This is a genomic window from Pelomonas sp. Root405, from assembly GCF_001425165.1.
In the GTDB taxonomy this organism is placed as follows: Bacteria; Pseudomonadota; Gammaproteobacteria; order Burkholderiales; family Burkholderiaceae_C; genus Pelomonas.
Genome location: NZ_LMDU01000013.1, coordinates 1 through 224,000, shown reverse-complemented (window position 1 = coordinate 224,000; position 224,000 = coordinate 1). Strand labels below are relative to the sequence as shown.

Genomic DNA, 224,000 nt, shown 5'->3' with positions numbered 1-224,000 from the left:
CCCAACGGCCTGCACCGCGACCGCATCCTGCCCGCCATCGAGCTTCTGAAGGCCCACCTCGAAGTCATCAACGTCGACGCCGGCACCGACTACCGTCGCCGCACGCTGGAGGATATGAACCTCTACCTGACGCCGCTGAACGAGACGACCGAAGCTGCGCTCACCAAGGCCTTTGAATCGCTCGCGGAGGCCCAGGACGAGGATCGCAAGCTCATGATCGAGCACCGCGCCATCCTCGCCCGCAGGCGTGCTGGCGGCGTGGTGTGGTTTGACTTCCAGACGCTGTGCGGCGGCCCTCGCTCGCAGAACGACTACCTGGAGCTGGCCAGCCAGTTCCACACCGTCATCCTGTCCGACGTGCCCGAGATGCCAGTGCGCCTGGCCAGCGAGGCGCGCCGCTTCACCTGGCTGGTGGACGTGCTCTATGACCGCCGCGTCAAGCTCATCATCTCGGCCGCGGTGCCAGCTGAGCAGCTCTATACCGAAGGGCCGCTGGCGCACGAGTTTCCGCGCACCGTATCGCGGCTGCAGGAAATGCGCTCGGCCGAATACCTGGCCCTGGCTCGCCGCGAGGTCGATACTTCGTTGACATGAGCTTGCCTGCGCTGATCTTGCTTGCCACCGCCGCGGCGTCGTCGCCCCAGCTTGCGACGCGGGCCGAGGTCGCCGCCCAGCGCGCGGCCATCGAGCAGCGCTTTGCCCGGGAAGAGGCCGAATGCCAGCAGCGCTTCAGCGTGGCGGCCTGCCTTGAAGCGTTAGACCAGCGCCGCCGCCAAGCGCTTGCACCGCTGACGCGGCACGAGCATGAGTTGGCTGCCCAGGAGCGCCGCCAGCGCGCTGCCGCCCAAACTCAGCGCGTGCGCGATCGTGAACTGGCCGCCGCCCAGGAGCAGGGCCAGCGCCACCAACGTTCCGTCGCGGCGCCGCCTCCTTCGGTGCCGGCAGAGCGAGCATCGCAGGCGCCTCGGGCCCGCAGCCCCGCCGAAGCAGAGAAGGCCAGGCGCCGGGCCGCCGACCAGGCAGAGGCGGAGGCCGCCAAGCGACGCGAACGCGCGCAGGAACGGGCGCAGCGCCAGCAGCAACGCATGGCCGAGCACGAGGCCAAGCAAAAGAACCGCAGCAAGCCCTTGGCAGCGCCGCTGCCGCTTCCGGGCGCGTCCGCAGCGTCCAAGCCGAATTGATCAGTCGAGGTTGTCGACCTTGACGATGGCAATCGACAGGTTGTCGCCGCCGCCGCGCGCGCGCTGACGCGCCTTGCTCACGAGCAGCTCGGCCGCTTCGCGCGGCGGTAGGCTGTGCAGCACGCTGCCCAGCTCCTGGGCGGTGAAGTAGTGCCAAAGGCCGTCGCTGCAGCACATCAGCGTGTCGCCCACCTCCAGGCCTTCAAAACGCTCCGACGTGGACGTGGGGTCCTGCACGGTGCCCAGGCAGGCCGTCAGCAAATTGCTCTGCGGATGCGAACTGGCCTCGGCCTCGGTCAGCTGGCCCTCGTCGACGAGGCGCTGCACGTAGGAATGGTCCATCGAGCGCTTCACGAGCCGCGCGCCGCGGAACCAGTAGATGCGCGAGTCCCCGGAGTGGATCCAGTGCACGCTGCGGTCGCTGGTGACAACGAACCCGGCAATCGTGCTGTGGGGCTCCTCCTCGGCGGAGATGGCTGTCAGCTTGATCATCAGATGGGCCTCTGACGTGATCTGGCTCAACAGTTCAGCGGGCAGTTCATCGCCCGGCGAGTAGCGTTCGAAGAGCTGGCGCGCGGTCAGGATCACCTGGTCGGCTGCCTTGCGCCCGCCGCTCTTGCCGCCCATGCCATCGGCCACGATGCCCATCATGCAACCGGCGACGCGGGGGTGTGCGATAACGGCCACCTGGTCTTGCTGATAGGCCCGGTCCCCGCGATGGGTGCCGGTAGCGGCGTTGAGTCGGAATCCGACGGCGGTGGGTGAGGGCATGCCGAAAACTATACTGGCCAGTGGGCTTTCGCCCTGATCGAACCGCCTTCGTAAACCCTTGGATGGATGAACAACTTCACTCGTTGCCGCGGCGGCTCATCGAGTTGCGCATGGAGCATGCCGACCTCGACGCGATGATTGATCGCTTGGCAGAGCAGTCGCCGCTGGACGAGCTGGCGCTGCAGCGGCTCAAGAAGCGCCGTCTGGCGCTGCGCGACATGATTGCGCGGCTGGAAGTGAACGCCGAGCCCGATGACAGAGCCTGATCTCGACGACTGGCTCGACGCCCTAGATCAGGCCACACCCGCTGCTCCGCCTGCCGCCGACGAGCTCGAACAGGCTGTCAACGCTGCCTTCGACATGGACGGCCCGCTGGCGCGGCTGGACCCGGGCTACAAGCCGCGTGAACAGCAGTTGCAGATGAGCCGTGCAGTCGCGCGTGCCCTCAGCTGCCGCCAGGCGCTGGTCGTCGAGGCCGGCACGGGCGTCGGCAAGACCTTTGCCTATCTCGTGCCGGCCCTGCTGGCAGGCAGCCGCGCCTTGATCAGCACAGCCACCAAGAGCCTGCAGGACCAGCTCTTCCTGCGCGACCTGCCGAGGCTGACAAAGGCGCTGAGCACGCCAGTGCGCCTGGCGCTGCTCAAAGGCCGCAGCAGCTACCTTTGCCTGCACCGCATGAAGGAGGCGCGCGTGTCTGGGGAGTTCCCCGACCGCCGCACGGCGCTGTCGCTGGCGCGCATTGAACGCTGGGCGCTGAGCACCGCGACGGGCGACTTCGCCGAGATCGACGGCCTGGACGAGCGTTCGCCCATCATCCCCATCGTCAGCAGCAGCCGTGAGAACTGCCTTGGCCAGGAGTGCCCTGACTGGAAGGCCTGCTACGTCGTCAAGGCCAGGCGCGAAGCGATGGAGGCTGACGTCGTCGTCGTCAACCATCATCTCTTCTTTGCCGATGTGACCCTGCGCGACACCGGCGTGGCCGAGCTGCTGCCCAGCGTCGAGATCGCGATCTTTGACGAAGCGCACCAGCTCGCCGAGGCGGGCGTGCAATTCCTCGGAACGCTGCTGGGCACGGCGGCGCTGATCGACTTCTCGCGCGATCTGCTCGCCCAGGGCCTGACCCATGCGCGCGGCGTCAACGACTGGCAGGGTCTGCAGGCGGGCATCGAGAAGTCAGCGCGGGAGCTGCGCCTGGCTGCGGCGGGGTCGCTGGCAACCGCCGGACGTGAACTCCGCGGCACGCTCAAGCTCGGCTGGCGAGAGCGTGCCAGTCAGCCGGCGTTCGGTGCGGCGCTTGCGGGCGTCGAACAGGCTTGTGTGCAAGCGCTCGAGGCTCTGACAGCCGTGCGCGAAGCCGCACCCGATTTCGCTCGCCTTTGCGAGCGCGCCCAGGAGCTGCGCGAGCTGGCCAGGCAGTTCGCCGCCGAACCCGACCCGGGCGATGTGCGCTGGATCGACATCAGCCCGCATGCGGCGCGTCTCGTCGAGTCGCCGTTGGACATTCGCGAGGCGATGCAACAGCAACTCGAAGCGGCGCCCAAGGCCTGGGTTTTCACATCGGCGACCCTTGGCGACGACGACGGCCTGACCTGGTTCACCGAGCCCGCCGGCCTGACGGGAGCTGAGGTCCTGCGCGTCGGCAGCCCCTTCGACTATCCCGCCCATGCGCGGCTCTATGTCCCGCGTGGCTTTCCCAAGCCGAGCGAGCCGAGCCACCCGGCCAGCGTCGCCTTGCTCGCCTCCCGGTTCGCGCGTGCCCTGGGCGGGCGCACCTTCGTTCTGACGACAACACTGCGCAATCTGCAGACCGTGTCCGATGCGCTGCGCGAGCGCTTCGAGGAGGCCGGCGACACCATCGCAGTGCTGCAGCAGGGGGCATTGCCCAAACGCGTGCTGCTACAGCGCTTCCTCGACAACCCCGCGGCGGTGCTGGTCGGCTCCGCAAGCTTTTGGGAAGGCATCGACGTGCCTGGCGACGCCTTGCAATGTGTGCTCATCGACAAGCTGCCCTTCCCGCCGCCCAACGACCCACTCGTGGAGGCGCGTGTGCAGCGCCTGGAGGCGCAAGGTCGTAATGCCTTCTCGGAGTACTTCGTGGCCGAGGCGGCCATCGCATTGAAGCAGGGCGCGGGCCGCCTGATCCGCACGGAGAGCGACCGAGGCCTGCTGGTGGTATGTGACCCACGCATGGCGGGCATGAACTACGGCCGTCGGCTGCGTGCGGCCCTGCCGCCGATGACGCCGGTGGCCAACGAGGCCGAGGCGCTGGCCTGGCTGGAAGAGCTCAGCGCCTCACGCGTCTGATCACCACAGCTGCCACCAAGGCTTGCGCCTGTCGGCGTTGCCCGACGCATAGATGCTGTTCGGGAAGTTCTTGTCCAGCACGCGGCGGGCGTCGTCACGCAACTGGGCCAGGCCGAGCTTGTCATAGCTCTCGCTCATGATGAACAGGCCCTCCTCGATGCCGGGCGCGTACTGGAACTCCGCCACCGCCGCCTGCGCACGGTTGGCCGCGGCAACATAGGCCTTGCGGTTGAAGTAGTAGCGCGCAACGTGGATTTCGTAGGCCGCCAGCGTGTTGGTGATGAAGTTGATCCGCGTCGTGCCCTCGGCCGCGTACTTCGACTCAGGGAACTGCTCGACAAGCTGGCGGAAGGCCAGCAGGGCCTCGCGCGAGGCCTGCTGGTCGCGCTCGGACACGTCCTGGTTGGCCAGGCGGCCGAACAGGCCCAGGTCCTCGTTGAAGTTGACGATGCCCTTCATGTAGAGGGCGTAGTCCATGGCCGGGCTGGATGGGTTGAGCTTGATGAAGCGGTCCAGCGTCGAAATCGCCTGCGCGCGCTCCGCCGTGCGGTAGTAGGCCCAGGCCAGGTCCAGCGTGGCCTGCTGGCCCATGGTGGTGCCGGCGGCGCGCCCTTCGATGCGCTCCAGCGCCTTGATCGCACGGTCGTAGCTGCCGGCGTTCAGGTCGTCCTTGGCCTCTGCATACAATTTGTCCAGCGCCGCCTGGGAGTTCGGGTCATCCTTGGCCGTGGAGCCGCAGCCGCTCATGCCCAGCGCGAACGCCATCAGGACAGTGCCAGCGACGATGCGGCCGGCCTTGAATTTCTCAACAAACATGTCTGAAGTCGACGGCGATGCTGCCGGCAGGTCACTAAGAAACAATGGACGCTGAGTATAGGGTGGGGGGTCAGGACGATTTCGAGCTGGAGGCCGAGGAGGGCGGCGACGCCGAACGGCGCCGTGCCGATGTCGATGCCGCGGGCCATGGCGAGCGGCTCGACCGCTGGCTGACCGGCATCGCGCCTGAGTTCTCGCGCAACCACCTGCAGTCGCTGATAGAGCGCGGCTGCGTGACGGTGGACGGCAAGCCGTTGGAGAAGGCCGCGCACAAGCTGCGCGCCGGCCAGCGCGTCGAGGTGGAACTGCAGCCGACTGACGAGAGCCGCGCCTTCCGCGCCGAGGCGATGGCATTGGATTTCGTCTACGAGGACGAGCACCTTGCCGTCGTCAACAAGCCGGCAGGCCTGGTGGTGCACCCGGCGGCGGGCAATTGGTCGGGTACTTTGATGAATGGCCTGCTGGCCCACCATGCCGCCGCCACGACGCTGCCGCGCGGCGGCATCGTGCACCGGCTGGACAAGGACACCAGCGGCGTCATGGTGGTTGGCAAGACCCTTGCCGCGGTCACGGCGCTGATGCGGCAGATCTCGGCGCGCGAGGTGCACCGCGAATACCTGGCTCTGGCCTGGGGTCGTGTCGAGGAACCCTTCGTCGTCGAGAAGGCGATGCGCCGCGACCCGATCTCGCGCGTGAAGATGGCCATCGCCCCGGCCAACCTCGGCAAGCCCGCGCGCACCGACTTCTTCCCACTGGGTGTGGGCGATGTGAACGGCCGGGCCGTCAGCGCTGTGCACTGTGTGTTGCACTCGGGCCGCACCCACCAGATCCGGGTGCACCTGACGCACAGCGGCCACCCGATGCTGGCGGACGTGCTCTACGGCGGCGCGCCGGCCCTCGGGCTGGTCCGCCAGGCCCTCCATGCGGCACGGCTGTCCTTGACCCATCCGATCACGGGCGAAAACCTGGTCGTGACTGCGCCCCTGCCTGCTGATCTTGCCGCCGCCTGGGCGCAGATCGGCGCCGCTGACCTTCCCGTTTGACGCGGCTATACAATGCACTCCGGTTGTCGTGGCAGCCAGCGCGCCCAGAAGTCGACAAGACGGGCGCGACCCGCGCGGTCAGCAGTCCATCCGCCCGCCGGTCAACCATCCCGATCGCGTCCCGCTGGAAGGCCTCCTGGCCCCACGGTGCCGCCCGGACCGACCCCGTCCGCTTTGCCTGAAGAACGCTGTGAGCGCCCAGGCCCGGACGGATTGCCAAGCTAGGCTTGATTGAGGGCGCAATTGCGTTCATGAACACCCAGGATGCCAAGCGCGTCCTCGAGACCGCGCTGATCTGTGCCTCGCAACCGCTGACGCTGCGCGAGTTGCGCAGCCTGTTCGCCGACGAGCTTGGCGCCGATTCCGTGCGCAGTCTTCTCGACGAATTGAGCCGCGACTGGGAGGGCAGGGGCGTCGAGCTGGTCGCACTGGCCTCGGGCTGGCGCTTCCAGAGCCGCCCAGAGCTGCGTGAATATCTCGACCGGCTGCATCCCGAGAAGCCGCCGCGCTACTCGCGTGCCGTGCTGGAGACGCTGGCCATCATTGCCTACCGCCAGCCGGTCACGCGTGGCGACATCGAAGACATTCGCGGCGTTGTCGTCGCCAGCCAGATCGTCAAGCAGTTGGAAGACCGCGGCTGGATCGAGGCCATTGGTCACCGCGAGACGCCAGGCCGCCCGGCGCTGTACGCGACGACCAAGTCTTTCCTCGACGACCTCGGTCTGGCCAGCCTGGAGCAATTGCCGGCCCTCGAAGTCGGCGGCGAACCGCCGGCCTTTGAAGCCCTGCAAGGCCGGCTGCTGGACGACGCCCCTGAAGGCGCACCCGGCGAGCTTGCTGCAGATGCGGCCGCCGACGACGCTACCGAAGTGCCCGTCCCGTCGCAAAGCCTGTTCGGCGATGACGGCACACCCGCACTACCCAATCCTGACCCCAACGATCCGCCCCCGCAACCTCAGTCCGAACCCGCATGAACGACGCTGCCGATCAAGACAAGCCCCTGCCTCCCGCCGCTGACACGGAAGCGCCCGCAGCGCCCAAGCGACGCCGCGCGCCGGCCAAGGCGGCCGAGCCCGCTGCCGCCGAGGCCGCACCCGCTGATGCCGAAGTGGCCGTGCCGGTGAAACGCGCGCGCCGCAAGCCTGCCGCTGAGTCGGTTGAGGTCGCTGCTGAGTCTGAAGTGACGACTGAGCCCGCCGTGGTGACCGAGGAGGCGCCAGCGCCTGCCCGCAAGCGCGCGCCGCGCAAGACGGCCGTTGCCGAGGCCGCGAGCGAGGAAGTTGCGAGCATCGCCGCACCGGCACCGGCACCGGCACCGATCTTCACGTTGGCCGATGAGGCGCCGGCGGTGGCGACTGCGGGCGAAGTTGATGAGCAGGGTGAGGGCGACGGTGGTGATGGCGAGGGTGAAGCCGGTGAAGATGGTGAGCGGGGTAGCCGCAGCCGCAACCGCCGCCGCAACCGCAAGGAGCGCGCCGAGCGCGAGTCGGCCGCGCCGATGCCGGCCGGTACGGCCAGCGAGCCGGCGGCTCCGACACTGGCGCCCGAACTCGTCGAAGCCGCGGGGGCGCGCTTTGCCGACGTGTTGTCGGGCAGCCTGGACGCAGAGTCTGAAGCGCCGGACGCTGAGCCGCCGGTGCTGGCCGCGGCACCTGCGGTCGATGAAGGGGCCGAAGAGGCCGAGGGCGAGTCCAAGCGCGTGCTGGCGGCGGACGCCGATGCGCCCAAGTTGCAGAAGGTGCTGGCCCAGGCCGGCATCGGCTCCCGCCGCGATATCGAGGAGTGGATCGCCGAAGGCAAGATCGAGGTGAACGGGGAAGTGGCCCACGTCGGCCAGCGCATTTCGTTCGGGGACCGCGTGCGCGTCAACGGCAAGGACGTGCGTGTGCGCATCTCGCCGCCCAACCCGCGCATCCTGGCTTATCACAAGCCCACCGGCGAGGTCTCGACCTTCAATGATCCGGAAGGGCGCCCGACGGTGTTCCGCTCACTGCCGCGCGTGCAAGGGCAGAAGTGGCAATCCGTCGGCCGCCTGGATATCAATACCGAAGGCCTGCTGCTGTTCACCAACTCCGGCGAGCTGGCCAACCAGCTGATGCATCCACGCTTCGGCGTCGAACGCGAGTACGCGGCCCGTGTGCTGGGCGCGTTGAGCGACGAACAGCGCGCCAAGTTGCTGGCGGGTGTCAGCGTCGAAGGCCAACTGGCTTCCTTCAAGAGCATCGAGGACGGTGGCGGCGAGGGTGCCAACCGCTGGTACCGCGTCGTCATCACCGAGGGTCGCAACCGCGAAGTGCGCAAGCTGTTCGAGGCCGTTGGCATGGTGGTCAGCCGGCTGATCCGCATCCGCTACGGCACGGTCGTGCTGCCGCGCGGCCTCAAGCGGGGTGTCTGGGTCGAATTGGGTGACGACGACGTGCGCGTCATCCGCCGTCTGGCCGGCCACACGTCGCATAGCGGCCAGGGCCAGGTGCAACAGCCGGCACAAGGGCAAGGCCAGGGGCAGGGCAAGCACCAGCCGCAACACCCGCAGGGCCAAGGCAACAAGAACGACCGCAACAAGCGCCGGTCCGACGAGCGCCACGCCGGCGGCGGTCCGCGCCCCAGCCGCCCGCCGGAGGCGCAGCAGGTGCGCCCACCGCGCGAAGAGCGTGCGCCTCGCCGCGACGATGACGGCGAGCGCGAGGACGACGACTTCATCCCGCATCACGTCAACCCGCTGGAGCAGACCTTCGACCGCCGGCACGCCACGAGCGGCAAGCGCGGCCTGCCGCAGGGCTTTGGTGCCGGTGGCAGCCAGCAGGGCAACAAGCAAGGCGGCGGCAACAAGGGCAACGGCCCGCGTGAACCGGATCCGCTGCAGACCTCGGTGGGCTATATCGGCGGCGACGCCTTTCTGCGCCGCGGTGGCGGCGGCGGCGGTGGTGGTCGTGGCGGCAAGGGCGGCGGCGGCGGGGGGCGCTCTGGCGGCGGCTTTGGTGGGCGTCGCTGAGCCTGGGTTAGGGGGCTAGGGTCATCCCTGCCCGCTACAATCGCAGGCTTTGTCCAACACGCCCCTTCAGGAGAACTCCATGGCAATCGAACGCACCCTGTCCATCATCAAGCCCGATGCCGTGGCGAAGAACGTCATCGGCCAGATCTACGCCCGCTTTGAAGGCGCCGGCCTGAAGGTCGTGGCCGCCAAGATGGTCCACCTGTCGCGCGGCGAGGCTGAGCAGTTCTACGCTGTCCACAAGGCCCGCCCGTTCTTCAACGACCTGGTGAACTTCATGATCTCCGGCCCGGTGATGATCCAGGCGTTGGAAGGCGAAGGCGCCATCCTGAAGAACCGTGACCTGATGGGCGCCACGGACCCGAAGAAGGCCGAGAAGGGCACCATTCGTGCCGACTTCGCCGACAGCATCGACGCCAACGCCGTGCATGGTTCGGACGCTGCGGAGACCGCTGCGGTCGAGATCGCGTTCTTCTTCCCCGGCATGAACGTCTACTCGCGTTAAACCCCCAACGGGGTCGGTGACCCCGGCCCAGGAAGCTCGTATGGACGCGGTCAACCTGCTCGGTTTTGATCTGCCAGGCCTGGCTGCCTACTGCGAGCAACTGGGCGAAAAGAAGTTCCGTGCGACCCAGCTGTTCCGCTGGATCCACCAAAAAGGCGCGTCGGACTTCGAACAGATGTCCGACCTGGCTAAGTCCCTGCGCGAAAAGCTCAAGGGCAATGCCCATATCGCGGCGCTGCCGGTCATTTCCGAGCATGTTTCGACGGACGGCACCATCAAGTGGCTGTTCGACGTCGGCAATGGCGACGCGGTCGAGGCCGTGTTCATCCCGGAAGACGACCGCGGCACACTCTGCATTTCCAGCCAGGCCGGTTGCGCCGTCGGCTGCCGCTTCTGCTCGACGGGCCACCAGGGTTTCAGCCGCAACCTCGGCGCGGCCGAGATCACGGCCCAGCTCTGGTTTGCCGAGCACAACCTGCGCAAACGCCTCAACACGACAGAGCGTGTCATCTCCAACGTCGTCATGATGGGCATGGGCGAGCCGCTGCAGAACTACGACCAGCTCGTGCCGGCGCTCAAGACCATGCTGGACGACCATGGCTATGGCCTGAGCCGCCGGCGCGTCACGGTGTCGACGTCGGGCGTCGTGCCGATGATCGACCGGCTCCGCGAGGACTGTCCGGTGGCGCTGGCCGTCAGCCTGCACGCGCCGACCGATCCGCTGCGCGACCAGCTCGTGCCGCTGAACAAGAAATACCCCATCGCCGAGTTGCTGGATGCGTGCAACCGCTACCTGGACAAGGCGCCGCGCGACTTCATCACCTTCGAGTACTGCATGCTGCAGGAGGTGAATGATTCGCCGGAGCAGGCCCACGAACTGGTGCGTCTGTTGAAGAACAAGGTCAACTGCAAGATCAACCTGATCCCGTTCAACCCGTTTCCGGCGTCTGGCCTGACCCGCAGCACCAATGCACGCGTGCAGGCCTTTGCCGAGGTGCTGATCCAGGCCGCTATCGTCACGACCGTGCGCAAGACGCGCGGCGACGATATCGACGCCGCCTGCGGCCAGTTGGCCGGCGAGGTGCAGGACCGCACCCGCGCACATATCCGCATGGTCAGGGCACCCGTCACCGTGGCCAAATCCAGCTGATGCCATCCATCGAGGATTTGATGAAGCGACTGCTGACCACCCTGACCACCCTGACGGCCTTTGCCGCTGCGGCCCTGTTCGCCGGCTGCGCCAGCACCGGGGGGACAGCGCCCACGGCTGACCGTGAGATCAGGACCGATTCCGACCAGACCGAGGTGGACCGCCGCGCCAGCATCCGGCTTGAGCTGGCCCAAGGCTATTTCTCGCGCGGTCAGTTCAACACGGCGCTGGACGAACTCAAGCTGGCGCTGCAGGCCAAGCCCGACATGCGCGAGGCGGTGAACCTGCGCGGCCTGATCTATGCGTCGATGGGCGAGAACCAGCTGGCCGAGGAAGCCTTCCGCCGCGCGCTGGTCGTCTACCCCAGCGACCCCGACACGCTGCACAACTACGGCTGGTTCATGTGCCAGCAGCAGCGTTGGCAGACGGCCGACTCGCTGTTCGACCAGGCCCTGAGCCAGTCCACCTACCGGGCGCCGGCGCGCACGCTGCTGGCCAAGGGCGTCTGCGAAGCGCGCGCCGGCCGGCTGCTGGTGGCCGAGAAGACGCTCGCTCGCGCCTTTGAGCTCGACCCTGCGAGCCCGGCCGTGGCGGTCAACCTGTCTGAAGTGCTGTTCCGCAATCGAGAGCTGGCGCGTGCCCTTTTCTACGTGAAGCGCGTCAACAGCCAGCCCGAGCAGGTCAACGCACAGAGCCTGTGGCTGCAGTTGCGCATCGAACGCAAGCTCGGCAATACCGGCGTGGTCGAGGACCTGGCGCTTCAGATGCGCCGCAAACACCCGCAGGCGCCGGAGACGCAGTCCATGGACGCCGGCCGCTACGACGAATAAGCCGTGACCGCGGCACACAACAAGAACGACCAGACGATGGAACCGATCTCCGAGGGGCGCGCCAGCGAGGCAGCGAGTGCCGGCGCTTTGCTCAGGAATGCACGGCAGCAGCGCGGCCTGCATATTGCCGCCCTGGCCGTCATGCTCAAGGTGCCCCAGGCCAAGTTGGAAGCGCTGGAGGCCGACCGCTTCGACCTCCTGCCCGACGCCACCTTCGCACGCGCACTGGCCACCGCGATGTGCCGTGCGCTCAAGGTCGACCCGGCACCCGTGCTGGCCCTGCTGCCGCGTACGAATGATCGTCAGTTCGACGTCCGTCCGGGCCTGAACCAGCCGTTCCGCGAACGCGGTGCCGGCCCCAGCGACGCGGGCTTGCTGGCGCTGGCCGTGCGGCCCGTTGTCTGGGGGCCTGCGCTGCTGTTGATCGCCGCTGCAGCGGTCTACTGGATTCCGGCCGGATGGCTGCCAGAGCGCGATGCCACCGCGCCGTCCGCCTCCGGCGTAGTCGCCGCGGCCAGCATGCCGGTCGTCGAATTCGTGCCGGCGCCCGCTGCCCCGGAGCCAGCGGCCTCGGCGCCTATCGTGGGTGCCGCATCCATCGCCGGACCGGTCGCGTCGGCGCCGCCTCAGGTGCGCGACGTCGTGGTGCCTGCTGCGCTGGCCACTGCATCTGCCCCGGCGGCAACGCCGGCTGCGGCCGGTGGCAGCGACCTGCGGATCACGGCCGTCGCCGATACCTGGATCGAAGTGGTCGACGCCCGCGGCCAGATGCTGCTGTCGCGGGTGTTGCCCGCCGGCGAGCAGCAGGCTTTCGGCGGTGCAGCGCCCTACAAGGTGCGCGTCGGCAACGTCAGCGGCACCCGCGTCGAATGGCGCGGTGCGGCGGTCGACCTGAGCGCCCAGAGCAGCAACAACATCGCCCGTCTGGAGTTGAAGTGATGAGCGAACTGATCATTCCCGAAGCCAAGCCGTCACCGCGCCGCAGCCGCCAAGCCCGCGTGGTCTGGGGCAATCGCGTCGTGACCGTCGGCGGCGACGCGCCGGTGCGCGTGCAGTCCATGACGAACACCGACACGGTGGACGCCATCGGCACGGCCATTCAGGTCAAGGAGCTGGCCATTGCCGGCTCTGAGATGGTGCGCATCACCGTCAACACCCCTGAGGCGGCCGAGCAGGTGCCCTACATCCGCGAGCAGCTCGACCGCATGGGCATCGACGTGCCGCTGGTGGGTGACTTCCACTACAACGGCCACCGGCTGCTGACCGAGTACCCGGCGATGGCGCAGGCGCTGTCCAAATACCGCATCAACCCCGGCAACGTCGGCAAGGGCGACAAGAAGGATCGCCAGTTCGCGATGATGGTGGAGGCCGCCGCGAAGTACGACAAGGTCGTGCGCATCGGCGTCAACTGGGGCAGCCTGGACCAGGAGCTGCTCGCGCAGTTCATGGACGAGAACGCCAAGCGCGCCCAGCCGTGGGATGCCAAGCCAGTCATGTACCAAGCGCTCGTCGAGTCCGCGCTGACGTCCGCCGCCTACGCCGCCGAACTTGGGTTGAACCCCGACAACATCATCATCAGCTGCAAGGTCAGCGGCGTGCAGGACCTGATTTCGGTCTACCGCGAACTGGCCCGTCGTTGCGACTACGCGCTGCACCTGGGCCTGACCGAAGCCGGCATGGGCACCAAGGGCACGGTGGCCTCCTCGGTCGCGCTTGGCATCCTGGCGCAGGAAGGGATCGGCGACACCATCCGCGTCAGCCTGACGCCCCAGCCGGGCGAATCGCGCACGCAGGAAGTCGTCGTCGCGCTGGAGATCCTGCAAGCCCTGGGTTTACGCCACTTCAACCCCAGCGTGACCGCCTGCCCCGGCTGCGGCCGCACGACCAGCACGACCTTCCAGGAGCTGGCCAAGCAGATCGACGACTTCCTGCGTCTGCAGATGCCGGTCTGGCGCAACAAGTACCCGGGCGTCGAGGAGATGAAGGTGGCCGTCATGGGCTGCATCGTCAACGGCCCGGGCGAGAGCAAGCATGCCGACATCGGCATCAGCCTGCCCGGCACCGGCGAGGCGCCGGCTGCCCCCGTCTTCATCGACGGTGTGAAGGCGCTGACGCTGCGTGGCGACAACATCGCCAACGAGTTCCACGCGCTGGTCGAGAACTACATCGAGAAGCGCTTCGGCGCGACCGCTACCGCATGAGCGAAAACAAGAAGGTCCAACCGCTCCAAGCGGTGAAGGGCATGAATGACATCCTGCCGCCGGAATCGGCGCGCTGGGAGCAGCTCGAAGCCACGATGCGCAGTGTGCTGCTGCGCTACGGTTACAGCAACGTGCGCGTGCCCATCGTCGAGCCGACGGCGCTTTTCGTGCGCGGCATCGGCGAGGTGACCGACATCGTCGAGAAGGAGATGTACGCCTTCGAGGACCGCGCCGACAAGCATGGCCAGGCCGAGCATCTGGCGCTGCGCCCCGAGGGCACGGCCGGCGTCGTGCGGGCCATGATCGAGCACAGCTATCTGCGCGACAGCCCGCGGCGCCTCTACTACGTCGGCCCGATGTTCCGCCGCGAGAAGCCGCAGAAGGGCCGCTACCGCCAGTTCCACCAGATGGGCATCGAGGCGCTGGGCTTTGCCGGCCCCGACGTGGACGCCGAGGTCATCCTGCTTGCCCGCACGCTGTGGCGTGAACTGGGCCTGAAGGAAGGCGAGGACGTCACGCTGGAGATCAACTGCCTCGGCCAGGCCGAGGAACGCCGCGCCCACCGCGAGGCGCTCATCGCCTACCTGGAGCAGCACCAGGCGGTGCTGGACGAGGAGGCCAGGCGCCGCATGCACAGCAACCCGCTGCGCGTGCTTGACACCAAGAACCCCGCGATGCAGGCCATGGCCGAAGGCGCGCCAAAACTGCTGGACTTCCTCGGCGAGGCGTCATTGGCGCATTTCAATGGCGTGCGTGCCCTGCTGGATGCGGTCGGCCTGGCCTATCGCATCAACCCCCGCCTGGTGCGCGGGCTCGACTACTACAACCTGACCGTCTTCGAGTGGGTGACGACCAAGCTCGGTGCCCAGGGCACGGTCTGCGCCGGCGGGCGCTATGACGGCCTGGTCGAGCAACTGGGCGGCAAGCCGACACCGGCGGTTGGTTTCGGCATGGGCCTGGAGCGGCTGCTTCTGCTGCTCGAGACGCTTCAGCTGAAAGCCCCCGTCGCCGCCCCCCACGTCTATGCCATCGTGCCGGACCCGGCCGAGCTGCCGCGCCTCCTGCCCACGCTGGAAGCACTGCGCGCGGCCGGTGTCGCCGTGCAGATGCATGCCGGTGGCGGGTCGTTCAAATCGCAGTTCAAGAAGGCCGACGCCTCGGGCGCCCGCTTCGCGCTGGTCTTCGGTGCCGATGAGCTGGCGCGTGGCGAAGTCGGCCTGAAGTCCCTGCGAGACAGCGCCGAGCAAGTCAGCCGGCCGCTTGCCGATGTGACCGCCTGGGCTGCTGAGCTCCTCCCCGCATAATCCCGGGCCTTCCGAGCCCTTTATCGCTCCGTCTTTCGCACAGTTTTCCCCATGGCAGCCCATCTCGACCTCGACGAACAAGAACAACTTGACCAACTCAAAGCGTTCTGGAAGCGCTGGGGCAACCTCATCACCTGGTTGATCACCGCAGCGCTGGCCGCCTTTGCCGCGTGGCAGGGCTGGAACTGGTACCAACGCGACCAGGCCGGCAAGGCCGCCGCGATGTACGAGGAGTTCGACAAGGCGCTGACTGCGCAGGATGCCGACAAGGCTGCCGGCGCCGCTGCCGACCTGAAAGCGCGCTTTGCGAGCACTGCCTATGCAACCCAGGCTGGGCTGCAGGTCGCCAAGCTGCAGTTGGACAAGGGCAAGACCGACGAGGCCAAGCAAAGCCTGACGTGGGTGGCAGAGCGGGGCGTCGAGGACGGCCCCTACCGCGACCTGGCCCGCCTGCGACTTGCTGGTCTGCAGCTGGATGCCAAGGCTTTTGATGAAGCCGCCAAGACGCTGGACGCTGTCAAGTCTGCTGAGTTCGCGGGCCTGGTTGCCGACCGCCGCGGCGATCTGTTGTTGCTGCAGGACAAGCGCGATGCCGCCAAGGCCGAGTACCAGAAGGCGCTGGCCGGCATGGACAAGACGCTGGACTATCGCCGCATCGTCGAAGCCAAGCTGGCGACCTTGGGCGTGCCCACCGCGGTCGAAACCGCAGGAGCCGCGCAATGAAGCGCGCCCTCCTGATCTCGCTGCTGGCTGCGTCGCTGGCGGGCTGTTCCACGCTCAGCTCGACGGTCGGTTCGGTCGGCTCGTCCGTCGGCTCGTTGTGGAACTCCTGGTTCGGCAGCGACAAGGCCAAGCCGGCCGCGCTGGAGACGTTGTCTGGCCCCGCGACCGGCCGCGTCGCCTGGAGCGCCAAGGGCGACGACATCAATTTCGCGCTCAGCATCGCGACACCGGGTGACCGGTTCGTCGTTGCCAGCAGCGACGGCACGGTGCGTGCACTGGCCGCCGCCGATGGACGTGAGCTTTGGCGCACCCAGGCCGGTGGCAAGCTGCTTGCCGGCATCGGCAGCGACGGCCGCTTCTCGGCGGTGGTCAACCGCGACAACGAACTCGTCGTGCTGGACGCCGGCCGCGTGGCCTGGAAGAAGGCGCTGCCGACGCCCGTCGTTGCGGCGCCGCTGGTGGCCGGCGAGCGCGTCTTCGCGTTGACGCTGGATCGCCAGGTGCTGGCCTTTGACGCGCTGGACGGCCGCAAGATCTGGGAATTGCGCCGCCCGGGTGAGCCCCTCACGCTGGCCAAGGCCGGCGTGCTGCTGGCCTACAAGGACACTCTCGTCGTCGGACAGGGACCGCGCCTGGCTGGCGTCGACCCGCTCAAGGGCAGCCTGCGCTGGGAGGCCAGCGTGGCCACACCGCGCGGCACCAACGAGGTCGAGCGCCTCGCCGACCTCGTCGGCCCCGCTGTGCGCCAGGGTGAGGTGATATGTGCACGTGCCTTCCAGAGTTCGGTTGGCTGCGTGAACGCCGAGCGTGGCAGCGCGCTGTGGAATCGCGTCGTCGGCGGCACGAATGGCATTGGCGCGGACGACCAGATCGTCGTCGCGGGCGATGCCTCGGATCGTCTGTCGGCCTGGCGCCTGGCCAATGGCGACCTGGCCTGGTCGGCCGACCAATTCCAGCATCGCAAGCTCTCCGAGCCGGTGGTGCTTGGCAAGCAGATCCTGATCGGCGACTACGAAGGCCAAGTCCATCTGCTGGACCGGGATTCCGGCAAGACGCGTTCGCGCCTGGCCACCGACGGCTCCAAGGTCGTCGCCATTGCAGTGCTGGGTGACACTGCGTTGGTCGCGACCAAGCGCGGCGGTCTGTTCGCGATCAAGGGCGAATGAAACCAGTCATCGCTTTGGTCGGCCGCCCCAACGTGGGCAAGTCGACGTTGTTCAACCGGCTCACCAAGTCGCGTGATGCCATCGTGGCTGACTTCGCCGGCCTGACGCGCGACCGCCACTACGGCGACGGCCGCCTGGGCGACCGTGAGTTCATCGTCGTGGACACCGGCGGCTTCGAGCCCGACTCGACCACAGGCATCGTCAAGGAGATGGCCAAGCAGACCAAGCAGGCCGTGGCCGAGGCTGACGCGGTCATCTTCGTCGTCGATATTCGCCTGGGGCTTTCGGCCCACGACAGCGACATCGCGCGCTATCTGCGCAGCGTCAACAAGCGCGTGCACCTGGCCGTCAACAAGGCCGAAGGCATGAGTGACTCGCCGCTGTTGGCCGAGTTCCATGAACTTGGCATGGGCGAGCCGCACCCCATCTCGTCGGCACACGGTCAGGGCATTCGCAGCCTGCTGGATGCGGTGCTGGAGCCGTTCGAGGACGCGACGGAAGAATTCGGCGCCGGTCCGCAACAGGACGGCGTCATCCGCCTGGCCGTTGCCGGCCGCCCCAACGTCGGCAAGAGCACGCTGATCAACACCTGGTTGGGCGAGGAGCGGCTGGTCGCCTTCGACATGCCGGGCACGACGCGCGACGCCATCACGGTGGACTTCGAGCGCAACGGCCAGAAGTTCAAGCTCATCGACACTGCCGGCCTGCGCCGCAAAGGCAAGGTGTTCGAAGCCATCGAGAAGTTCTCGGTGGTCAAGACGCTGCAGGCCATCGCCGACGCCCACGTCGTGCTTCTGCTGCTGGACGCAACGCAGGGCGTGACTGACCAAGACGCCCACATTGCCGGCTACATCCTCGACAGCGGCCGCGCCGTCGTGCTGGCCCTCAACAAGTGGGACGCCGTCGACAGCTACCAGCGCGAGACGCTGCAACGCCAGATCGAGCAGCGCCTGACCTTCTTGAAGTTCGCGCCGATGCACAACATCTCGGCGCTCAAGCGCCAGGGGCTGTCCGCGGTGTGGAACTCGCTGGCCGATGCCTATGCCTCGGCCTACCGCAAGATGACCACGCCGGTGCTGACCCGGTTGGTTGCCGAGGCGGTGGAGCATCAGCAGCCCAAGCGCTCGGGCGTGTCGCGGCCCAAGCTGCGCTATGCCCACCAGGGCGGCCAGAACCCGCCTATCGTCGTCATCCACGGCAACGCACTGGACGGTGTCACGGAGGTCTACAAGCGATACCTTGAAGGTCGCATCCGCGCTCACTACAAGCTGGTTGGCACGCCGCTGAAGATCGAGCTGCGTTCCTCCAAGAATCCCTTCGACGAAAAGACCTAGGCTGACCGGGTGCGGCAAAACCCTGTGTTAAGGTCCAACCCGTAGTCCACACCCCCCGATAACTCGGAGCATACCGATGAGCAACAAAGGCCAACTTTTGCAGGATCCCTTTTTGAACCTGCTCCGCAAAGAGCACGTGCCGGTTTCGATTTACCTCGTCAATGGCATCAAGCTCCAGGGCCATATCGAATCCTTTGACCAATACGTCGTCCTGCTGCGCAACACCGTGACGCAGATGGTCTACAAGCACGCGATCTCGACCGTCGTGCCGGGCCGCGCGGTCAACTTCCACGCTGGCGACGCTCCCGCGGACGCCTGATCCCCACACCCTTGTCTTCGACCCCTTTCCACGACGCGACGCCGCCCACTGAGGCGGCGCGCGCCATTCTTGTGGGTGTCGATTTCGGTCGCCACCGCTCCGCCCAGGGCTTCGACGAGAGCCTCGACGAATTGGCGCTGCTGGCCGAATCAGCCGGCGACACGCCAGTGGCCAAGGTCATCGCGCGCCGTCAGGCGCCCGATGCGGCGCTGTTCGTGGGCTCAGGCAAGGCCGACGAGATCAAGTTGCTCGTGCAGGCTCACCAGGCCCACACAGTGCTGTTCGACCAGGCCATCTCGCCGGCGCAGCAGCGCAACCTCGAACGCGTGCTTGGTGTGCCGGTTGCGGACCGCACCGCCCTCATCCTCGAGATCTTTGCCGCCCGCGCGCAAAGTCACGAGGGCAAGTTGCAGGTTGAGCTGGCACGGCTGCAATACCTAGCGACGCGCCTGGTGCGCCGCTGGAGCCACCTGGAGCGCCAGAGCGGCGGCATCGGCATGCGCGGCGGCCCCGGCGAGGCACAGATCGAGCTGGACCGTCGCATGATCGACGACCGCATCAAGACGACGAAGGAGCGCCTCAAGCGCGTGCAGCGTCAACGCGGCACGCAGCGCAAGGCCCGCTCGCGCAACGGCGTCTTCAGGGTCTCCCTGGTTGGCTACACCAACGCGGGCAAGAGCACGCTTTTCAACGCCCTCGTGAAGGCTCGCACCTATGCGGCCGACCAGCTCTTTGCGACGCTGGACACGACGACGCGCTCCCTCTACCTGGAGCAGGCCGCCGCCAGCGTCTCGCTATCCGACACGGTCGGCTTCATCCGCGACCTGCCGCACAAGCTCGTCGAAGCCTTCCGCGCGACTCTGCAGGAGGCGGCCGACGCCGATCTGCTGCTGCATGTCGTCGACGCCGCGAGCCCGGTGCTTGACGAGCAGATCGCCGAAGTGGAGCGCGTGCTGGCCGAGATTGGCGCGGCCGATGTGCCGCAGATCCTGGTCTACAACAAGCAGGATCTGCTGCCCGAAGACCAGCGGCCGCGCGAAACCGTGGACGCCGTTTTGCGCAGCGCCGGCGGCACCCAGCCCACGCCGCGGGTCTTCGTCAGCGCACTGGACGGCAGCGGCCTGGCCGAGCTGCGCCAGTTGATTGCCACGGCCATGCAAGCCCAGCCCTTGATTCCCGACGAGCGGGACCCACGTTTCGACGCTGACCCGTCGCATTCTTCGGACGCCGACGAGCCCTCTTCCTCAGACCCAACCCAGGCATGAGCAGCACTTCTCACACACCGCCCCGCAGCCCTTGGGCGCAGCGTCTGATGACGCCGATCGCGCGAGCCGCGGGCCGGCTGTTGAACAACGGCCGCAACGACGGCCCGCCCGATCTCGACGAGCTCTGGCGCGACTTCAACCGCAAGCTCTCCGGCATGTTTGGCGGGAAGTCCGGCGGACCGTCCGGCCCCAGCGGCACGGGGGGCGGCGCGCCCGACATGAAGGGCGCTGGCATCGGCGCCGGCCTCATCGCCGGCGTCGTGGTGCTGGGCTGGTTGGCCAGCGGCTTCTTCATCGTGCAGGAAGGTCAGCAGGGCGTCATCACGTCCTTTGGCAAGTACAGCAAGACTGTTGAGGCCGGCTTCCAGTGGCGCCTGCCCTATCCCTTCCAGGCGCATGAGATCCAGCCGGTCTCGCAGCTGCGCCAGGTCGAGGTCGGCCGCACGTCGGTCGTCGCCGCCACGGGCCTGCGCGACTCGTCCATGCTCACGCAGGACGAGAACATCGTCGACATCCGCTTCACCGTGCAGTTCACCATCCGTGACCTGCGGGACTTCCTGTTCGAGAACCGTGACCCCGAGCAGGCTGTGCTGTTGGCGGCCGAGTCGGCGGTGCGCGAGATCGTCGGCAAGAACACGATGGACTCGGTGCTCTATGAGCAGCGCGACGCCATCGCGACCGATCTCGTGAAGTCCATTCAGGCCCAGCTCGACCGCCTCAAGGCCGGCATCCAGATCAAGAACGTCAACGTGCAGACGGTGCAGCCGCCCGAGCAGGTGCAGGCCGCGTTCGAGGACGCATTCAAGGCCAACGCCAACCGTGAGCAGCTGAAGAATGAAGCGCAGGCCTATGCCAACGACGTGATCCCGCGTGCGCGCGGCGAATCCGACAAGCTGCGCGAGCAGGCCGAGGGCTACAAGGCCCGTGTCGTTGCGACTGCCGAGGGTGATGCGCAGCGCTTCAAGAGCGTGCTGACCGAGTACCAGAAGGCTCCGCAGGTTACGCGCGACCGGCTCTACATCGATGCGATGCAGCAGGTCTACAGCAATGTCAGCAAGGTCATGGTGGACGGCAAGAGCGGCTCCAACATGCTCTATCTGCCTTTGGACAAGTTGCTGCAGCAAGGCAGTGGCAGCGTGACCGTGTCCGCGCCGCAGCCGAGCACGGCGTCCGAGCCGACGTCGTTGCCGAATGCCAATGACCTGCGCAGCCGTGACAACCAGCGCAGCCGCGACGGCCGCTGATCGAGGACCATCGAATGAACCGTATTGCCGCCATCGTTGCCGGCGCCATCGTCGCCCTGATGCTTGCGTCGTCGATGCTCTTCATCGTCGACCAACGCCAGTTCGCCGTCGTTTACGCGCTTGGTGAAATCAAGGAAGTCATCACCGAGCCGGGCCTGAAGTTCAAGGCGCCGCCGCCGATCCAGAACGTCGTCATGCTGGATCGCCGCGTGCAGACCCTGGACAGCCCCGAGTCGCGCCCCATCTTCACGGCCGAGAAGAAGAGCCTGGTCATCGACTGGCTGATCAAGTGGCGCATCACCGAGCCGCGCCAGTTCATCCGCAACAACGGGGCCGACATCCGCAACGTCGAAAACCGCCTGGCTCCCATCGTGCAGGCCGCCTTCAACGAGGAGGTGACCAAGCGCACCGTCATCGGCGTGCTGTCCGCCGAGCGCGAGAAGATCATGAACGACGTGCGCAAGCGTCTTGGCGACGAAGCCAAGCAGTTCGGCATCGAGGTCGTCGACGTGCGCATCAAGCGGGTGGACTTCGCCTCCGGCATTACGGACGCGGTTTACCGGCGCATGCAGTCCGAACGCCAGCGAGTGGCTGCCGAAGCCCGCTCGACGGGCGCTGCCGAGGGCGAGAAGATCAAGGCGGACGCTGATCGTCAGCGGGAAGTCATCGTCGCCGAGGCCTTCCGCGATGCGCAAAAGATCAAGGGCGAGGGCGATGCCAAGGCGTCGGCCCTGTACGCGGAGGCCTTCGGACGTGATCCGCAGTTCGCTCAGTTCTACCGTTCGCTCGAGGCCTATCGCGCCAGCTTCCGCAACAAGAGCGACGTCATGGTTGTCGACCCGGGCAGTGACTTCTTCAAGGCCATGCGCGGTTCCGGCTCCGGCCCGGCGGCACCTGCGCGGAAGTGAGCGACCTGCTGACGGCTCTCGCGCTGGTGATGGTCATCGAAGGCCTGATGCCACTGATCAGCCCGGGGCGCTGGCGCGAAGTCTTCAGCCGCATCCTCGCCATGAGCGATGGCCAGATCCGTTTCGTCGGTCTGGCCAGCATTCTGATGGGCCTGTTCGGGCTGCTCTGGTTGCGTTGATCTGAAGGCTGGGCCCCGAGAGGGGCCGGTAGAATGCCTTTTTTAACCGCCTGCCCTCGACCATGTCCTCTGCTTGGCTGCTGCCCGAGCACATCGCCGATGTCCTGCCTTCGCAGGCGCGCCGCATCGAAGAGCTGCGTAGAGAGCTGCTCGACATGGCCCGCAGCTACGGCTGCGAATTGGTCATTCCGCCGTTGCTGGAGCATCTGGATTCTCTGCTGTCCGGCACGGGCAGCGGCTCCGACATCAAGCTTTTCAAGCTGGTCGACCAGCTCTCCGGGCGCTCGCTTGGCCTGCGCGCCGACACGACGCCGCAGGTCGCCCGCATCGATGCCCATCTGCTGAACCGTCAGGGCGTGACCCGCCTTTGCTACTGCGGGCCGGTGGCACACACGCGGCCCGACGGCCTGAACACCAGTCGCGAGCCGCTTCAGTTCGGTGTCGAGATCTATGGCCATGCTGGCCTGGAGGCCGACCTTGAGGTGCATGAGCTGGCACTCGACGCGCTGCGCCGTGGTGGCCTGCGCGACGTGATGCTGGACCTCGGCGATGCGCGCCTCCTGCAAGGCGTGCTCGACGGCGTCAAGCTGACACCCGAGGCACTTGAAGCGCTGACCGCTGCGTTGGCAGCCAAGGACCTGGCCGCGCTGTCGCTGCTGAGTGCCGACATGCCGCCAGTCGCCCGTGACGCGCTGCTGGCTCTGCCCAGCCTGTTCGGTGGTCGGGAAGTGCTGAGCGAGGCCGCACGACGCCTGCCCGACCGTCCGCTGGTCAAGGCCGCGCTTGCTGATTTGAACTGGCTGGCCGGTCATCTCTCCGACGTCCATCCCGAGGTGGTACTGGGCTTCGATCTGGCCGACCTGCAGGGGTATGCGTACTACACCGGTATCCGCTTTGCCGCCTATGCGTCGGGCTGCTCAGACGCCGTGCTGCGTGGCGGGCGTTATGACGAGGTCGGCGCTGCCTTTGGCCGCCGTCGGCCGGCAGTGGGCTTCAGTCTCGATTTGAAGACGCTGGTGACGCTCGTGCCCGCGACCCCGTTGCGCGCCGCGGTGCGCGCGCCCTGGGGAGAAGATGCCTCGCTACGCCAGGCCGTGCGGGCCCTGCGGGAGCAGGGCGAGACGGTGGTCTGCGTACTGCCTGGCCATGAACACGAGGCTGACGAATTCGACTGTGACCGCGAGTTGGTTCGCGAGCACGCTGACTGGGTCGTCCGAGCGCTTTAAGCGCGGCGGCCCTTCCCAATCCCAAGCAATAAGCAGGCAAACAAGATGCAGAGCCAAACCGCGCGCGGACGCAATGTGGTCGTCGTCGGCACCCAGTGGGGTGACGAGGGCAAGGGCAAGGTCGTCGACTGGATGACGGACCATGCGCAGGGTGTCGTGCGCTTCCAGGGTGGCCACAACGCCGGCCACACGCTCGTCATCAAAGGTGTAAAGACCGCGCTGCAGCTTATCCCTAGCGGCATCATGCGTGACGGCGTGGCCTGCTATATCGGCAACGGCGTGGTGCTCGACCCGACCCATTTGCTGACGGAGATCGAACGTCTTGAGGCCGCCGGTGTCGAGGTGCGTTCGCGCCTTTTCATCAGCGAGTCCTGCCCGCTGATCCTGCCCTTCCATGTCGCCGTCGACAAGGCGCGTGAGCAGCTGCGCGAGACCAGTGGCAGCGGCAAGATTGGCACGACCGGCAAGGGCATCGGACCGGCCTATGAGGACAAGGTGGCCCGTCGTGCGTTGCGGGCGCAGGACCTGAAGCACCCCGAGCGTTTCGCCAAGAAGCTGCGTGAACTGCTGGAGCTGCACAACTTCGCGCTGGGCGGCTATCTGAAGGGCGAAGTGCTGGCCTTCGAGCCCATCTTCGAGCAAGCCATGAAGATGGCCGAGGCCATCAAGCCCATGTTGGCCGATGTGGGCTACTTGATCCACAAGGCCCACCAGGCCGGCGCCAACATCCTGTTCGAAGGCGCTCAAGGCACGCTGCTGGACATCGACCACGGCACCTATCCCTTCGTCACGTCCAGCAACTGCGTGGCGGGCAACGCTGCCGCCGGCGCAGGGGTCGGCCCACAGATGCTGCACTACATGCTGGGCATCACCAAGGCTTACACGACGCGCGTCGGCTCGGGCCCCTTCCCGACCGAGCTGGACTGGGAAGTTCCGGGTACCGTCGGCTACCACCTGTCGACCGTTGGCCAGGAGCGCGGCACCGTGACCGGCCGTGCGCGCCGCTGTGGCTGGCTGGATGCGGCCGCGCTGAAGCGGTCGATGATCATCAACGGCATCAGCGGCTTGTGCCTTACCAAGCTCGACGTGCTCGACGGTCTGGCCGAGATCAAGATGTGCGTGGGCTATGAGCTGGACGGCCGCAAGCTGGACATCCTGCCGCTGGACGCCGACGAGATCGAAGCGTGCACGCCGGTGTTCGAAACCTTTCCTGGCTGGAGCGAGATCACCTTCGGCATCACGTCCTGGGATGCGCTGCCGGCCAACGCCCGCAGCTATCTCAAGCGGGTCGAGGAAGTCATCGGCACGCCTATCCACATGGTCTCCACCGGCCCTGACCGCGAGCACACCATCGTGCTGCGTCACCCGTATTCGGCCTGACACTTCAACACCTGATTCGACGGAGACAACACCCATCATGCTGACCGATGACGGCAAACACCTCTACGTGTCCTGGGACGAGTACCACCTGCTGACCGAGCGCCTTGCGCTCAAGGTGCATGCGTCGGGCTGGCAGTTCGACCAGATCCTCTGCCTGGCCCGCGGCGGCATGCGCCCGGGCGACGTGCTGTCGCGGGTCTTCGACAAGCCGCTGGGCATCATGTCCACCAGTTCCTATCGAGCCGAGGCCGGCACCATCCAGGGTCGCCTCGACATGGCGAAGTACATCACCATGCCCAAGGGCGAACTGGCCGGCCGCGTGTTGCTGGTCGACGATCTGGCCGATTCGGGAGTCACGCTCAAGGCCGTGGTGGAGCGACTGCGCGGCATGCCGGCCATCAGCGAACTGCGCTCGGCCGTGATCTGGACCAAGAAGGTTTCGGCCTACACGCCGGACTACTACGTCGAGATGCTGGAAACGTCTCCGTGGATCCATCAGCCGTTCGAGGAGTACGACGGCATGGGGCCGGAGGCCTTGGCGAAGAAGTTCGTCGTTTGATCGCGAAGATGGGCGCCAGACAGGATTTGTTGATGCGCCCGTCGGATGCGGCGCCCGACACCGCAGGCGCCCAGCGCCTCGCGGGCGTTTGCTCCCGCCAAAGCAAAAAGGCCGGCGCTTTCGCGTCGGCCTTTTTGCTTTGGATCTGGTGCCCAGGAGAGGACTCGAACCTCCACGGAGTTACCCGCTAGTACCTGAAACTAGTGCGTCTACCAATTCCGCCACCTGGGCAAGGTGCTCAAGACTTCAGATCGAAGGCTTAAGCCGTTTCAGGAAAGCAAGGACTATATCATCAAAAACTTGAAGAATCCCAATCCGTCGCCTACCGGCGAGGGCGCCGGCCTGCTTGGCGAGGTCGAAGGCACGTTGCAAGGTCATCGCGACGGCCACGGTTTCCTGATCCCGGATGACGGGACCACCGACGTCTACCTGTCGTCTCAGGAAACCCATGCCGTCATGCACGGCGACCGTCTGCGCGTGCGCATCGTGCGCCTCGACAAGCGTGGCCGCCCGGAGGGCAAGGTGCTTGAGATTCTCGAGCGCAAGAAGCGTCCGCTGATTGGCCGCCTGCTGCTGGAATCGGGCATCTGGCTCGTTGCGCCCGAAGACCGGCGCATGGGCCAGGACATCCTCATTCCCAAGAACGGCATCGCCAATGCAACTGCCGGTCAGGTTGTCGCGGTCGAGCTGACAGAACCGCCGTCTCTGTACTCGCAGCCGGTCGGCCGCGTCGTCGAAGTGCTGGGGGAAATCGACGACCCGGGCATGGAGATCGAGATTGCCGTGCGCAAGTACGATGTGCCGCATCGCTTCAGCCCCGACACCTTGGCCCAGAGTGCCAAGCTGCCCGAGAAACTGCGCGCCGCCGATCTGAAGAACCGCGTCGATCTGCGCGACGTTGCCCTCGTCACCATCGACGGCGAGGACGCACGCGACTTCGACGATGCGGTCTACTGCGAGCCCTTCAAGCAGGGCCGCGGCAAGAAGGCCTTTGAAGGCTGGCGCCTGCTTGTGGCCATCGCCGACGTGTCGCATTACGTGAAGCCCGGCGAGCCGCTAGACGCCGATGCCTATGAGCGTGCCACGTCGGTCTATTTCCCGCGCCGTGTCATCCCGATGCTGCCGGAAAAGCTCTCCAACGGGCTGTGCTCCCTGAACCCGTACGAAGACCGGCTCAGCATGGTCTGCGACATGCTGGTGTCCAGCGACGGCACCGTCAGCGCCTACCAGTTCTATCCGGCGGTGATCAGCTCGCACGCGCGCTTCACCTACACGGAAGTCGCCGCCATCCTGGCCAACACGCACGGCCCCGAGGCCGCCAAGCGCCGGGAGCTGGTGCCGCATCTCTTGCACCTGCACGAGGTCTATCGGGCGCTGCTGGCTGAGCGCGGCCGACGCGGCGCAATCGATTTCGAGACGACCGAAACCCAGATCGTCTGCGACGACAACGGTCGCATCGAGAAGATCATTCCGCGCACGCGCAACGACGCACACCGGCTGATCGAGGAGGCCATGCTGGCTGCCAACACCTGCTCGGCGGATTTCATCCAGTCTTCCAAGCATCACTCGCTCTATCGCGTCCACGAGGGGCCGACGCCCGAGAAACGCACCACGCTGCAGAACTATCTGCGCTCGCTCGGCATCGGCATGGGCATCTCCGACGATCCGACCCCGCGCGAGTTCCAGCAGATCGCCCAGGCAACCAAGGACCGGCCCGACGCCCAGCAGATCCACACCATGCTGCTGCGCTCCATGCAGCAGGCCATCTACACGGGCATCAACTCGGGCCACTTCGGCCTGGCGTATCCGGCGTACACGCACTTCACGAGCCCGATCCGGCGCTACCCCGACCTGCTGGTCCACCGCGTCATCAAGTGCCTGCTTGCCAGCAAGCGCTACACGCTGGACGCCAGCAAGATGAATGTCCCGCAGGCGCCCAAGCGCCCCGGGCGCGCGGCACCGCCCAACCCGGCTGAGGCCCGCAACGAGGCCGAACGCTGGGAGGTCGTCGGCGCCCATTGCAGCGCCAACGAACGCCGTGCCGACGAGGCCAGTCGCGACGTCGAAGCCTGGCTCAAGTGCCGTTACATGCGCGACCGCCTCGGCGAGGAGTTCGCCGGCACCGTCAGTGCAGTCACGTCGTTCGGCCTTTTCGTGCAGCTTGATGCGCTCTACGTTGAAGGCCTTGTGCACATCACGGAGCTCGGTGGCGAGTACTACCGCTTCGACGATGTGCGGCAGGAGCTGCGCGGCGAGCGCACGGGCATCCGATATGCGACCGGCGCACGCGTGCAAGTGCAGGTCAGCCGCGTGGATCTCGATGGCCGCCGCATCGACTTCCGGCTCGTGCGCGACACGGACGAGCTCCGAGCGCCTGGCCGCGGCGGTGCGTCCAAGGCCTCTGGCAAAGCCTCAGGAAAGCCGTCGGGCAGGGCGCCGGCCAAAAAACGCGCGCCCAAGACCGCCGTCGAGACGCTCGACGAAGTTCGCCAGACCGACCGCGATGTGAAGCAGAGCCGCAAGGCCATCGTGGCGTCGCTGCATCCGGTCAAGGCCGCGCAGCAGGCTGCGAAGCGGGCCGCCAGCAAGGCGGCCAAGAAGGCGCCTACAAAGTCCGCCCCGCGCAAGCGCCGCTAGGTCACACGTCAGCGCTGGGCGGCCAGGCGTTCGATGAGATCGCCGGCGCGCAGCACGTCGTTCGACTCGCCTGCGCGGCCATGCGCGTCAACGCCAGCGCATGCGACTGCGTGTGCGTCCGACGCGGGTTGCTGCGCCCAGAGGCCGCCCAGCCAGCCGGCCAGGACATCGCCGCTGCCTGCGGTCGCCAGCGCGGGCCCGCCGCTGGCGCAGATGGCCGACCGATTGCCGGGCGATGCGATGACGCTGCCCGAGCCTTTCAGCACGACGCTGCAGTGAAGGCGTGCCGCCAGCTCGTGCGCGGCGCCCAGGCGGTCCGCTTGAACGTCGGCCGTGGCGCGACCCAACAAACGCGCCGCTTCCAGGGGATGTGGCGTCAGCAGCGTCATGCCTGGCTGCCGTGAGCGCACGAGCGCTTGCAGCGATTGATCCGCGGCAATCGCGTTCAAGGCGTCGGCGTCAATGACGACGCGCGGCAGTTGGAGCAAGGACCACAAGTCCGCTGCAATAGAAGAGCCGGCGCCGCAGCCAATGACGCCAACAGCCTGAGGCACATCGTCCGAGGTTCCGCGCATCAGCTCGGGTCGGCCCGGGTCGGCCTGATCACCCGCCGGCTGGCCGAGCAGCTCCAGATAGACGCGCCCGGCACCGCAAGCCAACGCAGCACGCGCGGCCAACTGGGCCGCGCCTTGCATGCCCGGCGAACCACCAACCACCAGTACCTGCCCGTGGCTTCCCTTGTGACTGGTCTCGCTTCGGTGGGGCCGTGGCGCGCGGCCCAGCAGCTCCGCCGTAGACGCCTCGTCCGGCAAAACGCCGAGGTCATCGAACCAAATCCGGCCGCAATGCGCACGGCCCTCTCCCGTGAAGAGGCCGGGCTTGAGTGTCAGCAGGGTCAAGGTGTGGTCGGCGCGGACCGCTCTTTCCCCTGCGGCCTGGCCGGTGTCGCCAAGTAGGCCGCTGGGAAGGTCGACGGCGAGGATGGGCGCCGCGCAGGCTTGCATCGCTGCCAGCGTTGCCAGCATGCCTGCCGGCGGCGCGCGATTCAAGCCAAGGCCCAGCAGGGCGTCGATGACCAGGGATGGGCGCGTCGGCGCGTCATGGCCGACGTGCACAGCCGCGCCGTGCTGCGCAAGTCGCCGAGCGGCCACCTGGCCGTCGCCGCCGTTGTTGCCCGGCCCGCAGACCACCCAGATCGGGCCATCGCCGTGCCGCAGCGACAGCGCCAGCGCCAGCTTGGCGATGGCCAGTCCGGCGCGTTCCATCAGGTCCGGCGACTTGAGAAGTGCGCGAGCTTCGATGCGCCGGCTGGCGGCGACATCGAACAGCGGCAGCGTGGAGGTCGTGGGCAGCAGCGGTCGCATGCCCGCGAGCTTAGGTCAGTCGCTGGGGGCCGAGGGCGCTGATGTCGAGTGCTGGCGTCGCGCCGGCAATCTGCTGAGCCAGCACGCTGGCAGCGCCGCAGGCCAGGCCCCAGCCGTTGCCTCCAGGTGAAAGACTCAGCCAGAGGCCGGCGCGGTCGCTGGTGCCCAGGACCGGCAGGCCATCGGCCGCCACGGCGCGCCGGCTCTGGCCATGTTGCACTTGGCTGTGCAGCACCGACCCCGGGAACCAGTGCTGCAGGCCGCGGTGCAGCGCTTCGAAGTCGGTCGCCACCTTCGCGCGGACGCGGCTCACCGCCAGCCCGCCGGTCACGCGAACGCGTTGGCCGGTGCGGGTGATGGTCAGCCCGAGCGCGGGGTCGACCCAGGCTGCCTTTGGCCCGAGGTCAGGGTGCGCTTCCAGCAGGCGCAGGGGCGCGGTCACCGAAGTTTCATGCTGGGCGGCCAGTGGCAGGCGTTGGCCGAGCAAGGCGCTTGCATCCAGGCCATTGCACAACACCACGGCATCGAAGCGCTCGTCCATCGGCCCGACGGGTTGGGGCAGGGTGTCACCGGCTTCTCGTTCGGCCCCCTGCGCGCGTGTCGGCGCTTCGAGTGGCGGCGTGTGCTCGTGCCGGAGCATCAGGCCGGCGCCGTCCGCGCTGACGGCGCGTACCGTCGTGTGGAAGCGAAAGCTGGCACCGAGGCGCTGCGCTTTCAGGCGCAGTTGCTGGGTGAATAGGCGGGCGTTGCCCGCCCCGCCATGGGCGAGGGCGAGAGTGCCGGACAGCGGGGCGTCGGCATTGAGCCCCGGCTCGAGGCGGCGCGCCGCCTCGGCGTCCAGCAACTCGATCTGCAGGCCCTGCGCCTTCCAACTGTCTATCCTGGCCTCGGCTGCAGCGAGGCGGCGCGCGTCAGTTAACGCAATGAGCAGGCCTTCGGTCGATTCATCGTCCAGGCCCAGCTGATGTCGCAGCTCGGCGGTGCGCGACAGGCCCAGCTGGCTCAAGGCCACCAGTGTCGACGCAGATTCACCGCCGCGGCGGCCGGCGCGCCAGCGGCGCCAGCGCCAGGCCCAGGGCGTTGGCATCACTGCATGTACGAGGGCAGGGTAGGGCGAGAGCAGGGCGCTGCCGGCAAAGCTCGCTTGTTCGGCGACGCTGCCGCCGCGCTCAAAAACCTGAACCTGGCAGCCTAGGACTGCGAGTTCGTATGCTGTTGCCACGCCAGCCAGTCCAGCGCCGACAACCGCGACACGGCGGCTCAAGCGCGCACCTGGCGGCGACTTCCGGCAAGCGAGCTGGCGGCCACGAAGAAGCGGCGTTGGCTGATAAGAGGCATGCTTGTGTATACTCTGCGGGTTTTGCCGGGGGCGGTCGCTATTTCAGCGTCGCGATATCGGCAAAACGGTTGTGAAGGTGTGCGTTGAACAGCGTTCATGCCACCCGTCGCAACAAATCGCAAACCGGTCACACAAAGGTGTTGTGGTTTGCGGCCTTTGGAAGGTCAGCTGAAACAGCTGTTTCCAGGTGCTGCAACGCAATTCGGGCCGGATTTTAGACACAACCTTCGGAGTAAGACCCATGTCTGTCACGATGCGCGAGATGCTGGAAGCCGGCGTCCATTTCGGCCACCAAACCCGCTTCTGGAATCCCAAGATGGCCCCGTATATCTACGGCCATCGCAACAAGATCCACATCATCAACCTCGAGAAGACGCTGCCCGCGTTCAACGACGCGATGAAGTTTGTGCGTTCGCTCGCCGCCAAGCGCGGCACGATCCTGATGATCGGCACCAAGCGCCAAGCCCGTGAGTTCATCGCCTCTGAAGCCCAGCGCGCTGGCATGCCCTACGTCGACTCGCGTTGGCTGGGCGGCATGATGACCAACTTCAAGACGGTCAAGACCTCGCTGAAGAACCTCAAGGACATGCAGGCCCAGATCGATGCCGGCACCCAGCCCGCGATCAAGAAGGAAGCCCTGCTGTTCCAGCGCGACATCGCCAAGCTCGAGAAGAACATCGGCGGCATTCAGGACATGACCGCGCTGCCCGATGCCATCTTCGTCATCGACGTCGGCTATCACAAGATTGCTGTTGCCGAAGCCAAGAAGCTCGGCATTCCCGTCATCGGCGTGGTTGACACCAACCACTCGCCCATCGGCATCGACTACGTCATCCCCGGCAACGACGACTCCGCCAAGGCTGTCGCCCTGTATGCCCGCGCTGTCGCTGACGCCGTGCTCGAAGGCAAGGCCAACGCCACGAACGAAGTGGTGGCTGCGGTTGCCCCGGCCGGCGACGAGTTCGTCGAGGTTTCCGAAGAGGCGTAAGCCCCTACCGCCCTGCATTTGAAAGGGGCCGCGAGGCCCCTTTTGCCAACCGAAATCTGGAGAAGAGAAATGGCTGCTATCACCGCAAGCATGGTGGGCGAACTGCGTGCCCGCACCGACGCCCCGATGATGGAGTGCAAGAAGGCGCTGACCGAGGCCGATGGCGACCTGGGTCGTGCGGAAGAAATCCTGCGCGTCAAGCTGGGCAACAAGGCCGGCAAGGCCGCCTCGCGCATCACTGCTGAAGGCATCGTGGCCTCGGCTGTGGTCGGCGGCAACGGCGCGCTGATCGAAGTCAATTGCGAAACCGACTTCGTGTCGAAGAACGACGCCTTCCTGGCCTTCGTGAACGCGCTGGCCGGCCTGGTCGCTGAGCAGAACCCGGCTGACGTGGCCGCGCTGTCGGCGCTGCCGCTGTCGCAAGAAGGCTTCGGCCCGACCGTGGAAGACGTGCGCAAGGGCCTGATCGGCAAGATCGGCGAGAACATGGCTATCCGCCGCTTCCAGCGCTACAGCGGCGCCAAGCTGGCTTCCTATCTGCATGGCACGCGCATTGGTGTGATGGTCGAGTTCGAGGGCGACGACGTTGCCGCCAAGGACGTCGCCATGCACGTGGCCGCGATGAAGCCGGCTGCGCTGTCCAGCGCCGAGGTCTCGGCCGATCTGGTCGAGAAGGAGCGTCGCATCGCCACCGAGAAGGCGGCCGAATCCGGCAAGCCGGCCGACATCGTCGCCAAGATGGTCGAAGGCTCGGTGCAGAAGTTCCTGAAGGAAGTCAGCCTGCTCGACCAGGTCTTCGTGAAGGCCGCCGACGGCAAGCAGACCGTGGCCGCCTACCTGAAGTCCGCCAACACCACCGTCAAGGGCTTCACGCTCTACGTCGTCGGCGAAGGCATCGAGAAGAAGGTCGACGACTTCGCCGCCGAGGTGGCGGCACAAGTCGCTGCGGCCAAGGGCCAGTAAAGCTTCTTAGCTGACCGCCAGGGCGCCCGGATTACACCGAGGCGCCCTTTAAACTTCTGGGCCAGCCAGCGCCCCCCACTGATCGAGGACACCATGCCCGCGTACAAACGCATCCTGCTCAAACTTTCCGGCGAAGCCCTGATGGGCGACGACGCCTACGGCATCAACCGCGCGACCATCGTCCGCATGGTGCAGGAAGTCCGCGAAGTGACGCAGATGGGCGTTGAGGTGGCCGTCGTCATCGGTGGCGGCAACATCTTCCGCGGCGTGGCCGGCGGTTCGGTGGGCATGGACCGCGCCACCGCCGACTACATGGGCATGCTGGCAACGGTCATGAACTCGCTGGCCTTGGCGGACACCATGCGTCAGGAGGGCATGACAGCCCGTGTCATGTCGGCCATCGCCATTGAGCAGGTCGTCGAGCCCTATGTGCGGCCCAAAGCGCTGCAGTATCTCGAAGAGGGCAAGGTCGTCGTCTTCGCTGCCGGCACTGGCAACCCCTTCTTCACGACCGACACCGCCGCTGCACTGCGCGGCGCCGAGATCGGCGCCGAGATCGTATTGAAGGCGACCAAGGTCGACGGCGTCTACTCGGCCGATCCCAAGAAGGACCCCGACGCCACGCGCTATTCGCGCATCAGCTTCGACGAGGTGATCTCGCGCAACCTTCAGGTCATGGACGGCGCTGCCTTTGCACTGTGCCGCGACCAGAAGCTGCCGATCAAGGTCTTCAGCATCTTCAAGCCGGGCGCGCTCAGGCGCGTCGTGCAAGGGGAAGATGAGGGCACGCTGGTCCACGTCTAATTCAGTCTCAGTCAATTGGGGACGGCGCTGCTCGCTGACGCTCGGGCGGCCTGTCCCGCAAGGAAAAACGATGAGCATTGCCGACATCAAGAAGAACGCCGAAGCCAAGATGGCCAAGTCCATCGAAGCGCTGAAGGGCGAGTTGCACAAGATCCGCACCGGCCGCGCCCACCCCGGCATCCTGGACCAGGTCAGCGTTGACTACTACGGCTCCATGGTGCCGATCTCGCAAGTGGCCAATGTCACGCTGCTGGACGCCCGCACCATCTCTGTCCAGCCCTGGGAAAAAGGCATGGGCGCCAAGATCGAGAAGGCCATCCGCGAGAGCGACCTCGGTCTGAACCCCGCTTCGCAGGGCGACCTCATTCGCGTGCCGATGCCGCCCCTGACCGAAGAGCGCCGCAAGGACCTGACCAAGGTCGTGCGCAATGCCGGTGAAGACACCAAGGTTGCTGTGCGCAACCTGCGCCGCGATGCCAACGAGCAAGCCAAGAAGCTGCTCAAGGACAAGGAAATCAGCGAGGACGATGAGCGCCGCAGCCTGGACGAAGTCCAGAAGCTCACCGACCGCGTGATTGCGGAGATCGACAAGCTGATCTCGGCCAAGGAAGCCGAGATCCTCGCGGTTTGAGCGCTCTGGGTTTGCACTCGTCTGCCAGCGTGGCGCAGGACCGTCCCGCGCCACCGCGCCATGTCGCCATCGTCATGGATGGCAACGGCCGCTGGGCCAAGAAGCGCTTCCTGCCGCGCTTCTTCGGCCACAAGGCTGGCGTGGACAGTCTCGTCAAGATCGTCCAGGCCTGCATCGACCGGGACATCGAGTACGTCACGGTCTTTGCCTTCTCCAGCGAGAACTGGAAGCGTCCGAGCGACGAGGTATCCGGCCTGATGGGGCTGGTGCTGGCTGCCGTGTCGCGCTACCTCGCCAAGATGGGCGCGATGGGGGTTCGCATCCGCATCGTCGGCGACCGCGACGCGGTGTCCGACAAGCTGCGCAACGCCTGGAACGAGGCAGAGACCAGCACGCTGCACAACACACGGCTGACGCTGAACGTCGCCTTCAACTACGGCGGCCGCTGGGACATCGTGCAGGCCTGCAAGGCAGCGATCAAGGCCGGCGTGAAGCCCGACGAGCTGACAGAGGCCAAGCTGTCGGAGTTCATGGCGATGAGCTATGCGCCCGACCCCGACCTCTTCATCCGCACGGGTGGCGAGGTGCGCATCAGCAACTTCCTGCTTTGGCAGGCGGCCTATACCGAGTTCGTTTTCTCAGACTGCCTCTGGCCCGAGTTCGGCGAGCGTGAACTGGACGCGGCCATTGCGGCCTTCCACGAGCGGGACCGCCGCTTTGGTGGCGTCAAGGAAGCGTCCGCCGCCTGAGGCCACCATGCTCAAGACCCGCGTCATCACTGCCGTCGTGCTGCTGGCCATCCTGCTGCCGGTGCTCTTCCAGGCCTCGCCCTGGCCCTTCGCCTGGGTCAGCGTCGTCATGATGGGCGCGGCGGGCTGGGAATGGGCGCGGCTCAACGGCCTGCCCGGCAGCGGCGCCATCGCTGCTGGCGTGGCGCTTGCGATGGCGTGCGTGTGGACGTTGCTGGTCGGTGGTCTGAACGCGCCACCGGCTTGGGTGTGGTCCTTGGCGAGCCTGCTCTGGGTGCTGGGCGGTGCCTACGCGCTTCGCGCCGGGCCCGCCGGCTGGCCGCGCATCGCGCGCGGTGCGCGGCTGGCCCTGGGCGCCGTGCTGCTCTGGGGCGCCTGGCTGGCCATCGTGCAGGCCAAGGTGCTCGGCATCAATTTCATCCTGTCGGTGTTCTGCCTGGTCTGGATGGCCGACATCGCCGCCTATTTCGGCGGGCGCACCTTCGGCAAGCGCAAGCTCGCACCAGCCATCAGCCCGGGCAAGAGCTGGGAGGGCGTCTGGAGCGGCATGGCGGGCGTCATCCTGCTGGGCTTCATCTGGGTGCATGTCATCGACGTGAAGATGGCCGTGGACTCGTCCAGCCTCTTCACGTTGCTGGTTCAGCGCCACGGCTGGTTGTCGCTGCTGGCCCTGGTCTTTCTCGGCGCGATGAGCGTCGTCGGCGATCTGTTTGAATCCCTCGTCAAGCGTGCCAGCGGCGCCAAGGACAGCAGCAACCTGCTGCCCGGCCACGGTGGTGTGCTGGACCGCATCGACGCGCTGCTGCCCGTCTTCCCGTTGGCGCTCGCGCTGATCAGCCACTGATATGACTCGCCAACGCGTTTGCGTCCTCGGCTCGACCGGCTCCATCGGTGTCAACACTTTGGACGTCATCGCGCGTCACCCCGAGCGCTACGAGGTCGTCGCGTTGAGCGCGATGAGCCGTGTCGACGATTTGCTGGCCCAGTGCCTGACGTGGGCACCGCGCTTCGCCGTCATGCCCGAGCGCGAGGTCGCCGCACGTCTGCGTGAACGGCTGCGCGAGGTGGGCAGCCGCACCGAGGTGCTGGACGGCGCACAGGCGCTGTCAGACATCGCCGGCCACCCCGAGGTCGACACCGTCATGGCGGCCATCGTCGGCGCCGCCGGTCTCGCGCCGGCCATCGCCGCGGCACGGTCCGGCAAGCGCCTGCTGCTGGCCAACAAGGAAGCCATCGTCGTCGGTGGTGCCCTCTTCATGCAGGCGGTTGAGCAGGGCGGCGCAACGCTGCTGCCCATCGACAGCGAGCACTCGGCCATCTTTCAATGCCTGCCCGAGGACCGCAGCGCCTGGCTTGATCGAATCGACCACATCGTGCTGACGGCGTCGGGCGGCCCCTTCCGCAGCCGCGATCCCAAGACGCTGGCCGACGTGACGCCTGACCAGGCTTGCGCGCATCCCAATTGGGTCATGGGCCGCAAGATCTCGGTGGACTCGGCAACGATGATGAACAAGGCCCTCGAAGTCATCGAGGCGCGCTGGTTGTTCAACCTTGCACCGGACCAGATCAAGGTGCTGATCCACCCGCAGAGCATCATCCATTCGATGGTGGTCTGCCGAGACCAGTCGGTGCTGGCCCAACTCGGCACGCCCGACATGCGCGTGCCCATCGCCTACGGCCTGTCCTTTCCGGAACGCATCACTTCGGGTGCCAGCCGCCTGGACCTGTTGTCGACGCCCGACTTGACCTTCGAGGAAGCAGACGCGGTGCGCTTCCCCGGCCTGCATCTGTCCTGGGCCGCGCTCAAGGGCGCCGAGGGCAGCACCACGGTGCTGAACGCGGCCAACGAAGTGGCGGTCGATGCCTTCCTGAATGGCCGGCTGCGCTTTGACCGCATCCATGCGATCAACTCGCAATGCCTTGCCGATGTGCAGCCGGATGACTGCGGCAGCATCGAAGCGTTGCTGGCCCTCGACGCCCGCACGCGACAGCATGCGCAGCGGCTGCTATGACCACCGTCATCGCCTTTCTCGTCGCGCTGGCGCTGTTGATCGCCGTCCATGAGTGGGGCCACTACCGCGTGGCACGAGCTTGTGGCGTCAAGGTGCTGCGCTTCTCCATCGGCTTCGGTCACGTCATCTGGCGGCGTGTCGGCCGCAATGGCACCGAGTTCACCCTCAGCGCCTTGCCGCTTGGCGGCTATGTGCGCATGCTGGACGAGCGGGATGGATTGGTGGCGCCGCATGAGCGCGAGCAGGCCTACAACCAGCGTCCACTGCGCCAGCGCGCGGCCATCGTTGCGGCGGGCCCGGCGGCCAACTGGGTGCTGGCGGTGCTGCTGTTCGCGGCCGTGGCTTGGCTGGGCAGCGAGGTTCCCAAGGCCGTGCTGGGTACGCCACCGGCCGGCTCGCTGGCCGAACGCGCGGGCCTGCGGGCGGGTGACTGGGTGCGGGCCGTGTCATCCGATGGTCAGCAATGGCAGGACGTCGAATCCCTGCCCGACTTGCAGTCGGCCGTCATGCGCGCCCAGGCCCTGGGTGAGACCCTGCACCTGTCGACCAGCGACGCCCAGGGCCGCTCGGCCCGCAGTCTGCGCCTGCCAACAGAAAGCCTCGCCGGCCGCGCGCCCAATGCGCAGTTGTTCAACGAGATCGGCCTGTCGCCGATGGCTGAGCCGCTGATTCGCGAAGTCGTCGCTGGCGGTGCCGGAGCCGCCGCGGGCCTGGTAGCAGGTGACCGCGTGCTGTCCATCGACGGCCGTATCGTGCCCGACGCCAGCTTCCTGCGCGATGCGATTCGCCGCGCCCATGACGCCGGGCAGCCGCGCGCCATGGCCTGGCGGGTCGAGCGCGCCGGCCAGGTTGTCGAGCTGAACGCGACGCCCCGCCTTGTCGAAGAAGAGGGCCGGCGCATCGCTCGCCTGCAGATCGGTGTCGGCTCGCCGCCCGAGCGCGTCTTCGTCAGCCGAGGCTTCGTCGATGGCCTGTGGCGCGGCGTCGAGCAGAGCTGGGACATGGCCGTCACGACCGTTCGCCTCATCGGCAAGATCCTCACCGGTGAAGCGTCGCCGAAGAACCTCAGTGGCCCGCTGACCATCGCCGACTACGCCGGCCAGTCGGCCCAGGCGGGGCTGACGCCCTATCTCGATTTCCTCGCCAAGATCTCGCTGAGCCTGGCGGTGCTGAACCTGCTGCCGCTGCCGATGCTGGATGGCGGGCACCTCATGTATCATCTTTTCGAGGGTCTGAGCGGCCGCCCCGTCTCTGAATGGTGGCAACGGCAACTGCAGCGCGCCGGTGCGCTGATCCTGATGCTGATGATGGCCTTGGCCCTTTCCAACGACGTCTCCCGCTTTGCGGGTTGGCACTGACACTCCCCCGGTCTCCATGTCCTTTCCTTTCAGTTCGGGAGCGCCACGTCGCCCCTTCCGCCTCGGCTTGCTGGCTCTGGCTGTCACGGGGATGTTCCAGTCGGGCCTGGCCTGGGCGGTCGATCCCTTCGTGCTCCGGGATATCCGCGTCGAAGGCCTGCAACGGACCGACCCGGGCACCGTGTTCGCCTCGCTGCCATTCCGGATCGGTGACACCTACAACGATGAAAAGGGCGCCGCAGCACTGCGCGCCCTGTTCGCGACCGGCCTGTTCAAGGACGTGCGCATCAGCATCGAGGGCAATGCCGTCGTCGTCATCATCGACGAGCGCCCCATCATCGCCAACGTCAACTTCGTCGGCCTCAAGGAGTTCGACACCGAGGCGCTCTCCAAGTCGCTCAAGGATGTCGGCATCGGCGAGGGCAAGCCCTTCGACAAGGCCCTGGCCGACCGCGCTGAGCAGGAGCTCAAGCGCCAGTACCTGACCCGCAGCCTTTATGGCGCGGAAGTGACGACGACCATCACGCCCATCGAGCGCAACCGCGTCAACGTCAGCTTCAACGTGACCGAGGGTGAGCCGGCCAAGATCGCCGAGATCCGCATCCTCGGCAGCAAGGTTTTCTCCGAAAGCACGCTGCTGGGCCTGCTGGAGCAGACGACGACCGGCTGGCTCACCTGGTACACCAAGACCGACCGCTACTCGCGCGCCAAGCTGAACGCGGACCTGGAAACGATCCGCAGTCACTACCTGAACCGCGGCTATCTGGAATTCGCCGTCACCTCCACGCAGGTGACGATCTCGCCGGACAAGCAGAGCATCAGCGTCGCTATCACGGTCAGCGAAGGCCAGCCCTACACGGTCACCGGCGTCAAGCTCGAAGGTGACTACCTGGGCCGCGAGGAAGACTTCAAGCACCTCGTCTACCTCAAGCCGGGCCAGGCCTACCAGGGCGAGGCCGTCGCGACAACGACGCGGGCCTTCAGCGACCTGTTCGGCACCTACGGCTATGCGTTTGCACGCGTGGAAAGCCGCCCCGACATCAACCGCGAAACCGGACAGGTCGTCGTCACCTTCGTCGCCGAGCCGCAGCGCCGCGTCTATGTGCGCAAGGTGATCATCTCGGGCAATTCGCGCACGCGTGACGAAGTCATCCGTCGCGAGTTCCGCCAGTTCGAGGCGGCTTGGTACGACGGCCAAAAGATCAAGGCTTCGCGCGATCGCGTCGAGCGCCTGGGTTACTTCAAGGACAAGGAAGTCAACATCGACACCCAGGAGGTGCCGGGCGCCCAGGACCAGGTCGATGTCATCCTCACCGTGGTCGAGCGCCCCACCGGCGCCATCACCGTCGGCGCCGGCTATTCCAGCCAGACCAAGCTGTCCTTCACCGGCTCCATTCGCCAGGACAACGTGTTCGGCTCGGGCAACTATCTTGGCATCGACGTGGCGACGGCCAGCACCGGCCGCCAGTTCCAGGTCAGCACGGTGGACCCGTATTTCACCGTCGACGGCGTATCGCGCGCCATCGACGTGTTCTACCGCACCACGCGCCCGATCAACACGCTGGGCGAGGAGTACGAGTACGTCACCAAGGGCGGCGCGATCCGCTTCGGCGTGCCCTTCTCCGAGGTCGACACGGTCTTTTTCGGGCTTGGCTACGAACAGACCAACCTCACGACGTCGCGGGGCCTGCCCAACAGCTATTTCCTGTTCCGCAACCAGTTCGGCGAGCGCAGCAACTCCGTGCCACTGACGATCGGCTGGCAGCGCGACAGCCGCGACAGTGTCATCTCGCCGATGAAGGGGCGTTACCAGCGCGTCAACGTCGAGTTCAGCCCGGTCGGTGATGCGCAGTACGCGCGCCTGAACCTGCAGTACCAGCATTACTTCGAGATCACGAACAAGATCACGCTGGGCATCAACAGCGAACTCGGCTGGGGTGTCGGCTTGGGTGGCAGGCCTTATCCGATCTTCAAGAACTTCTACGGCGGTGGTCTCGGCTCGGTGCGCGTCTTCGAAGCCGGCTCGCTGGGCCCGGTCGATGTGACCGGTTCCTACAGCGGCGGCAGCAAGCGCTTCAACACCAATGCCGAGCTCTATCTGCCCGTGCCGGGCAGCGGCAACGACAAAAGCTTCCGCATCTTCGGCTTCATGGACGCCGGCAATGTCTGGGGCACGGGCCTCGCCGAGAAGGTCAGTTTCGACACCGTGCGCGTGTCGGCCGGTATCGGCCTGTCGTGGATCTCGCCCATGGGCCCGCTGCGCCTGAGCTATGGCAAACCTATCCGCAAGCAACGCACGGATAGAATCGAGAAATTCCAATTCCAGATCGGGACTGCATTCTGATGATGAGCAAGCTCTTGCAATCGGCGGCTCTGGCCGCTTCGATGATCGTGGCCGCCTCGGCCGTGCAAGCCCAGGAACTGAAGATCGGCTACGTCAACAGCGAGCGCGTGCTGCGCGAGGCCAACTTGGCCAAGACTGCACAAGCCAAGCTGGAAGCCGAATTCGGCAAGCGCGAGAAGGATCTGCGCGATCTGGAAACCAAGCTGCGTGGCGCTGCCGAAAAGCTGGAAAAGGATGCGCCCACGCTGTCCGAGAATGAGCGCGCCCGCCGCCAGCGCGACGTTGTCGAACAGGAGCGCGACCTGCAGCGCAAGCGCCGCGAATGGCAGGAAGACCTGACTCAGCGCAAGAACGAAGAGCTCTCCGCCGTGGTCGAGAAAGCCAACCGCGTGATCAAGCAGATCTTCGAGGCCGAGAAGTACGACCTCATCCTGCAGGACGCGATCCACTTCAGCGCCCGCGTGGACGTCACCAAGAAGGTGATCGACGCGCTGAACGCGCAGAAGTAAGTCGCGCACCCCATGAGCTCGACACCCGTCGCGCTCACCGAGCTGATCGCCGCCTTGGGCGGCGATTTGCTTGGTGGGTCCGATGTGCGCATCGGCCGCATCGCGCCGCTCGATGAGGCCGATGCGCAGAGCATCAGCTTCCTGGCCAACCCGCGCTATCAGGCGCAGCTTGCAACGACTGCGGCCGGCTGCGTCATCGTGGCGCCGGCGCTGGCCGAAGCGGCTGCCAAACGTGGCAGCTCGGGGGGCGCGGCCATCGTTACGCCTGATCCCTATCTGTACTTCGCGCGGCTGACGCAGTGGTGGGCCGCCCGCAAGCGGCCGGCCGCGGCTGCCGGTGTGCATCCCAGCGCCATCGTGTCGCCGGATGCCAGACTGGGGCGGGGCGTGGAAGTCGGTCCGCTCGCCGTGATTGAGGCGGGTGTCGTCATTGGTGACAACGCGCGCATCGGCGCCCACTGCATCGTCGAACGCGGCGCTGCCGTCGGCGAAAGCACCCGGCTCTCGCCACGCGTCGTGCTCGGCTTCGATTGCCGCATCGGCGCGCGCGGCATCGTGCACAGCGGTGTCGTCATCGGCGCCGATGGCTTCGGATTCGCGCCGAGCCAGAGCGGCTACGTGAAGATCGAACAGCTCGGGGCCGTGCGCATTGGCGACGACGTCGAGATCGGCGCCAACACCTGCATCGACCGTGGTGCGCTGGCCGATACGGTCATCGAGGATGGCGTCAAGCTCGACAACCTGATCCAGATTGCCCACAACGTGCATATCGGCCGCAACACGGCCATGGCCGGCTGCGCAGCGGTGGCGGGTTCGACCCGCATCGGCGCCAACTGCACCATCGGGGGCGCGGCCAACATCATCGGCCACCTGACGCTGGTGGACGGCGTGCACATCTCGGCGGCCACGACCATCACGCGCAGCATCAATGAGCCGGGCGTCTACAGCGGCCCCCATCCCTTCGAAGAAAATTCGAGCTGGCAGAAGAACGCGGCCACCCTGCGCCAGCTCCACACCCTGCGCGACCGCGTGCGCGCGCTCGAGAAGAAATAAATGAACGACGACAAGACCTCGATGACGATGGACATCCACGAAATCCTCAAGCGCCTGCCGCACCGCTATCCCATCCTGCTGGTGGACCGAGTCGTCGAGCTGATCAAGGGCGAGCGCATCCGGGCGATCAAGAACGTCTCGATCAACGAGCCTTTCTTCCTTGGTCATTTCCCGCACCGCCCGGTGATGCCCGGCGTGCTCGTGCTCGAAGCCATGGCACAGGCCGCGACGCTGCTGTCGCTGGCCAGCATGGACATGGTGCTGGACGAGAATTCGGTGGTCTATTTCGCCGGCATCGACAACGCCCGCTTCAAGCGGCCCATCGAGCCCGGAGACCAGCTCATCCTTGATGTCACGCTGGACCGCGCCAAGGCCGGTGTCTACAAGTTCACCGGCCGCGCACTGGTCGGCGAGCAACTCGCCGCCGAAGCGCAGCTGATGTGCACGATGCGCCGCATCGAGGCATGACCCACCCCCGTAGCGCCTTCGGCGCTCCCCCTCAAGGGGGCGCACCCAGTGGCCTGGCAAAGCCAGTTCCACGGGTGCCGCTGAAGGATTCGAGCGCGCGCCCTGCGCGCGCGTCTCTGGAGCTGGCATGGCTTTGATTCATCCCACAGCTTTGATTGATCCCGCCGCCGAGCTGGACTCGTCGGTCGAGGTCGGTGCCTACTCGCTGATCGGCCCGCACGTGAAGATTGGCGCCGGCACCAAAGTTGGCCCGCATGTGGTCATCGAGGGCCACACCACGATTGGCCGCGACAACCACTTCTTCCAATTCAGCTCCATCGGCGCGCCCAACCAGGACAAGAAGTACGCCGGCGAGCCGACGACGCTGGTCATCGGCGACCGCAACACGGTTCGCGAGTTCTGCACGCTGAACATCGGCACGGTGCAGGACCGCGGCGAGACGACGGTCGGCAACGACAACTGGATCATGGCCTACTGCCATGTGGCCCACGACGTCGTCATTGGCAACGAATGCGTACTGGCCAATAACGCCACGCTTGCAGGCCATGTGCAGGTCGGCGACTGGGTCACCATCGGCGGCCTGACCGGCGTCCTGCAGCGCATGCGCATCGGCGATCACGCCATGATCGGCTTCCAGGCCCATGTGGCCCAGGACGTGCCGCCCTTCATGACGGTGGACGGCAACCCGCTCGCTGCACGCGCCGTCAATGTGGTCGGCCTGAAACGTCGCGATTTCAGCAGTGAACGCATCGGCATCATTCGCCAGATCTACAAGCTGCTTTACCGCAGCGGCCACACGCTGGATGAAGCCAAGGTGGGCATCGCGGCGCTGCGCGGCACGGAAGGCGGCGCAGCGGATGGCGACATCGATCTGATGCTGAACTTCCTTGCCGCCTCCAAGCGCGGCATCGTTCGGTAAGCCGATGCAGACCGCGCCCCGCCTGGGCATGGTGGCCGGCGAGGCCAGCGGCGACCTGCTGGCGAGCCTCCTGCTGCAAGGGTTGCGTGCGCGTTGGCCGGGGCTGAGCAGCCAGGGTATTGGCGGCCCGAAGATGATCGCCCAGGGCTTCGAGACCTGGTGGCCGCACAGCAAGCTGTCCATCTTCGGCTACGTCGATGCGCTGCTGAACATCCGCGAGCTGCTGTCCATTCGCAAGCAGCTCGGCACCCGCCTCATCTCGAACCGGCCGGATGTCTTCATCGGCGTCGACGCGCCCGACTTCAATTTCGGGCTGGAAACGCGGCTGCGCGAAGCCGGCATCAAGACCGTTCACTTCGTCTGCCCGTCCATCTGGGCCTGGCGGCCCGAGCGGGTCGTCAAGATCAAGGCGGCGGCCGACCATGTGCTTTGCCTTTTCCCCTTCGAGCCTGAGATCCTGCACAAGGCCGGCATCGGTGCGACCTATGTCGGCCACCCGCTGGCTGACACCATCCCGCTGGAGCCGCCGCGTGGGGCCTCGCGCGATGCGCTGGGTCTCTCCGAATCAGACACCGTGATCGCGCTGCTGCCCGGCAGCCGCAAGAGCGAAATCAACTACATCGCGCCGGCGTTGATCGCCGCGGCCAGGCTGCTGGCCAGGCCCGGCCGCAGGTTCGTGATGCCCGTGGTGCCCGGCCTGAGCGGCCTCGTCGAGCCGATGTTGAAGGACATGGGCGGCGCCGACATCAAGCTCGTCGACGGCCAGTCCCATGCGGTGCTGGCGGCCTGCGACCTGACGTTGGTGGCCAGTGGCACCGCCACGCTGGAGGCGGCGCTGTTCAAGCGCCCCATGGTCATCGCCTATCGAATGAATGCGTTGAACTGGTGGCGCATGAAGGGCCGGGGCCTGCTGCCGTGGGTGGGCCTGCCCAATATCCTGGCGCGCGAGTTCCTCGTGCCCGAGCTGATCCAGCAGGCCTGCACGCCTGAGAACCTCGCCCGCGAGGCCGAGTCCCTGCTGGCCGATGCGCCGCGCCGCGCGGTCCTGCACGAACGCTTTGTCCAACTCCACGAGCTGCTGCGCCAAGACACCGCGCAGCGCGCCAGCGATGCCATCGAGACGCTCCTCCAAGCCTGAGCAGGTCACGCTCGACTGGACGCCGCCCGGCCTCATCGCCGGCGTGGACGAGGCTGGCCGTGGCCCGCTGGCAGGGCCTGTGTTCGCGGCCGCTGTCATCCTCGACGACCTGCAGCCCATCAAGGGCCTGGCCGACTCCAAGATGCTGACACCGGCCAAGCGCGCGCGTCTCTATGACGAGATCCGCGCCAAGGCGCTGTGCTGCTGCATCGCGCATGCCACGCACGAGGAGATCGACAGCATCAACATCCTGCAGGCCACCATGCTGGCCATGCAGCGTGCGGTCACCGGGCTGCGGCTCAAGCCGGCCTTCGTGCGCATCGACGGCAACCGGCTGCCGGTGCTGTCCGTCCCCGCCGAGGCCATCGTGAAGGGCGATGCGACCGTGCAGGCCATCTCGGCGGCCAGCATCCTGGCAAAGGTCGCCCGCGACCTGTTCTGCGAGCAGATGCATGACAGCCATCCGCAGTACGGATTTGCCGCGCACAAGGGCTATTCGACGCCCGAGCACCTGGCCGCATTGAAGCAACATGGCGCCAGCCCCTGGCACCGCCGCAGCTTCGCGCCAGTGCGCGAGGTCTGCGTGGACGTGACGAAGAACCCGCTGGCATGAAGCTCGACCCCGTCACGTCGCGCGACAACCCGGCCCTCGTCCGACTGCGCAAGCTCTCCGCCGACGCGAACGGCTACCGCAAGACGGGCAGCGTCTGGGTCGAAGGCGACCACCTGCTGCGCGCGGCCCTGCACCGCGGCTGGCAGCCGGCCCTGGTCGTGTTGACCGACGCGGCACTGCAGGACGCAACTTTGGCGGCGCTGGCCCAGTCCGCACCCCGGGCGCTGGTCGTGCCGACGGCGCTGTTCAAGGGCCTGAGCGGCCTGGAGTCGCCCGCCCAGATCGGCGCGGAGCTGACGCTGCCCGACGCGCCGGCCATCGATGCCCACGTCGCCAGCGTCGTGCTGGACCGTCTGCAGGACGCCGGCAACGTCGGCGCCATCCTGCGAAGTGCCGCTGCCTTCGGTGTGCAGCAGGTCCTGGCGATCAAAGGCACGGCGGCGTTGTGGTCTCCCAAGGTGCTGCGCGCCGGGCAGGGCGCCCATTTCGGCCTGCGCCTGGTCGAAGGCTTGGTGGCCGAGGACTTGGCCGCGCTGGCCGTCCCCCTCGTAGCCACCAGCTCTCACACCAATCAACTGGTCAATGGCGTTGCGCTGCCCTCGCCATGCGCCTGGGTCATGGGCCACGAAGGCCGGGGCGTGTCAGCTGAATTGATGGCCCGCTGCGCCTTGACCGTCGGCATCCCGCAGCCGGGCGGGGAGGAATCGCTCAACGTCGCAGCGGCTGCCGCCATCTGCCTTTACGAAAGTCATCGGCAGCGCTGCTGACCCTCGTCGCTGGCACGCGGGACATCTCGCGCTTGCAATTGAGAATTATTCTCAATAACATGACTGCATGCCTGTTGATGTCCCACCGCTCCACGCGCTGACGCCGCCTAACCTCCTGCCTGGTCCTGCCAATGCGGCAGGCGCGGTCCCTCGTATCGACAGCGGCGCGCTGCTCGGACGCCGGGGTGAGGTCTTGATCGTTCATCACCAGCAGGTCTACCGCCTGCGCGTCACCGCGCAGGGCAAGCTCATCCTGACGAAGTAGTCCGTCGTCACCCCCGCGCTAGCCAGCCATCGCCCGCCCGCGCCTCCACCGGAGACCCCGCATGGCCGAAAGCTGTTGCGCCGCGCATGCCGCGATGCCCCCCACCACCGGCTCACGCCGTCGCCGCATTTGGGAGCTTGGCAGCCACGCGCATTGCCCCGTCATCGGCGTGTGCATGCCGCTGGAGCGGGTGCGCCAACTGGCCAAGCGGCTGCTGGTGCTGCAAGGCAATGAGGACGACTACACCCTGCATTGCAGCCTCGTGACGGCGGCCGCGCGTCGCAATGCGGTGGCGGAGGCGGTGCAGAAGGATCTGGAGCAGCGTTTCTCGCTCGACGTGCGCAGTGCAGCGCAGGCCAAATGCCGCGAGTCATTGACAGCCTGGTGGCGCGCCCGCGCGGCACAGGGCGAGGCCATCGCCGGGGCGCTGTGGGCGACGTTGACGCATGCGCGTTGCGACGAGTGGCTGGAGATGCGCGTGCTGGGCCAGGTCCACATGCTTCAGCACCAGGTCGGCGCCGCACAGCGCGTGGACCTGAGCCGCTACCGCGAGCTGGCCGACGAGCATCAGGCGTTGGCACGCGAATACGCCGCGGTCCAGCGGCGCGTGACCACCTGGAGCCTGGAGCACGCTCGCGAGCAGCAGGCCTGGGAGCGGGACAAGCTGCAGTTGCGCGCCGCGCAGATCAGCCTGCAGACCCAGCTGGCGCAGGCCCAGGAACAGCTGGCGCGCTGGCAGGCCGCGCGTCCCGACCTGCCCGAGCGCGAGGCGCTGCGCGAGCGACTGGCCGAGCAGATCGAGCGCAACCAGACGCTGCAGCGCGAGGTCAACCGGCTTGCCGCGCGGTTGCCTGTGGTGCCGGATGTGTTCGAGGCGCCCGAGCCCGCGCCTGAGATCGACGTGCTCGTCAGCATGCCGGTCAAGCTGGAGCGACGGGTCGTGCTGTGCGTCGGCGGTCGCGGCGGCAGCGTGCCGCAGTACCGCCAAGCGGTGGAAGGCTGCGGCGCGCAGTTCCTGCACCATGACGGCGGCAGCGAGCACAAGCCGGCCCAGCTCGAACCTCAACTGGCGGCGGCCGATCTCGTCATCTGCCAGACCGGCTGTATCAGCCATGACGCCTACTGGCGCGTGAAGGACCACTGCAAGCGGCACCAGAAGCGCTGCGTCTTTGTCGAGACCCCCAGCCGCAGCGCGTTTGAGCGCGCGCTAGCCCAGGCCGCCGCCGACGAAAGCGCCGAAACAACTCTCTGAGGAGAAGCCCCCAGCGGGACGGCACAGCGGGCGGTGCAAACTGCAGGCATCCGATTTGGAGAGACCGCCATGGCCCCCGTCGCCTCGCCCCACCAGCTCGCCCGCCGCGCCATCGCCCTCGTGCTGGCCGGCGGCCGCGGCTCACGCCTGAAGCAGCTGACCGATTCGCGCGCGAAGCCCGCCGTCTACTTCGGCGGCAAGTTCCGGATCATCGATTTCGCACTGTCCAACTGCGTCAACAGCGGTATCCGCCGCATTGGCGTCGTCACGCAGTACAAGAGCCATTCGCTGTTGCGCCACATCCAGCGCGGCTGGAGCTTCCTGCGCGCCGAGCTCAATGAAACCGTCGACCTGATGCCGGCCCAGCAGCGCACCGACGACGAGAGCTGGTACCGCGGCACGGCCGATGCGGTGTTCCAGAACCTCGACATCGTGCAGAGCACCGGCGCCGACTACATCGTCGTGCTGGCCGGCGACCACATCTACAAGATGGACTACTCCAGCATGCTGGCCGACCATGTGGCCACCGGCGCGGGCTGTACCGTCGGTTGCATCGAGGTGCCCAAGGGCGAGGCCAGTGCCTTCGGCGTGATGGCGGTTGATGGTCAGCGGCACATCACGTCATTCCTGGAGAAGCCCGCCGACCCACCCAGCATGCCCGGCCGCGACGACGTCTGCCTGGCCAGCATGGGCATCTACATCTTCAACGCCGACTATCTCTACCGTCTGCTGGCGGAAGACCTCGCCGACCCCAGCTCCAGCCACGACTTCGGCAAAGACGTCATTCCCAAGGTCGTGTCCGAAGATCGCGCCGTCGCTCACCCTTTCGGCATGAGCTGCATCACGAATCCCAACGGCGCCACGCCCTACTGGCGCGATGTCGGCACGCTCGACGCCTTCTGGTCCGCCAACCTCGACCTCGCGTCGATCAGCCCCGAGCTCGACATCTACGACACCGACTGGCCGATCTGGACCTACCAGCGCCAGCTGCCCCCGGCCAAGTTCATCCCCGACCATAACGGCATGCACGGCATGACGGTCAACACCATCGTCAGCGCCGGCTGCATCGTGTCGGGCTCGCATGTCGTTCAGTCGGTGCTGTTCAACAACGTGCGCATCCGCTCCTTCTGCAACATCCACCAGAGCGTGCTGCTGCCCGGCGTCAGCGTGGGGCGGCACTGCCGGCTGACCAAGGTCATCATCGACCGGGGCTGCGAGATCCCTGACGGCCTCGTCGTCGGGGAAGACGCGGCTGCGGACGCAGCGCGTTTCGAGCGTACGGAGAACGGCGTCGTGCTCGTCACCAAGCAGATGCTGGCCAAGCTGTGACGCGTGTACTGCAGGTCAGCGCGGAACTCTTTCCGCTGCTGAAGACCGGCGGCCTCGCCGACGTGGCTGGTGCCTTGCCCGCTGCGCTTGCCAACGTCGGTGCGGAGCCGCGCTTGCTGGTGCCGGGCTTTCCGTCCGTCCGCGAAGCTTTGAGCCAGGAATGCGCCGTCGCCCCCGTCGCACTGCCGTGGAGCGAGGGCAGGGCGGCGCTGCTGCGTGGCCGGCTGCCGGGTTTCGACATGCCGGTCTATGTTCTGGATGCGCCCGGCCTCTTCGACCGCCCCGGCAACCCGTATGCGGACGCGGGCGGCATCGCCTATGCCGACAACCATCGCCGTTTCGCGCTGCTCGGCCTGGCTGCTGCCCGCTTGGCCGAGGGCGTGGACCCGGCGTGGCGGCCCGAGATCGTGCATGCCCATGACTGGCACGCGGGCCTTGCCTGCGCGCACGTTGCAGCCAGCCGCTCGCGCCGGCGTACCGAGGCGCGCACGGTATTCACGGTCCATAACCTCGCCTACCAGGGTCTGTTCCCTGCCGACCACTTCTACGACCTCGGCCTGCCGCCCGCGCACTACGCCGTCGAGGGCCTGGAGTTCTATGGCCAGGTCAGCTTCATGAAGGCCGGCCTGCACTTCGCCGACGCCATCACGACGGTGAGCCCGAGCTATGCGCGCGAGATCCAGACGCCTGACCAGGGCTGTGGCCTGGATGGCCTGCTGCGCCGCCGCGCGAGCGCGCTGCACGGCATCCTGAACGGGGTGGACTACGGCGTCTGGTCGCCCGCCCATGACGACGCCATCGCCGCGCGCTACGACGCCGGTGACGCCTCGGGCAAGACCCGTTGCAAGGCCGCGTTGCAAAGCGAATGCGGCCTGGCGGTGGATCCCGCGGTCCCGCTCTTCGGCATCGTCAGCCGACTGACCGAGCAGAAGGGCCTGCCGCTGGTTCTGGAGGCGCTGGACGACCTGATCGGCTCAGGCGGCCAGTTGGTCATCCTGGGCAGCGGCGATGCGCGTCTCGAAGCGGCCTTCGGCGATGCTGCGGCCAGGCACCCGAGCCAAATCGCCCGCCGCATCGGCATGGACGAAGGGCTGGCTCACCGCATCTATGCCGGCAGCGACATCATATTGGTGCCCAGCCGCTTCGAGCCCTGCGGCCTGACCCAGCTCTACGGCCTCAGCTACGGTGCGCTGCCTCTCGTGCACCGCGTCGGTGGCCTGGGCGACACCATCGTCGACACGACGCTGGAAGACCTTGCCGCCGGCACTGCCACCGGCTTTGTCTTCAACGACTTCACGGCCGATGCCTACCGGCGCGCGTTGCACCGCGCATTTGCGCTTTGGAGCCGGCAGACGTACTGGGCGGGCGTGCAGGATGTGGCGATGCGGCAGCGCTTCGGGTGGGACGCTGCGGCCGAGCGCTACATGGGTGTGTACCGTGAGCTGATACCTGCACGTGGGGTCTGAGTCATCATGGAACCCGTGAGCCCATCCATTCCCGACCGCATCCAGGACCTCCTCGACGAGCGCGTCACCACTTATGCGCAGGCCGCGCAACGCCACTTCAAGACCAACGACCTGGTGGTCGTGCTGGACTTCCGCGATGAGCCTGTTGAACTGCAGGCGGTGGCACGTGAGGACCTGGCAGCAGCCGAAGAGTTGTCACTGGATCTCCGGTTGAAGCTGTCCAAGCCGGCCTCGGAGCTCAGCGAAGTGCATGGGGCACCGGCGCAGTCGTTCTGGTTCATCGTGATCTTCGATGACGACCGATGCAGAGTGCGGGGCTGTGAACGCGTCGATGCTGGCGTCTTGACGTCAAAGGGCGAGCGCGATAACCCGGCGTAGCACCCCGGTGCGCTTGGCGGTGAGAACGAACGCCAGCGCAGATGCCGGCTTCAGTACATCAAACGGTCCGGCCGGATGTCCCGCAGGATGGTCGTGGCGATCTCTTCGATGGACTTGTGCGTGGACGACAGCCAGGCGATGCCCTCGCGCTTCATCATGGCCTCGGCCTCGTTGACTTCGTAGCGGCAGTTGAGCAGGTCGGCATATTTGCTGCCCGGGCGGCGCTCGTTGCGGATGGAGGAGAGGCGCTCGGGATCGATGGTCAGCCCGAAGCACTTGCGCCGGTGCGGCATCAACGAAGGCGGCAGCTTGCGGCGCTCGAAGTCCTCGGGGATCAGCGGGTAGTTGGCCGCCTTGATGCCGTGCTGCATGGCCAGATAAAGCGACGTCGGCGTCTTGCCGGAGCGCGAGACGCCGACAAGGATGACGTCGGCGACGTCCAGGTTCTTGCTACTCTGGCCGTCGTCATGGGCCAGCGAGAAGTTGATCGCTTCGATGCGGTCGTGGTACTCCTGGCTTTCGGCCACGTCTGAGAAGCGCCCCACCCGGTGGTTGCTCTTGATGCCGAACTCGTCTTCCAGCGGCTCGATGAAGGTGCCGAACATGTCCATCACCCGGCCCTGGCAGTGCTCGCGCACGATCTTGAGCACGTCGCGGTCCACAAGCGTCGCGAAAACGATGGGCCGATGCGCTTCGCGCTCGGCGACTTCGTTGATCTCGGTGACGACAGCATGGGCCTTGTCGGCCGAGTCGACAAAGGGCCGGCGCACGTGCCGCGCCTTGATGGCGAACTGGGCGAGGATGGAATTGCCGAAGGTTTCGGCGGTGATGCCGGTGCCGTCAGAGACGAAATAAACGGTTCTGGCGGTCATGACGGTGGCTCGCGAAGTGTGGTCGCGGCCATGATAGCCAGCGCTCAGGCTTCGCCCTTGAGCCTGGCAATCAGCTCGCGCATGACGGCGCTTTCCGCGGGCGGCAGCAGGCCGGCCCGCAGCAGCGACTCACGCTCAAGCTCGCGCAGCCGCCATTCGAGTTCGCCGACGACGGTCATCAGCTCGACCTGCAGCGTTGGGTCGCGCTGGTCGGCAAGCTCGGCGACAAGGGCATCAGGGTCGTGGGCATCCAGCCCGGTGCTGGAAAACGCCGTCTGGATGCGCAGCAGCCGTTGCAGGCCGGCTTCGAGCACCGCGCGCAAGGCCGGTTTGGCGGCAGCCAGGCGCTCGTCGATCCAGGGGCGCGATTGCTGAAACCGCTCCAGCGCCGAGGCGATGCCGATGACGCGCGGGATCGCCGACTCCAGCGGCATAGGGTCGGGAACCGCAATAGGCGCCGGACCGGCCGCCGCAGCCGTGGCGATGGCCTCGGTCAGTTCGCGGCTGAATTCACCTGGGATGAGGCGTGTGGCCACGCTGGCTCGCGTCATCGGGGTCATGCTCGTTTCGATCAAGGCCATCAGCCATTCGGCAGCGGCAAGGATCTGCCCCGTCATGGGCAGGGCAGCACCCTGAACACCACGTGGATAGCCAAAGCCATCCAGGCGCTCGTGGTGGTGCAGCACGGCGTTCGCGATGTCTCGGCCGGCCCCCCTCATGCCGCGCAGCACGCGCTCGCCCACCACCGGATGAGAAGCGACATGGCGCCATTCCCGCGGCCCCAGCGGCGTACCGGGGCGCATGTACTGCGGGTCGATGTAGAGCTCGCCCACATCGTGCAGCAGCCCTGCCAGCGCCAGCATGCGGTGCTGCTCGGTCTCGCCGGGAAGCATGCGCCGAGCCAGTGCCAGTGCGAGCATGGCCACGCCGGCCGTGTGCTTGAGGCGGTCGCCCTGGTGCTCGGCATAGACCGTCAGGAGCGACTGCACAGGCACGCTGAGTTTCAGCGTGGCCAGCGTGATCGGTGCGCTGGGGTAGAGGTCGTGGGCACAGATTGCCTTGAGCAGTGGATGCTGTTCGAGCAGCGCTTCGCCCAATGGCCCGAAGCTTTCCGGCATGACGCCCTCGGTGACCTGGATGCAGTCCTCGAGCGGCTTCTGCAATTTGTGCATCAGCAGCCGGTCGCGCACCTTGGCATTGATCAAGGCGCCCTTGGCGAGCAGCTTGATGCCGTTCTGGCTGACGATGTCTTCACTGGCTTCGACGGCTCGCGACTCCGACACATGGATCACATGGTCGAGGTAATGGGGGTTGACTTCTTCGGGGCTGTCGTCGTCGCGGGTCACGCGGGCATTGTGCATAGCTAGAGGACTACGGGCTTGACTTCAATCAGTCGCCTGACAACGTTTTCACGCCACCCGGAAAGAGGGGACACGAGGCCGGTCAGGGACTTATTGCACACCGCCGCGCCGTTACTGCATGAAACCCAACGCCTAGAATCGGCCGCAATTCCTCGCGATCAGCCCATGCGCTTCTCCTTCCTCCTAGAAGAATCCAGAAATGGACGGAGCAGCGCCTGCCTTGAGCTTTTCAGCTCGGTCCTGGGCCAGGACGACGCGACGACACCGGTTTTTCAACCTCCCGGAGTTTTCCCATGTCCACCCTGTTCGAGGCGACCGCCCTGGTCGTACCGTTTGAGAACCTGAGGATGACCGACGTCGAGTCTGTTGGCGGCAAGAACGCCAGCCTCGGCGAAATGATCTCGCAGCTCGCCGCAAGCGGCGTGCGCGTCCCCGGAGGGTTCGCCACCACGGCGCATGCCTTCCGGCAGTTCCTGAGACACGAGGGGCTGGACGCGCGCATCGCGGCGCGGCTGTCCACGCTGAACACCGACGACGTCCGTGCCCTGGCCGAGGCCGGTGCCGAGATCCGCGGCTGGATCGAGAAGCAACCCTTCCCGGCCGACTTGGAAGCTGCAGTGCGTTCCTCGTTTGACCAGCTGACGTCCGACAACCCCGGCGTGTCATTCGCGGTGCGGTCTTCCGCGACCGCCGAGGATCTGCCCGACGCATCTTTTGCCGGCCAACAGGAAACCTTCCTAAACGTCGTCGGCATCGACGACGTGCTGCACAAGATGCGTGAAGTGTTCGCCTCGCTCTATAACGACCGCGCCATCAGCTATCGCGTGCACAAGGGCTTTGCGCACGGCGATGTGGCGTTGTCCGCCGGCGTGCAGCGCATGGTGCGCAGCGACCTCGGTTCGGCCGGCGTCATGTTCACCATCGATACCGAAAGTGGCTTCCAGGACGTCGTCTTCATCACGTCCAGCTACGGCCTGGGCGAGACGGTGGTGCAGGGCGCCGTGAACCCGGACGAGTTCTATGTCCACAAGCCCGCGCTGAAGGCCGGCAAGCTGGCCATCATCCGCCGCAACCTGGGTTCCAAGCTGCTGCGCATGGAGTTCGCGACGCCCGAAGAAAAGGCGGCAAGCGGCAAGCTGGTGCGGACCGTCGACACGGTGCCCGAGCAGCGCAACCGCTACTCGCTGAATGACACCGAGGTGACCGAGCTGGCCCAGTACGCGCTGATCATCGAGCAGCACTACGGCCGTGCGATGGACATCGAATGGGGCCGCGATGGCGTGGACGGCAAGATCTACATCCTGCAGGCCCGCCCGGAGACGGTGAAGAGCCAGTCGGCCGGCCAGGTCGAGCTGGCCTACAAGCTCAAGGCTCACAGCGCCGTGCTGGCCGAAGGTCGTGCCATTGGCCAGAAGATCGGCACCGGGCCGGTTCGCCTGGTGGACAGCGTGGCCGAGATGGAGCGCGTGCAGCCCGGGGATGTACTCGTCACTGACATGACCGACCCGAACTGGGAGCCGGTCATGAAGCGCGCCAGCGCCATCGTCACCAACCGCGGTGGCCGCACCTGCCACGCGGCCATCATTGCGCGCGAACTGGGCATCCCGGCGGTGGTTGGCTGCGGCGACGCGACCGACAAGCTCAAGGACGGCCAGTTGGTCACAGTCGCCTGCTCGGAGGGCGACACCGGCTACATCTACGACGGCCTGCTGGAGACCGAGATCAGCGAGGTGCACCGCGGCGAGCTGCCGTACTGCCCCATCAAGATCATGATGAACGTCGGCAACCCGCAGCTGGCCTTCAACTTCGCGCAGATGCCCTCAGGAGGCGTGGGCCTGGCCCGGCTCGAGTTCATCATCAACAACAACATCGGCGTCCACCCCAAGGCCATCCTGGACTATCCGAACATCGATGCCGACCTGAAGAAGGCCGTCGAGTCCGTCGCCCGCGGTCACGCGTCGCCGCGTGCCTTCTACGTCGACAAGCTGGCCGAAGGCATCGCGACGATTGCCGCCGCGTTCTTCCCGCGCCCGGTCATCGTGCGCTTGTCGGACTTCAAGTCCAACGAGTACCGCAAGCTCATCGGCGGCAGCCGTTACGAGCCGGACGAAGAGAACCCCATGCTGGGCTTCCGCGGTGCGTCGCGCTACATCAGCGGCGAGTTCCAGGACGCGTTCGCGATGGAGTGCGAGGCGCTCAAGCGCGTGCGCAAGGACATGGGGCTCACGAACATTGAGATCATGGTGCCCTTCGTCCGTACGGTGAAGCAGGCCTCGCGCGTGGTCGAGATGCTGGCCGAGCGCGGCCTCAAGCGCGGCACGGACGGCCTGCGCATCATCATGATGTGCGAGGTGCCCAGCAACGCCATCCTGGCCGAGCAGTTCCTGGAGCATTTCGACGGCATGTCCATCGGCTCCAACGACCTGACACAGCTCACGTTAGGCCTGGACCGCGACTCCGGCCTGGAGCAACTGGCCGGCGACTTCGACGAGCGTGACCCGGCGGTGAAAGCCATGATCTCGCGCGCCATCCGCGCCTGCCGAGCGACCGGCAAGTACATCGGCATTTGTGGGCAGGGGCCAAGCGATCATCCGGACTTCGCCGACTGGCTGGCGGAGGAGGGCATCGTGTCGATCTCGCTGAACCCCGACACGGTCATCGAGACCTGGCAGCGCCTGGCGGCCAAGTAATCAGGCTTCGTTCCTGATCAGCCCGGGTTCTCCGCAAGGGGACCCGGGCTTTTTATTGCCATGATCGCGGCCATGTTTTCAGGCCCCGCTCGCCAACTCCATCGCCGCTACGCCCTCTTTGCGTTGAGCTTCATCGCCCTCGTCATCGGCCTGGGCCTGGCCGAGCAGCGCGGCCTGCCGAAAGCCTGGATTGGCTACACCTTCCTCGGCGCAACGGTGCTCGTCTACGCCGTCATCGGCATCCTGTGCCGCACGACCGACCCGGCGGAGTACTTCGTCGCCGGGCGCCGCGTGCCGCCGCTCTACAACGGCATGGCCGCGGGTGCCGACTGGATGAGCGCCGCGACCTTCATCGGCCTGACCGGCACCCTCTACGCCAGCGGCTATGCCGGCCTGGCTTACGTGCTGGGCTGGACCGGGGGCTTCGTGCTGGTCGCCCTGTGCATCGCGCCCTATCTGCGCCGCTTCGGCCAGTTCACGCTGGCCGATTTCCTGGCGGAGCGCTTCGACAGCCGCACGCTGCGCTTGGTCGGCGCCGCAGCGGCCATCCTGGTGTCGTTCGTCTATCTGGTCGCCCAGATCTATGGCGTCGGGCTCATCACCACACGGCTGACCGGCCTGGGTTTCGAGGTTGGCGTCTTCGTCGGCCTGGGCGGCGTGCTGGTCTGCTCCTTCCTCGGCGGCATGCGTGCCGTCACCTGGACGCAGGTGGCGCAGTACCTGATCATGATCCTGGCCTATTTGGTGCCGGTCATCTGGCTCAGCGTCAAGCAGACGGGCTGGCCGCTGCCCCAACTGGTCTACGGCCAGCAACTGCACCAGCTCGCCGAGCGCGAGAGCGAGCTGATCCGCGACCCGGCCGAGCTGCAGGTGCGTGCCATCCATCAGCAGCGCGCCGAAGCAGCCGTGATGCGTCTGGCCGACGTGCCCAAGGCACTGGCCGAGGAACAGGCGAAGGCGGCGGCCAGCGTCGCCGCATTGAAGGCCGCGGATGCGCCGCTGGCGCAGATCCAGGCCGCCGAAAAGCAGCGGGCGGCCCTGCCCCGCACGCCGGCTGAGGCCGAGGAGCGTTGGCGGCGTGATCAGGCCAGCGAGATCCGCCTGGCCCAGCCGCTGTCCGGCCTCGTGCCGCACACGCAACCGTTTGCAGGCAACCCCGACGGCACGCCGGCCGAGCGCGAACAGGCCAGCGAGGCGCGTCGCAACTTCATCGCGTTGGCCCTGTGCCTGATGGTGGGCACGGCCGGCCTACCGCACCTGCTGACGCGCTACTACACGACCCCTTCGGTCTCGGCAGCGCGCGAGTCGGTGGCTTGGTCGCTGGTCTTCATTTGCCTGCTCTACCTGACCGCGCCGGCCCTCGCCGTCATGGTCAAGACCGAAGTCTTCAATGGCCTCGTCGGCACGAGCTTTGACCAACTGCCCGCCTGGATACGCCAGTGGCAGCGCGTTGACCCGACCCTGCTGTCGGCCGTCGACCTGAACGGCGATGGTCGGCTCCAACTGGGCGAACTGCGCCTGCACCCGGATCTCGTCATGCTGGTCATGCCTGAGCTGGGCGGCCTGCCATATGTGATCTCGGGCATGGTTGCGGCTGGCGGGCTGGCAGCGGCGCTGTCCACGGCAGATGGCCTTCTGCTGGCCATTTCCAGCGCGCTGTCGCATGACCTCTACTACAAGGCCATCAATCCCGAGGCCTCGCGCACCCGGCGGGTCACATTGTCCAAGGCGCTGCTGCTGGCTGCGGCGCTGGCGGCGGCGGCGGTGGCCTCCAGCCGCCCGGCGGACATCCTGGCCGTGGTCACGGCCGCCTTCTCCATCGCGGGCTCGACTTTCTTCCCTGCGCTGGTCGCAGGCGTGTTCTGGCGCCGGGCGAACCGGGCCGGTGCGCTGGCCGGCATGCTCACGGGTCTGGGCGTCTGCGTCATCTATCTCGTCGTGGCTCACCCGGGGCTCAGGGCGCTGGTTGGCCTGCCCGGCCCGGTGACGCTGTTCTGGGGAATTCAGCCGGCGTCGGCCGGCCTGTTCGGCGTACCGGCCGGAGCCCTGGCCTTGGTGCTGGTAAGCCTGATCACCGCGCCGCCCGCTGCTCGGCAGCGCGAATTTGTCGACGCGCTGCGCAGCCCACAGCGGCCCTGAGGACAGAGCCCGGTTGGTGGATCGGCCATCTCCGGCTAGAATCGCTGGTTCCCCCTTGCCGAGTCACGAGTAGACGCTGTGATTCGGCTTCCACAGCCCGGCAGTTCATTTCGACAGCGCTGGGCTGGAATCCACAAGGAGTATTCATGCGTCACTATGAAATCGTTCTGCTGATCCATCCGGATCAAAGCGAACAGGTTCCGGCCATGCTGGAGCGCTACAAGGGCCTGATCACCGCTGGTGGCGGTGTCGTGCACCGGGTCGAGGACTGGGGCCGTCGTCAGATGGCGTACCTGATCCAGAAGCTCGCCAAGGCCCACTACCTGTGCCTGAACATCGAGTGCAGCAAGGAAGTCCTCGCTGAACTCGAGACCGGCTTCCGCTTCAACGATGCCGTGCTGCGCCACCTCACCGTGGTTCAGGACAAGGCCATCTCGACCCCCTCGGTCATGATGAAGGCCGTCGAGCGCGAAGAAGCCCGCAAGGCGCCGCAACAGCAAGAAGCGGCCTGAGCCCACGCTCATCGCTAAAGAACCAGGTTTTTCGAGCAGCTTGCCTCTAGCGTGAACCAGCTTCACCTGCAGGCACAGATCCAGCAACTCGGACAAGTTCGCTACACACCCGCCGGGCTGATGGCCCTGGACGCAAGCCTGAAGGCCGAGTCCGAAGTCATCGAAGCCGGCAAGCCGCGCAAGGTCTCCCTGGAGATCAAGGCGGTCGCGGTGGGCGAGTTGGCCAAGCAGTTGCAGGCGCTGGGAGTCGGTGGCATCGCGGTGTTCCGCGGTTTCCTGACCCACCAGCGCAATGGCCGGGGCTTCATCGCCCACGTCACCGTGATCGAACCGGCTGCTCCACAAGAACCCGGAAATCATTGAATCCGGATAGATTTAACAGAGGTCCTCTATGCCCCCGCCACGTGGTAAAGGTCGCTTCTCCAAAGACAAGAAGCCCAAGCGCAACCAACAATCGTTGCTGTTCCGTCGCAAGCGTTTCTGCCGCTTCACCGTCGCCGGTGTCGAGCAGATCGACTACAAGGACATCGACACGCTGCGCGATTTCGTGTCTGAGAACGGCAAGATCACGCCCGCTCGCCTGACCGGCACGCGCGCTTTCTTCCAGCGTCAGCTGACGGTTGCCATCAAGCGTGCGCGCTTCCTGGCCTTCCTGCCGTACAGCGACCAGCACAAGGTCTAAGGAGCTGACGACATGCAAGTGATCCTGCTCGAAAAAGTGGCCAACCTTGGCAACCTCGGCGATGTCGTCAAGGTCAAGGACGGTTATGCCCGCAACTTCCTGATCCCAACCAAGCAGGCGCGCCGCGCCACCGAAGTCGCGATCAAGGAATTCGAAGCCAAGCGCGCCGAACTCGAAAAGGCTGCCGCCGCCAAGCTGGCCGAAGCCCAGAAGCTGGGCGAAGCGCTCGCCGGCAAGACCGTTCGCATCGCCCAGAAGGCCGGTGTGGACGGCCGCCTGTTCGGTTCCGTGACGAACGCCGACATCGCCGACGCGCTGACCAAGATGGGCTCGCCCATCGCCAAGTCGCAAGTGCGCCTGCCCAACGGCCCGCTGAAGACCGTCGGTGAGTTCCCGGTGAGCGTCGCTGCCCACACGGACGTGGTCGTCGAGATCAGCGTTCAGGTGGTTGCAGAAGCCGAGTAAAAGCGGCTTGCGCTGCGGCCTGGAAGGCCGCAACATCCAAAGAAGGCCGATGCCCCACGGGGTTTCGGCCTTCTGTCTTTCTGGACCAGGTTTTCCCGCCCGGTCCACCGCTTACTCCCAGTCCGTTCACAGCTTTATCCACAGGCATGTCCGCGATCTTTCCTGCTTCATCTTCCACCGCCCCCTATGACGATGAAGTCGCGCGTCTGCGTGTGCCGCCGCACTCGGTGGAGGCCGAGCAGAGCGTGCTTGGCGGCCTGCTGATCGACAACTCGGCCTGGGACAAGGCCGCCGACCTGCTGACCGACAGCGACTTCTATCGCTTCGAGCACAAGCATGTTTACGCGGCCGTCGGCAAGCTCATCAACGCGGGCAAGCCGGCTGACGTGGTCACCGTCTTTGACGAACTGACTTCCGTGGGCCGCGCCGAGGAATGCGGCGGGCTGGCCTACTTGAATGCGCTGGCGCAGAGCGTTCCCAGCGCCGCCAATCTGCGCCGTTATGCCGAGATCGTCCGAGAGCGGGCCATCCTGCGCAAGCTCGTGGCCACCAGCGACGAGATCGCCACCGCTGCGATGAATCCGCAGGGTCGCGCCGTCACGCAGATCCTCGACGAGGCCGAGGGCAAGATCTTCCGCATCGGCGAGGAGGGTTCGCGCAGCCGCCAGGGGTTCCAGAGCATGGATAACCTCGTCGTGGCGCTGATCGATCGCGTCAACGAGCTGGCCGAGAGCGGCGCCCAGGACGTGACCGGCGTGCGCACCGGCTTCTACGATCTTGATAGGCAGACCGCCGGCCTGCAGGGCGGCGACCTCATCGTGCTGGCGGCGCGCCCGTCGATGGGCAAGACAGCGTTCGCGGTCAACATCGCCGAGAACGTGGCCATCAATGAAGGCCTGCCAGTCGTCATCTACTCGATGGAAATGGGCGCTGCCCAGCTGGCCCTGCGCATGGTGGGCTCCATCGGCCGCATCGACCAAAGCCATCTGCGCACCGGTCAGCTCAAGGACGACGAGTGGGGGCGTCTATCGGAAGCCGTCGACAAGCTCGGCAAGGCCAGCATCTTCATCGACGAGAGCCCCGGCCTCTCGCCCAGCGAGGTGCGCGCCCGCGCGCGTCGGCAGGCGCGCATCTGCGGCCAGCTCGGCCTCATCGTCATCGACTACCTGCAGCTAATGAGTGGCAACGGTGGCGGCAGCGAGGAAAACCGTGCGACCGTGCTCGGCGAGATCTCGCGCGGCCTGAAGGCGCTGGCCAAGGAGCTGAAGTGCCCCGTCATCGCGCTGTCGCAGCTGAACCGCTCGGTCGAGCAGCGGCCGGACAAGCGGCCCATGATGTCCGATCTGCGCGAGTCCGGCGCCATCGAGCAGGACGCGGACATCATCATGTTCATCTACCGTGACGAGTACTACACCAAGGACGAGTGCAAGGAGCCTGGGGTGGCAGAGATCATCATCGCGAAACAGCGGAATGGCCCGGTGGGCACGGTGAAGCTGATGTTCCAGCGCATGCACACAAAGTTCGAGAACCTCGCGCCCGGCTATGTCGGCGTGGAGCGGGACGAGTACTGAGCCAGTCGCGGGATCAAGCGCCAGGGCGACTCAACTGCTGCGCCGCTGTTGGGACAGCAACTCGTCAAGCTGCATGAAGTTGATGGGCTTCATCAGATGGTGATCAAAAGCGTTCAGCTCAACGCTCTTCAACGCGCCGGTGACCGCGACAACGACGATCTGATGGCCGAAGCGCTGCCGCAATTCGGCGGCCAAGGCGTGCCCGTCGACCTGAGGCATGAAGACGTCGATCAGCGCGAAGTGAGGGGAGAGGGTCTCCGCCACCTTGAGTGCGTCCCGGGCACAGGTGGCATAGCGCACCTGCCGGCCCTCCAGCTGCAGGCTGAACGCCAGTGACTCTGCCGAGTCCGGGTCGTCGTCGACAACCAGGACCCTGAGCTTTTGCGGGTCGGCGGTCTCATCCAACGGGGAAGGGGCATGCTGGCTCATGGATGAGACTGTCGGCCCAAGCATTGCGGCCTGGCCTGGGGACAATCACCTAGCGGCTCGCCGCTAGCCGCTGGCGAACCCGACAAAGGGGACAGCGGCGAACTGAGTCGCCGGCTGCAAGGTGGTCGGCTTCGGCAGGCGGTCAGGTGCCGGTATCGGATTCGGCGGCGGCACTTCCTTGCGACACGCCGTAAGAACCGCCAGCGTGATGACGATGCCCGACGTCACCTGCAACAGGCGTTGCTGCGGCTTCATCGTCTGCTCCGTTCAGTTGAATGACCGGCGGGCCTCAAATGCCCCAGGGTGCGCCGTAGTGGTCATAGACACCGCGACCGTATTCGTCAGAGTAATCCGGCCGTTCGTCCTTGGCGTATCGGGGGCCGCTCTTAAGCTGTTCCATGTCAAGGTTGACGACATAACCGTCTTTCTCAGTGTCATAGGTCAGCATGCTCCAGGGCAGCGCAAACCTGTCGGTCCCCATGCCGAGAAAGCCGCCGAACTCGAGCGCCGCGTAGCGCACATGGCCCGTGCGTTTGTCGATGACCAGATCGTCGATGGCTCCGAGCTTCTCGCCCGCGAGGTTGTAGACATCAGTGCCTTCGACACGGGAAGAAGAGATGGTGGTGTGCAAGCTCATGGAAGCCTCCGCAGTGATGGCTCCACTTTCGGCGACGCCGTTTGATCAAGCGGTCAGCGCTTGGCACGTCCTGTCGTAGGCGGTGGCCGACGACCTGAAGGCCGGTGTGATACAGCTTGGCGCAAAAGCCGTTCAGCGGCCGGTCAAATACTGTATATATTTACAGCATGTCGACCTCGCCCACTCGTATCGCCGCGGCACAACCCGCACTCGTGCCGCTTGAATCCATCAAGGGCCGCGGCACCGCAACTGCCATGCCGCATCGGTTCGAGCAGAGGGAGCGTGAGCAGTTCGACGACGGCTGGGGGGCGCTGGACCAGGACGCCGCGCAAGAGCATCTTCCGCCCGAGACGCAGGTCATCGAAGAGCACGCCAAGAGCATCGTCACGCGCAACCAGTCCCCAGACATCAACTTCGACTACTCGATCAACCCGTATCGCGGCTGCGAGCACGGCTGCATCTACTGTTTCGCGCGGCCCACGCACAGTTATCTGAACCTGTCGCCTGGGCTGGACTTCGAGACGCGCATCGTCGCGAAGGCCAATGCGGCCGAGCGCCTGCGCGAGACGCTGGCGAGTGCCCGGTATGAACCGCGTTCGCTGGTGCTGGGTACGGCGACCGATGCTTACCAGCCCGTCGAGCGCAAGCTCGGCATCACGCGCCGCATCGTCGAGGTGCTGGCGGAATGCGCCCATCCCTTCTCGGTCGTCACCAAGTCCGCTGGCATCGAGCGCGAGCTCGATTTGATTGCGCCGATGGCGGCCCAGGGCCTGGTGTCTGTCTATCTGTCGGTGACGACACTGGACAACGAACTGGCGCGCATCCTTGAGCCACGTGCGGCGGCGCCGGCGCGGCGGCTGCGCACGATCAAGGCGTTGGCCGAAGCCGGCGTGCCGGTGGGTGTGAGTGTCTCGCCCATCATTCCCTTCATCAACGAACCCGAACTGGAGCGCATCCTGGAAGCCGCCGCAGCGGCCGGCGCCAGCAGCGCCTTTAGCATTCCCGTGCGCCTGCCCTGGGAGGTGAACCCGCTGTTCCAGGACTGGTTGCAACGCCACTTCCCCGACCGCGCCGAGCGCGTGATGGCGCGCATCCGCGACATGCGGGGCGGCAAGGACAACGACGCGCGTTTCGGCACGCGCTTCACGGGCGAGGGCGTCTGGGCCGAGCTGCTGCAGGCGCGGTTCCAGCGCGCGGTCAACAAGCTCGGCTTGCGCAACAAGCGGCGGCCGGTGGAACTGGGCCTGTTCCGCAGGCCGCCCAAGGCGACCACACAAGGCAGCCTCTTTTAGTGGCTGGCCGCGTTAAGCCGGGGGATGGGTTTGAGAGCTGCCGCTCAGCCGGCGACAGCGGCTTCGGGCGCGCGCAGCGCCACGCCGCCGGCAGCGCGTGGCTTGCCGGGACTGCTGCCCATGGGCTTCACATATCGGCTGTGCAAGGCGTCGATCTGATCGGCCAGCGTCTCGGCGCTGTCGATCTTGTCGGCATGGCGCTTCAGCACCAGGCCAGCCATGTCGATGAGCTTGGCATTGCGCGTGACCTCCCCCTGCTGGATCAACAGCTCGACGGCGACCTTGGCGCTGCCGCGCAGCGAATGCCGCATTGCCGTCTCGGCGACGTTGAAGATCTGTTGGTGACAGTCGCGAAACTGGTCCGCCGAGGCTAGATGAGTTTCCGACATCGCCACGAGGATCTCGGTGCTCGCCTTGGTGGCGCAATGGCGCACACCCAAGCTGCGCAGGATGGGCATCATTTCTTCGAGCTCGACCTCTTGGCTGCAAAGCCGTAGCCACAGCGCCGTCAGCAGCGAGGCGGCCTCAAGGTCGAAATTGCCGCTGTCCGCGTGCTGGGTGAATTCGCGCGCAACGACCAGGGCCTGACCGACGCGGCGCTCCAGCAAAAAGGCCAAGCCGCGGAAGACGAGGTCGAAGCGCTGCAGGCGGATGGAGCCCGGCGCGCGTTCCATCGCAGCGGTCAGTGAGTCGTGGGCGTACTTGAAGCCCTTGGTGTCCTTGGCGTCGAAGCGCATCAACCCGATCAACACCAGGCTGAGCATGTCGAAAAGCTTGGAGCGCAGGCCCTGCGACATGGCGCGTTCAAGCATCTTCAGCGCCTCCGCGCGCTGGCCGGCGTAGAAGCCGAGCGACCCGCAGCGCTGCAGACGCAGCAGGCAGCCGGGGGTGAGCGTCGCGGCGGTCTGGTAGGTCTTGAGCGCCTGCGCGAGGTCGCCCTGTTCCATCTGCACATGGCCCATCAGGTCATGCGAGTCGGCGTAGTCGGGCAGGTCTCCGGTCAGGTTCTCCAGCGTGCGGCGGGCCGCCTGCAGGTTGCCGGTGGCGACTTCGGTGCGTGCCACACCAAGACGTGCCCACGGCACTGTCTTGGCCGCGATGATGGCCTCGTACAGGACCCTGGCGTCGGCGAAGCGCTTCAGGCGCAGCAGCAACTCTGCACCGATGCGGGCGGCGTAAAGCCAGTACTTGTCCTTGGCCTCAAAACGGGCAAGGCAGAGATTGGCTGCAGTCTCGAAATCCTGGTTCTCGATGGCCTCGAAGATCTCTTTCAGGATGCGCTTGCGCTGCCGCGCGCTGGCCAGCCGCTCGGCCAGGTTGGCGCTGGTGTAGGGCTTGATCAGGTAGGCGTCCAGCGCGGCCTCGGCGGCCTCGGCGACCTTGGCGTAGGTCGCTTCGCTGGTCACCATGACGAAGACGGTCGAGTAGGGCAGCAGGCCTTCGCGGCGCAGCTCGTCCAGCAGGTCCTGGCCCGAGGTGTCGCTGGCGTCGAAGTGGTAGTCGCACAGCACGATGTCGAAGGTCTGGTGCTCCAGCATCACGCGGGCATCTTTGACGCGCGGCGTCTGCCGCACCGTGCCGACGCCGAGGTCGCGCAACTGGGCGGACATCAGGCTGCGTGAATTGGCATTGCCGTCGATGATCAGCGCCGATGCCGCCTGGATGGTGTTGTCCATCAGGAACATGCCGACTCCTTCCGCGGCGCGAAGCCGTGGACTGTGAGCGCAAGGGACGGCGAATGGATCACTTATGAGTCATCGGTGTGACAGTCGGCGAACTTTAGGGTTGATGTGCGCGCGCGGGTGAGCTGGTAAATACCGCAATACGACAAGCGGCGTGACTTACGACGCAGGCCGGGCTGGCGCGGATCGGCGGAGAACCGGCGCAAAAAAGCCGCGAGACCCGGTCGGGTGTCGCGGCTCGGCGGGTAAGCCAGGGCTTACTTGAACAGGTCCTTGACCCGATCGGTCCAACTCTTGGCGTTGGGCGAGTGACGCTCGCCGCCGTCCTTGAGGCTCTTGTCGAGCTCCTTGAGCAGCTTCTTCTGATGCTCGGTCAGCTTGACCGGCGTCTCCACGGCGATGTGGCAGTAGAGGTCGCCGGGATAGCTGGAACGCACGCCCTTGATGCCCTTGCCGCGCAGGCGGAAAGTCTTGCCGTGCTGGGTGCCTTCCGGGAGCTCAATCTCGGCCTTGCCCCCCAGCGTCGGCACCTCGATGCCGCCGCCAAGTGCCGCCGTGATCATTGACACCGGCATCGTGCAGTGCAGGTCGTCGCCATCGCGCTCGAAGATGTCGTGCTGCTTGATGCGGATCTCGATGTAGAGATCACCGCTCGGGCCACCGTTCACGCCAGGCTCGCCATTGCCCGCGGAGCGGATGCGCATGCCCTCGTTGATGCCGGCCGGAATCTTCACTTCCAGCGTCTTGGTCTTCTTGACCTTGCCCTGGCCGCTGCAGGCCGTGCAGGGGTCGGGAATGATCTTGCCGCTGCCATGGCAATGTGGGCACGTCTGCTGGATGCTGAAGAAGCCCTGGCGCATGTGCACCGTGCCCGAGCCCCCACATGACCCGCAGGTCTTGGCGCTGGTTCCCGGCTTGGCGCCGGTGCCGCCGCAGGTCTCGCAGCCTTCCCAGCTCGGGATGCGGATCTGCGTCTCCTTGCCCCGAGCGGCCTCTTCCAGCGTGATCTCCATCGCGTAGCTGAGGTCGCTGCCCCGGTAGACCTGCTGGCCGCCCGCGCCGCGGCGCTGGCCGCCCTGGCCGCCGAAGATGTCGCCGAAGATGTCGCCGAAAGCCTCGGCAAAGCCGCCGAAGCCTTCCGCACCGGGGCCGCCGCGCCCGCCGCCCATGTTGGGGTCGACACCGGCATGGCCGTACTGGTCGTAGGCCGCGCGCTTTTGCGCATCGGACAGCATCTCGTAGGCCTCCTTGGCCTCCTTGAAGCTTTCCTCAGCCTTCTTCGCCCCGTCGCCCTGGTTGCGGTCGGGGTGGTGCTTCATGGCCAGCTTGCGGTAGGCCTTCTTGATGTCCTCGTCGCTCGCGTTCTTGGCGACGCCGAGGATTTCGTAGTAATCGCGCTTGGAAGCCATGTTTGCCGCTTCTCGTTTCAAGGGAAAAAGCCCGAGGGCGCTGAATGAGCGCTCCCGGGCTGTGAAGTCATCGAAGGATTACTTGCTGTCCTTGACTTCCTTGAACTCCGCATCCACGACGTTGTCGTCGGCGGGGCGCTTCGCTTCGGCTTGCGCCGACGCCTGGGGCTGCTCAGCCGCACCGCCCGCACCGGCCGCAGCCGCTGCAGCCGCCTGGGCGCCTTGCTGGTCGGCATAGACCTTCTCGCCCAGCTTTTGGCTGGCCGTCATCAGCGCCTCGGTCTTGGCTTCGATGTCGGCCTGGTCGTCGCCCTTGATGGCTTCTTCGAGCGCCTTGGCAGCGGCCTCGATGGCATCCTTCTCGGCGGCTTCGAGTTTGTCGCCATGCTCGGCAAGCGACTTGCGCACGCTGTGCACCATGCCGTCGGCCTGGTTGCGGGCCTGCACCAGCTCGACCTTCTTCTTGTCCTCGGCCGCGTTGGCTTCGGCGTCCTTCACCATCTTCTCGATCTCGGCTTCGGAGAGGCCCGAGTTCGCCTTGATGGTGATCTTGTTCTCCTTGCCGGTGCCCTTGTCCTTGGCGCCGACGTGCAGGATGCCGTTGGCGTCGATGTCGAAGCTGACCTCGATCTGCGGCGTGCCACGCGGTGCCGGGGGGATGCCTTCAAGGTTGAACTCGCCCAGCGACTTGTTGGCCTGGGCCAGCTCGCGCTCGCCCTGGTAGACCTTGATCGTCACGGCCGGCTGGTTGTCGTCGGCGGTTGAGAAGGTCTGGCTGAACTTGGTGGGGATGGTCGTGTTCTTCTTGATCATCTTCGTCATCACGCCGCCCAGGGTCTCGATGCCCAGGCTCAGCGGGGTGACGTCCAGCAGCAGCACGTCCTTGCGCTCGCCGCCCAGGACCTGGCCCTGGATGGCGGCACCGACGGCCACGGCCTCGTCGGGGTTGACGTCACGGCGCGGTTCCTTGCCGAAGAACTCCTTGACCTTGTCCTGCACCTTGGGCATGCGGGTCATGCCGCCGACCAGGATCACGTCGTCGATGTCGCTCAACGCGACGCCAGCGTCCTTCACCGCCACGCGGCAGGGGGCGATGGTGCGCTCGATCAGCTCGTCCACCAGCGACTCCAGCTTGGCGCGGGTCAGCTTGACGTTCAGGTGCTTCGGGCCGGTCGCGTCAGCCGTGATGTAGGGCAGGTTGACGTCCGTCTGCGACGAGTTGGACAGCTCGATCTTGGCCTTCTCGGCGGCTTCCTTCAGGCGCTGCAGGGCCAGCACGTCCTTGGTCAGGTCGACGCCCTGGTCCTTCTTGAACTCGGCAATGATGTAGTCGATGATGCGCTGGTCGAAGTCCTCGCCGCCCAGGAAGGTGTCGCCGTTGGTCGACAGCACTTCGAACTGCATCTCGCCGTCCACGTCGGCGATCTCGATGATGGAGACGTCGAACGTGCCGCCGCCCAGGTCATACACGGCGATCTTGCGGTCGCCCTTGCCGTGCTTGTCCAGGCCGAAGGCGAGGGCCGCGGCAGTGGGCTCGTTGATGATGCGCTTGACGTCCAGGCCCGCGATGCGCCCGGCGTCCTTGGTGGCCTGGCGCTGGGCGTCGTTGAAGTAGGCCGGCACCGTGATGACGGCCTCGGTCACTTCCTCGCCGAGGTAGTCCTCGGCGGTCTTCTTCATCTTGCGCAGGATCTCGGCCGAGACCTGCTGCGGCGCCAGCTTCTTGCCGCGCACTTCCACCCAGGCATCGCCGTTGTCGGCCGCGGTGATGGCATAGGGCATCAGGTCGATGTCCTTCTGCACTTCCTTCTCGGTGAACTTGCGGCCGATCAGGCGCTTGACCGCGTAGATCGTGTTCTTCGGGTTGGTGACCGACTGGCGCTTGGCAGAGGCGCCGACGAGGATCTCGCCGTCTTCCTGGTAGGCGATGATGGACGGCGTGGTGCGCGCGCCTTCGGCGTTCTCGATCACGCGGGTGGTGTTGCCTTCCATGACCGACACGCACGAATTCGTGGTACCCAGGTCAATGCCGATGATCTTTCCCATTTGGAACTCCTGAAGATTTGTTGATGTGTTCGAGTTGTGGATAAGTCGCGCCGTTTCAAGAGAACGGCGGCTAGTGCATTACTTCGGCGCGGCCACCGTCACGAGAGCCGGCCGCAGTACGCGGTCGGCGATCAGGAAGCCCTTTTGCAGCACCGTGACGACCGTATTGGCGTCCTGCTGAGGCGCCGGCACTACCGAGATGGCCTGGTGCTGGTGGGGGTCGAACTTGGCGCCCTGGCCGGGGTTGATCTCGACGACTTTGTTGCGTTCCAGCGCGCTGGACAATTGGCGGCGGGTGGCGTGCACGCCTTCGAGCACGGTGTCGACCGTGGCGCTGGGCGTGGCGATGGCCGCCTCCATGCTGTCCATCACGGGCAGCATGGCTTCGGCAAAGCTTTCGATGGCGAACTTGCGCGCCTTGGCAACGTCTTCATCGCCACGGCGGCGGGCGTTTTCAGCCTCGGCCTTGGCGCGCAGATAGGCGTCGCTCATCTCCGCCAATCGCTGCTTCAGGCCTTCGAGCTCAGCGGTCAGGGTTTCGGGGTTCAGGTCAGCGGCCGTGGGCTCGGTGGCGCCGGCCGCGTCTTCGGGCAGGGAATGTTCGGTCGTCATGGCATGAATGGGCAGGATCGCGTCGACGTTGGGCGCGATGTCCCGGTTTCAAGAGGGGAGATTCAAAAAGGAATGATCCGGGTCAACCCGGATCGCCAGGGTCTTCCACGTCGTCCAGGGAGGCCGACCAGCGGTCCCAGTCGGCCAGGCGCCGCCTATCCTGCTTGGTCGGCCGGCCCTGCTCGATGCTGGCGGCGGGCTCCGGCGCCAGCCGGCGCGCCTCGGCGGCGGCCTCACGCGCCGTGATGCTCGCTGCCGTCTCCGCATATAGCGTTTGCGCCTGGGGCGCCGGGCCGCGCTGGTTGGACAGACCCTTGACCTCCACCTCGCGGGCAAGCGTGCCGATGCGGATGGTGAGCAGGTCGCCGACCTTGACGTCCCGCGCCGGCTTGACCGGCTGGCCGCCCACGCGCACACGGCCGAGATTGATCTCGTCGACTGCCAGGGCACGGGTCTTGTAGAAGCGCGCTGCCCAGAGCCATTTGTCCAGCCGCATGCTGGTCGGCGCCTCGGTCACAGTTGCGCTCCGGCAGCCTCGGCTCGCTGGCGTTGCAGGGTCAAGGCGTCCGCGTGCAGCACCTCGGTCGGCCAGCCTTGCAGATGGCGTTCGGCCAAGCCGGCGAGCGCGCGCATGCCGGCCTGGTGGTCGTTCAAGCAAGGGATGTAGGCGAAGCGATGGCCGCCGGCAGCCAGGAAAGCGGCGCGGGCTTCCTGGTCAATCTCCTCCAGGGTTTCGAGGCAGTCGGCCGAAAACCCGGGGCAGATGAGGTCGACCGACTTGAGACCGCCCTGGGCCAGCTTGATCAACGTGGGCTCGGTATAGGGCTGCAGCCACTTGGCCTTGCCGAAGCGGCTCTGGAAGGTCACCAACCATTCGCCGTCCTTCAGCGCCAGCGCTTGGGCGAGCAGGCGACCGGTCTTCAGGCATTCGCAGTGATAGGGGTCGCCCAGGTGCAGCGTGCGCTCGGGCATGCCGTGGAAGCTCATGACCAGCTTGTCGGCGCGGCCGTCGCGCTGCCAGTGGTCTCGCACGCTCTGCGCCAACGCCGCGATGTAGGCGGGGTCGTCGTGGTAGCGGTTGATGAAGCGCAGCTCGGGCAGATGCCGGGTCTTGAGCGCCCAGCGCGCCACGTCGTCGATGACGCTGGCCGTCGTTGCGCCCGAATATTGCGGGTAGGCCGGCAGCACCAACACGCGCCGCACACCTTCGCGCTTGAGCGCGTCCAGCGTCTGGCCAATGGCGGGCTGGCCATAGCGCATGGCGTAGGCGACGCGCACGCGCAGGCCACGCTCACCCAGCAGGCCTTGCAGCAGCTTGGCCTGCTTCTCGGTCCAGACCTTCAGTGGCGAGCCTTCCGGCGTCCATACCGTCGCGTACTTGGCCGCCGACTTGGCCGGCCGCAGGCGCAGGATGATGCCGTGCAGGATGGCCAGCCAGATCAGCCGGGGGATCTCGACGACGCGGGGGTCGGCAAGGAACTGGGCCAGGTAGCGCCGCAGCGCTGGCGCCGTCGGCGCGTCGGGCGTGCCGAGGTTGCAGAAGAGCACGGCCATGTCGGGGCCAGCAGGAGGGGCGCCGTGGCGATGCGGCGGTTCGGGAAGGAAGGGCATGAGAAAGGTCAGCGTCTCGAGCGCGGGCCGCCGAAGGGCTGGGGCTCCGTGTCGGCGAAGTGCAGTACTTCGAAGCGCACGATGGGCGACTGGTCGTCGGTGGGAAGGCCGCCCAGGCCGATGATGCCGCTGCCATGCAGCGTGCAACTGCCGCGCTTGAGACTCAGCATTTCGCCGGAGACGCCGAAGCGCACATAGGTGCCGTTGTAAGAAAGGTCGGTCAGTTCGAAGCTGCTGCCCTGCCAGTCGATGCGTGCGTGCGAACGGGACACGCGTGCGTCGGTGATGCAATAGGTGGCCTGCACGCTGCGCCCGAGCACGATGGGCATGGCGCCGATGTCGAAGACACGGTCCAGGTCTTGCCAGACCAGGCGCATGCCGTCAGGTTCGACCGAGCGCATGGGCTCGCCGAACTGCGTGGCGGTGGCGTCAGCGCTGACTAGCGGCGCGGCATCCAGGCGGTAGACGTGCACCGGCTCGACACGACCGCGCACAGAGATCCGGTCCAGGCTGCGGAAGCGGCCCTTGGAGGCGTGATGCAGGCCGCCCAGCACCTCGGCCGTGACGAGGATCTCGCCATCGCCGGCATGGTCGATGAGACGAGCGGCGACATTGACCGCGTCGCCGAAGCAGTCGCCGTTGAGCTCGACGACCTCGCCGCGTGCCAGCGCCACCTGCAGGCGCATTGCGAGAAGTGCCGGGTTGTTCTGGCGGCGGGCGCGCTGCACCGTGCGCTCCAGCAGCTCCTGCATGCGCTGTGCCGCGCGCACGCCGTCGCGCGGCGTGTCGAAGGCCGCCATCAGGCCGTCACCCAGCGTCTTGATGAGCTGGCCGCCACTTTCCAGCACGGCTTCGCTGATTTGGTTGATGGTCTGCGTGACCATGCCGCTTGCCTCAGCATTACCCAGGGATTCGTACAGCCCGGTGCTGCCGCGCAAGTCGGCAAAGAGGACGGTGCGCTCTCGGATCGCGGTCATGGGGTCAGTTTATCGGCGTAAGAAAGGCCGGACATGCCGGCCTTTGTTGCGAATACAGCGATCAGAGGTTGTCGAGGTAGGTCCGCAATTTGTCGGACCGGCTCGGGTGCTTGAGCTTGCGGATCGCCTTGGCCTCGATCTGGCGGATGCGCTCGCGAGTCACGTCGAACTGCTTGCCGACTTCTTCCAGCGTGTGGTCGCTCTGCATCTCGATGCCGAAGCGCATGCGCAGCACCTTGGCCTCGCGCGGCGTCAGCGAGTCGAGGATGTCCTTCACCACGTCGCGCAGGCCGGCCTGCATCGCTGCCTCAATGGGCGCCGTGTTGTTGGTGTCCTCGATGAAGTCGCCCAGGTGGCTGTCGTCGTCGTCGCCGATCGGCGTCTCCATGGAGATCGGCTCCTTGGCGATCTTCATGATCTTGCGGATCTTGTCTTCCGGGATCTCCATCTTCTCGGCCAGCGTCGGCGCGTCCGGCTCGAAGCCGAACTCCTGCAAGTGCTGGCGCGAGATGCGGTTCATCTTGTTGATCGTCTCGATCATGTGAACCGGGATACGGATGGTGCGGGCCTGGTCGGCAATGCTCCTCGTGATGGCCTGGCGGATCCACCACGTTGCATACGTCGAGAACTTGTAGCCGCGGCGGTATTCGAACTTGTCCACCGCCTTCATCAGGCCGATGTTGCCTTCCTGGATCAGGTCCAGGAACTGCAGGCCGCGGTTGGTGTACTTCTTGGCGATCGAGATCACGAGGCGCAGGTTGGCCTCGATCATTTCCTTCTTCGCATCACGAGAGGCCTTCTCGCCCTCGTTCATCTTCTTGTTGATGTCCTTCAGGTCGTCCAGCGGCACGACAGCCTTGGCCTGGATGTCCGTCAACTTCTGCTGCAGTTCCTGCACGGGCGGCAGGTTTCGGGCCAGGATGACGCTGTACGGCTTGCCGGCGGCAACTTCCTTCTCGGCCCACTTCAGGTTCAGCGCGTTGGGCGGGAAGGTCTTGATGAAGTGCTCTTGCGGCATGCCGCACTTGTCCACCACGATCTTGCGCAGTTCACGCTCGTAGCGGCGCACGTCGTCGACCTGGCTGCGCAGGATGTCGCACAGCTTTTCGATCGTCTTGACCGTGAAGCGGATGGTCATCAGTTCGGCGCTGATGGCCTGCTGGGCTTTGTTGTACGGGACCGACTTGTAGCCGTCCTTCTCGAAGGCCTTGCGCATCTTGTCGAAGGCGGCGGACATGGTGTCCAGCTTCACCAGTGCGGCGTTCTTCAACTCTTCGAGCTTCTTGGTGAGCGCCTTGGAGCCGCCGTTGCCGTCGTCGTCGTCTTCCTCGTCGAACTCGTCGAAGTCTTCTTCAGCAACATAGTCGTCGGCCTCGTCGGCGGCGACAAAACCGTCCACCACCTCAGAGATCTGCATCTCGCCGGCGCGAATCTTGGTCGCGAACTCCAGGATGTGGGCGATGGTCGTCGGCGAGGCCGAAATCGCCAGCATCATGGCCTGCAGGCCGCCCTCGATGCGCTTGGCGATTTCGATTTCGCCTTCACGCGTCAGCAGCTCGACCGTGCCCATCTCGCGCATGTACATCCGCACCGGGTCGGTCGTGCGGCCGAACTCGGAGTCCACCGTCGACAGCGCGGCTTCAGCGGCTTCTTCGGCTTCTTCCTCGGTCGAGGTGGCCGTCGTGTTGCCCTGGATCAGCAGCGTGGCGGCGTCAGGCGCCTGCTCGTAGACCGCGATGCCCATGTCGTTGAGCATGGAGATGATGGCCTCGAGAATTTCCTCGCTGACCAGCTTCTCGGGCAGGTGGTCGTTGATTTCCTGGTGCGTCAGGAAACCACGCGTCTTGCCCATCTTGATGAGGGTCTTCAGCTCGGAGCGGCGCTTGACGGCTTCTTCTTCCGTCAGCGCGGTCTCTTCCAGGCCAAACTCGCGCATCAGCGCGCGCTCCTTGGCGCGGCTGACCTTCATGCGCAGCGGCTTGGCCTTGGGCGTGTCTTCCGCGACAACCGCCGTCGTCTCTTCAGCTTCAGGCTCGCCTTCAAGCTCGGCGTCGACGTCGGACAGGTCCACGTCTTCATCGACTTCCTTCTTGCTGCCGGCCTTCTTGGTCTCGGTCTCCGCCTTGGGCTTGCGGCCGCGCTTGGGCTTGTCGTCCTCGCCCGCCGCTGCCTTTGCAGCCGGTTTGGCGGCAGCCTTGGCAGCGGTCTTGGCCGGCGCGTCGGCAGCCGCCTTCACGGCAGTCTTCTTCTTGAGCTCGTCGGCGGGGGCGGGGCTGGCCTTGGGCGCGGTCTTCTTGGCGGTCATGCAGGTCCTTCGGGGGTTTGCGCGGTCAATCAGAAATGCAGCAGCCACCGCGGCCAACCCAGGCTCGGACTCAAAACCGGCGGGGCATGGGGGCGGTGGCTTTCGTCACCGGGTATCACTCCAACATCGAGCGAGGGACCCTGGCGTGGCGCGAACAAGCTGGCGTGATCGTTTGGTATGCAGAGCTGGCGGATATTTTGGCCATCAAAACTCTTAGCGAGTTGCCCAGTGTCGCTGGGTGGCCGGGTCCGGCATTTCTCTGCCGTCACTCTTGTTGACGCGCGCGGAAAACGCGAGATTATGGGTCAAGCGCGGCTGAATTGCAAAACTGTGACAGGTAAACCCTGATCAGGCCGCCTGCGGACCGCCTTTGAACTCATCCGCTCGGGCGCGCAACTCCCGATAGCGCTGGCGGTCCGCCTCACTGAGTGCGGGCTGCGCCAGCAGATTGGCGATTTCGGTGTCGATCTGGTCGCGCCGCAGCTTGGCCAGGGCCGCAGTCAACTCCTTGGCGGGGTGGGCGTCGCCGCCCAGTTCGTGCACCGGGTGCAGAACCTGGGCGGCGCGGGCGACCAGGCCGGATTCAATCAGCCCCGCCTCGATGGCCGCCCAGGGTGCGGCACCATGATGGGTCAGCTGACGCTCCAGCCATTGGATGAGTTCCCCGTACAGGCCGGGCAGGTCGTGCAACAGGGCCCGGTCTTCATCGGCGAGCGTCTCCCAAAGCTCGCTGTGCTGCAGGAGCAGCCGGGTGGCGTGGTCAACGGCGGTCGCCGGCGCGGTCCGCGGACCTGCCGGGCGGGGTTCCGCATCACGGTCGCGGCGCGATTTCCAGTCGCCTTTTGGCTTCCATTCAGCCTTGGGCTGCCAACGCGGCTTTTCGGCCCGAGTCGCCGGCTCAGCTGGGGATGGGGGCGGTGCTGCCGCGCCCAACCACAGCGCCTGCAATTCGGCCTCGGGCATCTGCCCCTGGCGTGCGAGTTCGCCCAGCAGTTGCCGCCGCAACAGGCTGTCCGGCAGCAGGCTCCACAGCGGCCTGGCCTGGGCCAGCATGCGGGCGCGGCCTTCGGGCGTGCCGAGGTCGCAGCCGTCGGCCGCCACGGTGATGAGCTGGCGCGACAGCGGCACGGCCCCTTCGATGCAGCGCTCGAAGGCCTCCGCACCCAGCTCGCGCACATAGGAGTCGGGGTCGTGCTCGGTCGGCAGGAAGAGAAACTTGACCGTGCGCGTCTCGGTCGCATGGGGCAGGGCGGCCTCCAGCGCGCGCACCGCGGCGCGGCGGCCGGCGGCGTCGCCGTCGAAGCTGAAGACGACGGACTCGGTGTGGCGGAAGAGCTTGTGCACATGCTCCGCCGTGCAGGCCGTGCCCAGCGTCGCGACCGCGTTGGCGATGCCGTGTTGCGCCAGGGCGACCACGTCCATATAGCCCTCGACGACCAAGGCGTGGCCGCGCTGACGCATCGCCTGGCGGCCTTCGAACAGGCCGTATAGCTCCCGACCCTTGCTGAACACCGGCGTTTCGGGCGAGTTCAGATACTTGGGCTCGCCCTTGTCCAGCACCCGCCCGCCGAAGCCGATCACCTCGCCCTGCACATTGCGGATCGGGAACATGATCCGGTCCCGGAAGCGGTCGTACCGTTTCGCGTCCTCACCGGGCTCGACCTCCGGGCTGATAACCAATCCGGATTCGACGAGCTGCGGGTCGTCGTAGGACGGGAAACCGCTGGCCAGGGAGCGCCAGCCCTCGGGTGAATAGCCCAGACCGAAGCGGGCAGCGATCTGGCCGGTCAAGCCGCGGCCTTTCAGGTAGCTGACCGCACGCGGCGCCTTGCGCAACTGCGCCTTGTAGAAGTCTGCCGCGCGGGCCAGCACGTCGGTCAGGCTCTGCTGCCTGGCCTTGTCGGCCTTGGCCCGTTCGCGTTGCTCGGGACTGCGTTCGTCTTGCGGCACCTGCATGCCGACCTGCTGCGCGAGATCTTCGACCGCCTCGACGAACGTGGCCGCGGTGTGTTCCATCAGGAAGCCGATGGCGTTGCCATGCGCGCCGCAGCCGAAGCAGTGGTAGGTCTGACGGCTCGGGCTGACGATGAAGCTGGGTGACTTTTCGCCGTGGAAAGGGCAGAGGCCCTTGTGGTTGATGCCGGCCTTTTTCAGCTCGACATGCCGCCCCACCACCTCGACGACGTCGACGCGGGCAAGCAAATCCTGGATGAAGCCGGGCGGTATCACCCCGGCAGTTTACGGATTGACCTGCGAGGGGATCTTCAAATGACCCACCCAGTCGCTGCGGGCAAAGGATTCCATCCATCCGCCAAGGGCCGTCGGGTGCATGGCCGCCGCGATGCCGTTGCCTTGCCCGAGGCGGCAGCCCAGGCGCAGCAGCTCGCGGGCGTGGGCACGGCTTTCAACACCCTTGGCGAGCACGCCGCATCCGATGTTGCGGGCCAGGCCGATGACGCTCTCGACCAGCGACAAGTCCTGCGCATCGCCCAGCATGCCTTGCACATAGCTGCGGTCGAGCTTCAAGGTGTCGACGGACAGGCGTTTCAGCGAGGCCAGCCGCGAGTAGCCGGCACCGAAGTCGTCCAGCGCAATGCCGATCCCCAGGCCCAGGCAGCGCTGGATCAGGGCCTGCGTTGCAGCGGTTTCGGTTAGGGCGTCGGCCTCCAGCACATCCAGGTGCAGCAGCGCGGCCGCTTCCGGCGGCTGGCGCTGGATGAGTTCCTGCAGGCGCTGCGGAAAGTCGTGGCGGCTGAGTTGGCGGGCGCCGACATTGACGCTGACTTGCAGCCCCTTGCCGCCGTTGACACCGGCGCGCGCCCAGGCTGCCGTCTGCGCCAGCGCCTGCTCGATCACCCAGTCGCCAATCTGGACTGCCAGGCCCGTGGTCTCGATCAGCGGCAGGAAATGCGCCGGGGCCAGCAGGCCGCGATCTGGATGCTGCCAACGCAGCAAGGCCTCGACACCCATGACTTGACCCGTGCGCAGGTCGATTTGCGGTTGGTAATGCAGCAGCAGCTCATTGCTGTCGAGCGCGCGCTGCAGACGGGCCAGCGCGATCAGGCCGGCTTCGTCCCGCTGGTCCAGCGTCGGGTCGTGGAACTGGATGCGACCGCGCCCGGCGTGCTTGGCGCGATAGAGGGCGTGTCCGGCGTGGCGCAGCAGCGTTTCGGGGTCGGCGTCGTCATGCGGGTAAAGGGTGGCGCCCATGCTGGCACCAATCTCCAACGCCATGCCGTTGCCAACCCGGCTCTCGCGCACGGCGACCGGCGTTGACAGCACGGCCAGCAGGCGCTCGGCGCCGCGCTGGGCCTCCTCGGGAGACTGCACGCGCATCAGCACGGCAAACTCGTCGCCGTGCAGGCGCGCGAGTTGGTCGGCCGTGTCCGGCGCTGCCCCACGCGACCCGCGCAGCGTCGCCTGCAGCCGGCCGCTGAGCTGCAGCAGCACCGCGTCGGCGACGAGCTGGCCGTGCTCGGCATTGACGGGACCGAAGTCGTCAAGGTCGATGACGCCGACGACCAGCTTGAACCCATCGCGGTTGGCCGCCACCAGGGCCAGCTGCAGCAAGCGCATGAACTCGTCGCGGTTGGGCAGGCCGGTGGCGAGGTCATAGCGCAGGCGCCGGCGCAGCAGGTCTTGCTGGCGCAGGCTTTCGCCCAGGTCGATCAGGCTGAGCACCCGCCAGCGCGCGCTGACGCCGTCGGGCTCGGGCACGGGGCTGAGCTTGGCGGCGAAGACATGGCTGCCACCATCGTCCAGCTCGGCCTGCAGCTGGCCGCTCCAGCTTCGGCCGGCGCCCAGCTCAGCCTGGAGGGCGCTGAGCCCATGGCCGCTGCGCTGCAGGTTGGCCGCACTCAGCGGCGTGGCCAGCCGGCCGACAAGGGCCTCGCGCGGCGCATGCAGGATGTCGCAATAGGCCGGGTTGACCTCGACGATGCGCCACTGCATGTCGACGATGGCCAGGCCCTCGCTGGCCTGCTGGAACAGCGTGGCGGACATGCGCTCGCGTTCCTCGGCGGTGTGGCGCCAGCTGACATCGGCCAAGGTCGCGATCAGCCCGCGCGCGCGTCCCTGGCGGTCACGCAGCGGTATGTGGGCCTGGAGCTCGTGCCAGCGCCAGTCACCACCGTCAGCCGCCAGGCGCAACGACAGACCAAGGTGATTGCGGTGCCGGTCTGCAAGCAGCTCGCGCAGCGCACGGCGCACGGGCTCGCGGTCGCGGGGATGCGCCAGGTGCAGCCAGTCCAGCGGCGCGCTGCCGCTCGTGCTGCCATCGACGGGCGTCGTTAGCGCCAGCCAGCGCGCCGATGCGTGGCGCCGGCCCTCGGGCAGCCGCCATTCGGCCAAAGCCAGGCCCTGGGCGTCGAGTGCGCTGCGCCAGCCGTCGCGGTCGCGCAGTTGCTGCTGGCTGAGCGCGACGATGAACAGCGGCCCGAAGGCCAGCGCCGCACCGATCGCATAGGCCGTCGGCGTGGGCGGCGCGCACACGGCCCACAGAACCAGCAAACCGATGCCGAGGCTGGCATTGGCCCGCGGTGACGCCTGCAGCGCGTGCAGGCAGAGCAGCAGATGCGGCAGCAACAGCAGTGCGTTGACGTCGGGCAGCCAGGTCAGCCCCGCCTGCGCGGCGACAGCGGCCACGGCGAGGCCACGGGCCAACCACCGATTACCGCGGCGTGGTCTTTGGGAGCTGGCCTGGAGCGCGGTGCCAGCGCTCACCAGGCCGAGCGCGCAGGCTGCCGCAAGCTCCAGCGCACCTGTAACGGCCCCGGGCAGCGACACGCCAGCGGCCAGCAGCGCACCGAGCGTCAGCAGGCCGCTCAGCAACGGCGCCCCGACACCGGCGAGCAATCCGAACAGGCCGACCTCGCGCCAGCCGGTCAGCCGCCCGGTGAGCCCAAGACGACGCAGCAACGTGCGGTTGAGCACCGTCGCCAGCAGCGGCAATGCCAGCACGGCAAGCACCGGTGCGGAGGTCAGCAAGTCCAGCGCTGCGGCCGAGTCGGGGGTCGGCGTCAAGAAGAGCGGGAGGCTGGCGCCAAGCAGCCAACCGGCCATGAATAGCGGCAGCGCCCAGGCGCTGAGTCGCCACAGCAGCAGCAGGCTCAGGGCGGCCAGCAGCAGCGGGATCAGCAAATCCTGCGCCGGCACCGCGCCCGCCGGTTGCGGCAGGCGCAATATCGGCGGCAGCATGTCAGTGGCCAGAGCCCAGGCGCCGATCAGGCCGCCCCCCAGGCCGGACAATGCCGCCAGCCCGACGCGCCGCAGCGAGCGCCAGCCGCGGGGGGCATGGATACGGCGGGGGCCCGGCGGCAACGTCGTGGAAGGCGGCGCCTGGACGCTCAGATCCGCGCCCTGCTCGTAGGCGCCGGAATCAGGCGTGCCGGAATGCAAAACCATGGATCAGGCCGATACCTGCGTCGACCTCAGCACGGCTTGGCGCGCGCGGGCAGGGTGGAAAGGGCGGAGCGACATGGGCGGAATCTCGTCTTTGCAATGAAGCAACGCACCCCGCAGAAACCCGCGGGCTTTGGCTTCGAACAATGTGACGAAAGGCATGGCGCAGTTTAGGCGTGGTGCCCGCCGCAAAAGAAAGGGGCCATCCCGAAGATGGCCCCTGCTTGGGTGGTGCGCCTCGGCGCCGACTGTGCGAGAGGCTACTTATTCGTGACGAATGCGACCCGGGAAAAGAGAGTGGCTCGACAGCTTTAGACCGCGAAATCCGTCAGCTTGGCGCCGCCTGCAATGGCCGCTTTCAACCATTTCGGCTGCAGGCCGCGACCACTCCAGGTTTCGCCGGTAGCCTGGTTGCGATATTTGGCGGCAACCTTCGAGACCTTGACCGGCTTGGGCGTGCGCATGCTGAGATCAGCAACCGTCAGGCCATATTCGCTCATCAAGGATTTGACCTTAGATACCGCTTCGCCGCGTTCACGCTCCTTGGTTTGGCTGATTTGCTCATCAAGCGCCGCGCGTTGAGCCAGAAGTTCCTTGAGATTGGACATGCTGCTATTCCTCTTGCGATTTGACCGGTGAGACGCTCGATGGAAAGCATCGAGGCCTCGGAGGTGCTGGGCGCGGGGCCCGGCGATTATCTCCGCGGCTGAATTAAATCGCGAGCCAGGGAATCAGGCAAGAGTTTTCGTTGGGATTGGACTACGGGTTTCCATTCGCTGCCGCCAAATACGCACGGCTTGGAATCGACGCTGCCGCATTCGCTCATGTCGGCCTGGTCGTTACTTGACGCGCAACCACTGAGACGGTGCTGTTCAATATGGTGCGAGATCAGGCAATGGCAGCACCGCCGTTAAGGTGCCCCGTCAGTTCAGGCTGATGGCGGCACATAGCCGGCCACTGCTTCGGCACCCGTGCCGAAGAAGAATTGCTCAGCTTGGCGCATCAGGTATTGGCGGGCGCGCAAATCGGCGAGGTTCAGGCGGTTTTCATTGACCAGCATGGTCTGGTGCTTCATCCAGGCCGCCCAGGCTTCCTTGCTGACGTTTTCCCAGACCTTCTTGCCGAGTTCGGTATGCGCCGGGTAGGGCGGGAAGTCCAGCCCTTCGGCTTCTTTCTTCAGATAGGCGCATTGGACGACGCGGGGCATGGTGGGCTCCTGAACACAAAAATGGAAAACGGCCGGCACTTTAGCGCGCCGGCCGTATCAGCCAAGCCCAGCGGGGCTTGTTGGCGGCTTAGTTGAATTTCTTGATCAGCACCAGCGAGCGCCGGTCCCAGTTGTATTTGCGCTTGCGTTCCTCGGGCAGCCATTCCGGGTCGACCTGCTGGAAACCGCGTTTGATGAACCAGTGCTTGGTTCGCGTGGTGAGCACGAAGATGCTGTCCAGGCCCATGGCCTTGGCGCGCTGTTCGATTCTTTTCAGCAGCCGGTCGCCGTCGCCCTGTCCCTGCACTTCGGCGGACACCGTCAGCGCGGCCATTTCGGCGGTACGGGCCTCCACATAAGGGTAGAGCGCCGCGCAGCCGAAGATGACGCCATCGTGTTCGATGACCGTATACATCTCGGCATCGCGCTCGATCTCCGTGCGACTGCGCTTGACCAGCGTGCCGTCGCGCTCGAAGGGTTCGATGAGCTGAATGATGCCCGCCACGTCGTCGGCGCTGGCCTCGCGCAGGCTCTCCAGCTTCTCGTCGACGACCATGGTGCCGATGCCGTCGTGGGTATAGACCTCCTGCAGCAACGCGCCGTCAACGGCGAACGGGATGATGTGAGAGCGCTCGACGCCGGCGCGGCAGGCTTCGGCGCAGTGGCGCAGGTAGAAGGCGACGTCCGTCGGCTCTGGCGCCGGGCCGGCGTTGGCGAGCATGCGCTCGGCGTCGGCCAGTGCCAACTCGGTGTCGATGGCGCTGTCGGGGTCGGCTGGGTTCTCGGGCACGCCGGGCACCTCGCAGACGAACAGCAGCTTGTCGGCCTGCAGCGCGATGGCCGCCGACGTGGCGACGTCTTCCATCGACAGGTTGAAAGCCTCGCCGGTGGGTGAGAAGCCGAACGGCGACAAGAGCACGATGGCGCCGATGTCGATGGCGCGCTGGATGGCGGCGCCGTCGACCTTGCGCACCAGGCCTGAATGCTCAAAGTCCACGCCGTCAACGATGCCGACCGGGCGAGCGGTCAGGAAGTTGCCCGAGACGACACGCACCGTGGCATTGGCCATGGGTGTGTTGGGCAGGCCTTGGCTGAACGCGGCCTCGATCTCGAAGCGCAGCTGGCCAGCGGCTTCCTGCGCGCAGTCCAGCGCCACGGCGTCGGTGATGCGGCGACCGTGGCTGAAGCGCGGGGTCTGGCCCTTGGCGGCGAGTTGCTCGTTGACCTGGGGACGAAAGCCATGCACCAGGACGATCTTGATGCCCATGGCATGCAGGATGGCCAGGTCCTGCACGAAGGCATTCAGCTTGCCGGCGGCAATCAGCTCCCCCGGCATGCCGACGACGAAGGTCTCGCCACGGTAGGCATGGATGTACGGCGCCACGGCGCGAAACCAGGGCACGAAGGTGTGAGGGAAGACAAGACCGGTCATGGGGCGGGATTCTCCATGGCTGCGGGACAATACGCGCTCAATGAATTCAGAACGACCCGAGAGCCGGTTGCCTCAACCGGCTCTTTCCATTTCCTTCCCTGAATCGCTTCCTGTTTCGGCGCGGCGTGACGAGATCGCGCACGCGATGGCGGAGCACCAGGTCGTCATCGTCTGCGGCGAGACCGGCTCCGGCAAGACCACGCAACTGCCCAAGATTGCTTTGGCGATGGGCCGTGGGCGCATCAACGGCGGCGGACTGATCGGCCACACCCAGCCGCGGCGCATCGCCGCCAGCAGCGTGGCCAAGCGCATCGCCGAGGAGCTGAAGACGCCGTTGGGCGATGTGGTCGGCTACAAGGTCCGCTTCCAGGACCGGCTGGCCAAGACGGCGTCGGTCAAGCTGATGACGGACGGCATCCTGCTGGCCGAGACCCAGAGCGACCCGCTGCTGAAGGCTTACGACACCCTCATCATCGATGAGGCCCACGAGCGCAGCCTCAACATCGATTTCCTGCTTGGCTATTTGCGCGAGCTGCTGCCGCGCCGGCCGGACCTGAAGATCGTCGTCACGTCGGCCACCATCGATGCCGACCGGTTTGCGCGGCATTTCGAGTCCAGCAAAGGGCCGGCGCCAGTGCTGACGGTGTCGGGGCGGCTGTACCCGGTCGAGCAGCGTTACCGGCCCTTCGAGGAAAGCCGCGAGTACGACCTGAACAACGCCATCACCGACGCGGTGGACGAGCTGTGGCGCGAGGGCGGCGGCGACGTGCTGGTCTTTCTGCCCGGCGAGCGCGAGATCCGCGAGGCGGCCGAAGCCTTGAGGAAGCACCATCCGCCGGGTGTGGAGGTTCTGCCGCTGTTCGCGCGGCTGTCCCAGGCCGAGCAGGACAAGGTCTTCGAGCCGCACGGCCAGCGACGCATCGTCCTGGCCACCAACGTGGCCGAGACCTCGCTGACCGTGCCGGGCATTCGCTACGTCATCGACCCTGGCCTCGCACGGGTCAAGCGCTACAGCTACCGCAACAAGGTCGAGCAACTGCTGATCGAGCCGGTCAGCCAGGCGGCCTCCAATCAACGCGCCGGCCGCTGCGGGCGGGTCAGCAACGGCATCTGCATCCGTCTCTACAGCGAGAAGGAATTCAACGAACGGCCGAAGTTCACCGATCCGGAAATCCTGCGCTCATCGCTGGCCGGCGTGATCCTGCGCATGAAGTCCCTGCACCTGGGCGAGGTCGAGCGCTTCCCCTTCCTGGAGCCGCCGCGGCCCAAGGCGATTGCGGATGGCTACCAGCTGCTGGCCGAACTGGGCGCGACCGACGACGACAACGAGCTGACACCGCTGGGCAAGGAGCTGTCGCGCCTGCCGCTGGACCCGCGCGTGGGTCGCATGATCCTGGAGGCGAAGAACCGCGAAGCGCTGTCCGAGGTGCTGGTGATCGCGTCGGCGCTGAGCGGCCAGGATGTGCGCGACCGGCCGATGGAAGCCGCGCAGGCGGCAGATGAGAAGCACAAGAAGTTCGACGACGAGAAGAGCGAGTTCAGCGGCTACCTCAAGCTGTGGAAGTGGCTCGAAGACTCCAAGGGCGGCGGTGCGGAGCACAAACTGTCGAACCGCCGCCATGAGCAACTGCTGCGCGAGAACTTCATCAGCCCGCGCCGCGTGCGCGAATGGCGCGATGTCTACTCTCAGCTGCTCACCGTCGTCGCCGAACATGGCTGGCGCCTGAACCAGAGCCCCGCCACCTACGAACAGCTGCACCTGTCCATGCTGGCCGGTCTGCTCGGCAACATCGGCCAGAAGAGCGATGACGAAGACTGGTATCTCGGCGCGCGCGGCATCAAGTTCTATCGCCACCCCGGCGCCCACTTGAGCAAGAAACCCGGCCGCTGGATCGTCGCAGCCGAGCTGGTGGACACCTCGCGCCTGTACGGCCGCGGCATCGCCAACATCGAGCCACAATGGCTGCCGCCCATCGCCGGCCACCTGATCAAAACCCAGCTGCTGGAGCCGCACTGGGAGAAGAAGGCTGCCGAGGTCGTGGCGCTGGAGCGGGCGACGCTGTACGGCATCGTGCTCTACAGCAACAAGCGCGTGAACTTCGGCCGCGTCGACCCACGGGCCGCGCGCGAGATCTTCATTCGCGAGGGGCTGGTCAATGACGACCTGCCCGACGAGCTGGTACGCCAGTTGCCCTTCCTGGGCCACAACCGGCGCCAGATCGCCAAGGTCGAGGCGCTGGAGCACAAGTCGCGCCGCCAGGACGTGCTGGTCGACGATGAGCTGATCTACGCCTTCTACGACGACAAGCTGCCGGCGAACGTGTTCTCGGGCGCCACGCTATTGAAGTGGTGGCGCGAGGCCAGCAAGAGCGACGACAAGCTGCTGCAGCTCAGCCAGGACGAGCTGATGCGCCACGAGGCGGCCGGCGTCACCAGCGAGGCCTTCCCCAAGGTGATCCGCCTGGGCGGCGTGGACTGCGCGGCGACCTATTTGCACGAGCCTGGCGATGCGCGCGACGGGTTGACGGTGACCGTACCCATCTTTGCGCTCAACCAGGTCAGCGAGGAGCGCGCCGAATGGCTGGTGCCCGGCATGCTTGCCGCCAAGGTCACAGCCTTGCTGAAGAGCCTGCACCAGAAGCCGCGCGCGCGCCTGACGCCGCTGCCGGACTTCGTCGCCGAGTTCGTCGAACTGCAGCCGTTCTGCCAGGGTGGCCTGGTCGACACGCTGCTCAGGGCCGTGAAAGACCGCACCCAGCTCGCGGTGCAGCGCAACGACTTCAAGCTGGAGCAGCTGCCGCCGCACCTGTTCATGAACTTCCGCGTGGTGGACGAGCATGGCCGTCAACTCGGCCAGGGCAGGCAGCTCGCTGCGCTGAAGGCCGAGCTGGGCGGGCAGGCGCGGTCGGCCTTCCAGGCGCTGGCGGCGCTGAAGCTGCCGGCCGCGGAAGCCGCCAAGCCTGCCGCGGCGCCGGTGGCGGGCAAGGGCATCCGTGCCGAGATCGTCAAGCCCGCGGCACCCGCGAGAGACGCCGCCCAGGCGTACACCGACTGGACTTTCGGCGAACTGCCCGAGCTGCTGGAAGTGCGCAAGGGCGGGCAGACGCTGATCGGCTTCCCCGCGCTGATCGACAAAGGCGCCCATGTCGAGATCGAGGTCTTCGACGAGCCGGAGGTCGCTGCCGCCAAGCACCGCGCGGGCTTGCGCCGTCTGATCGCGCTGCAGCTCAAGGAACCGCTGAAGTTCCTGGAGAAAAACATTCCGGACCTGCAGCGCATGTCGGTGCTTTACATGGGACTGGGCACGGCCGAAGAGCTGCGCGACCAGATCATCGGTGTGGCACTGGACCTCGCCTTCCTGGCCGACCCGCTGCCGACCGACCCGATGTCTTTCAAGAAGCGCATCGAGGAAGGTCGCAGCCGGCTCAACCTCATCGCCCAGGAGGTCGCCCGGGCCGCCCATGCCGTGCTGCAGGAGCTCGCCAATGCAGCGCGCAAGCTCAAGGACTCGCGCCCCGCCAAGGACGTCGGCGACGACGTCACCGCCCAGTTGCAGCGACTGGTGCCCAAACGCTTTGCGCTGGACACGCCCTGGGCCCAGCTGCAGCACCTGCCGCGCTACCTCAAGGCCATCACGACCCGGCTGGACAAGCTGCGCGCCGACCCGGCCCGAGACGCCAGGCTGATGGGCGAGGTGAAGCCGCTTGAGCAGCGTTACACACGCCGGCTCGCCGACCTCAAGGGCGTGCGCGATGCTCGGCTCGATGATTTCCGCTGGCAGTTGGAGGAATTGCGGGTCAGCCTGTTCGCACAGGAGTTGCGCACGCCGCAGCCGGTTAGCGTGAAACGACTCGACAAAGTCTGGTCCCAACTGTCCTGAAGCGAGACGGTCTGGCGCCGGTCCACTGGCCTTGGGAGGCACGCAAGACCTGGACTGGCGCAGAAATCCATCGCAATTCAGGGTCTGCACTGCCCTTCTTCAGGTGCAAGCCTGGGGTCCAATGCGGGCTACATCTGTATCTGCCACGACTTCGCCCGCACCGTGCCCGAATCCCAGCCCACCGCGACGCCGCTCAGAAGCTTTGGCCGCTTCGAGTTGCGTGCGCTGTTGTCCAAGAGCGCACGCAGCCTGATGTGGCGCGTCTTCGATTCGCGGCATGGCCAGGAGCTGGTGCTTTGCATGCCACGCGACAAGCCCAACAGCGCGGCCGCGCTGGAGCACTGGCTGCGCATGGCGCAGGCCGGCGGGCGCGTGCAGCATCCCAACCTCGCGCCGGTCTTCGAGATCGATCAGGTCGAGAGCTGGCCCTATGTCGCCTATGACCGGGCCCTGGGCGAGACCCTGGATGAGCGCCTGGCGCGCCAGAGCGCGCCCCTGCCCATCGACGCCGCTGGCTGGATCGCCCAGCTGCTCGAAGGCCTGGCCTTTGCCCATGACGCTGGCCATGCCCATCGCGACATCCAGACGGCATGCGTGGTCATCGACGCCAACGACAAGGTGCGCCTCGCCGGCCTGGAGGTTGCGCAGGAGGTCTTCCCCGCCACGGTCGACTTCAACGCGGTGACGCGACGCGCCGTGCGCGAGTCGGCCGAGGAAGACGTGCTCTGCGTCGGCCTGCTGCTCAACCGCATCCTCAGCGGCAAGCCGGTGCTGGAGGAAAACGACCTGCAGCATGTTGTGCAGCAGATGCAGCCGCTGGGGCGTGAGATGGTGCGCCTGGGCTGGGAGACGCCCCACCCGATCCCCGACCCGCTGCGCGCCATCTGCAACCGCGCCACCGACCGCCAGCTGCGCCAGCGCTACCACCTGGCGCGCAGCTTCTGGCGCGCGCTGGACGGCTGGCGCCAGGCGGCCGCCCACGACAACGGCGGCCCGGTCGTGCTGCTGCTGGACAAGCTGCAACGCATCGGCCACCTGCCCACGACGCTGACCGGTCTGCATCGCTTCACCGGTGGGTCCGGCCTGGAGGCCCAGCATGCCAGCGCGTTGTCCGAGTTCGTGCTCAGGGACATGGCCTTGAGCCTGGAACTCGTGCGTCGCGTCAACAACGCGCTCAAGCAGGCTGGCCACCATGGTGAGACCGTGCTCAACATGCAGCGCGCCATCCAGATGCTGGGACTGGACGGCGTGCAACTGGCGGCCAATGCGCTCAAGCCGTGGCCGGGGCCGCTGGCCGCCGTGGCCGCCGAGATGCTGCGCCAGCTGATGGCGCGAGTCGCCAAGGCCGCCCAGATCGCCCAGGCGCTGCGCCCGGCCGGATATGACGGCGAGGTGGTGCACCTGATCACGGTCATGCAGAACCTCGGCCGCCTGCTGCTGCAGTACCACTTCCCCGATGACGCCCAGCAAATCCGCCAGCTGATGGTGCCGCCCGAGCCGACCGAGGAGCAGCCCAAACCTGTGGCCATGAGCGAGCAGGCCGCCGCCTATGCCGTGCTGGGCTGCGACCTGGATGCGCTGGGCATTGCGGTGGCCCGCCACTGGGGCCTGGGCGACGAATTGCAGCAGATGATCCGCCGCCAGCCGCTGGACGCAGCCGTGCACCCGGCGCGCAGCGATGCGGACGCCATCCGCCTGACCTGCAGCTTTGCCAACGAGCTGGTCGATGCCCTCAGCCTGCCCGAAGCGCGCCGCCGCCCGGCGCTGGAAGCGGCGACGCGGCGTTACGCCAAGGCTTTGGGCATCGGCCTGCGCGAGGTCATGGAAGCGCTCAACCCCGGCACGAAACAGCCGCCGACAGCGCCGGCCAAGCCAACTGACGAGGCTGAACCGAATGCTTCATCCCTGCGCGAACGCCTGTCCGCCCGTGGCGGTTCCTGAGCACGGCCCATGATCGACGACCTGCCTCCCCAGCTCGGCCGCTTCCGCCTGATTCAGCGCCTGGGCGAGGGCGCGCAGGCGACGGTGTGGCTCGCGCATGACCCGTTGCTGGACCGGGAGGTGGCCGTCAAGCTGCTGAAGGCCGCGGCCGAGCCTGGCAGCGTTGACGAGTGGCTGCATGAGGCCCGCGCCGTCAGCCGCCTGACCCATCCGAACATCGTGCCGGTCTTCGAGGCCGACGCCCAGGGCGGTCGCTCCTACCTGGTCTTCGAGTACGTCTCAGGTGGCACGCTGACCCAGCGCCTGCGCGCCGGGCCGCGCCCGACGGCGGCCGAAGCCGTGACCCTCATGCTGGGCATCCTGGACGGCCTCACCGCCGCCCACGCGGCCGGCCTGGTGCACCGCGACCTCAAGCCCAGCAACATCCTGATCGATGCGCGCGGCCGGCCGCGCGTGATGGACTTCGGCATCGCCGCTCGGGTGTCGACCAATGCGAACGCGCCGTCGCGCATCGTCGGTACGCCGGGCTATATCTCGCCGGAGGCGGCGCGTGGCGCACCGCCGCATCCACAGATGGACGTGTTTGCCGCCGCCATCATGCTGGCCGAGATGCTGAGCGGGCAGCGCCTCAACCACGACCCCGACCCCTGGCGCGCCATCCAGCGCGTGCAGACCACCGACCTCCTGCTGCCCTCGGGCCTGGATGCCAGCGTGGACGACGCGCTGCGCGCCATCGTGCAGCGCGGCCTGGCGCGCGAGCCATCGGCGCGCTGGCCAAGCGCGGCGCTGCTGCGCGACGCGTTGGCCGCCTGGCTGCGCCCCGTGGCCGAGCCCGATGCCGACGCCCAGGAGGCGCCGGTGCTGGACTTCCTGCTGCGCCGCATGCGCCACAAGAGCGACTTCCCGGCGCTGTCGGATGCCATCGGCCGCATCCAGCGCCTGACGCAGTCCGAGAACGAGAGCCTGGCCAGCCTGACCAACGAGATCCTCAAGGACGTGGCGCTGACGCAAAAGCTGCTGCGCCTCGTCAACACGGCGCAGTACCGGCACGCCGGGGGCGGTGGCATCAGCACGGTGTCTCGGGCCGTCGCGCTGATCGGCTTTGCCGGCATCCGCAACCTGGCCCTGAGTTTGGTGTTGCTGGAGCGCATGGAGAACAAGGGCCATGCCAAGCGACTGCGGGAAGACTATCTGCGTTCGCTGATGGCGGCCTCGCTGGCGCGTGAGCTTTGCCCGAACCCGCGTGAGGCTGAGGAGGCCTTTCTGGGCGCGATGTTCCACCACCTCGGCCGCTCGTTGACCGAGTTCTATTTCCCGGAAGAGGCCGACGCCGTGCGCCGCCTCGTCAGCCCGCCCGAGGATGGCCATGCCGCCCTCAGCGAGGCGGCCGCGTCTGCCCAGGTGCTGGGCATGAGCTACGAGGCCCTGGGTCTGGGCGTGGCCAAGCAATGGGGCTTGCCCGACAGCCTGCAGCGCGCCATGCGCCGTCCCCTCGGCGAGGCGCCGCAGCGGCTGCTGGAAGAGGGCACCGAACGCCAGCGCTGGCTGGCCCGCGCCAGCAACGACATGGCCGATCTGATCCTGAACACGCCGCCCGAGCAGGCCCATGCCAAGCTTCGCGCGATGGCGCAGCGCCATGCACGCGCGCTGGGCCTGAGCGCCGAGGCGTTCGAGCAGGCGGCCGACACCGCGCGCCAGCATCTCGCGCAGATGACCGAGGCATTGGAGCTGCACCTGCCCAAGGACTCGCGTGCCCAGCGCCTGCTGGCGCCGCTGACGCCGTCGGTGCATGACTCGCTGACGGCCCATGAACTCGCGCCCACGCAAGTGATGGAGCGCACCCACGACAAGGGCAAGACGTCGCCCGCCGACCAAGCCACGCAGTTGCTGGCCGCCGGGGTGCAGGACATCACTGATGCCATGGTCGACAACTTCCAGCTCAACGCGGTGCTGCGCATGATCCTGGAGACCATCTACCGCGCCCTGGGCTTCCGCCGCGTCGTCTTCTGCCTGCGTGATGCGCGCGGCCAGGCGCTGACGGGCCGGCTGGGCGTGGGTGCCGATGTCGAGCGCCTGGCGCCGCTGTTGCGCGTGGACCTGACCGCGCAACCGCCGGATCTGTTCGCCGCGGTCTGCCTGAAGGGTGTCGACACGCTGATCCAGGACGCGCGGGCCGCCAACATCGCCACTCGGTTGCCGAGCTGGTTCCGTGGCGAATTGCAGGCGCAGAGCTTTCTGCTGCTGCCTCTGGTACTGAAGGGCTCGCCCCTGGGCCTGATCTACGCCGACCATCCCCAGGCCGGTGCCGTGCAGCTGGGCGAGAAAGAACTCTCGTTGCTGCGAACGCTGCGCAACCAGGCCGTGATGGCCTTCCGCCAGGCAACCGGCTGAGACGGTTGCGCGCAGCTGCATCGCGCAGCTGTAGGGCGTCTCCCACACCCATTGCCGCCGAGCACTGACGGGTGGCACGCCATCGCGGGCGAATACTGGATGGGCATCCTCAAAGAACCCGACCCCGGCGGGGCGTGATGCGCGAACGCTGGGTATTTCAAACTACAGGAGTTCCTATGAATCACCATTCGATGAATGGCCGAGCTGTTTTGTTGGCGGCATTTGCTGCTGCAGCTCTGTCGGCATGCTCGACCACGGGCGACGCCCCCAAGGAACAAATGGCCGTTGCCAATGCCTCCGTCGAGCAGGCCACGGGCAACGCCGCGGAAGCCCCCACTGAACTGGCGGCAGCACGCGACAAGCTGGCGCGCGCCAACCAGGCCATGGCCCGCAAGGACTACGTGCTGGCGCGCCAGCTCGCCGACCAGGCCGCCGCGGATGCGGCCCTGGCCCAGGCGACCGCGCGCTCGGCTCGCTCTGGACGCGCGCTGTCCGAAGTGCGCGAAAGCATCCAGCAGCTGCAGTCGCAGCTGAACCGTTCCTGAATTGAATAAGAGGATTGCCATGCGAACCATCAAGACCCTGACCGCCCTGGCCGCAGCTGCCGCCCTGTTTGCAGGCTGTGCGAGCACGCCCACCGTCACGCCGCAACTGCAGCAGGCGCGCGCTACCGTGCGCAGCGCCGAGGCTGACCCGGCAGTCGCGAAGTACGCGCCGCTGGAATTGAAGAAGGCGGCCGACTCCCTGCGCGTTGCCGATGAACTCAGCGTCAAGCGCGAGGCGCCTGCCGACATCGATTCAGCCGCCTATGTGGCCGCCACCCAGGCGCGCACCGCCATGGCCCTGGCCAAGGCGCAGACGGATGAAGAAGCCATCAAGTCTGCCGAGGCCGACCGCGAGCGTGCTCGCGCCGACGCCAACGCCGAACGCGCCCGTCGCGCCCAGAACCAGGCGGCATCGGCGCAAGCCCAGGCGGCCAACGCCAATGCCGATGCAAACGCCGCGCGCCAGCAGGCCGCAGCGGCCACGATGACGGCTGCCCAAGCCCAGGCGCAGGCTGACGCCCTCCAGCGCGAGCTGGCGGACCTGCAAGCCAAGCAGACGGATCGCGGCATGCTCGTCACGCTGGGTGATGTGCTGTTCGAGACGGGACGTGCCGAGATCAGGCCGGCGGCGCAGGAAGCCATCGGCAAGCTGGCCAACTACCTCAACCAGCACGCTGACCGCCGTGTGCTGATCGAGGGTTTCACCGACAGCACCGGCAGCGACGCAACCAACATGACGCTGTCGCAGCGGCGCTCGCAAGCGGTGGCCGACGCGCTGCGCGCCCGGGGCGTGGACCCGACCCGCATCGCCACGCGCGGCTACGGCGAGCAATACCCGGTGGCCAGCAATTCGAGCACCTCGGACCGCGCCATGAATCGTCGCGTCGAGGTCTATATCTCCAACGACAACCAGCCGGTTCGCTCGCGTGGCTAAGCCGCATTCCGTGGCTTCAATCCTCAAGGAGACGGCGATGACAAGACGTTTAACGACAAACCGATGGCTGGTTGCGAGCCTGCTGGCCTGCGGTGGCCTCGCCCAGGCTGCCGGCCCCGCGGCGAAGAATGCCGACCCGCTGCGGCTGCAGTACGAGCGCGAGAAGGCCGACTGCCTGACCGCCAAGACCAGTCAGCCCCGCGATGTTTGCCTGCGCGAAGCCGGAGCGGCCTACGCCCAGGCCCGCCAAGGCAAGCTGATCTCCGCCGACGACAGGGCCGAGCAGTGGGCCGCCAACGCGCTCAAGCGTTGCCAGGCTCAGCGCGGCGAAGACCGCGAGCTGTGCGAGCGTCGTGTGCGTGAAGGACAGGTCGACGGCAGCGTGAGCGGCGGCGGCCAGATCAAGTCGCTGACTGTGCGTTCGACCGATATCCCGAAGTCGCCGAACTAGCTCGGGGCACTGCCTGACGAGGGGGGAGGCGACAAGCCTTCCCTTTTTTTCGCTCAGCTTGGCAAGTGGCCGTGGCCAGGGGGGCCAACGACATCGCCGCAGTCGGCTTCAAGAAGGGAGGGGAGGGTGACGAGCCTGACCCCGGCACTGGTTGCAACGCTTAGGGCTGCTTGGTTCCCCACCTGACCCGGTTGGGCGCGCTTCCATGCGGGGAGGCCCGTCGCTGATCATTCTACCCGGGCAAAAACTGGCGGTTGATCGAAAGGTCCATTGCCAGCGCCAGCAGGGCCAACGCGGTGAGATAGCCGATTAGGTGAAGGCGCGCCTGGCTCAATGCCCAATGGCCGCAAGCCACGTAGCCGAGCAGCGCGACGAGCTTCACCCCGAGCCACCAATCGCGCACGGGGTGGTAGCCGATGGCGCCCCAGAGGCCCAAGCCAGTGACGACGAGGCAGGCATTGACGCTGAAGACCACCACCAGCAGACGCGCGTCCTTGGCGATGCCTTGGAGCTGCGGCGCGCCGAACTGAAACAGCAGGCCGCGCGCGAAGAACAGGCCCACGCTGCACCAGGCCAGCCACACATGCCACTGGACCATCTGGGTGTAGTACCAGGTCACGATGCCCCTCGTCCGGGCTTGCGCTGCCGAACGCAGGACAGCCCAACCGGGCGGCGATGCTCGCGGGGAATGCCCCGCTTGCACATCACCAGACGGGCCGGCTTGGGAGCAGCCCGGCGCTCGGCCCTCGGGAGCTGTGGACCGGACACTTCAGCGCAATGCCAGGTCGTCTTCGCTAAAGCGGATGTTCAGCGGCTCGATCAACAACTGCTTCTCGCCCGCCTCGACCGTGCCGGCCACCCAGGCCTGGATGCCGCAATCGCGCGCGACCTGGGCGGTGCGCTCGGCGTCGTCGGCCTTGACGAAGATGGCGAATCCGGCGCCCATGTTGAGCGTCGAATAGGCCTCGCGGTCGTCCTGGCCGGCCTGCTTCTGGATGAAGTCGAGTACCGCGGTCTTGGGCGGCACGGTGTGGATGCGATAGGTCAGCGCGCTCGGGTGGCGCAACAGCTTGCGCCAGCCGTGGCCGGTGATGTTGGCGCAGTAGTGGGGCGCGATGCCGGCCTTCCACAGCGCCTCGGTGACGGGGGAATAAAGGGCAGTCGGTGCGAGCAGCGCTTCGCCGTACGTCAGACCCGGTTCGATCTCGGTCAGATAGCCCTGGGGCAGGCGCTCGGCCAGCTTGCGCGCCAGGCTCAGGCCGTTGGCATGGATGCCGCTGGAGGCCAGCAGCACGATGGCGTCGCCAGCGCCCAGCTTGTCGCCGACCGAGAGCCGCTCCTTGGGGTTGATCAGGCCGGTGCAGGACGCGGCCAGGTCGATGCGGCCGTCTTCCACGATGCCGGCCAACGCGGGCGTCTCGCCACCGCCCCAGGCGACCTGGCAGGTGTCGCAGGCGGCCTTCCAGCCGGCCACCAGCGCCTGGGCGCGCTGCGCGTCGCCGAACCAGTCGCTGCCACCCGCGGCCCAGTAGGCCTGCACGACCAGCGGCGTCGCGCCGACGGTGATCAGGTCGTTGACGGCCATCGCGATGGTGTCCTGAGCGATGCCGGCGAAGTAGCTCTTGCCCGTCAACTTGGCCATCTCGTCGGCCACCAGCGTCTTGGTGCCCAGGCATTCGACGATGGACGCCAGGTAGAAGGGCCCCACGTCCACCACATAGGCCGATTCGCCGCGCGAGGCCTTCACTTCGGTGAAGCCATGTGCGCCCAGGTGGGCGCCGGTGGCGGCGGCGGCGCGTTGCGCGGTGATCTTGAGCGGGTCGATCAGGTCGTAATTGACGCCGGCCTGGTCGTAGGTGAGGGGGGCTTGCGAGGTCATGGGGCGGGATTATCGACGCCTAGAATCCTGCGGATGAGTTACCAGGTCCTGGCCCGCAAATACCGTCCGCAGAGTTTCGAGCAGCTCGTTGGCCAGGAACACGTCGTGCAGGCCCTGGCCAACGCGTTGACGCAGGGGCGCCTGCACCACGCCTATCTGTTCACGGGCACCCGTGGCGTCGGCAAGACGACGGTGTCGCGCATCCTGGCCAAGAGCCTGAACTGCGTGGGGCCGGACGGCGCGGGCGGTATCACGGCCCAGCCCTGCGGTGTCTGCCACGCCTGCCGGGACATCGATTCGGGTCGCTTCGTCGACTACGTGGAACTGGACGCGGCGTCCAACCGCGGTGTCGAGGAGATCTCGCAACTGCTGGACCAAGCCGTCTACAAGCCGGTCGTCGGGCGCTTCAAGGTCTACATGATCGACGAAGTGCACATGCTGTCGAACACCGCCTTCAACGCGATGCTGAAGACGCTGGAGGAGCCGCCCGACTACCTGAAGTTCGTGCTGGCCACGACCGACCCGCAGAAGGTGCCGGTCACCGTGCTGTCGCGCTGCCTGCAGTTCAACCTGCGGCCGATGGCAGCGGCGGACGTGCAGATGCACCTCGGCAATGTGCTCGGTGCCGAGAACGTGCCGGCCGAGCCGGGCGCGCTGCGGCTGCTGTCGCGTGCCGCGCGGGGCTCCATGCGCGACGGCCTGTCGCTGACCGACCAGGCGATTGCTTTCGGTGCCGGCTCACTGACCGAAGCGGGCGTGCGCCAGATGCTGGGCAGCGTCGACCGCGGTCATGTCGTCGCCATCGTCGATGCACTGGCTGCCGCCAGCGGCGAGGCCGTCGTTGCCCAGGCCGATGCGCTGCGTGGTGCCGGCCTGTCGGCTGCGGGCACGCTGGAGGACCTGGCCACGCTCTTCCAGCAGATGGCGCTGGCGCAGGCCGCGCCCACCGCGCTGGACGATGCCGACACCGAGACCGCCGAGATCCGCCGCCTGGCCGCCGCGCTGCCGGCCGACGAGATTCAGCTGATGTACAGCATGGCCCTGCACGGCCGCGCCGAGCTGCACCTGGCACCGGATGAGTACGCCGGCCTGCTGATGGTGCTGCTGCGCATGCTGGCCTTCCGGCCGGCGGGCACCAGCGCCAAGCCGATCAAGGCCGCGGCCCTGGTGAGGCCGCCCGCGGTGGCCAAGGCCGTCGTCGCGGTGCCGTTGCCTAAGGTGGCGCCGCCGGCGCCGGTCGCAGCGCCTGTCCTGGCACCGGTCGCGACGCCCAAGGGCTTCACGCCGGCGCCGGTGGTTGCGGCGCCCATGGCAGCCGAGCCATCCGCCCCCAAACTCAGCGACCGTCTGCGTCCGCGCCCCGTTGAAGTCGACGCCCAGGCGGACGACGACATGGACGGCCCGCCGCCCGACGATGCGCCGCCGCCGTGGATGGAGGCGGACGATGCGCCGGCATCCGTTCCCGCCGCCGCGCGGGATGTCGAAGCGCCGCGCCGTGCGGTGTTGCGCGAGACCGCCGAGGGCGCGCAATGGGCCGAACGCGTCGCGGCCCTCAACCTGGTCGGGATGACCGCCGAGCTGGCCCGCCAGGCGCAGGCACTTGCGCGCCGCACCGTCGACGGCCGTGAGGCCTGGACCTTGCGGGTCGAGCGCGAATCGCTGCGCGCACCGGCCCTCGTCGCCAAGCTCGAAGCGGCGCTGGATGCACAGCTCCACATCGAGGTCGGCGTCGCCGAGGACTCGATTGCGCTGCGCACCGTGGCCCGCACCGAGGCACAGCAACGGGCTGCGGAGGACCTCGCCGCCCAACATCCGATGACACGGACGCTGCTTTCCCAATTTTCGTCGGCGCGCATCTTGCCGGGCTCCGTGCAGCCGCTGACTCCCACTCTTTGACAAGGACACGATCATGATGAAAGGCCAACTCGCCGGTCTGATGAAGCAGGCCCAGGCGATGCAGGACAACCTGAAGAAGGCGCAGGAAGAACTCGCCAGCATCGAGGTCGAGGGCCAGAGCGGCGCCGGCCTCGTCAAGGTCGTCATGACCTGCAAGAACGAAGTCCGCCGCGTCACCATCGACCCCAGCCTGCTGGCTGATGACAAGGACATGCTGGAAGACCTCGTGGCCGCCGCCTTCAACGACGCGGCCCGCCGTGCCGAGGCGACGAGCAGCGAGAAGATGGGCAAGCTGACGCAGGGCATGCCCATGCCTCCGGGGATGAAATTCCCGTTTTGATGGCCCACCCCCGAGGCGCTGCGCGCCTCCCCCTCAAGGGGGCGCAGCCGGTGGCCTGGCAAAGCCAGTTCCACGGCTGCCGCTCGACAAGATCGCGCCTGCGGCGGCGATCGTTTGCTGACAACATGGCTTCGATTTGAACGCACTGGATACGCTCGTTGAGGCGCTCAAGCGCCTGCCCGGCGTGGGCCAGAAGTCGGCTCAGCGCATGGCCTACCACCTGCTGCAGCATGACCGCCTGGCCATGCCGCGCCTGGCCGATGCGTTGACGGCGGCGGTCGAGCGCATCAAGCATTGCGAGCGCTGCCACACCTTCAGCGAGGCGCCCATCTGCGGTGTCTGCGCCGATGGCGAACGTGATGCGCGCCTGCTCTGCGTCGTCGAGACGCCGGCCGACCAGGCGGCGCTCGAGCGCACCGCCTCCTACCGCGGCTACTACTTCGTGCTGCTCGGCCGGCTTTCGCCGCTGGACGGCGTCGGCACGCGGCAGATCGGCGCGGCCGAGCTGCTCGCCCGGGCGGGCGAGGAGGGCGTCGAGGAGGTCATCCTCGCCACCAGCTTCACCGCCGAGGGCGAGGCCACGGCCCATGTGCTGGCCGAGGCGCTGCGCGCCCGCGGCATCCGCTCGACCCGGCTGGCGCGTGGCGTGCCGGTCGGCAGCGAACTCGAGTACGTGGACCTGGGCACCATCGCCCACGCCCTGACAGACCGACGTTGAAAGAAGCTCGATGACGATTGCCCAACTCTGCCTGCTCGTAGCCTGCGTGCTGCCCATCGTCTGCGCCGGGCTGGCCAAGTCCAAGGGCTTCGGCAAGCGCCGCCGTGATGGCGGATTCGACAACAACCGGCCGCGCGAATGGCTCGCGAATCTGAGCGGCTGGCAGGCGCGTGCCCATGCCGCGCAGGCCAACAGTTGGGAGGCCTTGCCGGTCTTCCTCGCCGGCCTGTTCGTCGCCCATCAGCACCAGGCGCCCCAGGGCACCGTGGATGCGCTGGCACTGGGCTTCGTCGCCGCGCGCCTGGCCTTCATCGGTCTGTACGTGGCAGATCAGGCGACGCTGCGCTCACTTGTCTGGTTCGCGGGCCTGGCGGTCAGCGCGGCGCTCTTCTTCGTCTAGCGGTTATTTCGCTTCGGCCTGAGTCCTTTTCGCATCAGCGGCCCTCCTTGTCGATGATGCCCGCCGTGCTCGGGCAGCGACGAGGTGAATTGATGATCTACAGGAACAACGTGGGGACGAAAGAGCGCTGGGCGCGCGGGATCGGCGGCGCGCTGATCGTGGCGTGCGCGCTGATGCAACTGGGATTGACGCCGCTGGGCGTGGGCCTGGCAGTCAGCGGGGTGTTGGCCGCGCTGAGCGGCTTGCTCGGTTTCTGCCCGGCCTGCGCAATGGTGGGCCGCCGGCTGCCGGATGAGCGCCGGTGATCGCGGTCGACGCGCGGGTCTTCGAGGCCGCACAGGCGGGTGACCCCGGCGCGTTGGAGCAGGTGCTGCGCCAGCTGCAGCCGGACATCCGGCGCTACGCGCGCCGCCAATGCCATCGCAGCTCGGCGGTAGAAGACGTCGTGCAGGAGGCGCTGATCGTGCTGTATCGGCGCGTCGGCACGTTGCGCGATCCCCTGGCGCTGGCCGCTTGGATGCTGCGCATGGTGACGCGGCTGTGCATGCTGCCGGTGCTGCGGCTGATGCGCGGCACCGAGGCGCTGAGCGAGCGGCACGAGGCCGAGCACCTGGCCCGCGTGCCGCCGGACGAGTTGCGCATCGACCTGGTCCGCGCGCTCGAGTCGCTGCCCGAGATCTACCGCGAGGTGATCCTGCTGCGGGACATGGAGCAGCTGACCATCGGCGAGGTGGCTGACCGCTTGGGCATCACGCGCGAGGCGGCCAAGAGCCGCATCCAACGGGGACGCGCGCTGATGCGCGAGTATCTTGCTGGATCAAGGCGCGGCTGACGCGACGACGTTGTTGCGGCCCTTGCCGCCACGGTCCTTGGCCAGCTTGCGAGGCGCGGGCGCCTTGGCGGCGCGGACCGAGGACTTGCCCTTCTTGGCAACGGCGCGTGCCGCCACCGTCGTCTTGGCTGGGGCGGCCTTGGCCTTGAAGGCCGTGTAGACCACCACGGCCTGGCCGGGCTTGAAGCGGGTCGAATTGCCGACCTTGTTCCATTGCGCGACCTGATCGGCGCGCACCTTGTAGCGCGCGGCAATCACGGCGACCGTGTCGCCCTTGCCGGCCTTGAGCGTCACTCGGCGCAGCGGCGGCGCGTCGGGCGCCAGGCTGAGGCTGGCGGTGTCGGCCAGCCGTTCGGAGACGTCGTCGTGCACATGTTCGGCGCGCGGCACCAGCAGCGTGGAGCCGGCCTTGACCAGCATCTTGGGCGGGATGCGGTTGATCTCGCGCAGTGCCGATTCCGGCATGCCGGTCCGCCGGGCGGCTTCCGATGGGCTCATCGTCTTGGGCACGACCCAGGCTGTCCAGCTGGCCAGCGGACCGCGGTGACGCGCCAGGTTTTCGGCGAAGTTGCTGGCCTGGTCGTAGGGCAGCAGCACCTGCTGCGTGGCCGCGGCCAGAATGACCGGCTTGTTCATCTGCGGGTTGAACTGCTGGAAGGTCTCCAGCGTGAGGCCGGCGAGCTGGGCGGCCAGCGACACGTCGATGTCGCGCTCGATCTTGACGCTGAGGAAATACGGGTGGTTGGCCACCGGCGGCAGGGCCAGCGCATAGCGGTCGGGGTTGAGGACGATGTTCTTGACGGCCTGCAGCTTGGGCACGTAATAGCGCGTCTCATCGGGCATCGTCAGGCTGGCGTAGTCGGTCGGCAGGCCGCGCTTCTGGTTGCGCGCAATCGCCTTCTGCACGTTGCCCTGACCCCAGTTGTAGGCGGCCAGCGCCAGGTGCCAGTCGCCGAACATCTTGTGCAGGCGGCCGAGGTAGTCCAGCGCTGCACGGGTGGACGCCAGCACGTCACGGCGGTCGTCGCGGAAGATGTTTTGCTTCAGGTCGAAATCGCGGCCGGTGGCGGGCATGAACTGCCACATGCCGGTGGCCTTGGCACTGGACACGGCATGCGTCACGAAGGCGCTCTCGATGAAGGGCAGCAGGGCCAGCTCGGCCGGCATGCCGCGCTTCTCGACCTCGTCGACGATGTGGAAGAGGTAGCGGCTGCCGCGTGTCGTCATGCGCTCGACGTAGTCGGGCCGCGCGCTGTACCAGGCCTCGGCCTTGCGCACCCAGTCGTCGTCCAGGTCCTGCAGCTGGAAGCCCTGGCGCACGCGCGCCCACAGGTCGGCATTGGCCTCCGGGGCGTCGAGGTCGATCTTCTGGCCAGGGCGCAGGTTGTCTTCGAGCAGCTCGGCGGCGATGGCGCGCACTGGCTCGGGCGAAACGGCGGATTCGGTCGTGGCGCTGGCCACGGCAGCCGCGGCGGGAGGGGACAGTGGCGGTGCCGGCGCTTCGTCCAGCGGGGGGAGGGGAGTGGTGGTGGCGCAGGCGGCCAGCAGGGCCGGCAATACGAGGGGGGACAGTCGGTGGATCAAAGTCATCGGAATCCGTTCTTCCATTCGCGCAGGCTGGCGAATACATCGACCGGGCTGGGCGCGGCCGGGAGTTTCAGCGGCGCGTGTCGGCGGGCGGCGTCACGCAGGGCCGGCTCGCTGCAGCGCAGGAAAGGGTTGATGCGGGCCTCGGTGCCGATCCGGCCCGGCAGTGTCGGGCGACCGGCAGCGAGTTCGGCCTGGCACCAGGCGGTGTAGGCAGCGAGGGCCGCGTTGGCTGGGTCCACCTCTTGCGCAAAGCGCAGGTTGGACAACGTGTATTCATGGGCGCAGCAGACGCGCGTCTCGGGTGGTAGCGCGGCCAGCGACTGCAACGAGGCATGCATCTGCGCCGGTGTGCCTTCGAAGAGGCGGCCGCAGCCGCCGCTGAACAGGGTGTCGCCGCAGAACAGCAGAGGGTCGGCCCCCGGCACCTCGGCGGCAAAGTAGGCGATGTGGCCCGCCGTGTGGCCCGGCACGTCCATGACCGCGAAGCGCAGGCCCAGCACCTCGACCGTGTTGCCGCCATGCACGCGCTGCACCGGTTCAGGCATGGTCTCGTTAGCGGGCGCGTAGATTGGGCCCGCCAGGCGCGACCGCAGCGCGTTGACGCCGCCGACGTGATCCGCGTGGTGGTGGGTCAATAGAATGCCCGCGAGCGTCAGGCCGCGGGCATCGAGTGCCGCGGCGACCGGCGCGGCATCGCCGGGATCGACGACCAGGGCCTCATGGCCGTTGTCCAGCAGCCAGAGATAGTTGTCGTCGAAAGCGGGGAGCGGCGTGAGCGTCAAACTGAGCGTCAATGTGGCGCCAACCCATGACAGATAAAGCGCCGAGTATAGATTTGGCAGCCTGGCTGCAGACGCCGCCCGGCCGCCACCTGCTGGCCTGGGAACAGGCGCAGGTGGACGCTGCCGTGACCGATCTGTTCGGCTTTCATGCCCTTCAGCTCGGCCTGCCGGAGCTGGACGGCCTGCAGAGCAACCGGATGCCCCACCGCTGGCTGGTCGGGCGTGACCTGCATTGCGACTTCGACGCCCTGCCGTTCGATACCGCCAGCCTCGACCTCGTCCTGCTGCCGCATGCTCTCGAACTGGCGCCCGACGCCCATGCGCTGCTGCGCGAGGTGGAGCGCGTGCTGCGGCCGGAAGGGCGCCTCATCGTCTTTGGCCTCAACCCGGCCAGCCTCTGGGGCCTGCGCCAGAACCTCGGCCGGCTCAAGCGTCGTGGCGAGCCCTACCTGCCGCGCGATGGTGATTTCATTGGCTACTGGCGGCTGCGCGACTGGCTCAAGCTGCTGAGCTTCGACGTCGAGGCGGCGCGCTTCGGCATCTATCGCCCGCCGCTGCGCTCGGACGCCTGGCTGCAGCGCTGGCGCTGGGTCGATGGCGTGGGCTCGCGCTGGTGGCCGGTGCTGGGCGCCGTTTATTTCATCCAGGCGGTCAAGCGCGTGCATGGCATGCGCATGATCGGCCTGGCCAAGAACTCGCGTGCGGTCGCCAAGAAGGCGCCCGCCGTGGCACTGAACAACCATCACAACAAGAATGACTGAAGCACCCAAGCCTGCCGTCCTGATCAAGCGCCCCCAGGTCACCATCTACACCGACGGCGCCTGCAAGGGCAACCCGGGCCCTGGCGGCTGGGGCGCCTGGCTGTCCAGCGGCGGCCACGACAAGGAACTCTTCGGCGGCGAGCCCGAGACGACCAACAACCGCATGGAGCTGACGGCGCCCATCGAGGCACTCGCGTCGCTCAAGCGCAGCTGCGATGTCGTCGTCTACCTGGACAGCGAATACGTGCGCAAGGGCATCACAGAATGGATCGTCAACTGGCAGCGCCGCGGCTGGAAGACGGCAGACGGCAAGCCGGTCAAGAACGCGGACCTGTGGCAGCGCCTGGATGCGCTGCGCAAGCTGCACACGGTGGACTGGCGCTGGGTCAAGGGCCATGCCGGCGACCCTGGCAACGAGCGGGCCGACATGCTGGCCAACAAGGGCGTGGCCTCCCTCGCCAAAGCCCGTCAGTAAAGTGCGCGCCATCTAAGGTTCCCAGGCGTCGCCCATGAAAATGCTGCCCCCCCTGATCGCGCTGCTGCTGGCCGGCGCCGCGCAGGCCCAGACCTACACGGTCGTCTGTGCCAAGGTGGCATGCGGCCATCTCAAGGTCGCCGAATCGACCGGCCGGCTGGAGGTGGACTACAGCTACCGCAACAACGGCCGCGGCCCTGACCAGAGGGAAGTGCTGGAGCTGGCGCCCGACGGCGCCTGGCTGGCCTATCGCACCGAGGGCGTGGCCACCTACGGCGCGCGCATCGATGAGCGCTTCGAGCTCAAGGCCGGCAGTGTCAGCTGGCGCTCGCCGGTAGACGGTGGCGAGCGCGCTGGCGTTGGCCGCGAGCTGGTCTACTTGCCAGTGCAGGCCACGCCGGCCTGGGCCGGCCGGCTGGCGCAGACACTGTTGAAGCGCCCCGGCCAGCGCGCCCAGGCGCTGCCCAGCGGCCAGCTAGGCATCGAGCGCGTGAAGACGCTCAAGCCCGCCGGCGCCGCCTACGAGGTCGGCCTGTACGCCATCGAGGGGCTGGACCTCGAACCCAGCTACGTTTGGTTGCGCGAGGACAACCAGGCTCTGTTCGCCCAGGTCTCGCCCGGCTGGGGCGGCACCCTGCTGCAGGGCTTCGAGGGCGAGATGGACCGGCTGTCCGACGCGCAGAAGGCCGCGCAGCTGGCGCGTCTGGAGCGCCTGGCCAAAACCCTGCCGCAGCCGCTGTCGGGGCTCACCGTCATCGAGGGCGTGCGCTGGTTCGACTCCCAGGCTGCGGTGCTGCGCGGGCCGTCGGACATCTACCTGTTCGAGGGCCGCATCGCGGCCATCGCCAACCCGGGTGGCGTGAAGACCGCCACCCCGGCCCAGCGCATCAGCGGCAAGGGCCGCACCCTGCTGCCTGGCTTCGTCGACATGCATGCCCATCTGGACGCCAGCGCGCTGCTGCTGAACCTGGCGTCGGGCGTGACGGCCGTGCGCGATGTCGGCAACAGCAATGCCGAGCTGGCCGAGCTGCGCGGCCGCATCGAGCACGGCGAGGTGCTGGGCCCGCGCATCGCGGCCAATGGCTTCATCGAAGGCAAGAGCCCGTTCTCGTCGCAGGCCGACTTCGTGCCCGACACGTTGCCCGATGCGCTCGCCGCCATCGACTGGTATGCCGCCCGCGGCTACCGCCAGCTCAAGCTCTACAACTCCATCCGCCCGGAGTGGGTCAAGCCGATGGTGGCGCATGCGCGTTCGCTGGGGCTACGCACGGGCGGGCATGTGCCGGCCTTCATGACAGCGCGCCAGGCCGTGGAGGCCGGCTATGACGAACTTCACCACATCAACCAGCTGACGCTCAACTTCCTGGTCGGCAAGGGCGACGACACGCGCACGCTGCTGCGCTTCAACCTCCCCGGCGACAAGGCGGCCGACATCAAGCTCAACGACCGCCGCACCCAGGACTTCATCGCGTTGCTGAAGCAGCGCGGCACGGTGGTCGACGCGACGATGACGGCCTTCGAGGGCACCTACAACCAGCGCCAGGGCCAGCCCAGCCCGAGCTATGCGATGGTGGCCGCCAACCTGCCGGCCGTCGTGCAGCGCAGCTACTTGTCGGCCGAGGTCGACATGGACGATGCCAAGGCCAGGCGCTGGGGTGCGAGCTGGAAGGTCATGATGGAGCTGCTGCGCCGCATGCACGCCGCCGGCATTCCGCTGGTGGCGGGCACCGATGCCACCCCCGGTTTCGCGCTCCAGCGCGAACTGGAGTTGTATGTACAAGCCGGCATCCCGGCGGCCCAGGCGCTGAAGATCGGCACATGGAACGGCGCGAAGTACAGCGACCGCTTGAGCGAGATCGGCAGCATCGAGCGCGGCAAACGCGCCGACCTGGTGCTGGTGGAGGGTGACCCGGTGGCCGACATTCGCGCCATCCGGCGCATCGCGCTGGTCGTGCAGGGCGATAAGGCCCTGTCACCGTCGGCCTTGTATCAATCGATGGGCATCCTGCCCTTCGTGCCTTCGGCGGAGATCACGAAATGAAGCGCCTTGCCGCCCTGCTGCTGGCCTTGCCCCTGCTCGCCCAGGCCGACACGACGCTGCGTTTTTGCGCGGCCGGCAGCCCCAAGACCTTCGACCCGGCGATGACGGACAGCGGCATCGACCATGCCGCGCATTTGCCTGTGTTCGGCACTCTCGTCGAAGTCAAGCGTGGCACCGACGAACTCATCCCGGGCCTGGCCAAGAGCTGGAGCGTCAGCGCCGACGGCCTGGCCTACACCTTCGAGCTGCGCCGTGGCGTGAGTTGGCATGCGGTCGACGGCTTCAAGCCGACGCGTGAGTTCAATGCCGACGACGTCATCTTCACCTTCGGCAGACTGCTCAGCCGTGACAGCGCCTTCGCCAAGGCCCTGCCCAGCGTGTCGCCCTATGTCGTGTCGTTCGGTTGGGAGAAGCTGATCCGCGGGGTCGAGAAGCTCGGTGATCACCAGGTTCGCATCACGCTGGCCGAGCGCGACGCGTCCTTCCTGTCGGCATTGAGTTTCGCGTTCACGATGATCCAGTCGGCCGAACTGGGTGGGCAACTGCTCAAGGCCGGCACGCCGCAGCGCATCGCTCAGCTCCCGGTCGGTACCGGGCCCTTCCAGTTCAAGAGTTTTCGCGCCGACAGCGTCATCCGCTACGTGAAGCACCCGAGCTGGTGGCGCAAGGACGAGCGGCCGCGGGCCGACCAGCTGGTCTTTGCCATCACGCCCGATGCCACCGTACGCGCCCAGCGGCTCAGGCGCAACGAATGCGACATCGCGGCACCCGTCGGCCCCGCCGACCTGGCTGATCTGAAGAAGGACCCGGCCATCAAGCTGGTCACCGCACCAGGGCTCAATGTGGGCATCCTGGCCTACAACACCAAGCGTCCGGCCTTGTCCAAGCTGGAAGTTCGCCAGGCCCTGGACATGGCCATCGACAAGGCCGCCATCCTGCGCGCCGTCTATGGTGATGCGGGCACGTTGGCCAACAGCGTCATGCCGGCCGCCAACTGGGCGCATGACGCGACGATCAAGCCCGTGCCCCATGACCCAGCCAAGGCCAAGGCGCTGTTGCAGCAGGCCGGCGTGCTGCCGCTCAACATCACGCTCTGGGCCATGCCCGTCGTGCGCGCCTACAACCCGAACGGCCAGCGCATGGCGCAGATGATCCAGTCCGACTGGGCCAAGGTCGGCGTCAACGCCCGCATCGTCACTTACGAGTGGGGCGAGTACCTGCGGCGCATCGATGCCGGCGAGCACGACGCAGCGCTGTCTGGCTGGAACGGCGACCCCGAGCCCGCCAATACCGCGGGCCAGCTCGCCTGCGGCGCCGCCAGCGGCACCTTCTGGTGCAACGCGGCCTACGACAAGTTGCTGGCCGAGGCGCGCCAGGCGCTCAACAAGGAAGACCGCAAGGCCCTCTATGCCAAGGCCCAGCGCCTGGCCATGCAGGAACTGCCGTGGACGCCCATCGCCTACGGGCGCCTGGCCGTGCCCGAGCGCGCGGCGGTCAAAGGCTTTGTGCTGGACCTGGACGGCAGCATGTATTTCGACGGCGCGACCCCGCGCTGACAAAGGAAAAAAGCGATGAGCATCAAGAGCGACAAGTGGATCCGCCGCATGTGCGAGCAGCACGGGATGATCGAGCCCTTCGAGCCCGGCCAGGTGCGCGAGCAGGACGGCCGCAAGATCGTCAGCTATGGCACCTCAAGCTACGGGTACGACATCCGCTGCGCGCCCGAGTTCAAGGTATTCACCAACATCCACTCGACGGTGGTAGACCCGAAGAACTTCGACGAGAACAGCTTCGTCGACATCAACAAGGACGTCTGCATCATTCCACCCAACAGCTTCGCGTTGGCGCGCACGATGGAGTACTTCCGCATCCCGCGCAATGTGTTGACGGTCTGCCTGGGCAAGAGCACCTATGCCCGCTGCGGCATCATCGTCAACGTGACGCCCTTCGAGCCCGAGTGGGAAGGCTATGTCACGCTGGAGTTCAGCAACACCACGCCGCTGCCCGCCAAGATCTACGCGGGCGAGGGCTGCGCCCAGGTGCTGTTCTTCGAGAGCGACGAGGTCTGCGAGGTCAGCTACAAGGACCGTGGGGGCAAATACCAGGGTCAGGTGGGGGTGACATTGCCCAAGGCTTGAGCCTGGACAGACGTCAGCCGTTGCCCTCGCCAACTGCGGTGCGTCCCGGTTGGCAGGTTCGTGACGCGCTCCGGGTTGGCTGCCGGGTGAGAACCGCGTGCTCGGGTATCCAGGTCGTTCCGGACTGCTGCAGAACTCTCCATTCAAGCTGATCGCCGCTCAGGCGAACGACAGCCGTACCCTTCGCACCCCTGGCGTTCAGAAAGCTCACTTGTCCGGCGGCCCCGATCAGCGAACCGGCGATGGTGGGTGCGACCTCATCGGCCCCGTCCACCTTGTTGCCCATCTGTCCGGTGGCGATATGAAAGCCGCAAACGGATGCGCCATTCGCCTGCAGACCGAGCCAGAAATAGTCGCGTTCGCCATCGGCACAACGCTCCGCGTACACGCCGGTGGCGTTCGTGCACGGGAAGACGACCTTCCACTCCCCTTCGATGGGCGACGCTGATGTGGCCGAGGTGGCGACAACTAGCAGAGCAAGCGCGAGGGTTGAGGTCATGCGGTGTTCAGCTTGGTCGCTTGATATACAGCGAGTATTGCTGGAGGCGGCGGCAGGCCCTTGAGCAGCGCGCTTACCCGCCCATCAGCGCCAAGTACTGCATCAGCCCCATCCGCCCCGCCCGCATCACCCGTTTGTGATTCCACCGGAACAGCGGCCCCAGCAGCGGCGCGGTCCAGCGCAGGAGCCCCGGCGGCAGCGTGACGCGCCAGACGAAGGTCACGTCGGTATGGCTGCCCACCTCGGGTGCGGCCTGCTTCATCAGCCAGATGCCTTCCCCCGCCAGCGTGCCGGCGGCTTTGGCGCGCAGGCGTTCTTCCTTCAGCACCTCGGTGACTTCCAGTTGTAGGTGCAGTCGGTAGCCCAGGCCGGTGCGGAAGGTGATTTCCTGCAGCAGCCCGACGCCGGTGCCATCGCCGCTGCGCAGTTTCCTGACGCCGACGACGCCCGGCCACCAGCGCGGCCAATGCTCGGTTTCGGTGATGGCGCGCCAGACATGAGTGACCGGCGCGTCCAGGCGCCAATGGCTGACAAGGTCGAAATAGGCGATCTGGGACATGTGAAAGTAATACGACCGGCCGCGCAGGGTAGATGCTAGCCAGCGTCAGGAGTAACCTGCATCCAGAAACAACGCCGCCGCGTACAGCCTCCTTATGACCTCGCCACCTGCCACCCCCGCCCAGGCCCGTGCCATCCGCCGGCGCCTGCTGGAGCGGGTGGCTGATACCGAGGACAGCCACGTCACTGTGCCCGCCGGCCCGGCTGGCTGGCAACCTTATGGCGACGGCGTGCAGATCAAGGTGCTGAACGAGAACGAGGGCGCTCTGAGCTACCTGCTCAAGTTTGCGCCCGGCGCGCGCATCGATGCGCACAGGCACCCGATGGACGAGGAATGCATCGTTCTCGAAGGCGTGCTCAAGGTGGGCAGCCAGATCGAGGTCGGCCCCGGCGGCTATCACCTGGCGCGGGCCGGCAGCCTGCACGCCAGCATCGCCACCGAGACGGGCGCCACCATCTTCCTGCGCGGCGCCGAGCCGGGCATGGACCAACTGCTGGTTTGAGGAACACGATGAACCTTCCGCATCCATCAGAGCCCGGTGACGACGAGGTGCCGCCTCACGCACTGCTTTTCGACGACGCCGAGCTGCATACCGCGGAGGCCGAAGCGCAGGCCGAAGCCGAGGCAGCCTGCGTGGCCCTTGCCGCCAAGGCCGGCTGCGCGCCGCTTGACGATGCCCTGCTTGAAACCTGGATCGCCGGCATCGTCGACCATGACGAGCGCGCCTTGATGGCGCTGTACGAAGCCACGCTGTCGCGCGTCTATGGCCTGGTGCTGCGCCTGGTGCGGCGCAGCCAGCTGGCCGAGGAGGTGGCCGAGGAGGTCTACTTCCAGGTCTGGCGCCAGGCGGCGCGCTTCGACGCCGAACGTGGCCGGCCCCTGACTTGGCTGCTGGGCATGGCGCGCTCGCGCGCCATCGACGCCATCCGCCGCGAGGCCCGCTTCCAGCATGAGGAGCTGGACGAAGAAGCGCAGAACTACACCACGTCGATGTCGTCACCGCCGGCCGAGTCGGGCGACGAACTGCTCGCCGTCGCGCAGGGCCATGCCGAGCTGCATCGGGCGCTGCTGCTTCTCAAGCCCCAGCCGCGCCAGCTCGTGGCGCTGGCCTTCTTCAATGGCCTGTCCCACGAGGAGATCGCCAGCCAGACGCATCTGCCGCTGGGCACGGTCAAATCCCAGATCCGCCGCGCGCTGATCACCCTGCGCGAGGCGCTGGGTGACAACGGCGCTCACGCGCTGCCTGCCTGAGATGAAGGAAGGCAACGCCATGACCACCATGCCGAATTCCCCCGAACACGACGACAACGACATGAGCCCCCTGCTCAGCGAACCTTTTGCCCAGGCCTGGGCAGCGCCGGCGCCCGGCTTGCCGGGGCGCCTGGGCGAGCGCCTGGGCACGCGACTCGCGCAGTCGCTGAAGGCCGAGCAGGGGATGGTCACCGTGCGCCGCCGCAAGGCCGGTGCAGAGCCGCTGGCAGAAGGCGTGCAGCAGCGCTGGCTCTACCGCGCGCCACCAGAACGTGCACTGCGGCCCGGCGAGCCGCGGGCTGCCAGCGTCGTCGAGCTGCAGGCGGGCACCACGCTTGAGCTGCCTGCCGGCGGGCCGCGCGAATTCCTGGTGCTGCGCGGCAGCGCGGCGGTCGACGGCGAGTCGCTCGGCTTGCGCGATTTCCTGTTGCTGCCTGCGGGCAACCCGACGCGGCTGGCCAGCCTGGACGGCGCCCATGTCTTCGTGCGCGAGTCCGAGGCCCAAGGTGTCGAGCGCCTGCTGGTGCTGGACCGCCAGGCCGGCTGGCCCGATTTCGCGCCCGGCATCCGGCGCCGCGTGCTGTGGACCGGCGGCGGCCAGGCGTCGCTGCTGTACCAGACCGACCCCGGCGCCAGCGTGCCCAACCACAGCCATGGCCACGACGAGGAATGCTTGATGGTGCAGGGCGAGCTCTTTCTGGACGACGTGCTGCTGCAGCAGGGCGACTACCAGCTGGCCCCGGCCGGCACGGGGCACCGCATCACGGAGACCGACACCGGCGTCATCTTGTACGCCCACGGCGACCTGGACCTGCAGTTCTTCTGACCGCCAACCGGACTTGAGCGCCATCAACGGCGGATAGCCGGGTCATTTCGGGCTTTATCCGGCCTTGGTTTTGCCGAGGGCCCGGCACGATGGCAGCCATAACAGCCAGCTGTCCGAGGCCCGCCATGTTGATCCCGCTGCACCTGATCCCCGTTCCCGCCGACGAACCCCGCGGCCTGGGCGACCCGGGCCATGCCTGGAGCGGCCTGAAGATCGCACAGGGCGTGCATCTGGGCGACATACGAGCGCTGGGCCTCACCGTGTCGGGCGCCACCAGCGGCGGCCCGGTTGCCACCGCCGACCTGCTGCGCTTTGGGCAACTGATGAATGACGCCGGGTTGACCATCAACCCGACCCGCATGCTCTACGACCGCCACTACGCCTACGAGCGCCTGGCCGACGGGCATGCCAGCAGCCATCCCGGCCTGCGCGACTTGGCGCTGGACCTGTTCGAGGCCTACCAAGCCGCCGGCGAGTGGATCGGAATGACGCACTGACGCGTCCCGAGTCCCTTCTTGCGCGGCAAGCCGTTGGCTCGAAAGCCGGGATACGGCTGCGCGCAATTGCGCAGGTAAAGAAGGAGGGCCGCGCAGCGGCCCGGGGGACACGAAGCAATTGCGTGCAGCCGTGTCCCGGCGCCGAACATATCCGGGACAGTTCTCGGGGCTTTCCCCAGGCCGAAGCCTGCCTTTCCTCACCCCGCTGTTTCGGTACCCCCGAGTTACCCTCGCGGTTTCGTCTTTCGCCGAACCGCTTCATGACACGTCATTCCCTTTCACTGCTGACCCTGGCAGCACTTGCCGCCACTGCGGCCCATGCCGACGAAGGCATGTGGATGCCCAAGCAGTTGCCGCAGATCAGCAAGGCGCTGAAGGCCGGTGGCTTGGCGCTGGACCCGGCCAAGCTCAAGGAGCTGACCGATTTCCCGATGGGCGCCGTCGTCGCCATCCCGGGCTGCACCGCCAGCTTCGTTTCGCCCCAAGGCCTGGCAGTCACCAACCACCACTGCGCCTACGGCAGCATCCAGTACAACGCCAAGCCCGAGCGTGACCTGCTGAAAAACGGCTTCTATGCCGCCACGCTGGCCGATGAGCTGCCCGCCGCGCCGGGCACACGCATGTGGGTGACGGTGGACATGAAGGACGTCAGCGCCGAGGTCCTGAACGACAGGACCCGCGCGCTGACGGGCAAGGCCCGCACCGACGCCATCGAGGCTGCCGAGAAAAGCCTGGTGGCCGCCTGCGAGGCCGACAAGGGCCACCGCTGCAATGTCCACCCCTTCTTTGGCGGGCTGCAGTACCAGCTCATCAAGCAGCTTGAGATCCGCGACGTGCGCCTGGTGCACGCGCCCGCCACCGGCGTGGGCCTGTTCGGCGGCGACGCCGACAACTGGGTCTGGCCGCGCCACACGGGTGACTACAGCTTCTACCGCGCCTACGTCGGCCCGGACGGCAAGTCGGCCGAATTCAGCAAGGACAACAAGCCTTACGCCCCCAAGCACCATCTGAAGATGCCCAGCAGCCCGCTGAGCCAAGGCGACTTCGTCATGGTGGCGGGCTACCCGGGCCACACCAACCGTCACCGCCTGCCCACCGAGGTGGACTTCGCCTTCGGCTGGCAGCAGCCCACGCAAACCCGCGTGATGGGTGAGGCCATCGAGCTGATCAAGGCCGAGACGGCCGGCCGCCGTGATGCCGAGATCAAGATGGCGAACCGCATGCAGGGGCTCCAGAACTACTACAAGAACCTGCAAGGCCAGCAGCAGAGCTACGACGGCAGCGACATCCTCGCCCGCAAGACCGCCGGGTTCGACAGGCTGAAGGCCTGGGTGAACGGCTCACCCGAGCGCAAGGCGCGCTACGGTGCCGACATCGCCGCCACCGAAAGCCTCATCGCTGAGCGCCAGACCCACACCCGTGCTGAGTTGCTGAACACCTTCATGATGCCGGCCCTGCTGAACTCGGCGCGCCAGCTCTACCTGATCGCTCAGGAGCGCGCCAAGCCCGACGCAGAACGCAAAGCCGGCTACCAGGAGCGGGACCTGCCGCGCCTGCGCGCCTCACAGCAGTCGCTGGACCGTCGCTACGACGAGCAGACCGACAAGCGCGTCGCCGCCCACTTCCTGGCTCAGTACCTCGCGCAACCGGCCGACACGCTCAACCCGGTCTGGGTCAACGTCTTCGGCCTGAAAGCGGGTCAGGACGAAGCCGGCATCCGCGCCCAGCTGGACAAGGCCTACGCGGGCAGCAAGCTGTCCGACAGTGCCTTCCGCATGGCTTGGCTGGACAAGGATGTTGCCGCCTTCAAGGCCAGCGACGACGCCTTCATCAAGGCCGCCGTCGCGCTCTACGACGACGACCGTCGCATCGAAAACCGCGACAAGGAACTTGGCGGCAAGCTGCAAAAGGCCTACATCGGCGCGCAGCAGGCGCTGATCGACTATCACGCCAGCCGCGGCGAGGCCGTCTACCCCGACGCCAACAGCACGCTGCGCATCAGCTACGGCAAGGTCGAGGGCCGCAACCCCGGCACCGATGGCAGCAACTGGACGGCGTTCACGACGCTGCGCGGCATCGTCGCCAAGCACAAGGGTCCGGACGAGGCTGGCGGTGAATTCAACGCGCCGGCCGAACAGCTCGCCGCCATCAAGGCGCGCAACTTCGGCAAGTACCACGTCAAGTCGCTGGACTCGGTGCCGGTGAACTTCCTGTCGACGCTGGACTCGACCGGCGGCAACTCCGGCTCGCCGGTGCTGAACAAGAACGCCGAGCTCGTCGGCCTGCTGTTCGACGGCACGCTGGACGCCGTCATCTCCGACTGGGACTTCAACCCCAAGATGGTTCGCAGCATCTCCGTCGACGCGCGCTACATGCTGTGGCAGATGAGCACGGTGGACAAGACAACGCGTTTGCTCGACGAGATGGGTGTGAAGTAGCAAGCCCCTCGCCCAGCCTGCCCTGCTGAACGCGGGCAGTCTGGTCGGTCCCCCAAGGGGACGGCAATGCTCGCGGCGTTGAGCCGCCAGCACATCGCCAGGCGGGCCGGCTTGGGGCGGCCCGGCGCTCGGCCCGAAATACGGAAAGAAAAACGGAAAGAAAAGCGGCGGCGTCAGGCCGCCGTTTTCATCTGCAGCGTCATTCCTTGGCCACGGCCTCGACCTGGATGCGCAGTGCGACGTCCATCTTGAAGCCCCAGTCCTTGCCCGCTCCCAGGCCGAAGTCCTCGCGATTGAACGCCCCGGAGGCGTCGGCGCCGCACAGCTCGCGCTTGTGCAGGGGGTGCGGGATGCACTTGAGCTGGTGAATGGTCAGCGTCAGGGGGCGGGTCTTGCCGTTCAGCGTCAGCTCGCCCACCAACTTCGCCGGCACGCCGCCGGTGGCGCCGTCGAAGCGGCCCTTGTAGCTGGCCGAGGGGTTCTTCTCCGCGTTGAAGAAGTCCTTGCCGCGCGCCCAGGCGTTCATCGCGTCCAGGCCGAAGTCGATGCTGGCCAGGTCCATCTGCACGTCCACGCTGCCGCTGCCGTTGGCCTTGTCGTACACCACCGTGCCGCTGCTCTTGTTGAGCTTGCCGCGCCAGACCGACAGCCCCATGTGGTCCGCCTCGAAGCTGGGGTAGGTGTGGGTCGGGTCGATCTCGTAGGTCACCGGCGCGGCAAGCGCGGTGGTGGCGAACAGGGCACAGGCCAGCAGGCTCAGGGATTTCATCGGCATTCCTTGGGTGATGGGTGGTTCGGCAGGTCGCCATCAACGCGACGAGTGAAGCGACCGGTTTTCGACACGCCGATGATCGCGCGCCGGCGCGGGGGCCGTGCAACGGGCCGTTAGCATCGACTGCATGCCCCGCCTTCATGTCTTCCTGGCGCCCCTTCTGCTGGCGCTGGCCGGCTGCGCCAGCATCCCGCCACCGCCTGCTGCCGATGGCTGGCAGCCGTTGGCGCCCGGCCTGGCCCACCGGGCCTGGGCCCCCTGGCCCAACAGCGAGGTGCAGGCGCTGCGTGTGGACCTCGCGCAGGTGCGGGTCAGCCTGTCGCCGCCGGCCGATGCCGGCCAGTCGCTCGACCAGATGCCCAGCCGCCGCGGCGCGCTGGCCAGCGTCAACGCGTCCTTCTTCGACCGCGCGTTCCGCCCGCGTGGGCTGACCGTGTCAGCCGGCCAGCCGTGGCCGGAACTCATCAAGGCGAACAAGCCGGTGAAGGACCCGCTGCTGGCCTGCAGCGACCCGCCCGGTGGCTGCACCATCCGCTTCGATGCGCCCACCGCGCCCGAGCGGGGCTGGGCGATGGCCGTCAGCGGCACGCCCTGGCTGGTGCGCGACGGCCAAGCGCGCAGCGCCGAGGACGATGCAAGCTGCGCCAACCTCTGCGCCCAAAGCCATCCACGCACGGCCGTTGGCCTCGACGCCTCCGGCCGCCAGCTCATCGTGCTGCTGGCCGCCGGCCGCCGCGGCCCGGTCAAGGGGCTGACGCTGACGCAGACGGCCCAGCTGATGCGCGAGCTGGGCGCCGTGCAGGCCTTCAACCTCGATGGCGGCGGTTCGTCCACACTGCTGATCGGCGGCGAGTCGCGTCTGCCGCGCCCCTTCAACGAACCCGTACTGCGCCGCGTGGCCAATGCCTTGCACCTGCTGAATCCATGAGCCTTCGTCACCTGTTCGCCTTGAGTGCCGCCTTGATGCTGGCCGCCTGCGCGCCGCTCAAGCCGCAAGTTAGTGCGGCGGAGAAGCGCTACAGCGCTGCGGAGCTGCTGGTGTTGAAGCCGGCAGATTTCATCTGGCCGGCCACATCGCTGGAAGGCGAGCGCGCCTTGCGCGAAGCCGTGCTGGCCGACATGCGCGCCCGCATCGCCTTGCCGCCCGGCCCTGAGCGGGATGCCGCCTTGCCGCGGCTGTTCGACCTGGTGGCCCAGTACAACCTGGAGATCGACGCCGCCCGGCCCCTGCTGTTGCAGGCCTTGCCGACGTTGGCCAACCGCGACCCGGAGTACCAGCGCGCGCTGCTCACCGGCGCCCGCTCCCTCTACGCTGCGCCAGCGGAGCAAGCCATGCAGGCCGCCCTGCAGCCGCTGCTGACCCAGCTCAAGACGAGCAAGCCCTTTGCCGTCGCCGCCTACACGCTGATGGCCTCGAACCCGGGCCATGCCGAGTTCATCCGCGACCTCGTGCCGCGCCAGTTCCCGCAGTGGCGCGACGACCCGCGCCTCCTCGCGCTGATGGAAGAAGTCGCCACCGTCCGCGCGGCCCAACCGCCGCTGGCCGATCTGCTTGCCGCGCCCCTCCGGCCTGGCTTCCCGGTCATCTACAGCCTGCAGCGACCCGGCCGCAACGCCATGGGCCTGGTGCTGGTGCGCGGCGCAGACGGTCGCTTCGTGCGCGACACCGCCGGCCGGCTGTTCGCCCAACCGCAGCTCGCGCTGTCGCGCAGCGGCCTGCCGGGCACGATCACCAATGGCAACACGCCGCAAGGCGTGTTCACCATCGTCGGTGCCGGCACGGCCACCAACCCCAACATCGGCCCCACGCCCTATCTGCACAGCAAGCTGCCCATCGAGGCGACGCCGGCTGAGTTCGAGCATGGCGACACGGCCGGCGCCTGGAGCGAGGCGCTGTACGAGAGCTTCCTGCCGGCCAGCTGGCGAGGCCATGCTGCCATCAAGGAAGCCTGGCTCGCCGGCCGCGCCGGACGGGACGAGCTGCTCATCCACGGCACGACGATCAACCCGGCCTACTATGCCGGCAGCAGCTACTTCCCCGGCACGCCGCAGCAGGGTTGCATGATTTCCAACGAGGACTGGGACCCAGCCACGGGCCGGCTGCTGGCAAGCCGGCAATTGGCGTTGGCGCAGGCCTATGCCGCCGCGAGCGGGCGGCCCGACCTGGCCGGCTACCTCGTCGTCGTTGAGGTCATCGGCCAGGGGCCGGTCGCGCGTACCGAAGCCCAGGCCCTGGTCGCCTCGGCAGGCCGTTAGCGGGCGAACACCATCTCGCCGTATTCCCAGGTCCAAGGCGCGCCGGTCTCGCCGAGAACGAACTCGACCAGCCTGGGAAACGCCGCTTCGGCGCGCACGTCATTGGCGAGGATGACGACACAGCGCTGGACCGCTTTCACGCAGACCCAGGTATTGCCCGTGCTGTCGTTGTGCCCGCCCTTGTAGAAGCCAGCGCCTTGCGGCCCGTTGAAGACGATGACACCGAGGCCGGCCGCGAGGTCGGCGCGCCGCTTGTCAGGCGGCAGCTCGGGCTGCAGCGTCGGGAACTGCGAGGCCGTCGTGATGGGCAGATGGGGCGCGGTCAGCGCCGCGGCGCTCTCGGGCTTCAGGCCCACGCCGCTGACATAGCCGGCTGCCATCTTCGCCATGTCGGCAATCGTGGTGTCCATCGACCCCGCCACGCGCACCTTGCTGCGCTCGTCGTGCGGCTCGACGCTACCGTCCTCTTTCCAGCCGTCGGCCAGGTTGGGGCGGAAGTCGGCGCGCCACATCATGCCGGTGCGCGTCATGCCAAACCGGTCGAACACGCGGCGCTGCATCTCCGCGCCGACGTCCAGCCCCAGGCCGCGCTCCAGCACGAACTGCAGCAAGATCAGCCCCTCGCCCGAATAGGCGTAGCGCGCGCCGGGGGCGAAGTGCATGCGCAGCTTTCGGTCGGGCTCCAGGAAGGCGAAGTTGGCAAAGCCACTGCTGTGGGTCAGCAGCATGCGCGCCGTCAGCTGGCGCCAGCGCGGCTCGTCGGCAAGGTGGCGCCAGGGGCCGGACTTCGGGTCGTTCGGGTAGTCGGGCAGCGGCTTGTCGAGGTAGGCGGCGAGCGGTCGGTCCAGATCCAGCTTGCCCTCATCGACAAGCTGCATGACCCAATAGCCGAACACCGCCTTGGTCAGCGAGGCGCCATACATGACGGTGTCGGTCAGCAGCGGCTCGCCCGCAGCATTGCGCTTGCCATAGGCGCCGACATGCACGACGCGGCCGGCATCGACGACGGCCACCGCCAGGCCCTGGGCCTGCGTGGCGCGCATCAGCCGCGCGACTTCGGCATCGATGGCCGCACTGCCGGGCAGTGCGGGTGGCGCCGCCGCCGTTAGCAGGGGCAAGGCGAGCAGGCAGGTGAGCAGGGTGGAGCGCATCACCCAGCCTAATGGCCCAGTCGCGGTCAGCGCAAGTCAGGCCGACGGGTAGGTTCCGGGCACGAGGATGTCGCGCGTGACGTTCGTCAGCTGTGTGTGCCCGCAGAAGGCCATGGTCACGTCCAGCTCCTTGTGCAGGATGGCCAGCGCCTTGGCCACGCCTTCTTCGCCCATCGCGCCCAGGCCATAGGCCATCGCGCGGCCGATCATCGTGCCGCGTGCGCCCAGGGCCCAGGCCTTCAGCACGTCCTGGCCGGAGCGGATGCCGCCGTCCATCCACACCTCGGTCTGATGCCCCACCTCGGCAGCAATCGCCGGCAATGCGTGGATGCTGCTCGGCGCGCCGTCCAGTTGTCGGCCGCCGTGGTTGCTGACGACGATGGCGTCTGCACCCGCCTGCACGGCCAGCTTGGCGTCCTCCACATCCATGATGCCCTTGAGGATGAGCTTGCCGCCCCACTGTTGCTTGACCCAGGCGATGTCGGCCCAGGAGAGGCGCGGGTCGAACTGCTCGTTGGTCCAGGCCGACAGCGAGCGCATGTCGCTGACGCCTTTCACATGACCCACCAGGTTGCGGAAGGTGTGGCGCCGGGTGCCCAGCATGCCCAGGCACCAGCGCGGCTTGGTGGCCAGGTTGATGAGGTTGGCCAGCGTCGGCCGCGGCGGTGCGGTGAGGCCGTTCTTCAAATCCTTGTGGCGCTGGCCGATGACCTGCAGGTCCAGCGTCAGCACCAGGGCCGAGCACTTGGCCGCCTTGCAGCGGTCGATCATGCGGGCCATCGCCTCGCGGTCGCGCATCATGTAGAGCTGGAACCAGAAGGGCGCCGATGTGTGCTCGGCAATGTCCTCGATGGAGCAGATGCTCATCGTCGACAGCGTGAACGGGATGCCGAACTTCTCGGCCGCGCGCGCCGCGTGGATCTCGCCGTCGGCATGCTGCATGCCGGTCAGGCCCACGGGTGCGATGGCCACCGGCATCTTCGCCGCCTGGCCCACCATCGTCACCGCCGTGCTCCGGCCTTCCATGTTGACGGCCACGCGCTGGCGCAGCTTGATGCCCTGGAAGTCGCTTTCGTTCGCACGGTAGGTCGTCTCGGTCCAGGAGCCGGAGTCGGCGTAGTCGTAGAACATGCGCGGCACGCGCTTCTCGGCGAGTTGGCGCAGGTCTTCGATGCAGGTGATGACGGGCATGGGCTGGATGACGCGGTGGGTGCAGCCGCAGATTCTCCGGCGTGCGACGCCCCCGATCTCGCAGCGCGATGAGTTTTTCCGCGCGCCCCGCCGGGGCGGCGTCAGAAATTGATCGTCGTCGGCCCGGCGTCGCGCGGCGAGCGCCGCAGGAACTGGCCCAGCGTGCCGGCCATCGCCACCACCACACCGGCGGCCAGATGCAAAGCCTTGGGCTTCGCGGCTGCCTCGGGGCGCTCGCGCCCGGCGCCGGGCTGTGCAATTGCATGCACCAGGGCCAGCTCCTGCTGGCGCTCCTGCACGAGGAAGAACATGCGGTTCGGGTCGGCGAAGCGCTGCGCCAGCGCACGAACCGCCTTCAGCTCATGCCGCCGCACGCGGATGCCCTGCGGGCTCAAGCTGCAGCCCAGGGCGCGGGCGCGCAGGTAGAGCGATTTGGCCGCCAGCCGGTCGGGCAGGCAGCCCACCCCCGCGTGCAGGCAATTGGCCAGATTGAATGTCGCCTCGGCGTGGCCGAGAGCTGCAGCCGTCACATAGGCCGTCAGGCCCGCGGCTTCGTCCGCCGGCCCGCCACGGCCGGTCATCAGCACCCGCCCGAGCTGAAAGCGCCCGATGGCGCTGCGGCGGGCGGCGGCCTGCTGCAGCAGCGAGCGCGCCTGTACTGCGTCGGCCGGCAGGCCCAGGCCTTCCAGTTGGCAAAGCCCAAGCATGGCCAGCCCGTCGGCATCGCCCGCGTCGGCCGCAGCGCGGAACCAGCCCGCGGCGCGCGCGTAATCCGGCGGCGTGGCATGGAACAGCGTCAGCCCGTGCTGGAGCGCGTTGACCGGCTCGGCATTGATGGCCGCCGTGGCCGGCGTCGGGTCTGAGCCCAGGTTGAGGAAGTTCATGCGACAGGCAAGCGTGGAGCCGGGATTGTTGGCGAGGCCCGGGGCAGGGCAGGGGCCCCGTGACCCGCCGCAGTGCTGCAAATTGCCGCAAAGCGCGGTCGGCGACGTCAGAATCGGAAGACCCGCCTCGGCGCGCTCCCCCTGATCACCATGAGCTTCCAAGCCCTCGCCACCTACGCCATGACGCTGCCCGGTGCCACCGAGGACATCAAATGGGGCTGCGACTGGGTCGCCAGCGTCGGCGCCAAGATGTTCTTCGTCGGCGGGCCGCATCCGGACAAGTGGACGCATTGCAGCTTCAAGGTGGATGAACACCGCTTCCTGGAGCTCACCGGCTTGCCGGGGTTTGCGCCGGCGCCGTATGCGGCGCGCTATCACTGGGTGGCGGTGTCGGACCCCAAGGCCTTGCCGTTGGGCGAGTTGAAGGCGCTGGTGAAGCGCTCGCACGAGTTGGTGGCGGGCAAGCTGCCGAAGAAGTTGCGCCATGACCTCGGCCTCGCGTGATTGGTGGCGCGCCGATAATCGGTGCCTGCCAAGCCAAATGCCGGAGTTGCGATGGGTCAGCCTGTCTTGAAGTCTGGATTCAGTGCCGACGACTACCTCGCCTGGGAAGCTGCCCAGACAGAACGCCATGAATACGTCCACGGCGAGGTGTTCAACATGGCCGGCGCCGAGGACCGGCATGTCACCGCCGCGGGCAATGTCTACATGGCGCTGCGCCAGCATCTCGCCGGCTCTGCGTGCCGTGCCTACTTGCAAGACATGAAGGTGCAGGCCGCGGCTGGCAACGCCTTCTTCTACCCCGATGTGCTGGTGACCTGCAGTGCCGCCGACCGTCTCAGCCCGCTCGTCAAGCGCGAACCGGTGCTGCTGGTGGAGGTGCTGTCGCCTTCGACTGCCGCCTACGACCGCGGCGAAAAGTTCGCGCACTACCGCAGCATTGCGAGCCTGGCTGAATATGTGCTGGTCGACCTTGACTCGCGCCGGGTGGATGTCTATCGCAAGGGCGGTGACGGCCTTTGGGTGTTGCACCCATTCGCTGCGGGTGAAGCGGTACGCTGGGCCAGCGTAGATTTGACGGTGAGTGCCGAGACACTGTTTGCCGAGGTGGACGAGCCCGTAGCGCCCCCGCCCGGCGAAGCAGCCTGAGCTTCAGACACCCGACGGCTTGTCGCGCGCTTCGACCGCCAAGGACCGGGCCGGCGGATGGGGCAGCCCCGCTTCCGCCGGCCCGTGCGGCGCGCTGACGCGTATGCCAAGCCCTCAGCTGGGCTGAGCGCGCCAGACCATGACGGGCACTTCGGTATGCGCCAGCACGCTTTGGGTCTCGCTCCCCAGCAGCAGCCCCGCCAAGCCGCGGCGGCCATGTGATGCCATCACGATCAGGTCGCACTGCAGGCGCTTGGCGACGTTGCAGATGGCTTCATGCGGATGGTCGTTCTGTTCCATCAACGTTTCGCAGGGCACCTTGGCTTCGCTGGCCACGCCGCTGATGAACCTGAGGTAGAGGTCCGCGTGGGCCCGCACCTCTGCGGCGAACTGGTCGCGCGAACCCTCCAACTCGGACACGCGATAGGTCAGCACGTGGAACTGCGGCGCGGCGTAAAACCCCGTCACGCGCGCGCCTGACAGCCTTGCCAATTCGACGCCATGAAAGACCGCTTGCTCGGAGAACCGAGACCCGTCGGTCGGAAGCAGGATGTGCTTGAACATGATGCACCTCGGGCTAGAAGCCGGGCACTCGCACGTCGGAACAGGCCTTGAAGCACCTGCCCAGGTGACCCGACCGGACCCGGCTTGCGGGCAGGTCGTCTGTGGTGATCGTACGCCGCAGCGGGTCATTTGGGTGGGGTCTTCGGCGCCCGGCCGGTCGCTGCGGTGGAGCGTGGCCACCGTGCCGCATCGCGCTAGGCGCTCTTTGACCGCTCCCGGGCCTCGTGCAACGTCGCCAGGGTGATCTTGCGCACTTCCGCCTTGCTCTGTTCGACATGGCTGCGCAGCAGCAGCTGGGCCTGCTCGACCTTGCGCTGCATGACGGCGCGCAGGATCTTGCCGTGCTCGGCGTAGGTGGCCTCGATGCGATGGCCGCGCGTGAAGTCCAGGTGGCGAATGATGCGGATCTGCTCGGTCACGTCCCAGTGCACGCGCGCCATCTCGGCGTTGCCGGCCGCCCGCACCAGCGTGGCGTGGAAGGCTTCGTCCAACTGGCCGACCTCGCGCGCATCGCTGAGGCGCTCGGCGGCGGGGACCAGCCAGATGGCCTTCAGCGACTCCAGCTCCGGCGGCGGCGTGCCCGTGTGGGCGCACAGCTTGGCCACGGCTGCCAGTTCCAGGATGACGCGCAGGTCGTAGAGCTGCTCCAGCCGGCCGAAGTCGATGGGCCGCACCGACCAGCCGGTCTTCGCCTCCACGTCCAGAAAACCCTCGTTGCGCAGCTTGAAGAGCGCCTCACGCACGGGCGTGCGGCTGACGCCCAGGCGCTGGCTCAGCTCGGCCTCGGAGAAACGGTCGCCCGGCACCAGCTGGAAATCGTTCAACTCGGCCTTGAGCTGGGCGTAGACCTGGGCGGCCAGGTTCGGGCGGCCAGTGGTGGAAGGATCGACAGGAGACCGCATGGAGCCGATGTTAGCGAGCAGGCGGCGCGAGCAAGCTGACGTGCGCAGCCACGACGCGCCAGCCGTCGGGCATGCGCACCCAGGTCTGGCTTTGCCGGCCGGTGGCGCCGCTGCCGTCGCGGTGGAACTCGGTCATCGCGGTGGCGAAGTCACGGCCGAAGGTGGTGATGACGGTATGGCGCAGCGTGCGTGCCAGGCCGACCGGTGAGCGAGCGGCGCGGAAGGCCTGGATCTGCGCGTACCCGACGAGGTTCTCCGCAGCGCCATAGCGCACGGTGTTCGGGGAATTCCAGAACAGCGCGTCCAGCACGTCGACCTTGTTGTTGACCAGCGCATCCTCGTACTGGTTGAACACCGCCTGCATCTCGGCCAGCACGTCGGGAATGTTGATGTCACTCATGGCTTTGCCACCGCCGCGACGCAGACGCCGGCTTTTTCCAGCGCGTGGGCGACGCGCAGCGCATGGTCTTCGCGCCAGGGCGCGGCAATGATCTGCACGCCGATGGGCATCGTCGTGTGCACGCCCCACACCGGCGCCGCGCACACCGGCAGGCCGATGCAGGAGATGGGCTGGGTCAGCAGTCCGAGGCTGGGCCGCGCGGGCAGGCGGCGGCCGTTGACGTCCATCCATTCGCTGCCGATGACCGGCGCCACCACCGGCGTGGCCGGGGCGATCAACACGTCCACGTCGCGCAGCAGTTCGGCGGCGCGCAGCGCGAACCAGCGCCGCACGCGCTGGGCCTGCACCACCCACGCGGCGGGCAGCAGCGCACCGGCCAGGAATCGGTCACGTGACAGCGGCTCGAAGTCTTGCGCGCGCTGGCGCAGGTCGGCCAGGTGCAGGTTGGCACCCTCGGCATTGCTGATCAGGAAGGCGGCCGCGCGGGCGCGTTCGGTTTCGGGCAGCTCGACCGTCGTCAGGGCGCCCAGCGCCTGGGCGACGCGGTCTACGGCGGCGCGCGCCTCGGGGCCCGCGTTGGCATCGAAGTAGCCGCCCAGCCGCGCGATCCGCAGGCCGGCCACGCCCTGCGACAGCGTGGCATGCGTCGGCTCGATAGCACGTTGCACGCAGCCCGCGTCGGCCGCGTCGTGCCCCTGCATCGCGTCATAGGCCAGGGCCAGGTCTTGCGCGGAACGGGCGAACGGCCCGAGGTGATCCAGGCTGGCGACGAACGGGTAGCTGCCGTTGCGTGGCAGACGGCCGTATGTGGGCTTGAGGCCAAACACGCCGCACAGCGACGCGGGCACGCGGATGGAGCCGTTGGTGTCGGACCCCAGCGTGACCGGCACCTGGCCCGCGGCCACCGCAGCCGCGCTGCCGCCCGACGATCCGCCGGCCACACGGGTCAGGTCATGCGGGTTGTGCGTCGGGCCTTCGTGGCTGTTCTCGGTTGTGAAGCCATAGGCGTATTCGTCCATGTTCAGCGCGCCGACCAGCACCGCGCCGGCGGCGTCCATGCGCTGCACCAGCGGGCCGTCTCGGGTGGCGGGCGGGCGGTCTCGCTCGATCCTGGAGCCGGCCAGCGTTGTCAACCCCTGGACGTCGAACAGATTCTTGACCGCATACGGCACGCCCAGCAGCGGCAGCGCGCGGACGGCGGGGTCGAACTCTCGCAGGCGGTGGTCCAGCACCTGCGCGGCCATCAGCGCGCGTTCGGCGGTGATGTCGGTGAAGGCGTTGACCGCGCCGTCGGTCTGCTCGATGCGCGCCAGGCTCGCTCGCACCAACGCCTCGGCGCTCACGTCACCCGCCCGCACGGCGGCGGCGATGGCGTGGGCCGGTTGCAGCAGCAGTTCAGCCGCGCTGCTCATGGGGAGATGGGCGCGAAGGCCTCGGCCGGCTCGTCGTGCACGGCTAGCGGCAGCCCGTTGACGAGCGCCGCCATCTCCGCCGCGAGGCCGAAGTAACGCAGCACGCCGGGCCGGTGCTCAGGCGCCAGCGGCAGGTCCAGCGCCGCCGCGGCGGCATCGACATAGGCCTCGATTCGAGCGGCGTTCATCAACGGCGCACCTCGCGCTGGAAGATCTCCAGGCTCAGCTTCTTGGCGCTGACGAAGCTGGGCTCCGACAGCGTGGCCACCGTGCGGGGCCGCGGGTCCTCGTACTTCAGGATCTCGGCCACCTTGGTCGGTCGTTTCGTCAGCAGCAGCACCTCGTCGGCCAGATAGACGGCTTCTTCAAGATCGTGCGAGACCAGCATCATGGTCGTGCCCGTCTGCATGAAGACCTCCTGAAGCTTCTCGCGGATGAACAGTGTCATCTCGAAGTCGAGCGCCGAAAAGGGCTCGTCCAGGAACAGCACCTCTGGCTGGGGCGCCAGCGCCCGCATGATGGACGCCGTCTGCTGCTGCCCGCCCGACAGTTCATACGGGTAGCGCTTCAGGTCGAACTTGACGTCGAAGCTCTCCACCAGCTCGGCCATGCGCCGGTCCACCTCGGCTTTGCTGCGGCCTTCCATCTTCAGCGGATAGGCGATGTTGTCGATGGTGCGCATCCACGGGAACATCGCCTCGCGGTAGTTCTGGAACACGTAGCCGATCTTGGTGTCCTTCAGGCTCTTGCCGTCGAACAGGATCTGGCCCGAGTCGATGGGGATGAGGCCGGCGATCATGTTGATCAGCGTGCTCTTGCCGCAGCCGTTGGGGCCGAAGACGGATACGATCTTGTGCTTGGGGATGTCGAGGTTGAAGTCCTCGTACAGCGGCCAGCCGGCGAAGTATTTCGTCAGGCCGCGGATGGTGATGTGCGTGCCGGCGGGGCCTGGCTGGAAGGGGCGCACCGGCACGTCGGGCACGACGGGGGCGTTCAGGACTGCGTTCATCTTCCGCTCCAGTGGACGATCTTGCGTTCCATGACCAGGAACAGGATGTTGAGCACATAGCCCAGGATGCCCGCGGCCAGGATGGCGGCGTACATCGTCTTCACGTTCAGCACCTGCTGCGCATCGATGATGCGGTGGCCCAGGCCGTTGTCCGAGCCGATGAACATCTCGGCCACGACGACGATGACCAGCGCCATCGACACGGCCGAGCGCAGGCCGACGAAGCTCGGCTGCAGGCTCTCCCACACCAGCACGTCCTTGAATATCTGCCAGCGCGAGGCGCCCATCACCTTGGCCGCCATGACCCGCTGCTTGCGCGCATTGATGACACCGTAGGCGCTGTTGAACACGACGATCAGGAAGGCACCGAAGGCAGCGATGGCGACCTTGTTGATGTCCGACACGCCGAAGATCAGCAGGAACAACGGTATCAGCGCCGATGACGGCGTCGAGCGGAAGAAGTCGATCAGGAACTCGACGCTGCGGTAGGCCTTTTCGTTGCTGCCGAGCAGCACGCCCAGCGGCATGCCGACGACGGCCGCGATCAGGAAGGCCTGCACGGTGCGCCACACGGTGACGGCGAAGTCCAGCAGCAGCGGCCCGCCGGTCAGGCCGGTGATGAGCGTGCCGAGCGTGTCCAGCGGCGGCGGCAGCAGAATGGGGCGGATGAGGCCGAAGCGCACCACCAGGTCCCACACGATGAAGAGCAGCAGCGGGCCGATGAATGGCAGCAGCCTGGTGGCGTTGAAGCGCGGCGCACGCGCGGCGGGCTGGCCTTGGGCGGCCTGCCACGGCGCGGCGGCAACGGGGGTGGGCTCCATGGTGGTCATGGCCTCATGCCTTGTAGAGCAGGGCGGTCACGTCGAGCTTCTTACCGAACACGCCCTTCTCGGTGAACAGGTCGAAGAACTTCTGGAAGTGCGCCACATCGCTCGGCGTGAACTCGTTGTAGAGCATGTAGGAGGCCAGCGGCACCTCGCCGGTCAGCGGGCCTTCGATGGCGGTGTAGCCTTTCAGGAAGGCGCGCGCCTGGGCGGGGTCCTTGCGCACGAGGTCGATGCCGCGGGCATAGGCGGCGATGTACTTCTTGGTCTCGGCCGGGTACTTCTTAATGAACTCGGTCGTCAGCGTGGCCGAGCCGCCGTGCCAGGGCGCCAGCGGGTCGCCGAGGATGTACTTGGCGATGACGCCGGCCTCCAGCACGCGCGTCGTGCCGTTGAGCCGGCCGACGGTGCCGGTGGGTTCCAGCGTGTAGACGGCGTCCACCTGGCCGGCGGCGAGCGCGGCCACATGCTGGCCGATGGGCAACTCGGTGACCGACGTGCCGGCGGCGCCGGCGCGCTCCAGCACGGCCATCGCCAGCACCTTGTTCTGGATGCCGGGGCCGCTGGCCACGCGCTTGCCCTTCAGCTCGGCGAGCGTCTTGACGGGGCTGTCCTTGGGCACGAGGAACTGGTCGAGCACGTACTTCTGGTTGCTCGGGTTGGTGGCGATGATCTTGAACAGGCCGGGTGATGCGATCTCGCCGACGCCCAGGTTGCCCGAGCCCGTGCCGTTGGAGCTGCCGTCGCAGCGGCCGGCCAGCATGGCTTCCATCACCTGCTGGGCACCGGCGAACTTCAGCGCCTCCACGTCCAGCCCGGCTTCCTTGAAGTAGCCCTTCTCGACAGCGGCATAGAAAGGCAGCCCCGCCGCCACTGGCCAGTAGCCGATGCGGATCTTGGGCGTCTGCGCGCGCAGCACGGCCGGTGCACCCAGCGTGGCAACGGCGGCGGCCGCGCCAAGTACGGTGCGGCGCTGGGGTATGAACGAATCGGTCATGGTCGGCTCCTGGGGTGATGAGAGGGGTTGTTCAGGCACGGTGCGTGTCGGCCATGTAGGCCCGCCAGCCGCCGTAGGCAGTGATGTCGGTCGCGCCGGCCAGGGCCTGGCCTTCGCAGATAAAGCCGTGCACCGAGCTGCCGTCGGCGAGCAGCACACTGCCCAGCCCCAGCGGCGCGGGAATCAGCGCAAGCAGCGAGCCGATGTGCCGCAGTGGCACGTTCCAGATTTCCACCGCAATCGGCTCGCCGCCTTCGGCGACGCGCTGCAGCCCCGGCTTGGGCGGCACCGTGCCGGGCAGCGCATGCAGGCGGTAGGTCGGCGCCGTGGTGGTGGCTTCGCGCAGCGTGGCGCCGCGCGTGGTCAGCTGGCCGTTCAGCGGCATGCCGGACAGATGGGCGCCCACGACGGCCAGCGGCAGCGTGGCCTCGGTGGCCGGCCAGGCAGTTGGTGTCGACGGCGGGCGCTTCATGCCGGTGGCGCCCAGCGGCAAGGCGGCGGCAGCCTGCCAGGCGGTGCCGAAACGGGCCAGCGCCGCATCGGCCTGCCCCGGTGCGATGAAGGTCACGCCGAAGGGCAGGCCCTGGTCATTGAAGCTGGACGGCAGCGCGAGCGCGCACCAGCCCAGCAAATTGACGAAATTGGTATAGCGCCCAAGCCGCGCGTTCGCGCCGATGGGGTCGGCATCCAGCTCGGCAAAGCTGGGGTGGGCAGGGGCGGTAGGCACCATCAGCACGTCGACTTGCTGCCACAGTGCCGCCGTGTCCCGCTGGGCTGCGCGCAGCGTGTACTGAGCCTTGAAGGTGTCGGTGGCCGTGAGCCCAACGGCGCGCGCTATGACGCGCCGCACCGTGGGCTCGATGGCCTCGGGGTCGCGCGCCAGCAGGTCCTGCACGACGGCATGGCGCTCGGCCACCCAGGGGCCGTCGTAGAGCAGCTCGGCCACCGCATGCAGCGGCGCGAAGTCCAGCGGCACGATCTCGTGCCCCAGCTCGCGGGCGAGCTGCACCGCCAGCGGCCAGGCCGGCGCGTAGTCGGCGCTGAGGTCCGGTGTCGCCGGTACGCCGATGCGCAGACGCGCCGGCAGCTGCGCCGGTCCGGGCTCGAAGTGGCTATAGGCGTCTTGCGCCTCCGGCCCCTCGATGACGGCGAGCACGGCGGCGGCGTCTTCCACCGTCAGCGAGAAGACCGAGATGCAATCCAGCGTGCGGCAGGCCGGCAGCACGCCGCTCGTGCCGACTCGCCCCGGCGTGGGCTTAAGTCCCACGAGGTTGTTGAAACCCGCCGGCACCCGCCCCGAGCCGGCCGTGTCGGTGCCCAGCGAAAACGCCACCTCCGCGCGCGCCACTGCCACCGCGGAGCCCGAGCTGGAGCCGCCGCTCACGCGTGCTGCGTCGAAGGCGCTGCACGGCCGGCCGTAGGGAGAACGGGCGCCGACTAGCCCGGTGGCGAACTGGTCGAGGTTGGTCTTGCCCAGGCAGACGGCGCCGGCGTCCATCAGCCGTTGCACCGCGTGGGCGTTGCCGATCGGCACGTGGCTGAAGGCCGGGCAGGCGGCGGTGGTAGGCATGCCGGCCACATCGATGTTGTCCTTGGCCGCGAAGGGCACGCCGAACAACGGCAGACGGGCCAGCAGCGCGGCGCGGTCGCCGCCCGCCGCGGCCAGCAGCGACTCAAGTGCGCCAACCTGCTGCGCCAGTTGCTCGGCGGTCGCCTTGTGAATCCACACCGCTGCGTCATGCCCGCCCAGCTGTGCCAAGCGGCCGGCCAGCAAGTCGCGCGGCGATGCGCCTTCCAGGTAGGCGAGGCGCCAGTCAGCAAGGGTCAAAGGGCTCAGCTCGGTCATGGTGCACTCGTTGGTATACCAGTCGGTATCCAGCATCAAGCGTGCCAAGGCGCGGCGCGGGTGGGTATTTCACGGGTCTCCCTCGGTAGGCCCAGGGCGCACCGGGTTTGCCTAGTGATGCGACCGCGCAGCCAGAGAGCGGCGCGCTTCAGATTGGGGCGTGGCTGCACCAATTGCTGGTGCTCAGAGCCCTTACGCGATGACGTTCCGCGGGCTTGACTTATTTAGATGATTAGCTAATCATCGACTCATGAGCCAGGTCTTCAAAGCCCTTTCCGACCCCACCCGCCGCCAGGTGCTGCAGTTGCTGCGCAACGGGCCCTTGAGTGCGGGCGAGCTGAGCGACCAGTTCAACGTCTCCAAGCCCACGATGTCCGCCCACTTCGCGGTGCTGAAGGAGGCTGACCTCGTTCACGCCGAGAAGCACGGCAAATCGGTCATCTACCACCTGAAGCTTTCGGTGCTTGAAGAAGCGCTGCTGGGCTTCGTCCATTCATTCGGCCTGGGCGACCCGGCGCCCACAAGCAAGAAGGAGATCGCACGATGAACAAGGAACTGATCGCAGGCCTGGCCTGGGGTGGCGGCATCATCGCCATGGCGCTTGGCCTGACGTTGGCGCGCAAGCTCGGCTACGTCGACGGGGACACCGTCAAGCGCGTGGTCATCGCCATGAACGGGTTGATGATTGCCTGGTATGGAAACCGCATGCCCAAGCGCTTTTTCCCGAATGAACTGGCCCGCAAAGTCAGCCGACTGGGTGGCTGGTGCATGACGGTCAGCGGGCTCGTGTATGTCGCGCTGTGGGCGTTTGCACCGATTCCTGTGGCCGTTGCAGTCGGGTCTGCCGTGGTACTGGCGGGGATCGCGGCGCCGGTGGCTTATTGCGTGTCGCAGCGGAACAGGTTCAGGAAGGTCGGCTGACGTGCGCTGATCGCCGCGGCTTCCGCGGCGTCACCCCCGACTCCACCGAGTCGGAAGCGACCAGAAGATCAGCAGTCCCACCAGCGCCGCCGCTGCCAGCGCACGCGGCGCATCCGGAGGCTCGTGTCCAACCCCGATCAGCGCCGCCGCGCCGCAAGCCGCAAAGCTGATGGCCGCCCACTGCGCGCGCCTGACCCACCGCGCCCAGCGCCGCTGCCGCGGTGTAACGCCGTAGACCGGTAGCGCCGCCATTACCCGCAAGCTGAAGCCGGCGTCGTCGGGCTCGCCGCCCGCTTGCAGTTGCTCCCGCAGCGCATCATCAAAAGAAGCTTCTTTGTCGTGACTCTTGGTCGTCATGGCGTGGGTTCCCATGCTTGGAGTTGCTCGCGCAGCCGCGCCTTGGCGCGCAGCACTTGGGTTTTGACCGTGCCGAGCGGCCAGCCCAGCACCAGTGCGGCTTCCGCATGGCTGAGGTCGGCGCCGTAGCAGAGCAGCAGCGCATGGCGCTGGGCCTCGCTCAGTCCGGCCATCGCGCGGTCGAGGTCGATGCGCCAGTCGGCGCCAGTTGCGAAATCACTGTGCGCGCCGAGATCGGGCGGCGCGTCGTCCGCCAAAGGCAGGGCCGGGCGTTCAGCTGACAGCGCGGAGTAGGCGAGACGCGTGAGCCAGGTGCGAAAGCGCGCCTCACCGCGGAACTTGGGCAGGGCGCGCCAGGCGCGCACGAAGGCCTCCTGCGCGAGGTCGTCGGCGCGGCCTTGGTCGCCCCGGCAGACGCGGCTGAGCAGCTTGCGCAGATAGCCCTGGTGGGTCTGCATCAGCGCAGCGAAGGCGGTGCGGTCGCCGGCAGCCGCGCGGGCCACCAGCGCGGCTTCGGCCTCACCCGATGAGGCTGGCGCAGCGGCGGCGCCAAGTGTCACGGCTGTTGTCGGGGTGGTTGCTGCTTGCGCTCGACGGCCCAGTACAGGGCCAGGCCGATGCCGATGAACATCGGCAGCAGGCCGATGCTCCAGAGCCAGGCGCCGGGCATCATCATCGAGAACATGCCCATCAGGCCCAGGCCAACGGCGATGTTGATGATGGCGGGCACGAGGATGCGATTGGGATTGGCCTGGTCGCGCCGGGCGCGGTGCCAGTCGCTGTCCTGCGCCTCGCCCAGCAGTTCGGGCGGGATGGGCTGGCCAGCGCGCGCCAACTCGCGGATGGTCTCGTGGCGCTGGCGCTCGGTGTGGGCCTTGCCGATGTAGTGGGCCAGGATGGCGACGATGGGAATAAACAGCGCCAGGATGGGAATGAACAGCGGCAACGAGTTCTGGAGGTCGAAGAGCATGTGTGGCTCCGAGGAAAGCAGTGGATGGTGCTTCCTTGGAGCGCCTGGCGGCGTGGTTTGGATTCAGCCGACGGAAAAGATTTCTGCTCGTAGGGGCTGCCGCCCGTCAGCGTGGGGTGCCCAGCTCTTGCGACCAATACGTGCGGTAGGTCGTGTTGGCATTGCCGGCCACGCAGGCCACGCCGATGTCGCGGAAGACGGCGTTCATCAGGTTGGCGCAATGGCCGTCGCTCTTCATCCAGCCGTCCACCACGACGGCGATGCTGGGCTGGCCGGCGGCGATGTTCTCGCCCACGCTGCGCCAGGTGTAGCCGGCGGCGGTAGCGCGGTCACCCGCACTGCTGCCGTTGCTGCCGGTGTGGCTGAAGAAGTTGTTCGCGACCATGTCGTCGCTGTGCGCCACGGCGGCCTGGGTGAGCGCGGCGTTCCAGGTCAGCTCGGGGGCAGCCGGGAAGGCACCGCGCGCCCCGCAGGTGGCGCCGGCACGGCGATGGGCGTTGACGGCCGCCAGCATGTCGGCCTCAAAGTTGGGCAGGTTGCAGGTGATGCGCGTGCCGGCTGTCGCCGGTGGCGGTGCTGGCGTGGGTGCCGGAGCGGGCGCTGGAGCGGGCGTGGGTGCCGGTGAGGGGGTTGGCGCGCCAGGCGCAGCACCGGGCTCGGAGCCGCCACCGCCGCCACAGCCTGCAAGCGAGAGCAGGGTGGCCAGCATGGCGGCGGTAGCCAGGCGGGGAGCCGGCGCAGGGGTGGGAGAGGTGGCGGTGTGGACGGAACTCATGCCCTCAGCGTGGCACGACTGCTCCTGCTGCCGGTTACCGGGTGCTGCGATCAGCGAGGCGGGCGCAACATTCCCGAACATCTGGCACCGCCAGGCCGCAGGTCTCGTGATATCTGCCGCAGACCGGCCGGGTACTCAAAGCAGCCACCAGCTCGGCAGCAGCGCCCGCACTTCGGGCCGGGCATAGCGCTTGTCCAGCAGCCAGACCCAGCCGCGGTCGTCGACCGAGCGCAGAACGCGACCGGCGGCCTGCACCACCTTCTGCATGCCGGGCACGAGGTCGGCATAGCCGTGATCGGCGCCGAACATCGCGTCCAGGCGTTCGCGCACTTGCTCCTGCAGCGGCGACACGGGCGGCAGGCCGAGCGTGGCGATGAAGGCGCCGATCAGGCGCGTGCCGGGCAGATCCACGCCCTCGGCGAACGCGCCGCCCAACACGGCAAAGCCGATGCCGCGGCCGCCCTCGACGAAGCGGTCGAGGAAGGCGCGCCGCGCCGCGTCGCCCATCGCGCGCGACTGGCTCCACTGCGTGACCTTCGGGTGGCGCAGGGCCAGGCGCGCAGCGGCCTTGTCGAGGTAGTCGAAGCTGCTGAAGAACGCCAGGTAGTTGCCGGGGTGCTCAACGAACTGCTGGGCGAGCAGGTCGACCAGCGCGTCCAGCGACGCCTGGCGGTGCTCGTAGCGGGTGGACAGGCGCTGGGCCACCTGCACGGTGAGGTGCTCCGGCGGGAAGGGCGCGGGCACGTCGATCCAGGCGGTGTCTTCCGGCAGGCCGAGCAAGTGGCGCTGGTAGTCGGGCGGCCCCAGCGTCGCCGAGAACAGCGTGACGCTGTGGCAGCCTTCGAAGCGCTCTTTCAGGAAATGGCCGGGCACGATGTTGCGCACGGACAGCAGCACATCGCGGCCATCGTCTTCATCCTCCTCCAGCAGCGACAGGTTGGCCGGCGCTTCCATGATGGGCCGCGTGGCGGTGCTGCGCTGCAGGTCGCACAGCGAATGCGTGTCCAGGCGGTCGAGCAGGCGCTGCAGCCCCAGCACCTCGAAATAGAACTCCAGCATCGTGCCGACCTCGAGCGGGTGGTTCTGCACGTATTCGCCCAGGGCCGCGTTGACACGCTGCAGCGCTTCGCCCAGCGCCTCGGGCACAGCGGGCAGCGCTTGGTAGTCAGTGGTTTGGGCGCGGGCGAGCGTGGCCAGCTCTTTGGCCAGCCCGCGCAGCGGCGCACGCAGGCTGACCGGTGCGTCGGCCAGCGCCTCGCGCACGCGGGACAGGCTGAGGCTGACGCTGTACATGTCACGCGCACGGTCGATGAGGTTGTGGGCTTCATCCACCAGCAGCGCCAGTTTCCAACCCTGCGACTGCCCCAGGCCGTAGAGCTGGCCATGCGGGTCGAAGGCGTGATGCACATCGCCGACGACGACGTCGGCCCAGCGAAGCAGCTCCTGGCCGAGGTAGTAGGGGCAAACGCCGTGTCTGAGCGCAATGCGCCGCTGCACGGTGGGCTCCAGCCAGCCGGTCTGCACGGCCTCGTCGCGGGCGGCGGGCAGCTTGTCGTAGAAGCCACTGGCCAGTGGACAGGCGTCGCCGTGGCAGGCCTTGTCCGGGTGCTCGCAGGCCTGCTCCTTCGCCACCAGCGTCAGCACGCGCAAAGCGCCTTGGGGCGCACCCTCGGCGTTCGGCTTCATTGGGGCCGCCTCACGCAGCGCGTGCAGGGCCTCGAGCGCGGTGATGCGGCCGGTGCCCTTGCAGGTCAAGTAGCCGATCTTGTCGAGCTGGCGCAGCGGCAAGGCCCGCAGCAGCGGGTAGAGGGTGCCCAGCGTCTTGCCGATCCCGGTAGGCGCCTGGGCGAGCAGGCAGCGGCCGTTGGCGGCCACGCGGTAGACGGCCTCCGCCAGCAGCCGCTGGCCGGGGCGCATTTCGCCCAGGGGGAAGGGCAGGGCACTCAGGCTCGCATCACGCGCGGCGCGGTGCTCTGCCTCCTGCTGTGCCCAGGCCTCGAATTCGCGGCAGCGCGCCTCGAACGCGGCCTGCAGCAGGGCGGCCGGCACTGTTTCGCGCAGCACGGTCTCGTTCTGCGTGTCGGCGTCTACATAGACGAGGGCCAGTTCCAGCTCGGTCAGGCCGCGGTCGGCGGTGATGAGGGCGCCATAGGTGTGCAGTTGCGCCCAGTGCAGCGCACGCCGGTTCTCGGGGATGAGGTCAATCGGGCCGCGGATGGTCTTGATCTCTTCGAGCCGGTTCACGTCGGCCTCGTAGCCATCGGCCCGGCCGCGTACGCGCAGGTTGCCGAACTGGCCTTCGAGTGGCAGTTCGGTCTCATAGCCCGGGGAGCGCCGCGCCAGCACGGCGAGTTGCCCGGCCTGCCCCTCCAGCGCCGTGGCCGATGGCGTGAAGCGGCGGTCGAGGTCGCCGCGCTTGGCGGTGAACTCGCAAAGGCTGCGCACCGAGACGCTGTAGTGCCAGTCGCTCAAAACAGGCTCAAGTTGTCGGGCGCGGCAATCGGCTCGGCACGCGCCATTGGGGGTGTCGCCTGCACCTCGCTGGCATGCACCAGGTTGCCGATGCGCACGCCCATCAGCCGCAGGCGCTTGTCGAACTTGACGCGCTTGAGGCACAGGCCCACGGCGCGGCGGATGTCGGCAGCGCTGGTGATGGCGGCCTTGAGCGTCTGGTCGCGCGTGACGGTCACAAAACCCTCGAAGCGCAGCTTGATGCCCACTGTCTTGCCGGCATAGCGCTTGCGGTCGAGGTCTTGCGACAGCCGCTCGCAAAGGTCGTCCATGATGCCGCCGAGCAGAGCGCGGTCGTGCACCGCGTGCAGGTCGCGTTCGAAGGTGGTCTCGCGGCTGATGGACACGGGCTCGCTGTGCGTGACGACGGGTCGGTTGTCGCGACCGTGAGAGGTGGCATGCAGCCAGTGGCCGTAGCTCTCACCGAACTGCTCGACCAGCCATGCCGGGTCGGCGGCGGCGATGTCGCCTACCGTCTCCAGGCCGAGCTTGACGAGCCTGTCGCCGGCCTTTGGCCCGATGCCATTGATCTTGCGCACGCCCAGCGGCCAGATGCGGGTCGGGATGTCGTCCAGCGTCAGCACGCTGATGCCGTCGGGCTTGTCCAGCTCGCTGGCGATCTTGCTGAGCAGCTTGTTGGGGGTGACGCCGATGGAGCAGGTCAGGGCGGTGGCGCGGCCGACCGAGTTCTTGATCTCGCGCGCAACGGCCTTGACGCCGCCGAGGGGGTCGTGCCCGACGGCATCGCGCACGCCGGGTACGTTGCTCAGGTCGATGTAGATCTCGTCGATGCCGCGGTCCTCGATGACCGGCGCCACCTCGGCCACGGCGGCCTTGAACAGGCGCGAGTACTTGCGGTAGGAATCGAAGTCGGCCGGCAGCAGGATGGCGTCGGGCGCGCGCAGGGCCGCCTTCATCAGGCCCATGGCCGAGAACACGCCGAGGTCGCGCGCGGCATAAGTGCTGGTGGTGACGACGCCGCGGCCGGTGTAGTCGCGCAGCTTGGCGTAGCGCCAGCTACCGTCTTCCAGCTGCCGCGGCGCATCGGCGCGCCGGCCGCCGATGACGACGGCCTCGCCCTTGAGCTGCGGATAACGCAGCAACTCGACGGACGCGTAGAAGGCGTCCATGTCGAGGTGGGCGATCCAGCGCTCCGGTTGATGCATGCCCGGATTGTCACTGGGAAAAATGCCAGTGTCTGGCAGCAGCGTCTTACCAGAGGTGGTGCACCTGCGGCGCGATGCGGCGCTGGTAGACATCGGCCAGCGAGGCCATCAACGGCGCGGGCAGGGCAGCCAGGTCGGCAGCACTGACGTTCTCGTCCACCTGCGCGGGCGTGCGCCCGCCCGGAATGGCCGTGGTGATGCCGTCGTTCATCAGGATCCAGCGCAATGCAAGGCGGGCCATGCTCACGCCAGACGGCAGCAGCGCGCGCAGCTCCTCGACGGCGGCCAGGCCCTGCTCGAAGTCGACGCCAGAGAAGGTCTCGCCCTTGTCGAAGGCCTCGCCTTGTCGGTTGAAGCCGCGGTGGTCGTCGCTGCCGAAGCTGCTTTCGCGCGTGAACTTGCCGCTGAGCATGCCGCTGGACAAAGGCAGCCGCGCCAGCACGCCGACCTGCGCGGCCTGCGCTGCGGGCAGGAAGACTTCGGCGGGACGTTGGCGGAACAGGTTGTAGATGATCTGCACCGACTGAACGCCCGGGAACTTCAGCGCCGCCATGGCTTCGTCGATGCGCTCGACGCTGACGCCGTAGTGGCGCAGCTTGCCTTCGCGCACGAGGTCGTCCAGCGCGCCGAACACTTCGGGCATGCCGTAGACGGCGCTGGGCGGGCAGTGCAGCTGCAGCAAGTCGATGGCCTCGGTTTCGAGGTTTTGCAGGCTGCGCTCGATGAAGGGGCGCAGATCGCGATAGCCCTCGGCGGCATGCGGGCTGAGCCGCCGACCGGCCTTGGTCGCGACATAGAAGGCGTCGTTGGGGCGCTCGCGGCGCAGGCGGGCCAGCAGGCGCTCGCTGTGGCCGTCGCCGTAAACGTCGGCGGTGTCGAAGAAGTTCACGCCGCGGTCCAGCGCCCGGTGCAGCGCGGCCATGGCGGCCGTGTCGTCGGTGTTGCCCCAGGTGCCGCCAATGGCCCAGGCGCCAAAGCCGATTGCGGAGATATTCCAGCCGGTGCGGCCGAGCGGACGGTAGATCATGGTCGTGAAGGACGAAGCGAAGGTATGGGCGCGAGAGTGTCGTTGATAGCGCTCTCATGTTCCAGCCGTGACCATTCGCCCGTGCCATGCGGTCGGGATCTAGACTGTCGCACGGCGCCCACTCGGGCGGCGACCGTGTGGCGCGAGTCACATCACCGGAGATTGCAATGGGACTTCTCGACAACCTGCTCGGCGCCGCAACCCAGGGCCTGGGTCGCCAGGCAAGCGGCGGCGGCCAGGATTGGGTGGCGTTGATTTCTGGCCTGCTGGCCAACGGTTCGCTGCAAGGCGGCTTGGCGGGTCTGCTGCAGCAACTGCAGGCCGGCGGCCTGGGCAACCAAGTGCAGAGCTGGATCTCGACCGGCGCCAACCAACCGGTCTCTGGGGATCAACTGAGTGGCGCACTTGGCGGTGCCGGCGGTCTGCTTGGGCAACTGGCGCAACAGGCGGGGGTGTCGCCCGCCGAGGCTGGCGATCAGCTCAGCCAGTGGCTACCGCAGATCGTGGACAGGCTGACGCCGAACGGCCAGTTGCCCGCTGAGCTTGGCGCGAGCGGCCTCGGCGATCTGGCTGGCATGCTGGGCGGGCTGCTGAACCGCTGAAAGCAAGACGGCCCCGTGATGCTGAACCGCTGAAAGCAAAACGGCCCCGTGAGAGGCCGTGCAGGGACGGAAAAGGGTTGCCTCAGAGCACTTCAGAGGCGAAGTCCGCCAGCCTCGAGCGTTCGCCGCGCGCCAACGTCACATGCCCGCTGTGGGCCCAGCCCTTGAAGCGGTCGACCGCAAAGGTCAGGCCCGAGCTGCCTTCGGTCAGGTAGGGCGTGTCGATTTGCGCCAGGTTGCCCAGGCAGACGATCTTGGTGCCCGGGCCGGCGCGGGTGATTAGCGTCTTCATCTGCTTGGGCGTCAGGTTCTGGGCCTCGTCGATGATGACGAATTTGTTCAGGAACGTGCGCCCGCGCATGAAGTTCAGGCTCTTAATCTTGATCTTGCTGCGCACCAGGTCATTGGTGGCGGCGCGCCCCCATTCACCAGCGGTGGAGCCGCCCTTGGCCAGCACTTCGAGGTTGTCGTCCAGGGCGCCCATCCACGGTCCCATCTTCTCTTCCTCCGTGCCGGGCAGGAAGCCGATGTCCTCGCCGACCGGCACGGTCACGCGGGTGACGATGATCTCGCTGTAACGGCGGTCATCGAAGACCTGGCTCAGCGCGGCGGCCAGCGTCATCAGTGTCTTGCCGGTGCCGGCCGTGCCGGTCAGCGTGATGAAGTCGCACTCTGGGTCCATCAGCAGATTCAGCGCGAAGTTCTGCTCGCGGTTGCGGGCGGTCACGCCCCAGACGGCGTGCTTCTGGTGGGCGTAGTCCTTGAGCGTCCGCAGCACGGCAGTCTTGCCGGTGATTTCGGTCACCTTGGCATAGAGGGGCGTGGCGCCGGGCGCTTCCAGGTAGACCAGCTCGTTGATGAGCAGCGTCGGCACCAGCGGCCCGCTGATGCGGTAGAAGGTCGTGCCGCCCTGTTGCCAGCTTTCCATGGTCTTGCCATGGCGCTCCCAGAAGTCGCTCGGCAGGCCCTGCACCCCGGTGTAGAGCAGGTCGGAGTCTTCCAGCGTCTTGTCGTTGCGGTAGTCCTCTGCCGGCAAGCCCAAAGCGCGGGCCTTGATGCGCATGTTGATGTCCTTGGACACCAGCACGACTTCGCGGCCCGTATGGCGCTCCTTCAGCGCCTGGACGACGCCGAGGATCTGGTTGTCGGCCTTGCCCTGGGGCAAGCCCTGGGGCAGCGGCGCGTCGATCAGCTCCGTCTGGAAGAACAGCTTGCCCTCGGCCTCGCGGTGGCCAGTGCTGGCCAGTGACAGGCCCTTGGCCATCTCTTCGATGCCGCTGCTCTTCAGGCTGGCGGCGAGCTGGTCCAGCTCACGGCTGACTTGGCGCACGTTGCGCGCGACCTCGGTCATGCCCTTCTTGTGCCCGTCCAGCTCCTCGAGCGTGATCATGGGCAGGAAGATGTCGTGCTCCTCGAAGCGGAACAGCGACATCGGATCGTGCATCAACACATTGGTGTCGAGGACGAAAAGCTTGGGTGCGCCGGCCGCCTTGCTGCGGCTGCGTTTGGGCGCCGTTGCTGGTGCCTTGGCAGCGGACCTGCCAGCAGCGCCTTGCTTGCCGGCAGCGGGCGGTGCCGATGGGGTGGGGAGGCGCAGCACTTCGGCTGTCGGAGCCGCCACCGGCGCAGCGGCGGGTGCGACGCTCGCAGGCGTCGCGGGCCGGGCGGTGGTTTTGCTGGGGGTCAGTGTGACCGAGTAGTCGGAGGCTTCGAGGCGGCTGGCGCGTTGTGCAGGGGGCTTGGGCAGTGGCATTGACGGCTAGGCGGCAGGGGGTGGGCCCCACGACATCCCGGCGTCAGAAAGCAAAAAGCCGCGCAAGATGAGCGCGGCTTTTGAAGTCTGAGGCATGGATTCGACCCGGGGCATGAACTGATTATGCACATGCCGCGGTAGCCCGCGATGTCGGAGAACAACGCTGTTTAAGCGGCTTCCTTCTTCAGGCCTTTGACGGCCTTCAGCACTTCATCGACGTGGCCGGCGACCTTGATGCCGCGCCATTCGCCCACCAGGATGCCATTCGGTGCGATCAGGAAGGTCGAGCGCTCGATGCCCTTGACCTTCTTGCCGTACATGATCTTGTTCTTGACGACGCCGAACATGTGACAGAGCTTTTCTTCGGTATCGGCGATCAGCTCGAAGGGCAGCTCCAGCGCCTGCTTGAACTTGTCATGGGAGACCATGTTGTCGCGCGAGACACCGAACACGACGGCACCAGCTTTTACGAAGTCCTTGTGGCGGTCGCGGAATTGCATCGCCTCAGTGGTACAACCCGGCGTGTTGTCTTTCGGATAAAAGTACAACACGACCGACTTGCCCAGAAAGGCATTGCCGGTGAACTTCACGCCACCGGTGGCTTGAGCCTCAATTTCCGGCAGAGGTTTGTTGAGCGCAGGCGTCATTGGAGGGTGCGGCAAGTTGGGCTCACGGGGTCCCCGGGTCGTGCGCGCTGTTTGTGCAGCAATTCACGCGGGCGCCCGCAGGCAATAGCCAGCAATTATAAAGCCTCGCCCCGCTTTCCGGGCCGAGTAGCTTATCCCTCGATGAGCAAGGCCGCCAAGACGTTGCGACCTTCGCTGGCCAGCACGTTGTAGGTCCGACAGGCGGCAGCGAGGTCCATGACCTCGAAACCGATGCGTGTCTCGACCAGCCCGCGCCACAGCGCAGGGCTCGGAAAGCGCAGCTTGGCGCCGCTGCCAAAGACCACCAGCTCCGGGTTCAGCGCCTTGATTGCTTCGAAATGCGCGGCTGTGAGTTCCTCGAAGCGCGAAGGCGGCCAGGCGAGGACATCGCCCTTCCAGGGCACGAGGACGCTGGCCGTGTGCGGCTGGCCATTGACCCAGACGCCCTGGGCGTCATGGCGGGAAATGCTGTTGCCGCCTTGCGGCTCGTCGAGCTGGAACTTCATCGGTGAGAGGGCAGAAAGACGGGCGCGAGTGTCGCGCAGATCGGCAGGGCGCGTGCCCGGCCCTTGCTTAAACTCCCAGGCTCCCCGCTTTCCCCCGTTTCGCCCCTGTTTTCACTGCAGCTGCCGCTGCGCCGGAGCCCCTTTTGAAGCCCATCGCCAAGTCCAGCAAGCTCGCCAGCGTCAGCTATGACATCCGCGGCCCCGTGCTGGACAAGGCGCGCCAGATGGAGGAAGAGGGCCACAAGATCATCAAGCTCAACATCGGCAACACGGCGGTGTTCGGCCTGACGCCGCCGGACGAGATCGTGCAGGACATGATCCGCAACCTCGCCGACGCCGGGGGCTACACCGACAGCAAGGGCCTGTTTGCGCCGCGCAAGGCGGTGGTGCACTACACGCAGCAGAAGGGTGTCAAGGGCGTCACGGTCGACGACGTCTACCTGGGCAATGGCGCGTCCGAGCTGATCCAGATGTCGATCAACGCGCTGCTCAACGACGGCGACGAGATCCTCATCCCGGCGCCGGACTTCCCGCTCTATACCGCCGTCGTCGGCCTGTCCGGCGGACGCCCGGTGCACTACCGCTGCGACGAGGGCGCCGGCTGGCTGCCTGACCTGGCCGACATCGAGGCCAAGATCAGCCCGCGGACCCGCGGCATCATGGTCTGCAACCCCAACAACCCGACCGGCGCGCTGTATCCGGACGACCTGCTGCTGGGCATCATCGAACTGGCCCGGCGCCACCAGCTCGTCGTCTTTGCCGACGAGATCTACGACAAGACACTCTACGACGGCGCGACCCACACCAGCATGGCGAGCCTGGCCGACGACGTGCTGTTCGTGACCTTCAACGGCCTGTCGAAGAACTACCGCGCCTGCGGCTACCGCGCCGGATGGATGGTGGTCAGCGGCGAGAAGCGCCACGCCCGCGACTACATCGAGGGCCTGAACATGCTCGCCTCGCTGCGCCTGTGCTCGAACACGCCGGGTCAATTGGCGATCCAGACCGCCCTGGGCGGCTACCAGAGCATTGCCGACCTTGTGGCGCCCACCGGCCGCCTGTGCCGTCAGCGCGACCTGGCCTACGAGCTGCTGACACAGATCCCCGGCGTCAGCGTGGTCAAACCGAAGGCGGCCCTCTACATGTTCCCGCGCCTTGACCCCAAGATCTATCCGGTTGCCGACGACCAGCAGTTCGCCTACGAGTTGTTGGCCGAGGAGAAGGTGCTGATCGTGCAAGGCACCGGCTTCAACTGGCCCGAGCACGATCACTTCCGTCTTGTCTTCCTGCCCAACGTCGACGACCTCCGCGAGGCCGTCGGCCGCATCGACCGTTTCCTGGCGGGCTACCGCCGCCGTCACTCTTCCTGAAGTCCTGAGAGCCCTGCAATGAAAGCGATTCAAGTTGGCCTGATCGGCCTCGGCACCGTCGGTGCCGGCACCTTCCACGTCTTGCAGCGCAACCAGGCCGAGATTCGCGGCCGTGCTGGCCGGGGCATCGAGATTGCGATGGTCGCCGCGCGCAGTGCCGAGCGCGCCAAGGCCTACCAGGCACAAGTTGGCGACGGCGTGCCCTGCATCGGGGACCCGCAGCAGCTCGTCGACAACCCGGACATCGACATCGTCGTCGAGCTGATCGGCGGCATCGAGCCGGCGCGCTCGCTGGTGCTGAAGGCGATTGCCAACGGCAAGCATGTCGTCACCGCCAACAAGGCCCTGCTCGCCCTGCATGGCACCGAGATCTTCGAAGCGGCGCGCGAAAAGGGCGTCGTCGTCGCCTTCGAGGGCGCGGTGGCCGGCGGCATCCCCATCATCAAGGCGCTGCGCGAAGGCCTGACGGCCAACCGCATCGAGTGGATCGCCGGCATCATCAACGGCACGACCAACTTCATCCTGTCGGAAATGCGCGGCAAGGGCCTGGACTTCGGCGTCGTGCTGAAGGAAGCCCAGCGCCTGGGCTATGCCGAGAGCGACCCGACCTTCGACATCGAAGGCGTCGACGCGGCCCACAAGCTGACCATCATGAGCGCCATCGCCTTCGGCGTGCCGGTGCAGTTCGACAAGGCCCACGTCGAAGGCATCAGCGCCTTGCAGGCCACCGATATCAAGTACGCCGAGCAGCTCGGCTACCGCATCAAGCTGCTCGGCATCACCCGTCGTCGTGACAACGGCATCGAGCTGCGCGTGCACCCGACGCTGATCCCGTCGACCCGCCTGATCGCCAACGTCGAAGGCGCGATGAACGCCGTCGTCGTGCAGGCCGATGCCGTGGGCACGACGCTGTACTACGGCAAGGGCGCCGGTGCGGAGCCGACCGCCTCGGCCGTCGTCGCCGACCTGGTCGACGTCACCCGCCTGCACACCGCCGACCCGGATCACCGCGTGCCCCACCTGGCCTTCCAGCCCGATGCGATGAGCAACACGCCCATCCTGCCGATGGCCGACGTGCAAACCGCCTTCTACCTGCGCCTGGTCGTGGCCGACCAGGCCGGCGTGCTGTCGCGCATCACGACCATCCTGGCTGAGCACGACATCTCCATCGACGCCGTGCTTCAGCGTGAGTCCGCGGAAGGCGAGCGCCAGACCGACCTCATCATCCTGACGCACGACACGGTCGAGGGCCGCATGAACGAGGCGCTGGCCAAGATGCAGGGCCTGCCCACAGTGCTGGCTCCAATCGTCAAGCTGCGCAAGGAAGAACTGGCCTGACATGAAGTACATCTCCACCCGCGGTGACCAGACCGAGCGCGGCTTCTCCGACATCCTGCTCGAAGGCCTCGCCCCCGACGGCGGTCTCTACCTGCCCAAGTCCTATCCGCGCGTTGACGCGGCCACGCTGGCGCGCTGGCGCGGCCTGGCTTACGCCGACCTCGCTTTCGAGATCCTGTCGCTCTACATCGACGACATCCCCGCCGACGACCTGCGTGCGATCACGCGCAAGGTCTACACGGCCGAAGTCTTCGGCACCGAGCAGGTCACGCCGCTCACGTGGCTCGGCGATGGCATTGCGCTGCAAGGCCTGTCCAACGGCCCGACGCTGGCCTTCAAGGACATGGCGATGCAACTGCTCGGAGCCCTGTTCGAGTACGAACTCGGCCGCCGCGGCGAGACGCTCAACATCCTTGGTGCCACCTCGGGCGATACCGGCAGCGCGGCCGAATACGCGATGCGCGGCAAAACGGGCGTCAACGTCTTCATGCTCAGCCCGCAAGGTCGCATGAGCCCGTTCCAGCAGGCGCAAATGTTCAGTCTGCAGGACGAGAACATCCACAACATCGCCGTCGACGGCGTGTTCGACGACTGCCAGGACATCGTCAAGGCGGTCTCCAACGATCTCGCGTTCAAGCGCGAGCACCGCATCGGCACCGTCAATTCCATCAACTGGGCGCGGCTGCTGGCCCAGGTCGTCTACTACTTCGCCGGCTACTTCTACGCCACCAAGACCAACGCCGAGAAGGTCAGCTTCACGGTGCCGTCGGGCAACTTCGGCAATGTCTGCGCCGGCCATGTCGCGCGCCAGATGGGCTTGCCCATCGCCAAGCTGGTCGTCGCGACCAACGAGAACGACGTGCTCGACGAGTTCTTCCGCACCGGCGCCTACCGACCGCGCGGCACGGCGGATACGCATGAGACGTCAAGCCCGTCGATGGACATTTCCAAGGCCAGCAACTTCGAGCGCTTCGTCTTCGATCTGCTGGGGCGCGACGGCGCGCGGGTGAAGCAGCACTTCGGCGAGAAGCAGTTCCAGCTCGATGCCAGCGAGCATGCCGACATTGGGGGCTTCGGCTTTGTCTCCGGTCGCAGCACGCATGCCGACCGTATCGCGACGATCCGCCGTTGCCATGCCGAGCACGGCGTCATCATCGACCCGCACACCGCCGACGGCCTCAAGGTGGCGCTCGAAAAACGCGAGCCTGGCGTGACCATGCTGGTGCTGGAGACGGCTCTGCCGGCCAAGTTTGCCGCCACCATCCACGAGGCGCTGGGCATCGAGCCCCCGCGGCCCGCGGGCCTGGAAGGCATCGAGCAAAGATCGAAGCGCGTCAAGCAGATGCCAGCCGATGTGGACCAGGTCAAGGCCTACATTCACGCCCATGTCTGAAACCAAGAGGCCGCCGCTGATTGCCCTGGATGAGGCGCTGGCCACGTTACTGACACAGGTCCAGCCGCTGGCCGGACGCGAGACGCTGGCAACCAGCGCAGCGCTGGGCCGCGTGCTCGCCGCTGACCTGATCTCGCCGGTCGACGTGCCGCCGGCCGACAACTCGGCGATGGACGGCTATGCCCTGCGTGCCGCCGATGCTGGTCGCCCATTGCCCGTGACCCAGCGTATTCCCGCCGGCAGCGTGCCCGCGCCGCTGCCGCCCGGCGAAGCGGCGCGCATCTTCACCGGCGCGCAGGTGCCGGCCGGTGCCGATACCGTCGTCATGCAGGAGTTCACCGAAGTCGTGGACGACAAGGTCAGCGTGACGCAGCCCATCACCGCGGGCGCGAACGTGCGCCTGCGCGGCGAGGACGTGAGCGCCGGTGCCGTCGTGCTGTCGGCCGGTACGCGGCTGGATGCCGTCAGCGTCGGCTTGGCCGCCACGGCCGGGGCGGCCGAGCTGGCGGTCACCCGCCGCCCGCGCGTGGCCCTGTTCTCCACCGGCGACGAGCTCGTCATGCCCGGCGAGCCGCTGCCGCCCGGTGCCATCTACAACTCAAACCGCTTCACTTTGCGGGCGCTGCTCGAAGGCCTGGGCTGCCAGGTCATCGACCTCGGCATCGTGCCCGACCGCCTCGACGTGACCCGCGCCGCGTTGCGCGAGGCGGCTTCGCAAGCCGACGTCATCCTGACCTCGGGTGGCGTGTCGGTCGGCGAGGAAGACCACCTGCGCCCCGCCGTGCAGTCCGAGGGCCAGCTCGACCTGTGGGCCATCGCCATCAAGCCGGGCAAGCCATTCGCGTTTGGCCGCGTCGGCCACGCCCACTTCATCGGCCTGCCCGGCAACCCCGTGTCCAGCCTGGTGACCTTCCTGGTCCTCGTTCGGCCGTTCCTGCTCAAGCTGCAGGGCGCAAAGCGTGTTACGCCGCGCGGCTATCGTCTGGCCGCCGGCTTCGACTGGCCCAAGCCCGACAAGCGCCGCGAGTTCCTGCGAGTGAGACTGGACGAGGCCGGCGGGCTGGCCATGTTCTCCAACCAGAGCAGCGGCGTGCTGACCTCGGCTTTCTGGGCCGACGGCCTGCTCGACAACCCGCCCGGCCAGGCTTTCAAGTCGGGCGATGCGGTGCGCTTCATTCCGTTCTCGGAGCTGCTGGCGTGACTATTACGGTGAAGTTGCGCTTTTTTGCCTCGCTGCGCGAGAAGCTGGGCGAAGGCGAGGCACTTGTCTTGCCGGAGGGCAGCAGCGTCGCCGACGCGCGCATGGCCTTGCAGGCACGCGGGGGCGCTCATGCCGAGGCCCTTGCCCCCGGCCGCGCCGTGCGATCCGCGCTCAACCAGAAGATGTGCGCCGAGTCCGCGCTTTTGTCTGACGGCAACGAGCTGGCCTTCTTCCCGCCGGTGACTGGCGGCTGACGTGCAAGGCCTGCACCTGACGGCCGACTTGAACGGCGTCGATCCCAGGCTGCCGGTCATGCGCGACGCGGACGCGCTCGCAGCGCTATGCCGCACGGCGGTCGTGCAGTCGGGTCTCAGCGGTGTCGCCGAACTCTTCCACCGCTTCTCGCCGGACGACGAGCAGAGCGGCGTTACCGGCGTCGTGCTGCTGGCGGAATCGCACCTGGCCATCCATACCTGGCCCGAACTGGGCGGGGTGACAGTAGATGTCTACGTTTGCAATTACGGCGCGGACAACAGCGCGAAGGCCGAGGCGCTGATGGCGGCGCTGGTCAAGGCTTTTGAACCCATCGCGATCAGCCGTCAGAGCCTCAGCCGCGCTGCAGCCAGCGCGCCGGCCGTGTAGGCCTCTTCAAACACCGAATAGCCGGCCAGGTCGGCATGCGCGTAGACGATGCGCCCGGCAGCCGCGTTCAGCGCCGCCAGCGCGTCCGAGCCGCGCACGCCGGGCGCCGGGATGCTCATGGCATGACCGAAGCGGCACAGGTCGATGCGCTCCAGCTTGGCCGGCAGGTCCGGGTGGGTCTGCGCCAGCTCGTCGGTGACGAACTTGGCCCAGTGCTGCCAGGACTGGCGCAGCAGTTCGCCGCGCTGCGCGGCGGGCAGCGCGAAATAGGCGGTCAGCAGCGGCGGCTTGGGGCCAGGGTCCAGCGACTGGTGCCGCGCGTCCACATAGCCCAGCGCCGTGGTGCCATAACGCACGCTGTCCCAGGCGGGCGGCATGCCGGGGCGGTGCAGCAGCGGCTCCCGCAGCAGCAGGTTGGCAGTCAACCAGGGCGCATAACTCAGCCGTGCAGCGGCTTGGCGCAGCGCGTCGGGCGGCGTGGCCAGCAGGCGCGCGCTGATGAAAACGGGCGTGGCCATCACCACCGCCTGAGCCTGCCAGCGCTCGGGCGCAGCCGCGGTCTCGTCCCAGGTCAGCAGCTCGATGCCGTGCTTGCCCTCGCTCACGCGCAGCACGCTGCGGCCGTGGTGGATGCGCTGTCGCAGCGGCTCGGCGATGCGCTCGCTCAACCAGCCGTTGCCTTGAGGCCAGGTCAGCACTGGCTCACGCTCGGCCGTGTCATCGCCCGGCGCATGAAAGCCGTGGCGGCTGGCGAAGTAGTGCAGGCCAGCCCAGGCGGACACGCCGGCCGCGCTGGCGCCGAAGTCATCGCGGCAGCAGTAGTCGAGGTACCAGCGCAACCGTTCATCAGTCAAGCCGGCGCGGTCCAGCCAGGCGGCGAAGTTCTGCGAATCGAGTGCCTGGTGCGCGGCGGTCCAGGGTGCACGGCGGGTTGGCATCGCGAAGCCAGCGTCGCGCTGTGCCTCGGCGACGAGGGCTGCAAAGCGCCGGTATTGCGCCCGGAGGGCCGGCGTCTCGGCCGGGGGCAACAGGCCTTCCTGCCACGCGCCGTCGATGAAGAGGCGCTCCTGCGGGCTGTGGCAGAGGTGGCGCTCGGCCCATTCCGTGCGACCGAGATGCGAGCGCGCCACGCCCAGGTCGTGCAGCAGCTCGCTGACCTCGCGCGCCTGGTCGCCCGGCACCGGCAGGTAGTGGGCGCCGAGGGGGCAGGGCGCGCCGCCCAGCGTGTGGCCACGGCTGTTGCCGCCGACGGCGTCTTCCAGGTCGAGCAGTGCGATGTCGTCCATGCCGCGCCGGGTCAGCGCCCGCGCGCAGGCCAGGCCTGCAATGCCGCCACCGACGATGACGACACTGGCTTTCCGAAATGGCCCGTCGGCGCGCGGCGGCTCACCGCGCAGCCGGTGACCGCGCTCCGGGTGTGTGCCGACCCAGCCGCCCTGCAAGGCCGGCGCATCGCCTGAGCAGCCGCTGGCCAGCAGGCTGATCAACAGCGCGCGTCGGGCGGGGGAAGGCGGGAAAAGGGCGGTTAGCGGGAGCAAGGCGCGCAGGTTAGCAGCACGCCTCGCCGCTCAGCTGTCACGACCGGTGAGCCGGGTCGAGATCGATGTTGGCGTCTTCACCGGTCGCTGAACGCCACTCTCGCAACTCGGCCGCCAGCACCGGGTGCTTGTCGGCATCCGCGCGGCGGATCAGCTCTTCGACGTTGTCGTCGGTCACCTGCTCATGGCCCACGCCGCTGACAAGGTTCTGATAGACGCTGTCGATATCGCCAGGGTCGCTGTTGGCGGGCGTGGTCGGCACATCGACCTGGTTCAGGGCGGGGGAAGGGGTGGTCTGCATCGCGGCTCCTGCACCGGCGCCATCGGCCGGCGAACCCTGCGCCTGGCAAACGGCATTCCCGCGATCAATGGGCCTGGCCCCACTCTTCCTCGAAGGTCTGCACCAGCACCTGGTTGGACAGCCGGTTCACCTCGGCCGGCACCCGCGCCATGTCGGGGGGAAAGTCCAGCAGCGGCGGCATGCCGGCGGGTGTGATGAAGCGCAGGCCGGGCGGGAAGGCCGCCGGCAGCCGGAATGGCCGGCGCGAGGCGATGACGAAACCCCATTCCCCGAAGCTGGGTACATGAGCGTGATATGGCGTCGTTGTCAGACCGACCGACTCGATGGTCGACACGACCGTCCAGAAGCTGCGTCGGGCGATCAGTGGCGACGTGGTCTGCACGACCGCATAGCCGCCGGCGCTGAGGTGCTGATCGACGAGTTCGTAAAAGCTGGCCGTGTAGAGCTTGCCGAGCGAGAAGTTGGATGGGTCGGGGAAGTCGATGACGATGACGTCGAAGACTTCTGACTGCCGCTCCAGCCAGCCGAAGGCGTCGGTATTGACCACGCGCAGTTTGGGGCTGGACAGGGCGCGGTCGTTGAGGGCCGCAAGTTTGACGTTGTCGCGAAACAGCGTCGTCATCAGCGGGTCCAGCTCCACCAGGGTGACCTGCTCAACGCTGGGGTGGCGCAACACCTCGCGCACCGCCATGCCGTCGCCACCGCCCAGCACCAGCACGCGTTTCGGCGCGCCATGCGCCGCCATCGCCGGTTGCACGAGGGACTCGTGATACCGGTATTCGTCCTTGGAGTGGAACTGCAGGTTGCCGTTCAAGAACAGGCGCGTACCGGCGCGGCTCTCGGTGACGACGATGCGCTGGTAGTCGCTGCTTTGCTTGAAGACGATGTCCTCACCATAGAAACGGTCCTCCGCCCAGGTCGTCAGCTGTTCGGCGCCGAGCAAGGCAGCCAATAGCAACGTGGCTGACAGCGCCGCGGCCGCGACATGGGTGCGCAGCGCGCGCAGCTCGGCGCGGAACAGCCACAGCGCCCACACGGCCACCGCCACGTTGAGCAGGCCGAAGGCCACGCCCGTGCGCACGAGACCAAGGTGGGGTACCAGCACCAGCGGGAAGGCCAACGCGACGAGCAGCGCGCCGAGGTAATCGAAGGTCAGCACCTGCGAAACCAGGTCCTTCAGGCCATAGCGCGCGCTGAAGTGGCGTTTGAGGATGCGCATGACCAGCGGAATCTCCAGGCCCACCAGCGTGCCCACCAGGAGCACCAGCGCGTAGAGCAGCACGCGAAAGGCGGTGGCTTCGCCCGGTGGCAACAGGCTGTGCACGATGAACAGCGCCGCCGGCATCAGCCCGCCGACGACACCGACGAGCAGTTCCACCTGCAGAAAGACACCCACCAGCTGGCGCTCGACAAAGCGCGACAGCCAGGAGCCCAGGCCCATCGCGAACAGGTAGACGCCGATGATGGTGGAGAACTGCAGCACCGAATCGCCGAGCAGATAACTCGCCAACGCACCGGCGGCCAGCTCGTAGACCAGGCCGCAGGCGGCGATAACGAAGACGCTGGCAAGCAGCAGCAACTCGGCCAGGGAGGCGCGGCCGGGCGGTTCGGCAGGAACGGCGGGTTGCGTCAAGGCTTGGGCGGGGTGAGCAGCACCGAGAAAGCCAGGCGCTGCCCATCGGCGCTGGCGGCGATGTTGCGAATGGCGCCGCTCAACTCCGGCAAATCGGCGAAGGGCTTGAAGCCTCCGCCCGGCTTGCCGTCCCAGCGCAGCAGCAGATGGCCGCGCGCCATCAGCATCGAGCCGTCGGGCAACCAGACGAAGTACTGGCTTCGATTGGTCTCCTTGTCGCCCTCGGGCAGCGGCGGCGTCTCGACCAGCACCTGGGGCTTGGCGTCGCCGATACCCATCGTCGTGATCACCCAACGCTTGGGGTCGGTCTGGTCGACGAAAGTGGCGCGCTTGCCATCGGCGGTGCGGCCCAGCGAGCGGCCGGGCTTGGTGGTGAGCAGCGTCTGCTGGCCGTTGGTCCGCTGGATCAACACGGCGCGGTGCTCGTTGCGCTGCGGCACGTCGTCAACGATGAAGGCGGCCAGCAGATCGGGATTGATCCAGGCGTGATAGCCGATGCGCTTGGTCGCCACGACGGGCGCGACCGGCTTGCCGTCCCAGCTGAACAGCCACAGCGAGGGCTCGTTCATCTCGATGCCATAGGCCGGGTCGGCGGTGATGACGCGGATGGCCGAGAAACCGCTGCCGTCGGCCAGCGGCGTGGGCGAATACAGGTTCTCTGCCGTCGCCGTGACGGCGGTCGTCATGCCCTTGGCGAGGTCGTACCGGAAGATGTTGTTGGAGCCGGATCGCCCCGACGTGTAGACAACCGCCGCGCTGTCGGGCGTGAAGGCCGGCTGGAAATTGTTGCCTTTGCCCGGCGTGATGTTGCGGACGTCGCTGACCTTGCCAGCGGCCAGGTCGAGACGGGCGACCATGACGGCGACGTCGGGCGGCGCATCGGCGGCCGAAGCAACGCTGACGATGGCGAGGAACAGGGCCGCGGCGAGGCGGCGGGCGGTGGAGGTCATGGCTGGGCTGTGCAGTCGTTCGGCGGAGCGCGAGTTTCCGCTAGAACGACACTGGCTGCGGCAGCGCCTTGCTCCAGTGGAAGATGTCCCAGCCAGCGCGCAGACCGCCTGTTGTGAAGGGGTCGGTGGCGATCAGCGCCTCGACGGCGGCCTTGTCCGGTGCACGCACGACCCACAGTGCGCCCACCGGCGTCGCCTCGGGCGACTCGCGCAGGGAGCCGGCCACGCGCAATGCGTCAGCGTGCGCGGCCACCCATTCGAGATGGGCCTGCAGCAGCTCGCGGCGCAGCGCGCCTGCGCCGGGCTTGTCATGAAAGCGCACCGCGAACAGCGTCCAGTCCTCGTGGGCATTGGTGGTCAGTGCGGCGAAGTCGTGTTGCATCGGCGTCAGGGCGTGCCCATGGCCTCGCGCCAGCGCATCGCGTCATGGATGCGGTGGCGGGTGCTGGGGTGGTGGAAGAAGATGAATTCCTCAAGCGCTCCCGGGTCGGCCTTGCGGTACTCGACCAGGCGCAGCTGGGCCTCGGCAAAGCCGTGTGGTTCGCGTGACAGGTTCAGGCCAAAGCGGTCGGCCTCTATCTCCTGCAGACGGGTGATGCTGTGGTTGATCGGCGTCGCGAGCGTGAAGAAGACCGACAGCACGGCGACCAGCATCGGCAGACCAGCTACGTCGTCGATGCGGCTTACGCCGGTGGCGCCAGCTAAGCGCGCGAGCAGGCGCTTCATGGCCCATGCGACGACGGCGAAGCCGACGAAGATCAGCGGCGTCAGCAGCGCGATGTTCTTGGCCATGTGGTTCATCACGTAGTGGCCGAGCTCATGGCTCATGACGGCGCGGATCTCCGCCTCGGAGGTGCGGCGCAGCAGGTTGTCGTTCAACCGCACGGCGGCTGTGCCGAGCAGGCCAGACACATTGGCGCTAATGCGGGTCGTCTGCCGTGAAGCATCAAAGGTGTAGACGTTGTCCACCGGCACGCCGTTGGCATGGGCCATCTGCAGGACCGCCGTCTTGACCGTGCCGTCCTCGACCGGTTGGTAGGTGTTGAACAGGGGCTGGATGAGGACAGGCGAGATGGCGACCAGCACGACGAGCGCGGCGATGCTGCCACCCGTGCCCCAGATCCACCAGCGCTCGCCGGCGCGGCGGATCACGGCATAGAGTCCGGCGACGACGATGCCCATCATCAGCATGTCGACGGCCTGGGACAGCGCCGTTTCGCCCAGCCAGGCGAGGAACGTCTGGGTCGACATGCCATAGGCCTGCTCGCGCCACCAGCCGCTGTAGATGGCCAGCGGCAGGGTCAGCACGGCCGAGGCCAGCACGTAGGCCCCGCCGAACAGCATGTCGCGCCGCACGGGCCCGCGGCCGACGCGCTGGGCCCAGTCGCGCAGACGGGCCGCCCGCCGGCCGCTCATGAGGATGGCCGTGACAGCCAGGCCGAACAGCAGTTCCCAAAGAATCAGCCAGTAGCCGCCGGTGTAGTAGGCGTCGGACCTGGCCTGCACCTCGGCGGGCAGGCGGTCCAGATAGGCCTGGGTGGCGGCCTGGGCGTTGCGGGGCAGGGCGGCGCGCCAGGCGTCGTCGACGGGGCGGATCTTGAAGCCCGAGGCCTGGGCCGTGGCGTCGGCCTTGCGGGTCTGCTCCTCCGCGGTGGGGGGCTGCGCCAGCGTGGCGCTGTTCAGGCACAGGGTCAGCGCGGTCGCGATCAGCCAGGTTCTCATCGGGCACTCCTAGATTTCGAAGGGCGCGATTCTGGTGACGCGGACCGCGGCGTCATGGAGGCTTGCGATGGACGGGAGATTCGGGCTGATCAGCCGCACCCGTCAGCCATGGATGGCGGCCGCGACGATGTTGCCGATGGAGATGCACATCGCCCCGACGACGATGGCCAGCGCCAGGTTCTTGTGCTCGACGATCTCCTCCCACAGCTTGTAGGGCGTGATCTTGTCGACGATGACAAAGCACAGCCAGAAGATGAACACGCCGATGACGGCATACATCGTCGTGCCGAGGATCACTTCGGGTTTGAGCCAATCGAGGGTCATGTCGTTCTCCTATTTGTGGCTGCCGCCACTGCTGCTGTAGCCGCCGTAGCTGCCACCACTGGGGATGTAGGCGCCAGTGCCACGCGCATTGGCGCGGCACTGGCGGTATTCGTTGCTGTTCTCGCCGAAGCTGTTCTTGTACTGCTGGCAGTCGTCGCTGGAGCAGGCGCGCAGCATCGAGAACAGCAGCACGATAAGAAACAGGCCGATGACGATGTTGCGCAGCAGGTTGCCGCCGCTGCTTTTGAAGGCCGAGGCGTCGCGCGTGAACTGAGCCGCCGCTGCCGACAGGCCGAAGGCCTGCTGCACGGTCGCTGCAGGCAGCGTCTGCCCGCCACTCCAGGTGACTTCCGGCCCCTGCTTTTCGCGGCTGAGCAGGTATTGCCCGTCGGGGCTGGCGTAGTCGGTGACCTCGACATGGTCATTCAGGCGCACCGGCCAGTAAAACTCGCCCAATACATAAGTCGTCTTGGCCTGGTAGGTCCAACGCTTGGCATAGGCCCGGCCTTGCCACGTCGCCCCGTCGCGCGAGGGCGTGGGCGCACCGGTGAGCGCGCGCACCAGGCTCCAGCCCTCGTTGGTGTCAACGAGGAAGGCGAAGCCGGCCAGACGGTTGAACAGCAGGTATTCGCGCCAGAAGCTCTGATCCTCCTCGGCGTCATCGGGGATGTCGCAGCGCTCCTGATAGCCGACGACCGTCCAACCTTGGGACTTCTCGCCCGCGAGGGCCAACGTGCCGGTGCGGCCGAGCGGAATCAGCGGCGGGCTTTCCGGCGATTGCGCCGTGAAACCCAAAGCCTTGGCATCCCCCTCGGGCAGGTCGACCACCGCCGTGCATTGGCCGCAGACCATGCTCTTGGTCTGCGACAGCTTGGGTTCCAACGGCGAGCCGCAGCTCGGGCAGGCGATGGCCCGGCCCTTGAACTTCGCCTCGGCGACGGATTCGCCTTCGGCCGTCGTGCGCAGGCCCTGCAACGCGAGGTCAGCCAGCTGAACGCCGCGGCCCACGGACCAGACGACGGGGCCGTCATCGCGGTATTCCAGCGAGCCGACTTCGTCGCGCTCATTGCGCAGTTCGACTACCCGGCCGGCTTTCGGCACCCGCGGCAACTCGCCCTCGGCGGCGCGCACGGCGGCGTCGACGATGGCGGCGACCTGCCAGCGCTGGCCGGCCAGCGTCAGTGGCAGCCCGACCAGCGGATCGGCCGGCGGCGCTTCATCGAGCGGCGCTTCCAGGCTGACAACGAACTGGCCGTTGTCCTCGCTGAGCCAGCCTGCGCGATGCTGGCCGCCGGCATCGAACAGCAGATGCCATTCGTTCCAGCTGCCCAGCTCAGAGCCGCGCTGCACGCGGCCGATCACCGCGAAGCCGGTGCCCATCCAGCGGCCGGTGGCCCCCAGCTGCAGCGGCGAGTAGTCGTCGAAGATCTCGGCGCTCTGGCCGATCTTGCTTAAGCGTTCGCCGTCGCGTAGCAGGGTGCTGCGGCAGAAGCTGCAGACGGCGCTGGCGGATGCCGCGCTCGCAAACTCGACGGGCGCGCCGCAGTTGGGACAGGCGGCGCGCCAGCGGCGCTGGGCGGCGGGCGCCTGGTCAGCCAAGCTTCTTCAGGAGGTCCGCTTTTTTGGCGGCGAATTCCTCGTCGGTCAGGATGCCCTTGGCCTTGAGGTCGCCAAGCTTTTCGAGCAGCGAGACGATGTCCTCGGGCTTGCTGGCGGCGGGCGCGGGTGCTGCGGTGCCGACACCGGCCAGTCCCTGGCCCAGCGTCTGCGCCAGCGTCTGGCCCAGTGCCACGCCGGCGCCCAGGCCAATGGCCTCGCCGGCGATGCCGCTGCCGCCCGAGCCGCCCTTGGCCATCTCGGGCAGGGCCTGCGCGGCCTGGTATTGCATGAATTGGCCCATGTTCTGGCCAATGATGCCCATGCCGATGCGCTGGTCGAGGATCTTCTGCAACTCCTCGGGCAGCGAGACGTTCTGCATCGTCACCGACAGCAGTTCCAGCCCGAGAGCGGTGAAGGACGGCGCGGTCGCCTCCTTCAGCGCGGCGGCGAATTCGATCTGGTTGGCGGCCAGGTCGAGGAAGGGCGTTCCGCTGCCCGCCACGGCGTCGCTGATGTGCTGCAGCATCAGGCCGCGCAACTGGCCTTCAAGCTCCTGCGTCGTGTAGCGCTCGCGGGTGCCCGAGATCTGGCTGTGGAAGCTCTTCGGGTCCTGGATGCGGTAGGCGTAGTTGCCGAAGGCGCGCAGGCGCACGGCGCCGAAGTCCTTGTCGCGGATGGAAATGGGTTGACTCGTGCCCCAGCGCTGGTCGATCTGCTGGCGGGTGCTGAAGTAGTAGACGTCGCTCTTGAAGGGCGATTCGAACAGCTTGTCCCAGTTCTTCAGGTAGGTCAGCACCGGCAGCGTCTGGGTGGTGAGCTTGTGCGTGCCGGGGCCGAAGACGTCGGCGACCTGGCCTTCGTTGACGAAGATCGCGACCTGCGATTCGCGCACCACCAGTTGCGCGCCGTTCTGGATTTCCATGCCCGACATCGGGAAGCGCCAGGCCAGCGTGCCGTCGCCGTCCTCGGTCCACTGGATGACGTCTATGAACTGTTTCTTGATGAAATCCATCAGGGCCATATTGGTTCCTGGCTACGTGAGATGAGTGAGGGGCGAGTATCCGGCGGCGCGCTGGGAGTTCCGCGGGCAAACATGTGAATCTCACCGCGCGCGAAGGTGAGAATCATGACCATGCCCAGAGTTTGCATCCAGTCCGAGGACTTTGATCTCAGCCGCGAAGCCGCCACCCTGCGTATTGCGGACGGCGGCGTCGGCGCGGTCGTCGCGTTTGTCGGCACGGTGCGCGAGCACAGCAGCGGCGCGGCCGTCTCTGCCATGGAGCTGGAGCATTACCCCGGCATGACCGAGGCGGCCATCGAGACCATGGTCGACGAGGCGCTGGCCCGCTTCGACATCCGTGCCGCCAAAGTCATCCACCGCGTCGGCACGCTGCAGGCGCGCGACCAGATCGTGCTCGTGCTCGTCAGCAGCGCCCACCGCGGCCAGGCCTTCCAAGCCTGCGAATTCCTGATGGACTACCTCAAGACGCAGGCACCGTTCTGGAAGAAGGAGCACACCCCCGGCGGTGCGCATTGGGTGGACGCGCGGGTCACGGACGACGAGGCGCTGGCGCGCTGGGGCATCGCGGCGGGGAACGCGTCTTGAACGGCGCGGCGGTCGCGCTGGGCGCGGCGCTGGGCGCGTTGGCACGCTGGCAGGCCGGTGTACTGTTCAACGGCCGCTGGATGGGGTTTCCGCTCGGCACGCTGCTCGTCAACGTGGTGGGCGGTCTGCTGATCGGCATGGCGCTGGAATGGTTCGGCCGCCAGCCCAACGAGTTGCTGAAGCTGCTGCTGGTGACCGGCTTCCTCGGCGGGCTGACGACGTTCTCAGCGTTCTCGGGTGAGTCGCTGGCCCTGCTGCGCCATGGCGAGCTGGGCATGGCGCTGGCGCACACGCTGGCCCACGTACTGGGAGCGCTTCTTGCCGCCTGGCTGGGCATGAAACTGGTGCAAGCCTTGATCTGACGCAACTTGAAATGCGTCGATAGGCGCCCACTTGGCCGGTAACCGGAGGATTCCCACCATGCGTGCCGACAAGCTGACCACCCGATTCCAGGAAGCCCTGGGCGAGGCCCAGAGCCTGGCCCTGGCCCGCGACAACCCCTACATCGAACCCGCCCATGTGCTGGCCGCCATGCTGGCGCAGGACGATGGCCCGCGCGCGCTGCTGCAGCGTGCCAGCGTCAACGTCCAGGGCCTGAAGACCGCGCTGGACGGCCTGATCGCCGGCTTGCCCCAGGTCAGCGGCTCGGGCCAGACCGTGCAGGCCAGCCGCGACCTCGTCAGCCTGTTGCAGGCGGCCGAGAAGGAAGCTGGCAAGCGCGGCGACCAGTTCATCGCCAGCGAGATGTTCCTGCTCGCGCTGGCGGACGCCAAGACCGACCTGGCCGGCATCGTGCGCGGCCATGGCCTGACCCGCAAGTCGCTGGAAGCCGCCATCGAGGCGGTGCGCGGCGGCCAGAACGTCGACTCTGCCGACGCCGAAGGCCAGCGCGAGGCGCTGAAGAAATACACGCTGGACCTGACCGAGCGCGCTCGTCAGGGCAAGCTGGACCCGGTCATCGGCCGTGACGAGGAAATCCGCCGCACGATCCAGGTGCTGCAGCGCCGCAGCAAGAACAACCCGGTGCTGATTGGCGAACCCGGCGTCGGCAAGACCGCCATCGTCGAGGGCCTGGCTCAGCGCATCATCAACGGCGAGGTGCCCGATTCGCTGAAGAACAAGCGCGTGCTGGTGCTCGACATGGCCTTGCTGCTCGCGGGCGCCAAGTACCGTGGCGACTTCGAGGAGCGCCTCAAGGGTGTGCTCAAGGAAGTGAGCCAGGACGCAGGCCAGACCATCCTCTTCATCGACGAGATCCATACCATGGTGGGCGCCGGCAAGGCCGAGGGCTCCATCGACGCCGGCAACATGCTCAAGCCGGCGCTGGCACGCGGCGAGCTGCATTGCATCGGCGCGACGACGCTGGACGAGTACCGCAAGTACGTCGAGAAGGATGCCGCGCTGGAGCGTCGCTTCCAGAAGGTGCTGGTCGACGAACCCACGGTCGAGGCCACCATCGCCATCCTGCGCGGCCTGCAGGAAAAGTACGAGGTGCACCACGGCGTTGAGATCACCGACCCGGCCATCATCGCCGCGGCCGAGCTGAGCCACCGCTACATCACCGACCGTTTCCTGCCGGACAAGGCCATCGACCTCATCGACGAGGCCGCGGCCAAGATCAAGATCGAGATCGACTCCAAGCCCGAAGTCATGGATCGGCTGGACCGCCGCATGATCCAGCTCAAGATCGAGCGCGAGGCGGTGCGGCGCGAGAAGGACGAGGGCTCGCAGAAGCGCTTCGCCCTCATCGAGGAAGAGCTGCTCAAGCTGCAGCGCGAGTACAACGACCTGGAAGAAATCTGGACGGCCGAGAAGGCGCAGGCGCAAGGCTCGGCGCATGTGAAGGAAGAGATCGACCGCATCCGCCAGCAGATCGAGGACTGGAAGCGCAAGGGCGACTTCAACAAGGTCGCCGAGCTGCAATACGGCAAGCTGCCGGAGCTGGAGAAGCAGCTCAAGGAAGCCCAGGCCAAGGAGGCCGGCAAGGCCAAATCCGACCGGCCGCAGTTGCTGCGCACGCTGGTTGGTGCTGAGGAGATCGCCGAAGTCGTCGCCCGTGCGACCGGCATTCCAGTCGCCAAGCTGATGCAGGGCGAGCGCGAGAAGCTGCTTCAAATGGAAGCCAAGCTGCACGAGCGCGTCATCGGCCAGGATGAGGCCATCCAGGCGGTGTCCGACGCGATCCGCCGCTCACGCGCGGGCTTGAGTGACCCGAACCGGCCGCTGGGCAGCTTCCTGTTCCTCGGTCCCACCGGCGTCGGCAAGACCGAGCTGTGCAAGGCCCTGGCCGGCTTCCTGTTCGACAGCGAGGACCACATGGTGCGCATCGACATGAGCGAGTTCATGGAGAAGCACTCGGTCAGCCGCCTGATCGGCGCGCCGCCCGGCTACGTCGGCTACGAGGAAGGCGGCACGCTGACCGAGGCGGTGCGGCGCAAGCCCTACTCGGTGCTGCTGCTCGACGAGGTCGAGAAGGCGCACCCGGACGTCTTCAACGTGCTGTTGCAGGTGCTGGACGATGGTCGCCTGACCGATGGCCAGGGCCGCACGGTGGACTTCAAGAACACGGTGATCGTGATGACCAGCAACCTCGGCTCGCAGCACATCATGGCGCTGTCGGGGCAGGGCGACGACGTCATCCGCGAGGCGGTATGGGGCGAGGTCAAGACGCACTTCCGCCCCGAGTTCTTGAACCGCATTGACGAGACCGTCATCTTCCACGCGCTGGGCGCCGACCACATCAAGTCCATCGCCCGCATCCAGCTGCGCCTGCTCGAGGCGCGGCTGGAGAAGATGGAGATGAAGCTCGACATCAGCGAGGCGGCGCTGAACGAACTGGCCAAGGTCGGCTTTGACCCGGTGTTCGGCGCGCGGCCGCTGAAGCGGGCCATCCAGCAGCGGGTGGAGAACCCGCTGTCCAGGCTGATCCTGCAAGGCAAGTTCGGGCCCAAGGATGTGATCCCGGTGCAGGTCGAGGGCGGCGAGTTCTCGTTCGGGCGCGTGGTGCACTGAGCACGACGCGCTCCCCGGGGCCTGTCCCTTGACGGGCCCTAGATGGTCGTCGGTGTGCTTTCCAGCGTCTTGTCCATCTCGACGCGATTGCGCCCCGACTCCTTGGCGCGGTACAGGGCCGCGTCGGCGCGTTTGAGGGCGTCCGCCGTCGAGCCCGCCGGCGGGGCCAGCGCCACGCCGAAGCTGGCCGTCACGCTGATGCGATGACCGCCTACGGTGATCTCGCTTTGCTCGATGCGGTCGCAGAGCTTTTCCGCCAGGCGCGTGGCCTCGCGGATCCGTGTGCCTTGGCCGGCAATCAGGAACTCTTCGCCGCCCCAGCGACCGAAGACATCGGTGGACCGCAGATTGGCGGCGACGACGGCAGCGACGCGCCGCAGCACCTCGTCACCGCAGTCATGGCCGTGGCGGTCGTTGATGTGCTTGAAATGGTCGATGTCCAGCATGACCAGCGTCATGCCTCGGGCCGAATCTTCAAAATCTTCCAGCGCCTGTTCCAACCCGCGGCGGTTCAGAACGCCGGTCAGCTCGTCGATGGTGGCCAGGCGGCGCAGCTTCTCCTGTTCCACGCGCAATTGGCGGGTGCGCGCCGTCAGCGCATCGATCTCGCGCTGCTGGCGCAGGTGGCTGCGGCGCAATTGTGTCCAGCCGTTCAACACCATCAGCACGGCGCCCAGCATCCATGCGCACAGCACGCCAAAGTAGACCTGGTCGCGGCTGACCCAGTGACCCTTGAGCGTGATGCGCCTAAGCTGGATCTCGTGTTCCTCGCCGGCGTGCACCACGGGCAGGTCGATCGACACCGCCGTCGCGTTCTCCAGACTTGGCCGGTTGAACTCGCGTGCGAGGTTGTACTGGGTCACCCACCATTCCGGCACGGTCAGCTCGTTCAAGTCCAACGTCACGGGCTGCTGGATGTCACGTGGCCGGAGGTTGATGGAGTGAAAGCGCGAGCTGTTGTGGTCCTCGGCCTTCGAAAAGCGCGGATCGAAATTCCGCAGCGCCACCCGAACAAAGGCCGACGGTCCCTTGTAGGCGAGGTCCAGCTCGACGCTGTCGAACCGGCTCAGGTCGCGACCGCGGCTGACGTCCGCGCCGGTCAGCACATAGGTGAGGCCACAGCCGAGGTAGTTTCCCGCGGCTGAGGTGTAGTGGCAGCGCAGGTGGATGTCCTTGACATTCACCCACTGGACCGCAGTGGCCTGGTTGCCGTCGGAGGTGTTCAGATAAGGCCCGCTGGCAACACCTGGCACGGTCAGCTCAAGCGTCCGGGCGGGCAGCAACTCGACGCCGGCCACCGCGACCAGCGTGAGCACGATGCCGGCAATGAGCAGGTTGGGATTGCTGAGTTCGTAGCGCACGTGGCTGGCTGGAATCGATCTGCGGAGCACTTTAAGCGTGACCTGTCGCGGTGTCTGCTGCTTCCGTCACGGTAGGCGTGACAACGTGCGCTTCACCAGCGCGATTGGTGCTGCTCCGTCACCCCGAGCAACCCACGCACCTGCCGGGCGCTGGCCAGCGGCCCGGGTTTGACTTCGCCCGCGAAGCTGCCGACCGGCTGCACGTAGCGGCTGGCGGCGAAGCCGAGGTTCTTGTCGGCGGCCCGTGCGCCCTCCGGTGTGAAGACAAGGTCCAGCAAGCCGTCGTCGGTGCGCACGCGCCAGGGCGCCAGGGGCTGGGCGGCGTCGTGCTCGAACCGGGCCGCACCCAGGGCGATGGGCTGGCCGTCCAGCCACAGCACGTTCTCCTGGTCGCCGAAATAGCCCTGCTGCAGATTGAAGCCGACGTCTGGCCGGTGAGCGCTGGCCCAGCGCCAGGCGGTGTCGCGCGCCAGCAGGCCGTTGGACGCATCAACTGCGGCCCAGGCGTCGCCCAGTTCGAAGCGCTGCCCATCCGCCTCGGCCCAGCCGCGCACGGGCAGGGCGCTGGTCTTCTGCGTGGCATGCGCCAGGCCACCTGCGATTGGTCCGATGGCGAGCAGCGGCGGCGCCATGCCGTGCAGGTCCAGTTCGGCCTCGACGTACAGCGCGCGCGTGGCGACCCGCAGGCGCAGCAGGTCGGGCATTTCATGGCGCAGCGACAGCTGGGCGCCGACGCCGCGAAACCAGGCGTTGGCGCCCGCCAGAGGCGCATCGGCAAGGCCTGCCTGCAGCCCGGGCAGGCCGTCCTGGTGCCAGTCCGCCAGCAGTCTGCGCCGGCGTCGGTCGAACAGGTAGGCGAAGGCCGAGCAGGCCCAGCCGACATCGACGATGGCCACGCCGATGAAGAGCTGTTCGTTGCCGAGGCCGACGTAATGCCATCGCTTGTGATGCAGACGGCGCCACAGCCAGCCCGGTCGGGGTTGCAAGGGCGACCAGTCGATGCTGCCAATGCGCCCGGCATAGCGCCCGTGGGCAGGCGCGCCATCGATGACGACGGATTGGGGCGCCGGCTTCATCGGGATTGCTGCCTGCGCCATTGCAGCGGCGCCTGGCCGGTCCATTGCCGGAAGGCGCGGGTGAAGGCGCTCTGTTCGGAGTAGCCCAGCAGCAGCGCCACCTCGGCCAGCTCGACGTTCGGGTCGCGCAGATAGGCCTCGGCCAGTTGCTGGCGGGTCTGCGACAGCAGCACTTGAAAACTCTGGCCCTGCCCGGCCAGGCGCCGCTGAAGGCTGCGCGGGCTCATCTGGAGGCTCTGCGCCAGGTCCGGCAACTGCGTGCGCCCCGAGCGGATCAGACCGACCAGGGCCTGGCGCCACACGCCGACGGGCTCGCTGACGGCCGCGACCTCCTGCAGCAGCGCTTCAGCCTGCGCGTCCAGCAACGCCAGCAGCGCCGCGTCCGCGCCTCGCAGCGGCAGGGCCAGGTCTTGCGCCGACAGCAGCAGCCGCGTGCTTGGCTGGCCGAAGCGGACGGGGCCGCCGAAGAAGTCTTCATAGGGCCGCACCGCAGCCGGGCGCGGGTTGACGAAGTCGACGGCCAGCGCCCGCAGAGGGCGACCGGTGAACTCGCGTGTCAGCTGCACCAGCGCCGCGATGGCCGTCTCGTCCACCAGCGCACCCGGCCGGCCGCGCTCCACGCCCCATTCGATGCTGAGCCCCTCGGCACACGCGCGCACCTGGGCAATGTTGACGTCATAGACCGAGCGGTGATAACGCTCCAGCCGCTGCAGGGCCTCGCCCAGCGTGCCGCAGGCCAAGGCCGCGAAGCCGACGACGCCGAAGTGGCGCGGCGCGATGCCACGCGCCAGCCGCAGCGGGAAGGTGGATCTCGGGCCGGGATCGAGGTCACGCGCGTGCGCCAGCAGGGCCTGCCAGCGGCGCAACGCCACGAAGCTTTCGGTCGGCGCCGGTGGGTCGCCCAGCGCCTCGGCACAGCCCAGTGCGGCCATGTGCTCGAAGAGCAGTTGGACATAGCTGGCGGCGACACGGGTCTCATCCATGGGCGGTCGATGATGCAGCGGCGCCAGGGGCCTTTTCGTGAGGGATGTCCCCAGCCGTGGCGCGATCCGTCAAAAACCAGGGTTTTGCCGTCAAGAACCCGCACCGATCTCAAAGCAACATCGCGCTCATGGATTGGCTGCTCGACCTCTATCGCCAGCACGGCGACTGGCGCGACCTGACGCTCGTGCTGCTGTCGCCCGTCTTCGGCATCTTCATCGCGATGGAGGCCTGGCGTTTCCGCAAGACCGGCGTCTTCGACTTCCGCGACAGCTTCGACAGCCTGAACAGCGGCGGCAGCTATCTAGTGGCGGACCTGGTGCTGTTGATCGTCCTCGTGCTGCCTGCCATGGGCTGGGTGTACGAGCACCGCCTGTTCACCATCGACGTGACCGTCTGGCGATTTGTCGGCCTGTTCCTGCTGGTCGAGTTTCTCTACTACTGGTTCCACCGCGGCAGCCACCGCATCCGCTGGTTCTGGTGTGCCCATGTCGTGCACCACGGCTCCGAGAAGATGAACTTCGGCACCGCGCTGCGGCAGAGCTGGTTCTATCCGATCGCCGGCAACTGGCTGTTCTACCTGCCGGCCGTGTGGCTGGGCTTCGAACCGCGCTGGGTGCTGTTCGCGCTGTCGCTCAACCTGGGCTACCAGTTCTTCGTCCACACGACCTGGGTGGACAAGATGCCGGCGTGGTTCGAGTTCATCTTCAACACGCCGTCCCACCACCGCGCCCACCACGGCCGCAACCCGCAGTACATCGACAAGAACTTCGGCGGCATGCTGATCGTCTTCGACCGCCTGTTCGGCACCTTCGAGCCCGAAGTCGCGCCGGTCGACTACGGCCTGGAGCACCCCTTTCACACCCACAACCTGTTCTGGTTGAACGCTCACGAGTGGCGCGCGATGTTCCACGACATGCGCCAGGAGACCACCTGGGGCATGCGCCTGGCGCACCTGTGGAAGCCGCCGGAGTGGCGGCGGCATTACAACGGGTTCAAGGGTTAGACGGGCCGAGGTGCTTGGCGAGGAAAGCTTCCATCCGCCGCGCATAGTCCACGCGTTTGCTGAAGTTGCGCAGGCCGTGTCCCTCGTCGTCGTAAGTGACCCAGACCGGATCGTTGCCCGCCTTGCGCAAGGCTGCTCGCATGCGCTCACCATGGGCCAGCGGGACGCGGCGGTCCTCCTCGCCGAACACCAGCATCACCGGTGCCTTGATCTTTGCCGCCTGCTTCAAAGGTGATTGGGCGGCGAGCATGGCAGCGTCCTTCTCCGGATCGCCGACGAGTTCGGGCAGGGTGTACTTGCGCGCCGCGGGACTGAAATCGTCAGACACCCACCATGAACCGCTCACCAGCAGGTCCAGATCAGTCGGTCCAAAAGCCGCGATCCCACAGCGAAACAGGTCTGGGTCGTTGGCAAGCCCCATCAGCGTGCTGTAGCCGCCATAGCTTTCACCGGTGATGCAGGCATTGCTTGAGGCCAAGCCCTGCGCTTGAGCCCATCGCAATGCGTCGGCCACGTCGTTCTGCATGGCTTGCCCCCATTGCTTGAAGCCGGCTCTGAAATGGGCCGCGCCGTAGCCTGTGCTGCCCCGAACTTCAGGCTCGACGACCACGTAGCCTCGCGATGCGAGGAACTGGGGCAAGGCATGCCAGCCCCAGTGAGTGCCGCGAGTCCACGGCCCGCCGTGAACCAGCACGACGGCCGGCAACGGGCCGGTGGCGCTGTCGGGTCGCGTGATCCACACCGGCAGGTCGCGTCCATCGCGCGCCTTGATGCGATGCAGACCCATGCTGGCCATCTGGTTGGGGTCGATGCCGTCCATCACAGCGCCTATCGGGCGCCAGGCCTTCTCGCCTTCCGGCGGCCTGGCTTGGTACAGGTAGAGCCGACCGGGGTCGTGGTCGCTGTAGGAGCGCACGACGGCCACCATGTCGGGTTCACCGCAGCGGCGGCAGGTGATGCGGTTGACGCGGCCGGGGAGGCGTTCGTCCAGTCGGTCCTGCAACGCCTTCATCTGCGGGTCGAACCAGACGGTGGTTTCGCCGTCCACGACGACGCGCACGCCAAGCGTTCTGCCGCCCCCGTCCTCCTTCACCAGCGACCCCTCGAAGTCAAAGCCCGGTGTCTCGACAATGAACTTGTCTTCCGGTTTGCCGGCACGGAAGTCGTAGCGGGTGAGCCAATGGTGGCCCTCGGAACTTCCGCTGCGAGTGACGTAGAGGCCTCCTGCATCGTCCACCCCTTCGATGCTGAAAGGTACGCTCAGCAGCCCGCTCTCGTAGAGGCGCGTCCAGACCTGGCTGTCCGGTGCACGCCAGTAGGCCGCCTGTCTGTCCTTGTCGCGAGTGAAGGCCACGCGAAGCCCACCTTGGCTGTCGGTCATCCAGCCGATGGTGTTGGGTGGCGCGTCCAGTTGCTTGAGGTGGGTGTAGTGATCCTTGCGCGTGTCCACCCACACCGGCACCATGGCGCCACCCCTGATCTCGGCCATCAGGATCCGCTCGGTCGGCCGCCCTGCCGTCGGCGAGGGAATGTTCAGCAGGTGCCGGTGCCAAAGCGCGATCTGGCGCAAATTGCTGCCGTCGCTGTTGGCTGCATAAATGGCGGGCCGGGCACTGAGACGGTCCCTGACATTGGCCACATCGCCAACACTGAAAAGCAGCCTGTGGTCGTCTAGCCAGGCGAAGTGATAGATGTCGCCATTGGCGAATTGCGCGACGCGGTTGATCTTGTTGCCGGGGGCCAGGTCGATCACCGCCAAACCCGTGCGTTCCAGACCTTTGACGGAGGCGACGGCTAGCTTCTTGCCCGAGGGCGAAATCGCTGTCAGTTCGAAATCCGGATCCTTGAAGAAGACTTCGGGCGGTGGCGGCGCGCCGCAGGCGAGCTTGGCGCCCGCGCAAGCCAGTGCAAACACGACGACGTGCAGACGTGAGGCCATCGAATCTTCCTGACTGAGATGATTTGCGTGCGTTCGCGGCGATCCAGAACCGGAACTCGAACCGTCAAGGCTGCAGATGCTTGGCCAGGAAGGCCGCCATGCGCTCGGCGAAGTCGACCTGGTTCTTCACGACACCGAAACCATGCGCTTCGCCGGAGTACGTGACCCAGACGGGATCGTTGCCGGCCGCGCGCAGCGCCTCGCGCATGCGCTTGCCGTGAGCCAGCGGCACGCGCTGGTCCTGCTCGCCAAAGGCCAGCAGCACCGGCGCCTTGATGCGTGCGGCCTGCCTCACGGGCGAGTTGGCGGCCAGCATGGCGGCGTCCTTGACGGCGTCGCCCACCCGCTCGGGCATCTGGTACTTGCGGTAGTCGTTGTCCAGGTCGTCGTCGACCCACCAGGAGCCCTGCACCAGCAGGTCCAGGTCGGTCACGGCCAGCCACGCGACGCCGCAGCGGTAGAGCGCGGGGTCCCTGACGAGGCCCATCAGCGTGCTGTAGCCCCCATAGCTGGCACCGGCGATGCAGGCCTTGTCGCTGGCGATGCCTTCCTTCTGCGCCCAGCGCAGCGCGTCGGCCACGTCGTCCTGCATCGCCTGGCCCCATTGCCTGAAGCCGGCTTCGAGGTGGACGCTGCCATAGCCCGCGCTACCGCGGAACTCGGGCGCGATGACGACGTAGCCGCGCGAGGCCAGAAACTGGGCCTCGGCATCCCAGCGCCATTCGCTGCCGCGCACCCAGGGGCCGCCGTGCACCAGCACCACGGCGGGCAGCGGCCCCTTGGCATCGGGGTGGCGGGTGACCCACACGGGCAGGTCCAGGCCGTCGCGCGCCTTGATGCGCTGCAGCTCCATCGTGGCCATCTGGTCGGGCTTGATGTCCTCGCGCACGGCCCGGAACAGGCGCCAGCTTTTCTCGCCCTCGGGCGGCTTGCCCTGGAAGAGGTAGAGCCGGCCGGGATCGCGGTCGCTGTAGCTGCGCACCAGGGCCACCATGTCGGGCGCGCCGCAGCGGCGGCAGTCGATGCGGTTGATGCGCCCCGCGAAGAGGCTGTCGGTGCGCTCCTGGAAGGCCTTCATCGCGGCATCGAACCAGATCGTCGTCTCGCCATCCGCGACGACGCGAACGCCGACTGTGCGGCCGGTCTCGTTGGTAACCAGATCGCCCGCGAAATCGAAGCCCGGCACGGCGACCAGCGGCTTGGCCTCGGGTGCACCGCTGGCGAAGTCGTAGCGTGCCAGTGCGCGCTGCCGCTGCGCGCCTTCGAAGCGCGAGACGAACAGCGCGCCGGTGTCGTCCACCGCTTCGATGCGGTAGGGCAGGCCGAGCAGGTCGCTCTCGTAGAGCTGTGTCCACGTCCGGCTGCCGGGCGGCTGCCAATAGGCCGCGCGGCGGTCCTTGTGCTGGGTGAAGGCGATGCGCGGCTCGCCCAGGCTGTCCGCCATCCAGCCGACCGTGTGCAGCGGCTCCTTGTAATCGACGCTGCGGGTGGTGTTGTTGACCGCGTTCAGCCAGACAGGCGTTTCGACATGGTTGCCGCCGCTGGAGAACTCGACCAGCAGCACCTCCTCGTTGACCTTGCCGGGCCGCGAGGGCGGCACGGCCACCAGGCGGTGGTTCCAGTCCAGCATGCGGTCGTCGCGGCCGTCGTTGATGGCCGGCTTCCATTGGCGCCTGACCAGTTGGCGCATCGGTGAGCCGTCGGTCTTGACGGTGAACAGCCCCGGCGCGCCGGCAGGCCGGCCGCTGCCGGCCGAGAAGTCGGTCACGCCGAACACCAGCCGTTCGTCGTTGACCCAGTGCACGTTGACGACGTCCGCCTCGGGGAACTGGGCAGCTCGCAGGCCGCGGCCGCCCGGCGCCAGGTCATAGACGACGAGGGCCGCACGTGGCGTGCCCTTGGCGCTCGTGATCGCCAGCCGGCGACCCGAGGGCGACAGCACGGCCTCGCCGATGTCGGGGTCCTTGAAGAACACCTCGGCGGGTGGTGGTGCGGCCTGGGCGTGCTGCGTGCCAAGGCAGGCGAGTGCGAGCGCGGCGGCGCGCAGGCGTGTGAACATGACCATCTCCCTGATTCCGATTATTTTTCGGCGCGAAGGATAGTGCCTGCGGCGCCGTCGGACCCGGGGCGCCAGGTTCAGGGCGACAGATGCTTGGCCAGGAAGGCTTCCATCTTCAGCGCGAAGTCGACCCGGTTCTTCAGCACGGCAAAGCCGTGGCCCTCGCCGGGGTAGGTCAGCCATTCGGGTTCGTTGCCGGCCTCGCGCAGCGCGCGGCGCATGCGCTCGCCGTGGGCCAGCGGAACGCGCCGGTCGGCCTCGCCGAAGGCCAGCAGCACCGGCGCCTTGATGCGGGCGGCCTGCTTGACGGGAGAGTTGGCGACAATCATGTCGGCGTCCTTCTCGGCGTCGCCGATCATCTCGGGCACGGTGAACTGGCGGGCCACCGAACTGGTGTCGTCATCCACCCACCATGAGCCGCGCACCAGCAACTCCAGGTCAGTGACGGCCAGCCAAGCCACGCCGCAGCGGTAGAGATTGGGATCTTTGATCAAACCCATCAACGTGCTGTAGCCGCCGTAGCTCGCGCCTGCGATGCAGGCTTTGTCGCTCGCAATGCCTTGTGTCTGCGCCCAGCGCAGCGCGTCGGCCACATCGTCCTGCATGGCCTGGCCCCATTGCTTGAAGCCGGCTCTGAAATGCGCGCGGCCATAGCCCGTGCTGCCCCGGAACTCGGGCTCGATGACGACGTAGCCGCGCGAGGCCAGGAACTGCGCATAGCCATGCCAGCCCCAGACGTTGCCCCGTACCCAGGGGCCGCCGTGGACCAGCACGACGGCCGGCAGCGGGCCCTTGGCATCCGGTTGCTTCGTGACCCACACGGGCAGGTCGCGGCCGTCGCGGGCCTTGATGCGCTGCAGGTCCATCTGCGCCATCTCTGCGGGCTTGATCTCGTTGCGCATGCGGCCCACCGGGCGCCATTGCGCCTCGCCTTCAATGGGTTGCGACTGATAGAGCCAGAACTGGCCCGGATCTCGGTCGCTGAAGGAGCGCACCAGCGCCACCATGTCGGGCTGGCCGCAGCGCCGGCAGTTGATGCTGTTGACGCGACCGGGCATGCGCTCGTCGGCCTCTTTCTGCAGCGCCTGCATCGCAGCGTTTTGCCAGACGGTCATTTCGCCGTCGGTGGTGACGCGAAATCCCAAGGCAGCACCGTCGGCGTCGTTGAGCACGCGCCCGCTGAAGTCGAAGCCCGGCGTGACGACCAGCGGCTTGGCCGAAGGCGCGCGGCGCTCGAAGTCGTACAGGCTCAGCACGGTCTCGCCCTGTGCACCGGCGGTGCGCGTGACATAGAGCTGGCCGGCATCGTCGACGGCGTTGATGCCGAACGGCGCGTTCAACAGGTCGCTCTCGTACAGCGGCTGCCAGTTCTGCTGGCCGGGGCCGCGCCATAGCGCAGCCCGGCGCCCTTCGCGCCGCGTGAGCGCCACGCGCAGCTCGCCCCGGCTGTCGGTGAGCCAGCCCACGGCGTCGAACGGCGTGTCCACGCCGGTCGAGCGCGTGCGGCCAGTGCGGGTGTTGAGCCACAGTGGCTTCTCCAGGCGGCGCTCGTCGGGCGTGAATTCGACCAGCAGCACCTCTTCGTTGACCTCACCCGCCTGCGGCCGGGGCACTGCCAGCAGCCGGTGGTTCCAATCCAGCAGGCGCTCGTTGCGCCTGCTGCCATCCGTGACGACAGGGCGCCCCATGCGGCGCACGAGGTGACGGACCTGGCTGCCATCGGGGTTGACGGCGAACAGCCCCGGCGCGCCGTGGGGGCGGCCGCTGCCATCGGACAAGTCGACGACGCTGAACACCAGGCGGTCGTCGTTGACCCAGTAGGCACGATAGACATCCCCATCGGTGAAGTGCGCGGTGCGCATGGGCTTGCCGCCCGGGCTGAGGTCGAAGACGCCGAGGCCGATGCGGTCGCTGCCGAAGGAACTCCGCACGGCCAGTTTGCGGCCCGACGGCGACAGCACGGCCTCGACGATGGCGGGGTCCTTGAAGAAGATTTCGGCCGGCGGCGGTGCGGCCTGGGCAGGGCTGGCCGTTGCGAGCGCAGCGAGAAGGGCGAGCAGCAAATGCTTCATGGCTGTTTCAGGTGCCTGGCCAGAAAGGTGTCGACCCGGCGCGCGAAGTCCAGGCGGTTCTCGGGCTTGGTGAAGCCGTGGGCCTCGCCCGCATAGCTGACCCATTCGGGCGGCTGGCCCACGGCGGCCAGTGCATCGCGCATGCGCCTGCCGTGGGCGACGGGCACGCGCTGGTCCTCCTCCCCATGGGCCAGCAGCAGCGGCGCCTTCATGCGCGCGGCCAGCTTCACGGGCGAGTTGGCCGCCAGCATCGCCGCGTCGCGCTTGGGGTCGCCGACCAGCTCGGGCGTCGTCAACCTGCGCGACAGCGCCGCGTCGTCGGTGATCCACCACGAGCCTTGCACCAGCAGCTCCAGGTCGGCAACAGCCACCCAGGCGACGCCGCAGCGATAGAGCTCCGGGTCCTTGGCCAGCCCCATCAGCGCGGCGTAACCGCCGTAGCTGGCGCCGACGATGCAGGCCTGGTCGCTGGCCAGGCCCTGCGCCTGCGCCCAGCGCAGCGCATCGGTGACGTCATCCTGCATGGCCTGACCCCACTGCTTCCAGCCGGCGCGGAAATGCTCGTCGCCATAGCCGCGGCTGCCCCGGAACTCGGGCTCGATGACGACATAGCCACGCGAGGCAAAGAACTGTGCCCAGGGCTCCCAGCGCCAGACCACGCCCCGCACATAGGGGCCGCCATGCACGAGGACGACGGCTGGCAGTGGGCCCTTGGCGCCATCGGGGCGGGTGACCCAGACCGGCAGTTCGCGGCCGTCGCGGGCCTTGATGGTCTGCAGGTCCAGGCCGCTCATCTGCTCGGGGTTGACGGCCTCGCGGACGCGCCCGATGGCGCGCCAGCGCTGTTCGCCGGCTGGCGGCTGGGCCTGGTAGATCCACAGCTTGCCGGGCTCGTGGTCGCTGTAGGAATGCACCAGCGCCACCATGTCGGCCTGGCCGCAGCGGCGGCAGTCGACGCGGTTGAGGCGGCCTGGCATCAGGCGGTCGACCTGCGCCTGGAACTTCTTCATGCGCTCGTCGAGCCAGACGGTCGTGTCGCTGTCGGCCAGCGCGCGCACGCCCAGCAGCGTGTCGCCCTGCTTGATCAGCTCGCCGCTGTAGTCAAAGCCCGGCGTGCGCACGAGTGCTGTTTCGGCGGGGCCCTTGGTCTCGGCGTCGTAGCGCGCCAGCACGCGGTGCGAGCTGCCCTTGGGCACATGGCGCACATACAAGGCGCCGTCGTTGCCGACGCTGTCGAGCTCGAAGGGCTGCTCCAGCACGGGCGTGTCGAAGAGCTGGCGCCACTGCGTCTGGCCGGGCGGCAGCCAGTGCGCCTGGACGCGGTCTTCGCTGAAGGTCAGCGTCGCGCGGGCCTCGCCACGGTCGTCGGTCAGCCACTGGATGTTCTGCCCCGGCGCCCGGACGGCGTAGCCGCGCGTCAGGCCAGTGCGGGCGTTGAGCCAGACGGGCGTCTCGACGTTTCCCTTGAAGTCGACCAACAGCACGTCCTCGTTGGTTTCGCCCGCTGCTGGCTTGGGCACCATCAGCACGCGGTGGTGCCAGTCGAGCACGCGGTCGTCGTAGATGTCCTTCATCAGCACGAAACCGCCGGTGCGGCGCACCAGCATGCGCATCTTGCTGCCATCGGCGTTGACCGCGAGCAGGCCCGGCGCACGGTCATGGCGGCCGCTGGCCTCGGCCATGTCGGTCATGCTGAAGACCAGGCGCTCGTCGTTGACCCAGCGGACCTGGGTCACGTCGGCCGAGGTCGATTGCGACGCCCGTGTCAGCTTGCCGCCGGGCGCGAGGTCCAGCACCAGCAGGCCGACGCGTGAGGCTCCCTTGGCCGACGTGAATGCGAGCTGGCGGCCCGACGGCGACAGCGCGGCTTCGACGATGTCGGCATCGCCGAAGAAAACCTCGGCGGGTGGTGGCGCGGCATGCGAGAGGCCTGCCAGCAAAAGCAGGCCGGCCATCAGCCCGGCGGTCGTACCGGCAGCCCTGCCGGCTCGGCGTTTGAAAATCATCATGCTCTCCCTTGCCGCTGCTTCGGTGACAGCGTTGACAGGGCGCGCAGCATAGAGGCGGACCGCACATTCGCAGGCTGCGTTTTTCGGCAATCCTCACCGTCCGTCCGGTGTGGCGCCGCTGCCAGACAATCCGCCCATGACTGATGCCCAACAAGACGCGCCCGTCGTCATCATCGGCGCTGGCCTCGCCGGCCTCACCGTGGCCCTGCACCTGGCCGACACCGTGCCCGTCGTCGTGCTGGCCAAGCGCGAGCTGAACGAAGCGGCCACCGCCTGGGCCCAGGGCGGCATCGTCGGCGTGCTCGGCAGCGACGACAGCATCGACAGCCATGTGCGCGACACCCAGGATGCCGGTGCCGGGCTGGTGGACGAGGCCGCCGCGCGCTTCATCGCCGAACGCAGCGCTGCAGCGGTAGGCTGGCTGGTGGAGCAGGGCGTGCCCTTCACGCCCGACGACAGCGGCCCCATGGGCCTGCACCTGACGCGCGAGGGTGGTCATGCGGTGCGCCGTATTGCGCACGCGGCCGATGCCACGGGCAAGGCCATCCACGACCAGTTGCTGGCCGTCGCGCGCAAGCACCCCAACATCAAGATGTGCCAGCGCTGGATGGCGCTGGACCTGATCACGTCGCGCCATGTGCAGCGCGAGGACGTGGACAAGGGCGTGCCGCGCGTCTACGGCGTGTACGCGCTGGACATCGACTCCCAGCGCGTCGAGACCCTGCCGGCCCGCGCTGTCGTGCTGGCCACGGGCGGTGCCGGCAAGGTCTACCGCTACACGACCAACCCCGACACGTCGACCGGCGACGGCATCGCCATGGCCTGGCGCGCCGGCTGCCGGGTGGCGAACATGGAGTTCATCCAGTTCCACCCGACCTGTCTGTATCACCCGCAGGAACGCAGCTTCCTCATCACCGAAGCGCTGCGCGGCGAGGGCGGGCATCTCAAGTTGCCGGACGGCACCCGCTTCATGGCCGCCCATGACGAGCGCCTGGAACTGGCGCCGCGCGACATCGTCGCCCGCGCCATCGACTTCGAGATGAAGAAGCACGGCCTGGATCATGTGTGGCTGGACGCCACGCATCTGGGCGAGGCCTTCCTGAAGGAGCATTTCCCGACCATCCACGCGCGCTGCCTCAAGCTCGGCATCGACATCGCAAAGCAGCCGATCCCGGTCGTGCCGGCCGTGCACTTCACCTGCGGCGGCGCCGTGACCGACCTGTTGGGGCGCTGCGACCTGCCGGGTCTGTATGCCGTGGGCGAGACCGGCTACACCGGCTTGCACGGCGCCAACCGCCTGGCCAGCAACTCGCTGCTGGAATGCGTGGTGCTCGGCCAGACCTGCGCGGCCGACATCCTGGCCCATCCGCTTCCCGACGGTGCACCCATCCCCGCCTGGGACGAGAGCCAGGTCGAGAATGCCGACGAGCAGGTCGTCATCGCTCACAACTGGGACGAACTGCGCCTGCTGATGTGGAACTACGTCGGCATCGTGCGCACCACCAAGCGGCTGGAGCGCGCACTGCATCGCATCAAGCTGCTGCGCGGCGAGATCGACGATTACTACGGCAGCTTCCGCGTCACGCGCGACCTGCTGGAGCTGCGCAATCTGGTCGAATGCGCCGAGCTGATCGTGCGCTCGGCCCTGATGCGGCACGAGAGCCGCGGCCTGCACTTCAGCCGCGACTATCCGCAGACGCTGCCGGTGAGTTTTCCGACGGTGTTGATCAGCAAGAAGCGGCGGCGCTGAGGGCGAGCCTAAACTTGCGCGACAGCCAGGAGAAACGGCCATGCAGCTCGTGTCCCGCAGTCCCGACATCATGAGCGGCACGCCGTGCTTTGCCGGCACGCGCGTGCCGGTCAAGCACCTGTTCGACTATCTGGAAAACGGTTCGACGCTGGAGGACTTCCTGCAGGACTTTCCGGCCATCGACCGCGAGCGTGCCGTGGCGGTGCTCGAAGCGGCTCGATTGCACCTGATCGCCGATGCGGCTGCTGCTTGACGAGTGCGTCCCGGCCCGGCTGGCGCGTGCGCTGGATGGGCATGAGGTCCGCACCGTGGTGCAAATGGGCTGGTCGGGCGTCAAGAACGGCCAGCTGTTGGCCTTGGCTGGCGGCGATTTCGACGCGCTCATCACGGTGGACCAGAATCTGCGCTACCAACGGCATGAAGCCAGCCTGCCGCTGGTCGTGATCGTGCTGGAGGCTCACTCGAATCAGCTGACGGCGCTGCTGCGGCTGGTTCCAGAATTGCAGGCGACGCTCGCCGAACTTGGTCCTCGGCGCTTCCTGCGAATCCCGTCAGCGCGCTGACATCGACTTACTTCCGCGACCGCAGCGCCGTCCGCGCCTGCACGAAGTTAAAGGCATAGGACACGGCCTCCACGATGGCGTTGTCGATCTCCAGGCGTTCGTGCTCGGTCAGGTAGAAGCTGAAGTCCACCTCGTGGCGGATGTAGCGCGGCGGCAGGCGGTTCAGGGCCACGCAGCAGACGTCGCAGAGCAGGTCGTTGCTGGCGGCGATCTCCGGGTAGTCCTTGGACGAGTCCATGACCGCGCCGAAGACCTCGCGCTCGTGGTGGTTGTAGAGGGAGCTGAAGTCGGCGTTCATGGCGGGCCTCGTCAAAGAGCGGTTGCGCTGCCGGAGTTATAGCGCCATCAGGCCGCGCCGATGCCGGGGGTCATCCCACCGGCGGCACTCTTTCTCGCGGCGACGAAATCCAGCATCCGCGTGATGCAGCCCTGCGCCTTCACGCGGATCGCCTCGTCGACATGGATCTCCGGCTGGCCGCTTTCCAGGCAATCGACCAGGTTGGCCAGGCCGTTCATCGCCATCCATGGGCAGTGCGCGCAGCTCTTGCACGTGGCGCTGTTGCCGGCGGTGGGCGCCTCGATCAGCGTTTTGCCCGGCGCGAGCTGACGCATGCGGTGCAGGATGCCGTTGTCAGTGGCGACGATGTACTCCTTGGCCGTGCCCTCGACGACGGCCTTGATCAGCGCCGATGTCGAGCCGACGACATCGGCGAGGTCGACGACGCTCTTGGGCGACTCCGGGTGCACCAGGATCATGGCGCCGGGGTACTCCTTGCGCAGCAGTTCGAGCTCCAGCCCCTTGAACTCGTCGTGGACGATGCAGGCGCCGTTCCACATCAGCATGTCAGCGCCGGTTTGCTCCTGGATGTAGCGGCCCAGGTGGCGGTCGGGTGCCCACAGGATCTTCTGGCCCTTGGCGTGCAGGTCGGACACAATCTCCAGCGCGCAGGAACTGGTCACCATCCAGTCGGCGCGGGCCTTCACGGCGGCGCTGGTGTTGGCGTAGACGACGACCTGGCGGTCGGGGTGGGCGTCGCAGAAGGCCGCGAAGTCGTCGGCCGGGCAGCCCAGGTCGAGCGAACAGGTGGCCTCCAGGTCGGGCATCAGCACGCGCTTCTCAGGGCTGAGGATCTTGGCCGTCTCGCCCATGAAGCGCACGCCGGCAACGACCAGCGTCTGCGCAGCATGGTCGCGGCCAAAGCGGGCCATCTCCAGCGAGTCGGCAACCACCCCGCCGGTGGCCAGGGCCAGGTCTTGCAGCGCGCCATCCACGTAGTAATGTGCGACGAGGACGGCGTTGTGCTGCTTGAGCAATGCCGCAGCGCGCTCCGCCAGCTTGTTGCGCTCGGTCGGCGTCAGCACCGCGGGCGTCTTGGCCCAGGCGAAAGCGGTCGAGCAGGCGCCGGCGGCATCCTGCTTGGTGTAGTCGAAAACGGTTTGGGACATGGTGGCGTGCGACAGGCCGCGGTTGACGGCATCAAGTGTCGCGCAGAGCCGGTCCCCCTGTTCAGGGCAGGCGCATCACATCGCGTTCGCTGACCTGCACGGTGCGGCTCGGCTCGTTGCCGCGCCGGTAGGTCACGATCAGCGCCTTGCGCTGGCCGGGGACCGGGTCGAAGCCGAACAGCTCGTTGCGCACCTCGACATCCAGTTGATCGGCGCGAACCTGGGCACGCACCTGTTGTGTCACGTCCACCCAGCGGGCCTCGCCGCCGTAGCGGGCTTCGTCGATGACGAGGCGGCCCATGCCGTTGGGTCGGTTGGGACCGTGATCACCACGCCGGCCCCAGTCGCCGCGGCCCCAGCCGATGAACTGGCTGCCGTCCACCGTCTGGTATTCGCGGTAGTCGAAATTGCGCTGCCGACCAGCGCGGTCGCGGGCGACGATGCGCAGCCGCTTGGTGCGGCCCGGGTCGGGGTCGACACCGCGGAAGGCGTCGTTCGTCAGGCGGAAGCTCACATCACGCCGCGCCAGTTCGCGCAGCCGGTCGGTCACGTCCACCTCGCGGCGTCCCGTGCCATAGGTGGCATGCAGGATCGTGAACTCGCCGCTGTCGCGGTCTTGACCACGGCGCTCGTCCCGGCCATCGCGGTCGTTGCCCTGCCAGCCACGGCGGCCGTCCGATTCGCCCCAGTTGCCGCGGCCCCAGCCGACGAACTGGGCGCCTTCGATCCAGTCGCGCTCGCGGAAGTCGAGGTAGCGCTCCTGGCCCTGGCGGTCCCGCACATAAAGGCGCAGCGTCTTCTGCCGGCCGGGCTCGGGGTCGACACCGAAGAGATCGTTGGTCAGCTGAAAGCGCCGGTCCTGGCGCGCCAGGTCGCGCAACCGCCGCGTCACGTCGACGTGGTTGTTCTCGGTGCCGTAGTGGGCCTGCAGGATGGTGAATTCGCCGCTGTCGTCGTTCTGCGCCCAGGCGGGCCGGGCCAGCAGTGCGACCAGCAGGGCACTGCCTGCGCCGAGGGCCAATTGACGTCTTTGCATGGCGATTCTCCTTGTAGGTTTGTCGTTGATCCTCGAGAGCCATGTTGGCACGCGCGGTCATCAGTTCAACGCGCGGGGGCTGCCCGCCGAGGACCGCGGCGTCAAGCCGACGTAAGAGGGCGTAAGCGAGGCGGTTCGGCGCTGGCAAGCCTCAGGCTGCTGCGAAAAAGCGGCTCGGCGGCATGCCGACCGTGCGCGTGACCATGGCGGTGAAGGCGCTGGCGCTGGCATAGCCCAGCTCGGCCGCGATATGGCTCATGGGCCGGCCGCGCGCCGCCAGCGTCAGCGCATGGGCCAGCAGCAACTGCGAACGCCATTGCGCAAAGCTGGTGCCGAGCTGCTCGCGGAACAGCCGGCTCAGCGTGCGCGGGCTGGCGCCGGCCTCTGCCGCCCATTCGTCCAGGCCGGCATGGCGGCCGGGCTCGCGCAGCATGGCTTCACACAGGCGGCGCAGCCGGGCGTCCTGGGGCAGGGCGACGCCCAGCGCCAGCGGGCGAGCGCGTTTGAGCTCGGCCAGCACGAGGCGCTCGATGCCCTGGCGGCGTTCGGCCTCGTCCGATGTCTCCGTTGGCTGTGGGTCCGGCTCGCCGGGCAGCGCCGCCACCAGCTCGCGCAACAGGGGCGACACCTCCAGCACGCGGCCAACGCGCCACGCGTCGCCGGGCAGCAGCTCGGCGCCCAGATAGACAGTGCGCAGGTCACAGCGCTCGATGGCCGTCACGGCATGGACGATGCCGGGCGGGATCCACACCGCGCGTGAGGGCGGCACGATGTAGGTGGCCGTCTGGGTGCCTTCCGTGCTCACGCGCACGGCGCCGGTCATCGAGAAGACCAGTTGTGCCCAGTCATGGCGATGCGGCTGGATGTCGGTCAGGTGCTCCAGCAGGCGCGCCTTGGCCCGCAGCGGGCGCTCCGGCGTTGGCGCGTATCGAGCGGGTGACAGGGCTGGGATGCTGTTGCGGCTGGCCATGACTGGATTTCAACAGGAATTGACGAACCGTCGCAACCACGCCTGCGGGCCAGTTCCTAAAGTGTTGCCCATGGACACCGCAATCCCCCTCGACGCTGGCAGCCTGCGCCGGCGCGACATCACGACGATCTCGACCATCGGCGTCGCGCATGGCACCTCGCATTTCTTCCACATGTTGCTGCCGCCGCTGTTCCCGGCCTTCATCCAGGCGTTCGGGCTGAGCTATTCCGAGCTGGGCTTGCTGGTGACGACCTTCTTCGTCATCTCGGGTGCCGGCCAGGCGCTGGCGGGCTTTCTCGTCGACCGCATCGGTGCGCGGCCCGTGCTGTTCGCGGCGATGGTCTGCTTCTTCTTCGCCTCCGTTGCGGCTGGCCTGGCGCAGGGCTTTGGCGGCTTGATGCTCGCCGCGGCGCTGGCCGGTGTTGGCAATGCGCCCTTCCACCCGGCCGACTTCACCATCTTGAACAAGCGCGTGTCGCAACCACGCCTGGGCCATGCCTTCTCGGTGCATGGCATCAGCGGCAACCTCGGCTGGGCGCTGGCGCCTGTGTTCTCCATCGGCATTGCGCAAGCCACCGGCAACTGGCGCTTCGCCTATGTGGGCACCGCGCTCGTCGCGCTGGCGGTGATGACCCTGCTGTTCTGGCAGCGCTCGGCCATCGACGACCGCGAGGGCTCCTGGGGCCACGCCAAGCCGGCCGCGGGTGCCAAGCCCGAGCACCCGATGGCCTTCCTGAAGCTGCCGTCGGTGTGGCTGTGCTTCTCCTTCTTCTTCTGGACCACGGCCGCGCTGTCGGCCATCCAGAGCTTTGCCAGCCCGGCGCTGCATCAAATCTACGGCCTGCCGCTGGCGCTGACCGCGTATGTCGTCACCGGCTACATGCTGGCCGGCGCGGCGGGCATGGTCTGTGGCGGTTTCCTCGTGGCCAGGGCCGAGCGGCTGGAGCGGACGATTGCCTATGCCATGGCCTTTGCCGCGGCGCTGCTGCTGCTGGTGGCCAGCGGCTGGCTGCCCGGCGCGCTGGCGGCCAGCGTCGCTGCGCTGGCGGGCTTTGGCACCGGCCTGGCCGGCCCGTCGCGCGACATGCTGATCAAGCGCGCCTCGCCGCCGGGGGCAACCGGGCGGGTCTATGGCACGGTCTACTCCGGTCTGGACATCGGCTTTGCGATTGCTGCGCCGGTGTTCGGCGCCATCCTCGACCACGGCATGCCGCGCGGCGTATTCGCCGGCTCAGCGGCGGCGCTGATGCTGGGCATTGCTTCGGCGGGGCTGGTGGGGCTGGGGCTCAGCCGCCGGGCGGCGGCCGCGGTGCCGGCCTGAGAGCGACGTGAGGCGGCGTGGCCCGCCCGTACCATGCGCGACATCGCCCACCCCGGGTTGACCCGCCGCGCCATGAAATTCAAGAACTTCGTCACCTCACCGACCCTTGAGCACAACGCCTTCCTGGCGCTGATGGTCGCGGTCAGCCTGGCGTTCGCTTGGATCCTGCAGCCGTTCTTCGGCGCCGTGTTCTGGGGCGCCGTCATCGCCATCATCTTCATGCCGGTCCATGCCTGGCTGATGCGCAGGTGGAAGCAGCGGCGCACGCTGGCGGCCCTGGTCACCCTGTTGATGATCGTGCTGATCGTCGTGCTGCCCCTGAGCCTGTTGACCGGCATGCTGGTCAAGGAAGGCGCCGCGCTCTACCAGCGGCTGCAATCGGGCGAGACGGACTTTGCCCGGTACTTCGAACAGGTCGTCGCGGTGCTGCCGACCGGGCTTCACGACCTGCTGGAGCACTTCGGCCTGACGGATTTCAAGGAACTGCAGGCGCGCATCACCGATGCCATCGGCCGTGGCAGCCAGGCGATTGCGACCCAGGTCTACAGCGTCGGGCAGAACGCGCTGGACCTGGTGGTCAGCTTCTTCGTGATGCTGTACCTGGCCTTCTTCCTGCTGCGCGACGGCGTGGGCCTGAGCCGGCGCCTGCGCGCCGCCGTGCCGCTCGACCCTGACCATCGACGCCACCTGTCGGCCAAGTTCATCACCGTCATCCGCGCCACCGTCAAGGGCAATGTGCTGGTGGCCGCCACCCAGGGCGCGTTGGGCGGCCTGGCGTTCTGGTACCTGAACATCCAGGGCGCGCTGCTGTGGGCGGTGATCATGGGTTTCCTGTCGCTGCTGCCGGCTATCGGTGCGGCGCTGATCTGGCTGCCGGTGGCCATCTATTTCCTGGTCACGGGGGCCATCTGGCAGGGCGTGGCGCTGATCGCCTATGGCGTGCTCGTCATCGGCCTGGTGGACAACGTGCTGCGCCCGATCCTGGTCGGCAAGGACACCAAGATGCCCGACTACCTGGTGCTGATCTCGACCATTGGCGGCATGGCCATCTTCGGCATCAACGGTTTCGTCATCGGCCCGGTCATCGCAGCGATGTTCATGGCCGTGTGGGACTTGTTCGCCACCGCGCGGGAAGAGGCGCTGGCCGCGGCGCACGCCGAGGGCGACGGCTCCGACGGTCAGTCAACACCTTAGCGCTGGGCGTTCCAGGGCTGGTGCGCCGTCCCACGACTGCGCATACTGCGCCGTCCTCACGACGGGAGCTGTTGATGGGCAAGCCTGACGACTGGTACCGGCTGCTGGCCGAACTGGAAGCGCGTGCCAAAGAACACAAGCACCGCAGCAACGAGGCGGAGCGGCACAAGCTGTCGTCAGACCACGTGAGGCTTCTCGGCTATTTCTGGCGGCCTGACGTGCAGCAGGTCCGCCGCGACGGCCTGCCGTTCTCGGCGCTGGCCTTCTTCGAGGCCGAACTCCACCCGCCGGGTGCCGAGGCTGAGCGGCAGGCGCAGGTGCAGGCGTGGGTCAGTGAGTTGATGTCCAAGGACTATCTGGGTGTCACGGGTGAGAGGCTGGTGCCGACGTCCGACGCCATCGAGTGGCTCAAGGAGCGTCACCCCGGCTGGACGCAGTGGTGGCAGAAGTCGCTCATCACGGTGCCGCCAGCTTTGCAGGTGCTGGTCACGTTGATCGGCGTGGCGGCTTCTGTCTACACGCTCTGGCAGTGGCTGAACGTGCCGTAGCGCCGCCGGCCGCTACTGCCGGCGACGCATGCGCAGGCCCGCGCCCAGCGCGAGCGCCAGCCCGACCAGCGACAAGGATGCCGGTTCGGGAAGCACGCCGTCATCGCGAATCGTCAGCGAGCCATCGACGTACTGGTAGAAGTTGCCGCCTGCGAACTCGAACTGGCGTCCTGCTGTGCCCGTGGACACGAAGGTGCCGAGGGTCAGCGGTGGCATCACGTCCGGCCTGAAGAAGAGGCCGTCGACGGCCGGACCCACGCCGTCACCGCAGGATCCGTTGGCGAAGACGGGCGTCGCGAAGGCGTTGAGCCCGTCAACGGCGATGGACGTCGGTGCGCAGCCGTTGATGTCGCCGTTGACATAGGTGAGGACATCCCCCGTGTTCTGCGCAAAGCCGGCGCTGCTGAAGCTGATGGACGCCGCCCCGTAGTTGCCCATGGCGTCGTAGTTGAACGTGTAGATCAGCGCCGCCCCCGCGAACGGGCTGGCGAGGGCCAAGCTGAGAGTGGCTGCTATGTGCTTGAAGTTCATCACGGTGCTCCTGCGAGGTTGGGCGATGGGTCGACGCAAGAATCGCTCCCTGCATGCGGCAGGGCCGGTGCATTCCTCGTCGGCGCCCGGCAATTCCACATTGGAGCCCCCGGCGCCATCCGCCTGGGGCTGTCTGGGCGAGCGAGCTTCGTAAAGTTTCCCGACACCTGTGGTGGCCTCGCCGGCCGGGCTGCCGGCTAAAGTCCCAACATGACTAGACAAGCTACCACCCCCAGCCTGGCCGGCCACAAGCTGGTCGAAGCGCTGATTGCCCAGGGCATTGACACCGCCTTCGGTGTGCCCGGCGAATCCTTCCTCGCCGTCCTCGACGGCTTCCACGAATACGCCGACAAGATCCGCTTCATCGCCTGCCGCCAGGAGGGCGGCGCAGCCTTCATGGCCGAGGCGCAGGGCAAGCTGACCGGCAAGCCCGGCATCTGCTTCGTGACGCGCGGACCGGGCGCGACGAACGCCAGCATCGGCCTGCACACGGCCTTCCAGGACAGCACGCCGATGATCCTGTTCATCGGCCAGGTCGCCAGCGACCAGCGCGACCGCGAGGCCTTCCAGGAGGTGGATTACCGCCAGATGTTCGGCCCCGGCACGCTCGGCATGGCCAAGTGGGTGGGCGAGGTGCATGACGCCGAGCGGCTGCCCGAGTACGTCGCGCGCGCCTTCCACACCGCCATGCAGGGCCGCCCTGGCCCGGTCGTGCTGGTGCTGCCTGAGGACATGCTGACCAAGCCCATCACCGCACCGGTCGTCGCGCCCGCGCGGCCTGCCGAGGCGGCGCCGACGCCGGCGGCGCTGGCCGAACTGCGCGAGCGCCTGGCGGCAGCGAAGAAGCCGCTTGTCATCGCCGGCGGTGGCGGCTGGACGTCCGAGGCCACGACTGCGCTGCAGGCCTTCGCTGAAGCCTGGCAACTGCCCGTCGGCTGCGCCTTCCGCTTCCAGGACCTGTTCGACAACGCCCACCCGAACTACGCTGGCGACGTCGGCATCGGCATCAATCCCAAGCTCGCGGCGCGCGTGAAAGAGGCCGACCTCATCCTCGCCATCGGACCGCGCCTGGGCGAGATGACGACTGGCGGCTACACGCTGCTGCAGGCACCGCGCCCGGCGCAGCAGCTCATCCACATCCACGCCGGCGCCGAGGAGCTGGGCCGCGTCTACACGGCCGAGCTGCTTATCAACGCGAGCATGGGCCAAGCCGCACCGGCGCTTGCCGCACTGCAGCCGCCCGCCGACATCGCCTGGCGCGACTGGACGGCCGCGGCCCATGCCGACTACGAGGCCAACCTCGTGCCTACGCCGGTGGCGCCGCTGGACATGGCCGAGGTGATTCGCCTCGTCGATGCCAAGCTGCCCGAGGGCAGCATCTTCACCAACGGTGCCGGCAACTACAGCGGCTGGCTGCATCGCTTCCACCGCTACACGGCGCTGCACCGTTTCGGCAAGACGCAGCTGGCGCCGACCTCCGGCGCGATGGGCTACGGCGTGCCCGCCGCCGTGGCGGCTGCGCTTTTGCAGGACCGCTGGGTCGTCAACATCGCCGGTGACGGCGACTTCCTGATGACGGGCCAGGAGCTGGCCACGGCCATCGGGTACGGCGCGAGGAAGCTGCTCGTCATCGTGGTCGACAACGGCACCTACGGCACCATTCGCATGCACCAGGAGCGCGAATACCCGGGCCGCGTGGCGGGCAGCGATCTGTTCAACCCCGACTTCGCGCGGCTTGCCGAGGCCTTTGGCTTTGCGGCCTTCAAGGCCGAGAGCACGGCCGAGGTCGGGCCGGCGCTGGACGCGGCCATCGCTTCGGCCAAGCCAGCGCTGCTGCACCTGCGGCTGTCCAGCGATGTGAGCACCTCGCGCAGCACGCTGACGGCCATCCGCGAGTCCGCACAGCGCCGCCTGCAGGTTGAAGGCTGAGACCCCCTAGGTTCGGCACTCTCGTCAGTTCTGATGAGAGGCCCGCGACGCCGGCTTCCTATCCTGCTTTCCGGCCCTGTCGGCCATCAAAGGGGAAGCAAGATGCAGAAGTTCATGTTCGCCCGGCTGAGCGCCGGGTTGGCGCTCGCGGGCGCTGCCTGGGGAGCGGTGGCGCAGACCGTGCCCACACTGTCGTTCAGCACGTCCGCCCAGACCTATGGTTACGTGGACACCTCCTACACCAGCGCCATTCTCGGCAATGCAAGCTTCCAGCTGCGCATGCCGAGTTCATACGCGTACTACCAGCCGCCCTGGAACAACACGGCGGGCGGCATCGCGTCGATGAACTTCATGATCCAGCCCGGCCTGGGCGGGCAGGACCCCATCTATGACATCGTCACCAGCAACGGCCTCTATGGCTTCAGTGCCACCGGCCAGGCCCAGGTCGACGGGCTGAAGCTGCGCGGGCAGATGACGGTCAGCACGCACGATGCCCAGGGCAATGCCGCTGACGCCCCCAACTCCTCGGCCTATGCCTACGCCTATGCCAACTGGAGCCAGGGCTTCTACATCGCCCCGACCCCCGCCCGGCCGGCCGGCAGCTATGGGGCCATCCTGGTCGGCATCACGCTGCATGGCGACTTTCCGACGACGGCTCACTCGGCGAGCACACTGGACAGCGAGAACGCCTACTCCCAGCTTAATCTCAGCGCCAACTTCGTCGACAGCGGCGGTGTCAGCTTCCAATCGCAGTTCGGCACCAACACGGGCACCTGGGACACGACCTGGACGGGCTCCAAGACGGTCTACAAGAAGCTGCTGTTCCAGTACGGAACGGTGTTCAACCTGCAGGCCTACCAGTACGCCTACGCGTTCGACAACGCCAGCGCGGACTTCTCGCAGACCGGCAGCGTCAGCTACATCGAGCTGCCCTTCGGCGCGACGCTGCTGTCTGGCGCGGAGCAGCAAGGATTGGGCAGCGTGCAGTCGCTCTACGGCACGGTCGTCAACTCGGCCACCGTCGACGACCCCAACACCAACTGGGACTTCGGCGACAACGGCGGTGGCTTCACGCCGCCCCCGGCCGTGCCGGAGCCTGCGAGCCTGCTGTTGATGCTGGGCGGCCTTGGCGTCGTCGGCCTGAGGTGGCGTCGCGCCCAACGGCGCTGAGGCCGCCGTGTCGCCATGGCAGCTGTTGTGGCGACAATCCCGGCATGCACAAGCTGGAACTTCGCGGTGAGTTCATCGAACTCGACAAATTGCTCAAGGCCACCGGCCTGGCCGACAGCGGCGGCCGCGCCCGCGTGCTGATCGCCGCCGGCGAGGTCAGCGTCGATGGCCAGGTCGAGCTGCGCAAGACGGCCAAGATCCGCGCCGGTCAGGTCGTCGATTTCGCGGGCCAGCGGGTCCGGGTCCTGCCGGGACCGGGTGGCGACTGAGCGCCCTCGGTCGGCCTGGAGTGGGCGTCGGTGACGCCCCCGGGTTTGGCCCGCCCCCCGAATCGGTGCCCTCAGGGATAGCCCCGCGTTGACCGGGCGCTCCAAAAACGAAACACTGTTCCAACTGCTCGCTGAGCCGAGACCGTTGACCGGAAACCGCCGGGTGGCCGGGTGTCTCGACAGCCGTTGCAGTGCGAGGCGCCTGCTGTGCCCGCTCTCCACTGACGCCCAAGCGAGCCGGTGCCGCAAGGGCTGAAGCGCCATCTCGGCCTGCTGCCGATCCCCCGTTCCTCACTGCTGATGCGCTGCGCGCCTGACCCCTGACGGGCCGGGTGCCGGGCGGGCCTTTGCCTGCCTGCTGCGAACGCTCGGCAGCGGGGTCGGTACGCCCAACAAACACAAAGCGCGCGCTGTACAGGCGCGCCGGAGACATGCCATGACCACATGCAAACCCAAGTTGGGTCTGCTGGCTTCGTCCATCTCGCTCGGCCTGCTGGCCTGCGGGGGCGGCCAGGAATCTCCTGCGAGCGTCGTGAGCGCGCAGCAGGCCACGGCCGGCCGCCTCGACACGGGCGCCACGACCGAGAGCGCCACCGCCAAGGCGCTTGCCGCGAGGCCGGCCAAGCCCGTGACGCCACCGCCCGCGCCCGTCATTGATGCCGTGTCGCTGACCGACACCAGCGCGCCGCTGCTGTTCGACAGCGGCAACCGCACCTATGCCGCGCCGGCGACGATCAATGGCCTGCACAACCCGGGCAACTACCGCGCGGCGCCCAAGCTGCCGGGCTGGCAGTTCGCCACGGTCGACCCCACCAACGGCGTGCTGAGCTTCGAGCGCGAAACCGCGCCCGACATGGGTTGGCACGGCCAGTCGCGCAAAGGCAAGGTGATCGTCACCGGAGGCTCTTCAGCCGCCGCCAACCGCATCTACACGGTGTTCAACAAGGAGCAGTTGCTGGCGGCGCTGCGCGAGGCCAAGAACGAACCCAAGATCATCCGCATCGTCGGCCACATCGACTTCCGCTGGCGCGACGGCAATACGGTGTTCGAGGAGTACACCGGCTTCCTGGATCAGAAAAACGGCGGCAGCTTCTCCATCCCGTCGAACACGACGCTGGTCGGCATCAACGACAGCAATGGTCGCCCGGCGCGCATCACCGGCACGCAGATCCTGATCGGCATTGAGGCCGCCACGACCGCTGCCGGGCCGGAGGCGGACTTCAAGGCCTGGGTCGCCGCCGGCAAGGACCCTGAAGCATTCCCGACCTGGACGCGCAACATCATCTTGCGCAACTTGGCGCTGGATACGCCGTGGGACGTGAACCCCGAGGACAGCGGCAATGCCTACATGGACGGCATCGCCATCACGCGCGCCCAGCAGATCTGGGTCGACCACGTCACCATCAGTGACGGCGACACGCCCGACTCGCTGGCCGGCGACACGCGCCACGACGGCTCGCTGGACATCATCCGCGGCAGCGACTACGTGACGGTGTCCAACAGCATCTTCACCAAGCACCACAAGACCACGCTGGTCGGCAACGGTGACTCCGGCCGCGCCTGGAGCGACGCCGGCCGCCTCCACGTGACGATGACCGGCAACTGGTGGGACCACCCCTACAGCCGCCTGCCGCTGGTGCGTTTCGGCCAACTGCACATGTACAACAACCTCGTCACCGGCAGCACGACGACCAGCGACCCCGACAAGAAGTTTGCCTCCGGACTGGACGCGCGCTACCAGTCCGACGTCATCAACGAGAACAACTTCTACGAGTTCACCGGCCTCAAGCCCAGGGAGGTCTGCGGCAAGCTGGCGGGCGGCAAGGATGCGATCTCGATGCGCAGCAGCGGTCACCGCTTCATCAGCGACAAGGACGACCTGGGCAAGCCGATGACGGGTGTCATCGACATCGAGCTGCAGGGCTGCGAAGGCGTGCCCGTCAAGCAGAACTGGGTGCCGCCTTACGCCTACACGCTGCGCACGGCCGACGCCACACGCGGCGCCGTGCAGGCGAATGCCGGTGCCGGGCGCGTTGGCATGTTCGCCGTGCAGGGCCCGCTGCCGGCGCCGCTGCCCAGCGCGCCCCCGCCCAGCCCCGCGCCCACGCCGGCCCCGGCGCCGAGCCCGACACCGCCGCCTTCGCCTTCGCCATCACCCAGTCCGAGCCCGGCCCCGAGCCCGAGCCCGAGCCCGGCGCCGCTGATCCCCGGCACGGCCTGCACGCCCACGCTGCCCTGCAGCGCCAACGGCGGCAACGAGCTGGTGCTGAGCCCGCTGGTCACGGTGCCCGTGCCCGCGGCCAGCTATGTGCAGGCTACCGGCACCTACACGCTGGCAGGCGCCGGCGTCATCAACACCGGCAGCCCCTACACCTTCAACTTCAAGTACGCGGCGCTGACCGGCAACTTCGTCTTCACCGCGCGCGTCGTCACCCAGGGCGGCAGCGCCGACTCGGCCCGCGCCGGCGTCGTCGCGATGAACGGGCTGACCGGCGCGCCGGCCTATGCCTGGACCGCGCGCTACTCGTCCACCGGCGCCATCCGCGCAGGCATCAACGGCAACAACAAATCCAACATCGGCAGCTTCTCCAGCTCCGCGCTGCCGGTCTGGGTCAGGGTAGAGCGGCGCGGCAACGCCGTCTATTCCGCCGCGTCGGCCGATGGTGTCAGCTGGTCGGAAACCACCAACCTCACCGTCGCCGTGCCCACCCTGTACGTCGGCCTGGCCCTCTCGTCGGGCAGCAACAGCGCGGTCGTGACGGCCGACTTCGACAACGTCACCGTCGTCGGCGGCCAGTGAACAAGGAAACCACCATGAAGTTCAAACACAACATCCGCGCCGCGCTGCTGGGCAGTCTCGTCGGCCTCGTTGGCGTGCCGGCGCAGTCCGCCGCCCTGCAGGAGGTCAGCTACGCATCGCTGGGCGCCGTCACGGTCAGCTTCAACGAACTGGCCGCCCATCCCTTCGACAGCGCCGCCCTCGACGGCCTGCTCAGCAGCGGGGGTGTGCAGTTCGGCGAGCGCTTTGCCGGCCAGGAACTGGCCGTGGCCAAGGCGCCCCGGCCGGGCGAGGTGGCGCAGGACTGGTTCGACGACCTCGGCTTCGGCGCGCCCACCGCGGGCCTGACGCTGCTGGCCGGCGCTACCGGCGCCAACCTCGGCGCCTACCACTATGGCGACGCCGACGGCGCCGCGCTGTTCGGTGTCGGGCCGCTGGCCGAGGCCGCCGACGGCTTCGGCGCCATCTCGGCCCGCTTCTCCGCGCCGGTGTCGGCGCTGGGCTTCCAGCTGCGCGACGCCGACGGCGGCGCCATCACGCTTCAGCTCTATCGCACCGACGGCAGCCTCATTGAGGCGCTGGACCTGAGCGGCCGCAGCAGCGGCCACTACGCCTTCGCGCGCCTGGCCGGGGCTGCCGACATCGCCGGCTTCACGCTGACCAACCGCGACAGCTACTACGGCGTGTCGCTCGACAACCTCGTGCTGGCCGCGGCACCCGTGCCCGAACCCGCCTCGGCCCTGCTGGCCCTGGGCGGTTTGCTGACCCTGGCCGCCGCCCGCCGGCGCGCCTGCTGATCCCCACGACACACCAACCCAACGGAGACAACCCCATGCGTAAGTTCCTGACCCTCACTGCACTCGCCGCCGCATCCATCGGCACCGCGCAAGCTGCCGGCACCACGCTCGCCAATGGCGATTTCGCCTTCACCGGCGTGAACGGCAACACCACGGTGGGCGGCTGGTCGTTCGTGACCTTCGTCGACCTGGCCGCTGGCACGACCATCTACTTCACCGACACCAATGTGCTGCAGACGACGCCGGCCGCTGGCGTGTTCTCGGCCACGGCCGAGACCTTCTGGTCCTGGACGGCCGGCAGCGCGGTGGCAGCCGGCACGTCGGTCGCCTTGCTCGGCACCGGCACCAACGGCCAGTACGCGGCCAAGTCCGGCGCGGCGGGCGGCACGGCCAACGGCACCGTTGCCAACCTGAATGGCGGCGCGTCCAACATCTCCAGCGGTGGCGACATCCTCTACGCCTACCAGGCCGCGTCGTATGCGACCAACTATCAGCCGGCGGCCATTACCTTCCTCGGTGCCATTTCCAACCGCGGCAGCTATGCGACGTCCGACAACCCGATGGCCGCGACCGGCCTGTCGGGCATCCAGCTGCGCGAGTACAAGGTCGACGCGGTGACGGCCACGCGCTACACGCAGTTCTCGGCCCAGGTGACGAGCAACGACACGCCATACGCCAACATGGCCGACCTGAAGTCAGCGCTGGCCGTCGGCGCCAACTGGACGACGATCACCAACTCCAACTCGACGCCCATCGTGGCCGACGTGCTGGCCGTGACCGCCGTGCCGGAGCCCGAGAGCTATGCGCTGATGCTGGCGGGTCTTGCCGTGGTGGCGGGCGTCGCGCGGCGTCGCCTGCGCTGAGCTGCGCGCCCGGATCAGGGCCGGACCAGCTCCAGCAGCCGGTCCAGGCCGCCATCGTTGATGGCGATGCGGGCCTGCTCGCGCACCTTGGGCTTGGCACGGTAGGCCACCGACAGACCGGCCGCGCCCATCATCGGCAGATCGTTGGCGCCGTCGCCCACGGCGATGGACTGGTCCGGCGTGCAACCGACCTGCCCGCAGCACTGCAGCAGCATCAGGCGCTTCTGCTCGCCGTCGCAGATGTCGCCCCAGTCCTGCATGACGACGCGGCCGGTGAGGGCGCCATCGGCAATCTCCAGTTCATTGCTGCGCACGAAGTCCATGCCCAGCTCGGCGGCCACGAAGCGCGTGAAGAAGGTGAAGCCGCCGGAGACCAGCACCAGCTTCAGCCCGGCGGCCTTCAATGCGGCGCACAGCTCCCGCGCGCCGGGGTTGAAGGCCAGCCGCTCGGCCAGCACCCGGTCCAGCACGCCCGCCGGCACGCCAGCCAGGATGGCCAGGCGCCGGCGAAGGCTGTCCTTAAAGTCGGTGATCTCGCCGCGCATGGCGGCTTCGGTGATGGCGGCCACCTGCTCGCCCTTGCCGGCCAGGGCGGCGATCTCGTCGATGCACTCGATGCTGATCAGCGTCGAGTCCATGTCGAAGGCGGCGAGCCTGAAGTGGGACAGCAGCGGTAGCGGGGGGCCGTCGCGCAGCACGAGGCCATCGGAAGCAGGAGAGGTCACGGGATCGGAATGCAGGCCAACAATGGCCGGCATTATCCCGATGCCCTCGGGCGTGGCGCCGGCCCGAACCCGGGCTGAGACGGTGCTGAGACGGTGGCCGGGCAGAGTTTGCGACGTCCTCAGCCGCGGAGCCCGCCCATGTCTCGCCTCGTCTCACTCTCCTTCGCCGGCCTTGCGCTGGCTTTCGCCACGCATGCCGCTGCCGACAGTCCGGGCCTGAACCTGGCCGTCGGCAACTTCAATGCCGCCGACTGGAGCCTGATCCAGATCACCGACGACGGGCCGTCGAGCGCCAACATGGTCATCGACGCCAACCTGGGCAACCCCGGTTCGCACTGGGTCATCAGCTACGTCACGCCGGCCAGCCCCGGCCTGAGCAGCTCGACCAACCGGCTCGGCGCCTTCTACACGGGCATGGCCTACGACCCGGCGCAGTCCGGCGCGCTGGGCAAGCTGGCGTTCAGCGCCGACCTGCGCGGCCTGTCGAGCAGCTTTGCCTTCGACACGCTGGGCAGCATCCGCCCGGCCCTGCTGCAGGGCGGTGTGACCTACACCGTTGCCGGCAGCGAGCTGGTGACCGGCAAGTCGATGATCCAGCCCGGCTACCTGTCGCAGCAGTGGTCTTTCGACGCTGCGGCGGCCGACTGGATACCGCCGGTCGCCGGCTCCTTGCAGCGGCCGGACTTCGGCGCGGGCGCGGCGCCGATCTACGTCGGCTTTCGCTACACGCTCGCCACCAGCTGCAACAGCGCCAACGGCTGCACCGGCGGCAGCGCCTTCCTCAGCCTGGACAATTTCTCGGCCACGCTGACGCCGGTGATGGCGCCGGTGCCCGAGCCGTCGGCCTGGATGCTGCTGGCCGCCGGCCTGGGCTTGCTCGCGCTGCGCCGCCGCGCCTGAGCGCGCGGGGGCACACTGCGTCCATGCTCAAGCTGCTCGGAGTTCCAGCCTGGCAGGCCGATGGCGCTGAAAGCACGCTGCCGGCGACGCTGCCCGCCTGCCTGCTGATCCACCTGGCCTGCGTGGGCCACTGGGTGGAGCGCGGTCAGCTCGCCGCGCTGTTCTGGCCCGATGCCGAACGCGAGCAGGCCCGCCACCATCTGCGCATCAACCTGCACCGCTTGCGCCAGTTGCTCGCCGGCTTTGGCCAGGCCGAGGCGCTGGTGGCCGAGCGCCAGCGCGTGCGCCTGCTGTTGCCGCACGACCTGGCGCTGCTGCACATGGCGTGTGCGGAGGCCGATGGCGCCGAGCTGCTGGCTCGGCCAGCCGCAGCCTGGCTGCAGGGTTTTCGCTTCGCCGCCTTCGACGAGTTCTGGCGCTGGGCCGACGAACGCGGCGCCCTGCTGCAACGCCAGTGGGACGACGCCGCGCGCCGGGCGCTGCAACGTGCCGGCAGCGCGCCCTGGCAGGCGCCGCTGCGTCTGCTGCTGGACCCCGGCGAGGCGCCGCCGCCCGATGCTGGCGATGCCTTGTGCGGCCGGACCGACTGGCTGACCCAGGTCCGCTGCGAGACCACGCCGGCGCTGGTGCTGCTGGGCGAGGCCGGCGTGGGCAAGACCAGCGTGCTGAAGGCGGCCTTTCCGGGCGCGCCGCTGCTGCAGGGCCGGGAGGGTCTCGCGCAGATGCCTTATCGGCCAGTCGTCGAATTGCTGCTGCCGCAGCTGGACCTGCTCCGCGCGCTGCTGCGTCAGCCCGAGCGCGGCCTGGCCGCCTACCGGCTGGACCTGGCGCGGCTGTTGCCGGAGCTGGCGGTCGACGAGGTGCTGCCGCCGCTCGATGCGTTGACCGCCCGCGCCCGGTTGCTCGAAGGGCTGGCGCGCGTGCTGGAGGCGCTCGGCCCGCTGTTGCTGGTGGACGACCTGCAGTGGGTGGACGCCGCCAGCCTAGAGCTGCTGGCCCTGCTCGGCCACCGCGGCAGGCTTCGCTGGCGCGGCGCCGCGCGTGGAGAAGAGCTGTCGCCCGAGCAGCGCCGCTGGCTGGCGCGGCAGCAGGACGGCCAGCGCCTGCGCAGCCTGCCGCTGCCTGGGCTGGCGCTCGACGCCGTGCAGCAGCTGCTCGGCCGCGCCGGCCAGAACACCGCCGATGCGCCCGCGTTGCTGGCCGCCAGCCACGGCAACGCCTTCGTGCTGGGCGAGCTGTTGAGGGCGCGCGCCGATGGCGTGGCCGTGTCGCCGCGCGTGCACGAGCTGCTGATGCGCCGCTGGCAAGCCCTGACCCCGGCGGCGCGCAGCCTCATCGGCGCCGCCGCCGTGCTGGCCCGGCCGCTGCCGCTGGCGGTGCTGGGCAGCGTGGCCGGCGTCGTCGATGACGAACTGCTGCCCGCCGCACGGCAGGCGCTCGAAGCCGCGTTGCTGCGAGAGGAAGCGGACGGCGCGTTGCAGTGCCGGCACGACCTGGTGCGCGAGGCCGTGCTGGCCCTGCTGCCGGCCTTCGAAGCCCAGTCGCTGCGGCAGCGGGCGGCGCTCGCCTTGGGGGCGCGCACGGAGGGCGCTGCCGAGCCTCTGGCCGTGGCTGCGCTGTGGCAGGCGGCCGGCGAGGCGCAGACGGCGCTGGCCTGGCTGCACCGCGGTGCGGCCCAGCAGAAGCTGCGGGGCCGCTACGACGAGGCGCTGGCCCTGTGGCAGCGCGTCGCGACGGAGTCGCGCGAGCCGGCGCTGGCGCTGCAGGCGCGCCTGAGCCTGGCCGAATGCGCGCTGCTGCACGACCTGCCGGCAGGCCGCCAGGCGCTGCAGCAGGTGCTGGAGCTGGCCGGCGCCGTGGCCGACCCGGCGCAGCGCGAGCAGATCGAAGGTCAGGCGCTGGCCGGCCTGGTCGACAACGCGGTGTTCTCCGGCGACCTGGGCGCTGCCGCCGCGCTGGCGCAGCAGTTGCGGCCGCTGCTGCCAAGGCTGCCGCTGGCCGAGCGCTGCAGCGCCTGCGAGGTGCTCATCGAGCTGGCCATGCGCGAGCCCGACATTCCGGCCGCCTGGGCGCTGCTGGGCCAGCTGCGCCACCTCGCACCGGCGCGGCCTTCGCTGCTCAGTTATGAGGGCCAGATCCACTGGTTCGGCGGCCAGGTGCGCGCGGCGCGCGATGCCTTCGAGCTGCTGCTGGAGCGCCACCCCGACTACTGCCGCGGTCTGACGATAGAGAACGACCTGGGCGTCATGCTGCAGGCGCTGGGCGACCTGGCACGCGCTGAAGCCATGGCGCGGCGCAGCCTGGTCAGCTGGCAGGGCGTGGCGCACACGGAGACGCTGTCGCTGCTCATGCTGGGCCTGACGCTGACCAGCGCCGGCCGCTACGGCGAGGCGCGTGGCGTGCTTGACCGCGCGCTTGAACTCGGACGCTCGCAGGGCTCGGCACTGTTCGAGGGCGAGGCCCTGGTGCGACGCGCGCGGCTGTATTGGCAAAGCGGCTGCATCGATCTGGCAGAAGCCGACCTGGACGCTGCCGAGCCCTTGCTTGCCAGCAGCCACGACCCGTTGCGCGTGTCACACCTCGCCTGGCTGCGCGGCCTGCTGCGCGACTTCCGGGGCCTGCCGCCCGACCCCGCGCTGGCCGAGCGGGTGCGCGCGCTGCTGGCGCGCAGCCGACATCCGCTCGTGCAAATCCGCCTGGCGCGGCTGGACGGGCTGGCAGGTGATGCCGGCGCTGCCGCCCGCCAGGTCGCCATCGCGCGCGACGCCGGCCTGCTGGAACCGCTGACCGAGGGCTTGTTACTGCAGACCGCCGCGCTGCCGGTCGCTGAGGCGCGACCCTTGTTGCTGGAGGCGGCGGAGCTGGCGCAGCGGCAAGGGTTTGCCGAGCTGCTCAACCGTGCGGACGCGACGCTGCGCTCACACGCGCTGTTGATCAACGGCCACTGAGACAGCCAGCAACCGCAGCCGTAGCGGCGTGTCAGCGGCGGCGGCGGCCGGCCACGAGCAAGGCGAGGCCGCCCATCAGCAGCGCCGCGCTGGCAGGCTCGGGCACCGGCGCCGTCACCAGGTCCAGCTGGAAATAGGCATCTGCGCCGACTTGCAGGCCGCGCATGTCGACCTTCAGCTCATGCCCGCCAAAGCTGATGCGTGAGGCGTCCAGCCCGGAGATGTTGGTAGACAGCTGCACGCCGGTAATGACGGTGGCGTCGTCGTAAAGCGAGGTGAACTGGAACCGGTTGTGCTGGATGTCCAGGAAGCCTGTGCCGGCGCCGCCGTAGTCATAACGGATGGCATTGGCGCTGAAGTCCAGGCTTTGCGTTGGCGCGGTCAGCACATTGCAGATTTCGGCGCCACCGGGGCAGGTCAGCTCGGCGCCTGCGGTCACCCACACCTTGTCCAGGGTGTTCTGCGTCTGCGGTCCGTCGACGAAGTGGTAATGCACGTTCACGGTCGAGTCAAGCAGGCTCGCGGCGCTGGCCAAGGTGGGCAGCAGTGCGGCCATGGCAAGCAACTTCTTCATGGGGGTCTCCAGCGTTGATGGGCGGCGCAGTCTAGGCAGCCGCCGAAGCGCCAAACAGCCCCCTAAGTCACTGCCGCAGCCTGCCGACGTAACTGCGAAACCCCCGTGCGTGAATGAGCATGGTGGTGCGAATTGCCGCGAACTTTTTCCCGGCACAACGTCTCGTTACCCCATGGGTCATTTGGCTCAGGTCTTGGTCGGCTGCCCCAGCAGTCGCAACACCTCCCGCACCGCCTGCGCCCGGTCCTGCGGACTGGTGAGCGCCTTCTCGATGCGCAGCTTCTCGTTGCCGACCAGCTTGATGTTGCGGTTCTTCTGCACCAGCTCGATGACGCGCATCGGGTCGATGGGCGGGTCCTTGCGGAAGTTGATGTTGATGAGCGTCGGCGCCGCGTCGATCTTGCTGACGCCGTAGGGCTTGGCCAGCACGCGCAGGCGGTGCGTGTCGAACAGCGTCTGGCCCTGCGTGGGCAGCTTGCCGAAGCGGTCGGTGATCTCTTCAAGCATGGCGTCGATCTGCTCGTTCTTCTCCGCGGTTGCCAGGCGCTTGTAGAGGCTCAGCCGCACCTGAACGTCGCCGCAGTAGGCGTCGGGCAGCAGCGCGGGCGCGTGAAGGTTGATCTCGGTCGTGGCGGCAAAGGGTGACAGCAGGTCGGGCTCGCGGCCGGCCTTGAGCGAGCGCACGGCCTCGCTGAGCATGTCGTTGTAGAGCTGGAAGCCCACCTCCATCATGTTGCCGCTCTGGTGCTCGCCCAGCATTTCGCCGGCGCCGCGGATCTCCAGGTCGTGCATGGCCAGGTAGAAGCCCGAGCCCAGTTCCTCCATCGCCTGGATGGCATCGAGGCGCTGCATGGCCTGCTTGGTCAGGCCCTGCATATCGGGGACCATCAGGTAGGCATAGGCTTGGTGGTGGGACCGGCCGACGCGGCCACGCAGCTGGTGCAGTTGCGCCAGGCCGAACTTGTCGGCGCGGGCAATGATGATGGTGTTGGCACTCGGCACGTCGATGCCGGTCTCGATGATGGTCGAGCACAGCAGCAGGTTGTGCTTGCCCTGCACGAACTCGCGCATGACGCGCTCCAGCTCTCGCTCGGGCATCTGGCCGTGGGCGATGACGATGCGCGCCTCGGGCACCAGCTCTTCCAGCTTCTGGCGGCGGTTCTCGATGGTCTCGACCTCGTTGTGCAGGAAGTAGACCTGCCCGCCGCGCTTGAGTTCGCGCAGCACGGCCTCACGGATGGTGCCGCTGCTCTCGGCGCGCACGAAGGTCTTGATGGCCAGGCGCCGCTGCGGCGCGGTGGCGATGACCGACAGGTCGCGAAGGCCTTCCAGTGCCATGCCCAGCGTGCGCGGGATGGGCGTGGCGGTCAACGTCAGCACGTCGACCTCGGCGCGCATGGCCTTCATCGCCTCCTTGTGGCGCACGCCGAAGCGGTGTTCTTCGTCGATGACGAGCAGGCCGAGGCGGTTGAACTTGACCTCGGCGGACAGCAGCTTGTGCGTGCCCACGACGATGTCCAGCGTGCCATCGGCAATGCCCTCCATCGCAACCTTGATCTCCTTGGCCGAGCGGAAGCGGCTCATCTCCGCCACCTTGACCGGCCAGGCGCCGAAGCGGTCAACGATGTTCTGGTAGTGCTGCTCGGCCAGCAGCGTCGTCGGCGCCAGGATGGCGACCTGCTTGCCGCCCATGACGGCGACAAAGGCGGCGCGCAACGCCACCTCGGTCTTGCCAAAACCCACGTCGCCGCAGACGAGGCGGTCCATGGGCTTGGGACTGATCATGTCCTGGATGACGGCGTGGATGGCAGCGCGCTGGTCGGGCGTTTCCTCGAACCCGAACGACGCGGCGAAGGCCTCGTAGTCGTGGCCCGAATACCGGAACGCATGGCCTTCGCGAGCAGCACGGCGCGCATAGAGGTTGAGCAGTTCGGCTGCGGTGTCGCGCACCTGCTCGGCGGCCTTGCGCTTGGCCTTTTCCCACTGGCCCGAGCCGAGCTTGTGCAGCGGCGCTTCTTCCGCCGACACGCCGGTGTAGCGGCCGATCAGGTGCAGCTGTGCGACCGGCACGTAGAGCGTGGCCTTGTCGGCGTATTCCAGGTGCAGGAACTCCGAGCTGCCGTCACCCACATCGATGTTGACCAGGCCCTGGTAGCGCCCGATGCCGTGGTTGATGTGCACGACCGGGTCGCCGACCTTCAGCTCCGACAGGTCCTTGATCAGCGCATTGACGTCGCTGACCTGCTCCTGCTTGCGCCTGCGCCGCGTCGTCGGCATCGTCGCGAACAGCTCGGTCTCGGTGAAGAGCTGAACCGGCTGTTGGGCGTCGTTCCAGAAGAAGCCCGTGGCCAGCGGCGCGGCCGTGATCGCGTACTTCTCGTCGCTGGCCTGGAACTCGGCCAGGTCCTTGACGGAAGGCGGTTCGATCTTGCTGTCGCGCAGTTGCTCCAGCAGGCTTTCGCGGCGGCCCTCGCTCTCGGCCAACAGCAGCACACGGTGCGGCGTCGCCTTGAGATGGGCGGCCAGGCGGGCCAGCGGCTCCTGCACACCGCGCTCGACGCTGATGTCGGGCAGGGGCCGCGCAAACTCGACCGGGTCGTTGCCGCGCACCGACAGCACGGCATGGGCATGGGTCAGGCCGAAGAAATCCTCGCTCGTCAGAAAGATCTCTGCTGGCGGCAGCAGTGGTCGCTCGGGGTCGTGCTGCAGGAAGCGGTGGCGCTCGCGCGTGTCGGTCCAGAAGCGCTGGATGGCCTCGTCCACTTCGCCATGCAGGGCGAGGCCCGCGGTGTCGCCCAGGTAGTCGAAGACCGTCGCCGTCTGCTCGAAGAAGACCGGCAGGTAGTACTCGATGCCGCCCGAGGCGATGCCGTCGCCGATGTCGCGGTAGATGCGCGCTTTGGTCGGGTCGCCGTCCATCTTCTCGCGCCAGCGCTCGCGGAACTTCTTGCGCGCGGCCTCGTCCATCGGGAACTCGCGGCCGGGCAGCAGGCGCACATCGGGCACGGGGTAGAGGCTGCGCTGGGTGTCGGGGTCGAAGGTGCGGATGGAATCGACCTCGTCACCGAACAAGTCCACGCGGTAGGGCACGTTGGAGCCCATCGGGAACAGGTCGATCAAGCCGCCGCGCACGGCGTATTCGCCGGGCTGCACGACCTGGCTGACGTTGGTGTAGCCCGCCAGCGTCAGCTGTGACCGCAGCGAGGCTTCGTCCAGCCGCTGCTTCTGCTTGAAGTTGAAGGTTGTGCCGGCCAGAAAGCTCGGCGGTGCAAGCCGCGTCAGCGCCGTGGACGCCGGCATCAGCACGACGTCGATGCTCTTGGTCTTGCGCGACTGCAACAGCTCCCACAACGTCGCCAGACGCTCGGAGATCAGGTCCTGGTGCGGGCTGAAGCTGTCGTAGGGCAGCGTCTCCCAGTCAGGAAAGACGGCCACCTTCAGCTCGGGCGCGAAGAACTTCAGCTCGTCTTCCAGCCGCTGGGTGTCCCCCGGCTCGGCCGTGAAGATCGCAGCCATGCGGCCGGCGTCGCGCTGTTGCTGCACGAAGCGCGCAAGCAGCAGGGCGTCGGCCGAGCCGACGGGGCGAGGGTGGGTGAACTTCTTGCCCGGTTGAACGAGCGGCAGCGAGGGCAGGGTCATGCGGGCCTGGAAACGACAACAGCCCCGCAAAGGCGGGGCTCCTGCAAATTGTAGGGACGCATGTCCTTCGGCTGCTGGGCGGGGCTATCGCTAGCATCGCGGTACTTCAAACCGGAGATTCCATGCGCCGTCGCCACGCCCTGAGCCTGCTGGCCATCAGCCTGTCATTGAGCTTGCCCAGCCTTGCCGCCCAGACCGAGAGTCAACGCTTCCACCAATGGCTGGACGCCCAGTGGGAGCTGACCCTGCAGCGCCAGCCCGTCCTCGCCACATCGCTAGGCGACCCGCGCTACAACGACCGCCTCATCGACACGACGACCGCCGCCTATCGGGCCCAGGCCACGCGCGAGCTGCAGGCCCAGCTGAAGGGGCTGGCCGGCTTCGACAGGGCCAAGCTGGCACCCAAGGACCGCATCTCCTATGCCATCCTCAAACTCGACCTGGAGCAAAGCCTGGCCGGCCAGCGCTTCCCCGAGTGGATGCAGCCCATCAGCCAGATCGGCGGCCTGCCGAACTTCCTGGCGCAGTTGGGCACGGGCCAGTCCATCCAGCCCTTCAAGACCACCAAGGACTACGACGACTGGCTCAAGCGCCTGGCGCTGGCCGTGCCAGTGCTGGACGGCAGCATCGCCAACATGCGCGATGGCTTGAAGGCCGGGGTCGTGCAGCCGCGCGCCGTCATGGACAAGGTGCTGCCGCAGCTCAGCGCCCTGGCCGTGACCGACCCTGAGAAGAGCCTGTTCTGGGGCCCGATCAAGAACTTCCCCGAGGCCGTGCCGGCCGCCGACCGCGAGCGGATCACGGCCGACATGCGCAAGCTGCTGGCCACCCAGGTGCTACCGGCCTACGCCCGCCTGCTGGCCTTTGTGCGCGACGAGTACACGCCCAAGGCCCGTACAAGCACGGCCTGGTCGGCGCTGCCGGACGGCAAGGCCTGGTATGCCCACCGCGTGCGCCAGTCCACCACGGTGACGCTGACACCGGACGAAATCCACGACATTGGTCTGAAGGAAGTCGCGCGCATCCTCGGCGAGATGGAGGGCGTGCGAAAGCAGGTCGGCTTCCAGGGTGACTTGAAGGCCTTCTTCAAGCACCTGCAGGACGACCCCAAGTACTACTACAGCAAGCCCGAAGACCTGCTGGCCGGCTACCGAGACCTGCAGAACAAGATCAACGCGCTGACGCCCAAGCTCTTCGACATCCAGCCCAAGGCCGACTACGAGGTGCGCGAGGTCGAGGCCTTCCGCGCCGAGAGCGCGGCGGGTGCTTCCTACCAAAGCCCGTCGACCGACGGCTCGCGGCCCGGCGTGTTCTATGTGAACACCTTCAACCTGAAGGCTCAGCCGATATTTGGCATGGAGACGCTGTCGCTGCACGAGGCCTCGCCCGGCCACCACTTCCAGGTCACCATCGCGCAGGAAGACCAGGACCTGCCCAAGTTCCGCCGCTACGGCTCGTCCTATGTTGCCTATGTCGAAGGCTGGGCGCTGTATGCCGAGAGCCTGGGCAAGGAGTTGGGCCTCTTCACCGACCCCTACCAGTGGTACGGGCGCCTTTCCGACGAACAGCTGCGCGCAATGCGGCTGGTGGTGGACACCGGCCTGCACCACAAGGGCTGGACGCGCGATCAGGCCATCAAATACATGCTGGACAACTCGTCCATGGCCGAGAGCGATGTGGTCTCGGAAGTCGAGCGCTACATCGTCTGGCCGGGCCAGGCGCTGGGCTACAAGATCGGCCAGCTGGAGATGACCAAGCTGCGCGCCGAGGCCGAAAAGGCGCTCGGTGCGAAGTTCGACATCAAGGGCTTCCACCGCGTCGTGCTCACCGCGGGACAGGTGCCGCTGCCGGTGCTGAGGGAGTTGGTGATGGAGTGGGTAAAGTCTGCTCGCTAAGCCTTGCCAATTTTTGCCAACGCCGGTAGTCTTGGCCGCATGAGCACCATGAACATCTCATTGCCCGAGCCGATGCGTGCTTTCGTCGAAGAGCGGGTCAGCGAGAAGGGTTACGGCAGCAGCAGTGAATACGTTCGCGACCTGATCCGTCGCGACCAGGAGCGCGAAGCGCTGCGCGCGCTGCTGTTGGACGGCGCGCAATCGCCGCCCGCAGCGGAAATGACGCCGGCTTTCTTCGCGAGCCTGCGCCAGCGCGTCCAGGCGCGCAAGCGCAAGTGACGCTGCCGGTCGTCCTCCGCGCACTGGCGCTGGATGACGTTGAGCAGGCGCTTGATCACTTGTTCAACGAAGGCGCTGCCGATGCGGCGTTGAGCTTCGTTGACGCGCTGGACGTCGCGCAGCAGCAGATCGCCCGCGAACCCGGCATCGGCTCCACGCGCCATGCGCACGAGTTGGGTATCCCAGGCCTGCGCAGTTGGGCAATCTCCGTTCATCCCTACTTGCTGTTCTACATACAGCGGAATGATCATCTCGACGTCTGGCGCGTGCTGCATCAGCGGTGCGACCTCGCCGCCTGGCTCGCTGAGCCAGACTGACTCTCACATGCGCCTCTAGGTCGTCGGGCCTTCGAGCAACGCGGCACGCAGCTGCGTGTCGGCCGGTGAGTCGCCAAACCAGATGCGCAACACCAGCGTGAAGAACTCGTCGTCGCCAATCGGCTCGCCCTGGGGTTGGCCCTGGATGTAGAACTGCGTGCCCTTGCCGGGCACGAAGTCCATCGCAAAGGTGTCGCCGGCCACAAGCTTGGGCTTGCCGGAGAAGATCTCGATCAAGCGCGTGGTGGACAGGGTGTGGCGGGTCAGCTGCGCGGCGGGCGTGTTGTCGCTGATGCCGCGCAGGAAGAGCCGGCCGAGGTCGGTGCCGGGCAGTTCACGCAGGGCGGTGAACTGCAGCCGCTTGGCGCCCGGCAGCGCAAACAGCTCGGCTGCGGTGCTGACGCGCTTGGTCGTGTACAGGCCCATGTCGTAGGCCTTGAAGACCAGACGCACGCGCGTGCCCTTGCCGTTGAGTTGCAACGCGCTACCGCCCAGTTGCGCGGTCGGTTCGAACTTGTTGACGGTCGGGGCTGCGGCGGCCTGAAGGCACAGCGCGGTGCCGGCGATCACGGTGGCACTGCGCGCGCGTGAAGCCAGCGTTTGAATGTGGGTCATGTCTCCTCCATAACGGAATGTCTTCTCTCACCGGCCCGGGCGGGTCCTGGCGGTCGGGGCATTCTGTGTTTGGAACCGACCGTACCGCGCAGCGGCGGGCTGTCGATAACCCTTGATCAGGCGTGAATCCTCACCACCCGCATCGGCCTACCCACCGCCTCCCGCGCGCGGAGCTGGCCGCAGCCGCCTTCCACGTCCTGGCCGGCCGAGTCGCGCAGCTTGGTCAGCACGCCGCGGCTGCACAACTCGGCAGCGATGGCGCGGGCGCGCTCCCAGCTCGGCCGCGTGAAGGGCAGGCCGGGCGCGCTGTTGAAGGGGATCATGTTCAACAGGCCATAGCGGCCCTTGAGCAGCCGGGCAATACCGTCCAGCTCATCGGGCCCATCGTTGACGCCGTCCAGAAGCGTCCATTGGTACTGCGTCGGGTAGCCGCTGGCGCGCGAATAGGCGTCCGCTGCCTCGACCAGTTGCTCGGGCGTCAGCCGCGGCGCCCGCGGCAGCAGGCGCTCGCGCTTGGCGGCGTCCGTGGTATGCAGCGACAGCGCCAAGGCCGGCTTGACCTCGGCCGCATGCAGGGCGGCGAAGGCGCGCTCGTCGCCGACAGTCGAGAACACCAGTTGCTTGTGCGCGAAGCCGCCCTCCTGACCAAGCAGCGTGATCGCGTCCAGCACATTGGCCAGGTTGTGTGCCGGCTCGCCCATGCCCATGAAGACGACCTTGCGCAGCTTCGCGTTCTTGCGCCGCGCCAGCACCACCTGCGCCACGATCTCGGCGCTGCCGACCTGGCGTATCAGCCCGTCCACGCCCGTCATGCAGAACTGGCAGCCCACCGCGCAGCCCACCTGGCTGGACACGCAGACGCCGTCGCGCGGCAGCAGCACCGTCTCCACCGTCTGCCCATCGTGCAGACCCAGCAGCAGCCGCGCCGACTGGCCGTCGCCGCCGGCATGCTCGCTGCGCAACGCCAGCAGGCCATCCAGCTCCGCCATCAGGCCCGGCAGCGCCGCCATGACCGCCTTGGGCAACCAGCCCTGCAGCGGCCGCTTGCCGCCTTCGATGGGCAGGGCGCGCACCCAGTGGCGCAGCACGCGGCTTTCATGGGCGGCGTTGGCGCCGAGGGTGCGCAGGCGCAGGCGGAGGTCGGAGATCAGCATGAAGACCGATTGTCGGTCGGCCGCGCCGAGAATGCCGCCATGAGCCCAGCCCGCTTCTTCGCCCTTGTCCCCGCCGCCGGCATTGGCGAGCGCTCCGGCGCCGGCATGCCCAAGCAGTACGTCGACATCGCCGGCCAGCCCATGCTTGCCCACACACTGGCCGCGCTGGCAGCCGTGCCGCGGATCGCGCAGACGTTGGTGGTGCTGTCGCCCGACGATGACGCCTTCGAGGCCGCGCTGCCCGACTGGGGCGGCTGGGCGGCCCGCGTCGGTGGCGCAAGCCGCGCCGACAGCGTGCTGGGTGGCCTGGCCGAACTGCGCCTTCGCGGCGCGGGTGATGAGGATTGGGTGCTGGTGCATGACGCGGCGCGCTGCCTGCTGCGGCCGGCGTGGGTCGATGCGCTGATCGACGCCTGCGAACACGACGCCGTCGGCGGCCTGCTGGCTCAACCGGTGGCCGACACGCTGAAGGCCGGCGACGCCGACGCCCGTGTCGCTGCCACCGTCGACCGCCGCGACAAGTGGGCGGCGCAGACGCCGCAGATGTTCCGCCTCGGTCTGCTCGAGAAGGCGTTGAGGCGAACAGGCGCCGCCGCGACCGACGAGGCCAGCGCCGTCGAGGCGCTGGGCCTGGCGCCGCGACTGGTGCGCGCCTCGATGGCCAATTTCAAGGTGACCTGGCCGGAGGATTTCGCGCTGGCCGCGCTCTGGCTGGGCGCACCACGCTGACGCAAAAAACCCGCCTTGCGGCGGGCTCGGGCTGACCGCGTCGAGCGATCAGAGTTCTTCCCAGCCGTCGCCATCGGCCAGCGCCGCGGCCTTGGCAGGGCGGGCGGCAGCGGCCCTGACCGGCGTCGGAGCTTTGCGGGCTGGCGCGGGCCGGGCAGCCGGTGCGGCTGCCTGGGGCCGGCCGCCCATGTCGGCCGTCTTGAAGGTCGCCACGGCCTTGACCAGCAGGTCGGCCTGGGTGCGCAGGCTGTCCGCCGCGGCGGCGCTTTCTTCCACCAGCGCCGCGTTCTGCTGCGTCACCTGGTCGAGCTGGGTGACGGCGTCGTTGATCTGGCCGATGCCGCTGGTCTGCTCGACGGTCGCGGCGCTGATCTCGGCAATCAGGTCGTTGACCCGGCGTACCTGGGCGACGATGTCGTCCATGGTGCGGCCGGCTTCGGCGACCAGGCCGGTGCCGTTTTCCACCTTCTCGACGCTGGCGCCGATCAGCGACTTGATCTCCTTGGCGGCTTCGGCGCTGCGCGAGGCCAGCGTGCGTACCTCGCCGGCCACGACGGCAAAGCCGCGGCCCTGCTCACCGGCGCGTGCCGCCTCGACCGCGGCGTTCAGCGCCAGGATGTTGGTCTGGAAGGCGATGCCGTCAATGACGCCGATGATGTCGGAGATGCGTTTGCTGGAGGCGCTGATCTCTTCCATGGTGTGCACGACCTTGCCCACCACCTCGCCGCCCTTGGCGGCCACGGTGCTGGCCGAGCTGGCCAGCGAGGTGGCTTGGCGGGCCACGTCGGCGTTGTTGCGCACGGTGCTGGTCAGCTGCTCCATCGACGCGGCCGTCTGCTGCAGGTTGCTGGCCTGTTCCTCGGTGCGCTGCGACAGGTCGGCATTGCCGGTGGCGATCTGGCCCGAGCCGGTGGCGATGCTGTCCGAGCCGCTGCGGATGTTGTCCACCACCTCGACCAGCGCGGCCTGCATGCGCTTCATGGCTGCGAGCAGGCTGGTGGTGTCACCGGCCTGGACGTCGACCGTCACCGACAGGTCGCCGCCGGCAATGCGGCTGACGACGTCGGTCGCATAGGCCGGCTCGCCACCGAGCTGCTTGAGGATGCTGCGTGTCAGCACCACGGCTGCGACGATGCCGACCAGCAGGGCGACCAGGCTGGCGCCGAGCATCAAGCTGCGGCCGATGGCGTAGCCCGCCTCAGCATCTGCAGCCGCCTTCTTGCTGAGGTCATCCTCGAGCTTGGCCAGCTCGCCCAGCGCCAGCAACCAGGCGTTCTGCGCGGGCTGCGCCTCCTTCATCAGGGCCAGCGTCGCCTCTTCGGCCTTGTTGGCCAGGCCCAGTTCCAGCACCTTGTTGATGAGCGGCCGCGCGGTTTCTTTCAGCTCACGGATGCGAGCGAACAGTGCCTTCTCTTCCGTCGAGGTCTCGGCAAGGTCGTTGAACATCTTGCCGAGCTGCTGTTCGGCGGCGTCGTAGTCGGCGCGGGACTTCTGCAGGCGCTCCGCCTCGGCCTTCATGGCGGCTTCGTCGGTGAGCAGGACGATGTTGCGGGTGGCTGTGGCGACCTGGTTGATGGCCACGCGCATCGCGACAGCCAGGCGGGATTCCGCGTTGTTGACGTTGACGATGCCCTCCAACTGACTGTTGAGCTGGGCCATGCGCGAGATGCCGATGGTCGCAACGATGGCCAGCAGCGTCAGCACCAGGCCGAAGCCCAGCGCCAGGCGGGATGAAAGCTTGAGGTTGTTCATATGACTTTCTGGCAACGGGTTCAAAGGCCGACGTCGGCGTCGGCCAGCAGGCGTTCGATGTCCAACACGGCCAGCATGCGGCGGGCGTCGCTGGCTTCGTTCAGCGTGGCGATGCCGAGCAGCGCGGCGGAGGTGGCGCTGTGGCCGAGTTCGGGGGCTGGGCGGATGTCCGCTTCATCGAGGGACAGCACGTCGGAGACGGCGTCGACCACCGTGCCCACGACACGTGTGCCGAGGTCGAGCACGATGGTGACGGTGTCTTCGTCACGGTAGTCCGACGCGGCCTGCAGACATACGCGCAGGTCGATCACCGGCACGATGACGCCGCGCAGGTTGATGACGCCCTTGACGGCGGCCGGCGCGTGGGCGATGCGGGTCACCTTGCCGTGGCCGCGAATCTCCTGCACGCGCAGGATGTCGATGGCGTATTCCTCTGCGCCGACGCGGAACGTCAGATATTCACACGAACCGGCTCGCCGGGCTACCGCGCCCGCCACGGCTGAAGTCAAAGGGGGAGAGACCGCCATCGCGGTCTCCGGGGGGTGGGACATGAAAGCTCCTGCTACGGTTCGCTCCGAACCAGCGGCGCCTCGTTGCGCAGCCTGTCGGGATGTCCGTGTTGTCGGCCAGAACGCGGCCGGCCTCCATCAGGCAGTGCCGGGGTCACCCCCTCCAAAGCCTGACGACTCCCGGGCAAGCGTCATGTCGCGGCGCCGCCGGCTCAGGGTTGATCCGGGGTCACCAGGCCGCGACGCACGGCGAACAGCACCAGTTGCGGCAGGTTGCGCACACCCAGGCGGTCCATGATCTGCGCGCGGTGCGCCTCGACCGTCTTGACGCTCAATGCCAGCTCGTAGGCGATTTCTTTCATGCTGTGGCCGGACACCACGCGGGTCAGGATCTCGATCTGGCGCGGCGTCAGCGGCAGGTTGGGTGCGTTCGGTTCGGGCAGCGTGGGCGCCGCTGCGATGGCGTGCTGCACGACGGTGTGCGCAATCTGCGGGCTCAGGTAGCAGCGTCCGGCCTTGAGCGCCTGCAGCGCCAGCGTCAGTTCCATGGCGGCGGCATCCTTGAGCAGGTAGCCGTCGGCCCCCGCACGCAGGGCCTGCATGATGAAGTCGGCGCTGTCATACATGGACAGCATCAACACCCGCGTCGCCGGGCTGGCCTGCTTGACCAGCGGCAGCGCCCGGATGCCGTCGAGTTTGGGCATGTGGATGTCGAGCACCAGCACGTCCGGCCGGTCGCGGCCGACCATTTCTACCGCCTGCTCGCCGTCTTCCGCTTCCGCGACGACGTGGTGGTCGGGCAGTTCGTCGATCAGCGAGCGGATGCCCGCCCTCACCAGCGAATGGTCATCGGCCAATATCACTCGCTGCTTCGTCATGCTTGCCGTTTTCCGGGACGGGAAGCCGTAGGGCAATCTGCGTGCCCTGTCCTGGTGCGGATGTCACATGCAATTCGCCACCGTGAAGCGAAGCGCGTTGCGTCATGCTAAGCAGTCCGAGCGTGGGGAGGCTGTAAATCCGGCCGCACAGATCGCCTGCATCGAAACCCCGGCCATCGTCGCTAACTTCCAGTTCGAGCGCGCCGTCCTGCATGCCGAGCCGCACCGTCACCTGCGCGGCTGCGGCATGGTGCAGCGCGTTGGACAGCGACTCCTGCACGATGCGATAGACCGCGATGCCCAGGTCCGGTGGCAGCGGCTCGGCCAGGCGCCCGACCTGCAGGCGGATGTCCAGATCGTGCAGGTCGCGCTGCTGGTCGACATGCCAGCGCAGCGCCGCAGCCAGCCCCAGGGTGTCCAACTGGGGCGGATGCAACTGCAGCGACAGGTTGCGCACGCGCGCCAGCGTCCTTTCGGTCATGCCCGCTGCACTGTCGATCAGTGCCAGCGACTCGGGTGAGTCGGTCCGCCGCTGCAGCTTGGCGAACTGCACACGGATGGCGCTCAGGCATTGGCCGATCTCGTCGTGCAGCTCCCGCGCAATGTGGCGGCGTTCCTGCTCGCCCAGGTGGATGAAGCGGCCCGACAAGGCCAGCAGATCGATGCGCGTCTGGTCAAGCCCCTCGCGCAGCGCCGCTTCGGTCTCCATGTCGCGCACCACGTGCAGCCGCGCGGGTCGGCCAGCGAGGTGGGTCGGCGCGGACAGCGTGGTCGCGGCGAAGCTGCTGCCGTCGAGCCTCACCGCCGTGGCGGTGCCGTCGTTCGGCAGCAGCCGCGTCAGCCGTTCGCCCAGCAGGGCAGTGCGCGACGACGGATCGAACAGCACGCGCGCGGCCGGGTTGGCGTAGGCCACGACCTCGTCGCACACAACCAGCACCGCCTCGGGAAGCGCCGCAAGCCAGCCGGCTTCGTCCGGTGGTGGGTGGGCGACGGGGCCGGCCATCGTGAAAGGCACTAGGCCGCCGGGTGTGCCTGGTACAGCTCCAGGCCGGCGAACAGTACTTCGGCCACCATGTCCAGCGGGATGTCGTGGTCCTCCAGAACCATTTGCGTCATCGCCCGGTCAAGGCGGTCATCATGGGTATAGCCCATCGCCCAGGCCGGGAACAGGCGGCGGCCGTCGGCCGCTTCGCGGGGCTGCCATTCGCGCAGCATGTGGTGGCGGGCGTCGGTACGGATTGCCGACATCAGCGCTGCCAGCGCCGCCGTCGATCCTTCGAGGATCTGCGCGAAGTGGTCGCCCGAGAAGCACAGCAGGCCGGTCACCCCCATGCTGGCATTGCGTGCGGTGGCCACGTCGAGGATGCGGCGCGGCTCCTCACCGCAGGGGTCGATGTGGGCGCGGCTCACGTAGAGCAGGCGGTGGAGTGGGGGTGGTGCCAAGTGCGGTCCTCGTCAAACCTGCGCATGGGGCAAGCGGCGCGCCCGCCCTTGCCGAATGACCCTAGATGGCCGCTACCAGCTCGGCCCCAGCAGCAGATAGGCCGCCGTCTCGCCGCGTCGCGTCGCGCCGAGCGCCAGGTAGAACGGCCCGAACCGCGTGTCCACGCTGAGGAAGCCGCTGACCGCCTGCTGCCAGCCGCTGCGCGGCAGGTTGGCCAGCTTGAGCCCAGCGCCTTCGCCCACCGCGCCGGTCTCCAGCGAAAAGCCGACCCGCACCGCACCGCCGAGGCCGACGGGCATCTCGCCGATGCGCCGTGCCATGACGACGCGGGCCAGCAGCATGTTCTCGCCCACCAGCGAGCGGTCGGGTGTGCCCGACAGGCGCAGATAGCCGCCCAGCGATCGCGCCTGGCCGCGCTCGGCATGCGCGAATTCGCCGTAAAGCTGGCCAGCCCATTCGCCCAGCCGAAAGGCCGTCAGCCCCAGCAGCGAGGCGTTGATGACGCTGGACTCGCCGCGCGGATGCAGCCACTCGATGCGCGCCGTCGTCCACTGGCCGCGGCTCGGGAAGGCCAGCGAGTCCAGCGTGTCGGTATGCAGCTCCACATATTGCTGGCCGTAGGTCTGCGTGCGCCGGCTGCCGCCCGGAATGACCGGCAGCACGACCTCGTCGTCGGCCCGCAGCCGGCCGATCCCGAAGCGCATGTCGCCCAGGCCCGCAATGCGGTGGCCGAGTTCGAGCTGGGCGCTGGTCAGGCTGCTGGACAGGCGCAGCGCGCGTTGGCCTTGGTCGAAGAGATCGCTGGCGCCCGCGGCGTGGCTGAGCTTGGCGCTGGCGAACCAGCGCGAGCCGGGGCCGAGCGGTTGGTAGAACTCGGTGTTCAACCCCCGCGCCGAGCCGATGCGGGCGACGCTGCGCAGTTCGGCACCCCAGGGGTTGAGCCAGTTCGCCACATGCATGCCGACGAGCGAATAGCTGCTGGCGTCGGCAAAGTTGCTGTAGAGCTCCAGGCCGAGGCGCACGCGGCTGGAAGCCCATGGGGCCTCGGTGACACGCAGCTCCACGTCGCGCTGGCCGTCACGGTCCTGGAAGCGCAGCTCGATGCGGTCGAGGTCGCCGGTGCCGTCGAGTTGCTCGACGGCACGGCTCAGGTCGGCGCGGCTCACCGGCGTGCCGGGCGGCAGGGCCAGCTCGGCCAGCAGCGCTGCGGCGTTGAGGCGATGGGTACCGCTGATCGTCAGCTCGGCCAGGGGCAGGGTGGGCAGTTCGGATTCCGGCGGTGCCAGGCGGCGGACCTGGATGGCGGCGTGGTCGACCGTCGCGGCCAGTGCTGCCAGGCGCGCACCTGCGGCCAGTGCCGCGCGCCGGCCGGTGGCCATGGCCTCGTCGGCGCGCGAGAAGTCCATGAAGCCCATGCCGTGCAGGTCGGGATCGATGACGATGTCCTGCGGCTGCAGCTCGCGCAAAGAGCGCTGCACGTTCTGCTCGGTCAGGATCTGCAGCATTTGGTTGGCGACGGTCACGGCGCTGCTGATCTCGCGGTCTTCAAGTAGCGGCGTGCCGACGTTGACGGCAATGATGATGTCCGCGCCGAGATGACGCGCGATGTCCACCGGCAGGTTGCGCACCAGGCCGCCGTCAACCAGCGGCCGGCCGTTGACGCGCAGCGGCGCGAACACGCCGGGCACGGCCATGGAGGCGCGCAGCGCGAGGAACAGCGGCGTGTCGGCCTGGTCCAGCATGGCGCCCGACAACAGGTCGGTCGCGACGGCGCGAAACGGGATGGGCAGCTTGCGCAGCGGCGCCTCAGCCATGGCAGCCGGCAGCAGCGATGACAGCGTGGCCTCCAGCTGGCCGTTGCCGGCGGCGCCACCGGGCAGCATGGCGCCGCGCTGCAGGTCGAAGCCGAACTCGATGCGCGAGGGCAGGCGCTCGTCGTCCTCGCGGCGGCGGATCGACAGGCGGTCGCGAGCCGGGCGGTCCGTCAGGATGGCGTTCCAGTCGGCGCGCTTCACCAGGGCTTCCAGCTCGTCCACGCTGCGCCCGGCAGCATAGGCGCCGCCGACGACCGCGCCCATGCTGGTGCCGACGATGAGGTCCACCGGCACCTGCAGCTCCTCCAGCACGCGCAGCACGCCGATGTGTGCCAGGCCGCGTGCACCGCCGCCGGAGAGGACGACACCGATCTTGGGGCGGGAAGCGGTCTGGGCACAGACCGTCTGGGCGACGACCAGCAGGGTGAGGAGAACGAGGCGTTTCATGGCGGGCCGCACCATATCAGGCGGCGACAATGCCGCCATGAACCCGCTGCCGTCCCTTCGCATCGGCGAGGGCTGGGATACCCACCAGCTCGTCACCGGCCGCCCGCTGATCCTTGGCGGCATCACCATTCCGCACACCCATGGGCTGCTGGGCCATTCGGACGCCGATGCGCTCGCGCATGCCATCACCGATGCGCTGCTCGGCGCTGCCGCGCTGGGCGACATCGGCAAGCTCTTTCCCGACACGGCCGCCGAGTTCAAGGGTGCTGACTCGATGGTGCTGCTGGCCGAGGCCTACCGACGCGTGCGGGAGGCGGGCTGGCAGCTTGTCAACCTGGACGCGACCATCGTCGCCCAGGCGCCCAAGATAGCGCCCCACATTCCGGCGATGCGAGAGCGACTTGCCGCGGTGCTGGGCGTCGACGCAGGCCAGCTCAACGTGAAGGCCAAGACCGCCGAGAAGATGGGCCCGGTGGGGGAGGGCCGCGCCATCGAGGCGCGGGCCGTGTGCCTGCTGTGCGCTGCCTGATCAGCGCAGGCCGAACTCGACCAGTTCGCCGTTGCGGCGCAGCTGGGTGATCGCCAGATCCAGCGCGCCGAGCGCGGCTGGGTCGCTGCCGGGGTGGCAGGCGAAGTAGAGGTCGATGCGACCGAAGCTGTGCAGCACGCGTGGCGCCACACCGCCGGCGGCGCGGATGACGAAATGCGCGGCGATGTCATTGGCCAGCCAGAAGTCCACGCGCCGCGCCTGCAGCATGCGCAGCGCGGTGCTGTTGTCCTTGACCTCCTCCGCCACCAGCCCTTGCTCCTTGAGCCAGGCGGCGGGCGCCGAGTCTCGCAGCACGACGACCGGGTGGCCGCGCAGGGCCTGTGGGCCGTCGACCTGGCCTGTCTCGTCGGCACGGCCGTAGATGGCTATGGCGCCACGTGCCCAGGGGCCGGCCCACAAGTGGCGCGGTTCCCGTTCAGGCGTGCGCGGCAAGGCCACGGCGCAGCTGCCCGGCTTCTGTTCGGCCATCAACATGGCGCGGCTGACGGGCAGTACCTGCTGGCGCAGCGTGACGCCGCTGAGGGTTTGCAGGCGCTCCAGCATCACGCCGCCCGGACCGCCCGGGCGTTCGCCTGGCAGTGCCTCGAACACGCCGGCGTTGGTGTAGACGAGGATGTCCAGGCCGTGGTCCGCGCTGGTGGCGGTTGGCAGCAGCAGAGACAGGGCCAAGGCCAGCGCGGGAAGGCGGTTGGGCTTCATGAGGCGGGCGGCAGGGCCCGTGATGTGGCGGCGGTGCCGAGGGTAGCTCAGCCCGCCTGCAGCTTCAGCACCGTGATCAGCCCGCCACCCTGCGCATTGCTGATGGACAGCGTGCCGCCCAGGCGCTGTACCGATTTCTCGACGATGGCCAAGCCCAGGCCGGCGCCGCTGGCGGCCGTGCGCGCTGCGTCACCGCGGTAGAAGGGGGTGGTGAGCCGCTGCAGGCGGTTGGGCGGCACGCCGGGACCATGATCGCGCACGCGCAGCTCGATCCAGGCGCCCTGGCGCGTGGCACTGACGTCCACGCGCGCTGGCTCGCCCTCGGCATGGCCGTAGCGGCGCGCGTTCTCGAACAGGTTGAGCAGCACGCGGCCCAGCTCGGTGTCGTCGACGAAGACCTTGAGGGCCGAGCTGACCTGCACGCGGAAGCGGATCTGGTCGGGGTCGCGGAAGCCCTGCACCTCGCGCTCGACGATGTCCAGCAGCTTGGTCTCACGCAGCTGCGTCTCGTTGGGCCGCGCGTAGTCCATGAACTTGCTGATGATGGCGTCGAGCTGGTCGATGTCCTGCGCCATGAAGTGACGCGCCTGCTCGTCATTGACACTCATCTCGGTTTCCAGCCGCAAGCGCGCCAGCGGTGTGCGCAGGTCGTGCGAGATGCCGGCCAGCATGACGGCGCGGTCTTCCTCCAGTTTGGCCAGCTCTCGGGCCATGCGGTTGAAGCCCATGTTGACCTCGCGGATCTCGCTGGTCATCGTCGTCTCGTCCAGGCGCGAGTCGTATTCGCCATCGCGGATGCGGCCGGCGGCGTCGGCCAGTTCCCGCAGCGGCTGGTTGATGAGGCGGGCGATCAGGGCCGAGCCCACGACCGTGGCCAGCAGCGCGATCACCACCCACCACCAGTTGCTGGCCAGCGAGATCGACAGCGGCGTGGCGCTGGTGCGCAGCCAGAAGGCGTCCTCGCCGACGACGTAGCGCACCCACAGGCCGGACTTGTCGTTGACGCTACGGGCCACGACCGTGTCCGGCCCCAGTGCCTGGCGCAACTCGGAGGCCAGTTGCTTGGCGAACGGGCTGGTGTCGTAGGGCAGCCAGCGATCGCTGGTCTCGGCCACCCGGACCTGCACCGTGTCGCCGCGCGACATCGAGCTGATGACGGCGACGCGGTTGATCGGGTCGGTGTGCTCCAGCGCGATGCGGCTGAGCTTGACGAGGCCGGCCAGTTGCTCGGCAGACTCCAGCGCGCGTGGCTGGGCCTCCAGCAACTTGAAGGTGTACTGCCAGGCGAACACCGCACCGGCCAGCAGCAGGGCCAGCCAGGCAAAGGTGCGCCAGAAGAGATTGAGCGCGAGGTGGGGGCGGGCCATTCCTGCCTAGTCGGTTGGGGACGGAGCCGGCCGCTGCGCTCGAGCGGTCTGCCCCGCAATGTCGTCGGGTTCAGCTGTTCTCGTCGGGAACGAACACATAGCCCACACCCCAGACCGTCTGGATATAGCGCGGCTGGGCCGGGTCGGCCTCCAGCATCTTGCGCAGGCGCGAGATCTGCACATCCAGGCTGCGGTCGAACGGCTCGAACTCGCGGCCGCGGGCCAGTTGGGCCAGCTTGTCGCGCGACAGCGGCTGGCGCGGGTGGCGCACCAGGGTCTTCAGCATGGAGAACTCGCCGGTGGTCAACGGCAGCTGCTCGCCGTTCTTGGTCAGGCGGCGCAGGGCCAGGTCGAACTCGAAGGGACCGAAGGTGACCGTCATCGGCTCTTTGCTGGGCGCGCCCGGCGCCTCCGGCGGCGGGCGGCGGCGCAGCACGGCGTTGATGCGGGCCAGCAGTTCGCGCGGGTTAAAGGGCTTGGCCAGGTAGTCGTCGGCGCCGACTTCCAGGCCGACGATGCGGTCCACGTCCTCCACCTTGGCCGTCAGCATGATGATGGGCGTGCTGTCGTTGGCGGCGCGCAGGCGTCGGCAGATGGTCAGGCCGTCCTCGCCGGGCAGCATCAGGTCCAGCACGATGAGGTCCACGGTCTCGCGGGTCAGCTGCTTGTTCAACGCTCGGCTGTCCTCGGCCAGCAGCACTTCAAAACCTTCCTGGGTCAGATAGCGCCGGAGCAGGTCGCGGATGCGGGCGTCGTCGTCAACGACGAGGATGCGGTTGGGACGGGGCGTCGCGCTGCTGTTCATCGCATTTCCAGAATTTGTAACAGCGCCATTGTGAGCAGGTTGGAAACCGGGCTTTGTAGGACAGCATGCAGGCGTTACAGCTCGTTGCCAACAGGGCGGGCTAAGCTGGGCTTCCTTCCTTGCAAAGGCAGCGTCCATGCGTGCGGTATTCATTTTCTCGACTCTCGCCCTGTCCTTCACCGCCCATGCGGCCGTCGCCGCCGAGGCGCCGCCGCGCGAGCGCCTCAGCCTTTCGGCCAGCGCCAGCGCCGAAGTGACGCGCGATTTGCTCGGCATCGCGTTCTCGACCACCCGCGAAGGCGCCGATGCCGCCGCCGTGCAGACCGCACTGAAACAGGCGCTCGACGCGGCCCTGTCAGAAGCGCGCAAGGCGGCCAAGCCCGGCTTGGTCGACGTGCAGACGGGCAGCTTTGCGCTGACGCCGCGCCACGACCCCAAGAGCGGCAAGATCAACGGCTGGCAGGGCAGTGCGGAGCTGCTGGTCGAGGGCCGGGATTCCGCCGCCATCGCGCAGCTGGCCGGTCGCATCAACACCTTGTCTATCGCCCGCGTTGGCTACAGCCTGTCGCGCGAGGCGCGCGAGAAGGCGGAGTCCGACATCTCCGCCCAGGCCATCGCGCGCTACCGCGCCAAGGCGGCGGACTATGCGCGCCAGTTCGGCTATGGCGGCTATGTGGTCGGCGAGGTCAACGTGTCGGCCGACGAACCGGCGCCGCGGCCGATGATGATGAAGGCCATGCGCGCCAGCGTCGCCTCGGCTGACGAAGCCTTGCCGACGGAAGCCGGCAAGGCGGTCGTCACTGTCGACGTCAACGGCAGCGTGCAGCTGACGAGATAGTCAGACGGCGGTCCAGCCGCCGTCCATCGCCCAGGCCTGGCCGCGCACATTGATGGCCGCGTCGGTGCACAGGAAGACGGCCAGCGCGCCGAGCTCGTCCGGCGTCGTGAATTGCAGCGAGGGCTGCTTCTCGGCCAGCAGCCGGCGCTTGGCCTCGGCGTTGTCCACGCCTTCGCGCTCGGCCAGCGCGTCGACCTGCTTCTGCACCAGCGGCGTCAACACCCAGCCTGGGCAGATGGCGTTGACGGTGACGGGGGTGATGGCCGTCTCCAGCGCGATGCTCTTGGTGAAACCGACGAGCCCGTGCTTGGCCGCCACATAGGCAGACTTCTGCGCCGACGCCACCAGGCCGTGGGCCGAGGCGACGTTGATGATCCGGCCCCAGTTCTTCTTCAACATGCCGGGCAGGGCCAGGCGCGTGGTGTGGAAGGCCGAGGTGAGGTTGATCGCGATGATGGCGTCCCACTTCTCGACGGGGAAGTCCTGCACCGGCGCCACATGCTGGATGCCGGCGTTGTTGACAAGGATGTCGATGCCGCCGAACTCGACGTCCGCATAGGCCACCATGGCCGCGATGTCGGCGGGCTTGCTCATGTCGGCGCCGTGGTAGCCGACCTTGACGCCCAGCGCTGCCACCTCGGCCTTGGGGCCGTCGACATCGCCGAAGCCGTTCAGGATCAGGTTCGCGCCTTGCCGCGCCAGAGCGAGGGCGATGCCGAGGCCGATGCCGCTGGTGGAGCCGGTGACGAGGGCCGTCTTGCCTTTCAACATGGTGGGTCCTTCTGGGTTGCTACGATGGTTTTAAAGGATTGCATCATGACCCAGCCCCGACTGCGCTTCGTCAATTGCCTGGACGCGACCGGCCTGCACCGCATGGCCTATTGGGAGTGGGACGGCCCGCGTGCCGACGCGCCCGTGCTGGTCTGCGTGCATGGCCTGTCGCGCCAGGGCCGGGACTTTGACGCCCTGGCCCGCGTGATGGGCGAGCGCTACCGCGTGGTCTGCCCCGATGTCGTCGGCCGTGGCCGCTCAGACTGGCTGCGCCAGCCGTCTGGCTATCAGATACCGGGTTATGTCTCCGACATGGTGGCGCTGCTGGCGCGGCTGGATGTGGAGCAGGCCGACTGGGTCGGCACGTCCATGGGCGGCTTGATCGGCCTGGGCTTGGCGGCGCTGCCGCGACCGGACGGCATGCCCAGCCCGATTCGCCGGCTGGTGCTCAACGACGTGGGGCCGGCCATCCGCATCGAGGCGCTGCAGCGCATCGGCAGTTACCTGGGCAAGGCGCCGCGCTTCAAGTCGCTGGAGGACGGTGCCGCCTATCTGCGCGGCATTTCCGAGGGCTTCGGCCCGCATACGGACGAGGAGTGGTTGGCGCTCTCCGCGCCGCTGTTCCGCGAGGAAGCCGGTGAATGGAAGTCGCACTACGACCCGGCCATCGCGCTGCCCTTCGCGGCCGTGACGCCGGAACTGGTCGCTGCGGGCGAGGCGGCGCTTTGGGCCGCCTATGACCAGCTGCGCTGCCCGACCCTGCTGATCCGCGGGGCGGAGTCCGACCTGCTCAGCGCCGAGACGGCCCGCGCGATGACGCAGCGCGGCCCGAATGCCCGCCTCGTGGAACTGGCCGGAATAGGCCATGCGCCCACCCTCATCCGTGACGAGCAGATCGCCATCGTGAGGGATTTCCTCGGCCCATGAGAACCGGCTCCATGCCCGAGGGCGCGGCCACAGCGCCCATCGTCGCGCTGCTGGATGCCGGCGCTGCGCATTCCAACGCCGAGGTGGTGCGAGCCCGCGCCTTTGCCGAACCCTTGCTGGCCGCCGAGCCGCTGGACACCGGCGAGAACGCGCTCGCGCATGCCGATGGTGTCGCCGCCATCCTGCAGGCCGTCGGCGCCGCGCAGGAGCTGCAGGCGGCGGCCTACCTGGTCTATGCAGCCGACTTCCTCAACAAGCCCGAGGAGGTCGTCGCCAAGGCTTTCGGCGACAGCCATGCCAGCCTTGTCACGCACACGCGCCGCCTGGTGCAACTGCAGCGCGCCGCTCGTGTCGCCAAGGTCCAGACTGATCGCCGCGCCGATGTCCGCGCCGAGCAGACCGAGCGCGTGCGCAAGATGCTGCTCGCCTTCTCGCGCGACTTGCGCGTGGTGCTGCTGCGCTTAGCGTCGAGGCTGCAGACACTGCGCTGGTATGCCGCCGCCAAGCAGCCCTGCCCGGGCGAACTGGCAGACGAGTCGCTGAGCGTTTTCGCGCCGCTGGCCAACAGGCTGGGCATCTGGCAGATCAAGTGGGAGCTGGAAGACCTGTCCTTTCGCTTCCGCGAACCCGAGGCCTACAAATCGCTGGCCAGGGCCCTGCACGAAACCCGCGTCGAGCGCGAACAGCGCGTCGAGGCCGCGCGTGCGGCGTTGCAGGCCGACCTCTACGGTCAGGGCCTGGCTGCCGAAGTGCAGGGCCGGCCCAAGCATCTCTACAGCATCCACAAGAAGATGCAGGGCAAGGACCTGTCGCTGGACCGCGTCTTCGACCTGCGGGCGCTGCGCGTCATCGTTGCCAGCGTGGGCGATTGCTATGCCGCGCTGGCGCGCCTGCACGAGATTTATGCGCCGGTGCCCGGCGAGTTCGACGACTACATCGCCAAGCCAAAGCCCAACGGCTACCAGTCCCTGCACACCGTCGTCGTCGGCCCCGATGGCCGCGCGATGGAGGTGCAGATCCGCACGCGTGAGATGCACGAGCATGCCGAACATGGCGTGGCGGCGCACTGGGCCTACAAGGAGGCCGGCGCTCGTGGCTATGCCGGTGTCAGTGCAGCTGGCGAGTTCGAGGAGCAGGTGGCGCGGGCGCGCAAGGCGGTGCTGAACCAGTTGCTGGCCTGGGAGCGCGACACCGTGCAGGAAGCGCAGGCCGCGGGCGGCGTGCCAGCCTTCGACGACCGCATCTACGTCTTCACGCCCCAGGCCACCATCGTCGAGCTTGCAGCGGGTGCGACGCCGGTGGACTTCGCCTACGCGGTTCACACCGACCTGGGCCACCGCTGCCGCGGCGCGCGCATCGACGGCCAGATGCTGCCGCTGAACACGCCGCTGCAAAGCGGCCAGACGGTGGAGATCGTCGCGACCAAGGAGGGCGGGCCGTCGCTGGACTGGCTCAACCCCGAACTGGGCTATCTGCAGAGCCAGCGCTCGCGCGCCAAGGTGCGGGCGTGGTTCAACGCGTTGCAGCAGGCGCAGACGATTGCCAAGGGCCGCGAGCTGGTCGAGAAGCTGCTGCAGCGCGAGGGCAAGACGGCCCTCAAGCTTGACGAGCTGGCCGCGCGCCTGGGCTTCAAGGGCGCGGATGCCTTGTTCGAGGTGGTCGGCAAGGACGAATATTCGCTGCGCAACATCGAGCTGCTGCTGCGCCCACCCGAGCCGGTGCCCGACGAGAACGAGTTGCTCGCGCAGCGCCATACGCGGGGCCCGAGCGCGTCAGGCAAGGGCGGCGTCCTCGTGGTCGGCATCGACTCGCTGCTCACGACGCTGTCGCGTTGCTGCCGGCCGGCGCCGCCGGATGTCATCCAGGGCTTTGTCACGCGTGGCAAGGGCGTGGCTATCCATCGCGGCGATTGCAGCAACCTGGCCGAGATGAAGCGGCGCTCGCCCGAGCGCGTCATTGCGGTGGAATGGGGCGGTGGAGAAGCGGCGGGGAAGGGTGCACCGGTCTATCCAGTCGACGTGCTCGTCGAAGCCGGCGACCGCCAGGGCCTGCTGCGCGATGTCCTCGAAGTCTTCGCCAAGGAAAAGATGAACGTCGTGGCGGTCAACACGCAGTCCATGAAGCCCGGTTCAGCCAAGCCTCGGGCGGGCGGCGGGGACACGGCCTGGATGAGCTTCACGCTCGAGCTCTCGGATGCATCCAAGCTGACCAAGATGTTGCGCGAGCTTTGCAGCATTCCCGGCGTGCGTTCTGCGCGCCGCAAATGAGCCGAAAACTTCTGCTATAGTGCGCAGCTCTTCAGGCGCGTAGCTCAGTTGGTTAGAGCACCACCTTGACATGGTGGGGGTCGTTGGTTCGAATCCAATCGCGCCTACCAGATTTGAGACTGATCCAGTGGGTCGGTCTGTTGGTAGGTAGAACAAGCACTTGGCGGCGACGCTAGGTGCTTTTTCTTTGCCCGTACGAAGAACGTACGACGCACCCAAGCAGTCAAGGTTCCACATCTCCTCGACGTCGCGCTCACCCTTCTCCGTTGGGCCTTCGGATCAAACTGTAGACCACGTCTGCATCACGGAGATGGTGGTGTCACGGGGTCGGTTTCCGCAAAAGGTACTGCGCGTTGCAGATCATGGCGCCCCGAGCGGGGGCGACCAGCACGCGGAGACTTGTCTCGCCCTGCTTCATCGTTGGTGCCGATCACCGCGACTGGACCGTGACCGGCCAGCACGTGCACGTCGGTGAGATATCTGCCGGCCATCGCGCGCCGCCTCCACCACGGTCGCGACCTGGGCGAGGCCGAGCCATTCGACTTCCTGACCTGGTTCGAGTTCGCGCCCGGCCATGCAAGCGCGTTCGATGACTTGCTGGCCGCACTGCGGGCTTCGCCCGAATGGGCCTATGTCGACCGCGAGCTGGAGATCCGGCTCGCCCGCTGACGGCGCGTGTCCACGCTGCGCTCGCTGATTCCCGCTCAGAATGCGGCGTGCCAGCCCCAGCCGCCGCCGAATCCCACCTGCTTTTATGCGCCCGCGCGGGTGACACCGGCGCCTTTGATCGCCTTGTCGCGCCTCACCGCCATGCGCTGCACGCGCACTGCTATCGCATGTTGGCCTCGCCCCATGATGCGGATGACGCGCTGCAGGAAACGCTGCTTGCCGCGTGGCGCGGCTTGGCGTCGTTCGAGGGGCGCTGCGCCTTGGGAACCTGGCTCTACCGCATCGCGACGAATGCCTGCCTGCGGCTGATCGCGCAGCGGCCGCGCCGCATCACCTCGTCGGACCACGGTCCGGCTTTTCAGGACACGGCTGATCTCGGTGCGATGGTGCCGGGGCCGGTGTGGGTTGAGCCCTTGCCGGACGAGTTTCAGCCCGCGCACGGCAGCCATGAAGACCCGGCCGACGCGCTCGCCCGGCGCGAGAGCGTCGCGCTCGCCTTTGTCGCCGCGCTGCAGCATCTGCCCGGCACACAACGCGCCGCGCTGCTGATGCGCGAGGTGCTGGGCTACTCGGCCGCGGAGGCTGCCGAGCTGCTGTCGACCTCGGCGGCGGCGGTGAACAGCGCGCTGCAGCGGGCGCAGCAAACCGTACGCGACCGCATGCCCGCCCTGTCGCAGGCCGTGGAGCTGGAGCGGCTGGGTGAGGCCGGCCTGCAGCGCCTGCTCGCCGACTTCGTCAGCGCGTGGGAGAGCCGCGACATCGAGCGCCTGGTAAGCCTGTTCACCGAAGACGCGCGCTTCACGATGCCGCCGCTGCCGTCGTGGTTTGACGGACTGGCGATGGTGCAGAGGTTCATGGTCGAGCGCGTCTTCGCCACGCCGTGGCGGCTGCGGCCGCTGTGGGCGAATGGCCAGCCGGGCTTTGCTTGCTACATGCGGCAAGACGGCGTGGACTGCTACACGCTGGGCGCAATCACGCTGCTCAGCTTGCGCGACGGGCGCATCCAGCAGCTGCACAGCTTCCTGGATCCGGCCGTGCATCGCCGTTTCGGTTTGCCCTTGGAGTTGCCTTGATCCGTCCGTTGGACCGATGAGTTTGGGCGTTGCCTTGTCTCTAAGAGATGCCACGCCTGGAGGAAGCCGGCGTGGCGCTTGTCAACCCAGACCAGGTGACCGCTCATGCCGCAACTCATCTTCAGCCAACTCGTCTCGCTCGACGGCTTCTGCGCCGGCCCCGGTGGCGACCTCAGCCGCCTGCCCATGGGCCAGGCCTTCGACGAGCACAACCTCGAACTGCTGCGCACGGCGGGCAGGCTGATGTTCGGCCGCATCACCTTTGGCATGTTCCGCGACTACTGGCCCACGGTGCAGCAGGATCCGGCCGCCGAGCCGGTGCAGGCCGCGATTGCGGCGCTTGTTGAACCGATGCCAAAGCTGGTGGTGAGCGACTCGCTGCCCTTGCAGATCGGCGACCCGTGGGGCGACGCCGAGGTGGTGCGCCGCGCGCAGGCCCACGCGTGCATCCGGGCGCTGAAGCAGGGCGCCGGAGGCGACCTGCTGGCCTACGGCAGCCATGTGCTGATGAACGACCTGCTGGCCTACGGGATGGTGGATGAGCTGCGTGTGCTGATCGCCAACGTGGTGCTGGGCGAGGGCGTACGCACCTTCGAGGCCGGCCTGCCCGCGCCGCTCAGGCTGGTGGCGCAGCGCCGGCTGGCCGGCTCGGACATCGTCATGCTGCGGTACGCGTTGCCCGCACGTTGACACTCAAGCGGGCGGAGCGGCGCCCAGCCGTGCCAGCGCATCGGTGATCGCGTGAGTGCTGCCGGGCCGCACCACGCGCGCGACCTCGCGGCCGTCGCGCAGCATCACCAGCGTCGGCCACAGCTTGATGCCGAACGAGCGGCCGAGCGGGCGGCCGCGGCCGTCTTCGATCTTCAGGTGGCGAAGCGGCTTGCCAGCCGTGTGCGCTGCCAGCGCGTCGCCAATGGCTCGCTGCGCCGCCTGGCAGATGCCGCACCAGTTGGCGCCGAACTCAAGCACGGTGCTGCCGGCCATCGCGTCGACCTCGGCGCGGGCCGGCTCGTCAGCGGAGTAGGGGAGGTGGGTGCTCATGGCGTCTCCTGTGCAGTGGTGTCGCCCAGCCAGGGCAAATGCGGTGCCCTCGCCGCATCGAATCATGGTCTAGGCTAGCGCGATGCCAGACGCCATCGAATCCTTGGCCAACCTCGGTCCCAAATCCGCCGAAATGCTGGCCAGCGTCGGCATCACGACGTTGGACCAGCTCCGCGCGCTCGGCTCGGTGGCCGCCTACGCCAAAGCCAAGCGGGCGGGGCAGGACGTTTCGCTGAACCTGCTCTGGGCGCTGGAAGGCGCACTTACCGGCGCGGACTGGCGGGTGGTAGCGCGCGAGCACCGCACTCGGCTCTTGATGGCACTGGAGGATCACGAGCGCCAGGGCTGAACCGCGACCCCCTAATCCTGCAACGGCGAGTGTCACGACGCCTTCATCGCGCCTGCTGAAACTGCCCGCGGCTTCCGCCGCTCATGTCGTTGGCGGTGGCAGACCCCAACCCCCGCGGAAGACATCCCATGCAGACCCTCATCCTCAGCGCCTTGGCCCTCGCACTGGCGGCCTCGGCAAACGCCCAGGCCACGACCTACAAGACGCTGGACGGCGCCGCCCCCATCGTCATCGCCCACCGCGGCGCCTCGGGTTATCTGCCTGAGCACACGCTGGAGGCCTATGCCAAGGCCATCCAGCTGGGCGCCAATTACATCGAGCCCGACCTGGTGATGACCAAGGACGGCGTGCTGATCGCCCGCCACGAGCCGATGCTGGACAGCACCACCGACGTGGCAGCCAAGTTCGGCGCTAACCGCAAGAGCACGCGCATGGTGGACGGCGTGTCGACCACGGCCTATTTCGCCGGCGACTTCACGCTGGCCGAGATCAAGACGCTGCGCGCCGTGCAGCCGCGCGCCAACCGTGACCAGAGCTTCAACGGCCAGTTCAGCATCCCGACGCTGGACGAGATCGTGACGCTGGCCAAGACCCAGAGCCTGGCCACCGGCCGCACCGTCGGCCTTTACCCCGAGATCAAGCACGGCACCTTCCACGACAGCCTGTTCGGCAACAAGACCTTCGAAAACAAGCTGGTCAGCACCCTGCACGCCGCCTACGGCAACAGCGCCAATGCGCCGGTGTTCATCCAATCCTTCGAGGTGGGCAACCTGCAGTACCTCAACGGCCAGACCGACATGCGCCTGGTGCAGCTGGTGGACGCCAACGACGTGAATGCCGATGGCTCGATGGACCTGGTCGACCCCTACCGCCAGCCGTATGACGTGTTGCTGGCCGGCGGCACGACCACCTTCGCCGACATGGTCAGCAACGGCGGCCTGGCGGCCATCAAGGCCTACGCCGATGGCGTAGGCCCCTGGAAGCCCTACCTCGTCAAGACCGTGGACGACGGCGTGGACCGCGACGGCGACGGCCAGCTCACCATCAATGACCGCCGTGTGGACGGCAGCACCGGCGTCATCGAGGCGGCGCATGCCAACGGCCTGTTCATCCACACCTGGACCTTCCGCAACGACGCCAGCGGCTATGGCTTTGCCCCCCCCAAGGCCGAGATGGCGTACTACCTGCAGCTGGGCGTGGACGGCGTGTTCACCGACTACACCGACACCGGCGTGGCAGCGGTGGCCAGCATCCCCGAGCCGGGCACCTGGGCGCTGATGGCCGGTGGCCTGGCGCTGCTGGCTGGCCGCCGGCAGCGCAGGCGCGCGGACTGAACCGTGGGCAGGTGATCAGTGGGGCGGCGCTGCCAGCCGCCCCAGCACCTTGCCGCCACCGCCGGCCCAGCGCATGGCGACGCCTTCGCCCGACGCCGGAAAGACGCTGCTGAGGCCCGTGATCGTCACCTGGTGGGTGACGACGACCAGCACCCCCGGCCCGCGCCAGCCGGCCAGCAGTTGCCGCGCCGCGCTCAGCATCTGCGCTTCGCGGTCGGGCTGCTGGAAGAAGGAGCCGAAGGCCGGCCGCTCACGCAGCGTCACGCCTGGAAAGGCCAGTCGTGCGGTGTCCAGCGTGCGGCACCAGGGCGAGGCCCAGACTTCGACCACCCGCAGCGCACCCAGGCGTTGGCGCAGCGCGTCGCCGATGCGGCGGGCCTGCTCGCGCCCGGCGTCGCTGAGGTTGCGCTGCGTGCTGCAGTCGCCCAACCGCATGTCCGGCGGGTCGCCGCCGCCGGGCGCCAGCGCGTGGCGGTAGATCAGCACATCGCCGTCGCGCAGATCCAGTGACCAGGCTGGAGCCAGCAGCAGGCAGAGCAGACAGGCGATGAGTTGCTTCATGGCCGCGGATTCTGGTGCGCCCGACGCAGGCGCGCCGAAGCGGCGGCCGATCACCCTGAGGCGCAACGGGCGGCAGCGCCGCCGGCCACGCTCAATCGCGGAATGCGGGCGTTGCTTTGCCGGCCATCATGGCCTTGCTCAGGTCCTCGCTCATCAGCATCGCCGCGTTCCACGTCGCGATGTAGTTCAGCCCGTCGGCTACCGAATGGTCGCGGGCGTAGTTGAGCTGCTCCTTCGTGCCGCGGATGGACAGCGGCGACTTGGCGGCGATGCTGGCCGCGATCTCCCGTACGCCGGCGCCCAGTGCCTCGCGGCTGTCAAACACGCGGTTGACGAGGCCGATTTCGCGCGCCTCGGCCGCCTCCACGCGCCGGCCCGTGTAGGCCAGCTCTCGCACCAGGCCCTGTGAGCCGATGAGCTTGGGCAGGCGCTGCAGCGTGCCGACGTCGGCCACCATGCCGATGTCGATTTCCTTGACGGAGAAGTAAGCGTCGGCCGAGCAGTAGCGCATGTCGGCGGCGCAGATCAGGTCGATGCCGCCGCCCACGCAGGCGCCGTGGATGGCCGCGAGCACGGGCTTGCGACAGCGCTCCAGGCTGGTGAGCGTGTCCTGCATGTCGAGAATGACGCGGCGCAGGCTTTCGCGCGTGCGGCCATCGCAGGGGTCTTCGATCTGCGGGGCGATGCCCATCATCATCTGCAGGTCAATACCGGCGGTGAAGTGCTTGCCTTTCCCTTCGAGCACCGCCACGCGGGCTTCGGGCTGGCTGTCGATCCAGTCGAACGCGCGGCGGATGTCCTGCCACATCGTCGCGTTCATCGCGTTGGCCTTGTCGGGGCGGTTCAGGCGGACGGTGGCGATGTGATCTTGAACGGAGAGGGTGAGCGTTTCCAGTGTTGGAGCAGTCATGCGCGGTCTGTATCAGGCAATGGGTTCGGTTTGCTGGCGCAGCCAGTCGGCCAGCTCTGTTTCGCTGATCTGGCTGGCAGCGACGCCCAGCATGGTGATGACGCAATCGGCGTCGGTGGCCAGAAGCTCCAGCCCGTTGAGCCAGAGGAAGAGCTCCATCGCCACGTAGGCGGTGCGCTTGTTGCCGTCGATGAACGGATGGTTCTTGGCAAGGCCCACGGCATAAGACGCGGCCAGTTCGAACACGTCGGGCTGTCCGTACGTCGCCAAGTTCTGAGGCCTGGCGACGGCCGACTCGAACAAGCCTTCATCGCGAATGCCGGGCGCTCCGCCATGCTCTGCCAGTTGCTCGTGATGAATGGCCCGGAGCACGTCAGCGTTCAACCAGCGCCAGGCTGCAGCGCTCACTTGGCCAATTCCCGCAGCACGGCGCGGCGCTTCTTCATGATGCTGCGCGCGGCGTCCATCTGTTGCTCGAACTCGGGGCTGTACGGCGATATCAGCACGCCGTTGACGGCCTCGGACAGGTAGAGCACATCCCCCTTCTCCACTTTCAAACGCGCCAGCACTTCCTTGGGCAAGATAACGCCCAATGAGTTTCCAATCTGTGTGACCTTGAGTGCGCTCATCGCCGTGCCTTGGTTATAACTTCTGTAATACTACCCAGGCTACCTTTCCTTTACAAGCCCATGATCCACGCCTCCAAACGCATTGCCGGCGGCGCCGGCCTCGCCGCCGTGCTCGTCAAGCGCGCGCCCACGCTCGAACTCGACTGGGACACCCGCAGCAAGAGCCGCTTCTCCGCCACCGACTCCACTGGCCGGGAGATCGGTGTCGTGCTGCCGCGCGGTACCAGCCTGCGCGGTGGCGATGTGCTGGTGGCCGAGGACGGCTCGCTGTTGCGCGTCATCGCCTCGCCCCAGCCGGTGCTGCAGGTTCGCCATTGCGCAGAGCATGGTTCGTCCTTCGACCTGCTGCGCGCTGCGTATCACCTGGGCAACCGCCACGTGCCGCTCGAACTGCAGCCCGATCTCTTGCAGTTCGAGCCCGACCCCGTGCTGGCCGACATGTTGCGGCGCCAGCACCTGATCGTCACCGAGGCGCACGCGGCTTTCGAACCCGAGGGCGGCGCCTATGGGGAGGGGGCGGGGCATGGCCATCACCATCACGGCCATGAGCATGACGACCATGGCGATGATCACGGCCATGCGCATGAACACGCCGCTGCACCGACGCCGGCCCGCAAGCCCCTGGCGATCCCGGTCAAGGCGCATGACGCAGGTCATGTGCATGGCCCCGGCTGCGGGCACGACCACGAGCATTGAGACCAGGGCCGATCGGCAGCCGGCTCAGGGCTCGTCGATCGGCGGCACGATGCCCTTCAGTGCCTCGGCCATATGGTGGGTTGACACCTCGGGCCCGAGTCGTGCCTGGAAGTGCTGGACCAGTTGCTCCGCTTCATCCTGCCGTCCGGTTTTGACGAGGACGAGCGCGATGCGGGCCAGTTGCATGTCGGTATGGCGTTGCAGGCCGCGTTGCGCGATGCCCGAGCCAGCGATGCCGGGCAGGTGCGCCGGACGCTTCATCGAATCGATCATGCGTTCGTAGTAGGGCGTGACGCTGGATGACTGCAGATATCGGGCTGCTGCTTCGTAGTCTTGCAGTGCGATGAAGGCGGGCAGCATGTTGAAGACGGCGGTCTCGGCCAGCACGGGGTCACGCGCGGCGAAACGGGCGAATGCGTCACGCGTCGAGGCGGCGTCCTGCAGGCTGACATTGACGCGGTGCAGGATGAGCAGCACGGCCTGGCCCTTGTAACCACCTTCCGCAGCCTGGGCGGCGAGCTGGTCCCGCGCGGCAACGACACGCTGCATGGCCGGGGGATGGTGCCGGGCAAGCTTTGCCCATGCTGGCAACAAGATGCCCGCCGTGAGGCCGGGCTCGCCATGGCTCTTGGCCAGCGCGTTGTCGTATAGCCAGCTGAACTTCTCATGCGCCGGCGCGAGGCGGAACTCCGTGACGTCTGCGGTGGCTGCCTGCAGTGCCTGGGTTGGCGTCATGCCGGCGGGCGGCTGCCACGCCAGGGAGGCCGTGATCTTGCCCCTGCATAACCGGACACGGTCTATGCGCTGGTTGGCGCGCTCCCGGTCTGGGTGACGCGCTGTTGATGTTGCCTGAACTCCCTGGGT

214 protein-coding genes, 2 tRNA genes and 1 other RNA gene (1 of these 217 running past the window's edge) are annotated in these 224,000 nt (G+C 67.6%); 122 read left to right on the top strand and 95 right to left on the bottom strand.

Translation table 11 applies throughout. The features are described from left to right. A protein-coding gene (gene zapE, locus ASC81_RS17010) for a cell division protein ZapE (protein ID WP_056269441.1) crosses the window boundary here: on the top strand, positions 1–594 show its 3' portion. It extends 507 nt beyond the left edge of the window; only the last 594 of its 1,101 coding nucleotides appear in the window; the start codon falls outside the window, past its left edge; its stop codon occupies positions 592–594. Continuing rightward, entirely contained in the window at positions 591–1,181 is a 591-nt protein-coding gene (locus tag ASC81_RS17005; protein ID WP_056269439.1) for a hypothetical protein, read from the top strand. Before zapE ends, ASC81_RS17005 begins: the two co-directional genes overlap by 4 nt. On the opposite strand, the gene ASC81_RS17000 is transcribed toward ASC81_RS17005, so the two are convergent. Continuing rightward, positions 1,182–1,952, bottom strand: coding sequence for a PP2C family serine/threonine-protein phosphatase (locus ASC81_RS17000; RefSeq protein WP_056269438.1), 771 nt, complete (start codon positions 1,950–1,952; stop codon positions 1,182–1,184). Between the two features lie 62 nt (positions 1,953–2,014). Here ASC81_RS17000 and ASC81_RS16995 point away from each other — a divergent pair, with 62 nt between their 5' ends. Further along, positions 2,015–2,218, top strand: a complete 204-nt coding sequence (locus ASC81_RS16995) for a YdcH family protein (RefSeq protein WP_056269436.1) — start codon at positions 2,015–2,017, stop codon at positions 2,216–2,218. A gap of 94 nt (positions 2,219–2,312) precedes the next feature. Further along, positions 2,313–4,256: an ATP-dependent DNA helicase gene (locus tag ASC81_RS16990; protein WP_056270010.1), complete on the top strand. Its 1,944-nt coding sequence runs from the start codon at positions 2,313–2,315 to the stop codon at positions 4,254–4,256. Here the strand turns inward: ASC81_RS16990 and ASC81_RS16985 are convergent, their stop codons facing one another. Continuing rightward, positions 4,257–5,072 carry an outer membrane protein assembly factor BamD gene (locus tag ASC81_RS16985; protein WP_056269434.1) on the bottom strand — a complete coding sequence of 272 codons (816 nt, stop codon included), beginning with the start codon at positions 5,070–5,072 and terminating at the stop codon, positions 4,257–4,259. It abuts the gene before it with no gap. Positions 5,073–5,116: 44 nt separating this feature from the next. Here ASC81_RS16985 and ASC81_RS16980 point away from each other — a divergent pair, with 44 nt between their 5' ends. From ASC81_RS16980 to ASC81_RS16885, 20 genes are all read left to right on the top strand, one after another. Further along, positions 5,117–6,115: an RluA family pseudouridine synthase gene (locus ASC81_RS16980; protein WP_082536590.1), complete on the top strand. Its 999-nt coding sequence runs from the start codon at positions 5,117–5,119 to the stop codon at positions 6,113–6,115. Positions 6,116–6,366: 251 nt separating this feature from the next. Beyond that, complete coding sequence (gene scpB / locus ASC81_RS16975; protein ID WP_082536589.1) at positions 6,367–7,089, top strand: SMC-Scp complex subunit ScpB; 723 nt, start codon at positions 6,367–6,369, stop codon at positions 7,087–7,089. Next, positions 7,086–9,107 carry a pseudouridine synthase gene (locus ASC81_RS16970; protein WP_056269433.1) on the top strand — a complete coding sequence of 674 codons (2,022 nt, stop codon included), beginning with the start codon at positions 7,086–7,088 and terminating at the stop codon, positions 9,105–9,107. The genes scpB and ASC81_RS16970 overlap by 4 nt, the downstream gene beginning before the upstream one ends. Positions 9,108–9,186: 79 nt before the next feature. Further along, complete coding sequence (gene ndk / locus ASC81_RS16965) at positions 9,187–9,612, top strand: nucleoside-diphosphate kinase (RefSeq protein ID WP_056269431.1); 426 nt, start codon at positions 9,187–9,189, stop codon at positions 9,610–9,612. A gap of 40 nt (positions 9,613–9,652) precedes the next feature. Continuing rightward, positions 9,653–10,762, top strand: a complete 1,110-nt coding sequence (gene rlmN / locus ASC81_RS16960) for a 23S rRNA (adenine(2503)-C(2))-methyltransferase RlmN (RefSeq protein WP_056269429.1) — start codon at positions 9,653–9,655, stop codon at positions 10,760–10,762. 20 nt (positions 10,763–10,782) lie between these two features. Then, positions 10,783–11,592 carry a type IV pilus biogenesis/stability protein PilW gene (gene pilW, locus ASC81_RS16955; RefSeq protein WP_156392198.1) on the top strand — a complete coding sequence of 270 codons (810 nt, stop codon included), beginning with the start codon at positions 10,783–10,785 and terminating at the stop codon, positions 11,590–11,592. A gap of 3 nt (positions 11,593–11,595) precedes the next feature. Next, positions 11,596–12,531 carry a helix-turn-helix domain-containing protein gene (locus ASC81_RS16950; RefSeq protein ID WP_056269425.1) on the top strand — a complete coding sequence of 312 codons (936 nt, stop codon included), beginning with the start codon at positions 11,596–11,598 and terminating at the stop codon, positions 12,529–12,531. Beyond that, positions 12,531–13,793: a flavodoxin-dependent (E)-4-hydroxy-3-methylbut-2-enyl-diphosphate synthase gene (gene ispG, locus ASC81_RS16945; protein WP_056269423.1), complete on the top strand. Its 1,263-nt coding sequence runs from the start codon at positions 12,531–12,533 to the stop codon at positions 13,791–13,793. Before ASC81_RS16950 ends, ispG begins: the two co-directional genes overlap by 1 nt. Next, positions 13,790–15,097 (top strand): histidine--tRNA ligase, encoded by a 1,308-nt coding sequence (gene hisS / locus ASC81_RS16940; RefSeq protein ID WP_056269422.1) that lies wholly within the window; start codon positions 13,790–13,792, stop codon positions 15,095–15,097. Before ispG ends, hisS begins: the two co-directional genes overlap by 4 nt. Positions 15,098–15,148: 51 nt before the next feature. Then, positions 15,149–15,820 carry a tetratricopeptide repeat protein gene (locus ASC81_RS16935; RefSeq protein WP_056269420.1) on the top strand — a complete coding sequence of 224 codons (672 nt, stop codon included), beginning with the start codon at positions 15,149–15,151 and terminating at the stop codon, positions 15,818–15,820. Continuing rightward, positions 15,817–16,986 (top strand): PQQ-binding-like beta-propeller repeat protein, encoded by a 1,170-nt coding sequence (locus ASC81_RS16930; RefSeq protein WP_056269419.1) that lies wholly within the window; start codon positions 15,817–15,819, stop codon positions 16,984–16,986. The genes ASC81_RS16935 and ASC81_RS16930 overlap by 4 nt, the downstream gene beginning before the upstream one ends. Further along, positions 16,983–18,320: a ribosome biogenesis GTPase Der gene (der, locus tag ASC81_RS16925; RefSeq protein ID WP_056269417.1), complete on the top strand. Its 1,338-nt coding sequence runs from the start codon at positions 16,983–16,985 to the stop codon at positions 18,318–18,320. The genes ASC81_RS16930 and der overlap by 4 nt, the downstream gene beginning before the upstream one ends. Before the next feature lie 76 nt (positions 18,321–18,396). Next, positions 18,397–18,639 (top strand): RNA chaperone Hfq, encoded by a 243-nt coding sequence (hfq, locus tag ASC81_RS16920; RefSeq protein ID WP_056198163.1) that lies wholly within the window; start codon positions 18,397–18,399, stop codon positions 18,637–18,639. Positions 18,640–18,650: 11 nt separating this feature from the next. Next, complete coding sequence (hflX, locus tag ASC81_RS16915; protein WP_235533687.1) at positions 18,651–19,904, top strand: GTPase HflX; 1,254 nt, start codon at positions 18,651–18,653, stop codon at positions 19,902–19,904. A gap of 47 nt (positions 19,905–19,951) precedes the next feature. After that, on the top strand, positions 19,952–21,148 hold the full coding sequence (gene hflK, locus ASC81_RS16910; protein ID WP_056269414.1) for an FtsH protease activity modulator HflK: 1,197 nt from the start codon (positions 19,952–19,954) through the stop codon (positions 21,146–21,148). 14 nt (positions 21,149–21,162) lie between these two features. Further along, on the top strand, positions 21,163–22,056 hold the full coding sequence (gene hflC, locus ASC81_RS16905; RefSeq protein WP_056269413.1) for a protease modulator HflC: 894 nt from the start codon (positions 21,163–21,165) through the stop codon (positions 22,054–22,056). Then, complete coding sequence (locus ASC81_RS16900) at positions 22,053–22,235, top strand: DUF2065 domain-containing protein (RefSeq protein ID WP_056269411.1); 183 nt, start codon at positions 22,053–22,055, stop codon at positions 22,233–22,235. Before hflC ends, ASC81_RS16900 begins: the two co-directional genes overlap by 4 nt. A gap of 62 nt (positions 22,236–22,297) precedes the next feature. Further along, the gene (locus ASC81_RS16895; protein WP_056269409.1) at positions 22,298–23,461 is read left to right on the top strand and encodes an ATP phosphoribosyltransferase regulatory subunit; all 1,164 of its coding nucleotides are present in this window, start codon (positions 22,298–22,300) and stop codon (positions 23,459–23,461) included. Between the two features lie 45 nt (positions 23,462–23,506). Beyond that, a complete protein-coding gene (locus ASC81_RS16890; protein WP_056269407.1) occupies positions 23,507–24,841 on the top strand; it encodes an adenylosuccinate synthase in 1,335 nt (444 codons plus the stop codon). Positions 24,842–24,878: 37 nt separating this feature from the next. After that, a complete protein-coding gene (locus tag ASC81_RS16885) occupies positions 24,879–25,400 on the top strand; it encodes a phosphoribosyltransferase (protein ID WP_056269406.1) in 522 nt (173 codons plus the stop codon). 146 nt (positions 25,401–25,546) lie between these two features. Here the strand turns inward: ASC81_RS16885 and ASC81_RS16880 are convergent. Continuing rightward, positions 25,547–25,631 (bottom strand) — tRNA-Leu (locus ASC81_RS16880). A gap of 69 nt (positions 25,632–25,700) precedes the next feature. Between ASC81_RS16880 and rnr the strand changes: the two genes are divergently transcribed. Then, positions 25,701–28,037 (top strand): ribonuclease R, encoded by a 2,337-nt coding sequence (gene rnr / locus ASC81_RS16875; RefSeq protein ID WP_056270005.1) that lies wholly within the window; start codon positions 25,701–25,703, stop codon positions 28,035–28,037. 8 nt (positions 28,038–28,045) lie between these two features. On the opposite strand, the gene ASC81_RS16870 is transcribed toward rnr, so the two are convergent. After that, complete coding sequence (locus ASC81_RS16870; protein WP_056269404.1) at positions 28,046–29,401, bottom strand: NAD(P)H-hydrate dehydratase; 1,356 nt, start codon at positions 29,399–29,401, stop codon at positions 28,046–28,048. 10 nt (positions 29,402–29,411) lie between these two features. Beyond that, a complete protein-coding gene (locus ASC81_RS16865) occupies positions 29,412–30,665 on the bottom strand; it encodes an FAD-binding oxidoreductase (protein WP_255354435.1) in 1,254 nt (417 codons plus the stop codon). A gap of 316 nt (positions 30,666–30,981) precedes the next feature. On the opposite strand from ASC81_RS16865, the gene rpsB reads away from it, so the two are divergent. From rpsB to ASC81_RS16760, 21 genes are all read left to right on the top strand, one after another. Further along, positions 30,982–31,728 carry a 30S ribosomal protein S2 gene (rpsB, locus tag ASC81_RS16860; RefSeq protein WP_056269400.1) on the top strand — a complete coding sequence of 249 codons (747 nt, stop codon included), beginning with the start codon at positions 30,982–30,984 and terminating at the stop codon, positions 31,726–31,728. Positions 31,729–31,797: 69 nt separating this feature from the next. Beyond that, positions 31,798–32,691 (top strand): translation elongation factor Ts, encoded by an 894-nt coding sequence (gene tsf / locus ASC81_RS16855; RefSeq protein ID WP_056269398.1) that lies wholly within the window; start codon positions 31,798–31,800, stop codon positions 32,689–32,691. 93 nt (positions 32,692–32,784) lie between these two features. Next, complete coding sequence (pyrH, locus tag ASC81_RS16850) at positions 32,785–33,495, top strand: UMP kinase (protein WP_056269396.1); 711 nt, start codon at positions 32,785–32,787, stop codon at positions 33,493–33,495. 70 nt (positions 33,496–33,565) lie between these two features. Then, the gene (gene frr / locus ASC81_RS16845) at positions 33,566–34,126 is read left to right on the top strand and encodes a ribosome recycling factor (protein WP_056269394.1); all 561 of its coding nucleotides are present in this window, start codon (positions 33,566–33,568) and stop codon (positions 34,124–34,126) included. Next, positions 34,123–34,875, top strand: a complete 753-nt coding sequence (uppS, locus tag ASC81_RS16840) for a polyprenyl diphosphate synthase (RefSeq protein ID WP_082536585.1) — start codon at positions 34,123–34,125, stop codon at positions 34,873–34,875. The genes frr and uppS overlap by 4 nt, the downstream gene beginning before the upstream one ends. A 7-nt stretch (positions 34,876–34,882) precedes the next feature. Continuing rightward, positions 34,883–35,719 (top strand): phosphatidate cytidylyltransferase, encoded by an 837-nt coding sequence (locus tag ASC81_RS16835; protein WP_056269392.1) that lies wholly within the window; start codon positions 34,883–34,885, stop codon positions 35,717–35,719. 1 nt (position 35,720) lies between these two features. Beyond that, complete coding sequence (ispC, locus tag ASC81_RS16830; protein WP_056269390.1) at positions 35,721–36,887, top strand: 1-deoxy-D-xylulose-5-phosphate reductoisomerase; 1,167 nt, start codon at positions 35,721–35,723, stop codon at positions 36,885–36,887. After that, a complete protein-coding gene (gene rseP / locus ASC81_RS16825; RefSeq protein ID WP_056269388.1) occupies positions 36,884–38,245 on the top strand; it encodes an RIP metalloprotease RseP in 1,362 nt (453 codons plus the stop codon). The genes ispC and rseP overlap by 4 nt, the downstream gene beginning before the upstream one ends. Positions 38,246–38,261: 16 nt before the next feature. Next, complete coding sequence (bamA, locus tag ASC81_RS16820; protein WP_056269386.1) at positions 38,262–40,589, top strand: outer membrane protein assembly factor BamA; 2,328 nt, start codon at positions 38,262–38,264, stop codon at positions 40,587–40,589. Further along, the gene (locus ASC81_RS16815; RefSeq protein WP_369820862.1) at positions 40,589–41,098 is read left to right on the top strand and encodes an OmpH family outer membrane protein; all 510 of its coding nucleotides are present in this window, start codon (positions 40,589–40,591) and stop codon (positions 41,096–41,098) included. The genes bamA and ASC81_RS16815 overlap by 1 nt, the downstream gene beginning before the upstream one ends. Before the next feature lie 12 nt (positions 41,099–41,110). Then, complete coding sequence (lpxD, locus tag ASC81_RS16810; RefSeq protein WP_056269382.1) at positions 41,111–42,151, top strand: UDP-3-O-(3-hydroxymyristoyl)glucosamine N-acyltransferase; 1,041 nt, start codon at positions 41,111–41,113, stop codon at positions 42,149–42,151. Continuing rightward, positions 42,152–42,619, top strand: a complete 468-nt coding sequence (fabZ, locus tag ASC81_RS16805) for a 3-hydroxyacyl-ACP dehydratase FabZ (RefSeq protein WP_235533686.1) — start codon at positions 42,152–42,154, stop codon at positions 42,617–42,619. 127 nt (positions 42,620–42,746) lie between these two features. Next, positions 42,747–43,538 (top strand): acyl-ACP--UDP-N-acetylglucosamine O-acyltransferase, encoded by a 792-nt coding sequence (gene lpxA / locus ASC81_RS16800; protein ID WP_056269381.1) that lies wholly within the window; start codon positions 42,747–42,749, stop codon positions 43,536–43,538. 4 nt (positions 43,539–43,542) lie between these two features. Beyond that, entirely contained in the window at positions 43,543–44,676 is a 1,134-nt protein-coding gene (lpxB, locus tag ASC81_RS16795; RefSeq protein WP_056269379.1) for a lipid-A-disaccharide synthase, read from the top strand. Continuing rightward, positions 44,648–45,289: a ribonuclease HII gene (gene rnhB / locus ASC81_RS16790; protein WP_056269378.1), complete on the top strand. Its 642-nt coding sequence runs from the start codon at positions 44,648–44,650 to the stop codon at positions 45,287–45,289. Before lpxB ends, rnhB begins: the two co-directional genes overlap by 29 nt. Beyond that, complete coding sequence (locus ASC81_RS16785; RefSeq protein ID WP_056269376.1) at positions 45,286–46,056, top strand: RNA methyltransferase; 771 nt, start codon at positions 45,286–45,288, stop codon at positions 46,054–46,056. Before rnhB ends, ASC81_RS16785 begins: the two co-directional genes overlap by 4 nt. 67 nt (positions 46,057–46,123) lie before the next feature. Further along, positions 46,124–46,321, top strand: a complete 198-nt coding sequence (gene hemP, locus ASC81_RS16780) for a hemin uptake protein HemP (RefSeq protein ID WP_056269374.1) — start codon at positions 46,124–46,126, stop codon at positions 46,319–46,321. 61 nt (positions 46,322–46,382) lie between these two features. Continuing rightward, positions 46,383–47,573, top strand: coding sequence for a DUF2325 domain-containing protein (locus ASC81_RS16775; protein WP_156392196.1), 1,191 nt, complete (start codon positions 46,383–46,385; stop codon positions 47,571–47,573). Positions 47,574–47,642: 69 nt separating this feature from the next. Continuing rightward, the gene (glgC, locus tag ASC81_RS16770) at positions 47,643–48,902 is read left to right on the top strand and encodes a glucose-1-phosphate adenylyltransferase (RefSeq protein ID WP_056269373.1); all 1,260 of its coding nucleotides are present in this window, start codon (positions 47,643–47,645) and stop codon (positions 48,900–48,902) included. Next, positions 48,899–50,368 carry a glycogen synthase GlgA gene (gene glgA, locus ASC81_RS16765; RefSeq protein WP_056269372.1) on the top strand — a complete coding sequence of 490 codons (1,470 nt, stop codon included), beginning with the start codon at positions 48,899–48,901 and terminating at the stop codon, positions 50,366–50,368. The genes glgC and glgA overlap by 4 nt, the downstream gene beginning before the upstream one ends. 15 nt (positions 50,369–50,383) lie before the next feature. Beyond that, positions 50,384–50,746 carry a hypothetical protein gene (locus tag ASC81_RS16760; protein ID WP_156392194.1) on the top strand — a complete coding sequence of 121 codons (363 nt, stop codon included), beginning with the start codon at positions 50,384–50,386 and terminating at the stop codon, positions 50,744–50,746. A 50-nt stretch (positions 50,747–50,796) separates the two neighbouring features. On the opposite strand, the gene ASC81_RS16755 is transcribed toward ASC81_RS16760, so the two are convergent. After that, complete coding sequence (locus ASC81_RS16755) at positions 50,797–51,618, bottom strand: pyruvate, water dikinase regulatory protein (RefSeq protein ID WP_056269368.1); 822 nt, start codon at positions 51,616–51,618, stop codon at positions 50,797–50,799. Between the two features lie 44 nt (positions 51,619–51,662). After that, positions 51,663–52,964 (bottom strand): HD-GYP domain-containing protein, encoded by a 1,302-nt coding sequence (locus ASC81_RS16750; protein WP_162245913.1) that lies wholly within the window; start codon positions 52,962–52,964, stop codon positions 51,663–51,665. A gap of 308 nt (positions 52,965–53,272) precedes the next feature. On the opposite strand from ASC81_RS16750, the gene ppsA reads away from it, so the two are divergent. From ppsA to dnaB, 7 genes are all read left to right on the top strand, one after another. Then, positions 53,273–55,669, top strand: coding sequence for a phosphoenolpyruvate synthase (gene ppsA, locus ASC81_RS16745; RefSeq protein ID WP_056269365.1), 2,397 nt, complete (start codon positions 53,273–53,275; stop codon positions 55,667–55,669). A gap of 72 nt (positions 55,670–55,741) precedes the next feature. After that, positions 55,742–57,808, top strand: a complete 2,067-nt coding sequence (locus tag ASC81_RS16740) for a sodium:solute symporter family protein (RefSeq protein ID WP_235533685.1) — start codon at positions 55,742–55,744, stop codon at positions 57,806–57,808. 146 nt (positions 57,809–57,954) lie between these two features. Beyond that, positions 57,955–58,320, top strand: coding sequence for a 30S ribosomal protein S6 (gene rpsF / locus ASC81_RS16735; protein ID WP_056269360.1), 366 nt, complete (start codon positions 57,955–57,957; stop codon positions 58,318–58,320). Positions 58,321–58,371: 51 nt separating this feature from the next. Continuing rightward, positions 58,372–58,683 (top strand): primosomal replication protein N, encoded by a 312-nt coding sequence (gene priB / locus ASC81_RS16730; RefSeq protein ID WP_056269359.1) that lies wholly within the window; start codon positions 58,372–58,374, stop codon positions 58,681–58,683. A 28-nt stretch (positions 58,684–58,711) separates the two neighbouring features. Continuing rightward, positions 58,712–59,002, top strand: coding sequence for a 30S ribosomal protein S18 (gene rpsR / locus ASC81_RS16725; RefSeq protein ID WP_056269357.1), 291 nt, complete (start codon positions 58,712–58,714; stop codon positions 59,000–59,002). Between the two features lie 12 nt (positions 59,003–59,014). After that, positions 59,015–59,467 carry a 50S ribosomal protein L9 gene (gene rplI, locus ASC81_RS16720; protein ID WP_056269355.1) on the top strand — a complete coding sequence of 151 codons (453 nt, stop codon included), beginning with the start codon at positions 59,015–59,017 and terminating at the stop codon, positions 59,465–59,467. A gap of 146 nt (positions 59,468–59,613) precedes the next feature. Beyond that, positions 59,614–61,038 carry a replicative DNA helicase gene (gene dnaB / locus ASC81_RS16715; RefSeq protein WP_056269353.1) on the top strand — a complete coding sequence of 475 codons (1,425 nt, stop codon included), beginning with the start codon at positions 59,614–59,616 and terminating at the stop codon, positions 61,036–61,038. Positions 61,039–61,068: 30 nt separating this feature from the next. On the opposite strand, the gene ASC81_RS16710 is transcribed toward dnaB, so the two are convergent. The 3 genes from ASC81_RS16710 to ASC81_RS16700 all read right to left on the bottom strand — a co-directional run bounded on the left by ASC81_RS16710 (position 61,069) and on the right by ASC81_RS16700 (position 62,104). Further along, positions 61,069–61,467, bottom strand: coding sequence for a response regulator (locus tag ASC81_RS16710; protein ID WP_162245912.1), 399 nt, complete (start codon positions 61,465–61,467; stop codon positions 61,069–61,071). Between the two features lie 63 nt (positions 61,468–61,530). Further along, entirely contained in the window at positions 61,531–61,722 is a 192-nt protein-coding gene (locus tag ASC81_RS16705; protein WP_056269349.1) for a hypothetical protein, read from the bottom strand. 34 nt (positions 61,723–61,756) lie between these two features. Next, positions 61,757–62,104, bottom strand: a complete 348-nt coding sequence (locus ASC81_RS16700; RefSeq protein WP_056269348.1) for a PRC-barrel domain-containing protein — start codon at positions 62,102–62,104, stop codon at positions 61,757–61,759. 167 nt (positions 62,105–62,271) lie between these two features. Between ASC81_RS16700 and ASC81_RS16695 the strand changes: the two genes are divergently transcribed. After that, positions 62,272–63,396, top strand: coding sequence for a PA0069 family radical SAM protein (locus ASC81_RS16695; protein ID WP_056269346.1), 1,125 nt, complete (start codon positions 62,272–62,274; stop codon positions 63,394–63,396). Between the two features lie 44 nt (positions 63,397–63,440). Here the strand turns inward: ASC81_RS16695 and ASC81_RS16690 are convergent, their stop codons facing one another. From ASC81_RS16690 to argA, 13 genes are all read right to left on the bottom strand, one after another. Beyond that, positions 63,441–65,081, bottom strand: coding sequence for a response regulator (locus ASC81_RS16690; protein ID WP_056269344.1), 1,641 nt, complete (start codon positions 65,079–65,081; stop codon positions 63,441–63,443). 254 nt (positions 65,082–65,335) lie between these two features. Continuing rightward, positions 65,336–66,487 carry a molecular chaperone DnaJ gene (gene dnaJ / locus ASC81_RS16685; protein WP_056269342.1) on the bottom strand — a complete coding sequence of 384 codons (1,152 nt, stop codon included), beginning with the start codon at positions 66,485–66,487 and terminating at the stop codon, positions 65,336–65,338. Between the two features lie 78 nt (positions 66,488–66,565). Beyond that, entirely contained in the window at positions 66,566–68,575 is a 2,010-nt protein-coding gene (dnaK, locus tag ASC81_RS16680) for a molecular chaperone DnaK (protein WP_255354440.1), read from the bottom strand. 36 nt (positions 68,576–68,611) lie between these two features. Beyond that, complete coding sequence (gene grpE / locus ASC81_RS16675) at positions 68,612–69,145, bottom strand: nucleotide exchange factor GrpE (RefSeq protein ID WP_082536582.1); 534 nt, start codon at positions 69,143–69,145, stop codon at positions 68,612–68,614. 82 nt (positions 69,146–69,227) lie between these two features. Then, on the bottom strand, positions 69,228–69,641 hold the full coding sequence (locus ASC81_RS16670) for an RNA-binding S4 domain-containing protein (protein ID WP_200946895.1): 414 nt from the start codon (positions 69,639–69,641) through the stop codon (positions 69,228–69,230). Between the two features lie 17 nt (positions 69,642–69,658). Further along, a complete protein-coding gene (gene hemH, locus ASC81_RS16665) occupies positions 69,659–70,756 on the bottom strand; it encodes a ferrochelatase (RefSeq protein ID WP_082536581.1) in 1,098 nt (365 codons plus the stop codon). 8 nt (positions 70,757–70,764) lie between these two features. Continuing rightward, positions 70,765–71,733: an adenylate/guanylate cyclase domain-containing protein gene (locus tag ASC81_RS16660; RefSeq protein ID WP_056269334.1), complete on the bottom strand. Its 969-nt coding sequence runs from the start codon at positions 71,731–71,733 to the stop codon at positions 70,765–70,767. A 61-nt stretch (positions 71,734–71,794) separates the two neighbouring features. Further along, the gene (gene rpoD, locus ASC81_RS16655; RefSeq protein ID WP_056269333.1) at positions 71,795–74,038 is read right to left on the bottom strand and encodes an RNA polymerase sigma factor RpoD; all 2,244 of its coding nucleotides are present in this window, start codon (positions 74,036–74,038) and stop codon (positions 71,795–71,797) included. 348 nt (positions 74,039–74,386) lie between these two features. After that, positions 74,387–76,267: a DNA primase gene (gene dnaG / locus ASC81_RS16650; protein WP_056269331.1), complete on the bottom strand. Its 1,881-nt coding sequence runs from the start codon at positions 76,265–76,267 to the stop codon at positions 74,387–74,389. 9 nt (positions 76,268–76,276) lie between these two features. Beyond that, positions 76,277–79,441: a bifunctional diguanylate cyclase/phosphodiesterase gene (locus tag ASC81_RS16645; RefSeq protein WP_056269329.1), complete on the bottom strand. Its 3,165-nt coding sequence runs from the start codon at positions 79,439–79,441 to the stop codon at positions 76,277–76,279. Between the two features lie 308 nt (positions 79,442–79,749). Then, positions 79,750–80,046 (bottom strand): H-NS family nucleoid-associated regulatory protein, encoded by a 297-nt coding sequence (locus ASC81_RS16640; RefSeq protein ID WP_056269328.1) that lies wholly within the window; start codon positions 80,044–80,046, stop codon positions 79,750–79,752. 320 nt (positions 80,047–80,366) lie between these two features. Continuing rightward, entirely contained in the window at positions 80,367–80,645 is a 279-nt protein-coding gene (locus ASC81_RS16635; protein ID WP_056269327.1) for an oxidative damage protection protein, read from the bottom strand. Between the two features lie 88 nt (positions 80,646–80,733). Continuing rightward, positions 80,734–82,077: an amino-acid N-acetyltransferase gene (gene argA / locus ASC81_RS16630; RefSeq protein ID WP_056269325.1), complete on the bottom strand. Its 1,344-nt coding sequence runs from the start codon at positions 82,075–82,077 to the stop codon at positions 80,734–80,736. Between the two features lie 40 nt (positions 82,078–82,117). Here argA and hrpA point away from each other — a divergent pair, with 40 nt between their 5' ends. The 6 genes from hrpA (at position 82,118) to ASC81_RS16600 (ending at position 92,219) form a co-directional block, all read left to right on the top strand. After that, positions 82,118–85,957, top strand: a complete 3,840-nt coding sequence (gene hrpA, locus ASC81_RS16625) for an ATP-dependent RNA helicase HrpA (RefSeq protein ID WP_056269323.1) — start codon at positions 82,118–82,120, stop codon at positions 85,955–85,957. A 162-nt stretch (positions 85,958–86,119) separates the two neighbouring features. Next, entirely contained in the window at positions 86,120–87,898 is a 1,779-nt protein-coding gene (locus ASC81_RS16620) for an HDOD domain-containing protein (protein WP_056269321.1), read from the top strand. A gap of 9 nt (positions 87,899–87,907) precedes the next feature. Continuing rightward, positions 87,908–90,289: a serine/threonine protein kinase gene (locus ASC81_RS16615; RefSeq protein WP_056269320.1), complete on the top strand. Its 2,382-nt coding sequence runs from the start codon at positions 87,908–87,910 to the stop codon at positions 90,287–90,289. A 278-nt stretch (positions 90,290–90,567) separates the two neighbouring features. Then, entirely contained in the window at positions 90,568–90,834 is a 267-nt protein-coding gene (locus tag ASC81_RS16610) for a DUF4398 domain-containing protein (RefSeq protein WP_235533684.1), read from the top strand. 19 nt (positions 90,835–90,853) lie between these two features. After that, complete coding sequence (locus ASC81_RS16605) at positions 90,854–91,768, top strand: OmpA family protein (RefSeq protein ID WP_082536579.1); 915 nt, start codon at positions 90,854–90,856, stop codon at positions 91,766–91,768. Positions 91,769–91,805: 37 nt separating this feature from the next. Beyond that, complete coding sequence (locus tag ASC81_RS16600; protein WP_056269316.1) at positions 91,806–92,219, top strand: hypothetical protein; 414 nt, start codon at positions 91,806–91,808, stop codon at positions 92,217–92,219. A 125-nt stretch (positions 92,220–92,344) separates the two neighbouring features. Here ASC81_RS16600 and ffs read toward each other — a convergent pair. From ffs to ASC81_RS16590, 3 genes are all read right to left on the bottom strand, one after another. Beyond that, positions 92,345–92,441, bottom strand: an RNA gene (gene ffs, locus ASC81_RS26635) — signal recognition particle sRNA small type. Between the two features lie 10 nt (positions 92,442–92,451). Beyond that, entirely contained in the window at positions 92,452–92,838 is a 387-nt protein-coding gene (locus ASC81_RS16595) for a SirB2 family protein (protein ID WP_156392192.1), read from the bottom strand. A gap of 150 nt (positions 92,839–92,988) precedes the next feature. After that, on the bottom strand, positions 92,989–94,098 hold the full coding sequence (locus ASC81_RS16590; protein ID WP_056269312.1) for an AIR synthase-related protein: 1,110 nt from the start codon (positions 94,096–94,098) through the stop codon (positions 92,989–92,991). A gap of 33 nt (positions 94,099–94,131) precedes the next feature. On the opposite strand from ASC81_RS16590, the gene dnaX reads away from it, so the two are divergent. The 6 genes from dnaX to ASC81_RS16560 all read left to right on the top strand — a co-directional run bounded on the left by dnaX (position 94,132) and on the right by ASC81_RS16560 (position 98,284). Beyond that, entirely contained in the window at positions 94,132–95,994 is a 1,863-nt protein-coding gene (gene dnaX, locus ASC81_RS16585) for a DNA polymerase III subunit gamma/tau (protein WP_056269310.1), read from the top strand. Positions 95,995–96,007: 13 nt separating this feature from the next. Further along, positions 96,008–96,334 carry a YbaB/EbfC family nucleoid-associated protein gene (locus ASC81_RS16580; protein WP_056269309.1) on the top strand — a complete coding sequence of 109 codons (327 nt, stop codon included), beginning with the start codon at positions 96,008–96,010 and terminating at the stop codon, positions 96,332–96,334. Between the two features lie 136 nt (positions 96,335–96,470). After that, complete coding sequence (gene recR, locus ASC81_RS16575) at positions 96,471–97,052, top strand: recombination mediator RecR (RefSeq protein WP_056269307.1); 582 nt, start codon at positions 96,471–96,473, stop codon at positions 97,050–97,052. A 10-nt stretch (positions 97,053–97,062) separates the two neighbouring features. After that, entirely contained in the window at positions 97,063–97,452 is a 390-nt protein-coding gene (locus ASC81_RS16570; RefSeq protein ID WP_056269306.1) for an MAPEG family protein, read from the top strand. 53 nt (positions 97,453–97,505) lie between these two features. Beyond that, a complete protein-coding gene (locus ASC81_RS16565; RefSeq protein WP_235533700.1) occupies positions 97,506–97,757 on the top strand; it encodes a YgaP-like transmembrane domain in 252 nt (83 codons plus the stop codon). Next, entirely contained in the window at positions 97,754–98,284 is a 531-nt protein-coding gene (locus tag ASC81_RS16560; protein WP_056269305.1) for an RNA polymerase sigma factor, read from the top strand. Before ASC81_RS16565 ends, ASC81_RS16560 begins: the two co-directional genes overlap by 4 nt. On the opposite strand, the gene ASC81_RS16555 is transcribed toward ASC81_RS16560, so the two are convergent. Both ASC81_RS16555 and gloB read right to left on the bottom strand, forming a co-directional pair. After that, positions 98,270–99,874 carry a transglycosylase SLT domain-containing protein gene (locus ASC81_RS16555; RefSeq protein ID WP_056269303.1) on the bottom strand — a complete coding sequence of 535 codons (1,605 nt, stop codon included), beginning with the start codon at positions 99,872–99,874 and terminating at the stop codon, positions 98,270–98,272. The two genes, ASC81_RS16560 and ASC81_RS16555, sit on opposite strands and share 15 nt — an antisense overlap. Beyond that, positions 99,871–100,656, bottom strand: a complete 786-nt coding sequence (gloB, locus tag ASC81_RS16550) for a hydroxyacylglutathione hydrolase (protein ID WP_056269985.1) — start codon at positions 100,654–100,656, stop codon at positions 99,871–99,873. Before gloB ends, ASC81_RS16555 begins: the two co-directional genes overlap by 4 nt. Before the next feature lie 26 nt (positions 100,657–100,682). Between gloB and ASC81_RS16545 the strand changes: the two genes are divergently transcribed. Genes ASC81_RS16545 through dcd form a run of 5 tightly spaced genes read left to right on the top strand, consistent with a single transcriptional unit; the run spans position 100,683 to position 106,071 of the window. Next, positions 100,683–101,417: a class I SAM-dependent methyltransferase gene (locus ASC81_RS16545; protein ID WP_056269982.1), complete on the top strand. Its 735-nt coding sequence runs from the start codon at positions 100,683–100,685 to the stop codon at positions 101,415–101,417. Continuing rightward, a complete protein-coding gene (rnhA, locus tag ASC81_RS16540) occupies positions 101,410–101,892 on the top strand; it encodes a ribonuclease HI (RefSeq protein ID WP_056269301.1) in 483 nt (160 codons plus the stop codon). The genes ASC81_RS16545 and rnhA overlap by 8 nt, the downstream gene beginning before the upstream one ends. 34 nt (positions 101,893–101,926) lie before the next feature. Continuing rightward, positions 101,927–103,933 carry an amidohydrolase family protein gene (locus tag ASC81_RS16535; protein ID WP_082536578.1) on the top strand — a complete coding sequence of 669 codons (2,007 nt, stop codon included), beginning with the start codon at positions 101,927–101,929 and terminating at the stop codon, positions 103,931–103,933. After that, positions 103,930–105,489 carry an ABC transporter substrate-binding protein gene (locus ASC81_RS16530; RefSeq protein ID WP_056269297.1) on the top strand — a complete coding sequence of 520 codons (1,560 nt, stop codon included), beginning with the start codon at positions 103,930–103,932 and terminating at the stop codon, positions 105,487–105,489. The genes ASC81_RS16535 and ASC81_RS16530 overlap by 4 nt, the downstream gene beginning before the upstream one ends. 15 nt (positions 105,490–105,504) lie before the next feature. Then, a complete protein-coding gene (gene dcd / locus ASC81_RS16525; RefSeq protein WP_056269296.1) occupies positions 105,505–106,071 on the top strand; it encodes a dCTP deaminase in 567 nt (188 codons plus the stop codon). Positions 106,072–106,084: 13 nt separating this feature from the next. Here the strand turns inward: dcd and ASC81_RS16520 are convergent, their stop codons facing one another. Continuing rightward, positions 106,085–106,570, bottom strand: a complete 486-nt coding sequence (locus ASC81_RS16520) for a hypothetical protein (protein WP_056269294.1) — start codon at positions 106,568–106,570, stop codon at positions 106,085–106,087. A 73-nt stretch (positions 106,571–106,643) separates the two neighbouring features. Then, entirely contained in the window at positions 106,644–107,129 is a 486-nt protein-coding gene (locus tag ASC81_RS16515; protein ID WP_056269292.1) for an SRPBCC family protein, read from the bottom strand. Positions 107,130–107,223: 94 nt separating this feature from the next. On the opposite strand from ASC81_RS16515, the gene ASC81_RS16510 reads away from it, so the two are divergent. From ASC81_RS16510 to ASC81_RS16490, 5 genes are all read left to right on the top strand, one after another. Continuing rightward, entirely contained in the window at positions 107,224–107,631 is a 408-nt protein-coding gene (locus ASC81_RS16510; protein WP_056269290.1) for a cupin domain-containing protein, read from the top strand. Positions 107,632–107,639: 8 nt separating this feature from the next. Then, the gene (locus ASC81_RS16505) at positions 107,640–108,380 is read left to right on the top strand and encodes a sigma-70 family RNA polymerase sigma factor (RefSeq protein WP_082536577.1); all 741 of its coding nucleotides are present in this window, start codon (positions 107,640–107,642) and stop codon (positions 108,378–108,380) included. A gap of 19 nt (positions 108,381–108,399) precedes the next feature. Next, positions 108,400–109,206, top strand: coding sequence for a cupin domain-containing protein (locus ASC81_RS16500; RefSeq protein WP_162245911.1), 807 nt, complete (start codon positions 108,400–108,402; stop codon positions 109,204–109,206). A 125-nt stretch (positions 109,207–109,331) separates the two neighbouring features. Continuing rightward, entirely contained in the window at positions 109,332–109,703 is a 372-nt protein-coding gene (locus ASC81_RS16495; RefSeq protein ID WP_056269286.1) for a hypothetical protein, read from the top strand. A 260-nt stretch (positions 109,704–109,963) separates the two neighbouring features. Next, entirely contained in the window at positions 109,964–112,141 is a 2,178-nt protein-coding gene (locus tag ASC81_RS16490; RefSeq protein WP_056269284.1) for a S46 family peptidase, read from the top strand. Between the two features lie 199 nt (positions 112,142–112,340). Here the strand turns inward: ASC81_RS16490 and ASC81_RS16485 are convergent, their stop codons facing one another. Next, positions 112,341–112,916, bottom strand: coding sequence for a YceI family protein (locus tag ASC81_RS16485; protein ID WP_200946882.1), 576 nt, complete (start codon positions 112,914–112,916; stop codon positions 112,341–112,343). Between the two features lie 124 nt (positions 112,917–113,040). Here ASC81_RS16485 and ASC81_RS16480 point away from each other — a divergent pair, with 124 nt between their 5' ends. Together ASC81_RS16480 and ASC81_RS16475 are read left to right on the top strand one after the other, a co-directional pair. Continuing rightward, positions 113,041–113,841: a phosphodiester glycosidase family protein gene (locus tag ASC81_RS16480; RefSeq protein WP_056269279.1), complete on the top strand. Its 801-nt coding sequence runs from the start codon at positions 113,041–113,043 to the stop codon at positions 113,839–113,841. Further along, positions 113,838–115,169: a hypothetical protein gene (locus ASC81_RS16475; protein ID WP_056269278.1), complete on the top strand. Its 1,332-nt coding sequence runs from the start codon at positions 113,838–113,840 to the stop codon at positions 115,167–115,169. Before ASC81_RS16480 ends, ASC81_RS16475 begins: the two co-directional genes overlap by 4 nt. On the opposite strand, the gene ASC81_RS16470 is transcribed toward ASC81_RS16475, so the two are convergent. From ASC81_RS16470 to ASC81_RS16460, 3 genes are all read right to left on the bottom strand, one after another. Continuing rightward, positions 115,166–116,320 carry a serine hydrolase gene (locus ASC81_RS16470; RefSeq protein WP_056269276.1) on the bottom strand — a complete coding sequence of 385 codons (1,155 nt, stop codon included), beginning with the start codon at positions 116,318–116,320 and terminating at the stop codon, positions 115,166–115,168. The two genes, ASC81_RS16475 and ASC81_RS16470, sit on opposite strands and share 4 nt — an antisense overlap. 36 nt (positions 116,321–116,356) lie before the next feature. Then, positions 116,357–117,511 carry an alpha-hydroxy acid oxidase gene (locus ASC81_RS16465; RefSeq protein WP_056269274.1) on the bottom strand — a complete coding sequence of 385 codons (1,155 nt, stop codon included), beginning with the start codon at positions 117,509–117,511 and terminating at the stop codon, positions 116,357–116,359. 101 nt (positions 117,512–117,612) lie between these two features. Next, a complete protein-coding gene (locus tag ASC81_RS16460; RefSeq protein ID WP_056269272.1) occupies positions 117,613–118,395 on the bottom strand; it encodes a tetratricopeptide repeat protein in 783 nt (260 codons plus the stop codon). 150 nt (positions 118,396–118,545) lie between these two features. Here ASC81_RS16460 and ASC81_RS16455 point away from each other — a divergent pair, with 150 nt between their 5' ends. Both ASC81_RS16455 and ASC81_RS16450 read left to right on the top strand, forming a co-directional pair. Further along, the gene (locus ASC81_RS16455) at positions 118,546–118,899 is read left to right on the top strand and encodes an MmcQ/YjbR family DNA-binding protein (protein WP_056269271.1); all 354 of its coding nucleotides are present in this window, start codon (positions 118,546–118,548) and stop codon (positions 118,897–118,899) included. A 51-nt stretch (positions 118,900–118,950) separates the two neighbouring features. Beyond that, a complete protein-coding gene (locus ASC81_RS16450) occupies positions 118,951–119,544 on the top strand; it encodes a Uma2 family endonuclease (RefSeq protein ID WP_056269269.1) in 594 nt (197 codons plus the stop codon). 114 nt (positions 119,545–119,658) lie between these two features. Here the strand turns inward: ASC81_RS16450 and ASC81_RS16445 are convergent, their stop codons facing one another. The 9 genes from ASC81_RS16445 to atzF all read right to left on the bottom strand — a co-directional run bounded on the left by ASC81_RS16445 (position 119,659) and on the right by atzF (position 127,498). Then, complete coding sequence (locus ASC81_RS16445; RefSeq protein ID WP_056269267.1) at positions 119,659–120,108, bottom strand: universal stress protein; 450 nt, start codon at positions 120,106–120,108, stop codon at positions 119,659–119,661. Positions 120,109–120,302: 194 nt separating this feature from the next. Next, complete coding sequence (locus tag ASC81_RS16440; protein ID WP_056269265.1) at positions 120,303–121,010, bottom strand: GntR family transcriptional regulator; 708 nt, start codon at positions 121,008–121,010, stop codon at positions 120,303–120,305. Positions 121,011–121,020: 10 nt separating this feature from the next. Beyond that, entirely contained in the window at positions 121,021–121,410 is a 390-nt protein-coding gene (gene hpxZ / locus ASC81_RS16435; RefSeq protein WP_056269264.1) for an oxalurate catabolism protein HpxZ, read from the bottom strand. Further along, complete coding sequence (locus ASC81_RS16430) at positions 121,407–122,822, bottom strand: AtzE family amidohydrolase (protein WP_056269262.1); 1,416 nt, start codon at positions 122,820–122,822, stop codon at positions 121,407–121,409. The genes hpxZ and ASC81_RS16430 overlap by 4 nt, the downstream gene beginning before the upstream one ends. Further along, entirely contained in the window at positions 122,819–123,010 is a 192-nt protein-coding gene (locus tag ASC81_RS16425) for an AtzG-like protein (RefSeq protein ID WP_056269260.1), read from the bottom strand. Before ASC81_RS16425 ends, ASC81_RS16430 begins: the two co-directional genes overlap by 4 nt. Then, the gene (locus ASC81_RS16420; RefSeq protein ID WP_056269258.1) at positions 123,010–123,831 is read right to left on the bottom strand and encodes an ABC transporter ATP-binding protein; all 822 of its coding nucleotides are present in this window, start codon (positions 123,829–123,831) and stop codon (positions 123,010–123,012) included. Before ASC81_RS16420 ends, ASC81_RS16425 begins: the two co-directional genes overlap by 1 nt. Next, a complete protein-coding gene (locus tag ASC81_RS16415) occupies positions 123,828–124,652 on the bottom strand; it encodes an ABC transporter permease (protein ID WP_056269976.1) in 825 nt (274 codons plus the stop codon). The genes ASC81_RS16420 and ASC81_RS16415 overlap by 4 nt, the downstream gene beginning before the upstream one ends. Before the next feature lie 13 nt (positions 124,653–124,665). Next, positions 124,666–125,652 (bottom strand): ABC transporter substrate-binding protein, encoded by a 987-nt coding sequence (locus ASC81_RS16410; protein WP_056269256.1) that lies wholly within the window; start codon positions 125,650–125,652, stop codon positions 124,666–124,668. Positions 125,653–125,683: 31 nt separating this feature from the next. Continuing rightward, positions 125,684–127,498: an allophanate hydrolase gene (gene atzF / locus ASC81_RS16405; RefSeq protein WP_056269971.1), complete on the bottom strand. Its 1,815-nt coding sequence runs from the start codon at positions 127,496–127,498 to the stop codon at positions 125,684–125,686. Between the two features lie 250 nt (positions 127,499–127,748). Between atzF and ASC81_RS16400 the strand changes: the two genes are divergently transcribed. Then, on the top strand, positions 127,749–128,045 hold the full coding sequence (locus tag ASC81_RS16400) for an autorepressor SdpR family transcription factor (RefSeq protein WP_056269255.1): 297 nt from the start codon (positions 127,749–127,751) through the stop codon (positions 128,043–128,045). Continuing rightward, entirely contained in the window at positions 128,042–128,419 is a 378-nt protein-coding gene (locus ASC81_RS16395) for a hypothetical protein (protein ID WP_200946879.1), read from the top strand. Before ASC81_RS16400 ends, ASC81_RS16395 begins: the two co-directional genes overlap by 4 nt. Positions 128,420–128,449: 30 nt before the next feature. On the opposite strand, the gene ASC81_RS16390 is transcribed toward ASC81_RS16395, so the two are convergent. From ASC81_RS16390 to ASC81_RS16360, 7 genes are all read right to left on the bottom strand, one after another. After that, positions 128,450–128,776, bottom strand: a complete 327-nt coding sequence (locus ASC81_RS16390; RefSeq protein WP_056269253.1) for a hypothetical protein — start codon at positions 128,774–128,776, stop codon at positions 128,450–128,452. Beyond that, a complete protein-coding gene (locus ASC81_RS16385; protein WP_056269251.1) occupies positions 128,773–129,336 on the bottom strand; it encodes an RNA polymerase sigma factor in 564 nt (187 codons plus the stop codon). The genes ASC81_RS16390 and ASC81_RS16385 overlap by 4 nt, the downstream gene beginning before the upstream one ends. Further along, entirely contained in the window at positions 129,333–129,746 is a 414-nt protein-coding gene (locus tag ASC81_RS16380; RefSeq protein ID WP_056269248.1) for a DUF6249 domain-containing protein, read from the bottom strand. Before ASC81_RS16380 ends, ASC81_RS16385 begins: the two co-directional genes overlap by 4 nt. Before the next feature lie 106 nt (positions 129,747–129,852). Beyond that, positions 129,853–130,521 (bottom strand): CAP domain-containing protein, encoded by a 669-nt coding sequence (locus tag ASC81_RS27555; RefSeq protein ID WP_200946876.1) that lies wholly within the window; start codon positions 130,519–130,521, stop codon positions 129,853–129,855. A gap of 135 nt (positions 130,522–130,656) precedes the next feature. Then, on the bottom strand, positions 130,657–132,993 hold the full coding sequence (locus ASC81_RS16370; RefSeq protein ID WP_056269245.1) for an ATP-dependent DNA helicase: 2,337 nt from the start codon (positions 132,991–132,993) through the stop codon (positions 130,657–130,659). Beyond that, complete coding sequence (locus ASC81_RS16365; RefSeq protein WP_056269243.1) at positions 132,990–134,198, bottom strand: DNA polymerase IV; 1,209 nt, start codon at positions 134,196–134,198, stop codon at positions 132,990–132,992. Before ASC81_RS16365 ends, ASC81_RS16370 begins: the two co-directional genes overlap by 4 nt. A 46-nt stretch (positions 134,199–134,244) precedes the next feature. After that, positions 134,245–135,225, bottom strand: a complete 981-nt coding sequence (locus tag ASC81_RS16360) for an aldo/keto reductase (RefSeq protein ID WP_056269241.1) — start codon at positions 135,223–135,225, stop codon at positions 134,245–134,247. Between the two features lie 167 nt (positions 135,226–135,392). On the opposite strand from ASC81_RS16360, the gene ASC81_RS16355 reads away from it, so the two are divergent. Further along, the gene (locus ASC81_RS16355) at positions 135,393–135,827 is read left to right on the top strand and encodes a YidB family protein (RefSeq protein WP_056269240.1); all 435 of its coding nucleotides are present in this window, start codon (positions 135,393–135,395) and stop codon (positions 135,825–135,827) included. Positions 135,828–135,909: 82 nt separating this feature from the next. On the opposite strand, the gene ASC81_RS16350 is transcribed toward ASC81_RS16355, so the two are convergent. The 3 genes from ASC81_RS16350 to ASC81_RS16340 form a co-directional block, all read right to left on the bottom strand. Beyond that, a complete protein-coding gene (locus tag ASC81_RS16350) occupies positions 135,910–137,580 on the bottom strand; it encodes a PhoH family protein (RefSeq protein WP_056269238.1) in 1,671 nt (556 codons plus the stop codon). 167 nt (positions 137,581–137,747) lie between these two features. After that, positions 137,748–138,227, bottom strand: coding sequence for a peroxiredoxin (locus ASC81_RS16345; RefSeq protein WP_056269236.1), 480 nt, complete (start codon positions 138,225–138,227; stop codon positions 137,748–137,750). Between the two features lie 131 nt (positions 138,228–138,358). Then, entirely contained in the window at positions 138,359–138,733 is a 375-nt protein-coding gene (locus tag ASC81_RS16340; protein WP_056269235.1) for an Mth938-like domain-containing protein, read from the bottom strand. Between the two features lie 143 nt (positions 138,734–138,876). Between ASC81_RS16340 and ASC81_RS16335 the strand changes: the two genes are divergently transcribed. The 6 genes from ASC81_RS16335 to speD are packed head-to-tail and all read left to right on the top strand — an operon-like array spanning position 138,877 to position 144,677. Next, complete coding sequence (locus ASC81_RS16335) at positions 138,877–140,103, top strand: pyridoxal phosphate-dependent aminotransferase (RefSeq protein WP_056269233.1); 1,227 nt, start codon at positions 138,877–138,879, stop codon at positions 140,101–140,103. Between the two features lie 18 nt (positions 140,104–140,121). Continuing rightward, positions 140,122–141,441 carry a homoserine dehydrogenase gene (locus ASC81_RS16330; RefSeq protein ID WP_056269231.1) on the top strand — a complete coding sequence of 440 codons (1,320 nt, stop codon included), beginning with the start codon at positions 140,122–140,124 and terminating at the stop codon, positions 141,439–141,441. A gap of 1 nt (position 141,442) precedes the next feature. Continuing rightward, entirely contained in the window at positions 141,443–142,834 is a 1,392-nt protein-coding gene (gene thrC / locus ASC81_RS16325; RefSeq protein WP_056269230.1) for a threonine synthase, read from the top strand. Then, positions 142,827–144,035, top strand: a complete 1,209-nt coding sequence (gene glp / locus ASC81_RS16320; RefSeq protein ID WP_056269228.1) for a gephyrin-like molybdotransferase Glp — start codon at positions 142,827–142,829, stop codon at positions 144,033–144,035. The genes thrC and glp overlap by 8 nt, the downstream gene beginning before the upstream one ends. 2 nt (positions 144,036–144,037) lie before the next feature. Continuing rightward, positions 144,038–144,289: a MoaD/ThiS family protein gene (locus tag ASC81_RS16315; protein ID WP_056269964.1), complete on the top strand. Its 252-nt coding sequence runs from the start codon at positions 144,038–144,040 to the stop codon at positions 144,287–144,289. Position 144,290: 1 nt separating this feature from the next. Continuing rightward, a complete protein-coding gene (gene speD / locus ASC81_RS16310; RefSeq protein ID WP_056269227.1) occupies positions 144,291–144,677 on the top strand; it encodes an adenosylmethionine decarboxylase in 387 nt (128 codons plus the stop codon). On the opposite strand, the gene ASC81_RS16305 is transcribed toward speD, so the two are convergent. The 9 genes from ASC81_RS16305 to ASC81_RS16265 form a co-directional block, all read right to left on the bottom strand. Further along, on the bottom strand, positions 144,635–146,164 hold the full coding sequence (locus ASC81_RS16305) for an FAD-dependent oxidoreductase (protein ID WP_235533683.1): 1,530 nt from the start codon (positions 146,162–146,164) through the stop codon (positions 144,635–144,637). The genes speD and ASC81_RS16305 overlap by 43 nt on opposite strands. 88 nt (positions 146,165–146,252) lie before the next feature. Beyond that, positions 146,253–146,516, bottom strand: coding sequence for a hypothetical protein (locus ASC81_RS16300; protein WP_056269225.1), 264 nt, complete (start codon positions 146,514–146,516; stop codon positions 146,253–146,255). Between the two features lie 64 nt (positions 146,517–146,580). Then, positions 146,581–148,149 (bottom strand): polyamine aminopropyltransferase, encoded by a 1,569-nt coding sequence (locus tag ASC81_RS16295; protein ID WP_056269223.1) that lies wholly within the window; start codon positions 148,147–148,149, stop codon positions 146,581–146,583. Continuing rightward, a complete protein-coding gene (locus tag ASC81_RS16290; RefSeq protein ID WP_056269222.1) occupies positions 148,146–149,099 on the bottom strand; it encodes a PD40 domain-containing protein in 954 nt (317 codons plus the stop codon). Before ASC81_RS16290 ends, ASC81_RS16295 begins: the two co-directional genes overlap by 4 nt. A gap of 40 nt (positions 149,100–149,139) precedes the next feature. Then, a complete protein-coding gene (locus ASC81_RS16285) occupies positions 149,140–149,481 on the bottom strand; it encodes a YciI family protein (protein WP_056269220.1) in 342 nt (113 codons plus the stop codon). Between the two features lie 5 nt (positions 149,482–149,486). Continuing rightward, on the bottom strand, positions 149,487–150,821 hold the full coding sequence (locus tag ASC81_RS16280) for a M48 family metallopeptidase (RefSeq protein ID WP_056269219.1): 1,335 nt from the start codon (positions 150,819–150,821) through the stop codon (positions 149,487–149,489). Positions 150,822–150,923: 102 nt separating this feature from the next. After that, the gene (locus tag ASC81_RS16275; RefSeq protein ID WP_056269216.1) at positions 150,924–151,145 is read right to left on the bottom strand and encodes a DUF350 domain-containing protein; all 222 of its coding nucleotides are present in this window, start codon (positions 151,143–151,145) and stop codon (positions 150,924–150,926) included. Positions 151,146–151,154: 9 nt separating this feature from the next. Continuing rightward, entirely contained in the window at positions 151,155–152,744 is a 1,590-nt protein-coding gene (locus ASC81_RS16270) for a DUF4178 domain-containing protein (protein ID WP_056269214.1), read from the bottom strand. Further along, positions 152,737–153,765, bottom strand: coding sequence for an SPFH domain-containing protein (locus ASC81_RS16265; protein ID WP_056269213.1), 1,029 nt, complete (start codon positions 153,763–153,765; stop codon positions 152,737–152,739). The genes ASC81_RS16270 and ASC81_RS16265 overlap by 8 nt, the downstream gene beginning before the upstream one ends. 105 nt (positions 153,766–153,870) lie before the next feature. On the opposite strand from ASC81_RS16265, the gene ASC81_RS16260 reads away from it, so the two are divergent. The 3 genes from ASC81_RS16260 to clpB are packed head-to-tail and all read left to right on the top strand — an operon-like array spanning position 153,871 to position 157,362. Continuing rightward, a complete protein-coding gene (locus ASC81_RS16260; protein ID WP_056269212.1) occupies positions 153,871–154,350 on the top strand; it encodes a molybdenum cofactor biosynthesis protein MoaE in 480 nt (159 codons plus the stop codon). Next, complete coding sequence (gene crcB, locus ASC81_RS16255; RefSeq protein ID WP_056269211.1) at positions 154,347–154,712, top strand: fluoride efflux transporter CrcB; 366 nt, start codon at positions 154,347–154,349, stop codon at positions 154,710–154,712. Before ASC81_RS16260 ends, crcB begins: the two co-directional genes overlap by 4 nt. Positions 154,713–154,770: 58 nt before the next feature. Further along, the gene (clpB, locus tag ASC81_RS16250; protein ID WP_056269209.1) at positions 154,771–157,362 is read left to right on the top strand and encodes an ATP-dependent chaperone ClpB; all 2,592 of its coding nucleotides are present in this window, start codon (positions 154,771–154,773) and stop codon (positions 157,360–157,362) included. Between the two features lie 38 nt (positions 157,363–157,400). Here clpB and ASC81_RS16245 read toward each other — a convergent pair whose 3' ends face one another. The 3 genes from ASC81_RS16245 to ASC81_RS16235 form a co-directional block, all read right to left on the bottom strand. Then, positions 157,401–158,723, bottom strand: coding sequence for a GGDEF domain-containing protein (locus ASC81_RS16245; protein WP_056269207.1), 1,323 nt, complete (start codon positions 158,721–158,723; stop codon positions 157,401–157,403). Positions 158,724–158,815: 92 nt separating this feature from the next. Continuing rightward, positions 158,816–159,799 (bottom strand): DUF2804 domain-containing protein, encoded by a 984-nt coding sequence (locus ASC81_RS16240; protein ID WP_235533682.1) that lies wholly within the window; start codon positions 159,797–159,799, stop codon positions 158,816–158,818. Further along, positions 159,796–160,782 carry an AraC family transcriptional regulator gene (locus ASC81_RS16235; protein WP_056269206.1) on the bottom strand — a complete coding sequence of 329 codons (987 nt, stop codon included), beginning with the start codon at positions 160,780–160,782 and terminating at the stop codon, positions 159,796–159,798. Before ASC81_RS16235 ends, ASC81_RS16240 begins: the two co-directional genes overlap by 4 nt. A 128-nt stretch (positions 160,783–160,910) precedes the next feature. Here ASC81_RS16235 and ASC81_RS16230 point away from each other — a divergent pair, with 128 nt between their 5' ends. Further along, on the top strand, positions 160,911–161,786 hold the full coding sequence (locus ASC81_RS16230) for a sterol desaturase family protein (protein WP_082536618.1): 876 nt from the start codon (positions 160,911–160,913) through the stop codon (positions 161,784–161,786). Here the strand turns inward: ASC81_RS16230 and ASC81_RS16225 are convergent. The 4 genes from ASC81_RS16225 to ASC81_RS16210 form a co-directional block, all read right to left on the bottom strand. Next, complete coding sequence (locus tag ASC81_RS16225; protein WP_056269204.1) at positions 161,776–163,725, bottom strand: S9 family peptidase; 1,950 nt, start codon at positions 163,723–163,725, stop codon at positions 161,776–161,778. The two genes, ASC81_RS16230 and ASC81_RS16225, sit on opposite strands and share 11 nt — an antisense overlap. Positions 163,726–163,789: 64 nt before the next feature. Next, on the bottom strand, positions 163,790–165,784 hold the full coding sequence (locus ASC81_RS16220; protein WP_156392184.1) for a prolyl oligopeptidase family serine peptidase: 1,995 nt from the start codon (positions 165,782–165,784) through the stop codon (positions 163,790–163,792). A 77-nt stretch (positions 165,785–165,861) separates the two neighbouring features. After that, a complete protein-coding gene (locus ASC81_RS16215) occupies positions 165,862–167,856 on the bottom strand; it encodes a prolyl oligopeptidase family serine peptidase (RefSeq protein WP_056269201.1) in 1,995 nt (664 codons plus the stop codon). Beyond that, positions 167,853–169,862 carry an alpha/beta fold hydrolase gene (locus ASC81_RS16210; protein WP_162253769.1) on the bottom strand — a complete coding sequence of 670 codons (2,010 nt, stop codon included), beginning with the start codon at positions 169,860–169,862 and terminating at the stop codon, positions 167,853–167,855. Before ASC81_RS16210 ends, ASC81_RS16215 begins: the two co-directional genes overlap by 4 nt. A gap of 139 nt (positions 169,863–170,001) precedes the next feature. On the opposite strand from ASC81_RS16210, the gene nadB reads away from it, so the two are divergent. Genes nadB through ASC81_RS16195 form a run of 3 tightly spaced genes read left to right on the top strand, consistent with a single transcriptional unit; the run spans position 170,002 to position 172,178 of the window. Then, positions 170,002–171,615: an L-aspartate oxidase gene (gene nadB, locus ASC81_RS16205; protein ID WP_056269952.1), complete on the top strand. Its 1,614-nt coding sequence runs from the start codon at positions 170,002–170,004 to the stop codon at positions 171,613–171,615. A gap of 40 nt (positions 171,616–171,655) precedes the next feature. After that, positions 171,656–171,868 (top strand): DUF433 domain-containing protein, encoded by a 213-nt coding sequence (locus ASC81_RS16200; protein ID WP_056269198.1) that lies wholly within the window; start codon positions 171,656–171,658, stop codon positions 171,866–171,868. Then, positions 171,852–172,178, top strand: a complete 327-nt coding sequence (locus tag ASC81_RS16195; protein ID WP_056269196.1) for a DUF5615 family PIN-like protein — start codon at positions 171,852–171,854, stop codon at positions 172,176–172,178. The genes ASC81_RS16200 and ASC81_RS16195 overlap by 17 nt, the downstream gene beginning before the upstream one ends. A 7-nt stretch (positions 172,179–172,185) precedes the next feature. Here ASC81_RS16195 and ASC81_RS16190 read toward each other — a convergent pair whose 3' ends face one another. The 4 genes from ASC81_RS16190 to ASC81_RS16175 form a co-directional block, all read right to left on the bottom strand. Then, positions 172,186–172,476 carry a late competence development ComFB family protein gene (locus ASC81_RS16190; protein WP_056269194.1) on the bottom strand — a complete coding sequence of 97 codons (291 nt, stop codon included), beginning with the start codon at positions 172,474–172,476 and terminating at the stop codon, positions 172,186–172,188. Positions 172,477–172,523: 47 nt separating this feature from the next. Further along, complete coding sequence (nadA, locus tag ASC81_RS16185; RefSeq protein WP_056269193.1) at positions 172,524–173,624, bottom strand: quinolinate synthase NadA; 1,101 nt, start codon at positions 173,622–173,624, stop codon at positions 172,524–172,526. 61 nt (positions 173,625–173,685) lie between these two features. Further along, positions 173,686–174,660: a DNAJC11 domain-containing protein gene (locus tag ASC81_RS16180; RefSeq protein ID WP_156392182.1), complete on the bottom strand. Its 975-nt coding sequence runs from the start codon at positions 174,658–174,660 to the stop codon at positions 173,686–173,688. Positions 174,661–174,811: 151 nt separating this feature from the next. After that, a complete protein-coding gene (locus ASC81_RS16175) occupies positions 174,812–175,630 on the bottom strand; it encodes a helix-turn-helix domain-containing protein (RefSeq protein ID WP_056269189.1) in 819 nt (272 codons plus the stop codon). 70 nt (positions 175,631–175,700) lie between these two features. On the opposite strand from ASC81_RS16175, the gene ASC81_RS16170 reads away from it, so the two are divergent. From ASC81_RS16170 to ASC81_RS16160, 3 genes are all read left to right on the top strand, one after another. Next, positions 175,701–176,951, top strand: coding sequence for an MFS transporter (locus ASC81_RS16170; protein WP_156392180.1), 1,251 nt, complete (start codon positions 175,701–175,703; stop codon positions 176,949–176,951). A 72-nt stretch (positions 176,952–177,023) separates the two neighbouring features. Continuing rightward, a complete protein-coding gene (locus ASC81_RS16165) occupies positions 177,024–178,145 on the top strand; it encodes an AI-2E family transporter (protein ID WP_056269187.1) in 1,122 nt (373 codons plus the stop codon). Positions 178,146–178,219: 74 nt separating this feature from the next. After that, the gene (locus ASC81_RS16160; RefSeq protein WP_056269185.1) at positions 178,220–178,693 is read left to right on the top strand and encodes a hypothetical protein; all 474 of its coding nucleotides are present in this window, start codon (positions 178,220–178,222) and stop codon (positions 178,691–178,693) included. 12 nt (positions 178,694–178,705) lie between these two features. Here ASC81_RS16160 and ASC81_RS16155 read toward each other — a convergent pair whose 3' ends face one another. Further along, positions 178,706–179,224 (bottom strand): PEP-CTERM sorting domain-containing protein, encoded by a 519-nt coding sequence (locus ASC81_RS16155; RefSeq protein WP_056269184.1) that lies wholly within the window; start codon positions 179,222–179,224, stop codon positions 178,706–178,708. 210 nt (positions 179,225–179,434) lie between these two features. On the opposite strand from ASC81_RS16155, the gene ASC81_RS16150 reads away from it, so the two are divergent. The 6 genes from ASC81_RS16150 to ASC81_RS27920 all read left to right on the top strand — a co-directional run bounded on the left by ASC81_RS16150 (position 179,435) and on the right by ASC81_RS27920 (position 187,031). Then, on the top strand, positions 179,435–181,153 hold the full coding sequence (locus ASC81_RS16150; RefSeq protein ID WP_056269182.1) for a thiamine pyrophosphate-binding protein: 1,719 nt from the start codon (positions 179,435–179,437) through the stop codon (positions 181,151–181,153). Positions 181,154–181,255: 102 nt separating this feature from the next. After that, positions 181,256–182,323 carry a PEP-CTERM sorting domain-containing protein gene (locus ASC81_RS16145; protein WP_056269180.1) on the top strand — a complete coding sequence of 356 codons (1,068 nt, stop codon included), beginning with the start codon at positions 181,256–181,258 and terminating at the stop codon, positions 182,321–182,323. 44 nt (positions 182,324–182,367) lie between these two features. Further along, a complete protein-coding gene (locus tag ASC81_RS16140; RefSeq protein ID WP_056269178.1) occupies positions 182,368–182,592 on the top strand; it encodes an RNA-binding S4 domain-containing protein in 225 nt (74 codons plus the stop codon). Positions 182,593–183,028: 436 nt separating this feature from the next. Continuing rightward, the gene (locus ASC81_RS16135; protein ID WP_235533681.1) at positions 183,029–185,392 is read left to right on the top strand and encodes a polysaccharide lyase; all 2,364 of its coding nucleotides are present in this window, start codon (positions 183,029–183,031) and stop codon (positions 185,390–185,392) included. Positions 185,393–185,406: 14 nt separating this feature from the next. Beyond that, entirely contained in the window at positions 185,407–186,168 is a 762-nt protein-coding gene (locus ASC81_RS16130; protein WP_156392178.1) for a hypothetical protein, read from the top strand. Between the two features lie 35 nt (positions 186,169–186,203). Next, positions 186,204–187,031, top strand: a complete 828-nt coding sequence (locus ASC81_RS27920) for a PEP-CTERM sorting domain-containing protein (RefSeq protein WP_056269170.1) — start codon at positions 186,204–186,206, stop codon at positions 187,029–187,031. A 14-nt stretch (positions 187,032–187,045) separates the two neighbouring features. Here ASC81_RS27920 and serB read toward each other — a convergent pair whose 3' ends face one another. Then, positions 187,046–187,789, bottom strand: coding sequence for a phosphoserine phosphatase SerB (serB, locus tag ASC81_RS16120; RefSeq protein ID WP_056269169.1), 744 nt, complete (start codon positions 187,787–187,789; stop codon positions 187,046–187,048). 105 nt (positions 187,790–187,894) lie between these two features. Here serB and ASC81_RS16115 point away from each other — a divergent pair, with 105 nt between their 5' ends. Both ASC81_RS16115 and ASC81_RS16110 read left to right on the top strand, forming a co-directional pair. Beyond that, entirely contained in the window at positions 187,895–188,656 is a 762-nt protein-coding gene (locus tag ASC81_RS16115; protein ID WP_056269167.1) for a PEP-CTERM sorting domain-containing protein, read from the top strand. Positions 188,657–188,679: 23 nt separating this feature from the next. Further along, the gene (locus ASC81_RS16110) at positions 188,680–191,604 is read left to right on the top strand and encodes an AAA family ATPase (protein ID WP_056269166.1); all 2,925 of its coding nucleotides are present in this window, start codon (positions 188,680–188,682) and stop codon (positions 191,602–191,604) included. 31 nt (positions 191,605–191,635) lie between these two features. Here ASC81_RS16110 and ASC81_RS16105 read toward each other — a convergent pair whose 3' ends face one another. Together ASC81_RS16105 and mfd are read right to left on the bottom strand one after the other, a co-directional pair. Further along, entirely contained in the window at positions 191,636–192,178 is a 543-nt protein-coding gene (locus tag ASC81_RS16105) for a PEP-CTERM sorting domain-containing protein (protein ID WP_056269163.1), read from the bottom strand. 186 nt (positions 192,179–192,364) lie between these two features. Continuing rightward, positions 192,365–195,817, bottom strand: coding sequence for a transcription-repair coupling factor (mfd, locus tag ASC81_RS16100; protein ID WP_056269162.1), 3,453 nt, complete (start codon positions 195,815–195,817; stop codon positions 192,365–192,367). Positions 195,818–195,939: 122 nt separating this feature from the next. On the opposite strand from mfd, the gene ASC81_RS16095 reads away from it, so the two are divergent. Genes ASC81_RS16095 through ASC81_RS16085 form a run of 3 tightly spaced genes read left to right on the top strand, consistent with a single transcriptional unit; the run spans position 195,940 to position 198,308 of the window. Next, a complete protein-coding gene (locus ASC81_RS16095; protein WP_156392176.1) occupies positions 195,940–197,712 on the top strand; it encodes a DUF885 family protein in 1,773 nt (590 codons plus the stop codon). A 48-nt stretch (positions 197,713–197,760) separates the two neighbouring features. After that, positions 197,761–197,991 (top strand): type II toxin-antitoxin system ParD family antitoxin, encoded by a 231-nt coding sequence (locus ASC81_RS27545; protein WP_369820861.1) that lies wholly within the window; start codon positions 197,761–197,763, stop codon positions 197,989–197,991. Beyond that, a complete protein-coding gene (locus tag ASC81_RS16085; protein WP_056269155.1) occupies positions 197,988–198,308 on the top strand; it encodes a type II toxin-antitoxin system RelE/ParE family toxin in 321 nt (106 codons plus the stop codon). Before ASC81_RS27545 ends, ASC81_RS16085 begins: the two co-directional genes overlap by 4 nt. 15 nt (positions 198,309–198,323) lie before the next feature. Here ASC81_RS16085 and ASC81_RS16080 read toward each other — a convergent pair whose 3' ends face one another. Then, positions 198,324–198,923, bottom strand: a complete 600-nt coding sequence (locus tag ASC81_RS16080) for a chalcone isomerase family protein (protein ID WP_056269153.1) — start codon at positions 198,921–198,923, stop codon at positions 198,324–198,326. 116 nt (positions 198,924–199,039) lie between these two features. Then, a complete protein-coding gene (locus ASC81_RS16075; RefSeq protein ID WP_056269150.1) occupies positions 199,040–200,077 on the bottom strand; it encodes an RNA methyltransferase in 1,038 nt (345 codons plus the stop codon). Positions 200,078–200,116: 39 nt separating this feature from the next. Between ASC81_RS16075 and ispD the strand changes: the two genes are divergently transcribed. Continuing rightward, the gene (gene ispD / locus ASC81_RS16070) at positions 200,117–200,806 is read left to right on the top strand and encodes a 2-C-methyl-D-erythritol 4-phosphate cytidylyltransferase (protein ID WP_056269947.1); all 690 of its coding nucleotides are present in this window, start codon (positions 200,117–200,119) and stop codon (positions 200,804–200,806) included. Positions 200,807–200,854: 48 nt separating this feature from the next. Here ispD and ASC81_RS16065 read toward each other — a convergent pair whose 3' ends face one another. The 6 genes from ASC81_RS16065 to ASC81_RS16040 form a co-directional block, all read right to left on the bottom strand. After that, entirely contained in the window at positions 200,855–202,558 is a 1,704-nt protein-coding gene (locus ASC81_RS16065; RefSeq protein WP_056269148.1) for a methyl-accepting chemotaxis protein, read from the bottom strand. A gap of 20 nt (positions 202,559–202,578) precedes the next feature. Further along, positions 202,579–203,109, bottom strand: a complete 531-nt coding sequence (locus ASC81_RS16060) for a chemotaxis protein CheW (protein WP_235533679.1) — start codon at positions 203,107–203,109, stop codon at positions 202,579–202,581. A 170-nt stretch (positions 203,110–203,279) separates the two neighbouring features. Beyond that, positions 203,280–203,945 (bottom strand): response regulator transcription factor, encoded by a 666-nt coding sequence (locus ASC81_RS16055; protein WP_056269143.1) that lies wholly within the window; start codon positions 203,943–203,945, stop codon positions 203,280–203,282. Beyond that, positions 203,914–204,948 (bottom strand): sensor histidine kinase, encoded by a 1,035-nt coding sequence (locus ASC81_RS16050; protein WP_056269141.1) that lies wholly within the window; start codon positions 204,946–204,948, stop codon positions 203,914–203,916. The genes ASC81_RS16055 and ASC81_RS16050 overlap by 32 nt, the downstream gene beginning before the upstream one ends. Before the next feature lie 11 nt (positions 204,949–204,959). Then, a complete protein-coding gene (locus tag ASC81_RS16045; protein ID WP_056269139.1) occupies positions 204,960–205,388 on the bottom strand; it encodes a BLUF domain-containing protein in 429 nt (142 codons plus the stop codon). A 72-nt stretch (positions 205,389–205,460) separates the two neighbouring features. Beyond that, positions 205,461–207,650, bottom strand: coding sequence for a patatin-like phospholipase family protein (locus ASC81_RS16040; RefSeq protein WP_162245910.1), 2,190 nt, complete (start codon positions 207,648–207,650; stop codon positions 205,461–205,463). A gap of 37 nt (positions 207,651–207,687) precedes the next feature. Here ASC81_RS16040 and ispF point away from each other — a divergent pair, with 37 nt between their 5' ends. Beyond that, on the top strand, positions 207,688–208,179 hold the full coding sequence (gene ispF / locus ASC81_RS16035) for a 2-C-methyl-D-erythritol 2,4-cyclodiphosphate synthase (RefSeq protein WP_056269135.1): 492 nt from the start codon (positions 207,688–207,690) through the stop codon (positions 208,177–208,179). Here the strand turns inward: ispF and ASC81_RS16030 are convergent, their stop codons facing one another. The 3 genes from ASC81_RS16030 to ompR form a co-directional block, all read right to left on the bottom strand. After that, positions 208,180–208,899 (bottom strand): ABC transporter substrate-binding protein, encoded by a 720-nt coding sequence (locus tag ASC81_RS16030; protein ID WP_056269133.1) that lies wholly within the window; start codon positions 208,897–208,899, stop codon positions 208,180–208,182. It lies immediately after the preceding gene. Positions 208,900–208,946: 47 nt separating this feature from the next. Further along, complete coding sequence (locus ASC81_RS16025; RefSeq protein ID WP_056269131.1) at positions 208,947–210,266, bottom strand: ATP-binding protein; 1,320 nt, start codon at positions 210,264–210,266, stop codon at positions 208,947–208,949. Positions 210,267–210,336: 70 nt separating this feature from the next. Next, positions 210,337–211,071, bottom strand: a complete 735-nt coding sequence (ompR, locus tag ASC81_RS16020; protein ID WP_056269129.1) for a two-component system response regulator OmpR — start codon at positions 211,069–211,071, stop codon at positions 210,337–210,339. Positions 211,072–211,207: 136 nt separating this feature from the next. Between ompR and ASC81_RS16015 the strand changes: the two genes are divergently transcribed. Then, positions 211,208–211,909 (top strand): SIMPL domain-containing protein, encoded by a 702-nt coding sequence (locus tag ASC81_RS16015; RefSeq protein ID WP_056269127.1) that lies wholly within the window; start codon positions 211,208–211,210, stop codon positions 211,907–211,909. Here ASC81_RS16015 and ASC81_RS16010 read toward each other — a convergent pair whose 3' ends face one another. Then, positions 211,910–212,680, bottom strand: coding sequence for a 3-hydroxybutyrate dehydrogenase (locus ASC81_RS16010; protein ID WP_056269124.1), 771 nt, complete (start codon positions 212,678–212,680; stop codon positions 211,910–211,912). A 45-nt stretch (positions 212,681–212,725) separates the two neighbouring features. Between ASC81_RS16010 and ASC81_RS16005 the strand changes: the two genes are divergently transcribed. The 6 genes from ASC81_RS16005 to ASC81_RS15980 all read left to right on the top strand — a co-directional run bounded on the left by ASC81_RS16005 (position 212,726) and on the right by ASC81_RS15980 (position 218,306). Beyond that, positions 212,726–213,607 carry an alpha/beta fold hydrolase gene (locus tag ASC81_RS16005; protein WP_056269122.1) on the top strand — a complete coding sequence of 294 codons (882 nt, stop codon included), beginning with the start codon at positions 212,726–212,728 and terminating at the stop codon, positions 213,605–213,607. Further along, complete coding sequence (locus tag ASC81_RS16000; RefSeq protein WP_056269119.1) at positions 213,604–215,874, top strand: bifunctional (p)ppGpp synthetase/guanosine-3',5'-bis(diphosphate) 3'-pyrophosphohydrolase; 2,271 nt, start codon at positions 213,604–213,606, stop codon at positions 215,872–215,874. The genes ASC81_RS16005 and ASC81_RS16000 overlap by 4 nt, the downstream gene beginning before the upstream one ends. A 33-nt stretch (positions 215,875–215,907) precedes the next feature. Continuing rightward, a tRNA-Val gene (locus tag ASC81_RS15995) sits at positions 215,908–215,984 on the top strand. Positions 215,985–216,345: 361 nt separating this feature from the next. Beyond that, positions 216,346–216,543, top strand: a complete 198-nt coding sequence (locus ASC81_RS15990) for a hypothetical protein (RefSeq protein WP_200946873.1) — start codon at positions 216,346–216,348, stop codon at positions 216,541–216,543. A gap of 47 nt (positions 216,544–216,590) precedes the next feature. Further along, positions 216,591–217,616, top strand: a complete 1,026-nt coding sequence (locus ASC81_RS15985; RefSeq protein WP_056269117.1) for an RNA polymerase subunit sigma-70 — start codon at positions 216,591–216,593, stop codon at positions 217,614–217,616. 105 nt (positions 217,617–217,721) lie between these two features. After that, positions 217,722–218,306, top strand: a complete 585-nt coding sequence (locus ASC81_RS15980) for a dihydrofolate reductase family protein (protein ID WP_056269115.1) — start codon at positions 217,722–217,724, stop codon at positions 218,304–218,306. 3 nt (positions 218,307–218,309) lie between these two features. Here the strand turns inward: ASC81_RS15980 and ASC81_RS15975 are convergent, their stop codons facing one another. Beyond that, on the bottom strand, positions 218,310–218,657 hold the full coding sequence (locus ASC81_RS15975) for a thioredoxin family protein (protein WP_056269113.1): 348 nt from the start codon (positions 218,655–218,657) through the stop codon (positions 218,310–218,312). Positions 218,658–218,739: 82 nt separating this feature from the next. Here ASC81_RS15975 and ASC81_RS15970 point away from each other — a divergent pair, with 82 nt between their 5' ends. Together ASC81_RS15970 and ASC81_RS15965 are read left to right on the top strand one after the other, a co-directional pair. Continuing rightward, on the top strand, positions 218,740–219,006 hold the full coding sequence (locus ASC81_RS15970; RefSeq protein ID WP_056269110.1) for a TfoX/Sxy family protein: 267 nt from the start codon (positions 218,740–218,742) through the stop codon (positions 219,004–219,006). Between the two features lie 128 nt (positions 219,007–219,134). Further along, complete coding sequence (locus tag ASC81_RS15965) at positions 219,135–220,340, top strand: glycerophosphodiester phosphodiesterase (protein WP_082536571.1); 1,206 nt, start codon at positions 219,135–219,137, stop codon at positions 220,338–220,340. A 15-nt stretch (positions 220,341–220,355) separates the two neighbouring features. On the opposite strand, the gene ASC81_RS15960 is transcribed toward ASC81_RS15965, so the two are convergent. The 4 genes from ASC81_RS15960 to ASC81_RS15945 form a co-directional block, all read right to left on the bottom strand. Continuing rightward, a complete protein-coding gene (locus tag ASC81_RS15960) occupies positions 220,356–220,901 on the bottom strand; it encodes a histidine phosphatase family protein (RefSeq protein ID WP_056269944.1) in 546 nt (181 codons plus the stop codon). 91 nt (positions 220,902–220,992) lie between these two features. After that, positions 220,993–221,811 carry a crotonase/enoyl-CoA hydratase family protein gene (locus ASC81_RS15955; protein WP_056269108.1) on the bottom strand — a complete coding sequence of 273 codons (819 nt, stop codon included), beginning with the start codon at positions 221,809–221,811 and terminating at the stop codon, positions 220,993–220,995. Positions 221,812–221,823: 12 nt separating this feature from the next. Beyond that, positions 221,824–222,219 (bottom strand): type II toxin-antitoxin system death-on-curing family toxin, encoded by a 396-nt coding sequence (locus ASC81_RS15950; protein WP_056269106.1) that lies wholly within the window; start codon positions 222,217–222,219, stop codon positions 221,824–221,826. Then, positions 222,216–222,440 carry an AbrB/MazE/SpoVT family DNA-binding domain-containing protein gene (locus tag ASC81_RS15945; protein ID WP_056269104.1) on the bottom strand — a complete coding sequence of 75 codons (225 nt, stop codon included), beginning with the start codon at positions 222,438–222,440 and terminating at the stop codon, positions 222,216–222,218. Before ASC81_RS15945 ends, ASC81_RS15950 begins: the two co-directional genes overlap by 4 nt. A 60-nt stretch (positions 222,441–222,500) precedes the next feature. On the opposite strand from ASC81_RS15945, the gene ureE reads away from it, so the two are divergent. After that, positions 222,501–223,136: an urease accessory protein UreE gene (ureE, locus tag ASC81_RS15940; RefSeq protein WP_056269102.1), complete on the top strand. Its 636-nt coding sequence runs from the start codon at positions 222,501–222,503 to the stop codon at positions 223,134–223,136. 24 nt (positions 223,137–223,160) lie between these two features. On the opposite strand, the gene ASC81_RS15935 is transcribed toward ureE, so the two are convergent. After that, positions 223,161–223,871 carry a hypothetical protein gene (locus ASC81_RS15935; RefSeq protein WP_056269100.1) on the bottom strand — a complete coding sequence of 237 codons (711 nt, stop codon included), beginning with the start codon at positions 223,869–223,871 and terminating at the stop codon, positions 223,161–223,163. Positions 223,872–224,000: the final 129 nt, after the last annotated feature.

Bases quoted from the DNA above. Each gene is read 5' to 3' on its own strand.
- rnhA (WP_056269301.1), top strand. From the start codon at position 101,410: ATGACTGAAGCACCCAAGCCTGCCGTCCTGATCAAGCGCCCCCAGGTC.
- ASC81_RS16420 (WP_056269258.1), bottom strand. From the start codon at position 123,831: ATGAACGCAGTCCTGAACGCCCCCGTCGTGCCCGACGTGCCGGTGCGC.
- ASC81_RS16475 (WP_056269278.1), top strand. From the start codon at position 113,838: ATGAGCCTTCGTCACCTGTTCGCCTTGAGTGCCGCCTTGATGCTGGCC.
- ASC81_RS16260 (WP_056269212.1), top strand. From the start codon at position 153,871: ATGACCATGCCCAGAGTTTGCATCCAGTCCGAGGACTTTGATCTCAGC.
- pyrH (WP_056269396.1), top strand. From the start codon at position 32,785: ATGCCCGCGTACAAACGCATCCTGCTCAAACTTTCCGGCGAAGCCCTG.
- ASC81_RS16130 (WP_156392178.1), top strand. From the start codon at position 185,407: ATGAAGTTCAAACACAACATCCGCGCCGCGCTGCTGGGCAGTCTCGTC.
- ASC81_RS16030 (WP_056269133.1), bottom strand. From the start codon at position 208,899: ATGAAGCCCAACCGCCTTCCCGCGCTGGCCTTGGCCCTGTCTCTGCTG.
- ASC81_RS16280 (WP_056269219.1), bottom strand. From the start codon at position 150,821: ATGAGAACCTGGCTGATCGCGACCGCGCTGACCCTGTGCCTGAACAGC.
- scpB (WP_082536589.1), top strand. From the start codon at position 6,367: ATGAACACCCAGGATGCCAAGCGCGTCCTCGAGACCGCGCTGATCTGT.
- ASC81_RS16785 (WP_056269376.1), top strand. From the start codon at position 45,286: ATGAAGCTCGACCCCGTCACGTCGCGCGACAACCCGGCCCTCGTCCGA.
- ASC81_RS16060 (WP_235533679.1), bottom strand. From the start codon at position 203,109: ATGTCCCACCCCCCGGAGACCGCGATGGCGGTCTCTCCCCCTTTGACT.
- ASC81_RS16200 (WP_056269198.1), top strand. From the start codon at position 171,656: ATGCAGCTCGTGTCCCGCAGTCCCGACATCATGAGCGGCACGCCGTGC.
- ASC81_RS16300 (WP_056269225.1), bottom strand. From the start codon at position 146,516: ATGCAGACCACCCCTTCCCCCGCCCTGAACCAGGTCGATGTGCCGACC.
- ASC81_RS16110 (WP_056269166.1), top strand. From the start codon at position 188,680: ATGCTCAAGCTGCTCGGAGTTCCAGCCTGGCAGGCCGATGGCGCTGAA.
- ASC81_RS16755 (WP_056269368.1), bottom strand. From the start codon at position 51,618: ATGACCGCCAGAACCGTTTATTTCGTCTCTGACGGCACCGGCATCACC.
- ASC81_RS16075 (WP_056269150.1), bottom strand. From the start codon at position 200,077: ATGCTGATCTCCGACCTCCGCCTGCGCCTGCGCACCCTCGGCGCCAAC.
- grpE (WP_082536582.1), bottom strand. From the start codon at position 69,145: ATGACGACCGAACATTCCCTGCCCGAAGACGCGGCCGGCGCCACCGAG.
- ASC81_RS16025 (WP_056269131.1), bottom strand. From the start codon at position 210,266: ATGGCCCGCCCCCACCTCGCGCTCAATCTCTTCTGGCGCACCTTTGCC.
- ASC81_RS16530 (WP_056269297.1), top strand. From the start codon at position 103,930: ATGAAGCGCCTTGCCGCCCTGCTGCTGGCCTTGCCCCTGCTCGCCCAG.
- argA (WP_056269325.1), bottom strand. From the start codon at position 82,077: ATGACCGGTCTTGTCTTCCCTCACACCTTCGTGCCCTGGTTTCGCGCC.
- ASC81_RS16365 (WP_056269243.1), bottom strand. From the start codon at position 134,198: ATGCATCAACCGGAGCGCTGGATCGCCCACCTCGACATGGACGCCTTC.
- ASC81_RS16400 (WP_056269255.1), top strand. From the start codon at position 127,749: ATGAGCCAGGTCTTCAAAGCCCTTTCCGACCCCACCCGCCGCCAGGTG.
- ASC81_RS16705 (WP_056269349.1), bottom strand. From the start codon at position 61,722: ATGAAGCCGCAGCAACGCCTGTTGCAGGTGACGTCGGGCATCGTCATC.
- ASC81_RS16235 (WP_056269206.1), bottom strand. From the start codon at position 160,782: ATGGATGAGACCCGTGTCGCCGCCAGCTATGTCCAACTGCTCTTCGAG.
- dnaX (WP_056269310.1), top strand. From the start codon at position 94,132: ATGAGTTACCAGGTCCTGGCCCGCAAATACCGTCCGCAGAGTTTCGAG.
- ASC81_RS16330 (WP_056269231.1), top strand. From the start codon at position 140,122: ATGAAAGCGATTCAAGTTGGCCTGATCGGCCTCGGCACCGTCGGTGCC.
- atzF (WP_056269971.1), bottom strand. From the start codon at position 127,498: ATGACCGAGCTGAGCCCTTTGACCCTTGCTGACTGGCGCCTCGCCTAC.
- ASC81_RS16265 (WP_056269213.1), bottom strand. From the start codon at position 153,765: ATGGCCCTGATGGATTTCATCAAGAAACAGTTCATAGACGTCATCCAG.
- tsf (WP_056269398.1), top strand. From the start codon at position 31,798: ATGGCTGCTATCACCGCAAGCATGGTGGGCGAACTGCGTGCCCGCACC.
- ASC81_RS16105 (WP_056269163.1), bottom strand. From the start codon at position 192,178: ATGAAGAAGTTGCTTGCCATGGCCGCACTGCTGCCCACCTTGGCCAGC.
- ASC81_RS16010 (WP_056269124.1), bottom strand. From the start codon at position 212,680: ATGTTGAAAGGCAAGACGGCCCTCGTCACCGGCTCCACCAGCGGCATC.
- hisS (WP_056269422.1), top strand. From the start codon at position 13,790: ATGAGCGAAAACAAGAAGGTCCAACCGCTCCAAGCGGTGAAGGGCATG.
- der (WP_056269417.1), top strand. From the start codon at position 16,983: ATGAAACCAGTCATCGCTTTGGTCGGCCGCCCCAACGTGGGCAAGTCG.
- ASC81_RS16445 (WP_056269267.1), bottom strand. From the start codon at position 120,108: ATGTTCAAGCACATCCTGCTTCCGACCGACGGGTCTCGGTTCTCCGAG.
- ASC81_RS27545 (WP_369820861.1), top strand. From the start codon at position 197,761: ATGAACATCTCATTGCCCGAGCCGATGCGTGCTTTCGTCGAAGAGCGG.
- rplI (WP_056269355.1), top strand. From the start codon at position 59,015: ATGCAAGTGATCCTGCTCGAAAAAGTGGCCAACCTTGGCAACCTCGGC.
- ASC81_RS16535 (WP_082536578.1), top strand. From the start codon at position 101,927: ATGAAAATGCTGCCCCCCCTGATCGCGCTGCTGCTGGCCGGCGCCGCG.
- ASC81_RS16230 (WP_082536618.1), top strand. From the start codon at position 160,911: ATGGATTGGCTGCTCGACCTCTATCGCCAGCACGGCGACTGGCGCGAC.
- ASC81_RS16935 (WP_056269420.1), top strand. From the start codon at position 15,149: ATGGCAGCCCATCTCGACCTCGACGAACAAGAACAACTTGACCAACTC.
- hemH (WP_082536581.1), bottom strand. From the start codon at position 70,756: ATGCCCTTCCTTCCCGAACCGCCGCATCGCCACGGCGCCCCTCCTGCT.
- ASC81_RS27555 (WP_200946876.1), bottom strand. From the start codon at position 130,521: ATGAGTTCCGTCCACACCGCCACCTCTCCCACCCCTGCGCCGGCTCCC.
- ureE (WP_056269102.1), top strand. From the start codon at position 222,501: ATGATCCACGCCTCCAAACGCATTGCCGGCGGCGCCGGCCTCGCCGCC.
- ASC81_RS15935 (WP_056269100.1), bottom strand. From the start codon at position 223,871: ATGACGCCAACCCAGGCACTGCAGGCAGCCACCGCAGACGTCACGGAG.
- ASC81_RS16275 (WP_056269216.1), bottom strand. From the start codon at position 151,145: ATGACCCTCGATTGGCTCAAACCCGAAGTGATCCTCGGCACGACGATG.
- ASC81_RS16415 (WP_056269976.1), bottom strand. From the start codon at position 124,652: ATGGAGCCCACCCCCGTTGCCGCCGCGCCGTGGCAGGCCGCCCAAGGC.
- ASC81_RS16545 (WP_056269982.1), top strand. From the start codon at position 100,683: ATGACAGATAAAGCGCCGAGTATAGATTTGGCAGCCTGGCTGCAGACG.
- ASC81_RS16640 (WP_056269328.1), bottom strand. From the start codon at position 80,046: ATGTCCAATCTCAAGGAACTTCTGGCTCAACGCGCGGCGCTTGATGAG.
- hflK (WP_056269414.1), top strand. From the start codon at position 19,952: ATGACGCCGATCGCGCGAGCCGCGGGCCGGCTGTTGAACAACGGCCGC.
- ASC81_RS17000 (WP_056269438.1), bottom strand. From the start codon at position 1,952: ATGCCCTCACCCACCGCCGTCGGATTCCGACTCAACGCCGCTACCGGC.
- dnaJ (WP_056269342.1), bottom strand. From the start codon at position 66,487: ATGGCTTCCAAGCGCGATTACTACGAAATCCTCGGCGTCGCCAAGAAC.
- ASC81_RS16410 (WP_056269256.1), bottom strand. From the start codon at position 125,652: ATGACCGATTCGTTCATACCCCAGCGCCGCACCGTACTTGGCGCGGCC.
- ASC81_RS16065 (WP_056269148.1), bottom strand. From the start codon at position 202,558: ATGAACAACCTCAAGCTTTCATCCCGCCTGGCGCTGGGCTTCGGCCTG.
- rpsF (WP_056269360.1), top strand. From the start codon at position 57,955: ATGCGTCACTATGAAATCGTTCTGCTGATCCATCCGGATCAAAGCGAA.
- ASC81_RS16985 (WP_056269434.1), bottom strand. From the start codon at position 5,072: ATGTTTGTTGAGAAATTCAAGGCCGGCCGCATCGTCGCTGGCACTGTC.
- ASC81_RS16565 (WP_235533700.1), top strand. From the start codon at position 97,506: ATGATGCCCGCCGTGCTCGGGCAGCGACGAGGTGAATTGATGATCTAC.
- glp (WP_056269228.1), top strand. From the start codon at position 142,827: ATGTCTGAAACCAAGAGGCCGCCGCTGATTGCCCTGGATGAGGCGCTG.
- ASC81_RS16470 (WP_056269276.1), bottom strand. From the start codon at position 116,320: ATGCGCTCCACCCTGCTCACCTGCCTGCTCGCCTTGCCCCTGCTAACG.
- ASC81_RS16590 (WP_056269312.1), bottom strand. From the start codon at position 94,098: ATGACCTCGCAAGCCCCCCTCACCTACGACCAGGCCGGCGTCAATTAC.
- rlmN (WP_056269429.1), top strand. From the start codon at position 9,653: ATGGACGCGGTCAACCTGCTCGGTTTTGATCTGCCAGGCCTGGCTGCC.
- ASC81_RS16660 (WP_056269334.1), bottom strand. From the start codon at position 71,733: ATGACCGCGATCCGAGAGCGCACCGTCCTCTTTGCCGACTTGCGCGGC.
- ASC81_RS16515 (WP_056269292.1), bottom strand. From the start codon at position 107,129: ATGTCCCAGATCGCCTATTTCGACCTTGTCAGCCATTGGCGCCTGGAC.
- ASC81_RS16115 (WP_056269167.1), top strand. From the start codon at position 187,895: ATGTCTCGCCTCGTCTCACTCTCCTTCGCCGGCCTTGCGCTGGCTTTC.
- ASC81_RS16995 (WP_056269436.1), top strand. From the start codon at position 2,015: ATGGATGAACAACTTCACTCGTTGCCGCGGCGGCTCATCGAGTTGCGC.
- ASC81_RS16290 (WP_056269222.1), bottom strand. From the start codon at position 149,099: ATGACCTCCACCGCCCGCCGCCTCGCCGCGGCCCTGTTCCTCGCCATC.
- hfq (WP_056198163.1), top strand. From the start codon at position 18,397: ATGAGCAACAAAGGCCAACTTTTGCAGGATCCCTTTTTGAACCTGCTC.
- ASC81_RS16520 (WP_056269294.1), bottom strand. From the start codon at position 106,570: ATGACCTCAACCCTCGCGCTTGCTCTGCTAGTTGTCGCCACCTCGGCC.
- ASC81_RS16040 (WP_162245910.1), bottom strand. From the start codon at position 207,650: ATGAAACGCCTCGTTCTCCTCACCCTGCTGGTCGTCGCCCAGACGGTC.
- hflC (WP_056269413.1), top strand. From the start codon at position 21,163: ATGAACCGTATTGCCGCCATCGTTGCCGGCGCCATCGTCGCCCTGATG.
- ASC81_RS16480 (WP_056269279.1), top strand. From the start codon at position 113,041: ATGCCCCGCCTTCATGTCTTCCTGGCGCCCCTTCTGCTGGCGCTGGCC.
- rpsB (WP_056269400.1), top strand. From the start codon at position 30,982: ATGTCTGTCACGATGCGCGAGATGCTGGAAGCCGGCGTCCATTTCGGC.
- ASC81_RS16645 (WP_056269329.1), bottom strand. From the start codon at position 79,441: ATGGTTTTGCATTCCGGCACGCCTGATTCCGGCGCCTACGAGCAGGGC.
- ispD (WP_056269947.1), top strand. From the start codon at position 200,117: ATGAGCCCAGCCCGCTTCTTCGCCCTTGTCCCCGCCGCCGGCATTGGC.
- ASC81_RS16195 (WP_056269196.1), top strand. From the start codon at position 171,852: ATGCGGCTGCTGCTTGACGAGTGCGTCCCGGCCCGGCTGGCGCGTGCG.
- ASC81_RS16155 (WP_056269184.1), bottom strand. From the start codon at position 179,224: ATGAACTTCAAGCACATAGCAGCCACTCTCAGCTTGGCCCTCGCCAGC.
- hemP (WP_056269374.1), top strand. From the start codon at position 46,124: ATGCCTGTTGATGTCCCACCGCTCCACGCGCTGACGCCGCCTAACCTC.
- rseP (WP_056269388.1), top strand. From the start codon at position 36,884: ATGACCACCGTCATCGCCTTTCTCGTCGCGCTGGCGCTGTTGATCGCC.
- ASC81_RS16610 (WP_235533684.1), top strand. From the start codon at position 90,568: ATGGCCGTTGCCAATGCCTCCGTCGAGCAGGCCACGGGCAACGCCGCG.
- ASC81_RS16390 (WP_056269253.1), bottom strand. From the start codon at position 128,776: ATGACGACCAAGAGTCACGACAAAGAAGCTTCTTTTGATGATGCGCTG.
- ASC81_RS27920 (WP_056269170.1), top strand. From the start codon at position 186,204: ATGCGTAAGTTCCTGACCCTCACTGCACTCGCCGCCGCATCCATCGGC.
- ASC81_RS16455 (WP_056269271.1), top strand. From the start codon at position 118,546: ATGAGCTTCCAAGCCCTCGCCACCTACGCCATGACGCTGCCCGGTGCC.
- nadA (WP_056269193.1), bottom strand. From the start codon at position 173,624: ATGTCCCAAACCGTTTTCGACTACACCAAGCAGGATGCCGCCGGCGCC.
- ASC81_RS16080 (WP_056269153.1), bottom strand. From the start codon at position 198,923: ATGACCCACATTCAAACGCTGGCTTCACGCGCGCGCAGTGCCACCGTG.
- ASC81_RS16150 (WP_056269182.1), top strand. From the start codon at position 179,435: ATGACTAGACAAGCTACCACCCCCAGCCTGGCCGGCCACAAGCTGGTC.
- rnhB (WP_056269378.1), top strand. From the start codon at position 44,648: ATGCCATCGAGACGCTCCTCCAAGCCTGAGCAGGTCACGCTCGACTGG.
- ASC81_RS16210 (WP_162253769.1), bottom strand. From the start codon at position 169,862: ATGATTTTCAAACGCCGAGCCGGCAGGGCTGCCGGTACGACCGCCGGG.
- ASC81_RS16495 (WP_056269286.1), top strand. From the start codon at position 109,332: ATGTTGATCCCGCTGCACCTGATCCCCGTTCCCGCCGACGAACCCCGC.
- ASC81_RS16600 (WP_056269316.1), top strand. From the start codon at position 91,806: ATGACAAGACGTTTAACGACAAACCGATGGCTGGTTGCGAGCCTGCTG.
- ASC81_RS16970 (WP_056269433.1), top strand. From the start codon at position 7,086: ATGAACGACGCTGCCGATCAAGACAAGCCCCTGCCTCCCGCCGCTGAC.
- nadB (WP_056269952.1), top strand. From the start codon at position 170,002: ATGACTGATGCCCAACAAGACGCGCCCGTCGTCATCATCGGCGCTGGC.
- ASC81_RS16710 (WP_162245912.1), bottom strand. From the start codon at position 61,467: ATGAGCCAGCATGCCCCTTCCCCGTTGGATGAGACCGCCGACCCGCAA.
- ASC81_RS16570 (WP_056269306.1), top strand. From the start codon at position 97,063: ATGACGATTGCCCAACTCTGCCTGCTCGTAGCCTGCGTGCTGCCCATC.
- ASC81_RS16175 (WP_056269189.1), bottom strand. From the start codon at position 175,630: ATGGCCAGCCGCAACAGCATCCCAGCCCTGTCACCCGCTCGATACGCG.
- ASC81_RS16145 (WP_056269180.1), top strand. From the start codon at position 181,256: ATGCAGAAGTTCATGTTCGCCCGGCTGAGCGCCGGGTTGGCGCTCGCG.
- ASC81_RS16465 (WP_056269274.1), bottom strand. From the start codon at position 117,511: ATGCCCGTCATCACCTGCATCGAAGACCTGCGCCAACTCGCCGAGAAG.
- ASC81_RS16870 (WP_056269404.1), bottom strand. From the start codon at position 29,401: ATGCGACCGCTGCTGCCCACGACCTCCACGCTGCCGCTGTTCGATGTC.
- ASC81_RS16005 (WP_056269122.1), top strand. From the start codon at position 212,726: ATGACCCAGCCCCGACTGCGCTTCGTCAATTGCCTGGACGCGACCGGC.
- ASC81_RS16990 (WP_056270010.1), top strand. From the start codon at position 2,313: ATGGACGGCCCGCTGGCGCGGCTGGACCCGGGCTACAAGCCGCGTGAA.
- ASC81_RS16615 (WP_056269320.1), top strand. From the start codon at position 87,908: ATGATCGACGACCTGCCTCCCCAGCTCGGCCGCTTCCGCCTGATTCAG.
- ASC81_RS16500 (WP_162245911.1), top strand. From the start codon at position 108,400: ATGACCACCATGCCGAATTCCCCCGAACACGACGACAACGACATGAGC.
- ASC81_RS16695 (WP_056269346.1), top strand. From the start codon at position 62,272: ATGTCGACCTCGCCCACTCGTATCGCCGCGGCACAACCCGCACTCGTG.
- frr (WP_056269394.1), top strand. From the start codon at position 33,566: ATGAGCATTGCCGACATCAAGAAGAACGCCGAAGCCAAGATGGCCAAG.
- ASC81_RS16395 (WP_200946879.1), top strand. From the start codon at position 128,042: ATGAACAAGGAACTGATCGCAGGCCTGGCCTGGGGTGGCGGCATCATC.
- ASC81_RS16240 (WP_235533682.1), bottom strand. From the start codon at position 159,799: ATGAAGCCGGCGCCCCAATCCGTCGTCATCGATGGCGCGCCTGCCCAC.
- ASC81_RS16890 (WP_056269407.1), top strand. From the start codon at position 23,507: ATGCAGAGCCAAACCGCGCGCGGACGCAATGTGGTCGTCGTCGGCACC.
- ASC81_RS15945 (WP_056269104.1), bottom strand. From the start codon at position 222,440: ATGAGCGCACTCAAGGTCACACAGATTGGAAACTCATTGGGCGTTATC.
- ASC81_RS16440 (WP_056269265.1), bottom strand. From the start codon at position 121,010: ATGCGGTCTCCTGTCGATCCTTCCACCACTGGCCGCCCGAACCTGGCC.
- ASC81_RS16190 (WP_056269194.1), bottom strand. From the start codon at position 172,476: ATGAACGCCGACTTCAGCTCCCTCTACAACCACCACGAGCGCGAGGTC.
- ASC81_RS15975 (WP_056269113.1), bottom strand. From the start codon at position 218,657: ATGAGCACCCACCTCCCCTACTCCGCTGACGAGCCGGCCCGCGCCGAG.
- ASC81_RS15955 (WP_056269108.1), bottom strand. From the start codon at position 221,811: ATGACTGCTCCAACACTGGAAACGCTCACCCTCTCCGTTCAAGATCAC.
- ASC81_RS16835 (WP_056269392.1), top strand. From the start codon at position 34,883: ATGCTCAAGACCCGCGTCATCACTGCCGTCGTGCTGCTGGCCATCCTG.
- ASC81_RS16225 (WP_056269204.1), bottom strand. From the start codon at position 163,725: ATGGCCTCACGTCTGCACGTCGTCGTGTTTGCACTGGCTTGCGCGGGC.
- ASC81_RS15965 (WP_082536571.1), top strand. From the start codon at position 219,135: ATGCAGACCCTCATCCTCAGCGCCTTGGCCCTCGCACTGGCGGCCTCG.
- ASC81_RS15960 (WP_056269944.1), bottom strand. From the start codon at position 220,901: ATGAAGCAACTCATCGCCTGTCTGCTCTGCCTGCTGCTGGCTCCAGCC.
- ASC81_RS15970 (WP_056269110.1), top strand. From the start codon at position 218,740: ATGCCAGACGCCATCGAATCCTTGGCCAACCTCGGTCCCAAATCCGCC.
- ASC81_RS16055 (WP_056269143.1), bottom strand. From the start codon at position 203,945: ATGACGAAGCAGCGAGTGATATTGGCCGATGACCATTCGCTGGTGAGG.
- ASC81_RS16580 (WP_056269309.1), top strand. From the start codon at position 96,008: ATGATGAAAGGCCAACTCGCCGGTCTGATGAAGCAGGCCCAGGCGATG.
- ASC81_RS16885 (WP_056269406.1), top strand. From the start codon at position 24,879: ATGCTGACCGATGACGGCAAACACCTCTACGTGTCCTGGGACGAGTAC.
- ompR (WP_056269129.1), bottom strand. From the start codon at position 211,071: ATGAACAGCAGCGCGACGCCCCGTCCCAACCGCATCCTCGTCGTTGAC.
- ASC81_RS16460 (WP_056269272.1), bottom strand. From the start codon at position 118,395: ATGAACTTCCTCAACCTGGGCTCAGACCCGACGCCGGCCACGGCGGCC.
- thrC (WP_056269230.1), top strand. From the start codon at position 141,443: ATGAAGTACATCTCCACCCGCGGTGACCAGACCGAGCGCGGCTTCTCC.
- ASC81_RS17005 (WP_056269439.1), top strand. From the start codon at position 591: ATGAGCTTGCCTGCGCTGATCTTGCTTGCCACCGCCGCGGCGTCGTCG.
- ispF (WP_056269135.1), top strand. From the start codon at position 207,688: ATGAACCCGCTGCCGTCCCTTCGCATCGGCGAGGGCTGGGATACCCAC.
- serB (WP_056269169.1), bottom strand. From the start codon at position 187,789: ATGCCGGCCATTGTTGGCCTGCATTCCGATCCCGTGACCTCTCCTGCT.
- ASC81_RS16050 (WP_056269141.1), bottom strand. From the start codon at position 204,948: ATGGCCGGCCCCGTCGCCCACCCACCACCGGACGAAGCCGGCTGGCTT.
- ispG (WP_056269423.1), top strand. From the start codon at position 12,531: ATGAGCGAACTGATCATTCCCGAAGCCAAGCCGTCACCGCGCCGCAGC.
- ASC81_RS16430 (WP_056269262.1), bottom strand. From the start codon at position 122,822: ATGAGCAGCGCGGCTGAACTGCTGCTGCAACCGGCCCACGCCATCGCC.
- lpxD (WP_056269382.1), top strand. From the start codon at position 41,111: ATGAGCTCGACACCCGTCGCGCTCACCGAGCTGATCGCCGCCTTGGGC.
- ASC81_RS16220 (WP_156392184.1), bottom strand. From the start codon at position 165,784: ATGTTCACACGCCTGCGCGCCGCCGCGCTCGCACTCGCCTGCCTTGGC.
- ASC81_RS16505 (WP_082536577.1), top strand. From the start codon at position 107,640: ATGAACCTTCCGCATCCATCAGAGCCCGGTGACGACGAGGTGCCGCCT.
- rpoD (WP_056269333.1), bottom strand. From the start codon at position 74,038: ATGACCGCCAAGAAGACCGCGCCCAAGGCCAGCCCCGCCCCCGCCGAC.
- ASC81_RS16690 (WP_056269344.1), bottom strand. From the start codon at position 65,081: ATGTTCCTGATGGACAACACCATCCAGGCGGCATCGGCGCTGATCATC.
- ndk (WP_056269431.1), top strand. From the start codon at position 9,187: ATGGCAATCGAACGCACCCTGTCCATCATCAAGCCCGATGCCGTGGCG.
- ASC81_RS16095 (WP_156392176.1), top strand. From the start codon at position 195,940: ATGCGCCGTCGCCACGCCCTGAGCCTGCTGGCCATCAGCCTGTCATTG.
- mfd (WP_056269162.1), bottom strand. From the start codon at position 195,817: ATGACCCTGCCCTCGCTGCCGCTCGTTCAACCGGGCAAGAAGTTCACC.
- ASC81_RS16015 (WP_056269127.1), top strand. From the start codon at position 211,208: ATGCGTGCGGTATTCATTTTCTCGACTCTCGCCCTGTCCTTCACCGCC.
- ASC81_RS16340 (WP_056269235.1), bottom strand. From the start codon at position 138,733: ATGAAGTTCCAGCTCGACGAGCCGCAAGGCGGCAACAGCATTTCCCGC.
- bamA (WP_056269386.1), top strand. From the start codon at position 38,262: ATGTCCTTTCCTTTCAGTTCGGGAGCGCCACGTCGCCCCTTCCGCCTC.
- ASC81_RS15980 (WP_056269115.1), top strand. From the start codon at position 217,722: ATGCCGCAACTCATCTTCAGCCAACTCGTCTCGCTCGACGGCTTCTGC.
- ASC81_RS16775 (WP_156392196.1), top strand. From the start codon at position 46,383: ATGGCCGAAAGCTGTTGCGCCGCGCATGCCGCGATGCCCCCCACCACC.
- ASC81_RS16135 (WP_235533681.1), top strand. From the start codon at position 183,029: ATGACCACATGCAAACCCAAGTTGGGTCTGCTGGCTTCGTCCATCTCG.
- ASC81_RS16450 (WP_056269269.1), top strand. From the start codon at position 118,951: ATGGGTCAGCCTGTCTTGAAGTCTGGATTCAGTGCCGACGACTACCTC.
- ASC81_RS16140 (WP_056269178.1), top strand. From the start codon at position 182,368: ATGCACAAGCTGGAACTTCGCGGTGAGTTCATCGAACTCGACAAATTG.
- ASC81_RS16605 (WP_082536579.1), top strand. From the start codon at position 90,854: ATGCGAACCATCAAGACCCTGACCGCCCTGGCCGCAGCTGCCGCCCTG.
- ASC81_RS16510 (WP_056269290.1), top strand. From the start codon at position 107,224: ATGACCTCGCCACCTGCCACCCCCGCCCAGGCCCGTGCCATCCGCCGG.
- lpxB (WP_056269379.1), top strand. From the start codon at position 43,543: ATGCAGACCGCGCCCCGCCTGGGCATGGTGGCCGGCGAGGCCAGCGGC.
- ASC81_RS16635 (WP_056269327.1), bottom strand. From the start codon at position 80,645: ATGCCCCGCGTCGTCCAATGCGCCTATCTGAAGAAAGAAGCCGAAGGG.
- ASC81_RS16000 (WP_056269119.1), top strand. From the start codon at position 213,604: ATGAGAACCGGCTCCATGCCCGAGGGCGCGGCCACAGCGCCCATCGTC.
- ASC81_RS16355 (WP_056269240.1), top strand. From the start codon at position 135,393: ATGGGACTTCTCGACAACCTGCTCGGCGCCGCAACCCAGGGCCTGGGT.
- pilW (WP_156392198.1), top strand. From the start codon at position 10,783: ATGAAGCGACTGCTGACCACCCTGACCACCCTGACGGCCTTTGCCGCT.
- lpxA (WP_056269381.1), top strand. From the start codon at position 42,747: ATGGCTTTGATTCATCCCACAGCTTTGATTGATCCCGCCGCCGAGCTG.
- ASC81_RS16165 (WP_056269187.1), top strand. From the start codon at position 177,024: ATGAAATTCAAGAACTTCGTCACCTCACCGACCCTTGAGCACAACGCC.
- ppsA (WP_056269365.1), top strand. From the start codon at position 53,273: ATGTCCACCCTGTTCGAGGCGACCGCCCTGGTCGTACCGTTTGAGAAC.
- ASC81_RS16180 (WP_156392182.1), bottom strand. From the start codon at position 174,660: ATGCAAAGACGTCAATTGGCCCTCGGCGCAGGCAGTGCCCTGCTGGTC.
- ASC81_RS16345 (WP_056269236.1), bottom strand. From the start codon at position 138,227: ATGACGCCTGCGCTCAACAAACCTCTGCCGGAAATTGAGGCTCAAGCC.
- ASC81_RS16215 (WP_056269201.1), bottom strand. From the start codon at position 167,856: ATGAAGCATTTGCTGCTCGCCCTTCTCGCTGCGCTCGCAACGGCCAGC.
- ispC (WP_056269390.1), top strand. From the start codon at position 35,721: ATGACTCGCCAACGCGTTTGCGTCCTCGGCTCGACCGGCTCCATCGGT.
- dcd (WP_056269296.1), top strand. From the start codon at position 105,505: ATGAGCATCAAGAGCGACAAGTGGATCCGCCGCATGTGCGAGCAGCAC.
- ASC81_RS16425 (WP_056269260.1), bottom strand. From the start codon at position 123,010: ATGAACGCCGCTCGAATCGAGGCCTATGTCGATGCCGCCGCGGCGGCG.
- hrpA (WP_056269323.1), top strand. From the start codon at position 82,118: ATGAATTCAGAACGACCCGAGAGCCGGTTGCCTCAACCGGCTCTTTCC.
- ASC81_RS16670 (WP_200946895.1), bottom strand. From the start codon at position 69,641: ATGCGGCTGGACAAATGGCTCTGGGCAGCGCGCTTCTACAAGACCCGT.
- ASC81_RS16160 (WP_056269185.1), top strand. From the start codon at position 178,220: ATGGGCAAGCCTGACGACTGGTACCGGCTGCTGGCCGAACTGGAAGCG.
- ASC81_RS16555 (WP_056269303.1), bottom strand. From the start codon at position 99,874: ATGACTTTGATCCACCGACTGTCCCCCCTCGTATTGCCGGCCCTGCTG.
- ASC81_RS16490 (WP_056269284.1), top strand. From the start codon at position 109,964: ATGACACGTCATTCCCTTTCACTGCTGACCCTGGCAGCACTTGCCGCC.
- ASC81_RS16285 (WP_056269220.1), bottom strand. From the start codon at position 149,481: ATGCAACACGACTTCGCCGCACTGACCACCAATGCCCACGAGGACTGG.
- ASC81_RS16360 (WP_056269241.1), bottom strand. From the start codon at position 135,225: ATGATCTACCGTCCGCTCGGCCGCACCGGCTGGAATATCTCCGCAATC.
- ASC81_RS16350 (WP_056269238.1), bottom strand. From the start codon at position 137,580: ATGCCACTGCCCAAGCCCCCTGCACAACGCGCCAGCCGCCTCGAAGCC.
- rpsR (WP_056269357.1), top strand. From the start codon at position 58,712: ATGCCCCCGCCACGTGGTAAAGGTCGCTTCTCCAAAGACAAGAAGCCC.
- ASC81_RS16980 (WP_082536590.1), top strand. From the start codon at position 5,117: ATGGACGCTGAGTATAGGGTGGGGGGTCAGGACGATTTCGAGCTGGAG.
- ASC81_RS16895 (WP_056269409.1), top strand. From the start codon at position 22,298: ATGTCCTCTGCTTGGCTGCTGCCCGAGCACATCGCCGATGTCCTGCCT.
- ASC81_RS16930 (WP_056269419.1), top strand. From the start codon at position 15,817: ATGAAGCGCGCCCTCCTGATCTCGCTGCTGGCTGCGTCGCTGGCGGGC.
- ASC81_RS16485 (WP_200946882.1), bottom strand. From the start codon at position 112,916: ATGCCGATGAAATCCCTGAGCCTGCTGGCCTGTGCCCTGTTCGCCACC.
- glgC (WP_056269373.1), top strand. From the start codon at position 47,643: ATGGCCCCCGTCGCCTCGCCCCACCAGCTCGCCCGCCGCGCCATCGCC.
- dnaB (WP_056269353.1), top strand. From the start codon at position 59,614: ATGTCCGCGATCTTTCCTGCTTCATCTTCCACCGCCCCCTATGACGAT.
- ASC81_RS16815 (WP_369820862.1), top strand. From the start codon at position 40,589: ATGATGAGCAAGCTCTTGCAATCGGCGGCTCTGGCCGCTTCGATGATC.
- ASC81_RS16380 (WP_056269248.1), bottom strand. From the start codon at position 129,746: ATGCTCTTCGACCTCCAGAACTCGTTGCCGCTGTTCATTCCCATCCTG.
- ASC81_RS16740 (WP_235533685.1), top strand. From the start codon at position 55,742: ATGTTTTCAGGCCCCGCTCGCCAACTCCATCGCCGCTACGCCCTCTTT.
- ASC81_RS16170 (WP_156392180.1), top strand. From the start codon at position 175,701: ATGGACACCGCAATCCCCCTCGACGCTGGCAGCCTGCGCCGGCGCGAC.
- clpB (WP_056269209.1), top strand. From the start codon at position 154,771: ATGCGTGCCGACAAGCTGACCACCCGATTCCAGGAAGCCCTGGGCGAG.
- ASC81_RS16700 (WP_056269348.1), bottom strand. From the start codon at position 62,104: ATGAGCTTGCACACCACCATCTCTTCTTCCCGTGTCGAAGGCACTGAT.
- hpxZ (WP_056269264.1), bottom strand. From the start codon at position 121,410: ATGAGTGACATCAACATTCCCGACGTGCTGGCCGAGATGCAGGCGGTG.
- fabZ (WP_235533686.1), top strand. From the start codon at position 42,152: ATGAACGACGACAAGACCTCGATGACGATGGACATCCACGAAATCCTC.